The sequence below is a fragment of the Albirhodobacter sp. R86504 genome (assembly GCF_042466415.1).
In the GTDB taxonomy this organism is placed as follows: domain Bacteria; phylum Pseudomonadota; class Alphaproteobacteria; order Rhodobacterales; family Rhodobacteraceae; genus Albirhodobacter.
Genome location: NZ_JAXHCH010000002.1, coordinates 401,874 through 626,866, shown reverse-complemented (window position 1 = coordinate 626,866; position 224,993 = coordinate 401,874). Strand labels below are relative to the sequence as shown.

Here is a 224,993-nt window from a genome sequence, read left to right as displayed (position 1 = left end):
ATCGGTGGCCATTTTGAGAACGGCGAGCTGGGAAGGCCCCTCGCCTTCCTTTGTTTCCTTGCGGCCCCGCACGATCGCCACGCCGCCGACCGCTGCGATCAGCGTAGAAATAGCGCCGATCATAAGCCCGAATTGTTCAGCGAAGGTAGGATCAAGCTGCACGGCGAACCTCTAAAGCATGGACGCAATCCTTGACCGCGTAATAAATACAGATGATAGCGGCGCTACTCATCGCGCCGCCGTAGGTGAATGTCGCGGATGTAGGCCAATATTCAGCCATGAAGCCGACCGCTAAGGCAGCATAGCAGAGCGAATTCGCGGATAGCATGATCGCGCGCGCGAACGGCGTCCACCAGCGCCGCCCGTTTACATAGAGCGAGATCATGTGAGCCGTGCCTGTCAGAGAAAATATCGTCGCCCATTCTTCCTCCGTCAGCCATTGCAGCAGATCCGAATAGGCCGCCGTTGACATGCTCACCCACGGCAAAAACAGCCACAGCCCGAGGCCGAGCGTCACGCCCGCAAACCACCACTCCATCCGCCTGCGTTCAAAGGGTGTGTGCATTTATGGCTCCTTGCCGTTGGGGCGTTAGTAAACGATTGCGATCTGCCTCGGGTCACTGCCCGTAACCATATACATGCTGCCAGCGGGAAGGCCTGCCGCAATCGCCGCAGTGTTGTTCGCGTATGTTGCGAGGCTACCCGTAACCATCGGCGCATGGCTCGGGGAGAACGGCTTCACATCATCAACAAACACGGTCGGCAGAGTGATGTAGAAGTCAGCGGACGCGAAGAACTGGATACTTGTTACAGGAGACTGTGGAACTCGACCAGTTGCCACTACCTTAGTCCATTCTGTAGTGGCGATGTATGTGGTGTCATATAATGTGCCACTCGACAGTGCGAGGCGAGCGCGTAGTGGCCCCCCGTAATACCAAAAGCTAAAACCGGCCACTCGTCCGTACGCTGGAATAGATACAGGTAGCGCAGACACCATTCCGCGATCTGATCCTGTGCCGCTCACACCGTAGCCGTACCATCCGCTGTCACCGTCATATTCATCACGAAGAAGCTGCGGACGTGCCGCCAAGTCCGACATGGGATAACGAGTGATAATGCCACCATTAATCGAGGTCCAGCTACTCGCCACAAATGGCGCTTTGATTAGGTTGGGGTAGCGAACGCCAGACCTGTTGATGACTAAGTTATCCCGCTTTACAACCTGCCCGCCGCGATTGTTTAAGAACGGACCGACCGTGCCATCTGAATAGCTATAAACAAAAATATCGTTTCCAACGGCGGTGAAGTCGCTATCATTAGAGATCAAACCGCCATCCCACATGACCACCCTAATCAATGCTTGGGCAGAAGTAGAAGCTAAACAGTAAGGGGATCGGCGCAACGCAGATGTGTAAGAGAAGCCATTCTTGAACACAATGCGCCGCGTCAACGTACCAACACGCATTGCGTAACGCTGTTGGTCGTCGTAGGCCTTGATGGACGGGTGTAGGTTAGTGGCCCATCCAGAAGCAGGCGTGGCCCAATCGTGTATGATCGACCACGACATTTTGAAGCCAGCGACTTCCAACCCTTGTAGCGCACCACTATCAGTCTGACAAATGATCGCCTCCCCAATATACTCGAACTGCACATCTAAGTAGCCGCTCAGGGATACGTTGACCCCGGCGGGAAGTGTCGCGTCATTGACTTCGTAGAAGCCGTAAGCAGAAAACCCCATATGCGTAGCGATCATGCGGACCGCCACACCGCCGTAGTGGTTGGCGTGGAAGCCATGTCCATACATGTATCCAGCAAACAGACCGCTCACACTGCCACCGAGCGTGAAATAGTCCTCCGAGTTCTTCTTGCAGTAGATACCTGCCATCCAACCATTCCAATTCGAGTTGATTGAATAGATGTGGCCGTTTGTACTGTTATCCAGCCGCCCTGCTTTTACGCCCTTAGTGGAGCAGTTAGTGAATGTTGGTTGATTAGTTCCGATAATTTCAAAACCTACAGGACCAGCAGCAAATGCTGTATACGCTGGCAGGTTTGCAGGGTTCGGGCACCAAGTCTCCGCATCCTGCATCGTATAAGATTGATTGCCAAACGCAGACACCCCGTTCACCTGCCCCCCGCCATACATGCCGGCAGCAATCTGGATGACTGGTTTCAAATCTACCATTACTGTAGGGTTCATATAAATTCGAGTTCCGGGGTTTCCGCTATCGACGTATTGCGTCCCGCCCTCAATGCCGCGACAACGGGACACAATAGTATCAGTCGTCCAGTAGTCTTTTTGCACTAGAATAGCGCGCTGCTTGTTTACCTCACACCAGTCAAAATGAAGCTGCAACCCCGTGGTATCGTCTACATTCGTCGCGGTAAAGAAGGCTGCGTCTGGCACATCGTTCCCGACGACTTTGAGCAGAACCCCGCCAGCCGTAGCGTGGGTGTAACCAGTTGTCGCCGTTAGTCGGTCAAATGCAGCAGTTCCCGCGCTCACAACTTCGTATGAGTATTCGCCTTGGCGAACTGTAATCGTATCGCCTACGGAGACGACTACTTTACCCACACCTGCGGTGTAAGAGATTGTCGTATCTGCCAGAAGTTCGGCAAGCGTGTCACGTCCCACAAGCGGGAACGCCGAGGCTTGCGCAGCAGACAGCCCTGTTGCAAGTTTATCAAGCGCTGTCTGCGAAGCCGCCGCCGTCGCAACCGCGGCCGCCGCCAGCGCCGCTGCAAGCGCATCGATCTGCGTGCTTGGCGGGTAATCCGCCGCGCCGAGGATATCGCCGAGCTCATAGCTGCCCGCCACGGGCAAGGCGAACTGGCCGAGGTTCATAGTGATCGGGCGGCCCGATTGGTGGTCGGGGTAGATGTAGCTGGCGTTGATCAGCTGGCCGCGATCGCCGTCCGTGCAGGCGAGACTGATCGTGAAGTCGCCGTTTAAAACGTCGACGCCCTCTTGCCCGTGGACCACCAGCGCGCCGCCGGATTTGTCCCACGATCCGCGCGTGAAAATCAGCCGGCCATCCGCGAGGAGATCCCCGCGCCCGTCGTAGACTGGGCCGGTGACGGTTGCTTTTGTGACTGCCATGTCAGCTCCTTAAGACACGTTTGCGACGGCGCCGGCCGAGACGGCCGAGGCGCTTGAGAATTGGTCGATCGCGCGGGCGAAGACGTAGTAAGTGCCCGCCGATTTTGCGTAGGTCCGGTTGCCGGAAACGTTGGGCCCTGCCGCGATGGTATCGATCAGCGTGGCATCGTCCGGATCGGCGCTTGGCCCGATCAGGATCTGCAAGCCCGATGCATCGCGGCTCGGCGATTGATCGAAATGCACCGCGATCGATCCCGTGCCGCCGGTCGCGCTGAGCTCCGGTGTGACGAGGACGCTTTCCGGCGCGGTCGGGGTGATCTCTTGCTCCGCCGTCCAATCGGACGAGCCGTAATTGCCCTTTGTGCGGGCGCGCACCGTGTAGATGACGTTCAGGCTTGCCGGGCTGATGTAGCCTGTCCGTGCGCCGGTCGCGTCCGCCGCATCCGGCCCGATATCGTCGCCATCGTGCCACAGGAGGAGCAGCTGGGTCCCCTCAATCGGCCGCGTCTCATACTGCCATTCGACCGTCGCATTCGGATCGGCCGTCACATCCACCCGCACCCGCGGCGTGATCGTGTTACCGATGATCTCCGCCGCTGCCGTGCCCGAACTCAGGGCAAGCGCGCTTGGCGTTTGCAGCCGCGCGATGAACGGATCGAAGGTCGCGCCTTCAACGTCTTGCTCCTCGGTTGCCGCATCCCATGCGTAGATCTCGGGCGAGGTTTGGCGCAGCACGATCGGGCAGCGCATCGCGACCTGATCCGCGTTTGACGGGATCAGTGCGGGCGCGATCTCCTCCACCTCATAAACCCCGTTCCACCTCTTCAGCGTCGGCATGTTGAGCGTGCAGGTTGACCCCGCCAGCAGTTCAAACGCGGAGGGCGGCGCCACACCCGACACGGCGCGCTGCATCCGCGTCCGCATCACCGCGATCTTGGCAAGGCGCTGCGCCTGGCGATGATCAATCACAAACGCGGTCGAGAGCGATCCGCTGCGCGCGGCCCCGCCATCCTCCGCCTGCGCGCCGGCCAAAACATAAGCGGGCGATTCCGCCGTCTCATAGGCGCGATCGGGCGCGGTGTAAGTCGCCACCGCCTCCGTCAGCAGATCCTCCTTCGACGACAGCCGCTGCAATTCCAGACTGTCGCCAACGAACTCGTCCAGCGTCACGGCGGGCGGCACGTAAACCGCAGGGACAATCGCGCGCCGCCCGCCCACACGGATCAGCCGGGACGCGCCCGCCGCCAAAAGCGGGTCGAGCTGATCCTCGATCTCCGATCCGTCCGACCAGACAAGCACACCGTCGCATTGGAATTGCGGCGTCTGGCTTGCGTCCTTGTTGGTGATCAGCGTATCCGCCACATCGGCCGCGCGCGCGAAGCTCTCGAGATCGAGCTGCGAGGCGAGATAGGGCCGCACCGGATTGCGCATCATCGCATCGAGGACGGCAAGCGCCTGATTACGGCTATGCGTCGTGAGACCGGTGCGCGGGTCATAAAGCTGCGACCAGTTCCCCTCCAACACCACCTCGGGTGGCGTCGAGGGCCAGCGCTCATAGCGCGCGCTTCCCGATCCCGCGTCCAAGCGCATCCACAACACGGTCTTGCCCTGCCACGCATCCGTCGCCGCGAAATAGTCGCTCTCCGCCACGATCACATCGGGGCATGACGTCTGATCGCCCTTCCCTATCCAATAGGTCAGATGGTCCACGAACGGCTCATTCACCGCCTGCGCGCCCGCGCCCGCAAAATCATAGGGATCGCCGCTGGCCTCAACGGTGCGTTTGTCGAGCAGCAGCGTAAACGGCCCCTCACTCTCGCGCGAATTGAGGATCCAGACGCCGTAGAAAATATCCCCAACGACTTGGAACCCCGCAGGCGTTCCGGGCACCCAGCCCGCGCCGTAGGCAAAGCGGTAAGCGGGCAAGGCGGTTGGGCGCGACAGTTCTGTGAAGACCGCTTCCGTGTTGTAACCCGTGCGCGACAAGGCGGCCGAGGCGGCACTGAGCAGCAGCGATCCGGCGATGCTCACGAAGGTCGAGGAGACGCCGAACGCGGCCCCGATCGCCGCCGACCAGCCAACCCCCGATTGGATGAGCGCCCAAGCCGTGAACACGGGCGCGGCCGCCGCGCTAGTCGCAAAGCAGATCAGCGCCGTGGTTGTAAAAAGCAGTTTATGCAATGCGGTAATCCATCACTGAGGCCCGCAAAATCGCGAGGCCGTTTTGAGTTTTGCCAGCCCATCGATTGGGCCCGACACACAGCAGCAATGAGGGGCGATCCTTGTGCAGCGTCAGGCCGATGCCGCCGATCGCGGTGCCCTCAACGAGCCCTGCCCGTTCCAGCGTCTCGCGGATTGTTCCGGCAGGATCGCGGCCAAGGTTGCGATGCGCCTCGCGCGCCGTGCGATACCCGCGCCAATGCGCCATCGGATCAAGCCCGTGCAGCTCCGCAAACGCCCCGCAAGCCGCCGTGCAGCAATCCGCCACGCCCCACGCAAAGGGCCGCAACATCGCGCGCTCCGCCGCCGCCATCGCGGCGTCAGCGCTTATGATCTGCGCCATTACTGTTCAGGCCATTGCAGCGTCTGCGCCCGCGCCGTTGCGGCCAGTAACCGCAACCCTGCCGTGTCATTAGGGAAGCGGCGCGATTGATCCTCATGGCTGTGATAAAACGCCGCCATGTCGCGGTCTTTTGGCCCACCGCCGAGCGTGATCGAGAGCTGGTGCGACGTCTTTCTGAGCTGCAAGGAGGTCACGTCCACCGTCCCGAAATACAGGCTCACCGGATCGCCAATGAGTTCGGTTCCGTTGCGATCGGTCGCGCAAGCAAACAGGATCTCGCACTCGCGCCCTCGCGCGTTCTGATCCGCTTCCGCCTCCAATTCATCAATCTCACCGATGATCGACAACGTGGCCCCGTCCACCACCGCGCCGTAGCTCTCGGACGGCAGGGTGATCGATCCAAACGGCCCCACGGGCGTCCACGTCTCGCCCCCGTAGGTCAGCAACCCCGTCCCGCTATGCGCGCGGATCTCGCCCGTCGGCCAATCGAGCCGCACCATCAGCACAGGATGGAAATACCCCTCCAGCGCATCCAGCGTCGCCGCACCAATCTCGCGCGTCACCCCCATGGATTGATCTCCTCAAACCCGCCCTGAACCTCATCCGCGAACACCTCCGTCATCGCCCAGTCGTAGGACCATGCGCTTGAGACCGCCTGAGACGGGCTTGGGAAGCTATCGACTGCAAACACGCGGCTCTCTGCGCCCCCGATCGTGAGCGCGCCGCCTGCCCCGACATCACCCGCCACAAACACCGTTGCCGTGCGATCCTCCGCCCCGATCACTCGGTTCACCGCGCGGTAAACCACCCCGCCCACGGTGAACGGCTCGTCAGGCCGCAAGAGCTCATACCGCGGCGGGATACCCGTGAGGGTGAAAGATTGCAGATCGCCCGAGGCGACCGCCACAGCCAAAACCCCGCCGGGCAACCACCGTTGTTTGCGCGGCACCGCGTTAGACCACAGCGACAGCCGGATCAGATGAAGCCCCCCATCGAGCAAGCGCTCCAAAGCTTCCATATAGCCCGCCGCTGTTTTGCCATGGCTGTGCGAGTTCACGGACAGGGCCGCAACATAGCGCGCGCGGCCTCGCGACGACGCATACCGCCGCCCCGTGAGCAAGGATCGCTCCGACGATATCGGCGCGGAGATCCGCAAGCTGCGCTCACGCGGACAAACCGGAGGCCATTGGAAAACTTTCGTCATTTTGCCCTCGTGAACGTCTTGCTAGATTGCTGCAGCGCGAACCCGCTGCGCACCGCGCTCTTCGCTGCCGCCTGCGCTTCCCGCGAAGCAATTGAATTAACATAGGCCTGTAACTGTCCGTCATCGCTCACAGAAACGCCGACATCCACCGTGGTGTGCGTGCCGCCACCGCCCATCATTTGTCGCGTCTTCTCGGCCGGAATGACCTGCGATCCGCGAGGAAGGTTCACCAGCTCCGCGCCGCGCTCCCCGACCAGCGCGAGGCCACCAGGCGCGGAAGGTGTTCCGTTGGCGAACCCCAAAAGCTTGCCAATCCCGCTAATCACGCCGCTCCCACCCGAGGTGCCAGCGCTACCCGCCCAGAAGTTTTCAAATGCGCTTTCCGCGAGGAAGGTCGCGAAGCTTTGCAGCAAGTCAGCCAGCGCCTCTTTCACCGATTTGGTGCCCGTGACGATGCCAGAAAATGCGCCCTTCATCGCGTCCTTGGTCGCGCTCATTTTCTCCGACAGTTTTTCAACGGCCGAGGTCGTTTTCCCAACACCCTTCGCAGCCCCGCCACCAGACGCGTCGACGTCATCGAGCGCGGCATTGAGCGCATCAATCTCCGTGCTGGTCCCGCTCGCACTGTCTTGTGTGCCATTCATCGCGCTGCGCAGCGCCTCCATCGAGGCGAGCGGTGCAGTGACCGCGCCCCATGATTTTGAGAGACTATCCCCGAATTCCGCGACACCCGAAGCCAGCTCATCCGCGGTTGCCCGCGCCGCCGCAGCCCCCGTGCCACCGCCCTCAATGCCCATTGCGCCCATCATCGAGGCCCAACCCTCAAGCACCGATGCAAACGCGCCCGCGAACGAGGCTTTGATCTTGAGCGTGACGAGGTCGATCTCCTCGCCTAGAAGCGACGCCCCCATCTTGATCCGTTCCCAGACCTCGACCGCCACATCTTTCACAGCTGACATCGCTGTGCCAAAGCTGCCCGCGCCCTTTACGAGGCGCGTGAACTGATAGACGAGCTCGCCCGCCGCCACGATCAAAAGGCCGATCCCCGTGCGCATCAGCGCCACGCGCAAGGCCGCAAGCGCGCCGGTCAAACGGAAGGTTTGAACCACCGCGATCGCTACGCCCGCTACAAATTGCGCAGATAGCGCCGTAGCCGCCACAAGTGCATAGCTCGCCAAACGCCCCATCTGCTCGCCCAATACGCGGATCGTCTCGCGCACCGGCCCGCCTACAGCCATCACGGCCGCCAGCCCACGCGCCATCGCATCGAGCGCAGGCGCGAGTGCCACCGTGATCTGCGAGACCAGCCCATCCCCGATCAGGCCGAGCGCCGAGATCGCATCATTGGCCTGCTCGATCTTGTTCGCGTCAAGTTCGCTGATCGCGTAGCCAAGGCTGCTGATCTCGGTGGCCGCCTGCGAAATCGTCGCCGGATCAAGCCGCGTCATCAAGAGAGAGCCTTCCTCTCCGAACAACTGCCCCGCGATCGCGGCGCGTTGCGCGGCCGGAATAAACTCGTTGATCGCGCCGTTGATCGCCGCCACCCGCTGATCGAGCGGCAGCGCCATCAAATCTTGCGCGTTGAGGTGTATCTTCGCGAGCGCATCCGCCACCGGCCCCCCGCCCGATGCCGCTTGGCTCAAACGGCGTTGAAGGTCTTTTGCGGATTGCTCGACCGAGTCGAGGCTAACCCCCGCCAGCTCGCCCGCGCGCTCCATCACCTGCAATGAGGCGGAGGTGGTGCCAAGCGATTGCGCCATCTTCGCCTGCGCGTCGATATAGGCCATCTGGTTGCGAATAGCCGCGCCCGAGAACGCGACCCCGATCGCCGCCGCGACTGGCGCAATCAGCTTTTGCAGCGTGGACGAGAACGCGCTGGCCTCACCCTTTGCGGCATTCAACCCTTGCCGGAAGGCCGATCCATCAAGCCCAAGCGTGGCGCGCAGTGCTGCAACTGTCGACATGGTTCACCTTTTCGAATTGAGATAATCGGCCATCCGGATCACGCCGACCTGCGCCGAGGCCCGCGCGAGTTGCCCCGCGAGCGCTTCCACGGGCAACGGCTCGCGCGGGGCGGTTTGCTGAAGCTCTGCGATATACTGATCAAGGCCTTTGTGATTGACGTTCGCTCCGATCCAAGCGGCCTCGGCGATCATCGCCCGATCCCGCGCGGAGCGTTGCCGCGCGCCCTCGAGCTGCGCGAGGTAGAGCCGCGGCGTCAGGCGCCAGAACGCGGCAGGGTCAAACCCCGCCACGATATGGGCCGTCAGCGCCGCTTCAAAATCTAGCGACCCTGACTGGTCTTGCCCGCCCGTGTTTTCGTCCGGATCGCTTTGGGCTTTTTTCCGCCATCAGGAAACGCTGCCTCGAAAGCCTTGCCAAACGCCGCCCCTGCATCATCGAGATTTGCACCGATGATCTGACCGGCGGTTTTCAGATCGATCTCGGGATGGTGGGTTTGCAACATCGCCCAAAGGAGCGCCCGCATATCCGAGAACGTCCCCTTGCCCTGCTCGATCAGCATCATCCGCGCCTGCGCGCCCTCACCGATCTGCGCTTCAAACTCGCAAAGCGCGTTGAAATCGAGGACAAGCGTGAGCTGCTTGCCCTCAAAACTCAGATGCACTTCACCTTTCAACGGGCCCGCCATCAGTCAATCACCTCCGCCTTCACGCGGATTTTGGCCGTGGCCATCATCTTGCTTTTCGCGTTGATACCGGTCGGGCGGTAGCTTTTGACATAGGCCGCCCAAGTGCGCTCCGTTGCCCCCACTGCTTTGATCTCGAGCAAGAAATCCTCGCCAGAAACCATCAGCCCCGTCAGTAGTACATCCGTCGCGCTGCCGGGCGCATATTGAATTGCCAAATCCCAATCGACGGCCTTTTTCATGCCGTTGATACTCTCCTCGGTATCACCGGGGCTCTCCAGATGGGTCGTGTCGATATCGTCGGGCGTCTGATCGGGGAAGTCGAATTCCTCAACCCCCACCAGCTTTGTCCAGGTCGGGGTTTCGCCCACGCCAATGCGGACCGTTGAGCCATACCCACGGGTCACGCCGCTGCTTGCAGACATGTCACTCTCCTATGTTTTGAATGGTTTAGGCGTCAGTCGCCCGCGCCGTAATCCGGTTCCAAGGGCCAGCCCTCGATCCGGAACGTCATTTGCAACGTACCCACGCGCTGCGCGCCGGAACCGTCAATTGTCACCTCGGTATCGCTCAGGCTCGCCATCCGCTGCGGGTCAGCGAGCAAGGCTGTGAGCACGATCCGTTCCACCGCCTCACTGTCGAAATCGAGAACATCCTCGAGATCATCGCCGCCGAGGCGCTTGAGCACCACGATCAGCTGCGTGCTGCGCGTCGAGACATCCTGCGCATCGAGCACCTTGGTCTCGCGCGGCGTGGCAACGCCGAACACCGGCAACTCGGACGCGTCGATCGTTTGCGCCCAAGCCGATCGCTGATTGAAGGCGCTGAACTCTGCGCTCATCATCATCGCCACCCGCACCGTTTCGCGGAAGGTTGCGCGGTAATGCATTATGCAACCTCCTCGAGCTCGCAGATGATAAAGCGGTCATCTGCGGGCGAAACGCTCGGGCGTTGGTTGACGATCTCGTAGGTTTTCCCGTCACCAGGCTGGATCAGATCGCCCTTGGCAGGTGTGATCCCGAGGTCTTTCGGCACACGCCAGATCGGCAAGAGCATGAGCACATCATGCCCGTCCGGCCCCGATGACAGCGCATCCTCAAACCGGAACACCGATTGCACCACCCGCGCCGCACCGCCCGCAGGCTGGTAGCTGACCGGATCGCCAAACACATCGTTCAGCAATCCGGAGATGCCGCTAAACAGCTCGCGCATGTTACGCGGTGACCGCTTCCGGCGCGGACCCGTTCAGACGCACCGTGCCCGTCGCGGACGGATTGATCGCAACAGCAATTGCGGCACCGATGAACAGGTTCCCCGCCGTGCTCGCGGTCGTGGCAAGCCCCGTGGCCGGATCGGCATAGATCGCATCACCCTCATCCCACGCCTGCGCCGAGACCTTCGCAAGGTCGTAAACCCCCGTCAGCATCACCTCGACCGGATTGCCCGCCAGCGCGTCGTGCTGTGCCACACCGCACAAGACGCCCGCCACAACAAGCCCGCCCCCGAGCACATCAGCGCCCGCCGTCAGGGTGACGCAATCGCCCTTTTGAACAAAGTTTTTCATGTCATTTTCCCATGGTTGTGTTTGAAAGCGACGAAGGGCGCCCCGCGGCGCCCTTTCGTCAAAACTGTGATCGACCGGCTTATGCGCCGGCGTTTTTGTAGCCGCCGCGATGATCCACAGCACCCATCCCGAAATCATGCTCCAGCGTCATCGAGAAGCCTTGCGTCCCGAACGGTTCCTCTGTGCGCAGGCGCGGAGCCTCGGCCCCTTCCAAGAATCCATGCACGAAGCACGGATTGGCCGCGCTCAACAAATACCACGGATTGCCCGTGATCTCGCTGGTCACGACAGGCGTCAGCTTGCCCGAGAACGGGTTCACGTCCGAAGTGGCCGTCGGCGTGATCGAGGCGAGGAACATCTCGGCCTCGGTTTCCTTGTCGGGGCCGCACAGAAGGATGCTCGGCGCGTTGGACATGATTGTATTGCCATCGATCGATTTTTGCTTGCGCATCGCCGCGCGGCCTTTCGAGACGCTGGCTGTGTTGATCGCCGCAGCCGTCGTGGCAAGGTTGCCGTGATCGGCATGGAACAGCGTTTTTCCATCCGCCATTTGTGCAGACAAAGCATAGGCGTAGAACGTCTTTTCTTCAAAGAACGCAACGGTTTCGCCGTAGCTCGACAGCACCTCATCGATCGCACCGAGGTCATCATTGATGATCATCTGGCGGCTGATCGTCACGCCAACTGCGTAGGAGCTGATCAGCGCTTGTTCACCGCTTTCGCCGAAGGTGCCGAACTTGATTTCCCCCGTCTCGCTGATCGGTTTGAGCATCGGGAAATCACCGGCACGGACCAAAGGCATCGGGCGGAAATCGCGGAAGTTCTTCTTTTTCGAGATCGCGCGATAGGTCGGCACGGCGAGCGCGTAGCGGTCTTGGAGCTGCTTGTTCAACGCGTTCTGGAAGATTGCGGGGAAGTCGCTCGTCGCGTGGCTCGCCGCCATCATAACGTCGAGGCGCTGCCCCGAATTGCGGATTGGCCCGCGATGGCCGATGCACTGCGCCGCCATCTCAACGAGTGATAGATCCATAAACGGACGCGAGGCGGCATCCACCGCGCCCGCGCCGCTGATCTGCGCCACGATTGCCGCCGACATTGCCGTGCGGCGGGTGTCACGCTCATCGCGCAGGATCCGCGCGCGCGGCGCATGGTTGGTCATTTTCACTTTGGAACCCTTCCCGTTCAATTCCGCGACAGCCTCGCGGCAGGTCAAACCACGCGCGAGGAAATCCGCCGCGCGATCGCTGCTCAGGCCCTGACGCGCGCACATCCGCACGATGGCCAGCGCCTCCGCCGGGCTTGCGCCGTCCTCTTCCTTGTCCTCGCCCGCGTCATCGGTTTCCTCGGCGGTCACTTCGTCAGTCTCTTCCGCGACCTCATCGGTCTGGTCGTCTTGCGATGCCGTCACATCGTCTTCCTCGGCCAGCTCATCCGTGTCAGCCGCATCAGAGGCGGTGATCTTGGTCATGTTGGGTTTACCCATGGTGCGTTCCTTCTTTCCGTTGGGATTTGGGGCCCCCGCCATCATGGCGAAGACCGATGCGCGTGCGCGTGTTGCGCGCAGCTCGCCCGCCCGCGCCCGCAAATCCGCAGGCGCTTTGGCATAGAGCCGGTAGTCGAAGGCCGCAGGGGCCGTCTCATCGCCATCACCCTCGGCGATGGTCGCAAACCCTGCTTCAACGGCGCTCAAACCGTCGAAATAGGTTTCGGATTTCATGATTTCGCGCGCCTCATCGACGCTGATCGCGGCGCGCTTGGCATAGATGCCGGCATAGGCGTTCGCGATCACGCGCAGGCTATTGGCCGCTTGCAGGTGATCCTCTTCCGTGCCGCGCCCCTCAACATACCAGGTCGCCGGATCGTGGATCATCATCACCGCGCCCATCGACATGGTGATCGTGTCGCCCGCCATCGCAACCAAGCTGGCCGCAGAGGCCGCGATGCCTTCAACGATCACCGTCACCGGCCCATCGTATCCACGCAGCGCGGTGTAAATCGCTTGGCCCTCGGTCGCGATGCCGCCGCCGGAATTGAGGCGCACCGTCAGCGGGCCAGACAGCCCCGCAAGCTGATCGCGCACCTGTTTGGCGGTGAAATAGTCCTCATCCCAGAACGAGGACCCCACCGTGCCGTAAAGAAGCAGCTCAGTCATTTGTCTTGGTCTCCTTCAAATTGGTCTCAACCGACCGCCCGAGATCGGACCGCGGATCACTGTCAAAGATCAGGTCGAGCGTATTTGCATCCGCGCGATCCTGCGCGATCTCTTCCATGAGGCGTTCCGGATCGATGCCAAGCTGGCGCACCACTTGCTGGCGGGAGGCAAAGCCCGCGCGCACCGCCTCTTTCAACGCGGTAAACTCGCGCGCCGGATCAACGATCACGCGGCGCGGCGGCACCCAGCTGATCGACAAATCATCCCAGATGTCTTCCGGAATGCCCGCCGCCGCCATCTCCGCCGCATCCACCGCCGCCCATGCTTCAATGAAGCGTTTGCCGATCGGGTGCATGAGTTGCGGGATCAGCATCAGCCATTGCCAAACGCTGACATTGGCATCCATCTCGATCCGGCCCATCCGCGCCGAGCTGAAATTGACCTGCGCAAGATCGCCGCTGAGCGCCTCATAGCTCAGCCCCATCCCCGCCGCGACCGAGCGCAGCACCGACCGCGTGAATTCGTCGTATCCCTCAACGCCCGGAGGCGCTGCGAATTTGACATCCTCGCCATCGGTGAGGTCGTAAATCATCCCTGGCATGATCGTATCCGGTGCCGGACGCGCCTGCGCCGAGGCGTTGCCGCCATCGCCCAAAACGCGGAACGCCGCAAAGCAGGCCGCGATCTTTTGGCGCATCAGCTGCGCATCCTCGTGATCGTCGAGGTCTTGCAGCCGAAGCATCACCGGCGCGAACCAAGTCACACCGCGTTGCTGGCCCGGGCGATCGGTGCGGTAGATGTGCAAAACCTCTTCCGCCGGAACCCGCTCCGAAATCCCGCGCCGCGTGCCGGGCGACCAATCCCCGCCCGGATGCTCGGGGAACAGCCAATAGGCCACGCGGCGTTTCTCCGCGTCATACTCAATCCCCTCGCGGATCTCGGAACCATCCGGTGCGAAGGACAGCTTGGACGTGTCGAGGTAATCGGGCTCCAACACATCGAGCTCCAAGGGCAGTGAGCCGCGCGCATCCGAGCCGGGATAGAACCGCACGAGGCATTCGCCCGCATCCACGACCGTATTCATCACCAGCCGTTGCAGCCCGTAGAGATTATTGCGCTTTTGGCGGTCAATCTCGACCGTATCGAACAGCGACTCGATCCGCTCCAATCCGCGCGCTCGGATGCGCTTTTTCACATCATCGTTGAGCTTGCTGCCCCCCTTGATCTGGACCTTGGGCAAGATGCCATCGCCCACGACATTGCCCGCGATCACCGCCTGCGCCCGCGTGGCGAAGGGCGTGTTGCGCACCATGTCGCGCGAATAAGCCGCCATCAGCGCGCGTTTACGCCCTGCCGCATCGGCATCGCTGCGATCCGCGCGGATGCTGCTGGATCGCCGCCCGACCGTTGCCGCATCGTAATGCGCAACCACCGCCCGCGACCGCGCACGCCCCTCCGCCCACCGGGGCGCAACCGCCACGATAGCCCGCTCAAACATGTTCATTGGCTTAGCCCTTTCGGAAGGTCGGGTAACGCTGACCGCTCGGCACGGCAGGCGCGAAGCTCCGCTCCATCAGTGCCTTGATCCGCAGCATCTCATCGAGACTGCGGAACGAGACTTCCTCGCCGTTGCCCAGCTTCGCGCTGGTCACCCCCTTCGCGAGCATCCCGCAGAGGGTTTGGTATTGTTGTTGTGTGAATGAGCTCACAGCCACTTATCCCTCTTTTTGATCCAACCGCTGCCCGCAGGGGCGTTTGCGGCGGTGTGTTCGGACACGCGCGGCGTCACAGGTGCCGGTGCCAAACGCCCCGATAGTTCGGGCGCGGGTGCCGATTCTGGTTTAGGATCTGCAACGACCGCCACGGCCGCCGTGAACAGATCGCCCTGCGGCTCCTCCGCAGGCCCGCCGCGTTCAAGATCGAGCTGGTCCCACATCGCATCGCTCATATAGGTCCATTGCTTGAACCGCGCGCCCGCCTCGGCCATTAGCATCGTATCGAGCGCCTCATTGCGGCGACCGGCTTCCGAGACGACCCAGCGGCTGACCATCACGCCCGAGGTCGCGCGTTTCAAAATCCGCACCTCGGCGGTGACTTGGCGGTAATATTCATCCCCAAGCCCCGCCGCGAAGGCGCAAAACCCGCGCTCCGCCGGATCGTCTTTCTCGAGCCAAGTGTAGAAATCGGCCTTCAATTGGCTGACCCCGACGATGAAGCCCTGCTTGCGTTTGCGCCGCGCCATCCGGTCGCTGCGCTTGTCGAACTCCATTCGCTTCAACGGGGCCGCCATCGCGCTGGTCGCACCCTTGGTGACGATGACGCGGGTGTAGGGATGCTTGAGCGCCCAATCCCAAACGTCCTCGGTGTAAGCGCCACCATCGATCGCCAGCACATCAAGCGCGATCCGACGCCCTACTTCCGTCCGCCATGTCGATTTCAACACCTGATTGAGCGCGGAGCGCGCCTCATCGGTGCTGATGTGGTGCGGGATCACCTGATTATCGATCACCCAACGGCGGTAGTTGCGCCCGAATGCAACGATCTGGATCTCCGTGCGATCTCCCTGGCAATCGACGCCCGCCGCCAAGATCACGCCAGTGGCTGGCACGATCCCGCATTGCAGCGCCTTGCCGCTTTCCTCATCGGCATGTTCCACGCGGTCGCGCAGCTTTTCCCAATCAGGCCCCTTGCTCGCTTGCTCGTATGGGAGGCCCAACACATCGTTGAAAAACGTCTGCTCGGTCTGCGCGTCGACCTGTTCGGCAAATTTTTCCTCGGTCTCTGCCGTCATCGCGAGACCCGTCCATCCCATCACCTGCGCGTATTCCACCGCGATCGAGGCCCAATCACGTTGCGGAACATAAGCCCGCCACAGGTGAAAGCCCGGATGATCTCCGGTCGGGTTCACCGGGATCCAGACACCCTTCGCGACCATCGCCTCCTTATGGCTATGATCGATCACGCAGCCACAGGCCTCGCAGGTGAAATGCGCCGCCGCCAACCGTTCGGGATCAATGTTCTTGCGGAAGTTCTCCCAAGTCAGCGGCGCCATGTTGCCGCAATGCGGGCATGGCAGGTTGTAATATTCCTGCGTCGATCGTTTAAACGCCCGCGTGATCCGGCACGTCCCCACGATCTGCGGCGTCGAAATCCGCGCAATCTTGGCCTCGTCAAACCCGCTCGCACGGCTCACCGCCAGCTGCTCGGGATCGCCCTTGGGCGTCATCTCGAACTTCGAGACGTCATCCATCAACACCAGCCGTCGCGTCGTTCCTGCGAGATCATCCGGCGAACCGGCGCTCGCGACCTTCAACGTGCCATCACGGCGCACCGTTTCTTGGTTGTGCAGCGTATCGGTTTGCTCGCCGCGCCCATCCCCGAAGATCAACCGCAGGCTTGGCGCTTGCCGGCGCATCGGCATCCATTTCGCCCGCACCCATTCGGTGGCCGAGGACGATGTCGGGTGAACCACCAAACTATCGAGCGGCCCGTATTCATGCCACGCGCCCAAGGTCGGGTTCAAAACCGAAACCGTCTTGCCCCATTGCGCCGATCCGCGCAGCGTCACCTCACGGCTCGGATGTTCCGGCGAGAGCACCTCGTGGATCCGGCGCAAAAACGGAAAGCGCGCGATGTCGAACTTGCCCGCGAAGGGCGAACGCTCGTCAAACTCGATATTCTCCTCGCACCAGCGCGTGATATCGGGCGGCGGTGGCGGCAGCATTGCCTGTTCCATCCCCCGCAGGATTGCGGCCTCTGCCGATCCAATGAACCCCATCAGCGTTCCGCCTCTCGTTCAGCCTCCGTCAAAACGGTGCTTTGCGCATCGATCATCAACTCGTTCGCCCGCCGCGATCGATACTCGCGCCAGACCTGCATCAGGATCTGCCGCGTCTCGCGATAATCGACGCCCATCTTATCAGCGACAGACCGCGCCCCATCGCGCAGCACCGTCTCGAATTTGCCGATCTCTTGCGAGACGAGCCGCGCGGTCGCCTGCTCGACCTCAGCCGCGATCACCCAACGCCCCTCGTCGCGCTCATTGTCGCGCCGTTTGCGCCGGGCATCTTCTTCCGCACTTTGCGTCCGCGCCAGCTCGTAGCGATCCGGATCGGCGGGCGACAAAGCCCCGTCTCCGCGCGGCGCGGCCGCAACGGCTTTGGGCACAGGCCTTGGCGATGCCTTGGGCCCCGCATCATCAATCTCGCGCAGTGCTTTCTTCGTCGCCGCGCCATTCCCCATCATCTGCCCGCGATCGAGCCCGCCCTTGAGCGCCGCCGTCGCGCGATCGATATCGAACAGGCGCTGGCGTCCTTCGCCGGTGAAGCAACCCGACAAAACACCGGACGCGACATATTGAGAAATGCGCGCGCGGGAGACGCCTAAAGCATCTGCCAAACGTGCTGCATTTACTTGCACGTCGACCTCCCTTTCTCGCACGAACTATGTTAAGTCAGATAGTTAAGCGCTGTTGTTAAGGCTTTGCGTTAAGTTAAGCGGCACGGAACAGTCGGGGCGCGAATTACCCGTGACGCAAACCCGCTCGGGAAGGACCCGCGCTTACCTGCCCGCCTTCAGAGCCGCTTTCGCCAGCTCCTTTTCCAACGACGCTCGCAAATTAATTGGCAAGCGTTCCTCGAACACCTCGCCCGCACCGTCATAGAACCCAAGGCGCTTCTCATAGACCGGCGCGTGATCAACGAAGGCCAGCACGATATTGAGCGCGCCGTTCGTCTCGCGACGATACACGCCGGGCGTCAGCCCATGCTTGGGCACGAAGTAACTCGCGCGGTTCTTCTCACGTTTGCGCGAGGCATCCGTGGCATTGCTCCGCGTATCGCGCTGCGCACCCAACGCCGAGAGGACCTGGTTGCGCTCGCCCTTTGACCAGTTGCCAAACGCGTCCAACTTCGCCCCGTCCGCCGGGATCGCCGCGGCGAGAACGCCGGAATAGGCCAAGCGCGATGAGAGCAGACCTTCCAAACCCGTCTGGCCGCGAGACCCGCCCCGCTCTTGAACCTTGAGGAAGTGCCGAGGTCCAACCGAGTTACGTTCCTGCACGGCCGCCGTCATGTTTCGCGGATTGGCCTTCCAGACCATGAAAGCGTTCTTGGTAAACCGCGTCGGACGATCGAACACGACCTCCATCCGATCTTGCATATAGGTCAGCACATCCTTGGCGGTATCGTTCAACGCATTCGCCGCCGCCCATGGCATCCGCTTTTCGGAAACGCCCTCAAGCGCACGGTCAAACTGTGAACGGTTGATTTGCAAGTGAAACATTCCGCACCTCAAGCGCCGGATATGAAAAAGCCCGCAAGGTCTATCTGACCTGCGGGCGGAATTCGTCTGCTGGCAATCTGACAAGGGGGGCACTTTTTGTCAAATGGATTTTCGCGCCGCAAAGCTATGAACGGGCCGCGAGACGCGGACGTATCGCTGAAACTGAGCGTGGAATATCGCCGGCACAAAAAGCGTAAGTGCTGTTAGCACCGCCACAACTTCACGGATAAACCAAGGAGCAGCGTTTAAGCCTGTCGCCGCGAAGATCGCAAGAAGATAACAAAGCAGTACATGCCAAGCATAGACGGGCAGTGAGTGCTGTCCCAGAAGTACTAACGGTCTCCAGGTCAGGAGGGCGTTCAGCTTATGCGAAAGGCTACGCATCCACCGCGCACGAGCAGTAGGTGCCACAATCAAAATCCAAAGAGCGAGATAGAAATGCGCGGCAAAAACAGCAATGCGTAGCGGCGTCATACTTTGGCGATCAAAGAGGGAAAAAAGGAAGTTGTTTGTTTCAACTTCGAGGCCACCATACGCAACCAATCGAGGTAATGCGAAGAACACAATTGCGAGCAGAATACTAGCTAGTGCGAGGTTTCGACCAATCACGCCATGCATGAACCCCAATGATAGACGGTTCTGTGCCATCAAGAAGCCCCCCGCCAGACCGGCAAAATATAGCACTTGCCAACCCAGACGATTGAAATAGAGAGCAACGTAAGCACCTTGATCGACAAGTCCAGTTTGATCAAAGAATGCTCTTAAAGCTATTTCTGGTATGTTTGTTTGCCCTAGAGCCCAAGCCATCAACGAAACTGCCGCAACACGTGCCCATTGCCCACGATTCATCGCGACCAGCGCTGCGGGCGTGAACACCATAAAGATCAGATACATAGGAAGAATGTCTACGAAAACTGGGCCCGAGATAAGCGTGGCTCCCAGCAGGGCCGTCAACCAAGGCATGTCTCCCGCCTGTGCAGCGATGGCCGTAGGAACGTTTGGCAGGCAAGCTGAAATTACGATGACGGACGCAAGCAGGAACACTTGCCAGCGCCATAGCACGCCAATGCGCGATAGGAGCTTTCGGCGCACCACCCCTACCTCATCGTGCAAGAGCCGCCTGCCAAAAACCAAGCCAATTACAATGCCAGAAATAGTCACGAAACCTTGCGCGGAATCAACGAACCCGTTGCTGTGATGCGTGAGACGTCCAACGTGGCTCGGAATGAAGCTTGCCAAGTGGCCGAGCATCATACTCAGAAGAAAGAAACCTCGAGCCCCATCAATTTGATTTAGCCGCACAACCGCCACCTCTGAAATGCTATTTTATAAAAATGATCTTTGAATACCCGCAGGATGACCCGCCCAAAGTGGCAGAAACATGACGGGCCATAGGTTTAAGTGTGATTCAGGTACGTCCTAAGATCAGAAAAGATCGCGACTTCGAAAGTGAGAGCACCGTCGTCTAGTTCGAATAAAACATGACAGTGCCCTTATGGCGATTTTTTACGATGCCTGATCAACGCGCGAAATGACCCCCAAGGCATCATCCGACCCATTGCATCGCTCAGCACATGGGCGACGAACCCATAGCCCCGCAGCAACGATTCGATCTCAAGTAACATCAACACTTAAGTGGAACATCATCATCACCGCATGGTGGGTATGACAACGCCCGCAAGATAAGCTCTGACTTGCGGGCGGAATTCGTCTGCGGGGATGCAGAAAAGGTGCCTAGAATTCATCAAACAGGTTTTTGAATGGACTGAGCGACCTTTAGCAATTTTCGTTTCATCAAGCGCGCCACTAGTGAACCCATTGAAGCGTCAAACCCTTTACGAGGGACAGGTATAATTGAAGCCGTATAGCCTCTCCCCGCTCAATTCTTCACTTCGCATGTATGCAACTGTAACACGACCAAAATCGTCGTCGATCTGAATACTATCCCCAATTCTCATGTTCACGTCGCGGCTGAACTCTCCCGAAGGCGACGTTAGACCAACGTAAGGATTAGTTGTGTCTGGGTTACCCGAATTCGAAATCGCCACGGTATAGCGCTCGTCGCATATGGTAACACCATCGTTCATTCTAATCACGGCGTCTGCATTTGGTGACATCCCCGCGACAGAAATATCATGCGTTTTTTGTCTAGCAGCGACTAAGAATAAGTCACGGCGCATGCTCACAACTTCTGAGAGGTCAGGCTTAATTCCATTGATGCCTTCGAGCAGCTTCTCCATTTCGCCTTTAAGAAGGGCGGTATCCATCGTGTCGCCGGAATCAATCGCTTTGATCAAATCCGTAATCTCTTTGACACTTTTGTCGATACTTTCACTCTTTGCTAGCAGACTGTCGTTGAGGGCTTCGGCCTCACTTCTTAGTATGTCTGGCTTGTAAGCGTCATAGAACGACGACCCGACTTGCTCAATCAAAAACACAACCGCCGACATTACGCCGGCAATGAGAAGAGATAGGATTGGTGCTTTCTTTAAGCTGTTGGCCGCATCCTTTATGTGCTGAATGCGTTCTTTGACCCGCGACAAACGCTTGGTTTTTCTATGTTCTTTCTTCTCAATTGAGTTTGCTTCAATCATTTTATTATTCCTAATGTACCTGGTCTGCTTGACAAATGTATTCCGGCCACAAATCTCTTTTCTCAGTAGCTGAGATCACACACTAAAATCAATGGTTTCATGAACTTAGATCCAAAATTTTACATTAGCGCTTCATGAAAAGTTGTCATCGCCAAGGCGTCATCGGCGGCATCACGTCATTCAGCGTATACGCAACAAGCCCCGCCCCACGCAGCAAAGACGCGATTTCCAACAACGCGCCATACCACGCTAGATAGTCGCGCCGCTTCGCAGAGATATGCGCCGCCGAAGGCGAGTAGGTCACAGGACAGTATTTGACCTCGAACTTGACCTCTTTGCCACGCGAAACCTGTGTGATCGTTTCTGCCACGGCAGTCGCAGCATGATCGCCATACTGATTTTGCGTCCAACTGCGGGGGATACAACGGGGCCGCTCATCCTTGCACCAGTCGGGCACCTGCCCGCTGCGTGCTAGATCTGCGATGCGAAGCGCCATCGTCCAATCGCCGCTCCATTTCGCGATGCTCGCCACTACATTCGCGACGGTCTCGGCATCTTCATGGGCATGCGAGCGCCCGCCGCCGTCCACGCGGCACCCTAGTTTCGCCTGCTCGATGAGTCGCCACTCCATCCCCATTCCAACAGGTACCGGCGCCAGCTCATCGGGATGCGAAAGCTCAACATGCTCGACGCCAAACGCCCATTCCAAAAGATGCTGCACCGAGATCTCGCGCAGTCCGGCGCGACTATGCCGCGCGATCAGCGGCTTCACGCTACGCGCTTGTCCCGCAAAGCCGCCCTGCCCGTCAAATACCGTATGTTTCATGCCCAGCCCCATTTCCAATGTTGTGTCCGTCATGCAGACAGCGCAGCGATCTGTCGGCATTTCTCGATCATCGCCAAACGCCCTGCCCGCCAGCGCGCCTTGTCGATCGACAACTCATCGCCGCGTGACAAAGCGCGATCGAGATCCTCCAGCTGGCGCACAGCATCGCGCGCCCGGTCTTTGACTTGTGTCACCACGAATGATCCCGGCCAACGCCGCGCCTTGCGCACTTCGATCAGCAGCTCAGGGGCCCACCCACCCGCGAGCGCATCTTGCCCGAGCGCATTGGCAAACACGGCACGGATCAAGGGCGAGGCGTCATCCACAGGCGGCTGGATCTGGCCCGCCCACTCCAAGATGACATTCGCGATCGGGAGCCGGTCCCGATCCTTGCCGGCAGGCGCGGCCGCAACCTGCTCCTCCAACGCGGCCAAGCTCGTTTCGGTCATGTAGGCCAGACGCTCGCAAAGATCTTCAATGCTGGCGTCAAACTGCGCCTTGGTCAGGCTGCTTGGCTTTGCCAGACCGCGCCGCAACAACGGATCGATCAATACACGTCTCACACGCTTCTCGCCCTCGGCCTGCTCTGCACTGTCCATCGCCAAACCCCTTTCTTAATTCCCAAGCAAATCCGACTTATCCACAAGCACAGCCGCCGTTTCTGTTCCCGCTGCGCAAAGTTTTCTTTTTTATTCTTTTCTTTTCTTTCCTTTAGTGCAGAACAGTTCCAATCCGTGCGGAGTTGTTCCAACTTGTGTTTCCACGTTCCGGAACAGTTCCAATCTGTGTTTCCACAAGTTCGGAACAGTTCCGCACTAGTCTCTGCGCCGCCCTTCGCCGTACCAACCCGAATGGCTCGCATGCATCACCACAGCCTCATAGGACGCCGCCCGCCGCTGACCTGGGCGGTGCTCCAATAGCCACATATCCATGCGCTCAATCAGGCGCTGGTCTTGCAAGACACCGCGATCCAAACCCAGTTGGGCAAGCGCTTCGCGCAGACGCTTGATCCGTTGCGCGACGGCCTTCTCCGTATTTGCTGCCTCACGCGCCTCGCGCCGAGCCATCGCATCCTCCAACACCGAGACGACGATCGGATGCATCAGCCGCACTTCTGCGCCACAGATACAGGGCACCCATCCGCGCAACGGGCCATATTCCATCGACCGCAATTCCTTGAACCGTGCCGCATCGAACCGCAGCAACCGCGCGAGTTGCAGATCATCCGTGGGCAAGGTGCCGGTCGGGCATTGCACCTGCGCGATATCGAATAGAGCGCGCGCAAGCCCCTGCACCTCATAGGTCGCCATGAGATGCATCGTTGAATTCAGCCAGCGGCTGTGATGCCACGCGACGAAGAAATGCCCCTCTAGCCGAATATCGCCCAACGGGTATTCAGGGATATCATCGGTGGCGACCAAAGCCGCCGCACGTTGCACAAAACTCATGCTGCATCCCTCTCTTGTCGATCAATCGCGGCAAGGCGTTCCTTGCGCGCCTGCGCATCCCGCGCGGCGGTGAACTGCATCAGCGCTGCCACCAGACGTGCCCGCATCCGCTCACTATTCCGCTTGCGCATCCGGCAGATAAATTCGCGGCGCAGACCGAGATCACGGCATGCCGCCGCCTCGGATGGCCAGCTGTATCCGCCTGCGGAAAATGGCCGCGTGTTGTTCAGCCCGTATTGCACAGGCAAACCGAGGCGATCGATCCGGCCTTGGCAAATCGCGGCATAGATCGCCGATCGTCCAACGCCAAAGGCATCCGCCGCCGCTTGCGCATCCTTGAACACGCGGCCGCGCACGCTGACCTGCATCTCGCTCGGGCGCTTGCGCGTGCCGAGCGCGCCGGTCTTGCCCGCGCGCACAGCTTGCTCGATCCGACCCTCGCAAACCCCGTAAAACTTGGCCGCAGCGCGCAAGCTGGCGAAGGTCTTTCCGTTGATCTCAAAATCCTTGTAGCGCCGCTTTAGACCAACGGTCTCAAGCCGCCCTAGCCGCTTCGCCTTGATGATCGTGTCCCGCACGACGCCAAGCGCCGCCGCCGCATCAACCGCATTGGCGTAAGTGACGCCGCGAATGGTGATCATCTTTGAGGTCCCTTGTTTCGACATCAAACGTCCTCCGGCATGCCGCGCACGGCGTGATGATAGGCTGCGATCACATCGACCCCGTGCCGCGCCATGATCTCATCGACGAAACGCATCGTCGGAATGGTGAAATACTCGCCGCGGCGATGTGCCAAGCGGGTGATTGCCGCGGTTTCCTCGACGATCTCGCACGGCCAGCTCCGCGCCAGCGCCACGCCGCTACACGTCAAAACCCGCCGCGCGCCGTGGATGAACCCGTCGATCCGCTCAGAACTGACCATGGTAAAAACGTCGCTCATTCCGCTTCCTCCATCCGGTTTTGCAGCGTGACAATCGCCCGCTGCGCTACCAAAACCACATCCTGCATTTCCTTGACGGCCTGCGCATAATCCTGCCCGCGTGCGCTTTGCGATGCCGACAACAGCGCGGCCACGGCCTCGCCCGCCTCGCGGCAAATCTCGCCCGCATGCTCAACAATCGGAACCGCCCGCCCCGCATCATGCGCCGCCATCCGCTGCGCCAATGCGCGCGTTACAGGGAACCAGCCGAGCGCATCCTCGATCGCAATCACATCGACCAGCCGCCAATCCAAAGCGCCGGCCATCAGCTTGGAAATCGTGCCCTTAGCAACACCGCGCCCGAACCGCGCCGAGATCGTCTCCGCCGCCGCGTCATAGCAACCGATCCGCATCACCAGCGCCCGCATATGCAGGTGCATCGTGTCTAAAATGTTGCTCATAGAAGGCCCCTTGCGCAGGCTAGACGCATCGCGCTTTGCGCGTAAAGTGATCGGGGGATGGAGAACAGATTCCACCACCCCCCGCTGGATGAGAGCGTGACACCGCCCTCACCCCAGCAGTCACGCAACTGAAAGGCATAAACATGACTGCTATTCCGCACCCCCTCACAGGGGTTTTGATCAATGACATCACCGAGATCCGAACCCGAAAACTCACAGACGACGAACAACTCACCGCGCGACACCTGCTGAACAGCGGCATGTCCCGCCAGTTGGTTGCGGCAACGCTTGGCTGCCACCCGCTCGCGATCAACGTGGCCGACCTGCCCAAACCGGCCCGCAACCCGCAAATCAAAAACGGCCTGCGCACTGCAGATGCCCGCATTGACCCGCGCCAACTGACGCTCCTGGATGAAATCCTTGGCACCATTCAGAAGGGAACAAAGGACTAACCACCAATCGGCTCCCGTAATGGCCCCTATGCGCGGAAACCTTGTTTCCTCGCGGCACTGCGCCCGATCGCGCAGGGTGACGGAATCGTAACCTTGGACGGGGCAGCACGCATCTGAACCCGCCCGAGGGAGCCACTGCACATCGCGGGAGAAGCCAATGCACAGCGACATCGCCCGAGCGGCCAAATGGCCCACCACCGCTCGGGATAGGAATTCTACGGAGGCACTGGCCGAGGTGGACGCGCTGCGCACCGCCTTGCTTGCCATGCTGTCCGCCGCCCCCCGCGCCTTGCGGCTCATCGTCGCGCAGGATCTGGCCGAGGCCGAGGCCCGAGATCGCGAAACACCGCAACTGCGCGCCCGTGCAGATGCCGCTGGAGCGTTGCGCGAAGGGATCGAGGCGTTGCGATGATCGCTCATGGGCGCGGCCCTGCGCGATCACCGATAAAAAATGCCTCAAACTCGGTGGCCGCGCGCCCCTTCTCGCGGGCGTCCAAGTCACGCACCTGCCACGAGAGCAAATCGACACGCCGGATCAAGCGCTCCAGATCCGCAGCGAGATCATCATTCAACGCCCGCGTTGCCGCGATCTGGCGACGCAGAACATCAGCCTCTTGCGCGGTGCGCACGGCCACAGGCTTGCGCGTGAGGAAAGAGAGCAAGCGCATATTAGGAGGCCTCCTTAACTTCAACATCCGCGAGCCAATCGGATGCTTTGACCGCGCCGGCAGTGACACGCTCGATACTGATTGCCAAAACAAGGCTCGGCAGAGCACTTCCCGACATCAATTTGGAAATCGTCGGCTGAGATGCCTGCACCATGCGGGCAAAATCCGCCTGCCGGATATTTTCTGCCAAAAGATATGCTGCGAGTTTTGTCATGAGGCGATTCTATGCACCACATGAATATTCACGTCAAGAATATATATCCACAGAGCGATTTTGAGCTGCGCACAGGTTTATGGCACAATCAGCCCATGAACATTGCAAGCCTCAGACGCCAGCGTGGCTGGTCACAGATCGATCTTGCCGAGATCACCGGGCTATCTCAGCCGAAGATCTCACGCGCTGAAAACGGCGATGACAGCTCTACCATGGCTACATTCAAGGTTATCGCCGAAGCACTTGGTGCGGAACTACACGAGCTATTCATTGAGCCCCGCGCGGCTGCCGAGGAAGAGATCCTAAAGGCGTTTCGAGCCCTTCCTGAAGCACGTCAGAAAGGGTGGCTGGACATGGCTCACCTTGCTGCATCATCTCGTCACGAATAGCCTTAATGAACCAATTGAACTGATAATTGTTCAACGAAGACAGCACATTTACAAACTGAACTTCCATATACACCCCGCAGCAACGCAGCGGAACATTACGGCAACAAAAAAGATTTACGCAAGCCCTACATTTAATCAGGGCCGCACATCTTGCACACCGGCCCTCGAAAAGCTCCGTATAATTCGCGCCAAAAAGTCCTTCACGCGTTCCTGAAAGTTTATCCTTCGGGCCCTTGGACGCTTGGCCTATCCCCCAAGAGCACCCCGCGGCTTTCCCGCCAACAAGCTGGATGATGGCAGCCGAATTCCAAGCGTCCCGCATGAATATCTAGTGCCAGCGTCTCAAATTTTGGGCGGTAGCCTGCGTTCGATCAATTCATGACGTGCATATTATTCTTGACATGAATATTCACTACGCGCATAAAATCTCCCATCGGAGCGACATACGAGCCTCCGCCCAGTTCCCGAGTGCCGCGATACCTGCCCGCTCGGATACTGCCCCGATGGTGTCCAATCTTCCCGCCATCGGGGCTTTTTCAACGGAGGCCAAGATGCAATCAAACCAGCACCCGACGAATAACCTCTGCCAGATCATCGCCGCTCGCGCGCTGCGCGATGAGAACCTGCTCACCGCCCGCGCGATCATGTTGGCGCAGGAAGCAACTCCCGAGGAACTCGATGCTGCCTGCCAGATCCTCACGCGCCACGGCGACCACATCGATGTCGTCCGCGCTGAACTGATCCGCGCCCGCATCCGCCGCGACCTGCGCAAAGCGGTAGATCATCATGATCGCCAAGGCGGTGCCGCATGATCGGCGGCGCCTACACCCCCGCCGCGAGCGCGGCCATGAACCAAGCCGTCGGCGCAGCGATCCTTGCCCGCATCATGGTTGAGGTCCAAGCGCAGGCCGACCAAGGCCGCGTGAAATGACTGCCGCGCATATCCTGATCCGTCCCGCCGTTGAGGCGCTCAACAAGCGGCTGGCCGAGGCCCGCAAACATACGCCGGGCGGCAGGCTCACAAAGGACGAGCCGCGGGCGATTGTCGCGAATGAGGCCAAGGCCCGCGGCATGACGCCCGAGGATCTCCTTAAATGGGCAAGCACCCACACCGAATAGAGGCCGCATGGTGCAGCCTCGGGCGGCGGTGTTTTCAACGGGCCCGCCGCCCAAACAATCCCGCAGGAGGACCAATGCCAGACCCAACGCTGCACGGAAACGGTCACACCTGCCCAGCATGTGAGCTGCGGCGTGAAGCCGACCGGGCGCGCACCGTTTTCGGGTCTTCCGACACCCCGTGCAACCAATGCAACAGCATCGGCCGCATAGCCAAATCCGCCGCGCAGATCGTCTCGGAAGAGGTTGCATGGGCGCGAGAACACTACTGGGGCCAAAAACAATATGCCTGACCTTCCGGTGCGGGGCTGCAAGCGCGGCCCCCATCCCGAGTGCCAGGGCACAAGCCGAGCCGCGCGGATCGCAGCAAATTTCAACGTCACGAAAGAAAATAACGATGAGCAAAGACGAACAGGCCCTTGAGGCCGAAATCAAAGCAAAGGGCCTAACCGCCAAGCGCATCACGCCAGATAACTTGGACGCGGAGATCGTGGCGGAGGATTACCACGTGTTCCCAGGGTCATGCCTGACGATCTGCTGCCTGACGCTGAAAAACGGGTTCACGGTCACCGGAGAAAGCGCCTGCGCCAGCCCCGAGAACTTCAATGCCGAGATCGGTCAGAAGATCGCCCGCAGCAACGCCCGCGAGAAGCTCTGGCCGCTGCTCGGCTTTCGTCTGCGCGACCAGCTTACCGCCTGACCCTCTGGTGACCGCCCTCTCGCGGGGCGGCATCCCGAGTGCCAACCTCCGGAACCCACATGACCGACCCTCTCATCATCACCGGCCTTGCCATCATCGCGGGCCTTTTCATCGCCCTAATCATGATTGGATCTGACCAATGACTAAACTGAGCACCCTTGATGATCACCTGTTCGCCGCGCTCGATCGGCTTGCAGCGGGCGGTTTGTCTGGCGACGCCTTGACCGCCGAGGTTCAGCGCGCCGGCGCGATTGTGGACGTGGCCGATCAGCTGATCGCGAGCAACCGCACCAAGATCGAGGCGGCGAAGTTGTTCGCGGCTCATGGTCATCAGGTGCTGCCAATGCTGCCTCAGATCGGCGAGTCGAAACAATGAAGGGCCAGCGCATCACCTATTCCGATGAGGAGTTGGCGTGGATCAACGAACACGCGCAGGACATCCGCGCGGTGGCGCTCAACGCATTCATCGCCAAGTTTCAACGCCCGGACGTGTCGCTCCAAAACTTCAATGCGCTGTGCAAGCGCAATGGCTGGCTCACCGGCCGCACGGGGCGGTTTAGCAAAGGCAAGGAGGCGCACAACAAAGGGAAGCCAATGGCATGGCACCCCAACAGCGCAAAAACCCGTTTCAAAGCTGGATCGATACCCAAAAACCTCAGGCCGATGTGGTCAGAGCGGATCGGGAGAGACGGCTATATCGAGATGAAGGTGCCGCGCGAAAACCCGCACACGGGCCATCCGACCCGCTTCATGCTGAAGCATCGCTACGTTTGGGAGGAGGCCAACGGGCCTCTGCCCGAAGGGATGGTGCTCAAGTTCAAAGACGGGGTTCGCACGAACTGCACGCTTGAAAACATCATAGCGATCCCGCGCGGGGTGCTGCCGCGTCTCAATAGCCGGTTCGGACGCGACTACGATCGAGCCCCCGCCGAGCTTAAACCAACCATCATGGCGGTCGCCAAACTGGAACACGCCGCACGCGAAGCAAAAAGCAAAGGACAAGACCAATGACCGCCTGCCCGATCCGCGCACTGACCAAGAGCCATGACCTCCGCGCCATTGCCGCCCGCTGCGTCCGCGCCGAGGGAATGCTGCGAGCTGAGATCGACGCCCGTGAGGCGCTCGAGGTCGAGAACCGCGCGCTGCGCACCAAACTCGCCGCCGTGCTTGGCCCGAAGCGGGAGGTGGCCTGATGGCGAACTTCAACGATATGCGGCCCTGCGACCGCTGCGGACAGGTCCGCAACGTGGAAGCCATGGATCGCAAAAGCGGGCTTTGGCTCTGCGCACAGTGCGCGCGGGATCCAGCAGCCCTCGCCCGCATGATCGAAGATCACACGCCGCCCGAGCCTAAGCGTTGGCCGTCAGGCTGGTGGCTGCTGCCCGCGCTGTTTGTGAGCACAGCATTTTGGTGGTGGCTTTTCGGTCTGCTCGGGTGGCTGTGATGACGTTGAGCGAAGCGCGTAAATCCGACGAGCTCACGCTGTTGATGCTCCGGGCGCGGGCGAGCGGCAAAAGCGCCACCGACATTGGCCGGATCATCGGCAAGTCGTCGCAGTTCGTAAGCACCGCCACCGTCCGCGTGATGCGGGCAGACATGGCAGAGAGCGGCGAGACGCGCCGATCTGTGGCCCTCGGTTATTGGAAGGAAGCACGGGGATGACCAAGCACAGCCCTTACATCAGGCGCGGCGCGGATTTCGCGGTATCACTGCCGACACTGCCTTTCGCCATTGAAATGGAACGGCACTCGCCATCCTCGAAGCCTGCGAGAGTTGATGAGCAAAGCAAAAGCAATCCACCTGTTGCCGATTGGATCAAACTGCGCAACGAGGCAGTTGCGTGGATCTCCGCTCAGCCCACTTTGCCGAGCGTGGCGGACATTCGTCTTCACGTTAAATGCAGCGAGCGCAGAGCGTACAAATACCGCACGATCGTGAGAGAGGCCCGAAAATGAGCCAACAAAACCGTAGCAGCGCAGTGATGCAGCAACGCTCCGAGCCGCATGACAGCCTGGACGATTTCCCGACGCCGCCTTGGGCGACGCGGGCGCTGTGCGAATATCTCGAAAATCGGCACCTGGTTAACTCCGCAATGACGTGCCGCGAACCGGCGGCGAACCGCGGGCATATGGTCCGCCCTCTTACGGATTATTTCGGCGAGGTGATCGGGTCGGATATTCATGACTACGGCGCCGGTTTTCCCGTGGCGGATTATCTGTTCGGCCCCGACCCGATCGAGGTTGATTGGACGATCACCAACCCGCCCTTCCGCCTCGCACAGCAGTTTGTTGAGCGCGCGTTACGAACCAGCCGTTGCGGTGTGGCCGTGATTGTGCGCTCCGCGTTTTTGGAAGGCGTGGCGCGGCACCGCGATCTGTTCGCCCAGCACCCGCCCCGCCTGATCCTGCAATTCGCAGAGCGGGTCGTGATGCATAAAGGCAAGCTCTCCGAAAAAGGCAGCACCGCGACGGCCTATTGCTGGATCATCTGGCAACCGCAGCAGACCACGCCCACGCAATTTGATTGGATCGCGCCGTGCCGCAAGGCGCTGGAACGCGCAGGCGATTATGAGGAGATGACCGATGGCCAAGCATGAGCCCCTGTTTGCGGCAGAAAAGACAGCAGCCAGCCTGCTCGACATGCGCCCCCACGAGTTCCGAAGCCTCGTAAATGCCGGGGCCCTACCGCGTCCGATCAGGATTGGCGAGGTTGAGCGCTGGCGCGTGGACCAGCTCAAAGCAATCGCCACGGGCGAAGCTATGGATACCCAGATCACATGGTAAAGGAAGTTAACCTCCCATACCTCTCGAAGAAAACGCGCGGCGGGCGGGTTTATTGGTATTTTCGGCGCGGCGAGAAATACGCGCCGCTCCCTGGCACGCCTGACAGCCGAGAGTTCCAAGCCCGTTATTGGGAGATCCGATCTGGCACATTGCGACCCCAAATCAAGACCACGTTCGAGGCCTTGATCGTCAGCTATTATCGGTCGCCCGCCTTCACCTCGAAAGCAGACGGGACAAGGCGCGAATATCGACGGACGCTCGAGCTCATCCGCGAGAAAAACGGGGCCGCTGATTTCACCAAATTGCGCCGCCGCGACGTGATTGCAGCGCGCGATCGCTATGCAGAAACATGGCGAAAGGGAAATGCCATGGTCGAAATGCTCTCGATCCTATCGCGTCACGCAATTGATCTCGAATGGATCACCGCGAACCCTGCCCACGGCGTTGAGAAGCTGAAAGGCGGCGAATACCGGCCCTGGCCAGAGGACAAGCTGCGCGCTTTTGAAAATTACTGCCGGAACAATGGTTTGGAATGGGAGCTTACGGCGTTCATGCTGGCCACCCAGACCGGGCAAAGGATCGGGGACGTTTTGAAAATGGAATGGTCGCAATTTGATGGCAACTTCATTGAGGTCGAGCAAGAAAAGACTGGCGCCCGACTTTGGGTCGCCTGCCCGGTCGCGCTGATGGAATACTTGAAAAGTTTGCCTCGGTCGGGGCGCTTCATCATTGCCCAAAACTTGACGCGCGGTCTCTCGAAGCGCGCTTTGCAAAATCGTGTCCAAGCGGTGCGAGACGCGATCGATGCGCGGGCCTACGTGATCCACGGGTGGCGATATAACGCCGCCGTCGCCCTCGCCGATGCGGGTTGCAGTGATAGCGAGATCCAAGCTGTGACAGGACATAAGACGCTTGCGATGGTTCAAAAGTATCGCTCACAAGCCAACCAAAAGCAGCTCAGCGCAAAAGCGCAGGCGCGTCGAAACTGAGCCGTGATCTGGCGGAGCATTCTTAAGCCACGTTAGCACTTGCAGCTAAGCGCAAGTTGGGCGGGCAAGGTCCATTCGCCGCGCGACCAGCTAAGTTCTGGTATGCGGGGACGGTCAGACTAACCTCCCTCATCGCCGTCTGCGTTTAACTCATCCCGTGCATGGACCTCTAACGTATCAATGGCGAAGCTTTCCAGATCTTCAAAAAAATCGGAAGGTAACATATTAGCCCTGATGGCTCGGCAGAATGCAGCAGTAGACAAGAACACGGCGTAGTGCGCGGTCTGATAGTGGCGCTGAAGTCTTTCAAGCTGCCCTTCCGTAGATTCATTGAAAGCTTCCCATGCATAGTATGAGCCGTGAACGATTTCTGATCCAATGTCGTAGATCATGGCCTCCACCCCGGAGAACAGGATGCCTGCTGGCCCATCTTTGCCTGCAATAGCACTGATCATCTCGGCACGCGTTTCTGTAAAGCACGGCCTGATATTGCTTGAGCTGCCGAACAGTTTCATCGCTTCGATTACCTTGGGGTGATTTCGGTCAATTCGCTGTGTTCGGGAAACTTTCACCTGCACAGGTCCCAAGTCGGCATGCTGAGTCTGGCTTCGAAATGTCTTGTAAATTGAGTGCAGCATAGCTTTATCGGCGCGCGCTCCGCCGTCGATGGAGCAAAATGCTCCAACGAGTAGGGTTTCATAAACACCCCTAGATAGAAGCACAGCTTCTCTGACTTGCACGCTAAGTTTCTCAGTCAAAGACAATATTGACGATATTGAATTGATAGCGGAAAGAACATGCGATCCGACTACGCAATGCTGCTTCTTTCCTTCGTCGCAGGCGTGCTTATATCCATGCAAAGATATCAGAACGGATGCTCGGTTGAGCTTAAAAGCAAGTTCGTTGAGAGCAGCATGATCCCGTTGGTGATCTGAGTTTGTGAACGATTCAAAGCTAATTTTGTCAACCATCTGTGCCCAATCTGCATATTTTCCATTCAGAACACAATCCATAGGAAATATCCTAATGCGAAAGACATCGGGGTTGCCAGAGTTCATGCTCCTCATCTTGCTAAAGGAATGCATGAGCAAAGATCGCGCAAACAGCCGGCAGCATACATCGTGCTGGCAATCGCGCTGGACCAGATCGGATTTCGGCTAAGGGGGCGAACCTGCCGTTCGCCGCGTTCAGCACGAATGGTTGGTTAGGGCCGTTCTCGTTCAACCCTCCAATACTCGGTTACACCGAGCGGAGCGCATCCACCGCTGCGATAGACCGATGCCGGACGATGCACTATCGCTCATACCGGACCCCATTATTGGACTGACGCAATAAGAATCTCCGATCTCCCAGTCAAATGTGTTCGAATGGGCGATCTCACGCTCGAGAATGGCTCTGTGCTGCTGACGCTGAACGAATTCGCGGACCAGCCCGGCATCTGGATGCTGGTTGTCGATGGCCAGATTGCGCGCTTTACCGGCGCCGACACGCGCACCATGCATCAATCTGCGCTATGGTGGCAGCGATCGGGAAATAGCGACCGCCACAACCGTTTTTTCGATATGCTCCATCGCGCCTTGGATGCTGGACAAGCGGTAGACCTGTTTGGCTGCCAACCAGACAGGGGCAGTTATGCTGCAATGGCGCGGGATTGGAGAAAAAGGTTCGGCTTTGCCTGGGCGTGACGAGTGAACGAACCGACAGCTCATTGCGGACGCGTCGTGATGAGCGATCTTCTCGGCGTTCTGGCTTTCAATTTGTGAATCACTGTGCGGTCAAAGCCACAGGTCAGTCTGCGATCCACGCGAAAGAACATACCAAAAACAGACAGTGAAACTGGGAACATAACTGGGAACACATGTTCAGAGGGCGAACCAACGGCGAGATCGCATCTCTAAAAGCCGTTTGATTTCAAAGTGGTGCGGGTGAAGGGACTCGAACCCCCACGCCATAGGCGCCAGAACCTAAATCTGGTGCGTCTACCAATTCCGCCACACCCGCAACAGCCGCGCTTCTAGCAAGGTCATCCCGGTTGTGCGAGAGGTAAAATGATCAGGTTCGGGAAATTTATCGCGATGACGTGGAAAAATGCTCGCGCGCCGCGACGGGTTTCGTTAACCTTTTCGTTAATAAGAGCAGATTATAAAAAAATAAGGTGATCCCGATGGCGAAAACGTCCACGGGCCCGACTGACAGGCAAGACCTTCACGAGCCCACACTCGCGAGCATGCTCCTGCATGCAAGCCCCACGTTTTGCACCGATGCCGCGCCCATCAGCGCTGCGCCGTTGATGCCTGCAACTGTGGGAATCGCGCTTGGGGCGCATATTATGACGCTTGACGGCGAGATACCGGTCGAGTTCTTGGCGCAGGGCGACCGTGTGATCACGCGCTCCGGCGCGCGACTTTTGCGAAATCTTATCGCCACCGAATTGAGTGGCGAAATGATCTGCGTCCATCGAGGGGCGTTGGGGCATAACCGCCCCGAGCACGCATTGCTGCTGCTTCCCGCCAGCTTGGTTCACCTGCGAGACTGGCGCGCTCAAGCGTTCGCCAAGCAAGATCAAGCTCTGAGCCCTGCCGACCGCCTGACGGACGGCGAGTTTATCACCCGTGAGAGCGTCTCACATCAGCGCGTGTTCACCCTCGAATTTGACTGCGCGGAAATCATTTTCGCAAACGGCGTCGAGATTGGCTGCGATGCGGTGCAGCTGCGCGCTGATGATACGCGGGGCCGGTAAGGCATCACTCGCGGTCGGCGCGCTAGGGCGCCGCAAGCACGCCGCGTAAAACGGCAGGGATCTGATCGGGGAGATCCTCCGCGATCAAGCCAGGCCCGAAGCTCAACGCAGCCTCAACATGCAGCCACGCCCCAGCTGCCGCAGCGTCATGGGGCTCAAATCCGCGTGCCATCAAGCCGACAATCAGCCCCGCAAGCACATCGCCCGCCCCCGCCGTGGCGAGCCACGGCGCCGAGCGAGCGCCCGTCGCACTGTGCAACGACACCGCATCCCTGCGCGGCGAGGCAATCACCGTTTTTTGCCCCTTTAACAAAACCGTACATCCCGCACGAGATGCCGCGGCCTGCACGGCATCGCCGTGGACGCGGGCGATTTCACCATCGGCCTCGCCCTCACCGCTCGCACCATCAAGCTGCGCCGCGAGATCGGGAAACAGACGGCGAAACTCTCCGCGATGCGGGGTCAGGACGCAGCCCTCGTGCAACTGGCCGAACAAAAGCGTAGGATCGCCCTCAAAGGCCGACAGAGCATCCGCATCCAAAACCGTTGCACGCGGATTGAAAAGGGCCGCCGGCACCATTTCGCGCGCCCGCGCCAACCCTAGGCCCGGCCCCAGTAGAATTGCATTGAGGCGCTTGTCTTGCAGCATCCCGCGCAGCGAAAAACTATCGGGCAACACCCGCACCATCACACCCGTCAACTGCGCCGTATTCTCTGACAAGGCCGCCTGCGGACACAGCAAGCTGACGAGCCCCGCACCGATCCGCAACGCCGCCCGCGCGCCCAATCGCGCCGCGCCGCCCGCCCCCAATCCACCCGCCAACACCAGCGCATGGCCATGGTCGTATTTATGGGCTGACGCCTGCGACGCCCCCTTGTCGAGCCTTGCGCGCAACTCCGGCGTCATGGTCACCAAAGGCGGGGCGATCCAGTCTTCTGGTATCGACGCCAACGACCCTGCGCCGCTCAAAGCGTATCCATCGTCGCGAGACTCCATAAATCAAACCGCCTTCCATCTGACGCGCATCGCACCGCCGCCCTGCCCGCCTCAGCCCTTATTGAATAGCGCCCAGAGTCTACGAAGTCGTTAACATATTTACCCTACCCCGCCGCCCCCCCCGCCGCGTCGCACACGCTTCGCCAAGGAAACAGACGGGATGCTAAATCGTGCACATGCGAGCGCCCAATCCCTCAGCATAAGCGGTAAGTTTAACCGAGTTTCGCGACTCTAGTTTATAAATCGTCCAATTTATCGCCTTAACGCCTAAATATTAATCGACGACTACAATTTACCCCCGATGCGCCCCAGATCAGGCCGCTCCCCCGTTGAAGCGCGCGGGCGAAGATGGTCTGAACTATTCCGAACTGACAAACCGCGGGGGAGTCGCAGCCCATGAAAAAAATTGAAGCCATCATCAAGCCGTTCAAGCTCGACGAGGTCAAAGAAGCCCTGCAAGAGGCAGGCATTCAAGGGCTTTCGGTGATTGAGGTCAAAGGCTTCGGCCGCCAAAAGGGCCACACGGAGCTGTATCGCGGCGCCGAATATGTGGTTGATTTCCTGCCGAAAGTGAAAATCGAAATGGTGCTGCCCGACGATCTCGTCGACACCGCAATCGAGGCCATCACCTCGGCGGCGCGCACCGAAAAAATCGGCGATGGCAAAATCTTTGTATCGCCCGTCGAACAAGCGATCCGCATCCGCACCGGCGAAACCGGCGACGACGCGGTCTGATATCGCCTTGGGATCGGCACGCGCCGCACCAAGTCGGAACGAGATTGGATGCGGCCTGCCCGTTTCCAAAGAATATGCTCCAAGGAAAGGTTATTGACTATGAGCGCAGTTAAAGCAGCTCTCGAGCTGATCAAGAACGAAGAAGTCGAATATGTCGACGTTCGTTTCACCGACCCGAAAGGCAAGCTCCAGCACGTGACGCTGGTGGTTGATCTGATCGACGAAGATTGGTTCGAAGAAGGCTTCATGTTCGACGGCTCGTCGATCGCAGGTTGGAAATCGATCGATCAGTCCGATATGAAACTGATCCCTGATGCGACTTCGGTCTACATCGATCCGTTCTATGCCGAAAAAACGCTCTGCGTACATTGCGACGTGGTCGAGCCAGACACCAACGAAGCCTATGATCGTTGCCCGCGCCAGATCGCGAAAAAGGCAGAGGCTTACCTCAAAGCGTCCGGCATCGGTGATGCGGCCTACTTCGGCCCAGAGGCAGAATTCTTCCTCTTCGACGACGTGCGCTATTCGGTTTCGCCATCGAAAGTCTCGTACCAGATCGACGCGGCTGCCGCAGCTTGGAACACTGATTCCGAGTTCGAAATGGGCAACACCGCGCACCGCGCTGGTCACAAGGGCGGCTACTTCCCTGTGAACCCAATCGACGAAGCTCAAGACATTCGCGGCGAGATGCTCTCGACGATGAAGCGTATGGGCATCAAAGTTGACAAGCATCACCACGAAGTGGCGACCTGCCAACACGAGCTGGGCATGATCTTCGGCGGTCTCGTCGAGCAAGCCGACAACATCCAGAAGTACAAATACGTGATCCACAACGTGGCCCACGCCTACGGCAAAACCGTCACCTTCATGCCAAAGCCAATGGCAGGCGACAACGGTTCGGGCATGCATGTGAACATGTCGATCTGGAAAGACGGCAAGCCGTTGTTCGCAGGCGACAAATACGCTGACCTCAGCCAAGAAGCACTCTACTTCATCGGCGGGATCATCAAGCACGCGAAAGCTTTGAACGCGCTGACCAACCCGTCGACAAACTCCTACAAGCGTTTGATCCCGGGCTTCGAAGCGCCAGTTCTGTGCGCATATTCGGCACGCAACCGTTCGGGCGCTGTTCGTATTCCGTGGACGGAATCGCCGAAGGCAAAGCGCGTCGAAGCTCGTTTCCCAGATCCGGCAGCAAACCCTTATCTCGCATTCGCTGCGTTGATGATGGCTGGCCTCGACGGCATCAAAAACAAGATCGATCCAGGCCCGGCTTCCGACAAGGATCTCTACGATCTGCCGCCGGAAGAATTGGCAGCAATCCCAACAGTTTGCGGCTCGCTCCGCGAAGCTCTGGAATCGCTCACTGCGGATATGGACTTCCTGTTGGCTGGTGACGTGTTCACCAAAGGACAACTCGAAGCTTATATCGATCTGAAATGGCAGGAAGTGTATCGCTACGAGCACACCCCGCATCCGGTCGAATACGAGATGTACTACTCGGTCTAATCGAGCGGAACATACTGAGAGAGGGCGCCAGCAATGGCGCCCTTTTTCATATGCGGTGCAGATCTCGGGCGCGCACTTTCTGATCAGTGTCAGCGCGGCAAACGCTCCATCCGCTGCGCAAGCATATCGCGCGACGTCTGCTGCATGTGCTGCTTCACGGCCTCAAAATCACGCGGCTCGCGATTCTGGCTGATTTTGGATTTCGCGATGACGCGCGTCACCTCAATCTCAAACGCCACAATCGCGTCGAGCATCTGCCCTATGTAGTCGTCAGGTGCATCGGACATTTTCCACCGCGCCGCGCCGTTGACCCGCGCCTCATGGACCTTCGTGAGCTGCCCCACCACCGCCCGCTTACGGTGGGTGTCATGCTGAAACGAGATACGGCCATATAAATGCGCGACCTGATAGTTCCAGGTCGGCACGTGGCGGTGATGATCTTGTTTGGAAGGATAGAGATTGGGCGAGATGTAGCTCTCCTCGCCCTTAAAAATCACCATGACCTCGGCCTTTGGCGCAAGAAGCGCATGCAGGTCGTTCGCGCGGGCGATATGACCAATCAACGCACCTGACGGCGCGCGTAACATCGGAATGTGATTGGCACAAAGCCCCTGCTCGGTCTGCGCGACAAGACATCCGAGAGGATTTCTCTCCAGAAGGGTCGTAATCTCGGAGGGATCGATCTCGTTGAAATGTGTCGGCAAATACATCGTTCACTCCGCGGCTAAATAACGCCCCGCGCAGTCTTATCCGCGCGCGCCGCCCGCGCAAGGCCGCACGCACCACCCCCGATCACGGCCGCGTCGCGGTCGTCGTCATCTCGTAGTCTTTTCGCGGCCCCTTTACGCGCCACGTCGTCCGCCACGTCGGCCAGCCGGTAAAATCATAGCGCACACGGTAATCATCGGGGTCGCACCAATGCATCGCCTGCGGCGCCCCATCTGGGGCAAAGCTATGAAACGGGCGGCCATCACCGAAGGAGACGTGGATGCGCGCGCCGTCCTGCGCCCATAGATAGCGACGCTCCGCCTGCATAACCGGCCCCGCCCCGATACGCATCTCGCCGCGCTCCAACCATACGGCGCTCTCATTTTGCGACAGATGCAGCCTGCCCTCGCCCACAAACTGCGCAATTTGTCCCGTCAGATGATCCGCGATCTCGCAATTCAGACGCCACGCGCCCGCAAAATCATCCAAACTCAACCCCATCGCGCGCCCCGTCCTTGCCCCGCCAGCCTGCGCAGTCTAGAACCTGCCGCAACCACCCACAACCGAAAGGCCGCGCCGATGATCCCGCGTTATTCTCGCCCCGATATGGTCGCCATCTGGTCGCCCGAGACCAAGTTCAAGATCTGGTATGAAATCGAGGCCCATGCCTGCGATGCAATGGCCGATCTTGGCGTGATCCCGCGCGAGAATGCGGATGCCGTCTGGAAGGCCAAGGACGTCGAATTCGACGTCGCGCGGATCGACGAGATTGAGGCCGTCACCAAGCATGACGTGATCGCGTTCCTCACGCATCTGGCCGAGCATGTCGGATCGGAAGAAGCACGGTTCGTGCATCAGGGCATGACCTCGTCGGATGTTCTCGACACCTGCCTCAATGTTCAGCTGGTGCGCGCCTCCGACATCCTGATCAAGGATATGGAAGCCCTCCTCGCCGCCCTTAAAAAGCGCGCGCTGGAGCATAAAGACACCGTCCGCGTGGGCCGCTCGCACGGGATCCACGCCGAACCAACGACGATGGGCCTGACCTTCGCGCGGTTCTATGCCGAGATGGATCGTAACCTTGCGCGCCTCAAAGCGGTGCGCGAAGATATCGCCACGGGGGCGATTTCGGGCGCTGTCGGCACCTTTGCCAACATCGATCCGCGCGTGGAAGAGCATGTCTGCGCCAAGCTTGGCCTCACACCAGAGCCGATTTCGACCCAAGTCATCCCGCGCGACCGTCACGCCATGTTCTTTGCTGTACTCGGCGTGATTGCCTCCTCCATTGAGAACGTCGCGATCGAGATCCGCCACATGCAGCGCACCGAAGTGCTTGAGGGCGCGGAGTTCTTCTCGATGGGCCAGAAAGGCTCGTCCGCGATGCCCCATAAAAAGAACCCCGTTTTGACCGAGAACCTCACCGGCCTCGCGCGTCTCGTGCGTATGGCGGTGATTCCGGCGATGGAAAACGTGGCCCTTTGGCACGAGCGCGACATTTCGCATTCCTCGGTAGAGCGCGCCATTGGTCCAGATGCGACGATCACCCTCGATTTTGCGCTCAACCGGTTGACGGGCGTCATCGACAAAATGCTGATCTTCCCGCAGAACATGCTGGATAACATGAATAAATTCCCGGGTCTGGTGATGTCGCAGCGCGTTTTGCTGGCGCTCACGCAGGCCGGTGTTTCGCGCGAGGACGCCTATTCGATGGTCCAACGCAATGCGCTGAAAGTCTGGGAAGATCGCGTCGATTTCCGTGAACAATTGCTTGCGGATAAGGATGTGGTCGCGGCGCTCGGCGTTGACGGCGTGAACGCGAAATTCGATATGGACTACCACACCAAGCACGTTGATACGATTTTCAAACGCGTTTTCGGCGCCTGATCAACCAAGACCGGCCCATTGCGACAGATCCTCGCCCCGCCAGCCAAACGCTGCGCGGGGCGTTTTCATGGAAAGATCGACGACGCGTAACCGGTCCTTAACATCACGGTGCGAAAGTGAGGCAAGACGCCTGACCTGCGGGCCTTCGCCCCTCATCGTGAGTGACCACAATGAACGCCATCGCGCCCTTGCCCGATCTGGGCCAATCTTTCCCCGCGGCACCACGTGCCGGCAAACCGATCACCAACCGCCAGAAGGCGGCAATTGTGGTGCGCTTGCTGTCATCCGAGGGGCTGAAGCTTCCGCTCTCCGATCTTAGCGAGGATATGCAGACCTCCCTCACCTCGGAAATCGCGGAGATGCGCTTGATTGATCGCGCAACGATGGCGGAGGTGGTGCGCGAGTTCTGCGACCAGCTTGACGCGGTGGGGCTCGCGTTTCCGGGCGGGCTGGACGGTGCGCTAAAGCTGCTTGATGGCCAACTCTCCCCCTCCGCCGCCAATCGCCTGCGCCGAATGGCCTCGGGCAGTTCGCGTGCCGATCCTTGGGAGCGCCTCACCGGGCTGGGAACGGACGTTCTTGCCCCCGTTTTGGAAGAGGAAAGTACAGAAGTCGGGGCGGTTGTGCTCTCGAAGCTCTCCGTTTCAAAAGCGGCCGACCTGTTAAGCAAACTTCCCGGCGACAAAGCGCGCCGCATTGCCTACGCGGTATCGCAGACCGGCGCCGTCGCGCCCGAAACCGTGCACCGGATCGGGGTCGCTTTGGCAAGCCAGCTTGATAATCAACCGGCCCGCGCCTTCACCACCGGCCCTGTCGAGCGCGTCGGCGCGATTTTGAACTATTCCGCCGCCGCCACACGCGACTCTGTCTTGCAAGGGTTGGAAGAAGACGACGCGGATTTCGCCGAACAGGTCCGCAAGGCGATCTTCACCTTCGCCAATATCCCCAATCGGATTGACGCGCGCGACATCCCCAAAATCCTGCGCAATGTCGAACAACCAGTGCTCGTTGTCGCCTTGGCGGGCGCGACCGGCGCGCTGGCCCCCGCGGCAGAGTTTATCCTCGCCAATATGTCCCAACGCATGGCGGCCTCCCTCCGCGATGAGGGGGCGGCCTTGGGCAAGATCAAGGCCAAAGATGCGGAGGAAGCGATGGGCGCGGTGGTGTCTGCGATCCGTGAGATGGAATCTGCGGGCGAGATTTTCTTACTGGCCGATGCTGAGGATTGATGGAACGCCCCCTCACAGAGAAACCCGATACCGCTAACGCACAGTGTTACCGCAAACGGTTAGCGAAAACATGAGGTGTTGCCGCTAACACTTTGACCGCAAAGCTTTTCTAGAACCCTACCTCATGCTATCGCCCTTGTTCATAAGCCCGTCAGGGATCATGCGGCACGGCCCTGCCGCGAGTGAGGAGATCGATATGACCGTCACCGTTGGGATTAATGGATTTGGCCGTATCGGCCGTTGCACCTTAGCTCATATCGCTGAGGCTGCGCGCAACGATGTGCAGGTCGTCAAGATCAACGCAACCGGTCCGATCGCCACCAACGCGCATCTGCTCAAATATGACAGCGTCCACGGGCGCTTCGGTGGGCCAGTGACAGTCTCCGGCAATACGCTCGATCTGGGGCGTGGCCCGATTGACGTTATGTCGACGCGGAACTTCGACGAGCTGGATTGGGAAGGCTGCGATGTCGTGCTTGAATGCACCGGTGCCTATAATGACGGGCACAAAGCGGGTGTTCATCTCACGCGCGGCGCGAAGCGGGTGCTGATTTCGGCTCCCGCCACCAATGTCGCCAAAACGATCGTCTACGGCGTCAACCACCGCGATCTTCGCCCCGAGCATCATGTCGTCTCGAATGGCTCGTGCACAACCAACTGCTTGGCACCGCTCGCAAAGGTGCTCAACGATACGATCGGGATCGAGAGTGGCATCATGACGACGATCCATTCCTACACAGGCGACCAACCGACCCTCGATCGACGCCACTCCGATCTGTATCGCGCCCGTGCCGCGGCCATGGCGATGATCCCGACCTCGACAGGGGCGGCGAAAGCCTTGGGCGAAGTGCTGCCCGAACTCGCCGGAAAGCTGGACGGAACCGCGTTGCGCGTACCGACGCCGAACGTCTCGGCGGTGGATTTGACCTTTGTCGCGGGCAAGACCGTCACGGCCGCCGAAGTCAACGAGATCGTCCGCGAGGCCGCCGCGGGCTATATGGGCATGGTCATGTCTTACGATCCCGAGCCAAAAGTCTCTATCGACTTCAACCACACGCCCTATTCGTCTATCTTCGCCCCAGATCAGACAAAAGTCGTCGGCGGGCGCACGGTTCGTGTCCTTGCGTGGTATGACAATGAATGGGGATTCTCCTGCCGGATGGCCGATGTGGCCGGCGCGATGGGACGGCTCCTCCAGTAAGGAGCACTATGACAGACAAGATCGCGATTGGCCTTGCCGCTGTGATCATCGGATGTGTTGCGTTGGACGCCCTGATCAATGATTGGGGCGCAACTGCGTTCACGGCGAAGGAAATTCTTGGCCTTGTGCAATATATTGCGTTTTGGCGCTGAACGTCGCTGCGCGGTCTCTCGCGCATGTGCCCCCTACATCGTCACGCAATGCGCGGGATCATTTAACTTCCCACAGAATTTGATGTAAGTTGCCCCTCAAAGGCTCAGCTTTCAGTTGACCTTTTCGTAGCAATGCGCATGTTAGCGCAAACGCGAGGCCCCGCGTAAACACATCTTCAGTCTGAGGAGACGAACATGGCGATCAAGGTGGCAATCAACGGTTTCGGGCGGATCGGGCGCAATGTGTTGCGCGCAATCATCGAATCCGGTCGGACAGATATCGAAGTGGTCGCGATCAATGATCTCGGCCCCGTCGAAACCAATGCGCATCTGTTGCGCTTTGACTCGGTGCACGGGCGCTTCCCTGCCGAGGTGACCACAACCGAAACGACGATCGACGTGGGCCGCGGGCCAATTCAGGTCACCGCTTTGCGCAACCCTGCCGAATTGCCGTGGAAACATGTCGATATCGTGCTGGAATGCACAGGTATCTTCACCGACAAAGAGAAAGCCAAAATCCACCTCGAAAACGGCGCGAGCCGCGTTCTGGTGTCGGCGCCGTCGGCTGGCGCGGATAAGACCATCGTCTTCGGCGTCAACGACGATACGCTGACGGCGGAAGATCTGATCGTATCGAACGCATCGTGCACGACGAACTGCCTCTCGCCCGTCGCCGCAACACTTCATGCGTCGATCGGGATCGTCAAAGGGTTCATGACGACGATCCATTCCTACACCGGCGACCAGCCGACATTGGATACGATGCACAAGGATCTCTACCGTGGCCGTGCGGCGGCTTTGTCGATGATCCCGACATCGACCGGTGCGGCGAAAGCTGTTGGCTTGGTGCTCCCGGAACTGAAAGGCAAGCTGGACGGCGTTGCGATCCGCGTTCCCACGCCCAACGTTTCCGTGGTTGATCTCGTCTTTGAGGCCGCACGTGACACCACCGTTGAGGAAATCAACGATGCGATCCGCGCGGCGGCGAACGGTAAACTCAAAGGCATTTTGGGCTATACCGATGTGCCGAACGTGTCATCCGATTTCAATCACGATCCGCATTCCTCGATCTTCCACTGCGACCAAACGAAGGTCATGGAAGGCCGCATGGTCCGCATCCTTTCGTGGTATGACAATGAATGGGGCTTCTCGAACCGGATGGCCGACACGGCCGTTGCGATGGGCAAACTGCTTTAAGATCGGCGCACAAGCCATTGAAACAAAAAAGGGCGCTCATGTGAGCGCCCTTTTCGTATTCTCTCGCAGCAAGGTTCAATCCTTGCCGGCATATTTCGCGATCAATTTGGTGTTCACATCCTCAGTCACGAATTTCGAGACATCCCCGTCAAGCCGAGCGATCTCCTTCACCAGCTTTGAAGCAATCGCCTGCCGCCGCGCGTCCGCCATCATGAACACCGTCTCGATGCTCGCATCGAGCGCGCGATTCATCCCGACCATCTGGAACTCGTATTCGAAATCCGCCACGGCCCGCAGGCCGCGCACGATGACCGACGCCCCGACATCCCGCGCGCAATCGATCAAAAGATTTTCGAACGGGTGCACGATAATTTCGCCCCCCGCCCGCGCCGTGATCCGCGCACATTCGATTTTCACCATCTCGACGCGCTCCTCCAAAGAGAACAGCGGCGACTTATCGCGATTGATCGCAACCCCGATCACCAAGCGATCCACCAGCGCCATCGCGCGCTCAATGATATCGACATGGCCCAAGGTAATAGGGTCAAACGTGCCAGGATAAAGGCCAATGCGCATAGGGTCCTCCTCAACCGGCACAGGGATACTGCACGCAACAATATTGCGCTGTAAAAGGCAAGGGCCACGCTGCGTTTTACGAATTTTTAGCCGCGCGGGCTATGCGCGGCTAACCCCTTGGTTTGGATCAATTCCCCATAATCATCCCTGTCAGGGCGTCTTTCTCCATGGCGAGCTCTTTCAACCGTGCCTGAACGGCATCGCCAATCGAAATCAGCCCGATCATCTCTCCGTCCTCAATCACAGGCATGTGGCGGAAACGCCCCGTACTCATCTTGCCGAGCACCTCAAGCGCCGTGTCGCCGCGCGTACAGCTCACGAGCTTGCGCGTCATGATGTCGTCGACGGCATCGTTTAAGCTGGCAGGGCCACGCTTGCCCAATTCGCGCACGATATCGCGCTCGGACACGATACCCTCGGCATGTTTTCCATCTTTCGAGACAATCACCGCGCCAATTTTGCGCTCGGAGAGGAGCTGCGCAACCGCTGACACAAGCGTGCCCGGCACAACGGTAACGACACCGTCTTCGGATTTTTCTTTAAGAATATGTTGAACTTGCATTGCGTCCTCCCTGCAATTGTCTCCCTAGCGTCTCACCGAGGTTGACGTCCTGTCAAGATAGCTTTCACAAACATGCGCAGAACCGCACCGTGTTAACTATTTATTGCGCAGCGATGCCGCCCTCACTCGGCAAGCGCCTCCAATCGCGCCACCTCGCGTCGGATGCCCTGCCCCAATGCCTCCGCCAACCGCGCGAGCCGCGCCGATCGGCGGTCATCGTCGTGCCGGATCAGCCAGAATGCGCGCCGGAGTGAGATTTGATCCATCAAGATCCGTTTTACACCCGGCGTAAAGGCCAACGCAAAATCATGCACGATGCCCAATCCCGCGCCCGCGCGCAGCATCTGCATCTGAACCGCAACGGAATTGGACGTCAGCGCGGCATGATCCGCACCCGTCTCAGCGAGGTAATCCAATTCCTTGTCGAAAATCATATCGGGAATATACCCGACCATCTGATGCGATTTCAGATCCGCCTTCGAATGGATCGCAGGATGACACGCAAGATAATCACGGTGCGCGGCGAGATGGAGGTTATAGTCCGCAAGCTTTTGCACGGTCAGACGCCCTGCCGACGGGCGCGAGACCGCGATGGCCATATCCGCCTCGCGTTTGGACAGGTTAAACACCCGCGGCAGGGCCACGATCTGGATTTCTAGCCCCGGATGATCGGCAATGAGCCCCGCGCAGACCTGCGGCAAGATATAGTTGGCGCATCCGTCGGGCGCACCGATCCGCACTTGCCCCGTCAACGCCCCCGCATCCCCCGATAGCGCCTCAACCGCCCCCGCCATGGCCTGTTCGGCCTGCTCGGCATGGCTGACAAGACGCGCGCCCGCGTCCGATAGCGCATAGCCTTGGGGAGATTTCACGAACAGCTTGGCGCCCATTCGTTCTTCAAAGCGGGCAATTTTGCGCCCGACCGTGGCCGCATCGCATTTCAACACACGCCCAGCCCGCGACAGGCTTTCACTCCGCGCAACCGCGAGAAACACGCGCAGGTCATCCCAATCCGCCATCCGACTCTCCCTGCCACGGCTTTAGCTTTGCAATATTGCAAAACAAACTTTGCCAAACTTCCTCTTTTACACCCATTTCCGCAAGTCTAAGGTAATGCAAACGCATTCAATCGGGAGATGGCGATGAAAGAGATCGGTCACTGGATCAACGGCAAACACGTCGCAGGAACTTCCGGCAAATTTGCCGATGTTTATAACCCCGCAACCGGCGAGATCACCGCGAAAGTCGCGCTGGCCACACAGGCCGAACTCGATAGCGCCGTCGCAGATGCCGCCGCCGCGCAGATCGCATGGGGGGCAACCAACCCCCAGCGTCGCGCGCGCGTCATGATGAAATTCGTGGATCTGTTGAACCGCGATATGGACAAGCTCGCCGAGGCGCTCTCGCATGAGCACGGCAAAACCATTCCTGACGCAAAGGGGGATGTGCAGCGCGGGCTTGAGGTGATCGAATACTGCATCGGCGCCCCGCAAATGTTGAAAGGCGATTTCACCGACGCCGCAGGTCCGGGCATTGATATGTATTCAATGCGCCAACCTTTGGGCGTCGTGGCGGGGATCACCCCGTTCAACTTCCCCGCGATGATCCCGATGTGGAAAATGGGGCCCGCCCTGTCGTCGGGCAACGCCTTCATCCTCAAACCCTCCGAGCGTGATCCCTCGGTGCCCCTGATGTTGGCCGAGTTGATGCAAGAAGCGGGCCTGCCGGACGGCGTATTGCAAGTGATCAACGGCGACAAGCTTTCGGTGGATTCGATCCTCGACAACGAGACGATTCAAGCCGTCGGTTTTGTTGGCTCGACCCCCATCGCACAGTATATTTACGGGCGTGCGGCGGCCAACGGCAAGCGCGTGCAATGCTTCGGCGGCGCGAAAAACCACATGATCATCATGCCAGATGCCGATATGAACCTCGCGGCGGATGCGCTGATTGGCGCGGGCTACGGCGCGGCGGGCGAACGCTGCATGGCGATTTCGGTTGCGGTTCCGGTGGGCGAGGAAACAGCGGATCGTCTGATCGAGGCGCTCAAGCCACGGATCGATAAGCTGAAAGTCGGCCCGTACACCGCAGGCGACGATGTGGATTACGGTCCCGTTGTCACCGCCGCCGCGAAAGAGCGTATCCTTGGCTTGATCACATCGGGCGAGGAACAGGGCGCAACGTTGATTGCAGATGGGCGCGACTTCTCGCTGCAAGGCTATGAAGACGGTTTCTTCGTGGGCCCGACCTTATTCGACAACGTCACCAAAGAAATGGATATCTACACCCAAGAAATCTTTGGTCCCGTTCTATGCACCGTGCGCGCACAAAATTACGAGGAAGCGCTCGGCCTTGCGATGGATCATGAATACGGTAACGGCACGGCGATCTTCACCCGCGATGGCGACACCGCGCGCGATTTCGCCGCACGGATCAATATCGGTATGGTCGGCATCAACGTGCCAATCCCCGTTCCGCTGGCCTATCACACATTCGGCGGCTGGAAAAAATCGGGCTTTGGCGATTTGAACCAGCACGGCCCCGACGGTTTCCGTTTCTACACCCGCACCAAAACCGTCACGTCCCGTTGGCCATCGGGCATTAAAGAGGGCGCAAGCCTCAACTTCAAGCAGATGGATTGAGGCGGACGCCGCTGGAGCCCGCCTCCGGCGGCGGCACCCACCTGCCGCGATCGAAGTCTCGCGTCGCAAGTCAGAACGGAGCACAGATGACGACGGATGTTCTCACCCGAGTAGAAGGCCGTGCGGGCCGGATCACCCTGAACCGTCCCGCCGCGCTTAACGCGCTCAACCATGAGATGACGCTAGCGATCGACGCCGCGCTCACGGAGTGGCGTGACGATCCGCGCGTAGAGATCGTCGTGATAGAGGCCTCGGGCGAGCGTGCCTTTTGTGCAGGCGGTGATATCGCCGCGCTCTATCACGCGGGTCGTGCCGGCAATGCGGCGGCGTCTATCCGGTTTTGGGTGGACGAATACCGCATGAATGCAAAAATCGCCGAATTCCCCAAACCGGTCGTCGCTTTCATGCAAGGGTTTGTAATGGGCGGCGGTGTCGGGCTTGGCGGGCATGCGCGCCTGCGGATCGTGGGGGAGACGAGCCAGATTGCGATGCCAGAATGCGGCATAGGATTGATCCCTGATGTTGGCGGCACGCTGCTGCTTGCACGCGCCCCTGGCAAAACCGGTGCGTATCTGGGCGTTACCGGCGCGCGGATGACGGCGGGCGACGCAGTCCATGCGGGCTTTGCGGATGCGTTTTTGCCCGAGGCTGATTGGCCGCGCGTGAAAGCCGAAATGATCCGAACCGGCTGCGCTGATATTCCCGAGCAACCCGCCCCCCCAAGCGAACTTCGCGCCGCGCAGGCAGAGATAGACGCCTGTTTCCAAGGGGATATGCACGAGATCCAAAAGCGGGTGGCGCGATCGGATCATCCGATCCTTGTCGCCGCGGCCAAGGCCATCGCGCGCAATTCTCCCCTCTCGATGGTCGCCACGCTGCGGTTGATTGACATGACGCATGCGCAAAACACCATTCGCGGGGCGCTTGAAAACGAGCTGCGCTTCACCGCACGAGCGGTCGAGCAGAGCGATTTTCTGGAAGGCGTCCGCGCACAGATCATCGAGAAGGATCGCGCGCCGCGTTGGGGAACGACACTCACAGATCTTGACCCGAGGCTGGTCGATGCGCTTCTCGCCCCCCTCCCCGCAGAGCTGGCTATCCGCTTTTGAGAAGGATCTTTCAGGACATATCACAATGGGCGCAGCGCGCGACCCTGAGCGGCATCCCGCTGATCCTTCCCGCAAGTTGAAAATTCTGCCACGCAGGGGAACGGATTGCCTGCGCTAAAACGTTATATCCTGTGAGACGCCCCAAAGTCTGGGGCAAACAGGAGACAACACATGCCCAAGCTATCCCCAGTTCTACTCGCAATCGGTTTGGCGGCAGGTCTGACCACAATGACATCCGCCGGCGCCGCGCTTGCGGACGGCTGCCCTGCCGGTTTGGCGAAGAAAGATAACGGCTGCATGGCCCCCGGACAGGCCAAGAAAGCGGACGAGCGTCGGGACGATGATCGCAGGACGGAGGATCGCCGCGATGATCGCAAGGAAGACCGTAAGGACGATCGTCGCGAAGCGGATCAGCGTGACGGCGACCGGCGCTACCGCGTCGGAGAGCGCATTGAGCGTGATTATATCGTCGTCAAGGAGCCGCGCCGCTACGGGCTTGACCCTCGCTATACCTATTACCGTGTCGCGGATGACGTTTTCCGCGTGGATCGTGACACCCGCGAAGTGCTGAACTTCATCGGTGCCGCAAGCGCCTTGCTTCGTTAAGTCACATAGACAGCCCCGCCGGTAATTCATTCGGCGGGGCTGTCAGAAGAGATTACTCGGCGGCGGTCTTGATCTTCAGCATCGGCGCGAGATAGCGGCCTGTGTGGCTCTGCGCGACCTGTGCAACCGCCTCCGGCGTGCCGGTCGCGACGACCATCCCGCCGCCGTCCCCGCCCTCGGGCCCGATATCGATCAACCAATCCGCGGTTTTGATAACATCAAGGTTATGTTCGATAACGACAACTGTATTGCCCTGATCGACCAAGGAATGCAGAACTTCGAGCAGTTTTTTGACATCTTCAAAATGCAGACCGGTCGTCGGCTCGTCCAGGATATAAAGCGTGCGCCCCGTCGCGCGGCGCGCCAGCTCTTTGGAGAGCTTCACGCGCTGCGCCTCGCCGCCTGACAAGGTCGTCGCCTGTTGACCAACCTTGATATAACCAAGCCCGACCTCCATCAGCGCATCCATTTTATCGCGGATCGAAGGCACCGCCGCAAAGAACCCTTGCGCCTCCTCGACCGTCATATCCAACACATCCGCGATGCTCTTGCCTTTGAACTGAACCTCCAAAGTCTCGCGGTTATAGCGTTGCCCCTTGCAGGTCTCGCAGGTCACATAGACGTCAGGCAGGAAATGCATCTCAATCTTGATGACCCCGTCGCCTTGGCACGCCTCGCATCGCCCACCCTTTACGTTGAAGGAGAACCGCCCCGGCTTGTACCCGCGCGCTTTCGATTCCGGCAGGCCCGCGAACCAGTCGCGGATCGGTGTGAACGCACCGGTATAGGTCGCAGGGTTCGATCGCGGCGTCCGGCCGATGGCGCGTTGGTCAATGTCGATCACCTTGTCGAGATGCTCCAGCCCTTTCAGGCTCTCGCAAGGTGCGGGCGTCTGGCGGGCGCCGTTCAACCGCATGGACGCCGTCTTGAACAGTGTCTCGATGGTGAGTGTCGATTTACCGCCCCCCGAAACCCCCGTCACGCAGACGAATTGCCCCAGCGGGAAATCGACCGTAACATCCTTCAAGTTGTTACCAGAAGCCTTTGAAACTTTGACCTTCTTCCCGTTCCCCTTACGACGTTTCGTCGGCACCGCGATCTCGCGTTTGCCGCTGAGATACTGGCCGGTGAGCGAAGCAGGATCACGCGCGACTTCCGCTGGGGTGCCATGGCTGACAACCTGACCGCCATGCACGCCGGCGCCCGGGCCGATATCGAAAACATAATCCGCATGCCGGATAGCATCCTCGTCATGCTCAACGACAAGCACCGTATTGCCCGCATCGCGCAGGTTCTTCAACGTCGTCAAAAGCCGGTCGTTATCGCGTTGATGCAGGCCGATTGACGGTTCATCGAGCACATAAAGCACCCCCGTCAACCCGGACCCGATCTGCGACGCGAGCCGGATGCGCTGGCTTTCCCCGCCCGAAAGCGTGCCCGCCGCGCGCGACAACGTCAGGTAATTCAAGCCAACATTGTTGAGGAAGCCAAGCCGCTCGCGGATCTCTTTCAAGATCGCCCGCGCAATTTCTTCTTTCTGTTTCGAGAGCTTATCAGGGGCAGCCGCGATCCAGTCATAGGCTTCCTTGATCGACATCTCGACCACTTCGCCCACGTGCTTATCGCCGATTTTCACCGCCAAAGCCTCGGGCTTCAACCTGTAGCCCGCGCAAGCGCCGCAGGGGCGGTTGTTCTGGAACCGCTCGAAATCCTCGCGCACCCACGCGCTATCCGTCTCGCGGTAGCGGCGCTCCATATTGGGGATCACGCCCTCGAAGCTGCGCGTGACCTCATAGACGCGCCCCGCCTCGTCAAACCGGAACGGGATTTCAACGCCCTCGGACCCGTAAAGGAACAGGTTCTGAACCGTCTCAGGCAGATCCTTCCATTGGGATTTGGCATCAAACTGATAGTGTTTGGCAAGCGCGGCAATGGTCTGCGTGAAATACGGGCTTTTTGACTTCGCCCAAGGCGCAATTGCGCCCTGCTGCAACGTCAAGGATTGGTCTGGCACGACCAAACGCGCATCAAAGAACAGCTCAACCCCCAAACCGTCGCACACCGGACAGGCCCCGAATGGCGCATTGAACGAGAAGAGCCTCGGCTCGATCTCGGGGATCGTGAAGCCGGACACCGGACATGCGAATTTCTCGGAAAACATCAGGCGCTCTGGCTCAACGCCCGCCTCTACATCTTCCGCGCTCAATGCCTGCTCGTAATTGGCAATTCCGTCCGCGAGATCCAACGCCGTGCGGAAACTGTCGGCGAGCCGCGTCTCCAGCCCCTCGCGGACCACGATCCGGTCAACAACAACGTCAATATTGTGGCGGAACTTCTTGTCCAACACAGGCGGCTCGTCCAGCTCGTAAAACGCGCCATTGACCTTCACCCGTTGGAACCCCTGCTTGCGCAAGTCGATGAATTCTTTCTTATATTCGCCTTTCCGATCGCGGATGATCGGCGCGAGAAGATAGCCCCGTGATCCTTCCGGCAAGGCCATCACGCGGTCAACCATATCCTGAACTTGCTGCGCCTCGATCGGCTTGCCAGTTGCGGGAGAATACGGCGTGCCCGCACGCGCATAGAGCAGGCGCATATAGTCGTAAATTTCTGTCACCGTGCCCACCGTGGAGCGCGGATTCTTCGACGTCGTCTTTTGTTCGATGGAAATCGCGGGGCTCAAGCCCGAGATATGATCAACATCAGGCTTGCCCATTTGATCCAGAAACTGCCGCGCATAGGCTGAGAGACTTCTCAACATAGCGCCGCTGCCCCTCCGCGTAGATCGTATCAAACGCGAGCGACGATTTGCCCGAGCCTGACAGGCCCGTGATCACGACAAACTGGTCGCGTGGGATATCCACATCGACGTTCTTCAGATTGTGCTCACGCGCGCCGCGAACTTCGATGAACTTTTGCTCTGCCATGGGGCCCCCGACCTTCAACACTCCCTAGATAGGGTAGGATTGCAAACTCTCCAATGGAAATATGTGAACATTTCGCGAACGCATAGCGGATTGTCGCTAATCAAGGGGATGTGGGGCGCGAGCGCGACCTTGCGTGGAGGCTGCGCCTTTAAAGCTTGGCTGATTTTTGAGGCCTGAGATATGACTAAGCCCAGAACGTTTCACACGCTCCGGGCTTAGTCATATTCTTGAAGGGCTGGACTGGAGGAGATCGCCCCTCCGGTCGTGGCCGCGAAAGCCCCCCCCCCTTTGCGTATCACATATGCAAAGCGCGACCGTAGGCGTCGAGCACCAACTCGTGCATCATTTCCGACAACGTCGGGTGCGGGAAGACGGTGTTCATCAGATCTTCCTCGGTGGTCTCCAGCGTGCGGCCGATGACGTAGCCTTGGATCATCTCGGTCACTTCCGCGCCAACCATATGCGCGCCAAGAAGCTCGCCCGTTTTCGCGTCGAACACGGTTTTCACAAGGCCCTCGGCCTCGCCCAGCGCAATCGCCTTTCCGTTGCCGATGAACGGGAAACGACCGACCTTGATATCATGACCCGCTTCTTTTGCCTTCGCTTCGGTCATGCCGACCGATGCGATTTGCGGGTGACAATAGGTGCACCCTGCGATCGAGCCCGGCTTGATCGGGTGCGGATGCCCGCCCGCGATCAGTTCGGCCACCATCACGCCCTCATGCGATGCCTTGTGCGCCAGCCACGGTGCGCCCGCGATATCGCCAATCGCATAAAGCCCTTCGACGCCCGTGCGGCAGAACTCGTCGGTCACAACATGGGTGCGATCGATTTTGACGCCCAGCGCTTCCAGCCCGAGATTTTCGACGTTGCCGACGATCCCGACGGCGGAAATCACGGTGTCGAACTCTTGCGTCGTGGTGCCTTTTGCGTCCTCCAGATGCGCGACAACCTTCCCGCCGCCCTTGCCATCCGGCGAACGATCCAGCTTCTTAACGGTTGTTTTTTCGAGGATTTTCATCCCCTGCTTCACAAATTGCTTTTTCGCGAAGGCCGCAATCTCTGCATCTTCAACCGGCAGAACGCGGTCCATCACCTCAACCACGGTCGTATCGGCACCAAGCGTGTTGAAGAAGCTCGCGAATTCGATCCCGATGGCGCCCGACCCGATCACCAGCAGCTTTTTCGGCATCCGTTTCGCGACCAGCGCGTGTTTATACGCCCAGACCAGATCGCCATCCGCCTCGAGCCCCGGCAATTCGCGCGCGCGCGCCCCCGTGGCGAGGATGATGTGTTTCGATGTCAGCTCTTCAACGCCTTTCTCGGTTTTCACCGAGACCTTCCCTTTGGCAGGGATCGTTGCCGCGCCCATGAAAACGGTGACTTTGTTTTTCTTCATCAGATGGCCGATGCCGCCCGAAAGTTGCTTGGCCACCCCGCGCGAGCGTTGGACCACAGCATCCAGATCGAAGCCGATCTTCTCAGCCGAAAGCCCGAACTCTTTCGCGCGATGCATCAGGTGGAAAACTTCTGCCGACCGCAGCATCGCCTTCGTCGGGATACAGCCCCAGTTCAGACAGATACCGCCCAGATGTTCGCGCTCTACGATTGCGACTTTAAGGCCGAGTTGCGCGCCGCGGATGGCCGCAACATAGCCCCCCGGACCTGCGCCGATGACGATCATATCGAAGCTTGCAGCTGCCATCAGATTTTCCTCCGGATAAAACTAGTTTGCCATTAAACTATCTTTGCGACATTTTCAATGCCCGCCAGATCATAGCTGCTAGCAGTTTAGCGATTGTCGCGCGCAACGCAAAGCCGTTGTGCGCGACATATCAGATGGGGGCGGGCTGCGCTCAACTGATCCGGCGCAGCATCTCCGCGTAACCACCCGCGGCCAGTAAGGCCTCCTCCTCGCGTGTCGAGACCCGGCCCAATGCGGCGTTGCGCCAAGGGAAGCGTCCGAATTCCGCAATCGTGGCGGCATGTGCGCGGGCATGGGTCAGCCCCTCGCCGGGCAAGCGTTCGGTGAATAATTCGACCGCGCGGAGTTGATCTTCCATATCCTCGGAATGCTCGAATGGCAGATAGAAGAACTGGCGCGCATCGGGCGCAACCTCCAGATCAAAGCCCGACGCGATGGCCTCTCGGGCAAGCTCGCGGGCGCGCGGATCGGAGGCGAAAGCGATGGCTTGCCCGCGAAACATGTTGCGCGGGAACTGATCGCAAAGCAGCAAAAGCGCAAGCGCGCCTTCTGCGCTTGCCATCCAATTCCCGAATTTGCCTTGCCACGCACTGCGCCAGAGTGGCTGATACGTATCGCGAATACGCTGATCGAACGCGTCATCCACCTGATACCACCGAGACGGACCAGCCTCGATCATCCAGAACTCAACGATATCACGACACGTCTCGTCGACAGGTCCCGTCATCTTCCACTCCTCCCGAGTGTTGATCGGGGGCGATTTTACATGCCACCCCAAAGGCGGGCGTGATTACCCTGCCTTTGGTGGCTCGTCCCCTGATGCCTCTTGCGTCTCATTACCGGTGCTCGCGTCCGCAGCTGCCTCGGCGGCATTTTGGGCCTCCGCGTCCGCCGCCGCCTGAACCTCGGCCCGTACCCCAGCTTGAACCTCAGCCTGCGCTTCAGCCTCGGCTACGGCTGCCGCTTCTTCAGCTTGCACAGCTTCCTCTTGCGCCGCTTCCAAAACAACCTCCACCGCGATGGGCGATGCGGTTGGCGACAGGATCGCGAAGGCGCTGGTCTCGGACGAGACCATCGCCGGACGACGTGTCATCCGCCAACCTGCATAGCCAGCGATCAGCGCGTTGAGCACCGCGAGATACAGGAAGAAGCCCAAGGGCCCGATCATCTCCATCAACCAACCGGTCGTGAGAGGCCCGGTGATCGCGCCAACGCCGTTGATGAACAATAGCCCCGCCGAGGCAGAGGCCATATCGGAACTGTCGAGAAAATCGTTCGTATAAGCAACGAGCAGCGAATAAACAGGGTTCGCAATCCCGCCCGCCAGCGCGGCAAGGACCACAAGCACGCCGAAGGGCGGATTGATCAGCACCACCAGCAGCATCAGCACCGCGCCGATCGCCGCAAGGACGAGGATCAGCAAACGACGATCCATCCGATCCGACATCCAGCCGATCGGGTATTGGAACACCAACCCCCCAACGTAGATCGCCGCGACAAAAATGGAGATCTCGCTCACCGTGAGACCCTGCAAGCCCCCCCAAACAGAAGCCATCCCGAACAGGGCCGAGAACACGCCCCCCATCAAGAACATCCCCACACAGCCCAAAGGCGATGCCTCAAAAAGCTCTTTAAACGACATACGTTTCGTCGTGGCAAAGGAGGGGGCGGGCGATGCCGAGAGGAGAATTGGCGTAAAGGCGAGCGACACGAGAACCGACGGAATGACGAACAACAGATAACCGCCCGGGTCCCCCACGTTGAGCAAGATCTGCGCGGCGATGATCCCGACCATTTGCATGATCATATAGGCCGATAGCGTCTGGCCACGCGTTTCGTTGGTGGCGGAGGCGTTCAGCCAGCTTTCCGCCGTGATATAGACCCCCGAGAAACAGAAGCCGATCACAACGCGCATCACCGTCCACGCCACCCAATCGGGCGCCGCCGCATACAAGATCAGCACCGCCGAAATAAGCGACCCCAGCGCCGCAAAGACGCGAACATGCCCGACCTTTCGGATCATCTCCGGCGTCAAACGCGAGCCGAACAGGAAGCCCACGAAATAGGCCGACATAACGATCGACATCTGATACGTGCCGAACCCCTCGATCGTGCCCCTGATCCCCAGCAAGGTGCCCTGAATGCCGTTCCCGACCATCAAAAGCATAATGCCCAACAACAGCGGCCATGAGTGGCGAATTACAGCATACATCAAAGACCTCGGTTATCAGCGGTAAGAGGATCGACGGCATCGAACATGCCGCCGAGTCGGATCGTCAAAGGCGCCCGCGGCGCGATCACAGCGCGGCCTAAGCCGGGGCGAGGGACCTAACGCAAAGCACCCCCCCGCGCCCGTCTCATTTGCGACGCGTGACAGTCAAAAGCGACGCATCCCCATATGAGAAGAAACGATAGCCGTTTGCAACCGCATGTGCGTAAATCTGGCGAATACGATCCGCTCCCATCAGCGCAGATACCAGCATGAGCAGGGTCGATTTTGGCAAATGAAAATTCGTCATCAACCCATCCGTCACGCGGAACTGGTAACCGGGATAGATGAAGATATCGGTCGTGCCCGAAAACGGCGCGATCTCGCCCGAGGCGGCGGCGGATTCGATCAGACGAAGCGCCGTCGTACCGACGGGAATGATCCGCCCTCCCGCAGCCTTGGTCGCCGCGATCTCGGCCGCGGCCTGCGGCGTCACCTCGCCCCATTCCGCATGCATCTTATGGGTCGCGACATCGTCGACCTTCACCGGCAGGAACGTCCCAGCCCCCACGTGCAAGGTGACTTCCGTAAAAGTGACCCCCTTCGCGGCAAGCGCCTCCAGCATCGGCTTGGTGAAATGCAAACTGGCGGTGGGCGCGGCGACGGCGCCCGAGTGGCGGGCGAACACCGTTTGGTAATCCGTCTTGTCCGCCTCGTCAGGCGCCCGCAGCGCGGCGATATAGGGCGGCAGCGGCATCGCCCCCGCCGCGTTGAGCGCCGCGTCAAAATCATCCCCGGAGCAGTTAAACCGAAGGCTCAACTGCCCTTGGGAGATCGTCTCAACCCGCGCCGAGAGCGCATCAGAGAAGACGATCTCCTCGCCCTCTTTCAGCTTGCGCAACGGCTTTGCCAGCGCCAACCACGCGCCGTCCGCCGCAGGTTCCAGCAAGGTGATCTCGATCTTCGCAATCCCTGCCCCCACCGACGCATCCTCAGTCACCCGATGACGCATGCCCGTCAGGCGCGCCGGTATCACCTTGGTATTGTTCAAGATAAGCCGATCACCCGCGTCAAACTGATCGATCAAATCCGCGACATGCAGATCCTCGATCTCTCCGGCTTCCCCGCCATCGGGCACCGCGCCCCGTGCAACGAGTAATTTCGCGGATTCGCGTGGATTGGCCGGACGCACGGCGATCAGCCCCTCGGGCAAGTCGAAATCAAAATCACTCAGTTGCATAGCGCCCCCTTTTGGTCACCCCTGCCAAGTCTCGAAGTCATACGCAACCCGATTCCCCCGCCCCCGCTGCCGCCTCAATGCCCAAGTGTCAGGATGCGTCGATGGCCCATGGCCTCGCAGGGTCAGCCCGCCTCGCTCGGCGCTTGCGGGGCCTTCCCCCTGAACAACTCCCGCAGCATCCCCGGCGCGAGGATCGATAACGGGTTGACCCGTGTTTCGGGCGCGCTCGCAGGGCCCTTCACCGTGTAGTTAAAGCCGAACAGGCCCTCCCCGCGTTGGGTCAGCACCTGTCCAATTCCGTTGATCAGATAGAAAGGTGACACAACCCCCTGAAGATCAATGGTTTTTGACTTCGGCAGATAAAGCCCCGCAAGTGTAACGCCCAAAGATGCCCCTTCCGCCGACCCGTTGGAGATCGTGACCGCCTTATCGGAAATCCGGAAATCCGCAACAATGTCGGAGAAGGCCAGCCCCTCGCCGTTCAGCTGTTCCACCAGCCCCACACCCGAAATCGCAGAGAGCATGGACGCAAGCGCCGGCGCGCCCGTCACCCGCGCATCCCGAATTTCGACATGGCCTTGATACATCGCGCCGATCGGCTCCAAGATCAAATCCATCGCGCCGCCGCTCAATTTCGTGAAGATGCCCGCGGCCGCGATCACTGCGCCCGCATCCTGCGCGCCAATTCGCACCGCAGGTTTTGCCCCCCCCGCTCGCGCAGGCGCAAGCGTGCCCGTGACGCGCGATTGGCCGTTCACCCCCGACGTAAACGTGCCCGATAGCCCACCGCGCGTGGTCAGATCCGCCGCGACCCCCGTGAGGGTGAGGTCTTGCGCGACGGTCACGCGGTCGAGCTTGGCGATGATCCGGCTGCCCGAGGCGGCGGCGCCCGCGCTGCCCCCCGCGGCTCCGGAGGCGAAACTGTCGGGGAGATTGCGCAGATCAACACGCCCGTTATTGATACGAACCTCGCGACCCGCCAAGGCCACCGCACCGGAAAACCACCCGCCCAGTTTCACGGATGAAAAATTAGCGCTTTCAAGGCCTTTCGAGCCGATCTTCAACGCCCCCTGCGCCGCAAGACCACCCGCATCCAGCGCAATTGCCTCAACTGTCGGCACAGCGCCCAAGCGGCCCGATAGGGCCAGTTTTCCGGTCGTGTTACGCCCGAGTTGCCACCCAATTTGCGGCAAATTCAACCCGATCCCCGCCAAGGATGTGTCCACCGCATAGCGCGGGACCTCACCCGTTTTGAGATCAACACGGATGTCGGCCGGACCGGACCCCGTCATCAATCCCGCCGGCAAAGTCACCCCCAGTTTCGCGAGATTGGCGGTGCTGACCTCGACCTCGCCCTCCACGACAGAGCTTCCCTTCGCAGCGCGCGCAAGATTTTGCGCCCAACGCGCCTCAAATCCTACCCCGTTGAGCGCCCCTTTGCCCGCGATAGCGATGCCCGCATCATCCGCCGTCAGAACCAGATGATCGGACGTCAGCGCCTTGCCCTTCACGATTTTGTCGGACTGCACATCATAGAGGTCGGCACGGACACGGAACCTGACCTCCTCGCGCAAAACCTTTGGCTTCAAGACCAAGTCAAGATCGGTCACCGCCTCCGCCTGCCCCGACGCGAGATCTGTCCCCAGATTGGCCTTGGTCAAAATCCGGAACGGCTCCTCATCCAACAGCGCGAGAATGGCCGGAATTTCGCCCTTCGATCGCAGCCGAACCTCCGCCGGCGCGGGCTTGATCCGGATATCGGGCACGATCAGCGTCGATCCCGCCACATCCACGCGCCCGGCGCCGTTCGGGGCGGGAATATCCCCCGTCTCGACCATCAAGCGGTGCGAGTTATCCATAATCGTGGCGAATCCGCGGGTGTTTTCCGTCAACGGCAGGGTTTTGACCACCCGCGCCTTCGCATCCGAAAATTCGTACGATAACGCCAGTTTCGGATCCTGCTCGGGCGCGATACGCAGCGCCGCATAGGCGTTTTGCAAGCGCCCCTCCGCAATATTCTCGGTCACCCAGAGGCGGTCTTTCTCCTTGAAATTCTGCGGCCAGAAGGTCAGGAAATCTGCCTTATCAATCGCGCCAAGCTGTGTATCGAGCGCAACCTCCCACCCTTTCTCGCCCGCGACGGCCTTTCCCTTCATGTTGATCTGCTGGCTGTCGCCGGTCAGGGAAAGCTGCCCCAGTTCGACTTTGAAGGGCGAGAAACTTACGCGGAGATCGGCTGCGCCTTGGGTGAAACGCGCAGGTGTCTCGAACATCCCTTCCGGATCGAGCGCAAGGTCATTGATCGAGATCTGACTGACCGTCTCGCGCGGCAGACCGTTGACGATTGGCCCCAGATGGCTTGTCGCTTTCGCGGATAATCGTAGCGTCCGGCTATCAATAGAGAAGTCTTCAATATCAACCCGTTGCAACGCGGGATTATAGGCCAAACGTACCTTCCCGTTGTTGAACGGCAAGGGCTGAGCAATGCCTTCGGGCGTCAAGGCCCCCTCACCGATCTCCAAGGTGGCGCGCATCGGCCCCATCTTGCCCGTCTCATCCGTTTGCATGGCGATGGCGCCCGAAATCGGGGCGTCAAGCACTGACAAAAACGCCAACGCTGGCGATTGCAACGCCAGCTCACGCGCCGCAACCGCCCGCACCTGTGCGCCCAAACGGGCCTCAGGGCCATCCTTGCGCGTCGACATGCTCAGGCTCGCGGCGGCGGGCAATGCGTTTTGCGCACCGACATCGAAGCCCAAATCGACACTGATATCCCGCGCCGTTTGCGCCAAATTAAACCTGCCCTCGCGCACCCACCAAGTGCGTCCAAGGCGCGCATCATCCAAGCGGAGCTCCAGATCATTCGCCTCGATCCGTTCAAGCTGCGCAAGCGCGGGCGTCTCGAACACGGATTCGAACTGTTCCAGCGCCTCGCTCACGCTCGCCGGGCCAACGCCCGACATCGCCCAATCGCCACCAAACCCGACATCCAGCCGACCGTCTTCCAAACGGCGCATCGCGATCCGCGCGCCGCTGATCCGGAAAGAGCGCGGCTCGACCCGCCCTAACAGCAAAGGCGCGGCCCAGACCGTCATTCGCAATTCGGGGAAAGCGGCGATCGGCATGCCAGAAGGGCGCGTCAATTCAACTGCATGCAGGCGCAGGCGCGGCGTAATGCCTTCATCGACGAGCAAATCCGCGCCCCCAATGATGCGCACGCGCGCCAACCCCTCCATCGCGTTGTTAATCCGCGCCTCGGCGCGATCAATCACCCAATCGGGGGCCGACACCGGCAGATGCGTGATTGCCATCACCGCAAACGTTGCCGCAACCCCGAGTAGCGGCAGTGAAATCAAAAGCCAAACACCCATCAAGCCGCGCCGTTTCCGTTTCACACGCGTCACGGTGAAAAACGGATCCTTCTCAAGGAGCGCTTCTTGTAGATCGGCGCGCGCGGCCTCCTGCGCCGACCGGACCTTGCGCGAAAACAGGCCGCGGAGCCGAGCGCCAAGCGGATCACGCGCTAAAGCGTCGGCCTGAGGCAGGTCTGTCGCGGGCGTCTTGCGCATGTGTTCCGGCCTTTGCGGCACGTAAGTCTCCTTCGGGGCGCGGATCACCGCAGCGCAAGCAACCAAATCAGGCGATATTAAGCTTATGGTAACAGCTTTTTTCGCCCTCACCCTTTATCTCTCGCAACTTCGGCATAAAACGTAAACAAACAAGTTGTTGAAAGGATTTCCCCATGCTTTCCATCGGCGAAACCGCGCCCGAATTCAAACTCCCCGCGATTGCGGAGGATGGAACTGAAATCGAGATCAGCCTGTCGGAGCTGCGCGGCAAGGCCGTTATTCTCTATTTCTACCCCAAGGATGACACGCCCGGTTGCACCACCGAGGCCCTTGATTTTACGAGGCTCGCACCCGAGTTCGCCGCCGCTGGCGCGCAAGTGTTGGGCATCTCGAAGGATACGATCGCGAAACATGGGAAGTTCTGCGCCAAACATGCGCTCGGGATTGCGCTGCTGTCGGATGAGACGGGCGATACCTGTGAGCGCTACGGAGTTTGGACGGAAAAAAACATGTATGGCAAAACCTACATGGGGATCACCCGCGCGACATTCTTGATCGATGGTCAAGGTAAGATCGCGCAGATCTGGCCCAAGGTGAAGGTCGCAGGCCACGCCGAGGACGTTCTGACGCAGGCCAAAGCGCTCTTGGCACATTAACGCACAAACGCGGCGCGCGCCCCATGGCAAGCGCGCCGCCCTTTCGGCAAAGTCCCGCCGAAAATCCCCTGTCGCGCGGTCGCGCCTCCTGAAAATTCATAAAACCTGTTGCACGACCACCACAGGGGTTGTTAATTCGCCCCCGAACGAGGTGCTTTTCAGATCTGGAGAGCGCGCAAACGCCCGAAAGAACGCAGAATCTTCGCGTAAATCGGGGTAACACGGGACGAAACGTTGCCAAAACGGATCTATAACCGGCTAAACACGGCCCTCGAACGGTGGCTGCCTGAGCAGCGATTGTTCCTCAAATCCGACACCACGACGCGATTCTTGCGCCTTCGCCCTGTTCCGCAGGCAATGGCGCTGGCCTCGATGATGGCCCTGTTCGGATGGTCCGTCACCGCGACATCGATGCTGTTTATCGACGGGATCTCGTCCGGCTCTGCCGCAGATCAGGCGAGTTTGTCACGTACGGCCTTTGAGCGCCGCCTTGACCAACTCTCCGCCGAACGCGACAGCCGCGCCTCCGAGGCGATCAACGCACAAAACCGGTTCCAACTTGCGCTGAACGAAGTTTCGAGCATGCAATCCGCGCTGCTCGCCTCTGAAGAGCGCCGCCGCGAACTCGAAACCGGCATCGAAGTGATTCAGGCAACACTGCGTCGCACAATGGGCGAGCGCGACGAAGCCCGCGTCACCTTGGCCGAGGCGCAAGACAAGCTTGGCGGCAATGGCAAACCATCCACCGCCGCACGCGCCGCCGAGATGGGCACGACCGTCGAGATGCTGACCTCTGCCCTCAACGACACCGCAGGGCAGCGCGATACCGCAAACCGCGAGGCGCAAGACGCGCGCGCCTCCGCAGACCAAATTGCCGCAGAAAAACGGATGCTGGAAGCACGCAACGACGAGATCTTCTCAACTCTGGAAGGTGCCGTGAACGTCTCGATGACACCGCTCGACAAGATGTTCAAAGCGGCGGGCGTCAATCCGGATACCGTCCTCTCGACAGTGCGTCGCGGCTATTCAGGATCGGGCGGGCCCCTCATGCCCATCGCCTTCTCGACCTCCGGTGCGGCGGCATCAGCAGATGAAGAACGCGCAGGCAAGATCCTGAGCCAGCTCGACAAAATGAACCTCTACCGAATCGCGGTCGATCAATTGCCATTCGATACGCCGGTCAAAGCAGGTTTCCGCTTCACCTCGCCCTACGGCTATCGTTGGGGCCGGCTTCATGCGGGCGTCGACCTCGCAGGGCCCGTTGGCACTCCGATCTACGCCCCCGCCGACGGCACCGTAATCGTCGCAGAAGTCGAACGCGGCTACGGCAATGTGATCAAGATCCAACACGCCTTCGGGATCTCGACCGTCTACGGCCATCTGAACAAAATCCGCGTGAACAAAGGCCAAAAAGTCTCGCGCGGTGACCTGATCGGTGATATGGGCAACACTGGTCGGTCAACCGGTCCGCATCTTCACTACGAGATCCGCGTGTCCGGCAAGCCCACGAACCCCATGACATTCATCAAGGCGGCGAACGATGTTTTCTAAGAGCAAAATCAACGAACCCGGCCCGAAAGCCACTGGCGAAACCGATAAGCCCTACGCGGCTGACGCTCCTGCGACCTCCGCACGGACCGATTTCGTCTCGTCGGCTCCGCGCGCCAAGCCTTCGGCGTCTGTTCTGTCCTCCGACATTACGATCACCGGCAATATCCGCACCACGGGCGATATCGTCGTTGAAGGAACCATTGAAGGCGACATCCGTGCGCATCTTTTGACCGTGGGCGAAAACGCTACGATCAAAGGCGAAATCGTCGCGGACGATGTCGTGGTGCACGGCCATATCATGGGCCGCGTACGCGGCTTGAAAGTGCGCCTGACCTCCACAGCGCGGGTTGAGGGCGATATCGTCCACAAGACCATCGCGATTGAATCGGGAGCGCATTTCGAAGGCTCCGTCCAGCGTCAGGATGACCCTCTCGCGAATGGCCAAAGCCAGAAAAAGCTTGCACCACCGACCGCTGAATAAGCGCGGCGCATCGGTAGAGTTTCAAACGGGCGGTGGATGGTTCCACCGCCCGTCTCATATTTAAACCCCAGCTATCTAGCCCCGCAGTGTGTTCTCGTTCGTCAAAAAGCGGTACATATGCCAACTCGCATGGCCCAAAACCGGCAAGGCGATAAAAAGCCCGAGGAACATCGGCACCATCCCGATAAACAAACCCAGAGCAATGATCGCGCCCCAGCTCAACAGCGTTTTCGGATTGAGGCGAACCGCCGCCACCGATGTGATGATGGCGGTGATGAAATCAACCTCATATTCGAGCAGTAGCGGCAGCCCGACGACCGTAAAACTGAACAATGCCAAAGCAAAGCCGCCGCCGATCAACGTGCCGACGAGCAGCATCAGCGGCCCGTTGCCCTGCAAAATAACCTCTGGCGATGTGGTGATATTGGTCAGCGCCGACACCCCCATGAATAGGGCAAAGGTCGTGTGGGCGACGAAAACCCAGAACATGAACATCAACAAAATCACCATCGCCATTGATGGGATCTGGCGGTCCTTCTGGGCGAAGACAACGCCGAGCACCTCCCGCCAAATCAGCGGCTGTCCTGTCTCGATCCGGCGCGAGACCTCAAAAATGCCGATCGCGGCAAAAGGGGCAAGAAGCGGGAATCCCAAAATGAATGGCAAGAGCCACCATTCCTCACCCGCCGCGGCGAATACTTGATACAAAACAACCCCGCCCAAGACATAGACGAGCGAGAATGCAATCCCGAAGGCCGGTGCGCGCCGAAAGTCCCGCCACCCCGCCCCGAGCGCATCCCTGATAACGGATCCGTCGATATCGCGGAGCTCTGGCAAAATTGATGCCTCTTTAACTGGTTCACCCATACATCCTCCTCCCCGCGTGTCGCACCATCCTCTTGGCGCTATCCGCGGCGCATTCAGGCCCCTGCAAGCCGATCCCCCTCGCGCAGGGGTTACGCTCAGATTGCGCGCAGAGGCGCGACCGGACAAGCCCAAATGCCATATCAGGCGCCGGCAATTGTTCCCGGGTGGGCGACTAAGCCCGTAGATCCATTCGGCGCTGCCACCGAGATCGCAAAGACCGTGCCCAAAGACTGCGAGATGCGCAAAGCGCGCCCACTCATCCGAGGGGCGCGCTTTGAACGTCATGTTAATGATTGACCAAGCAGATCACTCTGCCTGTTAGGTTGCGGCGCTCAATCGCCCTGCGCATCGGCGCGCGATTTGCCGTCAACGCCCATCGCGAGTGTCGCCGCCATAAACCCGTCCAGATCACCATCAAGCACGCCGCCCGTATCGGAGGTTTCATGCCCCGTCCGCAGATCTTTGACCATCTGATAGGGCTGCAAAACGTACGACCGGATCTGGTTGCCCCACCCCGCATCCCCCTTGGCTTCGTGGGCCGCGTTGATCGACGCGTTCCGCTTGTCCAATTCCATCTGATAGAGGCGCGACTTCAAGGCCTTCATCGCGATATCGCGGTTTTGGTGCTGTGATTTCTCGGACGACGTTACCACGATACCGGTCGGCATGTGGGTAATCCGAACCGCCGAATCCGTCGTGTTGACGTGCTGTCCACCCGCGCCAGACGAGCGATAGGTATCGATGCGAATATCATTCGCCTGCACTTCAATCTCGATATTATCATCAACCACAGGGTAGACCCAAACCGAGCTAAACGACGTATGGCGCCGCGCGGCGGAATCGTAGGGGGAAATTCGCACCAGACGATGAACGCCCGATTCCGATTTCAACCAACCGTAGGCATTCGGGCCGGAAATCTTGTAAGCGGCGGATTTGATGCCCGCTTCTTCGCCCGCACTCTCGGATTGGAGCTCGACTTTATAGCCCTTCTTCTCGGCCCAACGCACATACATCCGCGCAAGGATGGACGCCCAGTCACAGCTCTCCGTGCCGCCAGCGCCCGCGTTGATTTCCAAGAAGGTATCGTTGCCGTCGGCCTCCCCGTCGAGAAGCGCCTCCAACTCTTTCTCGCGCGCGAACGCCTTCAGGCTCCGCATCGCCTTCTCGGCCTCCCCGACGATTTCGGGATCTTCCTCCATCTCACCCAACTCGATCAGCTCGACGTTATCCGTCAATTCGCGATCGATCCGGCGATAGGTTTCCAGTTGATCCATGAGCATCTGACGCTCGCGCATCAGCTTTTGCGCCCGCGCGGGGTCAGCCCACAGATCACCATCCTCAATCATCGCGTTGAATTCTTCCAACCGATGCGGCGCAGTCTCCAGATCCATCCGCTGGCCAAGCAGGTTCAGCGTTTTTTTCACCGCTTCCACAATATTCGTCATCTCAGCGCGCATGGTTGGACCTTCTCAATTCACCGCTTTCCCCGAGACAGGGAGAGGCAGTTCGATATACGAGCAACACCCACGCGCCGCAAGGGCGGGCTGCATCCAGAACGCAAAAGCGCGGCAGGTTCCCCCACCGCGCTTTGTTTTCGCCCCGCAGACGCGCGCTAGTAGAGCCCGCCCGAGGAGATTGTGCCGAAAGTGGCTTTCTTGGGAATGACTTTTTGCTCGCCCGTCGAAGTGGTGACGGCTTGACCGCCCTCATCATCCTCACCCGCCGCGAACAAGGGCAGGTTCGCCCCCATCTGGAAGCCGCCATCAACCAAAGCCGCCAGACCAAAGATCGCTTCCACGCCGTCGCGGAAATACTCCGAAATGACATTCGGGCCGGTCGCGTCATCCGCAAGCTTCTCGCCGGTGAAGCGGTCGATTTTCAAGAAATGCCCGCCCGGAGGGACGCGGAACTTACCGCCGCCATATTCCTTGACGGCTTCTTTCATGAACTCTTGGAACACCGGAACGCATAGCGTGCCGCCATAGGCCCCCGCCCCCAAGCTGCGTGGATTGTCGTAGCCCATGTAGCAACCCGCGACGATTTTCGACGAATACCCGATGAACCACACATCTTTCGCATCATTGGTTGTGCCGGTTTTTCCCGCGATCGGAACAGGCAAATTGACGCCTTTGCCCGATCCGCGCTGCACAACGCCCTCCATCATCGAGGTCAATTGATAGGCGGTGATCGCATCCATCACGCGCTCGCGGTTGGTGACGATCTGCGGCGCGGCGCCATTTGGCAAGGCACCGGTCGTGCATTCGACACAGCTGCGCTGGTCATGACGATACACCGTGCGCCCCCACCGATCCTGCACGCGGTCCACCAGCGTCGGCTCCACGCGCTCGCCGCCGTTCGCGAACATGGCATAGGCCGCAATCATCTGGAACATCGTGGTTTCTTGCGCGCCCAACGCATTCGCCAGATAAGGTCGCATCGGGTCATACACGCCGAAACGCTCTGCGTAGCCGGCAACCGTATCCATGCCGATCTCTTGCGCAATCCGGATCGTCATCAGGTTCCGTGATTGCTCGATCCCCGTGCGCAGCGGCGTCGGGCCGTAGAACTTGTTGGACGAGTTTTTCGGGCGCCACAGACCTTGCGGCGTATTCACCTCGATCGGCGCATCGACAACGATGGTCGCAGGTGTGAATCCCGAATCCAGCGCCGCTGCATAAACGAAGGGTTTGAACGACGAGCCAGGCTGGCGCTGCGCCTGCGTGGTGCGGTTGAACACCGACGCTTGATAGCTGAACCCGCCCTGCATCGCGATCACGCGACCGGTATCGACGTCCATCGCCATGAACGAGCCCTGCACTTGCGGCACCTGGCGCAGCGTCCAGCGAATGAAATCGCCCGACGCATCCTCGACCATCTCACGCACCAAGACGACATCACCGACCTCGAGAAGATCGCTCGCAACACGCGCTTTATTGCCAAGCTTTCCGTTCTCAAGACGTTTGCGCGCCCATTGAACATCCTTGGCCGTCAACGGCTCGCCCGCCCCCTCGACGCCCTCGATCCCCAACACGGCGTCATTCGCGCCAAGGCTCAAGACCACGGCAGGCATCCACCCCGGCACGTCGCGCGGTGCCTTAGAGGTCGGCACAGCCGCCAATGCCGCGCGCCACGTTGCCTCATCCGCGAGTTGATCTTCCTCGATCTTCACGCCGGTGCCGCGCCATACCCCTTGCGAGCGGTCGTAATTCTCCAACGCACGCTGCATCGCCGTCATCGCGACGGCTTGCATTTTCGGGTTTACCGTCGCGCGGATCGTGAGGCCACCGCCGAAGAATTCTTCCTCGCCAAAGCTGCGCGACAACTGGCGACGGATTTCGTCGGTGAAATAGTCGCGCGGTGGCAAGGCGTTACGGAACGGTTCATAATCGCCGTTTTGAACGGATTTCACCGGCAAAAGCCGCTCCGCTTGATACGCTTCTTGCGTGATATAGCCGTTCTCCGCCATCTCTTTCAGGACGTAATTGCGCCGCCCCTCCAGCCGTTCCATGTTGCGAACGGGGTGGAAATTCGACGGGCTCGCAGGCATCGCGGCCAATGTTGCGGCCTCATGCGGGGCGAGTTCGGAGAGCGTTTTATTGAAATAGGTCTGGGCTGCCGCCGCCACGCCGTAGGAGTTCTGGCCCAAGAAGATCTCGTTGAGATAGAGCTCCAAAATCCGGTCCTTCGACAAGGATTTTTCCAATCGCGACGCCAGGATAAGCTCTTTAACCTTCCGCTCCACTGACCGCGAGGAATCCAGAAGGAAGTTTTTCATAACCTGCTGCGTGATCGTCGACGCGCCGCGCAGCGTGCCGCCCGACAGCGCCGCCTGTCCGCCGGCTTTGATCATGCCGATCACGTCATAGCCTTTGTGATGATAGAAATTCTTATCCTCGGCCGACACAAACGCGTATTTGACCAAATCGGGGATTTCGGTAATCGGTTGGAACAGGCGGCGTTCCTCCGCGAATTCGTCGATCAGCTTCCCCTCGCCGGAATAGACGCGGCTGATGGTTTTGGGCGTATATTGGGCAAGCTGCTCATGGCTGGGCAGGTTGCGCGAATACATCCAGAAAATCGCACCAATAACCAAGGCGCCGAAGAACAACGCCGTGACGAGCCACGAAAAGATGCTTCCGAAAAAGGATAGAATAAAACGGCTCACGAGACCCCCGGTCGTAGTTCAAAGCAGTGGCAGGGCGCGCAAAGGCACCGCAAACTCCTTGGTTCGCGCTGCTATACCGCGCCTGTTCGCGTGGGTCAAAACAACTTGCGGTCATTTCCGCCCTATCCCGCCTCGCGCGGGGGCGAAGCGCGGGCTCTACCGTGCCTGATATGGCGGATTTCAGCCGAACCGGAGGGTTCGCGCGCGCAAAAAGCTACTGCCGCAGCAAATCCGCCTCAACCGCATCGCCCCGTGCCCAAGCTTCGACGCCCAAAGTGATTGCATCTGCCATGGTCCCGCGCCAATCGGCATCGATCAACCGTTCGCGGTCGCCTTCCGAGGATAAAAACCCAAGCTCGATCAACGCCGCAGGGAAATCAGGCGACTTGAGAACCGAAAACGCGCCCGTCTGCGCGGGGTGGCGGTGCATCTTGATATCCGCCGCCTGAATCGCCGCCACGAGCGACACAGACAAACGCGACGCCCGCGGCGCGGTTTCCGCCCGCGCAAGATCCATCAAAACGCCCGCAACCTCGTCGTCGTGATCGTGCAGATCGACCCCTGCGAGCAAATCCCCCCGATCATGACGTTGCGACAACAGCTCGGCCGCGTCATCGGCATCCTCGCTATCAAAGGTATAAACCGTTGCGCCCTGCGCATTCCCCTCGGCCAAGGCATCCGCATGCAGTGACAAAAAGAGATCCGCCCCAGCCGCGCGCGCCAAGGTGATCCGCGTCTCAAGCGGCACGAACACATCTTCCTCGCGAGTCATCAAGACCTTCATCCCCGCCCGCGTCATGCGATCCTTCAGCTCGCGCGCGAAGGTCATCATCAAGACAGACTCGCGTTGCCCCCCCGCCTCCGCGCCCGGATCAATACCGCCGTGGCCCGGATCAAGGACGACCATCAACGGGCCGTCTCCGCGTTGGCGCGGCGCGGAGGGCGCGACATTGGCTGGCTGCGGCAAATCCCACAGCGCGGATTGCGGTGCCCCCTCGCGCGCGTCGAACGCCGCCTGATCAACGGGTACAAGACGCAATTGCACCGCAGGGTCCCCCACCGTGCGCGCGCGCGCCGAGGTCACCGCCATCGGCCCCTCAAGCTCCGCCACCAATCGCGACCACCCTTCGCGGAACGGCCCCCAGCGCAGATCTTTCAATCCCGGCGCGCCCATCAAGGCCTTGGGGTCCATTGCGGAAAAATCAACTTCGCGGAAATCGACGATCAGCCGAGGCGGGTTATCGAGCAAAAAGCTGCGAAACGGGATCGGTTGCGTCAGGCCGATCTCAAAGCTGAGGGTCGAGCCGCGCGAAATGATCGACGAGCGTTCGGGAATGATCCGCGCCAAAGCCGATAGCTCTTTGCCCTGCGCCATCACGGGCGTCATGCCGCCCGCCGCCACTATCGCACCGATCAAAGCAGGCGCGATCACGCCGCGCATGACTTGCGCCCAACATACACCGAACATTCGCGCCCATTTCCAAATTTGAGACAGTCTCGACTTTGACCTAACTATACCCTGTGCGGCGGCGCCCGCAAAGCAATGCGACGCGGGTCAGATCGACGCGGCTAAACTTTGGGGTCATACTGCGCCATAAAGGCCGTCAGACGGCGCAAGCCCTCCTCTACATCGGCGGTGGATGCGGCGTATGAAAATCGCAAGGTGTGGCCGCCGCGGTGCGGATCAAAATCAAGGCCCGGTGTCACCGCGACCCCTGCCTCCTCCAAAATGCGCGACGCAAATCCTAACGAGTCCTCCGTCAGATCCGACACATCGGCGTAGACGTAGAACGCCCCGTCCGGCGGCGCGATCTTGGTGAAACCCGCACGCGGCAAACCCTCTAGCATCAATTCGCGGTTGCGGGCGTAAACAGCGCGGTTCGCCTCCATCTCGGGGATTGCCTCCAGCGCGGCAAGTGCGGCGATCTGGCTCGCATGCGGCGGGCAGATAAACATATTCTGCGCAAGCCGCTCCACAAGGCGCACGTGATCGGGCGGCACGATCATCCATCCGACCCGCCAGCCCGTCATCGCGAAATATTTGGAAAAGGAATTGATGACGTAAACATCATCGGAAATCTCCAACGCCGAGACGGCGCGCGCCTCGTAATGCAGTCCGTGGTAAATCTCGTCGGAGACGAAGGCGATCCCCTTCCTCTGCGCCGCCTCGATCAACGCCCGCATTTCCTGCGCCCCAAGCATCGTCCCCGATGGGTTCCCCGGAGAGGCGACGATCAGGCCCGCCACATCATCGGGGATTTGATCTGGCAAAGGCTGATACCGCGCAGTGACCGAGGACGGAATACCGACAGGTTCCAACGACAAGGCCTTCAGGATCTGCCGATACGAGGGATAGCCCGGCTCCCCGAGGGCGACTTTTTCGCCCGCGTCAAAAAGGGCAGAAAACGCGAGCAAGAATGCCCCCGATGAGCCAGATGTGACCACCACCCGCGCCGGATCCAGATCAACATCATACCAGCTTTTATAGAGGTTCGCGATGCCACGGCGTAATTCAGGCAGGCCAAGCGCGACGGTATAACCCATCGCGTCTTCACCCGCCTGCGATTGCCCCGCCTGCGCTGTGTCCGACATCTGTGCCCCCACAGACGGCGGCACCAGCCGCGCCGCGAGCGCTTGCCGCGCATGCGCCGGCGCCCCCGTCGCAGGCTGGCCGACCTCCATATGAATAATCGATCGCCCCTCCGCTTGCAGCGCGCGCGCACGCTCCATCACATCCATCACAATGAAGGCATCAACTTGACCGCGGCTTGAGGAACGCATGCAATTCTCCTTATGCTTGAACGGGATATTCCAGCGCAGCGCGATGAGGTCAAGCACCGCGCCGCGCTTGTCTTTGACACGATAGGATGATTTTGTGCCGCGTAAGCCAGAAAGCGCATAGCTCCGCGCGCGGATCACAGCTCTGGACGACGAAACCATGATCGGCCCGATCGAGCGCCGCACCCAAGATAAGGATCACTTGATGTCTTCTTTCACACCCGTTGCCCCGAAACGCCTTTTGACAAGCTTCATCGCGATCGCGGTCGTTGCTTTGGGGGCTGGCGCGTGGATCGGGTCGTCGTTTGACGCACCCGCCCCGTCGCAGGGCGTGGCGACAGATGGCACACCAAGCGGCAAAGTTGATCCCGTATTCGGCGAACAGGTCCGTGCCTACCTCATGGAAAACCCGCAAGTGCTCGTTGAGGCGATCAATGTTTTGGAGACGCGCCAGCAAGTCGCGGATGCACAAAACGGTCGCGTGTTGGTCGAGACCAATTCGGAAGCGATTTTCGATGATGGCGTCTCGTGGGTCGGTGGAAATCCCGAGGGCGACATCACTGTGGTCGAATTCCTCGATTATCGCTGCAGCTATTGCCGCAAAGCGATCGAGGAAGTCGATCAGTTGATTGCAAAGGACGGAAATATTCGCTTTGTGATCAAAGAATTCCCGATCCTCGGCCAAGATAGCGAACTCTCCGCCCGTTTCGCAATCGCGGTTCATCAGATTGCTGGCGATCAGGCCTATAAAGAGGTGCATGACGCGCTCATGAACTTGCGCGGAACAGTGACCTTGGAGTCGCTGAGCAAAATGAGCGACGCGGCGGGGGTTGATACCGATGCGGTGATCGCGCGGATGAACGAGGAGCAAGTGTCCAGCGTGCTGCGAAACAACCGGCAACTTGCCGAGCGGCTCCAGATTTCGGGGACGCCCGCCTTTGTGATCGGTGGCGATATGATCAAAGGCTATGTGCCGTTGGAGGCCTTGGAGGAGGTCGTGGCGGCAGAGCGTGGCTAACGCCAGAACGATATGATGACGTAAAAAGGCCCCGCAGTTCGCGGGGCCTTTTGGTCTGGAACGACAGATCGGGTCGCCTTAGCCCTCGAAGATGTAAACGATCTGACGGTTCTCGGGGGTCACAAGAACAGGCGTCTCGTTGAGGTAGATATAGGCGTATTCGCTTTGCGGAACCATCACCATCGGCGCCGCCTCCGGCAGCATTGCGCCCACAACGATTTCGCCCTCAACCATCACTGGCGGCAGCGGGTTATCGTTCACATAGGTGATGATCTCGGTGGTGGGCTCGGCCGCAGAGCCGACGATCGTGCTGCCGATGAGGGCACCGATCATGCCGCCCACAGGCCCACCAACAGCCGCCCCTGCCGCCGCGCCAGCACCCAGACCGCCGAGCGCCGCCGCACCTTGGGTTTCGTCATTCCCGTCTTGGTAAATCAGGGTTTGGACCTTCGGACCGACGCCGGAAATCTCAACTGCGGCGCCATCCTCCATCACCTTGAAAACATCCGTTTTTGCCCAGCCCGTGACGCCATTATGGCTGACTTTGCACCAATCCTGATCCGCAAGGCAGCCCTCAATCGTCATCTGCGCGTTGGCAGGCACATAGCCCAGCGTCGCAGAGTCCTTCATCGGCGCGGAGTAAACTGTGAATTCACCCGTCGTCGTCGTCTCGAACGCGGATGCTGCGCTCGCAAGACCAAAAGATGTCAGACCAAAAAGGGCGGTCGCGGTAAATGCGGTTTTACGGTTCAGTTTCATCTCTATCTCCTCTTGATCGTGTGTCGATCGAGTTATGAGGATATAACGTCCGCCAGTCGGAATGGTTCCCGATGGCAGGTGCAGGCGCCGCTGACACCGGCGCGGCGGCGCGGCGCGTATCGCCGCCTTGCCCTGTCTCGTCCGCAGCCAAGCGCCCGTTTGTTCCGCACGTGGCGTGCGCGCCCTACCGCGCGGGGTTAGGCGTGAGTGCTCGACGCCGCTAAAGCCGCCTCGGCGCGCTCGGCGGCCTCTTTTTCGGCCTCGATCTGCGCGGCGCGTGTCTCCACCTGCTCGACGATATGCTCGATCATCTGCTCGTTGGAGAGCTTGTGGCTTTGCTTGCCCGCAAGATACACCATCCCCGACCCTGCCCCACCGCCGGTGAACCCGACATCGGTCATCAGCGCCTCGCCCGGCCCGTTGACAACGCAACCAATGATCGACAACGAAATCGGCGTGCGAATATGCTCTAACCGCGTCTCGAGCGCCTCGACCGTTTTGATCACGTCAAACCCCTGACGCGCGCAAGACGGGCAAGAGATAATCTGCACGCCGCGCGTGCGCAGGCCCAGAGACTTCAAAATCTCATAGCCAACTTTAACCTCCTCCACCGGATCAGCGGAAAGCGACACACGGATCGTGTCCCCGATGCCGGCCCAGAGCAAACTGCCCAAACCGACGGCGGATTTGACGGTTCCGGTCATCAGCCCGCCCGCTTCGGTGATCCCGAGGTGAATCGGCGCGTCGGTTACCTCTCCCAGCGCTTGATAAGCAGCGGCGGCGAGGAAAACGTCGGACGCTTTCACCGAAATCTTGAACTCATGGAAATCATTGTCTTGCAGGATCTTGATATGATCCATCCCGCTTTCGACCATCGCATCGGGGCAAGGCTCCCCGTATTTCTCAAGCAGGTGGCGTTCCAGACTGCCCGCATTCACGCCAATCCGGATCGAACAGCCGTGATCTTTCGCGGCCTTGATAACCTCGCGCACGCGGCTCTCATCCCCGATGTTGCCAGGGTTGATCCGCAGGCAGGCCGCACCCGCCTCCGCCGCCTCGATCGCGCGTTTATAATGAAAGTGGATATCCGCAACGATTGGCACAGGGCTTTCGCGCACGATTTCGCGCAACGCTCGCGTGCTGCTCTCGTCTGGGGTCGAGATACGAACGATATCGGCGCCCACATCCGCCGCACGGATCACCTGATCAAGCGTTGCGCGCACGTCCGAGCTATCGGTGTTCGTCATCGTCTGCACCGAGATCGGCGCATCGCCCCCTACGGGAACATTCCCCACCATGATCTGACGCGATTTGCGCCGGTAGACGTTACGCCAAGGACGGATCGGATTGAGCGACATGAATGGTCTCCTTCGGGTCGGCCTAGATGTAGGCTAGCCGCGCGGCGCGCGCAACCATGGCCCCCTTCACATCTGTATCGTTCTCCACAAAGCAGGAGAAGGAGGAGACGGATCTTCAGCCTGTCAGGGGCATCAAATTTCACCTAGCCCTCAACGTAAAACGCGCCCCGAGATGGAGCGCGCCTTACGTATAACCTTTACCCTGCCCCTGCATAGCTGGGGCGGGATCACCTCATTCTGCCGGTTTTGCGATCACCTGCTCTGCGTTCGCAACGCTGAACATATTGGCCAGATCGTTATCCGCATCGATATCGGCTTGCGCGTAGCTCGTCGCCAAAGCTTCCGGCGAGAGCTGGATATTCTTGGTAACTGCGCCGCGCTCGCCCGCTGGCCCGAAAGCCTGCCCGTTGACCGCGAAATAGATCGCACCGGACTCGCCCGTCCGCAAAACTGGCGCGTCTTCAAGTTTCGGAAGGGCAAAACGCTCGCCCGCATCCATAACTTTTTCAAACAGCACTGTGCCATCGGCGGCCGATACCCGCACCCAAGACGGGCGTACGGCGAGGACTTCGACCTCTGCAACATCTTCCCCGAGCGTGCGCGCGACAGGCAAGTCAATTGCCTCGGCCTCTGCGGTTTGCACACCGCCATCGGTAAAGCTTGGCGCTTGCGCCAGAAGGCCGGCAACACGCGGATCAATCGCGGAGATCGGGCCGTCGCGTTCTTTCAGAACAGGGGCATCAAGCGCTTGAGGACGGAAAATCCGATCCGCGCTTTCTGACGCGCCCGGCGTCACAGGCAAAGCATCCGCAATTTCAATCTGCTCATTCGCCATCGGCTCAACGCCTTCGAGCGGATCGAGCTCCGCCACCACGCCCGGCGCTTGATCAACCGGCGCGAGCTGGACGCGCTGCACTTCTTGCAACACCGCATAACCGCCGTAGCCCAAACCACCCAGCAACAGCGCCAGCACCAACACTGACCCCAGCGCCCGCGGCTCGATGGTTTTCAACGGTGCGCGACCGCGCGGCACAAAGCTTGCGTTCGGGTTGGCGAGCGGATCAGCAAAGGATTTCGACGCTTTGGGCGTCTTCACCGCAGCTTGTTGTGACAAGCCGTGAACCGGCTTGTAGCCCGTCTCGATGCAAAAGCGTTCAAACGCCCAATCGGGCTCAATATCGAGATAGCGCGCATAGGAACGGACATATCCGGCGACAAACGACGGCGCCTCAAACGCCGTAAGATCCGCGTTCTCAATGCCTGCGATATAGCTCGCCTTGATCCGCAAATCCCGCTGCACATCGAGAAGGGATTTCGCCAAAGTCGCGCGTTCGCCGCGCATGACGTCACCCAAGCGCAGCTCGAACGTATCAAAGCCCTGCGCATCAGTCTCGACTTCCGCCGAAGGAGATTTCCCTCGCCCGATCATTCTTTGCCCGCCCCTCTCATGTCTCGATTCGGGTTTTGTTAACCCGACTTCTTACGCTTCAATTATCACAAGAGCGGGAGCCGTGCGACCCTGATTAGTCGTTAAGCCGATGCTTCGGCGCGATTCAGCGCACAACGCGACCACAGCGCGTCCATCGCTTTAACAAGGTGGTCGATCTCGCCGGAATCGTGCACGGGCGACGGCGTAAACCGCAGGCGTTCGGTGCCGCGCGGCACGGTGGGGAAGTTGATCGGCTGCGCGTAGACGCCGAATTCGTCGAGCAACATATCCGACAGAGCCTTGCAATGCACAGGATGCCCCACATGCACAGGCACGATATGGCTGCCGTAATCGATGATCGGCATCCCGAGGGATTTCAGGCGCATTTTAAGGATTTTCGCGTGCAGCTGCTGCGCGTCGCGAAGCTTCTGCCCCTCTGCAGTCTTCAGATACGCAATCGATGCCGCCGCACCCGCCGCAATCGCAGGCGGCAATGAGGTGGTGAAAATGAAGCCCGGTGCGTAAGAACGGATCGCATCGACCATACGCGCCGATGCCGCAATGTAGCCCCCGAAGACGCCGAATGCCTTACCGAGCGTGCCGTTGATGATATCGAGACGGTGCGAAAGATTGTCCCGCTCCGCGACACCGCCGCCGCGCGGGCCATACATGCCCACCGCATGCACCTCGTCGAGATAGGTCAGCGCGTTGAATTCATCCGCGAGATCGCACAGCTCTTTAATCGGGCCGAAGTCCCCATCCATGGAGTAAATCAACTCGAAGGCGATCAGCTTCGGCGCGGCCGGATCGGCAGCCTCAAGCAACTCGCGCAGATGCGCCAGATCGTTATGACGGAAGATGCGTTTCTCCCCGCCACCGCGCCGGATTCCCTCGATCATGGACGCATGGTTGAGCGAATCCGAGAAAATGATCAGCCCGGGGAACAGGGTTCTCAACGTGCTGAGCGTCGCGTCATTGGCGATATAGGCCGAGGAGAACACCAAAGCGGCCTCTTTCTGGTGCAAATCGGCAATCTCGACCTCAAGACGTTTATGATACGCCGTGGTTCCCGAGATATTGCGCGTGCCGCCCGAGCCCGCGCCGACCGCATCCAGCGCCTCATGCATCGCGTTCAGGACAACCGGATGTTGCCCCATGCCAAGATAATCATTCCCGCACCACACAAGGATATCGCGCTTCGATCCATCCGCCTTCGTCCAGACAGCCTTCGGGAAGGCGCCCTTCTCGCGTTCGATATCGATAAACGTGCGGTAGCGACCTTCTTCATGAAGGCGGCCAATCGCAGCATCAAGTGCAGTGTCGTAGTTCATCTTGAAGTCCCTTGCTCTGTTCGCTGGGGAGTCCCCTATGGGGGAAATTTGTCTCGCGCCTTGATAGAGGTCAAACGCGCGATTGTTGAGGGCCAAATCGTCGCATCCCGACAAAATATCAGTAATTTACGTGACGCTCGGGGGCTATATAGGGGGAAAATCGTAAGAAGGAAGCTCTGGCCCCTGTGATTTTGCCGCGTTAGCATAGCTTAAATTCACAGGAGTTTTTCATGACCGCCCCCCATTCCAGCCTCACCGCCGCCCTTCAGCAGGTCGACACCGATCTTGATGCGGCGCTGGACCGCCTTCTCGTACTTCTGGCGATTCCGTCGATTTCCACCGATCCCGCCTATCAGGCCGATTGCCGCAAAGCCGCCGATTGGCTCGTTGACGATCTGACCTCCCTCGGGTTCACCGCCAGCACCCGCGACACGCCAGGTCATCCGATGGTCGTCGCCCGCCATGATCCGCAAGACGGCGTGGAGCGCCCGCATATTCTTTTCTACGGGCATTATGATGTGCAGCCCGTCGACCCTCTGGCGCTTTGGACCAATGATCCGTTCGATCCAAAAATCGAGGAAACGCCCAAGGGCAAGGTCATCCGCGGGCGTGGCGCATCGGATGACAAGGGTCAGCTGATGACCTTCCTTGAGGCATGCCGCGCATGGAAAAAGGCGAATGGCGCTTTGCCGTTCAACCTCACGATCTTCTTGGAGGGTGAGGAGGAATCCGGATCCCCCTCCCTCATTCCCTTCATGCAAGAGAACGCCAAGGAGTTGACCGCCGATCTCGCGCTGATTTGCGATACCGGTCTTTACGGCGCCGACACCCCCGCCATCGTCACCATGCTGCGCGGCATGTATAAGACGGAAATCACCGTCACCGGCCCTGATAAAGACCTGCATTCGGGCATGTACGGCGGGCCGGCGATGAACCCGATCCGTGTGCTGACGAAAATTCTGGGCAGGCTGCATGATGACGAAGGCCGCGTTGCGATCCCGGGCTTCTACGACGATGTGAAGCCGATCCCGCAGGATATGCACGCGCAGTGGGAGGCGCTCGGGTTCGACGGCGAGGCGTTCTTGCGCGAGGTCGGACTTTCCGTGCCCGCAGGCGAAAAGGAACGCAGCGCGCTGGAACAGATCTGGTCGCGCCCGACCGCCGAAATCAACGGGATATGGGGCGGCTACACCGGCGCCGGTTTCAAGACCGTGCTGCCATCGAAAGCAGATGCAAAACTGTCGTTCCGCCTCGTGCCCGGGCAAGACCCTGCCAAAATCGGCGCGGCGTTCAACGCATGGTTCCGCGCGCAGATGCCGGCAGATTGCTCCGTCACCTTCGCGCGCGAAAACGGGTCCCCCGCGGGCGAAATGAATATCGCGCAGCCGGCGTTTGAGGCCGCCCGCGAAGCCTTAACGGATGAGTGGGGCACGCCCGCCGCCTTTGTCGGTTGCGGAGGGTCTATCCCGATTGCGGGGCATTTCGGCACAGTTCTCGGGATGGATGCGATGTTGATCGGCTTCGCGCGCGAGGACGACGCCATCCATTCGCCCAATGAGAAATATGACGTGGAATGCTTCCATAAGGGTGTACGGTCTTGGGTGCGAGTCCTCGACCGTATCGGCGGGTAGTGCAGTTCTGGCACGCTGGGGGTTTCACACCCCCAGACCCCCGTGGGATATTTCTAGCAACCGGAAGGGGGCGTGTGGGCGCATGCTGCCTCCGGTCAGCGTTGAGGGTCAGACCTCAGATCACCATATCATCGCGGTGAATCAGCGCCGCGCGCCCCGCATACCCCAATATGTCCTCGATCTCGCCGGATTTATGGCCCGCGATCTGGCGCGTTTCTTGCGATGTGTAGCGCACCAAGCCCTTGCCGAGCGCGTCACCCTGTGGCGACACGATCAACACGGGTTCGCCGCGCCCAAACTCGCCCGTGACATCGCGTATGCCCGCGGGCAAAAGCGACTTCCCCGCCTGCAACGCGAGAACCGCGCCCTCATCAAGCTGCAACGCGCCGCGCGGCTTCATCGCCGCGATCCAGCGTTTGCGCGCAGCTTGCGGATCAACATCCGCGAGGAACCACGAACACGCCGCACCCTCTTGCAGCGCGGTGAGCGGACGCAGCACGGAGCCCTCCATGATCGCCATGGCACAGCCGCCCGCGACAGCGGTTTTGGCCGCGAGAACCTTGGTTTTCATGCCCCCTTTCGAGAGACCTGAAACAGGATCCCCCGCCATGGCCTCAATCTCCGGCGTGATCTTGGCGATCACATCCAACCGCGTCGCGGTCGGATCCGATTTCGGATTGGCGGTATAAAGCCCGTCGACATCCGAGAGCAAAATGAGTTGATCCGCGCCCACCGTCACCGCGATTTGCGCGGCAAGGCGGTCGTTGTCGCCAAACCGGATCTCGTCCGTGGCAACGGTGTCGTTTTCATTCACGATCGGCACAACGCCCATCGCGAGCAGCGTCTCCAACGTCGCGCGCGAATTGAGGTAGCGCCGGCGGTTGTCGGTATCTTCCAAAGTTACAAGGACTTGCGCGGTTTTCACGTCGTGGGGCGCGAGAACCTCCTCATAAGCCCGCGCCAGCCGGATTTGGCCGACAGCGGCGGCCGCCTGAGATTGCTCAAGCGGCAAAGCCCCCAAAGGCAAGCCAAGCACGCGGCGGCCCAAGGCAATAGACCCCGATGAAACGAGGATCACATCCGCCCCCCGCAACCGCATCGCAGCCACGTCAAGCGCGAGCGCGCTCAGCCAATCCTGCCGGAGGCCTTCGGCGTCGACAAGCAAAGCAGAACCAATTTTAATAACAATTCTGGACGCTTGCGCGACATTCGGCGTTAGGGATGCCACGGGGCTTCCTCTTCGACGACCGTGCGATCCGCGTCGATCCCGTTCCAGATCAAGCGCAGCACATCCTGAACGCCCTCTTTCGAGACGCCCGACATCTTGAGGACCTTCTCCCCTACCGCTGCCTCCAAAGCCGCGTGGCGCTCGGCCAGTTCTTCAGGGTCGATCGCGTCGATTTTGTTCATCACCGTGATACGCGGCTTGGCAAAAAGCTTGTCGGAATAGGCTTCCAACTCGGTGACGATCGTCTGCCAATCCTCAACCGGCGTTTCGGAGGTGCCATCCACGAGATGCAAAAGCACCGAGCAGCGCTCCACATGGCCCAAGAACTGGTCGCCCAAGCCGCGCCCTTCGGATGCGCCCTCGATCAGACCGGGAATATCCGCCATCACGAATTCTTTGCCGTCAACGCCGACCACCCCGAGGTTTGGCACCAAGGTCGTGAAGGGATAATCCGCGATCTTGGGGCGCGCGTTGGACACGGCCGCCAGGAAAGTCGATTTGCCCGCATTCGGCAGGCCGACAAGCCCCGAATCCGCGATCAGTTTGAGGCGTAACCAGAGCGTCCGCTCGACACCGTCCTGCCCCGGATTGGCCTTGGACGGCGAGCGGTTCGTGGACGATTTAAAGCGCAGGTTGCCCCAACCGCCATTGCCGCCCTTCCCCAAGAGCACGCGCTGGCCGACGGTGGTCAGATCGGCGATGACGGTTTCTTCATCCTCGTCGATGATCTCCGTCCCGACAGGAACTTTCAAGATCATATCCTGACCGGTCTTGCCGGTGCATTGGCTCCCCATCCCATGCTGACCGTTTTGCGCAAAGAAGTGCTGCTGGTAGCGGAAATCGATCAATGTGTTCAGGCCGTCAACCGCTTCGGCATAAACCGAGCCGCCATTGCCGCCATCACCACCATCAGGACCGCCAAATTCGATGAATTTCTCGCGCCGGAACGACACGCAACCGCCGCCCCCGTGGCCGGAGCGGATGTAGACTTTTGCGAGATCGAGGAATTTCATGAGGCCGGTCCTTGGTTGCAAGCGCCGTGGATAAGGCGTGCGGGCGTTTTATTCAAGGGGGTTCGTCGGGCGCGCGGCAATCTGGGGCGCCGGATCGGCGTCGCGTGTCCGTTCGGTCTGCGCGTCGAACGCTGCTTTCGTCAAAACCATATCGACATGGGGCAATATTTTGCCGCGCGGACGACAAAACACCGCCCGCTCCCCGCCGAGCGCAACAAACCCCAATGAGGTGAGCACCTGACGGGATCGCATGTTGCCGACGAAATAGCCGCTGGACACGGGATCGGCACTGCCGCGTGCGAAATGCATGGATAATACGCCGAGCGCTGCCTCGCGCGCAAAGCCAAAGCCTTGGGCCTGCGGCGCAAGCCAATATCCCAAGTCAGGATCAAGCGCGATCACCCCAAGAAAAGGATCACCGACCGGACCGATAGGAGCGCCGGGCGCCAGTGTAATCGCCCAGACGCGGCCAGCCTTTGCCCGTGCCCGAAAATCGCGGAAATCTTGCGGATGATGCGGATGCGGCAAGCCGCTGAGCCATTGCGCAACGGCGGGGTCGCTCAGCGCGGCGCAGGCAGTAGGCTCATCGCGCGCGGCCAAAGGGCGCAGATGGAGCCGCGCCGTCAAAATCTCGGCGCGGCCGCCCATTCTCAGGCCATCTTCTTGAGATATGTCCACGTCGGGACACGGGTTTCACGCGCGACGGAATAGCTTTCGGCGTCGCCCAGATATTCAAAGCCCGAGTTGGTCAAAACCCGCGCCGAACCTGGGTTGTCTTGGAAAACCTCCGCGAACAAGGTGCGCGCCGAATGTGGATTGGCGGCAACCAGCGCTGCGACGGCTTCGGAGGCAAAGCCCGCATTCCAGAAGCCAGACCCAATCCAATACCCGAGCTCCGACTGGTTCTCTTCCATGCGGGTCAGCGAGACGACGCCCAATAGCTCGTCGAGCCCCTGCGCCGAACCGTCGATTGCCCAGACATCTTCGCTGCGCCCGTCGGCCATCGCACGGGCGATGAAGGCTTCGGTCGCGCCGGGCGGAAGGGGATGCGGGATCGCGCGCGTGCCCGCAGCCACGCGTTTGTCGCCCGTATAAAGCGCCATCAAACCCGCGTCGGATTTGCGCAGCGGGCGCAAAATAAAGCGCTCCGCCTCGATCACCGGCTGTGCCGTCATGACCTCTTGATACATGCTGGTCTCCTCCCGAGATGCATGGTGCTTGATACCGGACCAAGCGTTAGCGTTGAAATTGGGCAGGCGAATGACAAAATTCAATGCCGCCCCTAAAAACCATTAAAAAACGTGCCATTTCGGCGGGATACTTCCAAACCGATGCCCCCGATCCGCCGGAGATCCCCCCCTCGCCCGAGACATCATTCGGAACGAGAAAGGGGACCGGCTTGCGCCGATCCCCTCAAAGATCTTGTCGATCTCGGTCGGCTTATTCGGCCGCCTCCGCAACTGGGAGAACCGAAATGAACGTGCGGCCCTTGAGGCCTTTTTTGAAGGTTACGCGGCCTTCAGTCATCGCAAAGATCGTGTGATCACGGCCCATGCCGACGCCTTCACCCGGCCACCAAGTGGTGCCGCGCTGACGCACGATGATGTTGCCCGGGATAGCCGCTTGGCCACCAAACAGTTTCACGCCGAGGCGGCGACCAGCTGAGTCGCGGCCGTTACGGGATGAACCACCAGCTTTTTTGTGTGCCATGAGGGATTACTCCTTCGCTGCCGCTGCTTTTTTAGCAGCAGGTTTCTTTTTCGCCGGAGCATCAGCCTTAGCATCAGCTTTAGCGGCTTTTTTCGGCGCGGCTTCAGCAGCAACCGGCGCACCATGTGCAACGCGACGTGCGACTGCGGTGCCGATAGCTTCTTTAACGCCCGATGCGTCTGCGCCCGAGGCGAGAACTTCGGTCACGCGCAGAAGGGTGAGCTTCTGGCGGTGGCCACGGGTACGCTGCGACGAGTGCTTACGACGGCGCTTGTGGAAGGTGATGACTTTGTCCGCTTTGATGTTGTCGATAACATCAGCCTGAACAGCAGCACCCGCAACGAGCGGCGCGCCAACGGTGAGGGTTTCACCGCCGAGCATCAGAATTTCGTTGAACTGGACTTTATCGCCAGCTTCTGCGTCAAGCAGTTCCACGCGGAGCACATCGCCCGCTTGAACTTTATATTGCTTGCCGCCTGTCTTGAGGACCGCGAACATGGGTCTATCCTTCGTGTCAACCGCGCCCTATGGCCACCGCAAGCTTGCCCAGATCTGGATAAGCCCTTGATTGTTCGTGGGTTTCCCCGCCGTCGAGCTGCGCGTCCCTTCAGGGACGAGGTCAAAATTAAACCCGGCGGAAAGCTTAAGCCACCGCCGGATTGGGGGCTTATGAAAGAGGAAGGCCGCAGAGTCAAGCGGGAATACGGCCAAGGTGCGCGCGGAAGGCTTATAAAAAAGGGGTTTGCCCAGTCCTGCGTGATGACATCGCGCGTCGATCACGTCGCCGATTTATCGGATCGAGGGACGAAAGCCGATCCGCGTCATCAGGCCTTGCGACAATCTGATAACGTCCAGCGCGCCACCGAGCTGTGACGCGGTGGCCTGCATGATTTGCATCCCCAGCCCCATCGCCGCCGCATCCGATCGTGGCTCGCCATCCTCGGGAAGGCCAATGCCATTATCCTCCGCCGTGACGACGGCATGTCCCTCGTCATCCAGCACCAGACTGAGCGCGATCTTCCCTGCCCGCCCCTCGGGGAAAGCATGTTTGAGGGAATTTGCGACGAATTCATTGATGAATGTACCCACCGCGGCGGCCTGATCGGAGGGCACGGAGACTTTTTCCGCTTTACACTGCAGCGAGACATTCGTCGGCGCCTGCGCCCCAAGATAATTGGTGATATTCTCGATATACTTCCCAAGATCCACCATCGCGCCCGCATCGGTTTTATAGAGCTGCTCATGCAACATCGCGACCGTGTGGATCCGCTTTTGGATCTGGCCGAGAGCGTGACGCGCCTCCTCCGAACGTGCGACCCGTGCTTTGATCCCCGCCAAAGCAGAGAGGGATTGCAACGAATTCTTAACGCGGTGATCCACCTCATGGCGCAAGGTTTCTGCCGCGGCGAGCGCCCGCCGCATCTCCAACTGCGCCATGACTTGGCGCGAAAGCACTTGCAACGCCTCACGCTGCAAGTCCGTCAGCTTACGCGGCTTGGTATCCAATACGCACAGGGTCCCGAGCGGCAGGCCATCTGGGGTCAACAATGTCGAACCCGCGTAAAAGCGTGCGTTCTCGGGCCCTGTGACCAGCGGATTATCGGCCGTGCGCGGATCTTTTGTGGTGTCATTCACCTCGATATAGCCGTCAGACAGGATCGCATGGGCGCAGATCGCACGGTCCATCGTGGTTTCTGTCCATTCGACGCCGACCGTCGCCTTCATCCATTGCCGATCCTCGTCGACAAGGCTGATGAGCGACACAGGCGTCTCGCAAATCTTCGATGCAAGCGCGACAACGTCGTCGAAGTCCCGCTCGCGATCCGTGTCGAGAATACCGTAAGAACGAAGCGCCTCAACGCGGCGGCTATTCTCTGGATGGTTTTCAGCCTTCAATCCAGTGCTCCATTCTCACAATTCAACCACGCAACGCTCACAAGCTAGGGGCATGGCGACGATATCGCAACCCTAGAACCTGCTTATGGCCCCGGGGAGCGAAGGCGCACCTCGAAGATGCACCCTCTGATCCGCGTCGCCCGCGTTCGCATGCGCGCAAAAGGTCGCGCGAGCGCCCTATTGCGCGGCCCGCTCCTCAAGCTCCATCCATTCCGCCTCGGCCTTGGCCAAAGCTTCCTGCCGTTCGGCCATCGCCTCGGTGCCCCTTTTGAATTTGGCAGGCTCTTTGGTAAACAGATCAGGCGCAGAGAGGAAATCGGTCAGCTTGGCGATCTCCGCCTCTAGCTTCGCAATGACATCGGGCAGCGCCTTAAGACGGTGCTTTTCCGTGAAGGACAAAGCCTTGCCAGCGGGCTTGCTGGGCGCGTCGGATTTCTCCGATTTTCCGGCAGGTTTGGGCGCGCTTGACGCGGCTTGGGCGGCTTTCGCCTCCTGCGCTGCGATTTCGGCCAGAACCAGCCCGCGCTGGGTTTGATAATCGGTCCAGCCGCCGGCATAAACCGTAGCGCGACCATCCCCCTCCATCGCGATCGTTGTCGTCGCGACGCGGTCGATAAAATCGCGGTCGTGGCTGACGAGCAAAACGGTGCCGTCATATTCGCCCAAAATATCTTGCAGCAGATCAAGCGTCTCGACGTCGAGATCGTTGGTGGGTTCGTCGAGAATGAGGAGGTTCGACGGTTTGGCCATGATCCGGGCCAAAAGCAACCGCGCCCGCTCGCCCCCCGACAGCGACCCAATCGGCGCGCGGGCTTGCTGTTCGTCGAACAAGAAATCCTTGAGATACGCGACGACATGCTTGGGATTACCGCGCACCATCACCTGATCATTGCTGCCCGAAACCTTCATATCGGGATCGTTCACCATCCCGTCCCAAAGCGTCATCGAGAAATCGAGCGTCGCCCGTGCCTGATCGAACACCGCAACATCCAGATTTGTGCCCAGTTGAACCGTGCCCTCATCCGGCGCAAGTTCCCCTGTCAGCATTTTCAAAAGCGTCGTTTTGCCGACCCCGTTCGGGCCAACAAACGCCACGCGATCGCCGCGCAAGACGCGCAGATCGAAATTCCGTACGATCGACTTTTCGCCAAAGACCTTGGAAATCCCTTTGACCTCAACCACGCGCTTGCCCGAGGTCGACCCCGACTCAAGTTCCATCGCGGCGGTGCCTTGGCGGCGGATTTGCGACGAGCGCTCCGCCCGCAGATCGGCCAATGCACGAACGCGCCCTTGGTTGCGTTTGCGCCGCGCCGAGATCCCTTCAACCGCCCATTTCGCCTCATGCTTGATCTTGCGGTCCAGCTTGTGGCGCGCATCGTCCTCTTCGGCCCATACCGTTTCGCGCCATTCCTCGAAGCCTTCAAAGCCCTTTTCTTGGCGCCGCACCGAACCGCGGTCGATCCAAAGCGTCGCCTTGGTCAGAGCGCGCAAGAAAGCGCGGTCGTGCGAAATGATAACAAACGCGGTGCGCGTCGATTTCAACTCCGCTTCAAGCCAGGCAATCGCCTCGATGTCCAAATGGTTGGTCGGCTCGTCGAGCAACATCAATTCCGGTGCTTCGGCCAGAAGTTTCGCCAACGCCGCACGACGACGCTCGCCCCCTGAGGCCGATGCGACGCGCGTCTCGGGGTTGAATTTCAACCCTTCCGCCACCATCGCGACTTTGTATTCCTCGCCGATATCCAAACCAGACGCGGCAAAATCGCCCAAGGTCTCAAAAGCGGAAAGATCCGGCTCCTGCTCCATATAGCCCACTTGGATCCCCGGGGGGACAACGCAAGTGCCGCTGTCGGCCTCCACCAATCCGGCCATAACCTTCATGAGCGTGGACTTACCCGAGCCGTTGCGGCCCACCAAAGCGACACGGTCGCCTTGCTGAACGGACAAGCCGAGCTTATCAAAAACAGGATTTCCGCCATATGTGAGGGAAATATCGGAGAGCTGGAGGAGGGGTGCGCGTGCCATGACCGCGAGCTAAGCGGGCGCGGGCGTCCCGTCAAGGGGGTATGCGCATCATGGGCGAGGTTTGCGCATCGCAACCCGCGCAAGCGGCATGCCAAGCGGAAAACCGCCCCTAAACTTGCCAGCCACATCCGCAACGGCCTGCGCAAATAAAAAAGGCGGCGACCTCCCGGCCCCGCCCCAATCGTTTTTGCATGCGCCGTGATCTTACCAGCGCAGAACGACAGACCCCCAAGCCAATCCGCCGCCGATCGCTTCCGTCACCAGAAGGTCGCCCTCTTTGATCTGGCCGCGTGCTTTTCCAACCGAAAGCGCCAAGGGGATCGACGCCGCCGAGGTGTTTCCGTGATCTTGCACCGTCACGACGACCTTATCCATCGTGAGGCCCATTTTCTCGGCTGTGGCAGAGATGATCCGGAGATTCGCCTGATGCGGGACGATCCAATCGACATCATCCGCGCCCAAACCTGCCTTTTCCAAAGCGGTATGCGCCGTCTCCGCAAGCTTCGACACCGCGTGGCGGAAAACCGCATTGCCCTGCATCCGCAGCTTGCCGGTCTCGCCATTGGACGACACCCCACCATCGACGTACAGCAGATCCCGGTGACGTCCATCAGAATTCAAATCGGTCGAAAGAATACCGCGATCTGCGGATGTCCCCTCCCCCTCTTGCGCTTCCAAAATGAGCGCGCCCGCGCCGTCACCAAACAACACGCAAGTGCCGCGATCTTCCCAATCCATCAGCCGCGAGAAAGTCTCCGCGCCGATGACCATCACGCGCTTGGCCTGACCCGACAGGATCAATCCGTTCGCATTGGTCAGCGCATAGACGAAGCCCGCACAGACCGCCTGGATGTCATACGCAAACCCGTGATGCATCCCGAGACCGGCCTGCACCATCGTGCCCACGGAGGGGAAGGTTAAATCGGGCGTCGAGGTCGCAACCACGATCGTGTCCAGATCGTCCGCCGTCAAACCCGCGTCAACAAGTGCCGCTTTCGCAGCCTCAACCGCAAGCATGGACGTCGTCTGGCCTTCGGCGGCCACATGGCGCCGCTCAATGCCGGTGCGCGCCCGGATCCATTCGTCAGTTGTCTCTAGCGTCGCCTCGAATTCAGCATTCTCGACAACACGTTCAGGCAGGTAATGCCCGACACCACGGACAACGGCGCGAATGGTCATAATTGGCCCCCAGCCGCCTTAGGCGCGTCAATCGCGCCCTCAGCTGCATTTTGATCCTGATCCGCAGCCACATCGGCTACGTCTCCCTCGGCATCGCCGCCGCTACTGGCAACCCGCGCCGCGAGACGATCTTGGAACCCTGACCGCGCAAGGGCGGAGGCAAGGCCGATCGCCGCTGCAACGCCGGTTTCATCCGCGCCACCATGCGATTTCACCACCGTGCCGTTCAAGCCGAGGAACACGCCGCCATTCACGCGCCGTGGATCGATTCGAGCAGCCAGCTTCTTGAGCGCCCCGCGCGCCATCAGGGCGCCGATCTTGGAGATCAGCGAACTCATCAGGTTTTGCTTGAGCAACTCAAAGGCTAACTTGGCGGTGCCTTCGCCTGTTTTCAACGCGATATTGCCGGTAAAACCGTCAGTGACGATCACATCCACGCGTGCAGAGGGCAGATCGCCCCCCTCGACGTAGCCGACGTAATCGAAGTTCGCCTCGTCAGCCGCCGCCGCGATCAGATCATTGGCGATCTTAAGCTCGGCGCGACCCTTGTGTTCTTCGGTGCCGACATTGAGCAATCCCACGCGTGGACGCTCCAACCCCAGACCGTTGCGCGCGTAGGACATCCCCATGAGCGCGTATTGCAACAGATCACGCGGCTCGGCTTTGATATCCGCGCCCACATCGAGCATGACATTGAAGCCCTGCGGATTGTGCGACGGCCAGAGACACGCGATCGCAGGGCGGTTCACGCCCGGCAATTTCCGCAAGCGGATCATCGACACAGCCATCAAAGCGCCCGTGTTCCCGCAAGAAACGGCCACCGCCGCTTCCTTGCTGCGCACAGCTTCAATCGTCGACCACATCGACGTGCCCTTGCCCGTGCGCAGCACGGCCGAGGGCTTATCTTCCATCGTCACGACATCAGCGGCGTGACGCACTTCGCAAACGCCAGAAATCCCGCGCGCCTCGATGAGCGGCAGGATTTGGGCTTCGTCACCATGGACGATAAAGCGCAGAGCAGAGTCCCGTTCAGCAGAACGGGCAATGCCCGCCACAACCGCAGCGGGTCCCTGATCGCCACCCATGGCGTCGATCGATAAAACGATATCGCCCGCCAAGGGGGCCTGAGCCTGAAGAGCTTTTTCTTGCACAGACGGCATGGCGGGCGCGCGGGCTTACGCCGCGTCGTCGTCCAGATCGGTCTCGGCAGCTTTCGCTACCACTTCACGGTCATCGTAATGACCGCATGCGCCGCAGACGTGATGCGGGCGCTTGAGCTCGCCGCAGCTCGGGCATTCAGCCGGATTTGCTGCTACGAGGGAGTCGTGCGAACGACGCATATTACGGCGCGAGCGCGTTACTTTATTCTGTGGGACAGCCATGTCACAACCTCGGGTTCGGGGGCGCGTCTCGTGCCCTAAGTGGGGGGCGCGTTTGCCCTGATTTTCCTAGAGTTTTAACACTGGTGCCATTGGCAAACCGGGTGCAAACCCAATCTTCGATGAGGCCGGGAACATACTGTTATTTGCTGCGGGCGCAAGCCCTTTGTTGCAACGAATTTCAGTGCTCCGGCAAGAACCCTGAACGGTCAAACCGAACAGGATGTGAGGGGCGGGATAGCCCCCGCTTCCGTTAAAATCAACCCCTTGATTTTATTCCTTCTTCTCTTGCGCCTTCAAAAGGTCCGCAAGCCCCGCAAAAGGCTTGATAACTTCGTCATCAACGGGTGTTGCGCCGGCGGGCGCGGAGGAAACCTCGCCCAGCTCCGCGTCTTTCGCACGCGGGTAGAGAGGAATTGCCAGCTCAAGCGCTTCGAGCGCAACATGCCCAAGATCGATCGTCGAGCCCAAAGCCTCCAACGTGTCATCCGCGGGCATTTCTTCCTCATCACCGCTAGGCTCGGGCAAATCGGCGAGATAGCGGCGACGCACCTCCTCGCGGATCTCCGTTACCACCGGCTCCGCGGTAATCACGCAGGCTTGAACAACGCGCGCCGTCAGCTTTCCGGTCAGCTCCCAATCAGAGCGCCCCCGCGCCGAAACCTCGCCCTCGAAGTTCAGCATGCGCAGCTCCTCAACCCCCGCCCATGCGGCGATAGCGGCCCGAACCTGCTGATCCAACGACAGCTTAAACCTGTTTGGCTTGCGCGTAGCGAGTTCGGAGATGCGCTTGATCTCGGAATAGGGCGGCGGGAGATCGACAAAGTCAGTCATGGGTCAGTTCCTTTCGGCGCGCGCGCATCGCCCCCTGCCCGATCCCAAATTGGTCCGACAACAAGCAAAGATCGCACATCAAATACGGGGCGCAGGGCCCTTGTGGCTCCAGTAGGGGCGATTGCGACCTTGAGAGCCGCGCCCGTCTGTTGTAATCGGGATAAAAGGCTCGGGGGCGCAACACAAGTGCTCCGATCCATGAGCGCGTGACGAGAAGGGGCATCAGGTGGGAATTGGATCGCTTATGCGACGGATGGCGCTTGGCCTAGGTTTAACCGCCGTTTTATTTGCGGCTGGATGTAGCCCTGTCTACACAAACCACGGGTATGTGCCCGACGATACCGAGCTCGCCTCGATCGAAGTTGGCACCTCGACCCGCGACGATGTTGCGGCAACGATCGGTCGCCCGTCTTCGCAGGGCGTTCTGGAAGGGTCTGATTGGTATTTCGTGGGCTCGCGCTGGGTCCGCAACGGCATCCGTGCCCCGCAAGAGCTTGATCGCCAAGTCCTTGCAATCAGCTTCGATTCCGCAGACCGCGTTAGCAATATCGAACGCTTCGGCCTGCAAGATGGCGAAGTGATCGTGATCTCGCGCCGCGTCACGGACAGTGGCATCAAGGGCGTTAGCTTCATCAGCCAAGTGCTTGGCTCGCTGGGCCGTGTGACGACAAGCCAGTTCGAGTAACACAGACTTAACGTATCGCTCCGGCCCGAGAGGGTCAGACTTGAGAGGGAGGCTTTCGGGCCTCCCTTTTTCTGTATCTCCAGCCCGCTCCTCGCCGCATTTCCCCCTGCCCCACCCCCCGCGCATCCGCTATCGCACTCTTGTTCGCCGCGCCGTCATAAAGCAGACTTATCACCGTCGCGCCTGTGTCATACCCTAGCGTGAGAGTTGAGGGAGAGCCTTGCGCAGGGTGATTCTGCGCCATGAGCCAAGATTGAGCCCGTCGCGACGAAGGAGCCACTGATGGACCAAAGCCCGATCACCAACGCGACCAAATCGGCCGAGCCCGTCACGGTGCCGACCGCCCTTGCCCGCGGTCGCTATGTTGCACGCCTCGCCACCACGCCTGATGACATCGCCCGCGCGCAGCAGCTGCGCTGGCTGGCATTTGTCGGGAAACGTCAGACCACAGGCGATATTGGCGGGGTGGATGCCGACCAGTTTGACGACCTTTGCCGCCACATCCTCGTCGAGGATGCACAGAGCGGACAGCTGGTGTGTTGCTTTCGTGCGATGATCTTTGAAAGTGGCGCGGATATCGGCACCAGCTATTCCGCCCAGTTCTACGAACTCTCCAAACTGCGCGAATTTGACGGGCGAATGCTGGAGATGGGCCGCTTTTGCATCCACCCCGCTTGGCGCGATGCCGATATCTTGCGCGTGGCGTGGGGGGCGATGACGCGGATGGTCGATGAGGAGCGCATCGCGATGCTGTTTGGCTGCTCCTCCTTCACCGGCACCGATTGGGAAGGCTACCGTGATGCCCTAGCGATGCTTTCCGCGCGCCATATCGCGCCGCGCCGGTGGCTGCCCAAGATCAAGGCGCCCAAAGTTTTACGGTACGCTCGGATGCTCGCAGGCTACAGCCCTGACCGCAAAGCCGCCCAGCTCTCGATGCCACCGCTTTTGAAAACCTATCTTTTGATGGGGGGCTGGGTGTCGGATCATGCCGTGCTGGATCATGATCTCGACACGCTGCATGTCTTCACCGGCGTCGAGATCGGGGCGATCCCTGCGGGACGCGCGCGGGCTTTGCGGATGGTGGCCGGCTAAACTCTAACTTCGGCTTCCAAGCCATTGATATTGACTTGGAAGCCCGTTGCAGCCATCCTAAAGGGACACATTATCCTGGGGGATAGCATGAGTGATAAAACTTTGACGCGTATGGACCTTTCGGAAGCTGTTTTCCGTGAGGTTGGCCTGTCGCGTAACGAATCTGCACAGCTTGTTGAAAGCGTCTTGCAACATATGTCCGATGCGTTGGTCAAAGGCGAGACGGTCAAAATCTCGTCCTTCGGTACGTTCTCGGTGCGCGAGAAAGCCTCTCGCATGGGTCGCAATCCGAAAACCGGCGAAGAAGTGCCGATTTCGCCGCGCCGCGTCCTGTCGTTCCGGCCTTCCCATTTGATGAAAGAGCGCGTCGCCTCCGGCAACGCATAATCCTTATGACCAAATCTGCAGATGCCTTCCGCACCATCTCCGAGGTGGCGGACCTTCTCAACACGCCCGCGCATGTCTTGCGGTTTTGGGAGAGCCGTTTTCCTCAAGTCAAACCCGTGAAGCGCGCGGGCGGGCGGCGGTATTATCGCCCCTCCGACGTTGCTTTGCTGGGCGGAATCAAGGCCTTGCTGCATGATGACGGGCTGACCATCCGCGGCGTACAGAAGCTTCTCAAAGATCTGGGGCCGCGTCATGTGGCCGCAATGGCGGAAGACAGCGGACGGCGCGAAGCCTCTGAGGTCTTCGCGCAAGGGTCCACGGATATCGACACAGGCCTCGCAGTGCAGGACGTGCCCGACGATCTGGCGGAAGCGCAAGGCTGGGACGACTCGGCCTTGCCGCCCGCGCGCGTCCTGCCCTCGTCCACCTCGGCGCTCAACTCAGCTGACGCAAACTCGGATGATCAAACCGCAGGCCCCGCCGCGCAGATCACGCATGCACAGGTTGACGCAGGCGTTGATCGCGCGCCGGATGCGCCGTCAGATCACATGGCCACGGTGCAAACGATCCGCCCGGTCGTCCTGCCGCCCGAGACAGGCCCCGAAGTCGAGTCCTCCGATCAGCCCGCCCGCGACGGCTCTGTCTATGCCGATGCGCAGCCTGATGGAGACGAGGCGCCGATGATGGTGGACGCGCATGAGGATGTGCAGGAGGCGGAAGTCATCCGCTTCATGGCCCCGCCGACCCGCGAGCAAGCCAAAGAAATCGCTAAAGAAAACGCCCGCCGCGCGCAGTTGGATCTGTTCGGAGCGCCGATCATCCCCTCACAGACATCGGAGGATGCCGAGTTAGACGCCGATATGTCCTTCATCGACGATGAGGACGCCGCAGAGATCGTGCAAAGCCCCGAAGCTAGTCCCCAGATGCCGTCCGATGCGCCAATCATCGACGTGCGGGGGGATGAAGACGCCTTCCCCGAAGATCAGCCGGAGGATCAAACTCCGATCAGCGCATTGCCGCCGCAAACGCATCCCTCGGCCGAGGAGATTGTCGAGGCCACTGGCGATACAGAGCCGACCGAGATGGATGTGGCCGTCGCGGGGATCGATTCGGATGAGCGGCCCGCGCCCGACCAACGCGACCCCGTCCAACGTCGCCCAAACCCGCCCGCAATCGGCGTGTATTCGGCAGCGCTGCGCGCCTATCACGCGCATGTCATTGCCGGCGAGGAACAAGGCGCGCCTGCGCGCTTCAACGCGATGCTTCAACGTGCCATCGCGCTGCAACAAAAGCTGCAAGCGCGGCCGAGTGGCTTATCCTCAAACGAGTCCTGAAAGGGCGCTCAAACGCGCCCAACCGCCCCGCAAACACCCGCGCGATCCCCGCGCACGCCCCCGTTCAAAGCCTGCGAGCCACCGCAAATGACAAACCATTCAAAAGATGCGTTTTGCCGCTTGCACCTCGCCCCCGCTTGCAGCTATATCCCCCTCGTCGGGCCGTGGCGCAGCCTGGTTAGCGCGTCCGTCTGGGGGACGGAAGGTCGTGAGTTCGAATCTCGCCGGCCCGACCAACCGACAAACGCCCACCCTGTTATCAGGGTGGGCGTTGGCATTTATGGCGCAGCATCCCCGCATCGCTGCCCCCATTTTTCTGGAGCAGCCCCGCGATGACCCAAGGCGTCCTTCCTGATACCGAGATTTCCGATCTGCTGGACCGCGGCGCGATCCGTGTGGATCAACCGCTCATTGCGGGGCAAATCCAACCCGCGAGTCTCGATCTTCGCCTCGGCACTGTCGCCTACCGCGTGCGCGCGTCATTCCTCGCGGGGAAAAACAGACCCGTTGAGAGCCGTCTGGAAGAGTTCGAAATGCACCGGATGGACCTCACGAATGGGGCGGTGCTTGAGAAAGGCGCGGTGTATCTTGTGCCCTTGATGGAAAGCCTCGCGCTGCCCGACGGGATTACGGCCGTGGCGAATGCGAAAAGCTCGACCGGGCGGCTTGATCTTTTGACGCGTGTCATCACCGATGGCGGCACCGAGTTCGACCGGATCATCGATGGCTATCACGGCCCGCTTTACGCGGAGATCTGTCCGCGCAGCTTTTCGGTACTGGTCCGGCCCGGAATGCGCCTGAACCAGATCCGGTTCCGCTCGGGCCAAGCTGTGCTTGAAGATGGCGACTTGATGGCGCTGCATGACCGCGAGGCACTGGTCTCGGGCGAGGCTGTGATTGATCACGGGTTGGGTTTTTCTGTCGATCTTTTGCCTGACACGGGCGATCTGGTCGGGTACCGCGCCAAGCCGCATACGGGCGTGATCGACCTTGATCGGATCGGACACTACCCCGCGTCGGAATTCTGGGAAGAAATCCGAACCCGCGACGGGCGCATCATTCTCGATCCGGGTGCCTTTTATATCCTCGTCTCACGAGAAGCAGTCACCATTCCGCCTGATTACGCCGCGGAGATGGCGCCGTTTCTTGCCATGGTAGGTGAATTCCGCGTGCATTACGCCGGTTTCTTCGATCCGGGGTTCGGGCATGGGGCCGCCGGTGGCGTTGGATCGCGCGGGGTGTTGGAAGTCCGCTGCCACGAGGCCCCGTTCGTGCTGGAACACGGTCAGGTTGTCGGGCGACTGGTCTATGAGCGTATGGCGGCGCGCCCGCAGACCCTCTACGGCGCAGGAATCGCGTCGAATTATCAAGGGCAAGGCCTGAAACTCTCGAAGCACTTCAAGGTCGGCTAGCGCGAGGCCGCTTTGCATCCCGCAAGGAAGGCGGGGGCTCTGCCCCCCTGCTCGCGCATTCCCCCCGGGATATTTTTGGCAACCGGAAACGACCTGATCGGAACAACCTAGACGTTAGAACCGCCCCGCGACTCGCGCCGCTTTGCGCGCGCGTTTGGCGGCCTCTTTGGCGTCATTCGCAATTTTGGCCTCTTGCGCGGTCATCGGGCGGTCTTGGGCCGCGTCCGGCGTGTCGGCTCGGCGGTTGCGTTTGCTGACCGCGCTCATCCCTTTATTGACGCCGAAATTGATCATTTTACGCATCACGATATTGATAACCATGTTGCTAATGCGGTTCAAATTCATCTCATTCCTCCTCGAACATATCGGTTTGGCCTGTGTCTTCTAGCGCCTCATCTTCATTGCCAGGCATCGGGCGGCTATCAAGAAGCCCTGCCTGCCGCAACTCTTTCAACCCGGGGAGATCGCGCGCGCTCTCAAGGCCGAAGTGATCCAGGAAATGCGGCGTTACGATGAAGGTCGTGGGCCGACCCGGTGTCATGCGCCGGCGGCCGAAGCGAATCCACTCCATCTCCAGCAATTGATCAATCGTGCCGCGAGAGACGGCAACCCCCCGAATTTCCTCGATTTCTGCTCGCGTGACCGGTTGATGATAGGCGATAATCGCCAGTGTTTCGATCGCCGCGCGCGACAGCTTACGTTCTTCTTTCACTTCCTTATGCATCAAAAAACCGAGATCGGGCGCAGTGCGCATCGCCCATGCATCCCCGACCCGCACCAGATTGACGCCCCGTCCCTCATATCTTCGCTTGAGATAGGCAATCGCCTCGGCCGGGTCTGAACCATGCGGCATCCGTTCGGCGAGTTCCGTCAGCTTCACAGGCTCTGCGGAGGCAAACAGAATGGCCTCGACCATGCGCTCTTGCTCCGCGATAGGGGGCGCGTCGAACAGCGTTTTCTCACGCGGGCGCGCGGCGCGGTCGCTCACGTCTTTCGGGGTTTCGTCGGTGAGATCAGTCATCATTAGTCCTTAACGGCAGGTCTTGCAGCGGCGATCCGTAGGGGCTGTCGCGGCCGCCGGCGCGATGCCGGATCGAAATCGGCGCAAAGGTCTCGCGCTGGCGAATTTCGAGTTGGCCCTGTTTGACCAACTCCAATGACGCCGCAAAATTGGCCGCTGTTGCCGAGCGGCGACGCACCGGATCAGCCCCCCATCCATCGGGCAAGAAGCTCACCAGATCCGACCATTCGCCGATAAAACCCATCATATTGCGCAACCGCTCCAGAGCTTCCTCAAGCGTGAAAACATCTTTTCGGTCAAAGGCATATGGACGGAACTCGTCACGTGTACGAATCCGTGCATAGGCCTGCATGACATCGAGCAGTGAGGCGGCATAGGTCACTTTTTTGACCTTCTCGACCTCTTGGCCCTCGCCGCGCGCGAAGAAATCGCGGCCCAGCCGATCGCGCCCCATCAGGCGCGCCGCCGCATCGCGCATCGCTTGCAGCCGCTCGAGCTGGAACGCCAGATGCGCGGCCATATCTTCGGCGGAGACATCCTCGCCCGGCTCGGGCGGGAGCAGAAGGCGGGATTTGAGAAAGGCGAGCCATGCCGCCATCACCAGATAATCCGCCGCAAGTTCCAGCCGCAATTCTTTCGCACGTTCCACAAAGGCGAGATATTGTTCGGCCAGATTGAGCACCGAAATCCGGCGCAGATCGACCTTTTGCGTGCGAGACAACGTCAGAAGAAGGTCGAGCGGGCCTTCAAACCCGTCAACATCTACGATCAACGCTTCGGATTTCAGCCGATCCTCGACCGTCCCCGCCGTTTCAAAGAGGCTAACTTCAGCCATCCGACCCCTGCCCCAATACCGAACCAAGTTCGGCATCCAAGGCAACTATGTCAATGGGCGCGGGGGTTTTGCGCGCGCCCAAGGCCGCGAGCGCGCGCGTCAGAGCCGCACCAGACAAAGCGCCCGACGCCGCCACCGCCTCCTCCGCCTCGGCCATTTTGCCGTTGCAATGCAACACGATATCGCATCCCGCCGCGATAGCGGCCGCGGAGCGCTCAAAGATGCGACCTGACAGGGCCTGCATCGCGATATCATCCGTCATCAGCAGGCCCCCAAAGCCGATATCCTCACGGATCAGCTGGATCATCCGCGCGCTTTGCGTTGCGGGCGCGTCATCAAACGCGGTGAAACGAATATGCGCGGTCATTCCCATCGGCGCATCGCGCAAGGCGTGGAAAACCGCGAAATCGGTTTCGCGCAGATCTTGCGCCGTGGCTGTGACCGTAGGCAGATCATGGTGGCTATCGTTCACCGCGCGGCCATGCCCGGGCATATGCTTGACGATGGGCAGGACGCCCCCCGCAAGAAGGCCGTCCATCGTCGCACGCGCTTGGCTCACCACCTCCGCGACCGTCTCCCCCCAGCACCGGTTGCGCAAGAAAGGATGGGTCAGCGGGCCTGCGATATCGCAGGTGGGCGCGCAATTGGCATCCACGCCGCAGGAGCGAAGTTCTTGTGCCATAATCCGCGCCCGCAGATAAGCCGCCCGCGCCGGATCGGCCGCGCAGGCGCCTTGATCCAAAGGGGCCAGCCACTCCCGCCAATGTGGCGCACGCATCCGTTGCACACGCCCGCCCTCTTGATCAATCAGGATTGGAACATCGCCGCCCACACAGCCGCGCAGATCAGCGCAAAGCGCCGTAAGCTGTTGCGGCGTCTCGATATTACGCGCGAATAGGATAAACCCGTAGGGGTTCGCCGCGCGAAAGAAATCAGCCTCGACTTTGCTCAGGACAGGGCCTTCCAGCCCCAGAATAACCGCAGATTGTGCCGCCATCACCGCACCTGAGCGGGGATGCAGTTTGTGCGTTCTGCCACGAGCGCCGCGCAGAACCGGCGCGAGTCCGCCACATCGACGAAGCCCTCAACCCGCAAACGGTAGAACGTGCGCCCCCCCGATACGGCCTCTTGGATGACGCGCCGCTTGCCCGCCATCAACGCCCCGAACCGTTCCGTCACGCGCGCCCATTCTGCGCGGGCTTGATCGGCGCTGTCATGCGCGCCGATTTGCACAAGGCGCGTGCCCGAGGGCAAGTCTTCGGCTGCGATATCAATCGCTTCTGGTGTCTCGGGCGCAAAGGCTTCGGCCACGGCCGCCGCCGCCGCTTCGGCCTGCAGATCGCTCTGCGGGCGTGCGATCGGGCGCGGGGAGACTTTCAAGCCCGGTACCGAAGTTGGCAAAGTCGGTTGGATATCCGCGCTGGCCGTCTCGGCTGTGGTGTCGGGCGCATCGGCAGACGCGGCCAATTCGGGATCCTCAACATCAGGCGGGCTCAGGTCATCGCCCTCCGCCAGTTTCGGCACGACCTGCGTGAGAGCTGTGGGATCGAAACCGGAATCCGCATCTTTGGTGCCCAAATTGGCAACCGGAAGCGCCGCTTCAAACAAGCGTTCGGTTTCCTGCGGTGCGGCCTCAGTCTCGGCAGCCGCCGCGCGCAAAGGCAGGGGCTTTAGCGCGGACATCGGCGCGTCTTCTTCAAGCAATTCCATCGGGCGCGGCGCGAGCACGACGCGGTCTGGTCCCGGAGCGGCTGTGCCAATGGCGGCAATCGCGTTGACGGACAATCCAGTGTGGCGCGCCAACTCCCCCCCCGGATCAAGCGGCGCCTCGCGGGATGGTCCTTCGGGCGCGGCGATGACCAGAACACCCGCGATATCACGCTGAGCCAGTTGATACCCCCAAATGCCAAGACCAATCACCATCGCAACAGACCCAAGCGCCGCCGTGCGACGCATCATCCATCGCACGCCGCCTGCGGGCATATAGGCGCCGAGCGCCTCGCGGAAACTTTCAGGCTCTTGCGGCAGGCGTGACACCCGACGCGGCGCAACACGGCGCGGCTCCACAGCCTGCGCAGAGGGATCAGCGCCATGCGGGCCGCCCGCATCGCGCCCCAAACCGCGGGCCTGCGCAGAGTGCTGCGCGGCGCTTGCGGCGGCGAGAATGCGCGGATCATTGAAGCCCATGTCATACGGATTGTCGCCGTAGTTCGCGCCGAAGCTTGTACCGTAATCGGCACCGTATTCGTCAGCGCCGCCAAAACCGGCGGCGGACTCGTCTTGCGCCCTGCCCTGATACGCGTAGCCCGCCCAGTCATCATTCCCCGCCGGACTGTCGTGCAAGCCCAACGCCCCGTAGCCGCGCGCGTCCTCGGCTTGCATCGCAAGCAATTCCGCCTCACGGCGGGCTTGTTCCTGTGCCTGCTCGAAAGCGAGACGACGGGCGGCTTCAGCGGCGGCAATTTCCGCAGCGCGGGCCTCGGCGGCGCGCTGCAAATCGATGAAATGACGAACTGCCGGATTTTCATCCCGCACCGCTTCCATAAGCGATTGATGCACGGCGGGATGCTGGCTCGGCGCGTAATGCAGACGCCCCTCAGCGCCGCGGCGCGCGGCTTGTTGCGCGAAGCCATCGTGATCTTCGCCGTAAGCCTCCGGATGCCCACCGGCCACGCCCGTCGCAGATCTCGATCCGCCTACGGGCGGCCGAGCGCCAACATACCCCATATCAAACGCCCGCGACGGCGCCCCATGCTGCGCCTGCTCATCGGAACGAGGTTCAGCACCCTCAAAGGGGTGCTGCATCTCATCAAGTGAGCCGCCGCTTCGGCCTGCGCCGTTGCGGTAAAGAATATGGGCCATGCTCGCCTCTTGCCGGTTTTCCGGACGTTATTTGCCGATCGCTCGGCTGCCTGTCGTCGTACCGGCCAGAATGCTTCAGCGCATTTCTTCGGCCGGCTTCACGCCAAGAATAGCAAGGCCTGCGGAAATAACAACGGTTGCTGCACGTGCGAGGCCAATTTTCGCCTGCGAGACGGCGATATCATCTTGCAAGAAGCGTAGCGATACATCGTCGTTCCCGCGGTTCCACAACGAATGCAGATCCGATGCGATCTCATAGAGGAAGAACGCGATCCGGTGCGGCTCGTTCGCGCGCGCCGCAATTTCGACCAGACGCGGCCATTCCGCGATTTGCCGCGCCAGCTTGAGCTCGGCCTCGTGCTGATTGCCTTCCAGATTGGCAGCCATCAGCGCCGCATCCGAGACATCCACCCCTGCTTCTACCGCCTTGCGCAGAACAGAGCACACACGCGCATGCGCGTATTGAACGTAGAATACGGGGTTATCTTTCGACTGCTCCAAAACCTTGGCGAAATCAAAATCAAGCGGCGCGTCGTTCTTGCGGGTCAGCATGTGGAAGCGCGTCACGTCCGCGCCTGCCTGCTCCACCACATCGCGCAAGGTCACAAAGGTGCCCGCACGTTTGGACATCTTGAACGGCTCGCCATTTTTGAACAGCTTCACCAGCTGGATCAGTTTGACATCAAGCGGCACCCGCGCATTCGAGAGGGCCGAGACAGCCGCTTTCATACGCTTCACATAGCCCCCGTGATCGGCGCCGAACACGTCGATCAACTGATCAAAGCCCCGCTCGACCTTGTCGAAGTGATACGCGATATCGGGGGCAAAATAGGTCCATGCGCCGTCCGATTTTTGAACGGGACGATCCACATCATCACCAAATTGGGTCGAACGGAACAAAGTCTGCTCGCGCTCCTCCCAATCCTCGGGCAGCTTGCCTTTGGGGGCTTCCAACACGCCCTCATAAATCAGCCCCTGCGCCTTTAGCGTGGCGAGAGCGGCCTCGATTTTACCCGTGCCGTAAAGCGCTTTTTCAGACGAGAACACATCCATCACGACATTGAGCGAGGCGAGATCGGCGCGGATCATATCCATCATCGCCTCGGTCGCGAACAGGCGGATATCTTCGAGCCAAACCTCCTCCGGCTGACCCAGCAAACTATCGCCGTATTTCTCTTTCAGTGCCTCACCCACAGGGATCAGATAATCGCCCGGATACAGGCCCTCGCGCAGCTCGGGCTCTTGCCCCAATGCCTCGCGGTAGCGCTCAAACGCGGAGCGTGCCAGCACATCGACCTGCGCACCGCCGTCATTGATGTAATATTCGCGCGTCACGTCATAGCCTGCGAAATCAAGCAATGATGCGAGCGCATCCCCAAACACCGCGCCGCGCGTATGGCCGACATGCATCGGGCCGGTCGGGTTCGCGGAGACGAATTCGACGTTTACCTTGAGGCCCTTGCCCAAATCAGCACGCCCGAAGTCATCCCCCTGCGACAAGGCCGCGCGCGCCACATCCGCCCAGATTGTCGGCGCGAGACGCAAGTTCAAAAAGCCGGGGCCCGCGACTTCGGCGGAGGTGATGCGCGGATCGAGCGCCAGTTTTGCGGCAAGCGCATCGGCAATATCGCGTGGCTTGAGACCCGCAGGCTTTGCCAGCACCATCGCCGCATTCGTCGCCATGTCGCCATGCGACGGATCGCGCGGAGGCTCAACGGTGACATTGGAATGATCCAACCCAGCCGGCAGGACACCCTCTTGCGAGAGCGTTGTCAAAGCGGAGAGGGTGAGCGCGCGGATATCGGCAAACAGGTTCATAATCAGCCTTTCGTGTTGCCCTTCCAGTGCCAGAGCAGGCGCGCGGCGTCAAGAAGGGGCGGGTCTTTGGGCTGATTTGGCGCAGGGGTCGCGCGCGGGTCGCGGTGGTGGAAATGGTTGCGGCAACGGTCATGGCGGTGTGATGGGTCACAAGCGGCGTGACGGTAAGGGGGGCGCTGCCCCCGTCTGCTGCGCAGCCTCCCCCGGGATATTTGAGGCAACCGGATTGGGAGGCCGCGCGAGGCCGTTAGGTTGGGGGCCGTTAGGTTGGGCGGCGCCTTTGCGTTAGGGCAATGGCGCATCCGGCTTTGGCATGCCCTTTTCAGTTTCGGTTTGGGCCTCCTCGATCGTTGCGGGACCACCCTTCGCGGAGTCCGCCGAAGGGGGAGTCTCCGCAGTCTTCGATTTCGCGGCCTCGGCTTTCGCAGCGCCTGCTTTTGCCGCCTCCATCTTCATGGCTTGAGCCTTCGCGATCTCCTCGGCCTGCCCTTTGGGCAACAACGACAAGATGCGATCGCCCGGCGCCGCCTTCATCTCGTCGGCGGCCCGCACGACGCGCAGCGCGCCCGCCTGCGTGATGCGCATCAAGGGAACCGCGTCAGGCCGCGCGATTTTCCAAGCGGCGAGGTCGTAATCCTCCGTCAGTTTGCTAATACGCAACGTCCAGCCATCGATGATCATTTGGTCAAGGGCTTCAATCGTGCGCCCGCCCGCAAAGATCCGCCCGCCCAACTGCGCCGGAAGCGCGTGGCGCGGGCGATCCTCTTTCAAGCGCCCGACCTGCCACACAGCCTCGCGACCGATTTCCGGCGCGAGATCCGTTGCAACGAGTGTATTATAGGCGTCGTTATCCGTCGCCGCGAGCACTGTACCAAAGCTGATGCGCTCGATTTTATCCTCGGCCGCTTCCGACAAGATATCACCATACCATGTGGCGATGCCATTCGTTCGGGCACGGATGAGGTGCGCGTGGTTGGGGTCGGTGATCAGGGTCGCAACCTCTGCCTTGTCGAGCGCGGTTGCAAGCGCCGTGGTGAAGTGCGAGCCGCCAACGATGAGCAATCCCGGCGAACGCCCCGCCAGACCCAGCGCGCGCGCGACCGGCGCCAATGTGAAGCCGTGCAGCACAACCGTGCACAGCACCAGCACGAACGCGAGCGGCCCCAGCAGCGCACCATCCTCGATGCCAAGACCCACGAGCTGTTCACCAAAAAGACCCGCGACGGCGATCAAAACCACCCCGCGCGGGCCGGTAAACGCCACCAAGAGACGCTCATTGCGCGGCAAATTCGTACCGATCAACGAGACCAGAACCGTGATCGGCCGCGCGATCAAAACGACCCCGGCGACGAAGAACACCGCGCTCCAATCGAGATTGGCGATCTGGCCGAAATCCATAGAAGCGGCCATCAGAATGAACACGCCAGAAACCAACAGAATCGTCGCATGTTCCTTGAAACGGCGCAGCTCGGTCATCGAGGGCAAGTCCGCGTTCGCGATCACAACCCCCATCACCGTCACCGCCAGCAACCCGCTTTCATGCAGCAAACTGTCTGTCGCGGCGAAAACGCCCAGAATACTCACAAACAGCACCGGAACTTTCATATATTCCGGCACCGTCCCGCGGCGGAAAGCCCGAACGAGAAGCTCTGCGACCGCCCATCCCGCAAGCCCCGCGACCGAGATTCCCAAGATCAAGAGCCCTGCCGCCTCCGTCGCGGAGACGCCAGAGAGGCTGACCAGAACAACCTCATAGGCAAGCACCGCCGCCAAGGCGCCAATCGGGTCGTTCACAATCGCTTCCCATTGCAAGAGCTGCGCAGGGCGTTTGGCCAGTCGCGCAGACCGCAGCAAAGGCGCGATCACGGTCGGGCCCGTGACGATCAAGATCCCGCCGAAAACCGACGCCGCCGCCCAAGACAGGCCGGCCCCGTAGGCGAGCGTCAGCGTGGAGAGAAGCCAGCCAAGCGGCGCGCCAATCAGCACAAGTCGCATGACACCGCGCCGGGCATCGCCCAAACGATGCAGATCAAGGCTCATGCCGCCCTCAAAGAGAATGACCGCAACAGCAAGAGAAATCAGGGGCTTATAGATCGGGCCTAAATCACGGGAGGGATCGAAAATACCGGTAAAAGGACCAACAAGCAGCCCCGCCGCCAACATCAAAACAATCGCAGGCATCCGCAGACGCCACGCAAGCCATTGCGCGCCGACGCCCAAAGCGCCGACAAGCGCCATCGCGGCCATGGGCCCCATACCGCCTGCAATCTCCGCCGCTGAACTCATCTTAACTCCTACTCTTTGACCTCGCCCGCGTCTTTCCAACGCGTTGGCGTACAGACTTGTCCTTGTGTCGCGCCGCGCGAAAGCCTTCCGCTAAGGGAAGCGAAAGCCCGACGATGCAACCGCTTGCCCGCCTGTTTTACGGCACGCACCAGCGGCACATCGCGATGATCATCGCACGGATGCGCGCCCGCCCCCCAATTCGCGCCAGATTGACAGGATGCCGCCCAGGAGATCAAGGCCTTGCCACCCCAACGCCAAGTTCCACGCCCCGCATGCCCCCCCAACCGACCCGCAACCCAGCCTCGCGCGCAAAGCCCGCGCGCCCCAATTCGCGTCGCCCCCGCAAGAGCGCACAAAGATTGACCTTTGCGCGATTTTGCATTAGGGGAAAGGCAACCGCAAACCGGCGGTTTTGCCCGGGACGCCCGAAGCCTTGCGTCCCCTTCCATTTCGCGCAGTCCAACGATGGACCGTTTCGCGCAACCAAGGACGCATATGATCAAGTTTTCCGACCTAAACCTTAACCCGAAGGTTCTCTCCGCCATCGCGGAAGCGGGCTACGAAACCCCGACCCCTATCCAAGCCGGAGCGATCCCGCCCGCATTGGAAGGCAAAGATGTTCTCGGCATCGCGCAAACCGGCACCGGCAAGACGGCCTCGTTCACGCTGCCGATGATTACCCTGCTCGCGCGCGGTCGTGCCCGTGCTCGGATGCCGCGCTCGTTGGTGCTTTGCCCCACGCGCGAACTCGCCGCACAGGTCGCGGAGAATTTCGATATCTACGCCAAAAACACCAAACTGACGAAAGCTTTGCTGATCGGTGGCGTGTCCTTTGGCGAACAAGACAAGCTCATTGACCGCGGCGTAGACGTCTTGATCGCAACGCCAGGCCGTCTGCTCGATCATTTCGAACGCGGCAAGCTGTTGCTCACCGGTGTTCAGATCATGGTCGTCGACGAGGCTGACCGGATGCTCGATATGGGGTTCATCCCCGATATTGAGCGGATCTTCCAAATGACGCCGTTCACGCGCCAGACGCTGTTCTTCTCTGCGACGATGGCACCGGAGATCGAACGTATCACCAATACGTTCCTGCACGCGCCGGCCCGTATCGAAGTCGCCCGTCAGGCCACAACTTCGGAAAACATCACCCAAAAGTTGATCGAGCTGACCGCCTCGCGCCGCGACACTGCCGCAAAGCAAAAGCGGGATCTCTTGCGCAAGCTGATCGAGCAAGAAGGCGATACCTGCACCAATGCGATCATCTTCTGCAATCGCAAGATGGATGTCGATGTCGTTGCGAAATCGTTGAAAACGCACGGCTATGATGCAGCACCGATCCACGGCGACCTCGATCAAAGCCAGCGCACGCGCACTTTGGACGGCTTCCGTGAGGGAAGCCTGCGGTTTCTCGTTGCGTCCGATGTCGCGGCGCGCGGCCTTGACGTGCCGTCCGTGAGCCACGTGTTCAACTTCGACGTGCCAAGCCATGCGGAGGATTATGTCCACCGGATCGGCCGCACGGGGCGCGCTGGGCGTAAGGGTTTTGCCTTCACGCTGTCCACGCCTGCGGACGCGAAATATCTCGCGGCGATTGAGGAGCTCGTGAAGCAGCCAATCCCGCGCGGTGAGTTGCCAGAGGGCTTCTCGACGCTCGAGCGCCCTGCCCCCGCGCGCACGCCGCGCGACGATGCCGAAGAACGTCCAAAGGCCGGCGACCGCGGTGAAGGCCGTTCGCGCACGCGCGGCGGGCGTTCGCGCAATCGCCGCGATGAGAGCGAGGCTGTTGCCGCAACCGACGAGACCGCGGTGACCACCGCGCAAGACGCGGCGCCAGCGACCGAAACGACCACTACCGCCGAGGCGGCGGAGGCTGCGCCCAAGCGCGCACGTTCGCGCCGGTCACGCGGCGGACGGTCTTCTTCGGAGGCGAAAGCCGCCGAGGTCGCAGAGGTGAGCGCCGCCGCAACGCAAGAGGCACCCGCCGCAGAGCGCGAGACAAACGCGCGGGATACGCGTCGTGATCACGGGACCCGTGAGCACAACAACCGCGACGCTGGGCCCCGCGAGACTTCCAATCGGGAGACTAGCAATCGCGATACTGGCAATCGTGAGAGTGGCAATCGCGATAACAATCGCGGGCACCGCGACAACGGTCGCGCGGTTGTCGGGATGGGCGAGCATGTGCCTGACTTCATCCTGCGTCCCTTCGTGCCAAAATTCACGAAAGAAGACGAGACGTCCGGCAGCTAAGCGCCACGACCAATTAGATGCAAAGCGCCGCTCGCCCCAAAAGGGCGGGCGGCGTTCGTATATCGGTAAGCAGCACGAGCAAAATCTCGTTTCAGTACGCACCTGACGGATGCCCACAGCCTTGTGCCACCGGCGGTTTTCAGACGATCGCGCGCCACCACGCCACGCGGCGAGGCATGATGCCCCGCCCCCACCTGATGCGCCGAAGATAGCCAGACCAAACCCTGCGCCCATAAAACAAAAAGGGAGGCCGAAGCCCCCCTTTTCCGATTTCGTTTCGGCCTGTCGCCAGCGTGTTACTCTGCGGCCAGCCGCGAAATAATCACCGAGACTTCCGGCTTTTTGCCGATTTCTTCCATCGACAATTGACGCACGACGCGGCGCACGCCCTCCTCCAGCTTCGCATCATTCGCAACGAGCTTGGCCGGTGCGCGTTCCAAGAACTCCGCCAGCTCATCCTCGACCAACTCTGCCAAAGGCTTGCGCGAACGGCCCTTGACCGCGAGGCCGGACATATCGACCCAAGCATCGCCCAACGGGACATCCTCTTCATCGATGATGATCGAAACCACCACATGTCCGTTCAAGGCCATACGGATACGATCCCGCACCACCCCGTCGAGCGCCCCGATCAGGCAATTGCCATCAAGATAGGTGCGGCCGACTTCGATGTATTCGACGACTTTGGGACGGTCATGCGTGATATCGAGCATCGTGCCATTGGTCGCGACCTCGGATTGAATCCCCTTGCCCATCGCGATTTTCGCATGTTCACGCAGATGGCGATGCTCGCCGTGCATCGGGATCAGGATCTTCGGCTTGAGCAGGTCGTGCACCGCCTCCAAATCGGGGCGGTTCGCGTGGCCCGACACATGGTAAAGGCCGTTGCGATCATCAACCACATCCACGCCCATCTCGGAAAACGCGTTCATGATGCGGATCACGCCGCGCTCATTGCCCGGGATGGTCTTGGACGAGAACAAGAACGTATCGCCCTCTTTCATCTCAAGCCCGAGATACTTCCCGCGCGAGAGCTGAGCGGAGGCGGCGCGTCGCTCGCCTTGCGAACCTGTGACGATCAGCATCAAATTGCCGCGCGGTACGTTGACGGCCTCCTCGGCCGGTACCGTTCCCGGCATCCCCAAGAGAACGCCCGTTTCTTCGGCGACACTCACCATCTTCTTCATCGCGCGGCCAAGAAGGCAAACCGTCCGCCCCGCTGCTTTACCGGCCTCGGCAAGGGTTTTCAGGCGCGCCACGTTCGACGCAAAAGTCGTCGCGACGATCATGCCCTTTTGCTCGGCGATGAACTCTGTCAACGGCGCTTGCAAGGTCGCTTCCGAGCGTCCCGCCTGTGGCGAGAAGATGTTCGTGCTGTCACAGGCAAGCACCTTGATCCCATCGCCCTCATTGGCGATGTCATGCCACATTTGCGGATCGAAAGCCTCGCCCACGATCGGTGTGCCATCGAGTTTGAAGTCGCCCGAATGCACAATCCGGCCCGCAGGGGTGTCGATCACCATTGCAGAGCTTTCAGGGATAGAGTGCGAAATCGGCACGAACTGAACCTTGAAAGGCCCCGCCTCGATCGTCGTCGGACGCGGCTCGACGATGTTGATCGTCTCTGGCGGAATCCCAGCTTCTTCGAGCTTCAATTGCCCCAAGCGGCCCGTGAACTTGCGCGCGTAAACTGGCTTACGCAAGCGGGGCCACAAATGCGCCAAGGCACCGATGTGATCTTCATGCGCGTGGGTGATGAAAATCGCTTCGATCCGGTCGGCATTCGCCTCCAGCCAAGCGGTATCCGCCATGATCAGGTCAACGCCCGGCGCGCCATCCATATCAGGGAAGGTGACGCCCAGATCGATGACGATCAGACGCTCTTTCCCCTCGACGCCGTAGCCATAGACATAAGCGTTCATCCCGATCTCACCGGCACCGCCGAGAGGGAGGTAGATTAGTCTGTCTTTCATGCGCTCAAAAGCCCTTTGTTATAGTCGTTTATCAGCCGAAGGCCGTGTATCGTGAGATCGTAGTCAACGCTGTCAAACAGGTCGAACCCTTGATCGAATAGCTCTGCCAGCCCGCCCGTCGCGATCACCTTCATCGGTCTGTCGCGCTCCATCCGGATTTGCCGGACGATGCCTTCCACGAGGCCGATATAGCCCCAAAATACGCCTGATTGAATACAGGCAACGGTATTGGTCCCGATCGCTTTCTCGGGTTTCGTAACATCAACATGCGGCAATGCTGCTGCGGAAGCATGTAGCGCTTCGAGCGACAAATTCACCCCGGGGGAGATCACACCACCGATATACGCGCCATCGGGCGCCACCACATCGAAGGTCGTCGCCGTCCCGAAATCGACGATAATCAGATCGCCGCCGAACCGATCAAAGCCGGCGACTGTGTTGACGAGCCGGTCTGGTCCCACCGTCGTGCCAACGTCAACGCGCGGCCCGACCGGCAAAGCGCATTCCGGCTTGCCAACAACCAGCGGACGACAGTCGAAATACCGGTTGCACAAAACCCGAAGGTTGAACACGACGCGCGGCACCGTCGACGAGATGATCGCCTCGTTAATTGTCCCGTTGATCCCTTTAAGCGTCATCAGCCCCGAAAGCCACACGAAATACTCATCCGCCGTGCGGCGATGATCGGTGGCAATCCGCCACGTCGCGGTGAATTCATGGCCGTCCCAAACGGCGAAAACGGTATTTGTATTGCCGCAATCTATGCACAAAAGCATGGCCGCGCTCCTAAAAGTAAATATCGGCTGCGGCGATAGATTTCCGCCCGCCTGATGTCGCAAGGATCAGCGCGCCGCCATCGTCGATGGTATCAAACGTCCCCACCGTCTCCTCGGTTCCGGTGCGCGCAGTGATTTTTTGCCCCAACCGCGCCGCCCGCGCGAGCCATGCCGTGCGGATCGGGGCGAACCCGTAGGTTCGGAACTGGGCATCATATCGCGCGAACGCCGCGCCGAGGATTTGAAGAAACGCCTCTGCCGTGATCGAAATGCCGGTTTCGCCAACGATACTCACGGGCGTGACAGCCCTCGCTTCCACATCGCTCGGTGGTGGCGCGGCTATCAGGTTTACACCAATCCCGATGGAAACATGGCCATTGCCCGTGTTCTCGAGCAAAATCCCCGCGATTTTACCACCGTTCAGCAAAACATCATTGGGCCATTTGATCGACAGGCTGCCATTCGGGCCGATCACATCCGCCAACGCATCATATAGCGCGAGCGCCGTGACAAAGGAGTAAAGCGCCACCACGGCAGGATCATTTTTGAGCCCCCGCGCGGATGGGTTCATCACATAGGTCGCACAGAAATTACCCGTCGGGCTGCGCCATGCGCGCCCCCTACGACCGCGCGCGGCGGTTTGCTCGCGCGCTAAAATCCAAGCTGGCCCCGTGAGATGCGGGGCCAGTCTGGCAGCTTCCAACATTGTGCTGTCAACAGACCCGAGGATATGGCGTGCCACATCCTCAGGCCAGATCGGGGCATTATCCGACAAGTGCAACCGCCGCAGTCATCGCAGCATCACCGATGCCAAACAGCGAGACCACGCCAAGCAACATGAACAGCGCGGCGCCGATCAACATACCCCATTGCATCATCGGCATCTTGCCGTTGAGAGCCTCGCCCTCTTCGCCAAAATACATGTAGTAAACGATACGCAGGTAGTAATACGCGCCAATGGCCGAAGCGATCACGCCGAGCACCGCAACGAGCACGTAGCCCGATGCAACCGCCGCCGAGAACACCGCATATTTCGCAAGGAAGCCTGCAAACGGCGGAATACCCGCGAGAGAGAACATCAAAACGAGCAGTGCAAGACCCTTCACCGGTTCCCGCTTGGCGAACTGCCCCAAGCTGCGAATATCGGTGACCGGCGCGCCGTCACGCTCCATCGAGAGGATGAAGGCGAAGGTGCCGATGTTCATCACGACGTAAACCGCCATGTAGATCAACGTCGCTTGTGCGCCTTGCGCCGTGCCTGCCAAGAGACCAAGCATCGCAAAGCCCATATGGGCGATCGAGGAATAGGCCATCAGGCGCTTGATGTTGGTCTGGCCGATCGCCGCGATCGAGCCCACGAACATCGATGCCACGGCGAGGAAGGCGATAATTTGCCCCCACTGCGCGGTCACATCGCCAAACGCATCGAACATCACACGCGCAAGAAGGCCCATTGCCGCCATTTTTGGCGCCGTCGCGAAGAACGCGGTCACGGGAGTGGGCGAGCCCTCATAAACGTCCGGCGCCCACATGTGGAACGGAACCGCCGAGAGCTTGAACGCCATACCGGTGATCACGAACACAAGGCCAAACAGAACACCCATGGACAGATGGTCTGCATCAACCACGCTCATGATCCCCGCGAAGGACGTTGTGCCCGCGAAGCCATAGACGAGGGAAGCACCGTAGAGCAAAATCCCCGAGGACAGTGCGCCCAAGACGAAATATTTGAGGCCCGCTTCGGATGATTTCACGCTATCGCGGCGCAGGGCAGCAATAACGTAGAGCGCGAGGGACTGTAGTTCCAAGCCCATGTAAAGCGACATGAGATCGCCCGCCGACACCATCATCATCATACCAATGACGGAGAGCGCGACGAGGATCGGGTATTCGAACCGCATCAAGCCGCGGCGCGTCATGTAATCGGCGCTCATCGCGAGAACGGCGGCGGCGGAGACCAAGATCACCACCTTGCCGAAACGCGAGAACGCATCATCGACGAACAATCCGCCAAATGCGGTGCCCGCCGGATTTTGGTTAAACCCGATCATCAGGGCGAGGACGAGGAAGACCGTGCAGGTCGCCCAAAGGACCGGACGCGCAACCGCATCCTTGCCCGTGTAGACCGCCGCAAGCAACGCGCCGAGCGCGAAGACAGCGAGCAGGAACTCGGGCAATACGAGGGAGAAATCAGCTTGAGTCATCGTTTTCTCCAATCAATGCGCAGCGGTTTCGGCCACTGCTGCGCCGATAGGCGCGGCCGCAATGGCTTCGTTATAGTCAGTCACGATCTTGGCGACCGAAGGCCCGATGATATCCGTCACAAGGCGCGGATAGACGCCAAGCAGCAAGGTCATCACCACGAGCGGTGCAAAAATCCATTTCTCGCGCGAGGTCATATCGGTGATCGCCTTCAGGCTCTCTTTGATCAAATCCCCGAACACAACGCGGCGATAGAGCCACAGCGCATAGGCCGCCGACAAGATCACGCCGGTCGCCGCCACCAGTGCAACCCATGTGTTTGCCTGGAACGCGCCCATGATCGTGAGGAATTCCCCGACGAAGCCCGACGTGCCAGGAAGGCCGACGTTGGACATCGTAAAGAACAGGAACAACAGCGCGTAAACCGGCATCCGGTTCACGAGGCCGCCATAAGCATCAATCTCGCGGGTGTGCATACGGTCGTAGATTACGCCAACCGCAAGGAACAACGCCCCCGAGATGAAGCCGTGCGACAGCATCTGGAAGATCGCGCCATCGAGACCTTGCTGGTTCACCGCAAAGATCCCCATCGTCACATAGCCCATATGCGCCACCGACGAATAAGCAATCAGCTTTTTCATATCCGATTGCACGAGCGCGACGAGCGACGTGTAAACGATCGCAATTGCGGACATCCACAGGATAAAGTTGCCCATGACTTCCGCGCCAACAGGGAACATCGGGAGCGAGAACCGTAGGAAGCCGTAACCGCCCATTTTCAGCAAGATTGCCGCCAGAACAACCGACCCAGCAGTCGGTGCCTGAACGTGCGCATCAGGCAACCAAGTGTGGACAGGCCACATCGGCATTTTCACCGCGAAGGACGCGAAGAACGCGAGGAACAGCATCGTCTGCAAACCGCCGACGACGGAAATTCCCATGACGGTGAACGTATCCGATGCGAAGCGGACCTCGTTGATCAGCGTCGGAATATCCGTGGTGCCCGCAATCGCAAACATCGTCACCATCGCAACCAGCATCAGCAACGAGCCGAGCAAGGTGTAGAGGAAGAACTTGAATGATGCATAGATACGGTCTTTTCCGCCCCAGATCCCGATGATCAGGAACATCGGGATCAGGCCGGCCTCGAAGAAGATATAGAACAAGACCATGTCCAGCGCGACGAACACGCCGATCATCAACCCCTCAAGCACGAGGAAAGCGATCATGTATTCCTTAACGCGGGTGTTCACATCCCACGCCGAGGCAATCACCAGCGGCATGAGGAAGGTTGTGAGCATCACGAACAGGATCGAAATCCCATCCACGCCAAGCTTGTAATGCAGGCCGAGCATCCAGGTGTGATCTTCAACGAATTGGAAACCGGTGTTCGATTTGTCAAATCCGCCGAGAACGAAGAGCGACACGAGGAAGGTTGCGGTGGTCGCCGTCAATGCAAGCCATTTGGCGTTGCGATCAGCGGCCTCCCCCGCCCCGCGCTGGACAACTGCGAGGATCGCAGCCGCCACCAGCGGGATGAAGGTGATGATGGAGAGGAGGTTATCCATTAGTGCGTCCCTCCGGTCAAACCGACCCAGAACATAAGCGCCACGAGGCCAAGAACCATCGCGAAGGCGTAGTGGAAGAGGTAGCCGGATTGCAACCGGCCAGCGATACGGGTGAGCGCAGGGATGATCCCCATCGCGATCCCGTTGATGGAGGCATCGATCACGCCGCCATCGCCTTTTTTCCAAAGGAATTTACCAAGCCATTTGGCAGGGCGGATGAAGATCGCGTCATAGAGCTCGTCGAAGTACCATTTGTTCAGTAAGAACTGGTAGAGCGCGGGCTGGGTTGCTGCGAGGCGTCCCGGCAAGCTCGGGTTCTTGATGTAGAACATCCAAGCCGTGAACAGACCGATCAGCATCGCGATGAACGGCGAGAGTTTTACCCAAGCCGGCGCGTGGTGCGCGTCGTCCATCACAGTGTTGTCCGCTGCCATGTAGATCGCACCAAACTCACCCGTGCCATGGGCCGAAACGTCACCGTGCGCCGCGCCGTGGTCGTCGCCGTGATCTTGGGCTGTCGCAACTTCGGTCCCGGCCACCGCGGCATCCTGCGACACTGCGTCCGCCGCGTGATCCGCCGCCTCTCCATGCTCTGCCGCCACTTCATGATGCGGCATTGAGAAGAACTTCGTCACCTTATCATGATCACCGAAGAACACGCCGTATCCCAGCATCCCGGAGAAAATCGCGCCAAGCGCAAGAATTCCGAGCGGGATCGTCATCACGGCGGGGCTTTCATGGGCATGTTCATGCGCATGATGGTCGCCGCGCTCTTTGCCCCAGAATGTCATGAACATCAGGCGCCACGAGTAGAACGACGTGAACAGCGCGGCAATAACCAGCATCCAGAACGCATAACCACCCTGAGTGCCCGCATATGCGCTTTCGATAATCGCGTCTTTCGAGAAGAAGCCCGCGAAACCAACCATCGTGAAGGGAATACCGACACCGGTGATCGCAAGCGTCCCGATCAACATCGCATAGAAGGTCAGCGGGATTTTCTTACGCAGATTGCCGTAGTTGCGCATATCTTGCTCGTGGTGCATCGCGTGGATGACCGAGCCCGCCCCGAGGAACAGCATCGCTTTGAAGAAAGCGTGAGTCAGCAAGTGGAACATCGCGACCGGATAAACGCCGACACCCGCAGCGACGAACATATACCCAAGCTGCGAACAGGTCGAATAAGCAATAACGCGTTTGATATCGTTCTGGACCAAACCAACGGTCGCCGCGAAGAAGGCAGTCGTCGCACCGAGATAGACGATGAAGGTTTTGGTTTCAGGGGCGACTTCATATAGCGGCGACATGCGGCAGACGAGGAAGACGCCCGCGGTCACCATGGTCGCCGCGTGGATCAGTGCCGACACAGGTGTCGGGCCTTCCATCGCGTCCGGAAGCCACGTGTGCAAGATCAGCTGCGCCGATTTGCCCATGGCCCCGACGAACAGCAGGAAGGCGAGAAGGTTGGCCGCGTTCCACTCAGTCCACAAGAAGTGCATCTGAGTTTCCGCCAGCATCCCCGTTTGCGCGAAGATATCGTCGAGGTTGATCGAGCGTGTCAGATAGAACAGGCCCGCGATCCCGAGAATGAAGCCAAAATCGCCGACGCGGTTGACAACAAACGCCTTGATCGCCGCGGCATTCGCGGAAGGCTTCTTATAGTAGAAGCCGATCAGGAGGTAGGACGCAACGCCCACGCCTTCCCAGCCGAAGAACATCTGCAACAGGTTGTCCGCCGTCACGAGCATCAGCATCGCGAAGGTGAAGAACGACAGATAGGCGAAGAAGCGCGCCTTATAATGCTCATGATGCGACCAGTTTTCGTCGTGCGCCATGTAACCCCATGAATAAAGGTGCACGAGCGCGGAAACGGTCGTCACAACGATCAGCATGATCGTGGTCAAGCGGTCGAGGCGGATCGCCCATTGGGTATCCATCTCGCCCGAACGAACCCAATCAAGGATCGGGATTTGCTGCGAGACGCCATCATAGCCAAGGAACACCACCCATGAGAGCAGCGCCGCGAGGAACAGCAGGCCCGTGGTGACATACTGCGCGCCCTTTTCGCCGATGAACCGCCAACCAAAGCCGCCGATCAGCGCCCCCAATAGCGGCGCAAAGAGGATAATCTTTTCCATGAGCCGTTAGCCTTTCATCACGTTGACGTCTTCGACGGCAATCGTTCCACGGTTGCGGAAGAACACGACAAGGATCGCGAGACCAATCGCAGCCTCGGCAGCGGCGACGGTCAGCACGAAGAGCGTGAAAATCTGCCCCACGTAATCTTGGAGATAGGCCGAGAAGGCCACGAAATTGATATTCACCGCGAGCAACATCAATTCGATCGACATCAGGATGACGATGACGTTCTTGCGGTTCACGAAAATCCCGAAGATGCCCGTGACAAAAAGCGCAGCCGCCACGCCAAGGTAATGTTCAAGTCCGATCATTTGGTCCCTCCGGGGGTTTTCCCGTATTTCAAATCGCGCGAAATCATCAAAGGCCCTGCCCCGGTTTCACATCGACAAGTTTCATCTGGTCTTCGGGCCGACGATACATCTGGCTCAACACGTTCTGGCGCTTCACGTCCTTACGGTGGCGCAGCGTGAGCAAGATCGCCCCGATCATCGCGACCAGCAAAATCAGGCCGGACGCTTGGAAGAGGTAGAGATACTGGTCGTACACGAGCAAGCCGATTGCGGTGGTGTTATCGACACCCTCGATCACCGGCGCCACGCGCAGCGCCGCAGCGCCATCCGCCTGTGCCCAATTGCCGAACGCCATGCCCAGTTGCAACAGCATGACAACACCGATCGCAAGTCCAAGCGGCATCAACCGCGCCAGCTCGCCTTTCAGCTCAGCGAAATCGACATCAAGCATCATCACAACGAACAGGAACAGAACCGCGACCGCGCCCACATAAACGATGATCAACAGCATCGCGACAAATTCCGCGCCCAAAGTCACAAACAGACCCGAAGCCGCGAGGAACGTCAGGATCAGCCACAGAACCGAGTGTACGGGGTTTTTCGAGATCACGACCATGAAGCCCGCGACCACCGCCGTTACGGCGAAGAGGTAGAAGATAAATGCAGACACCATCATGTGTTCTCTCCCGGTGTTTCAGTGCCCGATTTGCTGGCCTTCGTCTCGTCGAAGATCGACTGGGCGATTTCCAGTGCACGGGTCATGGCGGGGACACCGCCAAACATGCTCATTTGAAAAATTGTCTCGGCAATCTCGGAAGGGGTCGCCCCCGCCTCAATCGCGTTGCGGATCGCAACCCGCAGTTGCGGCTCGCCCTGCGCGCCAACGGCGACCATCCCCGCCACCGTCACAAGAAAGCGCGTGCGCGCATCCAGACCGTCGCGGTTGAACGTCTTGCCGAAGAACATCTCCAGCATATCTTTGGGCATCGTAGGGAAGAGCTTATCAACGCCCGACGCATTGAAACTCTCCAATGCAGGCTGGAACGCGCGAGCCATTTCCTGACTCTGCGCGATCATCGCTGCGAAAAGTTTCGAATAGTCCTGGCTCATCGGTAAGGTGCATCCAATTCGAGGTTACGGGCGATTTCGGCTTCCCAACGGGCGCCGTTCGAGAGCAGGCGTTCTTTATCGTAGAACAGCTCCTCACGAGTCTCGGTCGAGAATTCAAAATTCGGGCCTTCGACGATCGCATCCACCGGGCAGGCTTCCTGACAGAAACCGCAATAGATGCATTTCGTCATGTCGATGTCATAGCGCGTGGTGCGGCGCGAGCCGTCTTCGCGAGGTTCGGCATCGATGGTGATCGCCTGCGCGGGGCAGATTGCCTCGCACAGTTTGCATGCGATGCAGCGCTCTTCGCCGTTGGGGTAACGACGCAAGGCATGCTCCCCGCGGAAGCGCGGCGACAAAGGCCCCTTCTCATGCGGATAGTTAATCGTGGCCTTCGGGCCGAAGAAGTATTTAACGCCGAGCCCAAACCCCTTGATGAAATCGAACATCAAGAAATATTTGGCCGCGCGGGTATAGTCGAGTGCCATGGATTATGCCCCCATTGCCCAGCGTGCCCAGAAGCCGCCGAACACTTCGAATTTTGCAAGGAACGAGATCAGAACAACCCAGCCGAGCGAAAGCGGCAGGAACACTTTCCAGCCAATCCGCATCAATTGGTCGTAGCGATACCGCGGGGTGATCGCCTTCACCATCGCGAACATCCAGAAGAAGAACGCCATTTTGAGAACCATCCAGAACACACCGTCCGGCAGGCCCGGGATTGGCGAGAGCCAGCCACCAAAGAACAACAAGGAAATGAGGGCGCACATCAAGAAGATCGCGATATACTCACCCGCCATGAACAGCAGGAACGGCGTGGACGAATACTCAACCTGATAGCCCGCAACGAGTTCGGATTCCGCCTCGGGAAGATCGAAGGGCGGGCGGTTGGTTTCTGCCAATGCCGAGATGAAGAACAGCACGACCATCGGCAAATGCGGCAGCCAGTACCAGTTCAGCAAACCAAAATCACCATCTTGCGCGCGGACGATATCGCCGAAGTTCATCGAGCCGGTTGAAATGATGATACCGACGATGATCAGGCCCAACGAGACCTCATAAGAAATCATCTGTGCTGCGGAGCGCAGCGAGCCGAGGAACGGATATTTGGAGTTCGACGCCCAGCCCCCCATGATCACGCCGTAAACCTCCAGCGAGGACACCGCGAAGACGAACAAGATCGCCACGTTGATATCCGACAGCACCCATCCGTCATTGAACGGGATAACGGCCCAAGCAAGGATCGCCAGCACCATCGACGTGACAGGCGCCAAGAAGAAGACGAATTTATCCGCACCCGCCGGAACAACAATCTCTTTGAGAACATATTTCAGCGCATCCGCAACCGATTGCAGGATGCCCCACGGGCCAACCACGTTCGGGCCGCGCCGCATTTGAACGGCTGCCCAGATTTTACGGTCCCCGTAAACCAAGAACAGGAGCGAAATCATCACGAAAGCAATGACGCCCAGACCCTGAATAAGGATCAGGAGGATCGCCCCCAGTGGTGTTGCAAAAAACTCTGCCATTTTTGTCCCTCAGACCGCCCTATCGTTTCAAACCGTGGGAATTCCCCGCTCCGCGCAATCGGCCACTGTCACTTCCGCGTCAATGGTCCGTAGTCCGCTCGGCAGTGCGGGCGAGATGGTGTAAACTGCATCTGCCCGCCAGACGCCACCGTTCAGTTCCGTGGTTGTGCGCACATGGCGCGCAAAACCGTATCCGCGGATCACCGCATATTGCGCTGCGGCGCAGGTGGAATATTCCACCGCTGCCGCTTCATCCGTTGCCGCCTCGCCCGAACCGGTCAGAGCAGCGTGAAAATTCACCAGATCGCCATCCAAAAGCCGCGTCTCGACGCCGCGATAAACTGGCCGTCCGGCGTCCGGCCCCGCCTGCGCGCATGCGGCAAGCCCGACGCACAAGGCGCCGGCCGTCGCATGAACAAAGAGCGGGGTCAAAGACATAGGTTACTCCGCCGCCAAAGGCGCAGCATCGCGCGATTTCGCCAAGGCCGAACATTCCGCCATCAAGGCCGACGCGCGCGCGATCGGATTGGTAAGATAGAAGTCTTTCACCGCAGTGCGGAACGTCGCTGCGCCCATATCGCGCGGAGCGACCGGCGTCCAACCATTGTCGGCAACCACATCGATCTGTGCGAGATGTGGCACCGCCGCCACCAAAGCCTGACGCAACACCGCCAAGCTATCCCACGGCAAAGTCGCACCCAATTCGGCCGACAAAGCGCGCAAAATCGCCCAGTTTTCCTTCGCCTCGCCCGGCGCAAAACCGGCGCGCATCGCAAGTTGCGGACGACCTTCCGTGTTCACGAACAGACCGTTTTCTTCGGTGTAGGCCGCCGCGGGCAAGATGATGTCGGCGCGATTTGCGCCGCGATCGCCGTGCGATCCTTGGTAGATCACAAACGGACCACCCTCGGACGCAGGTTGGATTTCAACCTCATCCGCGCCGAGATTGTAAATCACCTCAACCCCTTGCACAGCAGCCAGAAGCCCGCCCTCGGTCACGGCACCAATATCCATCGCGCCCACACGGCTGGCCGCCGTATGTAGGACAAGCATCTTGCCGCCCGATTTCTCGGCCAGTGCCATCGCATGTGCCAAGACTGCCTCGCCATCGGCCTCCGATAGCGCCGCTTGACCAACGATGATCATCGCACCCTCGCCCGCCGTGGCTTTCGCCAACGCCGCGCGGTCGGTTCCGAGATGCTCAACATCATACGTCAGATCGCACGCTTCCCCGATCAGTGACACTTTCGCGCCATTGATCCAAGCACGGCGCACGCGTGCATTGAGAACGGGCAACTCGTTGCGCAGGTTGGTGCCGATCAGAACAAATTCGGATGCGGTATCAATATCTTCGATCGTCGCATTGCCGACATAGGCCGACCGGTTCCCAATCGGCAGACGCGCGCCGTCGGTGCGGCATTCAACCGTGCCGCCGAGCCCTTCAACAAGGGTCTTGAGCGAGAAAGCAGCTTCCACAGGCGCGAGATCACCCACGAGCCCGAGAACCTTCTTACCCTTCATCGCCGCCGAAGCGGCAGCGAGTGCCTCGCCCCAACCGGCTTTGCGCAGCTTACCATTCTCGCGGATGTAAGGCGTGTCGAGACGCTGGCGGCGCAGACCGTCCCAGACGAAACGGGTCTTGTCGGAAATCCATTCCTCATTCACGCCGTCATGATTGCGCGGCAAAATGCGCATCACTTCGCGGCCCTTCACGTCGACGCGGATGTTCGATCCCAACGCGTCCATCACGTCGATGGTTTCGGTCTTGGTCAATTCCCAAGGGCGCGCAGTGAATGCGTAGGGTTTCGACGTCAGCGCCCCAACGGGGCAGAGATCGATGATATTGCCCTGCAAGTTGGAATTGAGCGTCTCATTCAGATAGCTGGTGATCTCGCTATCTTCGCCGCGCCCTGTCTGACCCATTTGCGTGATGCCCGCGACCTCAGAGGTAAAGCGGACGCAGCGTGTGCACGAAATGCAGCGCGTCATTGCGGTCGATACAAGCGGCCCGAGATCGAGATTTTCGGAGGCGCGCTTGGGCTCGCGATACCGCGAGAAGTCCACACCGTAAGCCATTGCTTGGTCTTGCAAATCGCACTCACCGCCCTGATCGCAAATTGGGCAATCGAGCGGGTGGTTGATCAACAAGAATTCCATCACGCCTTCGCGTGCTTTCTTCACCATCGGTGAGTTCGTCTTGATAACGCTCGGGGCGCCGTCCGGACCGGGGCGCAGATCCTTGACCTGCATCGCGCAAGACGCCGTTGGTTTGGGCGGGCCGCCTACGACTTCGACGAGGCACATGCGGCAGTTGCCCGCGATGGACAACCGCTCGTGATAGCAAAACCGCGGCACTTCGATGCCAGCCTGCTCGCACGCCTGAATCAGCGTGAGATTCGGATCTACTTCGACCTCATGGCCGTCGATGATGATGTTGCGCGTATTTGACATGTCTCGATCCGTCACTTCGCTCGGGCGCGGGGAGCCGCGCGTTGAATTTGGGTCAGGGTGCTCATGCGCAACCCTGCGGGAAGCGCCATGCGCCATCCCTGAAATTATCGCGGGTGGAGGAGTTCACCTGACCGCGGCAGAAATTATCCGCAACGCGGCGGGCCTCTAACCCTTCAGAATAATCAAAACCGCGACCCTCTCGCGTGACCACGACACCGCGGCCCTCGAAATCGACACCGTAGCCCTCAGCCACCGGATAGATCGTGTTCCCAGGGGAAAACCCGACACAGGCCGAAAGAGCCAGTGTCGCGAAACCGAGGGGAAGGATCGGGTTCATCATAGTCACTCCGCCGCCATCGCGCCCATTCGGCCCGACTTGCGCGCCTTGATCCGGTCCTCAATCTCCTCGCGGAAGTGACGAACGAGACCCTGGATCGGCCAAGCCGCCGCATCGCCAAGCGCGCAAATGGTGTGGCCTTCGACTTGTTTGGTCACGGACAGAAGCATATCGATCTCCTCGATCTCTGCCTCCCCGCGCACCAGACGATCCATCACGCGCATCATCCAGCCCGTGCCTTCACGGCAAGGGGTGCATTGGCCGCAGCTCTCGTGCTTGTAGAATTTCGAGAGACGCCAGATCGCCTTGATGACATCGGTGTTCTGATCCATCACGATCACCGCCGCCGTGCCAAGGCCGGAGCGTTGTTCGCGCAGCCAGTCGAAATCCATGATCGCGTCGTTGCACTGTTCTGCCGTCAGCATCGGAACCGACGAGCCGCCCGGAATAACCGCCTTCAGGTTGCCCCAACCGCCGCGCACACCGCCGCAGTGACGATCGAGCAGCTCACGCAGCGGGATCGACATGGCTTCCTCAACAACGCAAGGGTTGTTCACGTGGCCAGAGATGCCAAAAAGCTTGGTGCCCGCATTGTTCGGGCGGCCAAAGCCCGCAAACCAATCCGCCCCGCGCCGCAGGATCGTCGGCACAACGGCCAGCGATTCCACATTGTTCACCGTGGACGGGCAGCCATAAAGCCCCGAGCCCGCAGGGAACGGCGGCTTCATCCGCGGCATCCCCTTCTTGCCCTCAAGGCTCTCAATCAATGCGGTTTCTTCGCCGCAGATGTAGGCCCCTGCCCCGTGGTGCAGGTAAATATCGAAGTCATAGCCCGACCCGCAGGCGTTTTTACCGATCAAGCCAGCATCATAAGCCTCGTCGATCGCCGCCTGAAGCACTTCCTTCTCGCGGATATACTCACCCCGAATGTAGATATACGCGGCGACCGCGCCCATCGCGAAGCCCGCAATCAAGCAGCCCTCGACCAGCGTATGAGGATCATGACGCATGATCTCACGGTCTTTGCAGGTGCCCGGCTCGGATTCATCGGCGTTGACGACGAGATAGGACGGACGACCGTCCGATTCCTTGGGCATGAACGACCATTTCAGGCCGGTCGGGAAACCAGCACCGCCGCGCCCGCGCAGGCCCGAGGCCTTCACTTGCTCAACGATCCAGTCACGGCCGTTCTTGAGGATATTGGCCGTGCCGTCCCAATGGCCGCGCGCGCGGGCGCCAGCCAAGGAGCGGTCATGCATCCCGTAAAGGTTGGTAAAGATCCGATCTTGATCTTTCAGCATGTGAATTCCCTCAATTATCCCGGCCGTTAGGGGCCGAACCGGCATTACGCCGCCGTTTGCTTTGACGCGATATGCGCCATGTCACGACAAGCGCCCAAATGAACGCGGCTCCCGCCGCAAGATCGGCCAAGATCAAAAAGCGCTGTTCAAGCCCCAGCGCCGCGATCAAAGCCTGCGCCCCGACCCAAATCAAAGCCGCAGCCGCAAGAACGATGGCCACTTTGCGGCCCTCGGCTTGCAGTTTGCTCTGATCGGGTAGAGATGCCATTTTCACTCAATCACTCAGTAGTCATTCGTTTTTGCGCGTTCCAAGAAAACATCAATGCCCTCGGAAACGATCAGATTTGCTTGCGCCACCCATTTATCGCGGGTCGCGCGGCCTTTAAAGCGCGGAACATTGTTATCCGCGTAGGCGACCTCCGCAGGCCCCCAAGCGGCGATCTGGTCGTAATGGAAGATGCCCCATTCATTCAGGCGCTCCTCCAGTTTCGGGCCGATCCCCTCAATCAGCTTCAGATCATCGGCATTTCCGCGGCGCGGTGCCTTCAGACCTTTCGGCTTCACTGCCTCGTCGCCCTCATCAGACGCCGCAGCCGGAACCGCGGCAACCTCCGCCACAGGCGCCGTAACGGATGCGGGCGCCGTAACGGGTGCGGGCGTCGCGACTTCGGGCGATGCCGCGATAGGCGTCGAGGCCGCAACCGGTGTTGGCGCGACTTCGGGCTTTTCTGCCACGGCCACGCTTGCATTCATCGCAGCCGCCGGAGGTGAAACCGGCGCCGCCGCAGGAGCGACCCCGGCAGCGGCGCTTGCCGCGACCGGCATTACACCCTCAGCAGGCGCCGCTTCCACCGCCATAGCCAATTCACAAAACGCCCAGTTCAAGAACGCGCCGAACATACCGAAGGTTAGGAAGCCCAAAAAGATCGCTGCAAAAAAGCCGATATGGCTGACGATTAGCAACCAAGCCGCAACGACAACACCCGCCGCCGCGCCGATTTTCCAACACGTTTTCTTGCATTCGTTCAGTTCAGGCATTCCAAAACTCCTTACGCTACTGTTCCACTCACTTATTCGCCGTAAATCCCGTCTTTCTTAGCACGCGCGGAAAACTCCGTCTCCGCACCTGTCGCAAGCTCGCGCGCTTGATCAACCCACTCGTCGCGTGTCGCGCGACCTTTGAACCCTTCGAGGTTCTGATCGACCCACGCCAATTCATTCGCCTTCCATGCGGCGATTTGGTCGAAGTGATAGAAGCCGAGCGTGTTCAAAAGGTCTTCCAGCTTGGGGCCGACGCCTTTGATGAGCTTCAAATCATCCGCTTTGCCGTCACGTGCCGCGGCCAAGGTGGCGGGCTTGTCCGCGTCCGTCGCAACGACGTCCGCAGCGCCTGCGTCCACCGGATCAGCCTTGCTGACCGGCTTGGCTTTTGAGGTCGCTTGCGCCTCTTGAACGCTTACCCCAGTCGCATCGACAGGGGCGTTTTCGGAGGGTTTGGACGCAGCAGTCTCAACCGCAGGAGCGTCCGCAGGTGGAGCAGCCGAAGCGAACCCACCGAGCTTGGCAGTGTTCGGATTCATCGCGCCTTGCGCGGCGGCGTGATTAGCGCCCTGCGTCCAAGGGGTGCGGAAGGCGACTTCGGTGCCCTCAATCCGCTTGATCCCGTCTTGCAGATCCACCGAAAGCTGCGCTGTGCCGTTATATTGGGTATGCGGCGCGTCGACTTGCAACGAGGTCAGGCCCGATTTCGGCTCGGAGGAGAAGCGACCATTGCGCGGCCCCGGAACTGGCGTTTTGCCGGCGGTCAGCTCGTCGAGCAGATCAGCGAAGCTCTCGGTTGTGAGATCTTCGAAGTAATCTTTCCCAATCGCCGCCATCGGAGCGTTCGTGCACGCGCCCAAGCACTCAACCTCTTCCCACGATAGCTTGCCATCGGCGGAGATCTGGTGGGGCTGTGCTGCGATCTTTTCCTTGCAGACCTTCATCAGGTCTTCTGCGCCACAGATCATGCACGAGGTCGTGCCGCAAATCTGGATATGCGCAACCGCGCCAACCGGCGCAAGCTGGAACATGAAATAGAAGGTCGCGACTTCGAGCGCGCGGATGTAGGGCATGCCCAACAGATCCGCGACATGCTCGATGGCAGGGCGGCTCAGCCACCCTTCTTGCTCTTGCGCGCGGAACAGCAACGGAATGATCGCGGATTGCTGACGCCCCGCGGGATATTTTGTGATCTGGCCCTGCGCCCATTCATAGTTTGCAGGCGTGAAAGCGAAGCTTTCAGGTTGTTCGGAATGCAGACGGCGAAGCATTAGCGGTCAATCTCCCCAAACACGACGTCCATCGTGCCGATAATAGCGGCAACATCCGCAAGTTGGTGGCCTTTCGAGACCGCATCCATCGACTGCAAATGCAAATAGCCGGGGGCGCGGATCTTCGAACGGTAGGGCTTATTGGTGCCGTCCGAGACGAGGTAGACGCCGAATTCGCCCTTGGGCGCTTCCACGGCGGCATAGACTTCGCCTGCGGGCACTTTGAAGCCCTCTGTGTAAAGCTTGAAGTGATGGATGAGCGCTTCCATCGAGGTTTTCATCTCGCCACGCTTGGGCGGTGTGATCTTGCCACGTGCCAGAACGTCGCCGCCTTCAACGCGCAGCTTTGCGATCGCCTGACGGATGATCGATGTCGACTCGCGCATCTCTTGCATCCGGCAGAGGTAACGATCGTAGCAATCGCCATTCTTGCCGACAGGGATCTGGAAGTCGAACTCGTCATAGCACTCATAGGGCTGCGAGCGGCGCAAATCCCATGCGAGGCCCGAGCCACGCACCATGACGCCGGAATAGCCCCATTTGAGGATATCTTCCTCGGTGATGATGCAGATATCGGCGTTACGCTGCTTGAAAACACGGTTTTCCGTCAACAAGCCATCGATATCGTCGAGAACTTTCGGGAAATGGGCGGCCCATTCTTCCATATCGTCGAGCAACGCATCGGGCAGATCCTGATGCACACCGCCGGGACGGAAATACGCCGCGTGCAACCGCGCACCGCACGCCCGCTCGTAGAAGATCATCAGCTTTTCACGTTCTTCAAAGCCCCACAGCGGCGGGGTGAGCGCGCCCACGTCCATCGCCTGCGTGGTGACGTTCAAGAGGTGGTTCAACACGCGACCAATCTCGGAGAAAAGCACGCGGATCAGCTGACCGCGGCGCGGCACGATGGTGCCGGTGAGCTTTTCAATCGCCAGACACCAAGCATGCTCTTGGTTCATCGGCGCCACGTAATCGAGGCGGTCGAAATAAGGCAGGTTTTGCAGATAGGTGCGGCTTTCCATCAACTTCTCGGTGCCGCGGTGCAGCAGGCCGATATGCGGATCGGCGCGCTCGACGATTTCGCCGTCGAGTTCCAAAACCATGCGCAAAACGCCGTGGGCCGCGGGGTGTTGCGGCCCGAAGTTGATGTTGAAGTTACGGATCTTTTGCTCGCCCGTCAGAGCATCATCAAAGCTGCCGTCCATCTCAGACCTCTTTCCTTCAAAACGTCCGGCCAAGCCCGACGCGAAGACCAATTCTCAAGCCACTCACCCGCACCATCCAGCTTGGGTCGACCTTCAACCATATAGCCGCGAGCGGCCTGACTTTCCTGCGCCGCAGGATGCGGCAAAGGGGCCCAAACGGCCCCCGCCTTCAATCACACCTACTTCGCAGCAGGCTTCTCGTCGCCCGGAAGCACGTATTGCGCGCCTTCCCATGGCGAGAGGAAATCGAACTGACGGTAATCTTGCGTCAGCTTTACCGGCTCGTAGACGCAACGCTTGAGCACTTCGTCATAGCGCATCTCAACGTAACCAGTCGTCGGGAAATCCTTCCGCAGCGGATAGCCACGGAACCCGTAGTCGGTCAGAATACGGCGCAGATCCGGATGTCCGGTAAACAAGATCCCGAACATATCGAAGATCTCGCGTTCGAACCAATTCGCGGAGGGGTGCACATCAACGAGCGATGGCACCATCTCGTCTTCCCGCACCGCAGCTTTCACACGAATGCGCTGGTTGCGATACATCGAGAGGAACATCCAAACCATATCGAACCGCGCTGGCCGCTGTGGCCAATCGATCGCGGTGATGTCAACGACGGTCGAAAACTTGCAGCTCTCATCGTCGCGCAGGAATTCGATGAACTCGGGCGCGGAGCTGAGCGAAATCGTCACCGTCAATTCACCAAACGCGATATCGGTCGAAATCACATCCGACGGGCGCTTTGCTTCGATATGGGCGGCGAGATCTTGAAGGGCGTCAGTCATAATCACTCCTCAACGAACCAGCGTGCCGGTACGGCGGATTTTGCGTTGCAACTGCATGATGCCGTAAAGCAGCGCCTCGGCGCTCGGCGGGCAGCCCGGAACGTAGATATCGACAGGAACGATCCGGTCGCAGCCACGCACCACGGAATAGCTGTAATGGTAGTACCCACCGCCATTCGCGCAGGACCCCATCGAGATCACATAGCGCGGCTCTGGCATCTGGTCATAAACCTTACGCAGCGCAGGCGCCATCTTATTGGTCAACGTGCCTGCGACGATCATGAGATCAGACTGACGCGGGGACGCACGCGGCGCCGTCCCGAAACGTTCGAGATCATAGCGCGGCATCGAAGTATGCATCATCTCAACCGCGCAGCAGGCCAGACCGAAGGTCATCCAGTGCAGCGATCCGTTGCGCGCCCAGTTGATTACGTCCTCGGTCGAGGTCAGCAAGAAGCCCTTATCCTGCAATTCCGCATTCAGCGCCTGAGTCGCGACTTCGCGATCCGCGCCAGCGGTATTTCCCCCAGTCATCACGCCCATTCCAGCGCCCCTTTCTTCCATTCGTAGGCAAAGCCCACGGTCAATACGCCGAGGAAGACCATCATCGACCAGAACGCCACCATCGACAAACCACCGAAGGCCACTGCCCATGGGAACAGGAAGGCGACTTCGAGATCGAAGATGATGAACAAGATCGAGACGAGATAGAAGCGCACGTCGAATTTCATGCGCGCATCGTCAAAGGCGTTGAACCCGCATTCATAGGCCGAAAGCTTTTCCGGATCAGGGCTCCGGTGCGCAAGCACCAATGCCGCTACGATCAGGATCAGCGCGAGCGCTGTGGCCATGGCGAGAAAAATGAGGATGGGAAGGTATTCTTGCAGCAGCTGTTGCACTGTTGGCTCCCTCATGTCGCGGCAATTGCTCCGCGCGTGTTCCGGCTAGCCTCCGTTTAGACCTGTGCGCCTACGCGGTCAACCAAGCGTGAGCGGGATTCTCACCGTTTTCGAGAGAGATTGCAGGCAATTGCATATGAAAATCAGTCAAAGAGGGCGCTTCCGGCGCGGACAATTTGCCGCAAGTCCCTTAGTGGGCGGGCGCGGCAGGCGGCGCGGACACGGAAAGAGGCCACACTAAATCAACGGGCGGACGAGAAAAATTGGGCGTTCGGCAACAAGGCGCTCGTTTTTGGGCGCGGGCACGTTGACGCAAACGGCGCCGCGAATTGATGCCCGCGGATCGAACACTGCCGCGTTCACTTCGGTGGGGGTGCCTTCCGCCCAACGTTGGTTTGTTGCGAATTTGCCTATCGGCCTGAGAAATCGGCCCGCAACACCTCACCGCGCCCGCTTGGCGGTCGCGCAGGCGGGCCTCCACGCGGAGCGGTGATTCCCTCCTGCGCGGCAATAGTTGTTCGCTAAAGGCACGCTAAGGAGACGGGTCCTTCGCCCCCTTCCCCGCCGCATCAGGACCGGGGAGCCCGTGAGCGGCGGCGTCCGCCTCCCCATGCGCCCCTTCTGCGACGATCGAAAGGTAGTAATGTTGCAACGCCATCGCCACAAAGAACACGACGAGCAATGTGAGAGCGAAATCCAGAGCGCGGCGCAAAATTGCTTTTGGCCGCACCATCGGGATTGGCGCTTCCACCGGACCTAACACCTGCCCGCAAATTGCGCAGATCTCCGCATCTTCGGGCAATGCGGTCGAGCAATGCGGGCAAATCCGCCGTCGGTGTGTCTCACTTGACATTATTCGCTCCTCCTTGCGCGCTCGCATCGCCCCGTGACGCAGGTCCTCGCGTGATCCCGCGCCCTCGCCGCCCCCGATGTTAGGCCAAAAGCCGCGCCGCGAGTGCGGGCAAATCATCGTAGTGATCCAGCAACGCTTCCGGCTCGAGCCGCTCGATAGCGCGTCCCGACGGGCCAAACGTCACCAGAACACTTGCAACACCGCAGGCCCGTGCCGTTTCGCGGTCTGTCTTCGTGTCACCAATCAAAATCGAGCGCGCGACCGTGCCCCCGACCGCCTCAACCGCGGCGATATACGGCGCGGCGTCGGGTTTGCGGGTTGGTAAGGTATCCGCCCCGATGAGCGCACCGAAATGATGCCGTAGCCCCAAGCGCCCCGTGAGAGCCTGCGCCAGACCCTCCGGTTTATTGGTGCAAATCGACAGCGCATATCCGGCGGCTTTCAACGCTTCGAGCGCGGTAAAAACACCCGGATAAACCCTTGTAAACACGTCAATATTCTCGGCATAATGGCGCAACAATACGGCATAATCGGCCTCCACCAGCGCATCGAGATCAGGCGCCTCAATACGGCTGTAGCCCGCGCGCAACATCGCCCGCCCCCCGTGAAACGCAATCAGCGCATCTTGCTCGGCGTGCAAGATCGGCCCCAAGCCACGGTCGATAAAACACGCATTCGCCGCCGCAATCAGATCGGCGGATGTATCGGCCAGAGTGCCATCGAGATCGAAAACGACGGTCCGTAGCCCGCCCTCCAGTTCAGTCGTCATATGGTCCCTTTCGGCCCTGCGCTGTCACAACTGTTCACAAACCGTGAACGGCTTGCCCTTGCGGCCAAGCCCCCAATGGGTAAAACGCACGATAACAGAAGAAAAGGGCTCTCCCTATGGCTATTGCACTTGTTATACTCGCCGCGGGCAAAGGCACGCGTATGAATTCGGACCTGCCGAAGGTTTTGCATCGCCTCGGTGCGGCACCGCTTATCGCGCATGCGATGTCATCGGGACAGGGGCTGGAGCCCGAGGAAGTGATCATTGTCGCCGGCCACGGCGCGGATCAGGTGCGCGCCGCAGTGGGCAAGATCAATCCGGATGCGCGGGTTGTCTTGCAAGAGGAGCAACTTGGCACAGCACATGCCGTCTTGCAGGCCCTGCCCGAGCTCGAAGGGTTCGAGGGCCGCGTGATCGTGCTATACGGCGACACTCCCTTTATCCGTACGGAAACCTTGGAGAACATGATCGACTCGCCTGCGGATGTGGTTGTGCTCGGGTTCGAGGCCGCCGATCCGGGCCGTTACGGGCGTCTGGTTGCGCATGGAACGGCGCTGGAAAAGATCGTCGAGTTTAAAGATGCCACCGATGAGGAAGCGGAAATCACGCTTTGCAACTCCGGCGTGATCTGTGCCGAGGCGGCAACGCTGCGCGAACTCCTGCCGGTGATTGATAACGACAATGCCGCCGAGGAATTCTACCTCACGGATCTCGTCGAGATTGCGCGCGCCAATGGCATGGCGGCTGAGGTGGTAACCTGTCACGAGAGCGAGACGCTTGGCATCAATTCGCGCAAGGAATTGGCACAGGCGGAGGCTGCGTTCCAAGCGCGCATGCGCGCCGAGGCGATCGAGAATGGCGTCACCCTCACCGCGCCCGAGACCGTTTTCTTTGCGCTTGATACCTATTTGGGCGCAGATTGCGTTGTTGGGCCGAATGTTGTGTTCGGGCCGGCGGTCACGGTGGAAACCGGCGCGGAGATCATGGCGTTTTGCCATCTCGAGGGCTGTCATATCTCGCGCGGCGCCACGGTCGGGCCCTTTGCACGCCTGCGCCCGGGCGCGGAGTTGGCGGAGGATGTCCACGTGGGCAATTTCGTCGAAATCAAAAATGCGATCTTGGACGAGGGCGTCAAAGTCGGTCATCTGACCTATATTGGCGATGCGGATATCGGGGAGCACACGAATATCGGTGCGGGCACGATCACTTGCAACTATGATGGCGTCATGAAACACCGCACGACCATCGGGAAACGCGCCTTCATCGGATCGGATACGATGCTGGTGGCGCCGGTTTCGGTGGGCAACGATGCGATGACGGGCTCCGGTTCGGTGATCACGCAAGACGTGCCCGACGAGGCTTTGGCGCTGGGTCGGGCAAAACAGGTGGTCAAGCAAGGGTTGGCAACCAAACTTTTCGAGATGCTGCGTGCCCAGAAGGCCCGCAAGGCCAACTCCTGAGGGGATTGAAATATGTGCGGCATTATTGGCGTTTTGGGAAATAACGAAGTTGCGCCGCTTTTGGTCGAGAGCCTCAAGCGGCTGGAATATCGCGGATACGATTCCGCGGGGATCGCCACGGTCAACGGGTCGGCGGGCGGAAAGCTGGATCGTCGCCGCGCGGTCGGCAAGCTGGTGAACCTCTCGGATCGTCTGGTGCATGAGCCGCTCGCGGGCAAGTCGGGCATTGGCCATACCCGTTGGGCCACGCACGGCGCCGCGACGGAAGTCAACGCCCACCCCCATCGTTCCGGCCCTGTCGCTGTGGTGCATAACGGGATCATCGAGAATTTCCGCGAACTGCGCGAAGAATTGGCCGCCTCTGGGCTTTTGCCGGAATCCGCCACGGATACCGAGACGGTGGCGATGCTGACGCGCGTGCTTCTTGACAGCGGCCTGCCTCCGCGCGCGGCGGCGGCGGCGACCTTGCAACGCTTGGAGGGCGCATTCGCGCTTTTGTGGCTGTTTGAGGGCGAGGAAGATTTGATGATCGCTGCGCGCAAGGGCTCGCCCTTGGCCATCGGCCACGGCAATGGCGAGATGTTTGTCGGCTCGGATGCGATTGCGCTGGCGCCGATGACCAACCGCGTGACCTATCTTGAAGAAGGCGACTACGCTTTCGTCACCCGCGCGGGCGCCGAGATTTTCGATCTGGCGGGTCGCCGCGTAAACCGCGATGCCGCGCAAATCGACATCAGCACCGTGCAGGTCGAGAAGGCCGGCTATAAGCATTTCATGGCGAAGGAAGTGGCCGAACAGCCCGCCGTCTTGGGCGATGCGCTGCGCCACTATCTGGGCGAGTCTGGTCTCAACCTTCCCGCAGAGGTCGATTTTACAGGGCTTGACCGTCTGACCTTGGTGGCCTGCGGCACAGCCTATTACGCCTGCGCGGTCGCGAAATACTGGTTTGAGAGCCTCGCGGGCCTGCCCTGCGAGATAGATGTGGCGTCCGAATTCCGCTACCGTGAGCCGCCGATGCCCGCGAAATCATGGGCGATTTTCGTCAGCCAATCCGGCGAGACGGCAGATACGCTCGCCGCGCTGCGCTATTGTCAGGAGCGGGTTGAGAAAACCGTTGCGGTGGTCAATGTGCCAACCTCGTCGATGGCGCGCGAAGCCTCCCTCACCTTGCCAATTCTCGCGGGGATCGAGGTCGGCGTGGCCTCGACGAAGGCCTTCACCTGTCAGCTTCTCACCTTGGCGGTGATGGCGCTCAAGGCCGGTGTTGATCGCGGGCACCTCTCGGACGCGCAGTTGCAAGGCCATATTGCCACGCTGCGCTCCTTGCCGGGATTGATGAATGCCGGTCTCGCGACAGATGGCGTGATCGAAAAACTGGCCGAAAAACTGGCCGAGGCGCAAGATGTGTTGTTCTTGGGGCGCGGCCCCTTGTTCCCTATCGCGATGGAAGGGGCATTAAAGCTGAAAGAAATCAGCTACATCCACGCCGAAGGTTATGCATCGGGTGAACTCAAGCACGGGCCCATTGCCTTGATTGACCGCACCGTCCCCGTCATCGTCTTTGCGCCGCGTGACCGCTTGTTTGAAAAGACCGTCTCGAATATGCAAGAAGTCATGGCGCGGCACGGGCAGGTTTTGCTTGTCTCCGACGCGCAGGGCCTTGCAGAGGCGGGAGACGGCACTTGGGCGCAAATCCGAATGCCGGAAATCGCTGAGCCTTTCGCCCCTATTTTATACGCGCTTCCCGCGCAACTGATCGCCTACCACACCGCCGTTGCCAAAGGCACCGATGTGGACCAACCCCGCAACCTTGCAAAATCGGTAACCGTTGAATGACACGTCCCCCTAAAGCCCCGAAGCTTCCTCCGGAAGAAGAAGCCCGCCTCGCAGCCGAGGCCGAGGCCTTTGCGGCGTCGGAAGCAGATTACGAATTTTATGATGCGGATGCGGAAGCGTCCGATCCCTCCGCACTGGGCGCCCTGCCGACGGGTGCCGAGGCCATCGAGATGCTCGAAGCCTCAGCAGATCCTGAAAAGGCCGTTGAGGCGGCCGCCTATCACAAGGCAGAGCGCCGCTATCTGGGCGTTTCTGTGCCTCTGATCGACGATCTGGTTACGCTGTGGCGCGCGCAAGCGGGCGATGATGCCGCAGCGCGCGTGGCCTTGGCGCGCGATCTGTGGGCGTCGGATATCCATGAGGCCATGGTGGCTTCGGCCAAGCTCCTCACCCAAGCGCGCCTGCGCCCGGATGGCGAAGCATGGGATCTGATCGCGTCTTGGGTGCCGCTGTTTGATGCGTGGGCCATTGCCGATGCCGTCTGCAAGGCAGGCGACCGCCGCTTGGTCGCGGATCCGTCGCGCCTTGATGAGGTTGAGGCTTGGATTTACGATGAGAATATGTGGGCGCGCCGTGCGACCTTGGTCATGACCTTGCCATGGACCAAACAGCGCAACCCCTCCGAGGCGGACACCCAAATCCGTGAGCGCGTGATGAACTGGATGGTGATCCTTGCGGATGACCGGAGCTGGTTCATCCAAAAGGCAATCGCGACTTGGCTGCGCGAATTGTCGAAGCGCGATCCGGAGCGCGTTCAGCTTTGGCTCAACGAGCATGGCCGCTCCATCAAGAAATTCGCGCGGATCGAGGCGGGCAAGCTTTTGCCACAACCGCTTGAAGACGAGCTTGATGACGAGATGGACGGCACTGAGGATCAGGTGGAGGGCGATCAGATCGCGCCCACCCAAGACGCCAGCGACACGCCGAAAGGCTGATCAACAAAAAGCCCCGATCTTTTGATCGGGGCTTTTTTAAACCGTAGCGGCGACATGCGTCACGCGAGTCAAGATTTGTAGACGACGACCTCGGGCAAATCCGTCAACGAGACGCCCAAAAGACGCATCGCTGGCAAGGACAGCCTGCTGCCGCCTTCGTTGGCGGGAATGAGATCGACCTGCACAGATTTCCCCGTCGCCGGATGTTCAACGCGGCCCTTTGCGGGGGTCGAGACGAGCGAGGTTGAAATCCAGAACCCGGGATCGGTCGGATCGCCCAGTGAGGCCACGGTCGTGCCGAGCTTGCTTTCGCCGCCTGCGGGCTTGGCGGTGGCGGCTGCGCGCTGCTCTTGGGTGGTTGTGTCAAACGCATCCGGCGTCTGTGCGGCTGGTTTCGGGCGCGGCGCGACCGACGCCTGCGCGCTCACGGAGGCAGCATCCTGCATCTGCACAGAGCCGCTTTCCTTTGCGCCAAAGGGCATGTGCCCGCAAGCGGAGAGCGCCCCGACCATCACCGCCGAGATCAAAACTTTACGCATCCTCAACTCCTTCAAGCCATTGCCGTGCACCGCTAGCCTAACGCGCCCTGCCCCCGCCATCAACGCGGTTCCTCCCCCCGATGCGCGGGCTCTTGCCACTTGCGCCCCCGCGCCCTACCTTCCCCCAATGACCGTCGCACCCAAACATGCCCCCCTCATCGATCCTTTCGCCCGCGCGATCACCTACCTGCGCGTGTCGGTCACGGATCGTTGCGATTTCCGCTGCACGTATTGCATGTCCGAACATATGCAGTTCCTCCCCAAAAAGGATCTTTTGAGCCTTGAGGAGTTGGATAGGATGTGTTCGGCGTTCATCGGGTTGGGCGTTCAAAAGCTGCGGATCACCGGCGGCGAGCCACTGGTGCGGCGCGGGATCGACACGTTCTTTCGCGCGATGACGCGGCATCTCGACAGCGGTGCGCTCAAAGAATTAACCCTGACCACCAACGGCTCGCAACTTGCGCGGTTCGCGCCTGATCTCGCGGCCTTCGGGATGAAGCGGATTAATGTGTCGATGGATACGCTCAACCCCGAGAAATTTGCCGAGATCACCCGTTGGGGGCGCCTGCCGCAGGTGCTTGAAGGGATTAGAGCGGCAACCGCCGCCGGATTGAAGGTTAAAATCAATACCGTTGCCATCAAGGGGTTCAACGAGGACGAGCTGTTCGACTTGGTGAAATGGTGCGGCGACGAGGGGCACGACCTGACATTCATCGAGGTCATGCCGATGGGCGAGATGGATGAACAGGCCCGACTTGGCCAGTATTGGCCGCTTCAAGATCTGCGCGCGCGCCTGGCCGACCGCTTCACCCTGCAAGATCTCCCCGATAACACGGGCGGGCCGGCGCGCTACGTCCGGATCTCTCAAACGGGGCAACGGATCGGGTTCATCACCCCGCTGACGCATAATTTCTGTGAAAGCTGTAACCGCGTCCGCGTCACCTGCACCGGCGAGATTTACACCTGCCTTGGCCAGAACGATCGCGCGGATCTACGCGCCCCGCTGCGCGCCAGCGACGAGGACACAGCCCTTATCGAGGCCATCCGCGGCGCGATTGATCGCAAACCCAAGGGCCATGATTTTGATTATACGCGCGGCGTTGGCGGACAAGTTGCCCGCCACATGAGCCACACGGGAGGGTGAGCGCCCTCGCGGCCCAACCGGCCGCGGCCTCGCTCTTTAGAACAGCCCCGCCTCCCGCGCGATCAACGCCGCTTGCGTCCGGTTCGCAGCGCCCAATTTGCGGTAGAGCGTTTTCATATGCAGTTTCACCGTCGGCTCGCTGATATCGAGATCGCGCGCGATCTCTTTATTGGCCTTTCCTTCGGTCAACCCCTCCAACATCTGCAACTCCCGCGTCGAGAGAGTCTCGGCAAGCGGATGCACCGGCGTCGTATCGGGTGCCGTCATAAAATCGAGCGGGGCGTAAATCTCGCCCATCGCCATGAATTTCACGGCATTGACCATCGATTTTGCCGAAAGCGTCTTGGGCACGAAGCCGGCCGCCCCCAGTTCAAGCGCCTGTTCCACCACATCACGGGTGGCCTCCCCCGACAAAAGCGCGACGCGCTGGCCGCCGTTCAACGCCAAGGCGCGCTTGAGCCCGTCAAGCCCGTGCATGCCGGGCATATTCAAGTCGAGCAGGACAAGGTCGAATTTCGGCTGAGTGTCGATGGCGGCGCAGGCTTCTTCCAGATCCGCGGTGGTGACGGCCTCGATTCCCTCTTGGGCTTGCAAAAACATTGTTAATGTATCGCGCAAAAGTTCATGGTCATCAGCAATCAATACGCGCATCGCACTCTCCCTGTTCTTCCCCAATTGCTAGCTGGAACCGAGAGACGATGCACGTGAAAAGCTACATTTACCGCTCGGAATTCACGTTAATGGCACGAAACTGCTACGGTTCTCCACTTTCGCCCCTATGTCGACCGATACGCGCCGTTTATTCCCCCGACCGGACGCCGCAAGGGCTACGGCGATATTACCTACCCGTCAGGATAGAGGCGTCCTACCTCTGCCCGTTCGCGATTTTTACAAGGTTATGCGATACCTATCAGCACCTAGAGAAGGACGTCAGGTTAGTGTTTAGTAAATCGTTCCTATCTGTTTTGTGTGTTGCCAGTGTTGGCGTCGTTCTCTGGGTAGGCTTCCCCTCAGCATCTGCGGTCACCGCGCAAGAGCTTTCCGCGCCGGAAGGTCCCATTTTGCTGACCGTTACGGGGAATATCAAAAGCACCAATGCCGAGAACGCCGCTGTTTTTGACCTCGCCATGCTCGAAGCGCTGCCGATGGTCGAGTTCGAGACCACGACTGTCTGGACAGAAGGCACACACACATTCCAAGGCGTTGCCCTCAAAGACCTGATCGATATCCTTGGTGTTGAAGGCGAAACCCTCCATGCGACCGCCGTCAACGATTACGGCATCGATATCCCGGTCTCCGAGATCGAGAAGGGTGGCGCGACATTGGCCTACCGGATGGATGGCAAGACAATGTCTCTGCGTGATAAAGGTCCGCTTTGGATCGTCTATCCTTATGATTCAGAGCCGGCCTTCCGGTCCGAAGTCATCTATTCCCGCAGCATCTGGCAACTTGACCGGATCGACGCGCGAGACTGACAGTGCCGCGCGGCCGCCGATCTACCGTTTGCACGGTATGTGTCTGCGTGCCTGATCAAGCCGTTTTTGGGATGCTTTCACCGCTGATACCCCGCTCGTCGCCTCTTTCATCCCCATGCTGACGCGACGAAATCACGCGCTGAGACACAAAAGCCGAAGACCTTTATCTTCGTTTAAGCTCTTATCCGCTAACAACTTGCGAGTGATCTCATTAGGGTTTGGAGAGATCCAAATCGAAGGTTTCGCTGCGCCCGAAAGCAAGTCATAAAAGTGACGCGGATAGCAGCCAAGGAAGTTTAGATGCCGGCGCGATTGAAAAACACCTTGGGCATGAAGATCATTCTGTCCGCTCTTGTTGGCGTGATCGGTTTTATCGCGATTGCCGTCTTGGCCTATAACGTTGCGGGCCAGATGCGACAGCTCAATACCGCAAATACCGACAATGTTCAGTGGTCGCTGGCGCAGGCAGAGGTCGACTTTCTCGAATTCTCGGCCTTTGTCGCCCAAGCGCCCGATTTGATCGCCGCGTCGCCAGAGCTGCGCCCCGAGATTTTGGCGGAGGTCCGTCGCGGTTTCGACGTTTTCTATAGCCGCATCGACACGCTCGACAAGTCCACCGTCTACCGCCCCCTACGCGCCACGCGTGGGTTCAGTGCCGATCTCCTCACGATCCAAAACTTCCTCGAACGCAGCGTGACTGTCATCGATGCCAGCGATGACATCATGAACGTCGCCCTGCCCGACCTTGCGGCCAGTGCCGAAAAACTTCGTCCGAGCATTCGAAACCTGGCACACACCGGCCTGACATTCTTCGCGCAAGTGGCCGACGAGCGGCGCAATGCGATCTCCGTGACGCTCTTTCAGCTTGCGGCGGGCGTCGCGTTTCTGCTGATCACGATGTTCACCTTGGCAATTTACCTCGCGACGCTGAACCGCCAGAATATCCAGCGGCGCGCCGAGGTCATCGAGGCGAGCGAACGGATGAAAACGATCACTGACACGGCCTTGGACGCGGTGATCGTGAGCGACCGGATGGGGCAAATCCTGACGTTCAATGCCGCCGCCGAACAAATTTTTGGCTACACCGCAAAAGAGGCCATCGGTCAGGATCTTGGCGCTTTGCTCATTCCCGATCACCTACGTGCCGCCCACCGTGCGGGCATGGAACGGATGCGGCGCGGCGGCGCGCGGCAGATCGTCGGCAAAGGCCGCGTGAGACTCGAATCGATGCGCGCGAATGGCGAGCTGTTCCCGAGCGAATTTGCGATCCAGTCGGCAGAGACAGCCGATGGTGAGATTTTCATCGCATTTCTGCGCGACATTTCGGTGCGGGTGCGCGCAGAGGAAGAACTCGTCCATGCCCGTGACCGTGCCTTGGCGGGGGAGAAAGCAAAGACCGACTTCCTTGCGACCATGAGCCATGAGATCCGCACGCCGCTCAACGGCCTGATGGGCAGCTTGGCCTTGTTGGAGGATACGGACCTCACGCCACGTCAGGCTCGCTATATCAAGCACATGAATACCTCTGGCCGCCTGTTGCTACGCCATATTACGGATGTTCTGGACCTCACCAAATATGATGCGGGCAAGCTTCTGATCCGACCCGAGCCGATGGATATCGGGCTTTTAATCCAAGATATCGTAGATAATCAGGGCGGCATGGCGGCGACGAACCAGACGGTTCTGTCGTGGGGCTGGGTTGGCGAGCCAACACCGTGGATCAATGCCGATCACGATCGCATGCAGCATATCTTGATGAATATCGTCGGGAACGCAGTCAAATTCACCCGCGACGGCGCGGTGCGTGTCGAGGTGGGTGTAACACCTGCGGATGAGGCACAGCCTAATCCGATTCCGCAGATGTGGATTACCGTGACGGATACAGGGATCGGGATGGATGCGGATCTGCAATCACGCATCTTCGACGATTTCACCACCGGAAACAGCGCCTATGATCGCAGCGTTGGCGGAACCGGCCTTGGTCTTGGGATTGCGAAACGATTCATCATGGCCTTGGGTGGCACGGTGGACGTTGAAAGCAAGGTGGGAGAAGGCAGCCGCTTTACCCTGCGCTTTCCGATCGAGCCGGTGCCTGATCATGAAATCCCGCAAGCCGTTGCGCCGCGCGATTCCAGCATGGTCTTGCGCGAAGATCCATCACTGGCCAAAACTGAAGACGCGAATGACGATATTCGCGTGGTCCGCCAACAGCCACAGACCCCCGCAGGCCCGTCGCGTGACATACTTGTTGTCGAGGACAACAGTATCAACCGTGTTGTGGCGCGCGAGATGCTGCGCGCTTGCGGCCATACCGTGACCGAAGTCCACAACGGGCAAGAGGCTGTGGACATTACCCAGACGCGGCGGTTTGACCTTATTTTGATGGATATCTCGATGCCGGTGATGGACGGGCGTACCGCAACTCGCGCGATCCGCGCGAGCGCAGGGCTCAACGCGACGACGCCGATCATTGCGCTGACCGCGAATGCGATGGCGGAGGAGCGCAAAGCGTATCTTCAGGATGGGATGAACGACATCTTAACCAAGCCCCTGATGCGCGCTGGGCTGACGCAGGTGATCGACACCTTCGTAGTGCGTGAAGAGGCCGCGCCAGCCGCCGCGCCCGCAGATCAACCCGCAGCACCGAAGCGGCCCGACATCATCAACAGCACCCATATTGACGAGCTTCGCGATGTTCTGGGCGCAGAGATGCTCAAGTCCCTGCTCAATCGTCATTGTGCCGAGATCGAGACCGTCCTGACCCAGTTGCACGACGACGAGACGCTTGAAACGGAGGAAATCGCAGCCCGCGCGCACAAAATCGCGGGGAGTGCTGCGGCCCTCGGGGCGGTGAAGCTTCGTGCCGGGTTGATCGCAGTGGAACGCGCCGCCCGTGCGGATCAAGATAGCACAATGTTCGAAGCGATTGATGCGTTGCCCGGGATCTGGGAAGAAACCAAACCCGCACTCTTCGCAGAGGTCTGATCCGCCCGCCAAACCGGCCCAATCTCCGATTTTATCCGCCATCGCCGTAAAAACCTAACCTTTAGTATAGGTTTTATTAGCGATTGCGCCTTACAGCCTCCCAGCAGGGCAGCGGACAGAATCATCCTTAACGTCTACGCTTTAGGTCTTGAGAACAGGACTTTTAGACATGACGATCCCAGTTCGCCTTTCCAACGTGCCGCCCGGCACAGAGATCAACGCAGCGATGCGCGTGCGCCGGATGCCGCAAATAGCGCAGATCTGCGCGAATGTCGCTTGGGCTGTTTTACTGTTGATGATGGCGCGGCGGCTAGAGCTGTCGCAAATCGGGGTCGCATGTTTCGCCTTGGCCGCGGCCAATCTGATCAAAACGACCCTGCGCAAAGCGCTCAGCAGCAACGCCTCCACCTTCGCGATCCAGACATCCCCGGCCGACCAACTCGCGGGGATCTGCGCGCTCGCCACCCGCACGTGCCAAAGCTGGACGCAGGTGATCATCGCGCTGATCGCGGCGGTCAGCGTTGCGCTCTACTTCATCGGAGGAGAGCTTGCCGTTCTCGTAATCGGTGTGTTCCTCGCGGCGGAGGCTTTGCTCATCCCGACGATGCTGCTCCGCACGGCGCTGGCAATGCGCGCGCACAACGCCTCGCAAGCGACGACAATCTTGCGTTTGCAAACCGCTCTGACCCACCTCGTCGGGTTTGGCCTCTTGCTGGTCTGGCCCAGCCCCCTCGTTATTATTCTGCCGCGGCTTGTGATTGCGCCGATTGCCCTACTCGCACTTGCAAAGATCAGCGAGCCGCTTGAGGACGCGCAAGAGGCCGACACGACCACCGCGAGCCCTCGGCCACCGCTTGAGGTCGCTGCGAGCATCACCGCCGAGCTTCTGATCGGCTTGCGCCTTCATGCCGATAAATTCATCGTGGCCGCGATACTGGGTCTGGAGGCGCTTGGCTTGTATTTCATCGCCCTGAATGCCGGGCTCGCGATTTCGCGCGTGGTCAGCTATACCGTGATTACATTGCTCGGGCCTGCCGCGGGCGCGCCCAAGACGACATCGTTGCTGGAAACGGGCGAGCCCGTCACCCAAGCTGTTCCGCTTGGCCCCTCCCCCCTCTCCGCGTTCTCCGTATCGTCCGTCTCGGCACGCACCCAAGCAAGTCAACGTGCGCTGCGTGGGCGGATTTCGGCGAGTTTGCTCATCAACCTGCCTGTCACGACGATCGTCGCGGCCGTGCTGCACGTGTCCTTGCCCGCCCTGCTTGATGCGCGGTTCTCATCGATATTCGGGATTGCTGTTTTGCTCAGCTTCCTCACCGTTCCAAATGATATTTGGACCGCTTGCGACCGTTGGATGCGCCGGAATGGTCAGGCGCAGCATGCGCTTTGGCTCAATCTCATTGTCACCTTCGGGCTCTTGCTCACGGTCGTCTTCCTTGCCCCCTTCGGCATTGTCGCCTTAGGCTACGGCTATGCATTGATCGCAGCGATGCTAATGATTGGTGCAACCTTGTCGGCCGTGCTCGGCAACCTCGACACCTCCGGCCGTTGACCTTCCCCCGGGAAGGTCGGCGCGTTCGCCGCTGCACCTGCTCGTAGGGCCAGCAAAAGCGACCCGCTGCATCACGGCACAAAAATGAACGATGTCAGGAAGATGGTGCCCCCACACGGACTCGAACCGCGGACCTACTGATTACAAATCAGTTGCTCTACCAGCTGAGCTATAGGGGCATTGAGGGTGAGATAACGCCGGATTGCGGCAGTGGCAAGAGGGCGAAAGCACTGATTTGCAGAAATTTGTGTTTTTATGTTCAACGCGTTTTGATCTGGCGATGCGCGCCGCCATTCGGGGGCTGCCGCGTTAAAGCTGGCTGCCCTTTGCGCCCAAATTGGTCTTGGCCAAAAGCCCCACCGCCGCAAGCCCCACCAGCATCACCAAAAGCGCCGCGGGAGAGGCATCGCCTAGGTTTTCCAAGCTTGCCTTCTCATGTACGCGGGTGGCCAAGGTCTCGTAGTTGAACGGACGCAAGAGCATGGTTGCGGGCAATTCCTTCACACTATCAACAAACACGAGCAAAAGCGCGGAGCCAATCGAGCCGCGCATGAGGCGCAGATACACAGAGGTAAGCGCCCCGCCAGCGGTCCGCCCCAAAGACCGTGCCGCCATGGGCAAGGATGGCGGCACACGCCCGAAGGCCGCATCAACAGCGCCCTGCGCAATCGCGAAGAACCGCACCAGATAGGCCAAAACAATCGCCGTGGCCGAGCCCGTCAGCACCAGCCCCGGGTCCGTGCCGGTAATCGCGAGCCATTGATCCGCGCCCCAATGATCCAACGCTGCGAGGGGAATCAAGATGCCGACCGCCAAGACCGCGCCTGGCGCCGCATAGCCGATTGTCGTGATCGGCAAGAGCAGGCGCGGCAAGCGCCGCCCTGTCAGCCGCACCCCATAAACCATGAACAGCGCAAGACACACCGTGATCACTGACGCAAGCCCCGCAACCGTCATCGTATTGCTGAGCGCGCGGATCAACCCCTTGCCAAACCACGCATCCGGATTGGCCAGCGCATGCCCGGCCATCACGGCCACAGGCAAAATGAACCCGATCACGAATGGCACGGCGCACAGGGCCGTCATCGCCCACGCGCCCGCCCCTTTTGCATGAAGCTTCACAATCGGGCGGCTGTGCCGTGCGGATTGATAAAACCGTTGGTTCTTACGGCCAAATTTTTCGACCGCGAGCAGCCCCATCACAACCGCGAGGATGAGCAAAGCGATCTGCGCCGCCCCGCCGGCGTTGCCCGCCTCAAGCCATGTCGTGAAAATACCTGTCGTCAGGGTTTGCACGCCGAAATAATCAACGACGCCGAAATCCGCGACGGTTTCCATCATTGCGATGGCAGCCCCCGCGACAATCGCCGGACGCGCGAGCGGCAGTCCGACCCGCCAAAATAGCCCCCAAGGCCCCGCGCCCAGCGCCCGCGCCACCTCGTAACTCCCGCCCGACTGCTCACGAAACGCCGCGCGCGCGAGGAGATAGGCGTAAGGATACAGCGAGGCCGCAAGGACGATGATCGCCGCCCCGCGCGAGCGAACCTGCGGGAACCAGTAATCGCGCGCGCTGCCCCAGCCGAATGTTTCTCGCAAGGCGATCTGCAACGGGCCGGAATAATCCAGAAAATCAACCAGAGCATAGGCGCCGACATAGGCGGGAATTGCGAGCGGCAGAAGCAAAAGCCATTCCAGCGCCCGCGACCCCGGGAAGCGATACATCGAAATGAGCCACGCAGCCCCGCCCCCCACCGCCGCCGAGAGCGCGCCAACGCCAAGCGCCAACACGGCAGTATTGGACAGGTAACGCGGCAATGTCGTGGATATGAGATGGGGCCAGATATTCTCCGTCGGGTTCAGCGCAATCCAGATCACCGACACAATCGGCGCGAGGATAAGCACCGCGATCACCGCCGCCCCGAGAGACCACACACCGCCCCCTGCCGCGCCCTTCGTGTGGCGCGCCAATGCTGCGCGCTTCACACGGTGCAGCACGGCTTTGATATCGCGCTGCTCGGTTGCGGTCATAGGGAGAGATTGAGGCTTTTTCTCGGTCATAAACCCGCCCTACAGGAAAGCCGTTTGCCTGTCCATAAATCCCCCGTTACTCTGGGCGGAACAAGAAGCATAAAGGGTTCAGGCATGCAGGTCGTTTTCCACATGGGCGCGCATTCCTCCGATGAGGATCGCCTCATTAAATGCCTAAAACGCAACACCGAGGCGCTTGAACAGGTCGGCACGATCGTGCCTTGGCCGGGGCGATACCGGATGGTGCTGCGTGATTCCCTGATGGCCCTGCGCGGACGTGCCGCAGACGCGGAATACCAAGAAGCCATCCTCGATTCGATTACAGACGAGGATACGTTTAACCGGATCGTGTTCTCGCATGACTTTTTCATGTGCATCCCCCAGCGCGTTGTGACGTCGGACGGCCTCTACGCGATGGTGCCTGCCAAGTTGACGCCTCTCGCCAATATCCTTGCGGATGCCGAGGTGGAATTCCACATGGCAATGGTCAACCCCGCCACACTGATCCCCGCGCTGATTGCGCGGATTAAGGACGCTACCTATGATAGCGTGATGCAGGGGATCGATCCGCGCGCGCTGCGGTGGGCGCCGATGGTGCGCAAAATGGCGGAAGCCGCGCAGGGAAAGCGGCTTGTCGTCTGGTGCAACGAGGATACGCCCCTGATCTGGCCGGAGCTTTTACGCTCGCTCAGCGGCATCGGGCAGGATGTCGAGTTGGACGGCGATTTCGCGATCCTCGGCGCGATTATGGCCCCCGAGGGGTTAGAGCGCCTGCGCGCCTATCTCACCTCGCATCCGCCCCAGACCATTGCCCAGCGGCGCAAAATCGTCACAGCGTTTCTCGACAAATTCGCGATCGAGGACAGGCTTGAGGTCGAGGTGCCCCTGCCCGGATGGACCTCGGAGCTGATCGAGGAAATCACCCAGATTTACGAGGCCGACACCGCCGAAATTGCGCAGATCGATGGCGTTGAATTCATCGCGCCATGAGCGCCCACCGCATATGAAAAGGTCCGGCGTTTCCACCGGACCTTTTCAATAACATGGCAAAAAAGCGTTAAACCATCCCGAGAGCGTTTTTATAAAGCTCCAAGATCGCTTCTTCTTCAGCGAGATCGTCCTTGTCGCGCTTGCGCAAAGCAATCAACGTTTTGATGACTTTCGTATCATAGCCGCGCGCCTTCGCTTCGGACATGATCTCTTTTTGTTGCTCAGCAATGTCTTTCTTCTCCGCCTCAAGATGCTCGAATTGCTCGATAAACTGGCGCAGCTCGTCAGCGGTCACATTATAGGCGTCGGACATATCTTCCTCACGGGTGAATTGAATTGCCCTTCCCTACAAGCTCACAGCCCCCGCATCAAGGGCGCGGGTGGTCTAGGCCGCTTGCACTGGGCAGAGGTTTCACGCTATCGCCTGCCTGCAGTTTGGAGAAGGGAACGGACTATGGATATTCTGATCTGGATTGGCGCGGTTATCTCCGTCATCGGCGTCATCGGCATTGCGGCTTGTGTGATGATCGTTTTGCGCGCCAAACGCGCGGGCTTGGACGAGACCGCTTTCAAGGCCCGCATGCAGCGCGCCGTCGCCGTGAACATTGGCGCTTTGATGATCTCGATGCTCGGATTGATGATGGTTGTCGTCGGCATCGTTCTGGGCTGACACTCAGGCTGATCTTTGAGGCGCGGACGACTACAGGCATCCGGCCTGCGCCTATCCCCCGCACGCGGACCCATTCAGATCACTGAATTTCCGCCCGTTTTTGATGAGCACATCCCAAAGCGGGTCGGGCGCACGCGCGCCCTCTCCCGTTAGCGCGCGCAGCTGGTTGCGCATGGTCAAGAGCCCGATCGCATCCGCCATATGCATCGGCCCCCCCATATCCGCCCGCATCCCACAGTCCAGCGCCATGATCAGATCAACGTCACTCGGGCGGTTCACCGCGCCAATACGAAGCATCAAGACCGCCTCATCCGCCAATTCGGCCACCACGCGGGCGATAATCTGACCATCGGTCAATCGCAGCGCGGGCCGTTGCTCGCGCAGCAGGTCCAGCGCCTCGCCAACCCCCGGCGCGAGACGGGTCGACGCTCCCGCCTGCGCGGGCCGTGTCATCGCATCGGTTGACGCATTGGGCGCCCGATCAGGCGTCTGCGGCGCGTAAAACGCCCCGGACCATTCGCGGATCAGAATTCCCTCAGTCCGGCCTGCCGCCCTGAAGAGCGCCCGCCGCGCCGCGGGGCCGGCCTTATCCAGCCGGCGAAACGGACCATCCCCGAAACCGGCTTTCCGCAGAACGGTATCGATGCGCGCAATATCCGCCCCCGCAATCGCCAACCTCTCGCCCGCAAGGATATAGGCGGCCTGCAGGCGTTGCGCGATCGTCCCCCCGCCCATATGCGGCGCGGCGACATACACCGGAGTAAAACGCGCGGCGCGCAGGGCGCTGATCGCGACCGGATCAATCGCCGTGATCTCGACGATATGCGCACCAAGGCGCAGCCCCTGCCAGCCTTGGGCGAGCCTTCCATCCTCCGTCTCGCGCGGCTGGGTGTTTTCGCCCCCCAGCAGAACGAACCGCGGCGTGTCTCCGCCCACCCGCGCAAGGCGGGACAAGCATTTGTCCCCCGCCGCGCCCTTCGGTGGCTCGGCGCTCACGATCCAATCCGCGCCCGCCAGATCAACCTCGCGCACCACCGGCGTAATGCGCGACCACGCCGCCTCTCCTTCTTGCTCCGTCACTGACTTGCGCGACACCTCCTGCGCCTGCGCCCGCGCAACAACGGACAAAAGATCCTCCAAATCCGTTTGCGATCCCGCCCCGAGGCGGATCGATGCCCCGCCCAAGGCCAAGCGCCACGCCAAGCGCCCTAACGACGTCAACCGCCGCTCGGCGCCGATCCCGCTGCCCTCCGCGCCCTCACCGCGATCATCGCCTCCCGTTGCGATATCGACATCCGCAGGCAGCCAAAGACCAACGTCGATAACGGGCGCGGCGCCCCTCTCAACATCGCGTGATCCTGTATTATCGGGGGGCGATGCGGCCCCATCTGGCGCACCCGAGTTTGACGCACCCAAGTCTGGCGCACACGAGTTTGGCGCACCCAGTTCAGACGCACTCCGTCGAGCGCGGGCCTGATAGCGCAGAGCGCGGGCACTTGGCGTCTCGATTAAATCCTCAAAGGCGACCGCTTCAAACTCCATCGATCCGCGCTCGGGAAGCAGCAAGGCGGCCTCAACAACATCGACGATCCGGTGCGCGACGCGAGGGTCAATCGCCGCACCGCCACCAGTGCCGATCGTCGCACGCGCCTCCTCCAGCGCCGCAAGATATGTGATCCGGTCCGACAGCGCTCGCGTCGGCTCAGCGCGCAATGGGCGACCTCTCAGCGCAGCCCGCAAGCCCGCAGCATCATCACCGTCAATCCGCTCGACTTCCTCAATAAGCCCAAGCGCGAGGCCGTCGCGCGCGCCGATTGGCCGCGTGCCAAGCGCATAGGCGAGCGCGGGACCGGCGCCTGATCGACGGGCCAATAACGTCAACCCACCGCCCGCAGGTAGGGAGTTCAGGGAGGTCTCCAAGCAGTGAAACCGTGTCGACGGATCTGCAATACGCCAGCTCGCTGCCTGCGCGAGCGCAAAACTGCCGCCGATGATTTCCCCCGCCAAAAGCGCCACGACAGGTTTTTGCGCGCCCCTTATGCGATGCGCCAAGTCAGATAGCTGCGGCGCGGCGTGATGCGGTATGAAATCTCCCGCAGGGTCGGGCGACGCATTTGGCCAGCCAGCGATCCCCCCGCGCAAGACGACTAACGTGATCGTGTCATCCGCAAAAACAGTGTTAAGCGCCCGCGAGAGCTCAGCGCGCATCACCGGCGACCATCCGCACCCGTCGCTCTTTTCGGTACAGGTCAAAACCGCGAGTTCGCCGGACTTCACTACATCGATTTGTCGTGACATCGCGCATCTTTCTCTACCGCTCCCCGATATCCTAACGGGTCAAGATCAGGAGGCAATGCGTTTTCAGCGCGACGAAGCCACCTGCCGATGCAGCATAGCCTTGCGAAGGCGCGGGGACTTGAGGCGGGGCTTTTTTTGGGCGGCCACGGGGCGCGCACAAACACCTACATCCCCCCCGCTTCCAAGATAGGCAAATCTCCCAGCGGCGGAAGCTCCCCGATATCCGCGAGACTTCCTTGAAGCGGAAGATCACCCATCGCAGGCAGATCCGGCAAACTCGCAAGCGGCGGCAGATCGGAACCATTCATGGTCGGCGTCCCAAACCCACCCGCGGGAAGCCCGCCAAAACTTGGCATTGCATTTGCGGACGGGGCCGGCGCCCCGCGCGCGCCGGTGGATGTGGCGGGATGGCGCGCCTCAAAGGCTTGCTGTGCCATTTGCGGCGCATCGCCATCGGTCTCGTCCCGACACTGCACCCGCACCGCGCGCATCCCGTTCGCCTGCCCCAAACGTGCAGATGTCACGAGGCGCCGCCCGATCGCCTCAATCTGAAGGGTCTCCAAAGCGTGATAGGGGATGGTGAGCTCACTCCCAATTTTGAGTTGCATCGCTTGGTGTAAAGGCATTGTGACACGGTGCAACACGGCCTCAAGATCGACGCGCGCGCCCATGACAGTGGACGTGAGCGCGGTCTCCCAACTCTCTTGCGCGGCGTCTCCCCCCGCCGCGGCCTCACTCTCCCCAGCGCGCGCGACAGCCGGCGCCTCGCCCGCCCTAATCGGCGCATGGCCCCGCCCTTGCGCGGGAAGCGCGATCAAAAGCCCCCCCTCGCGCACATTGCCAACGCCCATCTGCAGGGTCACTTTCAAGATGCGGAAACTCACATCCTCCAACAAAAGCCCCAAGGGCCGCGGATCGTCAAGAAACGACGCATATCGAAATCCGCCCCCCCACGTGATGGCGGGCAAGGCCTCGATTTGGGCTTCAAACGCCTGCATCAGCTGATCCAGAAAATCTGCGGCCATCGCCGCATCGATCTTGGTCGGTTTGCGCGGCGGCGGTGCGGTGGGCGCGATCCGGCCCGTTGTCTGCATCTCGATCAGGGCCGAAAGGGTCGCGGGGGGCACCGCGATCAGGCCGAGCGACTCGGACGGCCCCTCCATCACCGCTAAAAGCGAGAGCGGTTCGAGCAGTTCGGGCAGCTCGGCCGTGCTCATCCGCGTCTCGGAAATCTCCGCGATATGCAACGGCATCTCAAACTGTTCTTGCGCGGTTTTGGTCAAGGCAACGGTCAGTCCGCGCTCGGCCGTCATCGCCTTCGCATCCTCAATCGGACGGCCTTTTCCGGCTTTGCGCTGCAAGATAGATCGCGGTTTTGCCTCAGTCATCGGTGGTCCCCGTTCTCCTTATACGTCGCATGCCGCCCGCAACGCGCAACGCCGATCCATCGCAGCATCCGTTGCGCACGATCTTTGGTCGCAGCTTAAGGTTTACAATTCATTGACACCGATGATTATTTTGCACGCCGCGAGAGGCGCATCGCGCGCCTGTGACATCGCGCGGGCGATTCAAACGGACCGCGGCAAGGGAGGTTGCGATCGCATCTCACCCTGCCTGCCGAAGCCCCCGTTTTTGAGGGAATTCCACGCGAAATGCCGCTCCGCCTTGCCCCGGAAGATAGTCAATCGTACCGCCCAAGTTCACCATAATCTCGCGGCAGATTGCCAAGCCCAACCCCGCGCCGCCAGCACGGCTCAAATCCGTAAGACGCGCGAATTTTTCGAAAATAATCGCCTGCGACGCCTTCGGAATGCCCGATCCGTTGTCAATAAAATCGATCCGAACCCGATCCCCCCGATGCCGCACGTCGATGCGCAAGACCCCGCGCTCAGCATCGCAATATTTGCGCGCGTTCGAGATCAGATTGATGAACACCTGCACCAACCGATCGGTATCGGTGAAGACGGGCAGGTGCTCGGCGGGGAAGTTTCGCTCCAACCTCAAATCCCGTTCGGGGCGCGTATTGGAGGCCGATTGCACCGCACGATTCAGCAAATCATGCAGGTTCGCAACACCGATGGATAGCTGTGCCGACCGGTTTTCCAACACCGACAAATCCAGAAGATCGTCCAGCAAACGTGTCAGACGGCGGGCCTCCTCATGGATAATCTCGGCATATTGCGCGCGCATCGCATCATCGAGGTCCGGCTCCATCAGGATTTCGGAAAACGCGCGGATCGAGGTCATGGGCGTACGCAGCTCGTGGCTGATCTGGCCCAAGAACCCGTCTTTTTGAACGGAAAGCGCCGTGAGTTTCTCATTCGCCTCCGACAAGGCGCGGGCGGTGCGGGCGAGCTCCTCGGATTTCGCCTCGAGCTGCGCGGAATATTCCTTAATTTCTGCGGCTTCGCCCGCGACAGCGATCAAATCTTGCACCGACACAGACGCCTCGCCTGTGAATTGGGTGATCATCGCATGGGCCGTCGCAGCGCCAACCGACCCGGCCAAATGGCGCTCCAGCCGCGCGAGGAATTCCGGCGTAGTTTCAGGCAGGTAGCCCGCCTTGCCCTGACCTGCGGCTTGGGCTTGGAAGAACCGTTGCGCCTCATCAGGGCCAAGGATGCGCTGCGCCATCGACAAAAGGTCCTCCGCCGCGACCAACGATCGCCGCCACGACCCCGCCCCTTCGGACCGATCAAATACGTTTACGAAAGCCACCCCTTGCAGGCGCTCCATTGGATCGGGGAAGGACACGAGCGAGAAGACCAGAAAGGCGGTTGTGTTGAGCATCAAAGACCAAAAGAGCGTGGCCAGAAGCGGATCAAGGGCATGCACGCCGAACAACGCATGCGGGCGCAGCCAATCAATTCCAAAAGGACCATGCAGCAAAAACGCGGGAGAAAAGACGCCGCTTTCCCCGAAGGACGGCAGGAACAAGCAGTAGAGCCAGATCGAGAAGCCCGCCAACAACCCCGCCAGCGCGCCGACATGTGTCGCACCGCGCCAATAGATCCCGCCAATCATCGCCGGCAAAACCTGCGCCGCACCGACAAAGGCAATCAACCCGATCGCGGCGAGCGCCTCCGATCCGCCCGAGAGCCGGAAATAGAAATATCCCAACGCGAGCACTGCCGCGATGGAAATCCGCCGTGACATCAACACCAATCCGCGCACGTCACCCGCCAGCGCCCCCGAGCCGCCAGCCTGCCCAAGGCGCGGCGTGTCGAGGAGTTCTGCGCTCACACTTGACCCCGCGACCCGATCGGCTGTGACGCTCTCACTTTTGGCGCGCTGCGCCTTCCGCGCCGCTCTGCCTGCCTTGCTCCACCGACTGGCGGCATGGCGGCGATTCACGCTTAACCAAAGAGGCGTCACGATGTGGTTGGACACCATCGTTGCCAGCGCAATAGACGCCACGATGACCATCGAGGTGGCCGAAGAAAACCCCCCTAAAAACGCCAGCAGCGCAAGCCCGCCCTGCCCCTCGCGCAGCGGCAACGTTAGCACGAAAAGGTCAGGGTTCGCCCCCGCAGGCATCACCTCCAACCCGACAACCGCAATCGGCACGACAAACAGCGACATCGCCATCAAATAGAGCGGAAACGCCCAGCTTGCCGTCGCCAGATGGCGCTCATCCACATTCTCGACAACAAGAACCTGAAACATCCTCGGCAAAGTGAGCACCGCCGCCGCCGACACGAAAATCAGCCCGCCCCAACGCCCCGGGTTGAGTGGCCATTCGGCAATGTCGGACGCCGAAATGCGATCCAACACATCCCCGACCCCGTCCGCCATCCCCCAGACGACGAACGCCCCCACCGCCAAAAGCGCAACGACCTTCATCACAGCTTCCAACGCGATGGCCATAACCACACCGTGGTGACGCTCATTCGCATCAAGGTTTCGCGTGCCAAAAAGGATCGTGAAAAGCGCCAGCCCGCCCGCTAACCATACCGCAATCGCGCCTTGATCGGGCAAGGCGCGCCCCATCGGCATCTCGGCGGCAAAAACACCGAATGAGAGCGTAACCGATTGCAATTGAAGGGCGATGTAGGGTGTCGAGGCAGCAACCGCCATCAAGGTTACGACCACGCCCAGCAGGTTTGATTTGCCATAGCGCGACGAAATCAAATCCGCGATGGACGTCACCCGCTGCGCGCGGCCGATCCGCACCAGCTTGCGCAACCCCCACCACCAGCCCACGAAAACCAGCGTAGGCCCGAGGTAGATCGTGACAAACTCCAACCCCGATCGCGCCGCATAGCCAACCGCGCCGTAAAACGTCCATGCGGTGCAATAGATCGACAGGCTGAGGGTGTAGACCATCGGCGTGCCGAGCCATCCCAGCTGCCCGCCGCGCGCGCGCCGTTCGGCAAAGAAGGCCACGCCAAACAAAAGCATGACGTAGACCAAACACACCGCGACGAGGATATTGAACGGCATGTTAGCGCGGCTCACTCTCAAAACGTGGCGCAGGAGTGGGAGGCGCCGCCAGCGGCATCATCGGCCCTTGCGAGGCGGCCTTCGCACCGCCCCCGTTTTCGCTGGCATCGCCCGCGTGAGGCGGGTGATCGTCCTCATCCTCGCTTCGCATCGCGGCGAGCAACCCGTTTGACAGCAAATACGCCGCGACGATCAGCAACATCCAAATCGCAAAGAGATAGACCGTGCCCCACGCCGTGTCCGGCTCGGGCGTAGACGCAGGGTGCCACAGCGCAGGCAAGAGGAATAAAACGCCCGCCGCAAAAGGCATTAAACGGGCCGCATCCATCATCCGGCGACGGCGGTAAGCTCTGCGAGCCAAGAACAGAGGCGGGCGTTGCTGGGGCATCAATGCGTCTCGCTGCGCCGCAAGACGGCGTCGCTCATCGCCGATGCCTCGGGCGCCGCCGTACCAGCCAGCGCACCCGCCCCCTCTCGCGCCATCTCCTGAATGCAACGCTTGAGGTCACTATTGGCAAAGGGTTTCGCCAGAAAGCGTGTCGCACCGGCGCGTGTCGCGGCCTCACGGTCGCGCTCCTGTCCGCGCGCGGTCAGCATCAAAACCGGAACCCCACTCATGGCCGGATCCGCTCGCATCTCGGCGAGGATTTCAAGCCCTGACCGCCCCGGCAACATCAGATCCAGTATGACAATATCGGGCAAGACGGCACGAATACGCGCCACCGCGTCCGCCCCCTCGGCATGCAGCGTCACGCGCCATCCGTCCCGCGACAGGATAAACCGGATCGCCTCAGCGATATTGGGCTCATCCTCGATTAAAAGCACATGGCGCGCGGCCAGATGCGAAAGCTCTACTCCCTCGGTCATGCTGCCTCCTCTCCCCCGTTACAGGTATCGCGCCCACTGCCGCGCCTGTCAAACTTTCACGCAAGATTGAACGGGAAAACCTGCACCCCGCATCGGCGTGAAGGTCAGCGCGGCTGAACGATCGACGGTTCGCGCCGCGCCGGGCATTGCAACCGCGGGCAGACCCGACACGAGCTCCCCACATCAAAAATCGTGCCCGTCTGCGGGGGGCTTCCCTCGGGTTCGGGGACGATAAGCATAACCGCATGCCGCAAGGCGGGCCCCTCGAACCTTGACGGCTGGCAGATCTCACCGATGGAATAGGTCGTGAAGCGCTGGACGATGCGACCCGCCATATCAACCCTCCGACGCAGAGGCTCTTGCGGGCGGGCGAGCGCCTCATAGAGTGGCCAGAGCGGACAGGCCGCGCCAAACCGCGGCAGGGCAAACCCCGCAACTGGCTTGCGAAACGTCAACGTGCCTGACGCATCGCAAGTCACCAGCCCCAGCATCGGATCGATCGCCGCCATGCGCCGCAGAACGAGGCCGAGATCAATCCCGAGCTGGTGCGCGATTTGCAGCGGATCGACGGGCGCGCCGCCCTCGCTCACATCCGCAATCGCGGCTTGCAGCCGATCTTTGGGCAAAGCGCGCGCCTGTGCGGTGGCCGCGCGAAGATATGATTGCGCGAGGTCGCGCGCGGCATCCGTGGCCAAGTCCGGCACCTGCCCTGCCACGCCGAGATCCGGGGCCGGGTGCGCCAACCGAGCGCCCGGATCGGCGTTCATCGCCACATTCCCCGCGCCAATGGGGGCGACGCTCTCTCCCGACGCCTCAACCTCGGGCAGCAGGTAGCGGCGCGCCGCGAGCCAAGCTTCGACCTCCTCTTGCGGCGAGGAAATCCCCGTTTCGGCCTCGTCCAGCGTGTCGAGATAGCCCACCAAAGACTCCGCCGTGCGCGAAATCCTCAAGGATTCCTCCGAAATGGTGCGCATGAAACGCGCCCTCCATTCAGGTTCGATATCCTCGGTTTCCTCCAGAATTGCGGCGGTTGATCGCAAGCTCGTGACCGACGAGAGAACCTCGTGCAGCGTATCGGCGAGATATGGATCGTGCGCCATGCGCTCCGACAACCCCTCAAGCGAGCGCTCCAATGCCGAGACACGCGCGTGTCGCGCCGCCAAAAGCCCCGCCCATCCCGGATAGCGGCCCACGAATTCCTCGATCCGGTCCAACTCGGGCGGATCGGACACGGGCGGCTCATGACCAGGGGTGGCAACCGCCGCCGCTTCGCGCAGATCATCAAACACCGCGCCCGCAGCTCCGGCGGCCAAAGCTTGCGTTTCAAGACCCAACGCCTCCGCGAGCGCCTCCAAGACCGCTTCGCTAACACGGCGCCGGTTATGTTCGATCAGATTGAGATAGGCGGGAGAAATCCCCGCCATTTTCGCGAGATCGGCCTGCTTGATCTTGCGGGCGGTTCGGCGCTCGCGAATGCGCGTCCCTGTCAATGCGGCCCGTGCCATGGGGTATCCCTTCGCTGGCGCGGGGGCGGATTTACTGACAAGCCCCCGCAATCACAGCCAGTTTACGAGATCGGACAGGTTTGGCCAAGACTTTACAAAAGGTTCTGAGCAAGGCCGATGTTCGGCGCGCCTATTCCATCGAACGCAGGCGCGCGCCCTGCGCAAGGCTACGCTCGCCGCAGCGCTGCAAAGCCAGATGCAGATGCGCCTGTTCATTCACGCCCCGCGCAGAGCTATCCGCGACCAGACGCGCGCGCCCCTGCGCCAAAGCGGCGGCGAGATCGGCCGGAGGGGCTGCACCTTGCGCGGGGGGCGTATCTCCTCCGTCAGGCGCTCCACCGCGCAGAGCACGCGCCTGCCAATAACTGGTCTGCTCGCGCAGATACCACTCAAGCTTGACGGCCCCGACCCCATGCGTGATTTCGCCCACGCGCTGTGCGACCGCAAGACAATAGGCCGCCTCAAGCAGGGGGCTCGGCGTGTCGTAAATATAGCGCCGCGTCGGCTGCGGGGGGCCGCTCAGCGCGGCATAAACGATCAACGCAACCGCGAGCCCCCCCGCGATCACGGCGCTATGGCGCCCCAAACCGCCGTTCGCTTCAATCTGCGGCCGCGTGCTGCGGGACGCGCGCGCCCCTGCCCGTTGCGTGCCGCCCGCGGCACCGCGACTAGCCTGTGTCATCTCTCGCCCCTTCCCGCCACCCCGGCGGTTCGTCGCAACGAAGTCAGACTTGACCTCGCGGGTGGTCCCCACCACTTCACTCAGGTCTAGGCGCAAAGCCTTTACAAACACCTTCACAAATCAAATGCGCGCCCCTCGGAGCGCGCATTCTCGTTAAAACTCTCGGATGATTTTCAGAGGTCTCTCACCAACCGCCTTATTCAAGCGCGGCGTCGGAAATCTCGTGCGTCCATGCGCCCTCAGGCTTGGCCGAAATCACCGGATCAGACCCGCCTGCCATCAAAATGGCGACGGTGCGATCGAAATCAGCCTCATCCAACGCGCCGTTCGAGCCTGCCGTCAGCTTGGCAATCTCGCCCATCATCCGCTTTTGATGCGACTCGGTCTGTGCGCCGGTCTCATCGTTGTCCAACACGATCATCGCCGCCTCATCAGGGTTTTCTTCCGCGTATTTCCACCCTTTCATGGAGGCGCGCACGAATTTCACCATTTTCGCCTTGAAGGCCTCGTCCTTGAGGTTTTCCTCGAGAACGTAGAGGCCATCTTCCAGCGTCGCGACCCCCTGATCCTCGTATTTGAACGTTACCAGATCATCTTCCGCGACCCCGGCATCCAACACCTGACCGTATTCGTTATAGGTCATCGTCGAGATGCACGCCGCCTGCTTTTGCAACAGGGGATCAACGTTGAACCCTTGTTTGAGAACGGTGACATCCGTGCCATCGGTTTTCAGGCCGAGGGTGCTCATCCAGCTCAGGAACGGATACTCATTCCCGCCGAACCAAACGCCCAACGTTTTGCCCTTGAAATCCTCTGGCGAGGAAATTCCGCTTTCTTTCAAGCAGGTCAGCATCATGCCGGAGGCTTTAAAGGGCTGCGCGATATTCACGATTGGCAAGCCCTTTTCACGCGCAGCCAAGGCGGAGGGGAGCCAGTCGACCATCACATCCGCGCCGCCGCCCGCCATCACCTGTGGCGGCGCGATATCAGGGCCGCCCGCGAGGATCGTGACGTCCAGATCCTCTTCATCGTAGAAGCCTTTTTCTTCAGCGACGTAGTAGCCCGCGAATTGGGCCTGCGTGACCCATTTGAGTTGGAGTGTCACTTCTTCCGCCGAAGCGGCGCCAATGAAGCCGCCTCCGAAAAGTGCCGCCATCGCTGTCGCTGTCATAAACCGTTTCATTCATCAGTCTCCCATGTTGCCCGCCACATGTTCCTGCGGTCGGATTGAAAACTCTGCGCGGCGCGTTACCGCCGACGCTGCGACGGGTGCCAGAAAGTCACCCCCCGCTCGATCATCGAAACCAGCCCGTAGAAGGCCGATCCCGCCAAAGCCGCGACGACGATCTCCGCCCAGACCAGCGGCAGATCAAGCTGCCCCACCGCCGTCGAGATGCGGAACCCCATGCCCCGCGTCGGTGAGCCGAAGAACTCGGCCACGATCGCGCCAATCAGCGCCAAAGTCGTGGCCAGTTTCAGCCCGTTAAACAAAAACGGCATCGCCGCCGGCAGGCGCAGTTTGACCAAAGCTTGCACGTAGCTGGCGTGATAGGTCGCCATCAAATCGCGCGAGAGATGATCCGTCGCCTTAAGCCCCGCCACCATGTTTACCAGCACGGGGAAGAACACCATCACCACAACAACGGCGGCTTTCGAGTGCCAGTCAAACCCGAACCACATCACAAGGATCGGTGCGATCCCGACGATGGGGAGGGCTGCTACAAAATTGCCCACCGGCAGCAGGCCTGCCTGTAAAAAAGGCGACCGGTCGATCAAAATTGCCGTCAAGATCGCCGCGCCGCAGCCGATGAGATAGCCCGACAGCGCGCCTTTCAGGATGGTCTGCACGAAATCCGTCCACAAGATCGGCAAGGCTTCAACAAATCGCGCGCCAATCATACTGGGTGCGGGCAAGATCACGGGCGAAACCTCGAGCCCGCGCACCAGCCCTTCCCACAGGATCAACAAGGTGATGCCAAACAGCGCCGGCACAAAGCTGCGCACCCAAGCCCGCCCGCCATAATCGCGCGCAAGCCAATGGTTGAAGCCCCATGCCGCAAACCAGAACAATACCGCGCCCAGCGCGAGGAGACCGCCGCTCATTGTGCCATCCCCATCCGTTTGAGAACCCTTGTCTCGACCCGCCCGACAATCATCACCAGCACAGCCGCAAGCGCCGCCGCCGTGAAGAGGGCCGACCAGATCTGCACCGTCTGCCCGTAATAGCTGCCCGACAAGAGCCGCGCGCCCAATCCCGCGGTTGCACCAGCGGGAAGCTCCGCCACGATCGTGCCCACCAACGAGGCCGCGACGCCAACTTTCAAAGAGGCGAACAGATAGGGCATCGACGAGGGAAGGCGCAGCTTCCAAAAGCCCTGCGATGCATTGGCGTGATAGGTCTTCAACAGATCAAGCTGCCCGTTATCGGGCGCACGCAGCCCTTTTACCATGCCCACAAGCACGGGGAAGAACGAGAGATAGGCCGCGATAATCGCTTTTGGCAGCAAGCCTTTGATCCCCATTGATGCAAGGACCACGATGACCATCGGCGCAATCGCGAGGATCGGAATTGTTTGCGACGCAATCGCCCATGGCATGATCGAGAGATCCATCGCCCGCGAATTGACGATCCCAACCGCCAGAAAAATTCCCGCCGCCGTGCCAATCGCAAAGCCCAAAAGCGTAGCCGAAAGCGTGACCCATCCGTGATAGACCAAGGATCGCTTAGAGGTCACCTTCTGGCCCGCAAACCCCTCCCACAGCCCGACTGCGACCTGATGCGGCGCCGGCAAAACGGGGCGATCTTGCACCATAGTTTGGGCGACGATATGCGAAAACGTGACTTCCTCCCCCGCCCGCGCGGCCTGATCTTTCACCCATTTTGCATTCAGCCCGACAGCCGCCACATACCAAATGACAATAATCGCTGCGAGCACGGTGACCACCGCTATTGCTTGTTTCATAGCGCGCCCCCCGCCCGCTGTTCGACTTCCAACCGCGTGTCATTCATCATAGGCATGCCCCGCACGAAGCCCCTCGCGCACACGGTGTGCAATCGCGAGGAATTCGGGCGTTTCCCGAATATCCAACGGACGCTCACGCGGTAGGGTGCTCTCGATCACATCTGTGATCCGGCCTGGACGCGGCGACATCACCACGATCTTGGTGCTCAGATACACCGCCTCAGGGATCGAATGGGTCACAAAGCCAATCGTCTTATTGGTCGCCGCCCAAAGCCGCAAAAGCTCCTCGTTGAGGTGGTCACGCACGATCTCGTCGAGCGCGCCAAACGGCTCATCCATCAACAGGATCTCCGCGTCGAACGACAAGGCGCGGGCGATGGAGGCACGCTGCTGCATCCCGCCCGAAAGCTGCCACGGGAACTTCTTGGCAAAGCCCGACAGCTCGACAAGCTCGAGAACCCGCGCGACGCGCTTGTCCTGTTCGTCCTTGGGCATTCCCATGATCTCGAGAGGGAGTTTGATATTCCCCGCAATCGTGCGCCAAGGATAAAGCCCCGCCTGCTGGAACACATAGCCGTAGGACCGCGCTTTGCGAGCCTCCTCAGGGCTAATCCCGCGCACCGTCAATGAGCCGCCCGTGGGCGTCTCCAGCGCGGCGATGCACCGCAAGAACGTTGTTTTGCCACATCCCGAAGGCCCGATGAACGAAACAAACTCGCCCTTTTTAATATCCAGATCGACGCCCTTGAGCGCATGTACCGGCCCGTCATTGGTCTGGAACGTCAGATCCAGACCCTTCGCTTGAATAATTGCCATCAAAATGTCCCCATCAAACGCCGGTGACTGGAATGCCAGCTCGTTCAACGGGTTGCGGGTTGGACAGCGCCTTCCACGTCGACAGCGCACGCCCGACCGGCGCCCCTGCTGCGCGAGGGACGAATGCGCCGTGGCCCTCGACCGTCTCGATAATCCCTTCCCGCACCGCGACCTGCCCGCGTGTGAGGGTATAGCGCGGCAGGCCGGTGACCTCTTTGCCCTCAAAGACGTTGTAATCAATCGCGGATTGCTGGGTGCTGGCCTTGATCGTTTTTGATGCTTGCGGATCCCACACGACCAAATCCGCATCCGATCCCACGAGCACCGCGCCTTTTTGCGGATACATATTCATAATCTTCGCGATATTGGTCGAGGTCACCGCGACAAACTCGTTCATCGTGATGCGGCCCGTGTTCACGCCGTAGCTCCACAGCATCGGCATCCGGTCTTCCAACCCGCCTGTTCCATTCGGGATCTTGGTGAAATCCCCAACCCCGTATCGTTTCTGGTCGGTGGTAAACGCACAGTGATCCGTAGCCACGCAAGACAATGTGCCCGACGCGAGCCCCGCCCAGAGGCTATCTTGATGCGCTTTGTTGCGGAACGGCGGGCTCATCACGCGGCGCGCCGCATGATCCCAATCGGCGTTGAAATACTCGGATTCGTCCAACGTCAAATGCTGGATCAACGGCTCGCCCCAAACGCGTTTTCCCGCCTGTTTTGCGCGGCGGATCGCCTCGTGGCTCTCCTCGCAGGATGTGTGCACAACATAGAGCGGCACCCCCGCCATATCGGCAATCATGATCGCGCGGTTGGTCGCCTCGCCTTCCACCTGCGAGGGCCGCGAATAGGCGTGGGCCTCGGGGCCGGTATTGCCCTCGCGCAGCAATTTCGCCGACATCTCCGCAACCAGATCGCCGTTTTCGGCATGAACCATCGGCACAGCGCCCAGATCGGCACAGCGCGAGAAGGACGCGAACAGCTCGTCATCATTCACCATCAACGCGCCCTTATAGGCCATGAAGTGCTTGAACGAATTGATGCCGCGATCGACGACTTGCGCCATCTCGTCAAACACCTGCTCGCCCCACCACGTCACCGCCATGTGGAACGAATAATCGCAATTCGCGCGGGTCGATTTATTGTCCCACATTTTCAGCGCATCCATCAGCCCTTGGCCGGGGCTGGGCAGCGCGAAATCGATGACCATCGTCGTGCCGCCGGCCAGTGCCGCGCGGGTGCCGGATTCGAAATCATCGGCCGAATAGGTGCCCATGAACGGCATTTCCAAATGTGTATGCGGATCGATCCCGCCGGGCATGATGTAACACCCCGTCGCATCCAGCGTCTTGTTCCCCACAAGGCCCTGACCGATCGCGGCGATTTTGCCGTCTTCGATCAGCACATCCGCCTTATAGGTGAGATCGGCGGTCACGATCGTTCCGTTCTTGATGACGGTGCTCATTCTTCTTCTCCCTCCGCTGGCAGCAGGAAAATCTCCCACGGCTGGCTAATATCCTCGCGACTGGCCCATTCGCCGGCCTTCAACTGAAGCCCCGCTTTATGCGCCTTGAGTGCCGCGCCATCGCATGCGGCGCACAGGCCGATAAAATCATCCTCGTCATGTTCTTCCGCATCACAAGCGAATTCCCAAAACCCGTCGTGATGCCGGATGATCTGCGCGATCAACGCGCCATCACGGGCGCAATGGCTGCAAATACAGCCAACAAAATCATGGGTATGCGCGCTCATTCCACGACCTGCGCAGTCTCGAGCACAGCATGGAACAAAACATCCGTGCCCGCAGCCGCCCAATCGGGGCTGATCTCCTCGGCCTCGTTATGGCTCAAGCCCCCGACGCAAGGGCACATAACCATCGTCGTGGGCGCAACCTTCGCCGCCCAGCACGCATCGTGCCCCGCCCCGGAAACCAGATCGCGGTATTTGTAACCAAGCTTCTGCGCCGCCCCCCGCACCGCGGTGACCAACTCGGGCGTGAAGGTGACGGGATCGAAATGCCCCACCGGCTCAATCGTGCATCCCACACCAAGTTCGGCGCAAATTTCGGCCCCGCGCGCCTCGATTTGGCTGCGCATCTTGGTCAGTTTCTCCAGATCAGGGGAGCGGATATCAACCGTGAACACCACCTTGCCGGGCAAGACATTGCGCGAGTTGGGCGAAAATTGCATCTGCCCGACGCCGCCGACGGCATCTGGTTGCGCATCCATCGCCACCTCTTGCACCATCTCCAAAATCCGTGCCATCGCGAGACCTGCATTGGTGCGCATCTTCATCGGAGTGGAGCCGGTATGCGCCTCCTTCCCCGTCAGCGTAAATTCCAGCCACCAGAGGCCTTGGCAATGCGTCACCACCCCGATGTCGCATTCCTCCGCCTCCAGAATTGGCCCTTGCTCGATATGCAATTCGTAATAGGCATGCATCTTGCGCGCGCCGACCTTCTCGGTGCCCCTCCATCCGATACGGGCAAGCTCGTCGCCAAAGCTCTTGCCTTCCATATCCTTGCGCGCATAGGCGTAATCAAGGCTCAGCTCACCGGCGAAGACGCCCGATGCAAGCATGGCAGGCGCAAATCGCGCCCCCTCCTCATTCGTCCAGTTGGTGATGACGACGGGATGCTTCGTCTTGATCCCCAGATCATTCATCCGGCGCGCCACCTCCAAGCCCGCCAAGACACCAAGTACCCCATCATACTTGCCGCCCGTGGGCTGTGTATCGAGGTGGCTCCCCACATAAACCGGCAGCGCATCGGGGTCCTCACCCGCGCGCGTCATGAACATATTGCCGACCTCATCAACGCCCATCGACAAACCCGCCGCCTCGCACCATGACTGGAACAACGCACGGCCCTGCGCATCCTCGTCAGTCAAGGTCTGACGATTATTGCCCCCCGCGATCCCCGGCCCGATCTGGGCCATCGCCATCAAACTGTCCCACAGACGTGCGGAATCGATGCGAGTGTTATCCCCGAGGGTCAATGCGCCGGATCTTGATGGGCCGGTTGTCATAGGAGCGTCCTTCATTTTCTGACTAATTGGTCAAGAACAGGAGGCATGTGCCAAGCCCTTCAATCAACCAAAATTTGGGCATCTGCCTTTGAAAGCTTCATTTTACGCTAAAACCTGTCGGGAATTCCGGCTTTGCGCGTAAATATTGTGCGACAAGAGAGTGGGCACCAAGCTTGATTGCACAGAAGCACGGCTTGCCCTAAGGAAAAGTTGCAACTGGCCAATGGTCATCCTTTCATAGACTGCCCGAACAGCCGGATAAAGAACCCCCTCATGCCCGACTCTCTGCCCGATCAGCCCCGCAAAGCGACCCGCAAATCGCCAGCCCCCAAGCGCAGCAAAATCCAGCAGCGCAACCGCAGCGCAATTCTTGACGCCGCGCTGGAAGTCTTCTCCGCGCAGGGATTTCGGGGCGCAACGCTTGATCAGATCGCCGAGGGCGCGGGTCTCTCGAAACCGAACTTGCTGTATTATTTCCCCTCGAAGGAGGCGATCCATACCGAACTGCTGAGCGGTCTGATGGATATCTGGCTTGATCCGCTGCGCGAGATGGACCCGCAAGGCGATCCCTATGCCGAGATCATGACTTACGTTCGCCGCAAGCTTGATATGAGCCGCGAGATGCCGCGCGAGAGCCGCCTGTTTGCGAACGAAATCTTGCAAGGCGCACCGCGCATGATGGACGGGCTAGATGCGACGCTCAAACCGCTTGTCGATGAGAAGGCGCGCGTTATCGCGGATTGGATGTCGGCGGGCAAACTGAAGGAAAGCGATCCGCACCATTTGCTATTCTCGATCTGGGCGATGACCCAGCATTACGCGGATTTCGATGTTCAAGTGCGCGCCGTTCTGGGCCCTGAGCATGATCCGTTTCAAGAGGCGGAGAATTTCATCGAGACTTTCTACGCCCGAATGCTGCGCCCTTGAGGCACTTTCGTTAAACACACACTAACACAAACGCCGCCCCTTTCGGAGCGGCGCCAGTTCAATATTCCGGTTGCTCTAAATATCCCCGCCGGAGGCATCCGCCGTCCGTTCGGGGCGCGAACGAGGCATCAGCTTCCCGGATTGTTGGGATGCGTCGTCCAATTCGCATAGGCGCCGACCGGCTCGCCCTTGCGCGGATCAATCTCGCCCAACGCCATTTCTTCCATCGAGATGCAATCGACCGGGCAGACATTGACGCACAGGTTGCACGCGACGCATTCCTCATCCTTGACGGTGAACACGCGGTCCGCACTCATATCAATCGCCTGATGCGACGTGTCCTCACACGCGGCATAGCAACGCCCGCATTTGATGCAATCATCTTGGTTGATCACAGCCTTTGTCGTGTAGTTGAGGTTCAGATACTGCCAATCGGTTACATTGGGCACCGCACGGCCAACGAGCTCTTGTGTGGATGTGAAGCCTTTTTGATCCATGTAATCGGACAGGCCCGAGATCATTTCCTCAACCACTTTAAACCCGTAGGTCATCGCGGCGGTACAAACCTGGACATTGCCCGCGCCAAGCGCCATGAACTCGGCCGCATCGCGCCACGTGGTGACGCCACCGATACCGGAGATCGGCAGGCCGCGCGTGTTTTGCGAGCGCGCGATCTCAGCCACCATGTTGAGCGCAATCGGCTTCACCGCCGGACCGCAATAGCCGCCATGCGTCCCCTTGCCGTCGATCGTCGGCTCGGGCGCAAACAAATCAAGATCCACCGAGGTGATCGAATTGATCGTATTGATCAACGACACCGCATCCGCCCCGCCGCGTTTGGCCGCCTCGGCAGGGGCACGAATATCCGTGATGTTGGGCGTGAGTTTAACGATACAGGGCATGCGCGAGTGTTGTTTGACCCAACGCGTGACCATTTCGATATATTCCGGCACCTGCCCTACGGCGGCCCCCATGCCGCGCTCGGCCATCCCATGCGGACAGCCGAAGTTCAGCTCGACCCCGTCCGCGTCGGTTTCCTCAACGCGTTTGAGGATCGCCTTCCAGCTTTCTTCCTCGCAAGGCACCATCAGCGACACGATCATCGCCCGATCCGGGTAATCGCGCTTGACCGATTTAATCTCCTGAAGGTTGACCTCCAACGGGCGATCCGTGATCAGTTCGAGGTTATTCAAGCCAAGCAGGCGACGGTCCGCGCCAAAGATCGCGCCGTAGCGCGGGCCGGATACGTTGACCACGGGCGGGCCTTCCGAACCCAATGTCTTCCACACAACACCGCCCCAGCCCGCCTCGAACGCGCGGCGGACGTTGACTTCCTTGTCGGTCGGTGGCGCGGAGGCGAGCCAGAACGGATTTGGGGATTTGATCCCGATAAAATTCGAACGCAGGTCAGCCATGACTTAGCCCCCCATCAAAGTGTTGTGAATGTCATCTGCGGCGTCGCGGCCCTCGGCAACAGCGGTCACGGTGAGATCGTCGCCCCCCGCCGCACAATCGCCGCCCGCCCAAACACCGGCACGGTTCGTGCGCCCCGCGCCAGAAATAGCAATCTTGCGCCCGTTGAGCGTGATCCCGTCAGGCGCAATCAGCGTCTGCCCGATGGCGGTAAAGCACTGATCCGCCTTCAAGGTGAAGGTCTCGCCCGCCACATCGGTGCGCGAGAATTCCACCGCGTGCAAAGCCCCGTTGCCCTTCAGCGCTTTAGGCGTTGCATGGGTAATAATCCGCACACCATTCGCCAGCGCGTGCTCCTGCTCGACATGGCTCGCCGGCATATCCTCGCGGCCACGGCGGTAAACGATTGTTGATGTCTCCGCGCCGAGCAACTTGGCCTGCACAGCCGCATCGACCGCCGTCATCCCGCCGCCAATCACCACGACCTTGCGGCCAATCGGGAACATCGCGAGATCGGCCTGCCGCAGCGCCTCGATAAACTCGGTTGCGGGCGTCGCAAACTCTGCCCCCTCTAAGGAGAGGGCGTTGACGCCGCCCAAGCCGAGCCCGAGGAAGACCGCGTCATGCGCGTCCTCCAGGTCCGCAAGCGTGCCCGAGGCGCCCAGCGTCCACCCCGATTGCACCGTGATGCCGCCAATCGTCAGCAACCAATCGACCTCTTTTTGCGCGAAATCATCCGGCGCTTTATAGGCCGCGATGCCATATTCATTCAGCCCGCCCGATTTGGGGCGCGCATCAAACAGCGTCACATCATGGCCCTTCATCGCCAAGCGATGGGCACAAGATAGGCCCGCGGGCCCCGCCCCCACGACCGCGACCGTCTTACCGGTTGGCGTGGCGCGGGTGAAGGGTTGGGGTTTATCCATCATCCGGTCGGTCGCATAGCGTTGCAGCGCCCCGATCTCGACGGGCTTGCCCTCGGACATCTCGCGCACGCAAGCTCCCTCGCACAGGTTCTCCGTCGGACAAACCCGCGCGCACATCCCGCCAAGGATGTTTTGCGACAAGATCGTCTTGGCCGCGGCCTCGGGAGTGCCCGTGGCGATTTGACGGATGAAGAGCGGGACATCAATCGACGTCGGACAGGCGGTCATGCAAGGCGCATCATGACAGAAGTAGCACCGATCCGAGGCGACAAGCGCCTCGTGATCCGACAGGCATGGCGCGATATCGGAAAAATTCTCCGCAATCTCCTGCGCGGATAACCGCGACGGGACGATTCCGCCCGTCAACGGGGTATTGGAGGCCAATTGATCTGGCATCTGGCTGGGTCTCCCTGGCTGATTTATATTTTTGTTGGGATCAGCGTTGCACCGCCTGAAATTTTATCAAGTGGTAAAATTTTGAAAGCGGCAAAAAATAACGCGGCGACGCGAAATGCGCGGCAAAAAGCGGGTGGATGCCTAAAAAGCAGGCGGATCGTGACAAAGCGCGCGCGCATGCCGTCGTTGCCATGCGCTCTTACGAGGCGCTTCGCGCCGCTCATCGCGGCCAATGAATGCAATAATATCAGCACTGTATACAGTAATGTCCCTAAAACTCGCGGCTTTCCTCTCAAGCCCGCTTGCCGTATAAAGCGCCCCACAAATGAGACGCGCCCGATGTCACCACAGCTGGGTAAGCGATAGGATCCTTGAGGACGGCATGACCAAACATTCCCATGAAAACGACGTGGCCTTCATTCAGGCGCTGGCCGAACTTCTGAATAAAAACGAACTGACCGAGATCTCGGTGGTGCGTGAATACGGCGAAGACGACAGCCTTGAAGTGCGGGTCGCAAAGCAATCGACCGTGGTGCAAGCCGCCCCCGTCGCCGCGGCACCCGCCGCAGTCGCCGCCCCGGTGGCAGGCGCACCTGTCGCGGTCGTCTCTGACGATCCCTCCAACCTTCCGGGCGCCGTGCCCTCACCGATGGTCGGCACCGCATATCTTGCGGCCGAGCCGGGCGCGACACCGTTCGCAACCGTTGGCGCACAGGTCAAAGAAGGCCAGACCGTCTTGATCATCGAGGCGATGAAAACCATGAACCACATCCCCGCGCCGAAATCGGGCACGGTGAAGCGGATCCTCGTTGAGGATGGCACGCCTGTCGAATTCGGCACGCCCTTGATGATCATCGAGTGAGGCGCGCATGTTTAAAAAGATCCTGATCGCCAATCGCGGCGAGATCGCTTTGCGCGTCATTCGCGCCTGCCGCGAGATGGGGATCGCCTCTGTGGCGGTTCACTCCACGGCGGATTCCGATGCGATGCACGTGCGCATGGCCGACGAATCGGTCTGCATCGGGCCGAACGCGTCGGCGGAGAGCTATCTGTCGATCCAACGCATTATCGCCGCCTGCGAGATCACGGGCGCGGAGGCTGTGCACCCGGGCTACGGCTTCTTGTCGGAGAATGCCGCCTTCAGCCAGACTTTGGCCGATCACGATATCGCTTTCATCGGCCCCACAGCCGAGACGATCCGGATTATGGGCGACAAGATCACCGCGAAAGACACGATGAAGGCCCTTGGCGTGCCATGCGTGCCCGGATCGGATGGCGGCGTGCCGGACTATGAGACGGCCAAAAAGGTTGCCCAAGAGATCGGCTATCCGATTATCATCAAAGCAACCGCTGGCGGCGGTGGGCGTGGTATGAAGGTCGCGACATCGGACGAGGATCTCGAAGTGGCGTTCCGCACGGCGCGCTCGGAAGGCAAATCGAACTTCGGCAATGACGAAGTCTACATCGAGAAATACCTCCAGCGCCCGCGCCACATCGAAATTCAGGTGTTTGGCGACGGCAAAGGCCGCGCGGTGCATTTGGGCGAGCGCGATTGCTCATTGCAGCGCCGCCACCAGAAAGTGTTCGAGGAAGCGCCCGGCCCTTGCATCACGCAAGAAGAGCGTGACCGGATCGGCAAGACATGCGCCGACGCCGTGGCCGCGATCAACTATATCGGGGCGGGCACAATCGAATTCCTCTATGAGGATGGCGAATTCTTCTTCATCGAGATGAACACCCGCCTACAGGTTGAGCATCCGGTGACGGAAGCGATCTACGGCGTCGATCTTGTGCGCGAACAGATCCGCGTTGCAGCCGGCGAGGAGATGGAATTCCGTCAGGAAGACCTGAAGATCAACGGTGCGGCGATTGAAGTGCGGATCAATGCGGAGCGTCTGCCGAACTTCGCGCCCTGCCCCGGTAAAATCACGCAATATCATGCGCCTGGCGGTTTGGGTGTACGGATGGATAGCGCGCTTTATGACGGGTATTCGATCCCGCCTTATTACGACAGCTTGATCGGCAAGCTCATTGTCCACGGGCGCAACCGGCCTGAGGCGCTCGCGCGGCTGAAGCGTGCGCTGGGCGAATTGATCGTGGACGGTGTGGATACCACTGTGCCGCTGTTCGATCAGCTGCTGAACGATCCGGACGTGCAATCGGGGGATTACTCGATCCACTGGTTGGAAAAATGGTTGAAAAAGACCTACGGCTGATCAAACCCAACCGAAATTTGGAACCGCGCGGAGCAATTCGCGCGGTTTTGCTATGCGGCGGGGGCGTGGTTTAACGATCATCTTCTGGTGCGCCGCCTCCCCCGCAGAACAGAGCAACGCGGGACGAATTGCACCCGTCGGCGCTTTGCGGCATGGTCACGGCAAATCCAAGCGTGAGGCACCACCTTGCCCCCAACCCAAAGCACATCGGATCACAACCCGCCGGAAATCACGCCACAGCTCTTGCTGTCAGGCTATGCGCAAGGCGTCTTTCCCATGGCGGAATCGCGTGACGACACCGAGCTGCATTGGTTTGAGCCGCGGCTGCGCGGGGTCATTCCGCTCAGAGGTCTGCATCTGTCGTCCTCGCTGCGCAAGGCGATCCGCCGCAATGATTATACTGTGCGGATCAACGGCAATTTTAGCGCCTGCGTGCAGGCCTGCGCTGCGCGCGACGAGACTTGGATCAACGCGGGTCTCGATACACTCTACAACGCCTTGCACATGGCTGGCTTTGCGCATTCGGTGGAAGTTTGGCGCAAGGAGGGCGCATCCGCCGAGCCAAGGATGGTGGGCGGTTTGTTCGGTGTCACTTTGGGCGGCGCGTTTTTTGGCGAGAGCATGTTTTCGACCGCCCGCAACACTTCGAAAATCGCCCTCGCCTATCTGATCCACCGCCTGAACGCGGCCGGTTTCAGCCTTTGCGACACGCAGTTTCTGACGCCGCATCTGGCGAGCCTTGGCGGCGTGGAGATCCCGCGCGGCGCTTACCGCGCGCAACTGGCTGTCGCGATCAAACGCAACGCCGCCTTCACCGCCCCCCTCACCCCGACGCCCGATGCATTGATCCTTGATCTGACGCGTTGGGCCACCGAGCCCGCGCAGCCATAAGAAAAGCCGCGCGGCATCCCTGCGGCGCGGCTCATATTCGGGACGAAGTTTACCCCGTCAGGGCGTATCGCAGCGCACAACCCAGACATCGTAGCGGTGATGATCCAAAGCCGACAGCGCCGGACTATCCGCAATCATCCACCCGTCAAACAGGCGAAGCCGCTGCACGTCGTCTTGGATTGTTAGGCTGGCATAGGCGTTGGAGGTGGGATCTTCCGACGGATAGCGGCAATCGTGCAAACTGATCGTGAGCTGTTTGAACGCAACTGTCTCGCCGCGTTTCAGATCAATATCATACGCCACGCCCGAAATTTTATCGAGCGCCCGCAGATGCGCGCCGTTCGCGCTCACTGCTGCGGCAAAACCCCCTGTGGCAAAACCGACAACCAAAGGCAGAACAAGGCCGAGCGTCCCGATCCGCATCACTGCGCCGCGCTATCGGTCTCGGACGATCCGCCGCCATCGACGAATTTCATCATCATCGAAATCACAGACACCGATCCTTGTGTGTCCTCAATCTCGTCGCCCGCCGCGTAGTTTTCCAGCGAGCCACCCGGTTGCAATTCGATGAAATTCCCGCCCAACAAGCCCTCGGATGACACCAAAGCAGCGCTGTCGGCAGGCAAGACCACACCTTCACGCACCGAGATCGTAGCATCCGCGAAATAGGTTTGCGGGTTGAGGCCAAGCGATGTCACCGTGCCGACTTTAACGCCCGCCAAGCGGACATCCGTACCAACGGTGACGCCCTCGACGGAACGGAACGAGGCTTTCAGCTCATAGCTGCCGCCCGATCCTGCGCCGCGCCCTTGCATCGACCAGCCCAAGAAGCCGACCGCAATCGCAAGAACCAAGGCACCGGTCAGGATTTCTGCACGATTTTCGCTCATTCCGGCTTCCACGCATCATAGTCGCTGCGCGCGACAGGGGTTGCGCGGTTCAAAGACCCCGCAGGCACGTAAGCGGCGGCGGTGCCGGTCAGGTTTTCCTGATGCGGCTGTTCCCATGCCTTGTGCACCAGCGGCTTTGCGACGGGCGTCTCATTCCAAGTGCGATGCAACCAGCCATGCCAATCCGGCGCAATCCGCGACGCTTCTGCCTCACCGTTGTAGATCACCCAGCGGCGCTTATCGTCGCGCGTGTGGTAATAGACGTTTCCTTGATCGTCTTCACCGACCTTGATGCCTTTACGCGCGGTCCAAAACTGGGTTGCGAGCGTCTGGCCGTTCCACCATGTCACGAGGCGAAGCAGGGATTTCATCGTCTATCCTTCCGCAGGGGCGTTTGCCCCCTTATAGCGTTTGGCTCTGCAAGGTCTAGGGGGACGTTGCCGCGCAATAGTTCAAATTGCGGTGGGCGCAGAGGTTTTTCTCGTCCCCGAGACCCCGCCTGATCCGGCGACGTGCCCTTCGCCGCAAACGCAGTTTGCGCAAGAAGCATTTTGACACGCCCCGCCATTGCTGCGTAAGCCTGAGGCGCGCAATGCCGCCCGATACCGCCCGACCGGAGCCTTTCATGCCCCTGCCTCTTGCCACTCCCGCGCCGAACCACCCCATGAGCCGCGAGGCCGCCTTTCGGTGGCACATAAAGTCGCAGGTCCATATCGGCGCACAGAAGGTGGATCTCGCATCTTCGCCCGTCGCGGCGTCAGGCGACCCCGGCCGGACAGTGGCGCAAACACTCCGCGCGCTGCATGCCGGTCTGCAGGACACCGCCCAAATCAGGGTATCCCCGCAGGGGGTGGAGTGTTTTCCCGCCCCCGCGCCCACCTTGCACTGCATGACCAGCGGATCGAGCGGCGCGGCAAAAACCATCCGCCGTAGCCACGCCTCATGGATCGCGAGCTTTAACATCAACCGAGAGATTTTCGTCCTCACCCCGACCGATCGCTACGCCGTTCTTGGCAGGCTGGAGAATTCCCTCGGCCTTTACGCCTTGTTGGAAGCCCTTCATATCGGCGCAGATGTCCATCTGCTTGCCGATCATCGCCCCGCCCGACAGATGCGGATAATCTCGGAGGCGGGCGTGACCCTCATTTACGCGACACCGACACAGCTTAGACTGTTGCTTCGTGCCGAGGCGCCACCGCCGCGAGGGGTGCGGCATATCCTGTGTGGCGGAGGGGTTCTGGATGAGCCACTGCGCGCGGAAATCCATCGCGCCCTCCCCGATGCGCAGCTTCATGAATTCTACGGCGCCTCCGAGACAAGCTTCATCACACTGTCGCGCCCGCAAACGCCTCGCGGGTCAGTCGGCCGCGCCTACGGGGCTGTGGACATAAAGATCGACGCCGTGGAGGGCGAGACCGGCGAGATTTGGGTGAAAAGCCCCTATCTGTTTGAGGGCTACGCCTCTGGGGAGAGCCCGCTGACGCGCTGGCGTGACGGGTATTTGAGTGTCGGAGAAATGGGTTGGCGCGATCCACAGGGCAATCTGTATCTGTCAGGGCGGAAAAATCGGATGGTCCTGATCGCAGATCAAAATGTCTTTCCCGAAGACATCGAGCGGTTCTTCCTTGCCCTCCCGCATATCACCCATTGCGCGGTCCTTCCCGTGTCAGATGGCCTGCGGGGGTCCCACCTGGTCGCCGTCGTCGACGGCGCGCCAGACCCCGCCTTGGCGGATGCATGGTTGGCCCAAGCGCGGGTGGCGTTCGGGCCCCTGATCGCGCCCAAACGCCTTATCGCCCTGCCGGATTTCCCCTGCCTTGGCGCCGGCAAGCCTGATCTCGTCCGCCTCGCGCAGATCGTCGCGCAAGAGACCCCTGCTTCAGTCTCGCGCGAGTGCCAACCGTGAGAGAGGTTCGCATCATCGCCGCCAAGCGCAGCGCAATCGTGCCACGTCACGGCGCGTTCGATGGGTTAGAGGCGCATGAAATCGCGGCGCCGGTGATCCGTGATCTGATCGCGCAAGGTCGGGCCACAGGCGGGGCCCATATTGACGCGGCTGAGATCGACGAGCTGATCCTGAGCAACGCACTCGGCGCGGGCGGAAACCCGGCGCGCGTCGCGGCGCTCGCGGCGGGCTTGCCCGAGCGGATCGCCGGGCTGACCCTTGATCGCCAATGTGCGGGCGGGCTCGACGCGATCCGGCTCGGGGCTGCGCTGATCGCGTCGAATATGGCGCAGGTGGTGATCGCGGGCGGCGCGGAAAGCTATTCGCGACGCCCGAACCGCGCGCGCCGCACTGACATGCCCGATGGGCGCACAAGCTATCAGCCCTATGAGCGCCCCCCTTTCGCCCCTTGGCCCCACGCCGACCCAGAGATGCATCACGCCGCGCAAACTCTTGCGCATGACATCTCGAAACACGATCAGGACGATTGGGCGATCGCCAGCCACGCAAAGGCACGCGCGGCGGCGGAGCTCATGCGCGCAGAAATAACGCCGATAAACGGCCTCGCGCATGATCCTTTCGCACGCGCGCTGACCCCGCGCATCGCCCTACGCGCACCGCTTTTGTGCCCCGAATTCGGACCATCCGCCTCCGTCAGCGCGGCCAATACCGCCGTTGCCGCAGACGGGGCGGCGTTTGTGTTGATGGTCGCAGGCACACATCCCGCCGCGCGCGAAGGCGTCACCTATCTCGGCGGGGCGACACTGGGCGGCGACCCCGGCATGCCCGGCCTTACGCCGATCGCCGCCATCAACGCGACACTCGCCGCCTCCGGTTTGCGCGCGATGGATCTGGACGTGGCCGAAATTATGGAAGCCTACGCGGTTCAGGCCATTGCTTGCGTGCGCGGTGCGGGACTTGACCCGTTGATCACAAATCTGGGCGGAGGAGCTTTGGCACGCGGCCACCCTATTGGGGCCTCTGGTGCGATCAATGCTGTGCGGTTGTTTTCGGCGTTACACCACCGACCGCGCGCAACAGGCGTCGCAGCGATCGCGGCGGCGGGCGGCATCGGCACCGCGATCTTGTTGGGCCGCTAGCCTTCAAACCCTTTAAAACTGGCGAAATCGGCCAAGGTGTCGCGCTCCGTTCGGACTGTGTTCACCGCAGAGTTCGGATCGGGCCGTCCTAACGCCAGCCCGCAAACCACCATCTCGCCCGCGCACAAAGCGAGGTGCTCCGCGATCAAATCACCGTAATTTGCCAAGGCCCCAATCCCACAGGTGCCATAGCCCAGATCGTCGGCCGCCAGTTGCAACGCCATCAACGACATGCCCAAATCCATAAAACAGCCATGCCCCATGTCGCGCGCAATCGTGACGATAATGCCCACTGGCGCATCGAAAAATGCGTAATTGCGATCGAACTGCGCACGCCGGCCGGCCAGATCGCGCTTCGACACGCCCAGTGCGTCGTAAAGCGCGAACCCCGCCGCCCGTTGCTTTGCCTTCAACGCGGGCGACATCGGTTGCGGAAAGTAACTATACTCACTGACCTGCGCGCGCTCCTCCGCGCTCGCCGCGATCAGTCGCCGCGACAGATCCCGCAGCGGGGCACCCGCGAGCACATGAAACTTTCCCGGTTGCAAGTTTGCACCGCTTGGCGCGCGGCGTGCGGCGATCAGGATCCGTGCCACATCCGATTGCGGCACGGCATCAGGCAGATATCCGCGTGTGGAGCGGCGCTGCTGCAACCGCTCCTCCACCAAAGATGTTTGCACGGGGGCCAAACGCCGACGCCCTTACCCGCGCGAGAGCACGCTGGCAGGACGCGCTTTATACAGCGCAGCCGTAATCGCGCCCGCAACAGCCGCCTTCAACAGATCGCCCGGAATGAAGGCCGCGCCCAGCATGGTCGCTTCCCAGATCGTTTTCTCCAGCATGATCGACATGCCGATCACACCCAGAACCGTCACGACCGCCGCCCCGGCACAGGCCGCAATGAAGGCGACCACGCCGAGAGACCCCCCGCGCCACGTTTCAACCACGAGGCCCGACACATATGCCGAAATCGGCCAGGCAATCAGATATCCGATCGAAGGCGATGCAAAGACACCCAAACCGCCACGCCCGCCCGACAAAAGCGGCAAACCGATCGCAACCAGCGTCAAGAACAACAGCACGGCCAACGCGCCACGCTTCGCGCCCAGCACCGTACCGCAGAGCATGATCCCAAGATTTTGAGCCGTGATCGGCACGCCGAACGACAAATCGAGCTTCGGAATCAGACCGAAAGCCGCGATAAGCGCCGCGAACAGCGCGACGAGGGAAAGATTACGTTCCAAAAGGAAGCCCCTTTAATTGTTAAGTCAGTTACAGGTTAACATGGCTGCGCCGGCCTGTGGCGAACGCTCTCCTCCACGCTTGTCGTCTATACCCCGCCGCGCGCCCGAAGCGCCTCCGCGACATATTCGGCGTCATCTATGGCCAGAATCACCATAGGCATCAAGATCCTCGGCGAAGGACGTCGCGGCGATCGCGCCCGCCAAGCCGACACCAGTTGCGCCCCCTTCATCGCCAGAACCGGCGTGAACCGGATCACCAGCGCGATTGAAATCTCCACTGCACGGGTCGAAAGACCCAGCCGCCGCAAGGGTGTTAGGGCCCAAGTCACAACCGCGACCAGATCGGTTAACCGTGTTGTCATCGTGACCAGTGTCGCAAGGCCAACCGCCGTCATCAGGCGCAACACAATGACCGCCCCCGCCGCCCATGTCCCCGCCAGCCCGTGCCAGACGAAAATAATGACGACAAACATCGTGAGCACCCGAAGCCCGCGCAGCCCCGCCATGAAGAACACGCGCCCCGGAATGGCGAATAAGATCATGCAAAGCGCGAGGCTAACCGCATGGCCGATCACGCTTTGCATCGCGAACAAACCCATTGTCGCCACGCACAGAGCCGCCAATTTTACGCCCGCAGGCCAGCGATGCGCCCGTGTTTCAATCGGGGAGGTCAGCGAGATCATCGGTCTCTCCTATCGCCACCATCGCCCCAGTGAACTCCTCAAGAACAGGGATCGCCGCGCCGTCGCGGCAGATCCGGCCGCCCTCAACCCAAAGCACCCGATCATACCCATCAAGCGCCGCCGGATCGTGGGTGATATGAATCACCTGCGCTTCAATCTCCGCGAGATAGCGCGACAGCCGCATTTTAAGCGGAATATCCAAGCCCGAAAACGGCTCATCAAGAATAATCACTGATGGCTTCATCGCCAGAATCGACATCAAACACACGAGTTGCTTTTGACCTTGCGAGAGTCGGTGAATGCCCGTTTTTTGCCACGCGCTGCGATCAAACCGCGCTAAGATCGCGTCAACGGTCTGTGCAACCTCCGCCTTGCTCTGCCCAAGCTGCGTGAGGCCAAAGGCGATTTCTTCTTCGACCGTCGGGAAGATAATTTGATGATCGGGGTTCTGAAACAAAATCCCAACCGACGTCAAAGCCGCCTTCCGGTCCGATGCCATATTCGCGCCACCGATATATACGCCACCCGACGTCGGAGCGATAAGCCCTGCAATCACACGCGCAAGGGTCGTTTTGCCAGACCCGTTTCGCCCGACAATGCCAACGCGACGCTCATCCGCGTCAAACGCGATGTTCGTGAGAATAGGCTTGCCGTCAATCGTGAGGCTCACATCCTTAACGCGCAGTTGCGGTATCATCTGATCGTCTTCGTCCTCAGGTTAGTTCGTGATTGGTGTCCCGTTTGTCGCCAGCCCGCAATCGATGCACCCCAACGCGATCACAAATGACGCAGGCTACAAAGCGCCAGCCGTGGTTGCACGGTTAAGCCATGGTGCGCAATCTCGCAAACTGAAATGGCCATCGCCTCGCCCCACTGCTTCGACTGCGCATAAAAAAGGCGGGCCAAACGACCCGCCTTTTAAAAACGTCTTGGACGCGATCAACCCGCCGTTTTCGGCTCTTTTTTCGCATCCGCATGGATCAACAAAGGCTTCGCTCCCGATGCCTTATCGACCGCCTCGTCGTTCACAACAACCTCCTCGACCAACTCAAGCCCTGGAAGTTCGAACATCGTATCGAGCAAGATGTCTTCCATGATCGACCGAAGGCCACGTGCGCCGGTTTTGCGCGCGATCGCCCGCTTCGCAATCGCCGTGAGCGCGTCTTCGGTAAAGGTCAACTTGACCCCCTCAATATCAAAGAGACGCTGATACTGCTTCACGAGCGCGTTCTTGGGCCCTGTCAAGATGGTGACAAGGGCGTCCTCGTCCAGATCCGTCAACGTCGCGAGGACTGGCAAACGGCCGACGAACTCGGGGATGAGGCCGAACTTCAACAGATCTTCCGGCTCCAGTTCCATGAACAATTCACCCACGCCGCGCGCATCAGGGTCTTTGACCTCTGCGCCAAAGCCCATGGCCGACCCTTTACCACGCTGCGCGATGATCCGGTCGAGACCGGCAAACGCGCCGCCGCAGATAAAGAGAATGTTCGTGGTATCCACTTGCAGGAATTCCTGCTGCGGATGCTTGCGACCACCTTGCGGAGGAACGCTCGCCACGGTGCCTTCCATGATCTTCAAGAGCGCCTGCTGCACGCCCTCGCCCGACACATCGCGGGTGATCGATGGGTTGTCCGATTTGCGCGTAATCTTATCAACTTCGTCGATATAGACGATGCCACGCTGCGCGCGTTCAACGTTATATTCGGAGGCCTGCAACAGTTTCAGGATGATGTTCTCGACATCCTCCCCCACGTAGCCCGCCTCGGTCAGCGTCGTCGCATCGGCCATCGTGAACGGAACATCCAAGATCCGCGCCAGCGTTTGCGCCAATAGCGTCTTGCCGCAACCCGTCGGGCCGATCAGCAAGATGTTGGATTTCGCCAATTCGATATCTGTTTTTGTGCCGTGATTCAGGCGCTTGTAGTGGTTATGCACCGCCACGGAGAGCACGCGCTTGGCATGTTCCTGACCGATGACATAATCATCCAGAACCTTGCAAATATCGCGCGGTGTCGGCACGCCGTCGGTGGATTTCAGCCCCGAGGATTTGGTCTCTTCGCGGATAATATCCATGCACAGCTCAACGCATTCATCACAGATGAATACGGTTGGCCCCGCGATGAGCTTGCGCACCTCGTGCTGACTCTTGCCGCAGAACGAGCAGTAAAGTGTGTTCTTGCTGTCCGAGCCGGAATTGTTCGCCATCGGTATCCTCTGCACTGCCCGACTTCGCCGAGCCCTAATAAATGCTGTCGTCGGGGTGAGCCTAGGCCAGCCCTTCCGTCACCACAATGTCAAAAATGCCCCGAGACCGTCCGCCGTTGCGGCGCATGTGACCTCGGGGCATCCCGATTACGTTCCCGGATTACTTGGCTCCGGGCTCTGCCGCCGCACGATTCTCAAGGATCTCATCGATGAGGCCCCAGTCTTTCGCCTGTTCGGCAGACATGAAGTTATCGCGCTCCAACGCTGCTTCCACCGTCTCGTAGTCATTGCCGGTGTGCTTGACGTAGATTTCGTTCAGACGGCGCTTGAGCTTTTGGGTCTCTTGCGCGTGGATCATGATATCCGTCGCCTGACCTTGGTAACCGCCCGAGGGCTGGTGAACCATGACGCGGGAATTTGGCAGCGAGAACCGCATGCCCTTCTCGCCCGCCTGCAACAGCAACGACCCCATCGAAGCCGCCTGCCCGATCACCAGTGTCGAGACTTTAGGCTTGATATATTGCATCGTGTCATAAATCGACAGGCCCGACGTCACAACACCGCCCGGCGAGTTGATATACATTGCGATCTCTTTCGACGGGTTCTCCGCCTCCAAGAACAGCAATTGCGCACAGATCAGCGTCGACATCCCGTCATGCACAGGGCCCGACAGGAAGATGATGCGCTCTTTGAGCAAGCGCGAGTAGATATCATAGGCACGTTCGCCACGGCTCGTCTGTTCGACGACCATCGGCACGAGCGTGTTCATATATGTCTCAAACGGATCTTTCATCGGCACTGCCCTCTCTTGGTCTTGCCACTCTTAGCCTCGGAGTCTTACCCGAGTTTTATTATCGCGCCCCCCCTACTGCAAGGGCACCCAAGAGAAGAACGTAACCGGAATTTATTTGAGCGCAATTAATTCGCGGTCACGATCTCTCAAGGTGTTGGCGCGGGGCGTCGGGCAAGGACGGCATTCGCCCCGCCGCAATCACGGTGCAGTCGCCCCCCTTTGCCTGACTGCGCGCGAATCAACTACCGACTCCGCATTGCCTAAAAAGCAGGCATTGTGCCCGCAGCCGTTCCCTCCCCCGCCGCACGAGCATATTTTGCCTGACGCGCCAACCACCCCGCCCCCGCCTCAGATCGCCCATGCGACGGCGCGCGTTTGCCATTCCCACGCGGGCGCCGTTAAAGCCGCTTGGCGAGGGCGCCCATAAATTCCCTTGCGTTTGCGCGGCTCCCCGCTGCGCGTTTGCCCGCAACACCCCCTTGCGTCCGCGCCGCATTCACGATCACATCACCCAAAAAAGGAAGGTTCCCATGTCACGTTACCCCCGCGATTTGCGCGGATACGGCGCAACCCCGCCCGATCCGCAATGGCCCAACGGCGCGCGCGTCGCGATTTCGCTGGTGTTGAATTTCGAGGAGGGCGGCGAGAATTGCATCTTGCACGGCGACGCGGCCTCCGAAGCCTTCTTGTCCGATATCGCGGGCGCCGCCCCCTGGCAGGGCAAACGTCATTGGAACATGGAATCGATCTACGATTACGGCGCCCGCGCGGGCTTTTGGCGTCTCCACCGCCTCTTTACCGGGCTTGATTTGCCGGTCACGATTTACGGTGTCGCGACCGCTCTCGCCCGCGCGCCCGAGCATGTACACGCGATGAAAGAGGCGGGATGGGAAATCGCCTCACATGGCCTCAAATGGGTTGAGCATCGCGACATGCCAGAGGCCGAGGAACGCGCCCAAATTGCGGAGGCCGTGCGCCTACACACGGAGGTCGTGGGAACGCGGCCGACGGGTTGGTATACGGGTCGCTGCTCCGAAAATACCGTTCGCCTCACCGCCGAAGAAGGCGGTTTTGATTGGATAGCAGATAGTTACGATGACGATCTTCCCTACTGGATTGAGGCAGGGGAGCGCGATCAGCTGGTCATCCCCTACACGCTAGAGGCCAATGACATGCGCTTTGCGACCGCGCCTGGCTACATTGAGGGCGAGCAATTCTTCACCTATCTCAAAGACACATTCGACACGCTTTACGCCGAGGGCGTTGAGGGCGCGCCGAAGATGTTTTCCGTCGGCCTGCACTGCCGGTTGATCGGGCGCGCAGGAAAAATCGCGGGCCTGAAGCGGTTCCTGACCTACGCGCGCCAACATGAGGGGGTTTGGTTCGCCACGCGCTCGCAAATCGCCGCGCATTGGGCCAAAACTCATCCTGCGAAACGGTTCGAACGCCCGAGCCGCCTCAGCCGCGACGCGTTCGTTGCACGCTTCGGCGCGATCTTTGAACACTCCGCCTGGATTGCTGAACGCGCCTATGATCTTGAACTGGGCCCCGCGCATGACAGCGCCATCGGCTTGCATAACGCGTTGGCGCGTATGTTCCGCAGCGCCTCCCCGTCCGAGCGCCTCGGCGTTCTCACCGCGCATCCCGATCTCGCGGGAAAACTTGCGGCCGCAAAACGCCTGACGGCAGAGAGCACGCACGAACAAGCCTCCGCTGGGCTCGATGCGCTCACGGATGCCGAGCGCGAGCGGTTCACCACGTTGAACACCGCCTATACCAAACGTTTCGGGCACCCCTTCATCATTGCCGTGCGCGACCACGACAAAGCAGGCATCTTGCGCGCGTTTGAGCACCGCCTCAACAACACCAAAGAGGCCGAATTCGATGCAGCCTGCCGGCAGGTGGAGCGTATCGCCCTTTTGCGACTGAAAGACATTCTCCCATGACCGATCGTTATTTCGCCCCGCAAGGCGGCCTGCCCCCGCAAACCGCGCTTCATACGGGCCGCGCCACCTTTAACGAGAGCTACGCGCTGATCCCGAAGGGGTGCTTTTCCGATATCGTGACCTCGCTATTGCCGCATTGGCACGCCACGAAAGCATGGATCATCGCCCGCCCGATGAGCGGCTTTTCCGAGACTTTTTCGCAATATGTTATGGAGGTCGCTGCGGGCGGCGGCTCGAAAACCCCCGACCTTGACCCCCATGCGCAAAGCGTTCTTTTCGTGACCCAAGGCGCGCTCCACCTCACGATTGACGGCAAGCCCCATGATCTGGTGTCGGGGGGATACGCCTACATCCCCGCCGGAACCGATTGGACCGTCGCGACATCACAAACCGCCACAGAGCCCGCGCGGTTCCACTGGATTCGCAAGCGGTATGTCAAAGTCGAAGGCATTGCGACGCCAGAGGCCTTCGTGACATCCGATCAGGACATCGCGCCCACCGCGATGCCCGACACCGAAGGCCGCTGGGCCACGACGCGCTTTGTCGACCCCCAAGACATGCGCCACGACATGCACGTGAATATCGTCACCTTCCAGCCCGGCGGTTTGATCCCGTTCGAGGAAACCCATGTCATGGAACACGGGCTTTATGTCTTGGAGGGGAAGGCCGTCTACCGCCTCAACCGCGATTGGGTCGAGGTGGAGGCCGGTGATTTCATGTGGCTGCGAGCCTATTGCCCGCAGGCGTGTTACGCGGGCGGGGCCCAACCGTTCCGCTATCTGCTCTATAAGGACGTCAACCGTCATGCGGACCTCGGCGGCGTCTTGCGCTAATGGCATCCCTCACCCGCGCCCTTTGAATGACAGGTGTCCCATGACCGACGAGTTGATCCTTGAGCCCCTCACGGCGAGCGCTTTCGCCCCTTACGGCGATGTGCTCGACGCCAGCGGCGAGCCTGACAAACTCATCAACGCCGGTTTTTGCGCACGCTTCCATAACCGCGCGCGGGTGGAATTTATCGACGGCGCGGCGGGCATCTCGATCTTTGAGGCGCAATGCCGCGCCCTGCCCTATGCTTTGACCTTACTCGAACGCCACCCTGAGGGCAGTCAGGCGTTCATCCCGATGTCACAAGACCCTTTCGCGGTCATCGTGGCGCAGGATGATCACGGCAAACCAGCGCATCCGCGCGCCTTCATCACCGCGCCAGGTCAGGGGGTGAACTACTTGCGGGGCGTGTGGCACGGGGTGCTGCTGCCGCTGTCGGGCACTGGACTGTTCGCCGTGGTGGACCGTATCGGCGATGGCGCCAATCTGGAGGAATACATCCTGCCCGCGCCGCTCATGGTGCGTGCGCCGTGACGCGACTGCCCCAAGTGAGGCCACTGCCCTAAAGCCGCGCCCTGATCAGTGATCGGACGGGTCTTTGCGCGGAGCTACATCTGCGCAATGAACTCCGGCGCGAAACTGTCTTGCAAATAGGCATATTGCGCGGCGTAGCGCTTTTGCAAAATCGCCTTGACCTCATCGGGCACCGGCAAGCCTTGCCCGCCGTGGACACGGTCGCTCGCGCGCGGATAAATCGCGGGCGGCAGGCCAAGGAAGGTTTCAACCTTGCGTAGGAACCCGTCAGGATCGGTCGCGATTTGCTTGAAAGGCATGAACAAGAGCTGGTCTTCTTTATAAACTCCCTGCCAGCGCGGGATGTAGGTTTTGTAATCGCCGCGATTATCAATCTCGGGGCGCTCAATCTCGGCAATCCAGTCGTCGATCGTCTTTGGCACGGTATTGCGCCGCCCGACCCCCATGCGGATCTGCGACACCGCGCGGCTCACGGGATCGCGCAAGATATAAATGATCTTGGCCTTGCCCAGCATCCGCTTGAAATGCTCAACCCCCTCGGGCGAAATGCACGAGTATTCCGGTGTCACATCCAACGCGAGCTTATCCTCGCCCGCGCGCTCCCAGATGCGGCCATACCAGCGCCGTGTGAACATATCGTCCCGCGTGAGCGAGCAGAGATAATCGAGATAATCCATCGAAAGATTGGATTCGTTCTCGACGTGATACCGAACGGCCGATTTGATTGACCGCATGATATGCCCGCGCGACCAGCGGTGACTATCCTCGCCGTAAATATGATCGAAGAAGTGCATTTCCTTGAAGGGCGGGACCCATACATCGGGACGCGCGCCAAAAACCGAATGAAACCAAGTCGTTCCTGCTTTTTGTGCGCCGATGCACAAAATATCCGGTTTCCGCATTCCATACCCCAAACGCATATCCAACACTCTATTTGATGAGTGATAACGGGGTTTTAAGCGCCGATCAACAAAGCGCTTGCCGCCTGCTCCTGATTGACGCCTCCCCCCAAACGCGGCACACCGTGCCGTGAGGACAATCAGACCTCCCACATCAGAGCCAACGGGGGCGTCATGCCGCGGATCACAATCTTGATGGCGAGCTTCAACGGCGCGGCGCATCTGCCCGCGCAACTCGCCTCAATCGCCGCGCAAACGCATGACGACTGGCGATTGATCGTCTCTGATGATGGATCAACCGACAGCACCCTCGCCCTGATTGATGCCTTCGCGGCGCGCTATCGTGCGGGGCAGGTCCTGCGGCGCGCGGGGCCACAGCGCGGCGCAGTCGCAAATTTCCTCACGCTGGTCACCGACCCTGAAATCACGACCCTGACGCAGGGCGATATGCTGGCATTTTGCGATCAAGACGATATCTGGCACCCCGAAAAACTCGCCGCCGCCATCACCTATTTGGCCGCAGCGCCTGCGGGCAGGCCCGCCCTCTATGGGTGCCGCGTCAACATCATCGCGCAGGACGGCACATTTCTGCGCGAAGGGCCGACACGCCCGCGCGGGGCGAGCCTCCAAAACGCATTGGTGCAAAATATCATCGGCGGGCACGGTGCGGTGATGAACGCGCAAGGCGCAGCATTGCTGCGCGCCAACACGACGCCCCCCTTTGCCGCGTATCATGACTGGTGGCTCTATTTGCTGTTCACGGCAGCGGGCGCGGAGATCTACCTCGATCCGACACCGCGCCTCGATTACCGCCAGCACGGGGCGAATGTTCTGGGCACCAACCACGACCTGCGCGCCAAACTCAGGCGCCTGCGCTGGCTGGGCTCGCGCGATATTACGCGCTGGATAGATGAAAACATGATCGCATTGGACGCCGCACGGCCCGCTCTCACACAAGAGGCCGTCGCGGTAATCGAGCAGTTTAAATCACTACGTGGATTGAAAGGCGTCGCGGCCGTACGCGCCCTGCGATCACTCAAGCTGCACCGTCAAAGCGCGGTGCAAAGCCTTGCCCTGTATTGGGGGGCGTGGCGCGGCCAGTTATAAAACCGCCCGCCATAAAGTTTGCCACGTTTTACAGGCGCGCCAGATACGCGCCGTAATCGTTTTTCTTGTAGCGCTTCGCAAGCTCTTGCACCTCGTCGCGGGTAATCCAACCTTGCTCGAAGGCGATTTCCTCGGGACAGCCCGTTTGAAGGCCTTGGCGCTTTTCCATCGTGCGGACGAAGTTACCGGCATCCAGCAACGATCCGTGCGTACCGGTATCAAGCCACGCATATCCGCGCCCCATCCGCTCGACCGACAAAAGCCCGTCGTTGAGATACATCTCCAAAAGCGAGGTGATCTCCAACTCGCCACGCGGCGACGGCGCGACACGTGCAGCGCGCTCGGGGGCCGATCCGTCGAGGAAGTAAAGGCCGGTGACCGCGTAATTCGACGGCGGCACTTCCGGCTTTTCGATGATCGAGCGCGCGCGCCCTTCGCTATCGAAATCAACCACGCCGTAGCGTTCAGGGTCGGCAACACGATAGCCAAAGACCGTCCCGCCTTCCGGCTTGGCATCGGCATTCGCCAGCAAATCCGTCAGGCGGTGCCCGAAGAAAATGTTATCGCCCAACACCATCGCAGAGGGCGCGCCCGCAAGGAAATCCTTGGCCAGAAGATAGGCCTGCGCCAACCCGTCAGGGCTTTCTTGGATGATCCATGTAAAGCTCACCCCCCATTGCGAGCCATCGCCCAACAAGCGTTGGAACTGGCTCTGATCTTCGGGCGTGGTGATGATCGCGATCTCGCGGATCCCCGAGAGCATCAGCACCGAAATCGGATAGTAGATCATGGGCTTGTCATAGATCGGCAAGAGCTGTTTCGAGATGCCCATCGTGATCGGATAGAGACGCGTGCCCGAGCCGCCTGCCAGAATAATTCCTTTGCGCTGCATCACTTCACTCCCAATTCGATCAATACATTTGCAAGATCCGCGCGCCAATCAGGGCGCTGAACGCCGAAGTCAGCGGCCAGATCGTCGCAGTCCATCCGCGAATTCGCGGGGCGTTTTGCAGGCGTCGGATAGGCCGATGTCGGAATATCCGTTACCGCGACCGTGCGATTTGTCTGCGCGAAAATCTCGCGCGCGAATTCGGCCCATGACACATCCGGCGCGCCAGAGAAATGATACACGCCACGGGTGCTGCCTCCCGCTTGCAGGTCTTGCGCGATTTTCAAGCAGGCCGCCGCGATGGACGCCGCCGATGTCGGCCCGCCGATCTGATCGCCCACGACGGTCAAGGTGTCGCGCGTCTCCGACAGGCGCAGCATGGTTTTCACGAAATTTCCGCCATGCGCGGAGAACACCCAAGACGTGCGCAAGATCGCCGCATGCGCTCCGGATGCGAGGATCGCCTCCTCGCCCGCCCGTTTCGTCGCGCCGTAAACGCCAAGCGGGCCGGTCGCATCGTCGGGCTTGAACGGCGCGGTGCCGGACCCGTCAAAGACGTAATCGGTCGAGATATGAACGAAAGGAATGCCAAGCGCGGCACACGCCTTCGCCATCGCCGCCGGCGCATCACCGTTGACGACTTGCGCTGTGTGCGCATCGGTCTCGGCCTTATCGACGGCTGTGTAGGCGGCGGCGTTAATGACCATTGCGGGCTTTCGCGCCGTGATCTGCGCGGCACAAGCGGCAGGATCGGTTAGATCCGCCAAATCACGCCCCAAGAACTGCGCCTCCATGCCCGCGCAGGCCCGCGCGAGCTCTTGCGCAACTTGCCCCGTTTTCCCGAAAATCAGGATCATTGCTTATCCCTTCGTGCCAAGTCGCGTGCCAACGCCCGCGCGCTCCAGCAAAGGCTTCCACCATGTTTCGTTATCGAGATACCATTGCACCGTTTTGGCAAGCCCCTCCTCGACCGTCACCGAGGGACGCCAGCCGAGCTCTGTGCGGATGCGTGTCGGATCAATCGCGTAGCGCGCATCATGGCCCGGACGGTCTGTGACAAATGTGATTTGCTCGGCATATGGCTTTGCGGCGGGGCGTTTCTCATCCAAAATCGCACAAAGCGTCTGAACGAGCTCTAGATTGGTGCGCTCGTTCTCGCCACCAATATTGTAGCTGCGCCCGATCTCCCCTTTGAGAACAACCGTCAACAACGCGTCGGCGTGATCTTCAACATAAAGCCAGTCGCGGATATTGTCGCCCTTGCCATAAATCGGCAACGGCTTGCCCGCCAATGCGTTCAGGATCACAACCGGAATAAGCTTTTCGGGGAAATGATAGGGGCCGTAGTTGTTCGAGCAATTGGTCAACACAACCGGCAGGCCGTAGGTTTCATGCCACGCGCGCACCAGATGATCCGATGCCGCTTTCGACGACGAATAGGGCGAACGCGGATCATAGGGCGTGTCCTCTGTGAACATCACAGCAGGATCATTGGGCAACGAGCCAAACACCTCGTCCGTCGAGATGTGATGGAAGCGGAAGCCCTCGGGCTTGCCTTGCGCGACCCAATAGGCGCGCGCGGCCTCCAACATGTTGAACGTGCCGTTGATATTCGTCTCGATAAAATCCGCAGGCCCGTCGATCGAGCGGTCGACGTGGCTTTCCGCCGCCAGATGCATCACCGCATCGGGCTTGTGCTGCGCGAAGATACGATCCAACGCGGCGCGATCGCGAATATCGGCATGTTCGAACGCATAATCAGGCGACTGCGCCGCCTCAGCCACGTTTTCGAGGCAGGCAGCGTAGGTCAACGCATCAAGGTTCACCACTGCATGGCCGTCGCGGATTGCTTGACGCACCACCGCGGAGCCGATGAAACCCGCCCCGCCAGTAATCAGAAGTTTCATACCTTAGCCCTTGAAAGTAAACGGCGACTTGAAATCGCTAAATGGTTGCGCGATCGCATCCTTGTTGGAGAGCGCCGGTTCACCCGGATAGCCCCACTCAATCCCGCAGCTATCCCACCGCACCGCGCCATCGCATTCGGGCGCGTAATGATCGGTGCATTTGTAGATGATTTCCGTATCAGGTTCGCGCGTGACGAACCCGTGCAAGAACCCTGCCGGAATCCAGAGCTGCTTGGCGTTCTCGAAGGTCAATTCTGCGCCAAACCACTGACCATAGGTGGGCGACCCCACCCGCGCATCCACCGCGACATCAAACAACGCCCCGCGCCCGCAGCGCACCAGCTTGCCTTGGGCATGCGGAGGCGATTGGAAGTGAAGCCCGCGAATGGTCCCAACCTCGCGCGACATCGAATGGTTGTCTTGCACGAACTCTGGCAAGGTCACGCCTGCTTCCGCCAGCGCGCGTTTATTCCAGCTTTCGGAGAAAAACCCGCGATCATCGCCTAACCGACGCGGCGTGATCAGCAACACATCTTGGAGCGGTGTTTTTTCAATTTCCATGGCTTCAGGCCTATTTTGTTTCCCTGCCTGCTTAACCAGCCCGCCATATTTTGTCCAGCCACGCGCCAGAGCGCGCCCGTGGTCTACGGCGGACTGCTGCGCATCATCGGGCGGCCTAACGGCCCAGAACGCGCGCGAGTGTGGTATAGACGATTGCGCCATCCCAACAAACCGACGCGCGCGATTGATAGATCAAATCGAGCTTCGCTTTCATCGGGATACATCGGTTGCAATAAGCATCATCGGTTTGCTCTGCGGTCTCGCAGGCGCTCAAGATCCGCTCCTCATGGCGATGGTAGAGCAAAGACGCCAACCCCGTCACACCCGGCGGCGAGCGCAGGACCTTTGCGTAGAGATCGGGGAACCGCTCAACATATTCCCGCAACGGCGGGCGCGGACCCACAAAGCTCATATCGCCTCGTAAGATATTCCAAAGCTGCGGCAGCTCATCAAACCGCATCCTCCGCATGATCCGCCCCGCAGGCGTGATCCGCGCGGCCTTATCGCCCCCAGACACGCCGCTATCCCCCGCCACGACCTGCATCGTGCGGAATTTCCAAAGCGTGAAAGGCTCGTCGATACCGCGCATCCGCTCCGCCGGATAGAACAAGGGCCGTCCCTGCGTGACCAGCAAGACCCCGATCACAAGGATCATAACCAAGACCAAAGGCAGGCCAAAAATCGCGATTAATACGAGGTCGAACACCCGCTTTTGCCACCGCATATCAGATCTCCTCTTGCGCGCGACCATCTGCGCGCATCTGCGCCACCAGATCGTGTGCACATGCCGGTTGCGCAGGCACAAGCCCCAAAGCAACGCAAAGCGTACAGTCCAACTCGACGCAGGCAATCGCATTGCTGCCCGCCGCGCGCCGCGCAAAGCCAATCCCTGCGGCGTCGAGCAAATCATCCATCGCCACCGGGCCTTGTCGGCACAGGTTGAGCACAGGCGGCACAGACGCGAGTTGCACCAGCCGCGCAATCGCGCCCGCAAAGCACTTCGGCCCGATATAACTGCGTCGGGGGCCGTGACCATCCGCAAAGACATCCAGCGTGACAGGCCCCCCCGATGCCGCGCCGCCCAAAAGCGCATCCGCCCCCGCGACATTGCCGATCCTCAGAATACAAAGCTCGACCTGCGGCGCATGCGCGTCCCGCCATGCCTGCGCCTCATACTCCATCCGCGCTTTCGCATGACCGTAGGGAGCCATCGGCGCAAGTGGCGCGCTCTCTGCCATCGGCCCCGATTGCGCGCCGTAAACCGCCGCCGAGGAGCACAAGACGACACGCCGCGCGCCCAATGTGCGGGCGATTTTTAAAGTGGCGATCGCCAGATCGGTATTCACGGCCAACGCCGCCGCATCCGCGCCAATCACCCCCGCAAAGCATATGACCGTGCCAATCTTGCGGGCCCCATCCTCGACCGCAACACGAAGCACGCCCGCCGTGGCCTGCGGATCATCTGCAACCGCGAGCGGGTCAAAGAGGACCGCCTCCGGCATGGCGGCATCTGGCGCGCGCCGTTGCCAGATGAAGTTTTCGGCCATCGGTGACGGCGTGCGATCATCTGCGCGCACCCCGCGATACACCATCCCCGCCAGCCGCGATGACCCCCCTAAAACGAGGCAAAGATCCGCCGCCGATTGGGCGTCAACGCCAAACTGTGTCTTGTGCCCCAAGTCGTTTCTCAGCATACCCGTAGTCATAACCCGTTGGTGACTCGCGGTTCCTAACCGCACGGCTCCTGCCAGAGCCCTAACAAAACCGACGGGAAGACGAAACGGGGGATATTGAATGACGCGCGTTGTTTTGCGTCTGGCCACATCTGTAGCCATGAGCCTATCGCTTGCCGCTTGCGCCTTGCCGCGCGGCGCTGCGCTGCAATCGGAAGTCCTTGCAAAATCTTCAGTGACATCGCCGGAACTCGCAACCTACCCTGTCTCGCGTGACTTCCTTCCGAGGATCGCGAACTGGCCCATGACGGGTGGAACGCTGGAAGATCATTGGCTTAAAGCCTCGGGCGGGGCCTCCGGCCAGATTATCGCCCCCGGCGATAAGGTTGATCTCGTGATCTGGGAAAGCAGCGATAACGGCCTTCTTGCGGGGCCTGGTCAACGGGTGACGCCGCTTGCGAACTCGGTTGTTTCGCCAAAAGGCACGTTGTTCGTCCCCTATCTCGGCGCGATCAAGGTCTCAGGCCTCTCGCCCGAGGCCGCGCGGGAAGCGATCCAATCCAAGCTGGAGCCATTGATCTCCTCGCCGCAGGTTCAGGTGAACGTCTCGCCCGGTCGCCAGAATTCGGTCGATCTTGTCGGCGGCGTCTCGGCGCCCGGGAATTTCCCGATGGAAGACAGGTCTCTCACCGTGCTGGGATTGATCTCCATGGCGGGTGGTGTGCAAGGCAGCGTAACGAACCCGCAACTGCGCCTGCATCGTGGCGGTTCGGTGTATCGCACATCGATGCAACGGCTCATCGATAACCCCTCCTTGGATACGACGCTGCGCCCGGGCGACAAGCTGATCGTGGAAAAGGATGCCCGTCAATTCATCGCGTTGGGCGCGACCGGCACACAGACCCTCATACCGTTCCCCAAAGAGAGTGTCTCCGCGCTTGAGGCTGTCTCGCTTGCGGGGGGGCTGACGTCCTCGCGCGCCGATCCGGGCGGTGTACTTGTCTTGCGTGAATACGCGGCCAATCAGGTTGTCACGGGCGACGGCGCGGGCAATATCGGGCCTGGCCATCAACGCGTCGTCTTTACAATCGATCTGACAACGGCGGACGGGCTGTTTTCAGCGGGCAAATTCGCGATCAACCCACAAGACGTTGTTCTGGCAACCGAAAGCCCTGTCAACGATGCGCGTTCGATCCTGTCTCTCTTGGGATTGTCGATCGGTATCTCGAACCAGATCGAATAAGATCAGGCCTCACACCGGTCGCCTCGGCGCTCACCTTTCTCGAACAGATGTAAAGCGGCTCGCAGGTGCGAGCCGCTTTGTTTTTTAAGAGGACGGTGCCTCGCGGTCCCAAATCGCCGTGATCTTGCGATTACCCCACGCCAGCGCCGTCAACGCGAGACCAAGCCCGACGAACGAAACGACCCGCGTCAGGCCCGAGAGCCCCGACATATCCAGCAAGAACACCTTCGCAATCGTCAAAGCGACCCCCAGCATTGCAAGCTTGCGCAGCAAGATCGAGCGCCGCCAAACCGCGACGCCCAAAACACCAAGCGATGCGGCAAAGAGCGCAACCGTGTAAGTGTAGAGTTCACCATCGCCGACCGGCGCAACATGCAACGCAGGGCCGCGCCACAATCGGCGGATCTCCAACCACCCCCAGAGCATAACAAGTGCCACGCAAGCGCCCATCAACCCGCGCTCAATCCCGCGTGCCAATCGGCCATCGCGCCCCGCATAAAGCACCCTCGACGTTGCCCCCAGAACCAACGCAAGCGGAAGAAGCGCAAGCGCGAGACTATCAAACAGCGGCGGCCCCAACACCCAATCGCCGCCGAAAAAGCCTGACGGCTCCAGCAAGAACACCACCATCGCCACCATGAAGAGCGCCGAAACCGCCGCGGTCAGGCCCGAGACCCCTGCGAAAATCAACCGCAAAACCCGTGTTTTCCCCGTGGTCTGCCGCGCGCGATACAGATGTGATGCGGTTGAAAGGGCCCAGATCGCCGCGATCAGCCCAAAGCCCCAATGGCTCGCAAGCTCGTCAGACAGCAGCCGCGCAAGACCAATCATCACCCCGACAGCCGCCGTCGTGATCAGCGCTGATTCCGCAGTCGCGCGCATCAAGGGCCACTTGGCTCCGAGCGTATCCCGCCCCTGCCGATCCCGCCCCTGCCGATCTGGGCTTTGCACCATGACAACGATCGCGCCAAACGCCAAAACCGGCGCGATATATGTGAGCGCAGCGTCCAATGCGCTGGCCTCTGCAATCGCCCAAATCACGCCCGGGTCAATCAACAACCGGTACCCGATCAACGCGGCCCCAAGCTGGAACACCCATGCCACTGGCGCCATCGGCAGCCGCGCATAAAGCACCACCGCCGCAACGACCAACACACAAATCGCCAGCGTCAAAGCCGCCTGCGTGAGAAGGGTGAAGAGCGCGAGCGTTATCAGCGTCGCCGCCGACGCCGCAAAATACCCCGCCCCCATCGCATCGGGTCGCGCGGCCAGAGCCCCCGCATCGCGCGGATGCGCCCGCAAGCTACGCTCGCACATCGCGACCATCATACCGGCGCCCAAAAGAACAATGACCGCCCAAGGGAAGCCCCAAAACGCGGTCGGCGGCGGCGTCTCGGCACCTGCATAGATCGGGATGAAGCGATCCGACCACAGAAAAGCAAGCACGAGCAACGCGGCGGGCAAAACCAGCGCGGCCTCAAAGGCGAACAAGCGAACGTGCATCACGCCGCCGCTGCGCGCCTCCGCCCCAACTTGGCTCTCGACGTGGTTAGCGACGTGGCTCGCAACGCGCCCCTCCGCGCGCCGCATCCGCCAAAACGCGATCGCTGACAACAGCGCCCCCAGCACCGATAGCGCGACGACCATCTCGCCTATCGCCACACCCGTCGCGGCGCCCAAATCCAGATGACCCTGCAACGGGATCAGCGCCAGCGCGGATAAAAAGCCGACCACTGGCGGAACCGCGAGATCCATCAGGGCCCGCGCTGTCGCGAGCCAAAGCCCCGCGAACGCGGCCAGCACGACAAGCATCCCAAGACCGAGCCACATCTGCGCGGTTGTCGGGGCCTGCACGGCCAAGACCGCCCCCGCAAGGCTCGCAAGCGCCATGCCTGCCCCTGCAATGCGGGTCGGGAAATAGGCAGTGCCATGCCGCAAGGCTTGTTCGCACAGGCTGACCCCATGCGGTGCCGGTCGCAAACTGCGCATCGGGATCGTCGCCGCCCCAATCGCAACCGCCAGCGCGGCAAAGGCCAGACCCTGCGGATGGGGCGCTGCGTACCAGATTATCGCGATTGCAAGGCTCGGCGCGCCGATCCCGAGGGCCGAGATCCAAGCCCGCCGCTTGAAACTATCCACGCTCAACGCCGAGAGCGCGATGAGTGCAAAATAGGGGTAAAGCGGGCCCACGCGCGTGCTATCGCCACCGAGGAGGAATGGCGCAATGGAGGCGCCAATGATCCCGATCCCCGAGAGAGCCGCGCCGTATAGGAGCCCCATCACCAATCCCGCGCAGGAAATAAGTGCCAAACCCGCCAAGGCCGTCATCGGGCCAATCAACCCGTATAGGGCGTGCGCCGACAAAATGCCGATGAAGGCGATGACCAGCCCCGCCCCCGAAAGCGTTGAAGGCAGGCCCGCCGTCGTTGCTTGCGGGACACGTTTTGTATCCCGCGCATCGCGACCCTCGCTTGCCCCCTCGTCGCGCGCGTCGTCGCCCCCTTCGTCACCGTGACGCCGCCGTAGCGCCTCGCCCCCCGCAACCAAGGCCGCCCCCAGTGCCAAAGTCGCCAAGACGCGTAACTTCGGAGACAAAAGCCCGTTCTCGATGCCGTATTGCACCATAAACAGGCCGCCGAGCATCAAAGACACTGCCGCAATCGCAAGCGTTCAATTTTGCGCCAACCAAGCGGTGAGCGAGCGCAGCATCGCAGGGTTAAACACAAAGGCCACACCCGCGCGCGGCGATTCCGGCGCGGCGTGAACCGGCGGCGCGAGTGGCTCAACACTCGCCGCCTCAGTAGCGGGCGTCTCAACGCTGGGCGGCTCGCCCAACGGCGGCGCAACTGAAGAGAGATCTTCCGCAGACCGCTCGCGTGTCGACGGGGCATCCGCAGGCATCGCGGGAAGGACAGCCGCCTCGGGAGGCTGATCCGGCCCTGTCGCGCGGGCGGCGACTTCCGTCTGAATAAGTGCCAATTTGAGCTGCGCCTCAAGCGCGTCTACGCGGGCGCTCAAGCGTCGGAATTTACGCGAGATGAAGAAGGCGCCGATGAGCCCACAAAGCAAAAAAACTTCAGGATTATAAAAGAGATAGGGAAACATAGATCACCTGCGCAAGAAATAGCGCGCAGACTAGGCCAAACACTTGCGCGGACGCAACCGCTCTTAGCAAACCCGTGGGCGCGTTATGCCTTGGCTTTATGCGTCAGTTGCCAAATCGCGTTGCTGCGCGCGACAAGCCCGTTCTCGCACAAAACAACATTTGTCGCTTGAAGCTGCGAAAGTTCATGCGCGCGCACGCGGTCTACGCCGAACCCGCGCAACAACGCCGCAACGGTGCCGCGATAATCGGGTTTCTCCCCGCTCAGGCTCCGCAGCAGGCTCGAACTTACCGTTGACGCCAAGAGATCAAATGCAATCGGCATCGACACATCACAAAAATCGCCCGTCTCAATGCCCGCGTTCAGATGCTCGGGTAGCAACTGATAAATTGCATTGCCCCGCGCCAAACCAATGCCCCCGAGAGAATAGACGAAATGCCCGACCAGCGGATAGGCCGTCGCTGTCTGGATGTAGCAAAAAATCCCGAGCGCCAACCGCATATCCGGGCGCGGATATTGCCGCACATGCCCCTCGACCGCATAGAGGATTTCATTGCTCAATTCGTCTTGTGCGGCGAGCATGAGATCAGGCACGGCGGAGAAATGATTGTAGAATGTTCCGCGCGAAACCCCCGCCTGCGCGACGATGTCGTCGATGACCGTATTCGGCATCCCCTTCGACGCAACAACCAGAACCGCAGATTCGATCAATCGAGAGCGCATCTTCTCGCGGCGCTTCACGGCGACAGCGGGTCGATGATCGACGCTCATAGATGATCTCCTCTCAGCGATAGCGATGCGGGACGATCAGTGCGGATGCAAGAGTCGCCCCATGTGTTACGAAGGCCTTCAGATGCAATATTTCGCATACAACCTCGACACGAAAAAGGGACGATCCGGCCAAAAATAGATTTTCAAAATGTATTTTGCAAAATCCGTTGCCATAAGGACGCAAAAACATGCCGCAGCGATGATAATCCCGCCCGATCAGACGGGTTCTACGATCTGAAACCGCGATTGGCGCCCCCTTTCAGGAAGAAAAACCGGCCCCGCATGACGCTGCAGGGCCGGTTTAAGGTCGCGGAGACGGCAAGCGACGCGCTGATTAGGCGTTTGGCGCTTTTGTCTCGTCAGACGGGCTGAGGCGGAACACGGCGCAGTAAAGCGCCGGCGCGAACAGCAGTGTGATCAAAGTGCCCGCGATAATGCCCCCCATCATCGCATAGGCCATTGGGCCCCAAAACACCTGCCGCGCGATCGGGATCAGGGCGAGGCTCGCCGCCGCCGCCGTGAGCAAGATCGGGCGGGCGCGACTGTCAGAGGCCTCGAAAACTGCCGCCCAGCGCGTTGCGCCGCGTGCCACCAGCGCCTCAATCTCAGCAACCAGAATGATCGCGTTGCGGATCAAGATCCCCAACAACGCCAAGACGCCCAGAATTGCGACAAACCCCAATGGCGCACCTGCCGGCAAGAGCGCCGCGACAACCCCGATCAACCCGAGAGGCGCCACGGCAAGCACGATAAACATCAACCGGAAGCTCTGCATCTGCACCATAACGATTGTCAGCAAAATCAGTAGCATAACAGGCACAACCGCAAGGATCGGCGCTTGGCTTTCACCGCTCGACTCCGCAACGCCACCGACCTCGATCCGGTAGCCTGCCGGAAGATCGGCCCGCGCCGCGTCAATCACGCTCGCAAGATCGGCCACGATGGTCGCAGGCTGGTCATCGCTGATGACTGCCGCCTTCAATGTGATGGTCGGCACACGGTTGCGCTGACGGATGACGGGCGCTTCCAAATCCCATTCCAGACGCGCGAAGGAGCTTAGCGGGATCGGGATATTGGCGACATTCGTCAGCTGCAACGTTTCAAGGGCAGTGACGGAGGCCCGGTCCTGCTCATCGCCGCGCGCGATCACATTCACCAGCGTGTCGCCGTCGCGCATCTGCGTCACGGTCGAACCATCATAGAGCGAGTAGAGCGCCTGTGAGACATCCGTCTGCGTCAACCCCATTTGGCGCAGACGCTCCTGATCCAGAACGACCCGCACCACGCGCGCAGGCTCGGCACTGTCGACCGTGATCGAGGCAAGACGTGTATCTTCCGACAAACGCGCCGCAAGATCGCGCGACACATCCCGCAACACAGCTTGATCGGGGCCGGAGATCCGGTATTGCACCGGCTTGCCCACCGGCGGCCCGAGTTCCAGATATTTCGCGTAGATCTCATGGCCCGAAACTTCATTGGCATGGGCGTCAATCGCCGCCCGCAACGCATCGCGCGCCTCGAGATCCTTCGTCATAACCACGATCTGCCCGATGTAGGATGCAGGCGTCAGCATATCGAGTGTCAGGACAAAGCGCGGCGCAGTCCGGCCCACGTAAGTTGTCCAATAGAGCGCCTCATCCCGCGTGGCGAGCCAGCTATCCATTTCCGCCAGCGCAAGATCTGTCGCGCCGAAGCTGGACGTCTGGCGCGTCGTGATATCGATCAGGATTTCGGGACGGTCCGACGTCGGGAAGAACTGTTGTTCGACAAAACGCATCCCGAACAAAGAGACCCCGAAGACGATCAGCGTCACCGCAATCGTCAACCATTTGAACCGCATCGAACGGCGCAAGATAGCGTGAAAACCGCGCCGTAAACGGCCGATTTTCTGCGTATGGTGCGCCATTTTTGCTGGTAGGAACGTGGCCCCCAATAACGGCGCGAACAACACCGCCACAACCCAAGACAACAGCAGCGAAATCGCGATGACGTAAAAGAGCGAGATTGTATATTCACCCGCTTGCGAGCTGTTCAATCCGATGGGAATAAACCCCGCAACCGTCACGAGCGTCCCCGTCAGCATCGGGAATGCAATCGACGTCCACGCATAAGAGGCCGCTTTGGTCCGGCTCTCGCCAAGCTCCATGCGTGAAATCATGGTTTCGATCGCGATCATCGCGTCATCCACCAAAAGTCCCAAAGCGATGATCAACGCCCCAAGCGAAATTCGCTGCAGCGTCACACCGATCAGTTCGAGGATGACGAATGTCATCGCCAGAACCAACGGAATCGTCATCGTCACGACAAGTCCTGCCCGCAAGCCCAGCGAGATAAAGCTGACCGCCAACACGATCAACACCGCCTCAACCAACGCTTTCAAGAAATGCCCGACAGAGTCCTCGACAACATGCGGTTGATCCGACACGAGATGCACCGTCACGCCCAGCGGCAATTCGCCTTGAACCTGCGCCATGACCTCCGTCAGACCCTCGCCGAACTCGAGGATATTGCCGCCCGCCTTCATCCCGACCGCCAGCCCGATGGCCGGCTCCCCGCGGTAGCGCATCAACGCAGAGGGCGGGTCGGCATAGCCATCCGTCACCGATGCAACATCCGCTAGGGTAAAAAAGGTCTCGCCCACACGCAGCGGCGCCGCAGCAAGGTCGGCGGCGGAGCCGAATTGCCCCGTCATCCGCACCGCGATTTGTTCATTGCCGGGGCGCACAATACCAGACGGCACGATGGCGTTTTGTGCGGCCAGCGTCTGCATCACGACCGATTGGCTCAACCCAAGGCTTGCAAGCCTGCGCGCGGAAAATTCCAGATGCACGACGGGATCTTGCGTACCGATGAGTTCGACCTTGCCAATATCAGGCAGCGCAAGGATCTTGGAGCGTACCTGCTCAACATGATCTTTCATCTCGCGCGGGCTGAAACCATCCCCCGTGAAGGCGTAGATATTGCCGTAAACATCCCCGAAGTTGTCATTGAAGGAGAAACCGGCAAATTCATCGGGGAAATCGGGGGTGATATCGGCCATCATATTGCGGACGGTTTGCCACGTCTCGGTGACCTCGCGCGCCCGTGTCTGGTCCGTCAACTCGACATAAACGACCGCGCTGCCTGGATAGCTTTCAGAGCGGGTCATCTTGAGATTTGGTAGCTCTTGTAGCTTTTTCTCAATGCGGTCAGTGACTTGCGTAACAGTTTGCTCCGCCGTGGCTCCGGGCAGAGCCGCGCTAATCACCATAACCTTGATGGTGAAGGAAGGGTCTTCCTCGCGCCCCATCGATGTATAGCTGAACGCCCCTGCCACCAGGGACACGAGAATCATATACCAAACCAGCGAGCGATGCTTGAGCGCCCAGTCCGAAAGATTGAACCCACGCATCATTCTACCCTCGCGCCCAATGCCATGCCCGCCCGCACGGAATGAACCCCGCGCGTTAGAATTTCATCGCCTTCCATCAAACCGTCATACACGATCACGCGGTCGTCCATCCCGTTTTGCCGCGATGCCCCTTGCGCGCCGGTCACAGCCGCAGGATCAAGCACCGTCAACGGCATATCAAACGTATCGCCAAGATCCACCGCGACCGCTTCCGCCTCGCGTTTGTCCTTGCGCACACGCCAAACCATCGGCCCCGCAACGCCCTCGACCTCGACGCGCCCCTCCAAGATCGCGCTGCGCGGAACGGTGAGGCCCGCAAACGCCGCGCTATCGACCTGCGCCATAACAAGGCTGCCCAGCCTCATCCCATCCGCAACCTCATCGAGCGACACACGAATTCTGCGCGTCCGCGTTCCCGCGTCGGCAAGAGGCTCAATCAGCCGCAGATGGCCAGAGACCGCCTCGGGGGACGGATTATGCGTCTCCGCGCGGCGTTGCAGGGTAAATTCGGTGCCCGCTGACAAGAGCGGCAGCATTTCGCTCGGCAGATCGATGACCGCTTCGCGGCCTGCTTCCGCGGCGAGCGTCATCACGGTGCTGCCCGCAGAGATCATCACCCCCGGCTCAACCGGCGTCGCGGTAACGATGCCCGCGATGGGCGCGCGCAATACGGCGAATTTGGCGGCATCACGTGCCTTAACAAGGTCCGCCTGCGCCGCGAGAACTTGTGCGGCGCTGGACTCGTTTTGCGCCTGCGCGGCCTCGAGCTGGTTGGCGGCCGCAACCCCGCGCTCTGACAAGGCCTGCACACGCGCCAGACTTTGCTCTGCGAGCTCCGCCGTCGCTTGCGCGGCGCGCACAGCCGCCTCGGCAGCGGCAACATCTTGCGTTAAGGTGACTTGATCAAGCGTGGCCAGTGTCGCCCCGCGCGACACGCGGTCGCCCACGGACACAGGGCGCGACGCAAGCCGTCCCGCCGTTTGAAACGCCAAGGATGTCTCGGTCTGCGCAGCGATCAAGCCCGGGAAAGCGCGGATATCACGCGTCGCTTCCCGCACGAATTCGGTCACCACCGGACGCGGCGCCTCTGTGCCTTCGCTCGCGATCTGCGGGGCCTCCCCCGCATCGCCCGCCGCGACTGCGCCGCCGGCCCCCGCGAACAGGGCCATCAACAGCCCCCCCGCCAGAGCCAAAAACGGGTGCGCGCCGGCATCTGCCCTTTGAGGGGCAAGATCACGCGCTCCGAACTGGGAAGGATATGTCATTCCTCGGCCTCCAAAATTCGTACCAGCCGATCGGGATAGAGCAATTGCGATCCGTTCGTCACGATGAGTTCGCCTATCTCAACCCCGGACGCGATTGCGATCGTGTCCGCCTCGTGGCGCGCTAAAACGACGGGCACCATATGCACCCGCGATGTTTGCGGGTCCAAGACCCAGACGGCTGGCCCCTCCGCGCTCGATGCGATGGCATTTGCGGGCAACGAAATCACAGGCGCACTCTCCCATCGCACCTGCCCTGCGACGGCGGTGCCAAGCGGCGGCACACGCTCGTTCTCGGACAGACGCGCCTTTACGCGCACCGTCCCCGTCTGCGCATCGGCCAGCGGTGCAATTTCCGAAATCTCTGCGCGTAACCGGATATCGGTGCCATCCAGCATCCGCAGCGATACGGATCGCGCGGCAATCTCCTCCAGATCGGATGTGTCGGGCGCGTAAAACACGGCCTCGCGCAATCCGTCACGGGCGAGTTCGACCACCGGCTGCGCCGCGCCAACGATCTGTCCTGCCTCAATGAAACGCTCCGTGACGATCCCCATCGTATCCGCACGGATCACTGTGTCGGCCTGCGCTTGGCGCGCTTTCTCCAACTGCGTCTCCGCCTGATCCCGGGCCGAGCGCGCCGCAAACAAAGACTGGCGAGCCGCATCCAAGCCCGCTTGCGTCCCCGCCCCCGATTTCGCCAAACCCTCCGCACGGTCAAACGTCAGTTGCGCCTGCCGCAGCGAAGCCTCCGCCGCGACCAGACCTGCCGATGCCGCGCGCGCGCTGGCGTCGGCTTGCACGCTATCCACCTTCGCGATGAGTTCGCCTGCCTCGACATGATCGCCCGCTTCGACTTCCAGCGCGATCACCTTGCCACCGTCGCGAAACCCGACCGTATAGGTTTCCGCCGCCGCAATCGTGCCGCTGATCTCGTGCAGATGGATCACCGGCGCGCGTTCAGCCGTCACGACACCCACTGGCAGAGCCTGCGGTGCGTCTTGCGCAAGGACCGAACCCGGCCAACCGAAGGCGATTGCGGCGGATAGCGAGACACATAGCGCCACCGTTGAAGGGCCGCGACCGTCTGATCCGGTCTTACCCATTGAGAGTGATGCGTTCATCGCCTTTGCCCTCCGTATCGCGCGTTCAAAAGCCCTGTGCCACCTGACGCGGGCAGAATTAAGGCGCGCGTTCGTTCAGCCCTCGCATTCATCACAAGGCCCCGCATTTAAATCAAGACGCTTTAGAAACTATGCCGCGCGCAACGCCGCGTCATATCCCCGCGCCCTAATATGAGGCGGGGCCAATCTTCCGCAGGTTGTATGCCGAGCAGACCGGCATCCGTCAACTGGCGGCCGCAGACAGGCCTTGGTCACCTCGCGCCCACCAACCGCCCCGCAAACACCTGCGCCGCTTTGGTCGAGTTGGTTGGCTTGGCCGGCAAAAGCAGCTATTGCGCGGCTAGATATCCTGCCTGCCCTCCCCAGGGCGCGCCCTCATGCCGCGATGGAAGCCCCCTTATGACAACGCCCTCCCCTACGTATCTCGTCACCCATAACGGCGGATTTCACGCCGATGAATTGATGTCATCGGTGATCCTCACCCGCCTGTTCCCGCAGGCCGAAATCAAACGCTCGCGTGCGCCGGACTGGATCACCCCTGCCGAGGACCGTATCATCTACGACGTCGGCGGCATCTATGACGAACAGGCACAGATTTTCGATCACCACCAGCGCGGCGCCCCCCTGCGCGAGGACGGCCAGCCCTATAGCTCCTTCGGCCTGATCTGGAAGCATTACGGCCACGCCTATCTTGCCGCTTTCGGTGTACCGCCAGAGCATATCGAGACCGTCTGGGCGAATTTCGACAAAGGCTTCGTCCTGCCGATCGATCTGGTGGACAATGGTGCGCTCAGCCCCTCCTCCGCCGGACAGCTCTCGGGGATGACACTGCCGGGCCTTCTCGAGACACTTAAGCCCGTTTTCGACGAAACTGATCCGCAAGCCGAGACGCAGGCCTTCGAGCTGGCGCTGACCATCGCGCGCGCGTTTGTTGAGGCACGCATCGCGCGGTCCGCGGCGAAACTGCGCGCGGAAGTCATGGTGCAAGACGCGATCACGGCCGCGGGCGACGGCCATATTTTGGAACTGCCCATGGGGATGCCATTCCGCCCTGCGGTGATTAAAGCGGGGGCGGATCATCTGCTGTTCGTTATCAATCCGCGCGGCAAGGATTGGGCCCTTGGGGGCATTCGCAAAGAGGACGAGGGCTTTGCACTGCGCGCCGATCTTCCGGCAAGCTGGGCGGGTCTGACCGGGGCCGATCTCGAAGCGGCGAGCGGCGTTCAGGGCGCAAGCTTCTGTCACAACGGCCGCTTTATCGCCGCCGCGACCAGCCGCGAGGCGGCGCTCGCGATGGCGCAGATCGCGGTGCGCGAGGCTTTGGCGCAAGAAACACCTGCTCAAAGCTGAGCGCCCGGAGCGAACACAGCCAAGACCCAGATTATAATCGAGTCGCGCCCCCACCTGTGGCGCGACTCGCATCCGGCGCATAGCAACGCGTTTTACCCTCCGCCTCGAGATGACACTTCCGTGACGCAAACGCGGGCAACAAGCGCTTTGCGCGTGCAGAAACCGCGCAGACGCAACCGATATTTCATATATTTATCAAATGCATATAGCGAGCCTAAGTCTCGCCAAGCGTTCTGCACTGCGGCATGACTGATAGCGCTAGCCATGCGGCATCCGCATGGCGGCACTACCGGCTCAGCATTGGAGTTTTCAAACTGCTCACTATATAAGCTTCACAAGCAACGACATGACCGCGCAAGAAGCGCAATTAAAACGAAAGAGCCCTCCCATGGCAATGATGACCCAATCGATCGCACTCGAACATGTTTCCATCGCTGCGCGTATCGCTGCGGTGTTTTCCAAGGCTAACGACGCATGGCAGCAGCGCCGCACGATCGCGCTTCTGGAAAGCCTCAGCGACCACGAGCTGAATGATATCGGCCTGTCGCGCGGCAACATCGCGCAAGCTGTTCGCGGCGATCTCTAAGATCCGCGCGGGCCGCCCTCTCGGGCAGCTCGACACAAGATAGCGCAGACCTCCCCTCTGCGTATGAAGATCAAAGGAGCCTCGCGGCTCCTTTTTTATTGCGCTGCGCACATAGCTCCGCCAGATGCCCGTCAAGCTTGAGGCGGAAAAATCACCACATCGGCCTCCGGCTCCCACGGCGCGTATTTTTGCATGATCCGCTCAAACGCCGGCGCCGCGCAAAACCGCGCCAGCCAAGCCTGCAACGATGGCCAAGGCTGCGCTGCGAACCACGCGGCATCAATCGCGGCGAATTGTCGGACAAAGGGCGCGATCGCGAGGTCCGTCAGGCTTTGGCGATCAAAGATCCACTCCCCCGCGCCGATCTGACGATCAAGGTCGGTCAAAAACGTGGCCGCAAGCGCGCGCTGCGCATCCGCGTCACACTCGGGATAGCGCGATTCATATTTCGTGCGGTCCAGCGCGGATTTGAACGGCCCGTCGCACCGCGTGATCCAGTCCGCCGATGTCGCGCCCTGCGCGCCGATCATCCCTTGCGGATCGCGACGCGCCAGCGCCCAGCGCATGATATCGAGGCTCTCATCAATGACCCCTTGATCTGTCACCAGACACGGAACCGTACCACTGGGAGACGCCGCAAGAAAAGCCGCCGGTTTCGCGCGCAAAACGACCTCACGCAGGGCAACCTTCTCGCCCGCGCTCAAAAGAGCCAACCGTGCCCGCATCGCATACGGGCAACGCCGGAAGGAATAGAGAACAGGCAGCGTATGGGGCATCGGATCGGAGGCAAGCAAAGTGGAAATCCTCGAAGTTTGGTCTGGTCCTTCGCTTCATCGCACAAATCACGCACCGACCCAACTGCCGCCTCTCGCCACCGCAGACGACCTGCGCTAGAACGTCTGCATGTCACATATTGAATTGCTTTTCGCCACCCGCCTCTATCGCGCCGATCTTTCCGAACATGGGAAGGCCGTCGATACGGATGAACTCGCCGCCTCTTGCTACGCCATCGCGGAAGATGACGAAGCGGGTCAGGAATGGTGCGAGAAAAACGCCTATCCGGGCTATACAAGCTATGCATCGCTGGGCGATTTGCCATGGCGGTTCCCGATTTTCAAAGATCTCGTCACACTGCTCGACAAACACGTCGCAGCCTTCGCACAAGATTTGCAATTCGATCTTGGCGAGAAATCCCTCAAGCTCGACAGCCTATGGATCAACATCCTGCCCGAAGGCGGAAGCCACGGCTCGCATATCCATCCCCATAGCGTGATTTCAGGCACGACCTATGTCGCGATGCCCGAAGGCACGAGCGCGCTGAAGCTCGAAGATCCTCGGCTCGCGATGATGATGGCGGCCCCAACCCGCACCCAAGATGCCCGCCGCGAATTGCGTAGCCATATCCCGATCGCGCCCAAAGTGGGCGAAGTCTTGCTCTGGGAAAGCTGGTTGCGCCACGAAGTGCCGCTCAACATGGCCGAAGATGATCGCATCAGCGTCAGCTTCAATTACAGCTGGGAGTAACCTCACAGCGTCTCTTTTTGCTTGAGGCCGGTGCGGCGACGCGCCGGCCTTTTTCATTGAGCATTAGAGACCCGCTTCCTACCCGATCTGCGTGACCGTCACCGTTTGGCGCAGCATTTGCGCATGGGATTCCGTTTCCATGAACGCCACTTCACAGGCATCGCGCCCGACTGCAATCAACGCAAGATTACTGGCGCGGCACATCCCGGTCGCATCAACGAAATGCCACGCACCTTCAAGCCAAACCTGTGCGACCGCGTGGAAATCCGGCGGGGTGACTTCGCTGCCGTAGACGGCCGCGTAACGCGCCGGGATGAAGGCCGCCCGCGACAGCGCGCAGACCAGATGCGCATAATCGCGGCAGACCCCTTCGCGGCTGTCGAATGTATCGAGCGCCGTCGTTGCCGAGTTGGAGGCCCCGCGCCGATAGGTCAGCGCCGCCCGCACCCAATCACGGATGGCAGCAATTTTTGCGCCGCCCTCATAGCCTCCGAATTCGCGCGCCACGAACCCCTCCAGCATATCCGACTGACAATACCGCGACGGCCGCATGTAGGTGAGCGCGCCAAACGGCAAATCTTCCGGCGCATCCGCTCGCAACCCTTCAAGCGCCGGCTCGGATCGCGATATCTCGACCTGCGCGCGGTAGCGAAGCGTCATATCCCCCGCAGGCAGATGCGCCCAAACCCATGTCGCGATCCCATCCTCGGCCTTGAGGCGCGTGATCTCCGCGCCGTCAATCTCGAGGGAGGAGTGCAAAACAGTCTGCACTGCCGTCTGTGCGGCCTCAACCGCTAACAGAACCTTCGTATCAATGATCCGGTAGGCAAGGGAAACATCAATATCAAAGCGCATCAGGGGTCCGATCTGCTCGCAAGCATAAGTCTGTGGGGGGAGTTTGAGGCCACGTCCGATTTGGATCGCTTGCCGTTTTCCGTTCCCCGTTGATACCCCAGTTCGCGGCCCCTCGAAAGGGGGGAGACCCGCCCAACAACGGGTTCCCCTACGGCGGGCGCTTGTGTCAAACCAGCCTGCATGATTGGGTGGCACAACCTTTCAAAACGGATGAGCCACAGATGAACGAACCTCACCCGACGTCCCAAGACGGCGCTCAGCCGGACGCGACGTCGACGACCTTGCAATTGATGCGTGTGGTGCCATTGGCAGACACGATGGAAACCAGTCGCCCCGACGCGAGCAAACTCGTATCGGGGGATCCCGTGCACCGCACATGGAACCTCACCGAGGATCGCGGCCTGTATTGCGGGATCTGGGAATCGACCCCCGGCGCATGGCGAATCAAATATGACGAATGGGAGTATTGCCGTATCTTGTCGGGCACCTCACGCATCACCGATAATTCGGGACATACGTGGGAGGTCACGGCCGGCGACAGCTTCACCTTGCCCGCAGGGTTCGAAGGGGTCTGGGAAGTGATCGAGACCACCCGCAAGGATTACGTCATTCTGCTACGCGATTGATCTAAATGCGAGACGCCGCCGAACTGCGTGGTTCGGCGGCGTCTATTCAAGCCCTTTCGCGGGCCTATCTTCGCCGAGACAATCCGTACAACGTCAGAGTTTTGGCGCGATTTTGTCTTGCGTCCGCAGATCGAAATCGCTCGCATCGTGCCGCTCGTGAAGCTGCTCGCTAAGCGGCCCGTTCATCCGGTTGACCATCCGGCCCCGCTCCACCGCAGGACGCGCGCGGATTTCGTTCGCCCAACGCAGCACGTTTTTATACTCCTGCACTTGCAAGAATTCGCCCGCGTTATACGCCTCGCCGCGCACAAGATTGCCATACCATGGCCATGTCGCCATATCGGCAATCGAATAGGTGTCGCCGCCCAAATACCGTGTCTCGCCCAGACGCGTGTCGAGCAGGTGCAACTGACGCTTTACCTCCATCGCAAACCGGTTGATCGGATATTCGAACTTCTCGGGCGCATAGGCATAGAAATGCCCGAACCCGCCGCCCAGATAAGGCGCCGAACCTTGCAGCCAGAACAACCAGTTGAGAACCTCCGTCCGCTCGGGGCCGGACGCAGGCAAGAACTGGCCAAATTTCTCGGCCAGATAGAGCAAAATCGCGCCAGATTCGAACACGCGGCTTCCGGTATCGGTATCAAACAGCGCCGGAATTTTCGAATTCGGGTTCACCTCGACGAAGCCGCTCGTGAATTGATCGCCCTCGCCAATCCGGATCAGATGCGCGTCATATTCCGCCTCCGAAATTCCCAACGCGAGGAGTTCCTCGAGCATGATCGTGACCTTTTGGCCGTTGGGCGTCGCCAGCGAATAAAGCTGGAGCGGATGCTTCCCGCGCGGCAATTCCTCTTGGCGCGTCGCCCCCGAGATCGGGCGGTTCACCGACGCCCAAGCGCCACCGTTTTCCGCATCCCATACCCACACCGCTGGCGGCACATAGTTCTGACTATCGCTCATCGTATATCCTTTTCTCGAATGAGATTATTTTGAAAACCGAACCGGCCTAACCCATGTTACGCTTGCGGCTGTTCGGCCCGTAGCTGCGCTAGCTGCGACAGGATTTGCGTGTAGTTTTCGACACCTTGCGCGCCGGTGACCAAATGCTTGCGATCAAAGATCATTGCGGGAACGCCATTGATCCCCTGCGATTGCCAGAATCCTTCCTCCTCGCGAACCGCATTCGCAAACCGCTGGTCATCCAACACGGCAAGCGCCTCAGCGCGGTCCAGCCCGACCGAGGCCGCGATATCGGCAAGCGTCTCGCGATCGGCGATCTGTGCATGGCGGGTGAAATGGGCTGAGAACAGCGCCTCTTTCAAGGCAAGCTGCTTGGCCGCGCCATCGTCCATCGTGCTCGCCCAAGTCAAAAGCTGGTGCAGATCAAAGGTGTTGTGCATCCGGATCGCATCATCAAAGGCGAATTCGAACCCAACCTGCGCACCTGCCGCCTTGATCCGCGCACGGTTCTCGCGCGATTGCTCGATCGTCGTGCCGTATTTGCGGGCGATATGCTCGACCATATTCTCGCCCTCAGGCGGCATGTTCGGGTTCAACTCGAAAGGATGCCAATGGATTTCGTGCTCCTGCCCTGATGCCTCCAACGCTGCGGCAAGCTGGCGGTAGCCCACCACGCACCACGGGCAGGCAACATCGGAGACAATATCGATACGAAGCGGGGACGTCGTCGTCTCAGTGGAATTGGTCATCTGGTATCCTGATTTTAGAGGTCGCACCAAAGGCCGATCCGTCAACTCATGCGAAAGATCGCCCAAAACGGCGCATCGTTGAGGCAAATATGGGGGCAGGTTGTCGCGGCTTCAAGAAAAGATGCCGCTCGCTCGGGTGAGGCAGCGCACATGCGCTGTGCAGCCCTGCCCCCGCCCCTTTGCAATACCGGCATGGTTACGGCGCCAGTCGGGCCGCTTTTTCCACGCCAATCTCCCGCACACGCTCCGCGATCCGCCCAAATTCTGCCGCGAGCGGGTTACTCTTGCGCCAGACCATCCCAATCTTGCGCGTCGGTCGGGGCGCCGCGAGCCGCGCAATCGAGACCTCTGCGTTGCGCGTCTCCAAACCCAGCGCCATCTCGGGCACCAATGTCACGCCGATCCCCGCGCCAACCATCTGCACCAAGGTTGCAAGCGAGCTGCCCTCCATCAGATCGCGCGGCGCGGCGGAAGACATTTTACAAAACGCCAGCGCCTGATCGCGGAAGCAATGCCCTTCCTCCAGCAACAATAACCGCATCTCGCGCAGGCTTTTGGCATCGGGCACCGGCGCGCCCGCCTCGGATTGGGGCCGCACGAGAACGAACTCCTCCTCGAACAAAACCACTTCCTCCAAGCTCGCCTCCGATACCGGCAACGCCACGATGGCCGCATCGAGACGAGACTCGGAGATATCGGCAATCAGCTTTTGGGTCACAGCCTCGCGCGGACGCAGATCAAGCTGCGGATAGCGTTTGGTCAAATCCGCAACAATCGCGGGCAACAGATAGGGGGCGACGGTCGGAATGACCCCGATGCGCAACCGCCCGAGCAGCGGGCTTTGCGATGCACGGGCCAGATCTTCTAACTCGTTCACCTGTCGTAAAATCTCAATAATTCGCGTGGCAAAATCCTCGCCAAGGGCGGTCAACCGGATCTGGCGGGTCCCGCGCTCCACGAGGGGGGCGCCGATAAGTGCCTCCATCTCCTTGATCTGCATCGACAATGCAGGTTGCGAAATGGCGCTATCCTCCGCCGCCCGGCCAAAATGGCGCAGCCGTGCGAGGGACTCAAAGTAGCGAAGATGTTTCATGGACAATGCTAACATCAGATAAACTTATCAACTACGTAAGATAATGCAATTTATTATTATCAAAAAACCCTGCTAAGGTTACGAGGAATCATAGATGACTGAGGAGATCCCAATGGACGGAAACGACATCAAGCCGACAGGCAAATGCCCTGTTATGCACGGCGGCAATACGCTTGCAGTCGCATCGAACGCGACATGGTGGCCAAATGCGCTGAACCTCGACATCTTGCACCAGCACGATACAAAATCGAACCCGACAGGCGCAGACTTCTCCTATCGGGATGCGGTCAAGACGATCGACGTCGAGGCGCTGAAAGCTGATTTGCGCGCGCTGATGAATGACAGCCAGTCGTGGTGGCCGGCAGATTGGGGCCATTACGGTGGTCTGATGATCCGGATGGCGTGGCACTCGGCGGGCACATACCGTCTGGCCGATGGTCGCGGTGGCGGCGGGTCGGGCACGCAGCGCTTTGCGCCGCTCAACTCGTGGCCGGATAACGCCAGCCTTGATAAGGCGCGTCGCCTGCTCTGGCCGATCAAGAAGAAATACGGCAACAAGCTGAGCTGGGCGGATCTCATGATCCTCGCAGGCAACATTGCCTACGAAACCATGGGGTTGGAAACCTTCGGCTTCGCATTTGGCCGCGAAGATCTTTGGCACCCAGAGCAAGACATCTACTGGGGCGCCGAAAAAGAATGGCTCGCGCCATCCGATGAACGCTACGCCGATGTGGGCAAGCCAGACACCATGCAAAACCCGCTCGCGGCGGTGCAGATGGGTCTGATTTACGTCAACCCTGAAGGCGTCAACGGCCAGCCTGACCCGCTCAAGACAGCGCTTCACATGCGTGAGACCTTCGCACGGATGGCGATGAACGACGAGGAAACCGTCGCGCTGACCGCAGGCGGTCACACCGTTGGGAAAACGCACGGGAATGGCGATGCGGGCGCGTTGCAGGTTGATCCGGAATCCGGCGATGTCGAGGCGCAAGGCTTTGGCTGGGGCAATGACAAAATGGGCGGCAAGGCCTCCAATGCTGTCACCTCGGGGCTTGAAGGTGCGTGGACGACCCATCCGACCCAGTTCGACATGGGCTTCTTCGAGATGCTGTTCGGACATGAGTGGGAATTGCGCAAGTCGCCCGCAGGCGCTTGGCAGTGGGAACCGATCGACATCAAGGAAGAAGACAAACCGGTCGACGCAAGCGATCCGTCGGTCCGTCACAACCCGATGATGACAGACGCCGATATGGCTCTCAAAATGGATCCCGCCTACCGCGCGATCAGCGAGAAGTTCATGGCGGACCCTGCCTATTTCAAAGACACATTCGCCCGCGCTTGGTTCAAGCTGACCCACCGCGACATGGGGCCGAAGGTGCGTTACATCGGGCCAGACGTTCCGGCGGAAGATCTCATCTGGCAAGATCCTATCCCGGTTGGCAAATCGGATTACGATGTGGCGGCGGTCAAGGCGGCGATTGCGGCCTCCGGCCTGTCGAACACCGATATGATCAACACCGCTTGGGATAGTGCGCGCACGTATCGCGGCTCTGATATGCGCGGCGGCGCGAATGGTGCCCGCATCCGTCTGGCTCCGCAAAAGGATTGGGAAGGCAACGAGCCTGCCCGTCTGGCGCGCGTGCTGGATGTGTTGGAACCGATCGCAGCGCAGTTCGGCGTATCGGTCGCGGATGTGATCGTGCTCGCGGGGAACTACGGCGTCGAACAGGCGGCGAAAGCGGCGGGCGTCTCGTTGGAGCTTCCCTTCGCACCGGGTCGCGGCGATGCAACGGCGGAGCAAACCGATGCGGCCTCGTTCGACGTGCTGGAGCCACTGCATGACGGTTATCGCAACTGGTTCAAGGGCAGCTACACGCCCAGCGCGGAAGAGCTCATGCTCGATCGCACACAGCTCATGGGCCTGACCGCACCGCAAATGGTTGTTCTGACGGGCGGGATGCGCGCCATGGCGACCAACTACGGCGGCACGGCGCACGGTGTCTTCACCGACCGCGCAGGCGCGTTGACCAATGATTTCTTCGTCAATCTGACCGATATGGCGAACTCATGGGTTCCGGTGGGCAATGGTCTCTACGAGATCCGCGATCGCCAGACGCAGGCCGTTAAATGGACCGCAACGCGGATTGATCTGGTGTTCGGATCGAACTCGATCCTGCGCTCGTACGCGGAATACTATGCGCAAGACGATGCGATGCCATATTTCATCCGCGATTTCGCGGCCGCATGGACCAAGGTTATGAATGCAGATCGCTTTGATCTGACGGCGTAACACACATCGGGCGAGGAAACCCGCCCGTTCAAAAGACCCAATGCGCCCCTGTCACACAGGGGCGCATTTTGCGTCCGGCCCGCCCGATCAATACATCGCGAGATACCGAATGATAATCGGCGTGAGAATGATCAAGAACAGCGCCGGCAGCATCAGCATCGCCATCACACCAGACATCTGCACCGGCAGCTTATTCGCCTTTTCTTGCGCGTTCAGCTCACGGTTCACGCGCATCTCCGCCGCGTAATTGCGCAGAGCACTCGTCAGGCTTGTGCCAAACTGGAGCGATTGCGCCACGACCAGCGCGAAGGATTTCGCCTCATCCACCCCCATCCGGTCCGCCATCGCGAACATGGATTTCTCGCGGTCAGCACCGGCTTGCACCTCTTGCTTCAACAGATGGAACTCATAGGCAATCTCGGGCGAGACACGGCCAATCTCAGCGCCAACTTTCGCCAAAGCCGCATCAAACCCGAGGCCGGATTCAACCGCGATTTGCAGCAAGTCCAACGCATTGGGAAAGCCGTTCCTGATCCGCAACTGGCGCTCCGTGATCCGGTTTTTGAGCCAGTAGGCGGGACCATAAAACCCGATCGCCCCCCCCACGGCCGCAATCTGCAAAAGCCGTAGCTGCGTCGTGCCGAGGACGCGCGCCGCCAGCCCTTCCGGCAATAGCGCCGCATGCGCGAGCACGACCAGAACACTCACCGTCATAGGCACGAAAAGCGCCAGAACAAGCCGCAGCACAAAGAACATCTCAACGGCGCGATCATGCGTGATCCCGACACTGGAGAGTTGAAACTGGACCTGCGCACGTTCGGAAGGATCGTCGGGAATTAACGCCTTCATCCACCCTTGCGGGACGTAATCGCGCGCGCGCATCAACGAAGGTTGGTTCGCCTGTCCCGCCCCGTTTTGCAAAGCCGCTTGCTCGGCGAAGGCCGCCGCCTCCATCGCCGTCTCCTGCGCGGTGGAGGAGAGCGCGCGCATCCGCACAACCGCCCTGTCGCGCGTCACATAAAGGCCAACCCCACCGAACAAGATCAAGAGCCCCGCAAAGGCTGCCAGATAAACCATGAGTAAGCCGGGGCTATTCAAGCCGATCGGCAAGCCACCGGCAGACACCTGCGCCAAGAAAGTCTTCATCGCACCCTCACATCCGGAAATTCGTTAATTTGTAGAGCGCCAGAGCATTGGACACGACAAGCGCGACGATCGTCCCCGCGATCGGCATGAAATACGGGCTATCCATCACATCGCCGTAATAGGTGGGCGCGCTCAATGTCGTCGCGACATAGATCAACACAGGCAGGCAAGACAAAAGCATCGCGGAGATCCGACCTTCTGCCGAAATGGCCTTCACACGGCGGCGCATCATGATCCGGTCCCGGATCACTTTGGACAATGTGCCGAGCATTTCGGCCAGATTGCCGCCGGTGCCGTGCTGAATGCTCAGGCTGACTGAAAGGTAATCCATATCCTCCTGCCCCATCCGGTCGGCCAGATCGCGGAAAGCTTCGGTCAGATAGTCGCCGTGGTTGATCTGATCGGCCAGTTTCCGGAACTCTGCGCCGATCGGATCGGGCATCGTGCGGGCCACATTGCGGATTGTGACGCTCACCGGATGCCCGACCCGCAGGCCCCGCATCATCAATTCCAACGCATCGGGTAGCTGGGCGGTAAAGGCCGCAACACGCGCGGCATGTTTGCGGCGCAGATAGGTAATCGGCCCGAAAATCCCCGCGAGGATTCCGACGACACCCGCAAGTGCTGGCGGAAGGATGAGCATGAAACAAGCCGCCAGCGCTAAACCCGTAACACCGCATCCCAGCAAAAATTGGCATTGCGAGACGCGGACCTCGGCGCGGATCAAGACTTGGCCCAGATCCCCGATGAACGGCACTGTTCGACCGCGCTGAGCGCTGCGAACAGGGCGCAAGAGGCTCTCGGTCGGCGCCTCCTGCGCGCCCGAAATCGCCCGCATCCGGCGCAGGGCCCGCGCACCGCGCGCCCGCTCGCCCCCCCACAAAACCCAAGCAATCGCCCCCATCAAGCAAAGCCACCCCAACGCAAGCAGCACAACGATCATCGCCGTGACGGACCCCAACGCGCTCATCGAACATTCTCCTGCGCGAGGGCGGCGCGGCCTACGACACGTTGGCGGGAAGGCGTTGCCACGGCTTCCGACGGTGCGAAAATCGACGGATCCATCGAAATCCCCGATGCGACCAACCCATCAAGACAGCGCGGCCGGATACCGGTGGCCAACATCCTGCCCACCACATTGCCCTGCGCATCCAGACCCATTTTCCTGAACACAAAGATATCTTGCATCATGATGATATCGCCTTCGAGCCCGACAACTTCGGAGATGCTCATCACGCGCCTGCGGCCATCTGACAGGCGGTTAAGCTGCACGACCAGATGCAATCCCGCCGCGATCTGCGCGCGCACAGCCGCCATCGGAAAGTCCCCGCCGACCATCGAGACCATCTGCTCCAACCGGCTCACCGCATCGCGTGCGGTGTTCGCGTGGATCGTCGTCATCGATCCGTCATGGCCGGTGTTCATCGCTTGCAGCATATCGAAAGCCTCCGCGCCGCGCACTTCGCCAATCATAATCCGGTCGGGCCGCATGCGCAGCGCGTTGATGATCAAATCGCGCTGGGTGATGCGGCCATGCCCTTCGGCATTCGCAGGCCGCGTTTCCAACCGCACGACGTGATCTTGTTGCAACTGCAATTCTGCCGCATCTTCGATCGTCACCATCCGGTGGCGTGGATCGATGAAAGCCGACATCGCGTTGAGCATCGTCGTCTTCCCTGACCCCGTCCCCCCCGAGATCAGCGCATTGAGCCGCCCCTTGACCGCCGCATGCAAAAACTGCGCCGCGGGGGCCGACAGCGCGCCCGCCTCCAGCAGACGATCCATACTGAGCGGCGTCTTCGAGAATTTGCGGATCGACAGGCTCGGCCCGTCGATCGCGCAAGGCCGGATAATCGCGTTCACGCGGCTGCCATCTTCCAGCCGTGCGTCAACCCAAGGTTGGCTCTCGTCAATCCGACGCCCAACGGATGAGACGATTTTGTCAATGATCCGCAGCAGATGCCGCTCGTCACGAAACCGCGTTGCGGAGCGTTCCAAAAGCCCGTTGCGCTCCACATACACGTTGTCGACGCCGTTGATCAAAATGTCGGAGATTGTCGCATCGGCCAGCAAAGGCTCCAACGGACCAAGCCCGAGGACCTCGTTGAGCAGTTCTTCGATCAAGGCTTGGAACTCGGGGGCGCTCATCTGGATCTCGGAGTCTTGCAGGTGACGCGCGGCCAGACCGCCAATCTCACGCTTGAGATCCTGACGGCTGGCCTTATCGAGCACGGCGAGGTTCAGCTCCTCCAGAAGCTTTTCGTGCAGCACGGATTTGAGTTGCAAATGGGGATCAACCGTCGCGGTGGTTTGCAGCTTCGCGAACGGAGACGGGGTGACTGGCGGTGCGGAGGGCGGGGTGACAGTCGGGGCGGATGTCAACATCGACGTTGGCGGCAAGGACGCGGGCTGCGCCTCTGGCACCGCCGCTTTGAAACCGGCCGCAGCTGACGCTTTCTCGGCATCGCGCGCTATGTTCTGGCGCACCCTTTGCACCGCGTTGAGCGGCAATGGCGCAAGTCGCGTCGAAGGCGCCGATTGCGGATCAGCGACAAGCACAGGGTCCGGCGCTTGCGCGAGGCGCGGGGGCACTGCCTCTCCGGCTGGGCGCGGCGTTGGCGCGGCCCCTTGATGAAAGGATTTAAACATTACGCCGCCGCCTTTGTGTGCCGCTTGCTGCGGATCGCATCACTGAGCGCGAAAAACGCGCGGCTCAAACCGCTGCGTTTTGCCCCGACAATCACCGGCACCCCCATATCCCGCGCGCGGCGCATCGCAACCGCATCGAGAGGAATCCAATGCGTCAGCGCGCGGTCCAGCACGCGTGCCGCCTCTTTTATCGCCGCGCTTTGCACAAACGGCCGCTTCTCGGCATTGACCACGACGGTCACCGGCAAGGTCATATGATCTTCCGTCAAGACCTCAATCAAACGCTTCGTCCGTTTGATCGAGGGGACAGATGTATCGGTCACGATAATCGCACGCGCAGCACTTTCCAAAAGTGGGGCGAACCAATCCATCACGGCCTGCGGCAGATCCACGATCACGTGGTCATAGCGCGCGCGCAGCGCCTCGAACAAATCGGCGATCAAATCGGGCGTCAGTGACGTCATCGGCGCAAAGACATCAGGGGCCGCGAGAACGTCGATGCCGCTGGAGTGCTGTTGCATCGCACGCGCGCAAAACGCGGCATCCGCGCGGTCTTGCGATTGGATAACCCGTGTGAAAGCGGCGCTATCGGGCAGATCAAGCAGCGTACCTATGCTGCCGTTTTGAATATCGAGATCGACCAGCGCCACCGTACCAAAACGCGCCTGCGCAATCGCCAGATTGGTGGCCACAGTCGAGGCCCCGGCCCCACCGCGCGCGCGCAAGATCAGGGTGACGGCACCCAAACCCGTATCCATCTGCCGTGGCTGAGCCATGTGGGGCGACGCGGTAACGGCGGGTTCGGCAAGACTGCCATCCGCGGAGGACAGGGTTTCCGGCGCGGCGGGTGTGGGGGGCACGGTGATCGGCGCGGTGATCGGCGTGACGTCCGCCGCGGGAGCAACACCCTGCGTCTCGGGCGCACCCTCGTCCGGCGTTGCATGGGTATCCGCCACAACATCGCGCGCGCCGGCCTCAAGATATGTCGCGCGCAGATGCGGCGTTATCTCCCCCGCGACCATCGCAATAACCTGCAAATGATCCGCCCGCCCCATCAACGCCGCGATCACCGCGCAATCATACGCTGCCGCCTCGGCGCGCGCCTCGAACACGACGAAATCCCATGCCGACCAATCGATTGCCTGTGGGCCGCGATGCGCCACGATTTGGGCAAATGTGCCACGGCACACCACCCCGTTGACCGCGTCATCTTGGGCCATCTGCGCGCTGATCCGCGCCCCGAACGCCCGCGTCCGCGCGCAAATCAACAGCCGCACCGGACGGCTTCCCAAGGGCGCTTGCGGCAACGTTTCGCGAGCGGATGCCACCTGCGCATATTCGCGTTCAATGGCCGCCAGTTGGGTTTCGAGATCGGCATAGGCAATCGTCATCAGAGGTCTCCTTAGCGTAGATCTTCGGCGGGCAACGAGGCGCTCATCGAAGAAAAGGTGAAGTTCGTGCCCAATGTCCCCGCATCCGAGGCCCCCGCGAGCACCGCCAACCGCCCCAAGGGCGAAATGAATTCAAAGGTCAAATCATCAATCTCGACCGTGACAACCGGCGCATAAGGCGCGCCGACGCGGTTGAGGTTTTCGTCGTAGCTATAGCTAAAGCGCAGGTTCGAGATCTGCGCGTTCGCCGGCATCAAGGGCGCGACACGTACCCAGATCCGCGCCGCATCCGCCTGCGACGCAGCGCCCAGACAGCTGACCGTCTCGGCGGCATCGCACAGGCCGTTGCGGGCGGAGCATCTCGTGCCATTTGGCAAATCGACCCAAAGCGTTCCCGTAATCAAACTGCGCGAGACCACCGTCTCGACACCGTCACACATCGCGGGCGAGACAACCGCCATGCGCACCGCCATCTCTGTTGCTTTTTGGGCTAGGACGCTCGTGAACCCGAGACGGGCGAAATCGATAATTCCGAAGAACAAGAACAGGAAGATCCCGATCACAAGGGCGAATTCGACAAGCGTCGCCCCCTCCTCATTGCGCGCGAATTGGCCCAGGCGCGCGCTCATGCTCCGATGATCCGCGTTTGGTCGCTAACGGAGGTCGAGGCGCTATCAAGCGTGAGGCCGACAAGCGCGAAGAAACCGCCGAAAGGATAATCGATGCGGAGCTGGGCGGTTACGGTGGCCACCGCAGTTGTTCCGCCCTGATAGCCGCTAGCGCACGATAGATCCGCCGAGACGGCCGTGACCTCAACGCCCGCAGGGAAGACCGTGCCGCCGTCGCGCGCCTGCGCTATGATCGCGCTCAGCTCGGCCTCCCATTGCGAGAGCGAGCCGCCCTGCGTACAAATATCCGTATCAACCGCGCGCGAGATGTAGCGCGCCGCATCGCGAACCCCCGACACCGTTGCCTGATACGCCCAAAACAGGCGCGCGCCCTCAATGGAGAGCCCGATGAACAAAAGCATCATCGGCAAGACCAACGCAAATTCGACAAGCGCCGCGCCGCTGTCCTCGCGCGCAAAGCGCCGCGAAATCTGGACAAGCCGGGAGATCGGCGAAGGAAGGGCACGGATCATTCGACGAGCCTCACGATTTCGTTGACTTCAGTGCCCAGATTTCCTTCGCCGCACTCCCCCCCCAAACACGCCGTGACCTCGACGCTGAGCAGGCCGTTTTCAGAGGGGCCCAGCGCAAACACTTCGAGATAGGCTTGCACCGGCGGGGTGACATTTGTGCCGTTGATCCCGCCGCCCGAGCAATCGATCCCTGCGACGACCATCAAGCGGCGGTCGGTCTCGGCCTGTGTTGCGGGCGCGCACAGCTTGGGGATGAAACTCGTCACCCCGCCAACAACGCCCCCGACCACGCCGCCCACAAGGCCGCCCAAAGCGCCGCCGACGGTCGATCCGACCGTGCCAACCGTGCCCGTGACCGCTCCGACGACATTTCCAACCAGCCCGCCCGATTGTGCGGAGGCCGCAACTTCCGCCTGGTAAAAATCAAACCGTGTGGTCGCGGAAACGGCCGGGTCGGTGCCGTTGTAATGCGCCTCGATATAGGCCGCGCGGCCCGCGCTCCAATCGCCGTCGCCCTGAAGGCTGCACGATCCCGCGCTCAAACAATCATCCGTGGGCAAACCTAAATCGGCCTGCCCCGAGGCGGCAACATTGGGGATACAAAGGCCAGCCGATGTTGTCAGCCCCGCCAGAACATTTGGCGCGCCCGCAAAATTGCTATCGCCCGAGAGGCTCGCGGCGAGTCCGTCAAAGATGCCAAGCCGCGTATCAATCGCCTCAAGCAGGCCCGACGCATCAACATCCGCTGAAATCGTCAGCCCCCCCTGCCCGATGCAGGCCGTCTCGGGCGCGCGCGCCGCAACAAGGCACGCGTCGAGCGCCCCCCCCAACAGCCCTGCGCAAACCGATAATCCATCCAGCGTCGAGGCGAGCGTATCGGTGAGCGTGTCGACAACGGCGATGTTGCCCGGGACCAATGCGCCGATATTGACGGAGGCTTCAAGCTCCAGCGTGGTGCCGATGGCGGCTGCCGCATCGAAGTCGACGCTTGGCAAGCACACTGCCACCGGCGCGACATTGCACGCCTCAAAGGAGAGCCCCGCAACCGAGCTGGCCGCGACCTGCGAATTCGCAGATTGCTCGCCCGTCGCGGACGTGAAGATCGCCCCGAAACCGGCCGTCACCTCATGGTCATGAACCACCGCCTCGACATAGCGCGCGCGGTAAGGACTATCGGTTTCAAAATCTGCCGCCCGCGTGAAAGCGCCGGCGTCATCGGGGCGATAAAACGTCAGAGTTATGTCTTGCGCGTCCAGCTCGGCGTTACCCGCGGCATAGGATTGCGTATCGGCAATCAACTCGGCCGCAGCGGCGCGCGCACGCGTCAAGGCATCGGCGCCGCCGTTCAGCTCGGCCGCCGCAGCAAGGCTTACGCTGTCGGAAAAGGATTGTAATTCCGCCTGTGTGGTCGCCATGCGACCGGTATCAAAAATCAACGCCATCAAACCGAAAAACACCACGAGCGCCATCGCGAAGAAGACGAGAATTCCGCCATCTTCAGCGCGCAAGAAGCTGTGTGTTTGGGGGGCGCGTTGCATGAAAATATCCGTAAAATAAGGGCCCCGACCGGAACGGCTGCTCCGGTCGGGGCAGTGAGCGTGGCGCCTTAGCTGCCTGAAGTCGACGTGAAGATCGCGTTTGCTTCTTCGACTTCGCCCTTCACATTGCCCGCCAATGTCGAGAGCGCTGTCGCCCCAACGATGACGGCAAGGCCCAAAGCAACGCCGTATTCGACGAGGGTCGCGCCCTCCTCATCACGGCGAAAACGAGCGACGAAAGCGGTGAGTGTGTTGGTCATAGAGGTGTTCCTTATAGAGGGCGCGGACGGGCCGCAGGTGGGTCGATATTTGGTTTGCGAGATGCTCAGCGCCTCTCGGATAAGATGAAGTTACCCTATCCGTTCGTATAAGGTCGTCGTTCATATGGATGAGGCGACGCGGCCATTTCAGGGCATTTTCGATCGCTTGTGTCACGATGCAGGCAGAGGCCGCGAAACTCGCCCCAAACCTGCCACCAAATACACCTCACGCGTGTGATCGCGGGGTGTCGTAACGGCAGCCTATTGATCGGCCTGAGGGCTTTGCCCTTTGAGTTGAATTGCGGTAAATTCGCATGACGTTTACGGAAGCCGAGTGTTCAATATGATGCCAGTTTTAAGCCAGTTCGGCCCGCATGACAGATCTCAGATCGCATCCTTCAGTCAGTCGAATGACTTTGCCGCCCGATTGACGAGCGCCTTCGCACTGGTGACGGATTGGTCCGCCGCCATGGCGGGAAACATCCGCTTTGAAAATGTCGTCACGACCCTCGCGCATCAAGTCGGTGCGGCCCGATGCGGGGTGTACCGGTTTTCGCGTCTGGACGGGAAGATCCAGCCAATTGTGACTGTCGCGCGGGAAATCCCCGAAGCCTCAGAGAAGACCGTGCCTGATGGTCTCTCCGTTTTAACAGGCAGCATGTTGCGTTTCATGCTGGGGTTTGATGCCGCGCAGATTGCCGCGGGCGGGATTTTGCGCCTCACCAACCTGCGCGAGGAGCCTGCATTCAACGATAGCGAGATAGCGCGACTATGGGATGCGGCCCCAGACATCGCCCAAGCCAGCGTTTTGATTATGGATGTGACGGAAAAGAAGATTGATATGGTCGAAATCCTCTACACCGCGCCGCCCGATTATAGCGTCGACCTGCCCGCGCCGATCTTGGCAGGGGCGCTTGCCGAGGCATGGGCTTTGCGCACGCCGGGAGTGATCCTCGGGCTCATCGGGAAATACGGTGTGAAAAAACGCCTCGCGCCCGATAGCTTCGAAAGCCATATTCTCAGCCCGAATAACCCATTCGCGCTCAGCCGCAGTCAGCAAAAAGTCTGTCAGTTGCTGGCTGCGGGACAAAAGGCGAATGACATCGCAACCCTGTTAGGCGTGTCGATCACCACCGTGCGCAGCCACCTCAGCCAGATCTACGCGAAGACTGGCACAAGCGGTCAAATCGAAATACTTGCGCTGATCAACGCGGGGGCAAGGGTGACTGCCCCATAGGCCGCGTCGCCTGCAATGGGAAAAGGGCGACCCGTTGGCCGCCCTTGTTCAGCTATCGTGCCCTGCGAGACTTACGCGGCGATATGGATAACCCGCTTGCCGAAGGCTTCTCCGCGCAACAGGCCGATGAAAGCCTCCGGCGCGGCGTCCAGACCGTCGATCATTTCCTCCCGGTATTTGATCGCGCCCGACTTGACCCATGCGCCCATCTGCTCGGCAAACTCGCCGTAATGCTGGCCGAAGTCGTCAAAGACGATGAAGCCGCGCATCGTGATCCGTTTGCGCAAAATCTGGCCCATCAAATAACCCATCCGGTCAGGGCCGTCCGGAAGCGATGTCGCGTTATAGCCAGAGATCAGGCCACAGACGGGAACGCGTGACGCGGGATTTAACAGTGGCAGGACCGCGTCGAACACTTTGCCGCCGACGTTTTCAAAGTAGATATCGATGCCCTGCGGGACGGCTTTCGCCAATGTCTGCGCGAAGCCCTCGGCTTTATAATCGATGCAGTCGTCAAACCCCAGCACCTCGACCACGTGACGGCATTTCTCCGCCCCGCCCGCGATGCCCACAACCCGTAGGCCGAGTTGTTTGCCGACCTGCCCGACCGTCGCGCCGACAGGGCCGCTAGCGCCCGCCACAACCAGCGTCTCGCCTGCTTTAGGTTGGCCGATCTGTGTGAGCCCTGCCCATGCCGTCAGGCCTGGCATGCCCAAAACGCCCAACGCCCAAGACGGCTTGTCGGGCGATTTGCCCATATTGATCACGCCCGCGCCATTCGAAATCGCGTAATCCTGCCAGCCGCCAAACGCGACAACCCAATCGCCCGTCTCAAATCCCTCGATATGCGATGTCACAACCTGAGCGACCGTACCGCCGACCATGACGCCGCCAATCTCGACGGGCGCGGCATAGGACGGCGCATCCGACATCCGGCCCCGCATATAGGGATCGAGCGAAAGATATTCGTTACGCAACAGCATCTCGCCCGCCTTCGGCTCAGGGATATCGACTGTCTCAAGGCGCAAGGTGTTCGATGTGGGCTCGCCGTTCGGGCGCTCGTTCAAGACGAAACGGCGGTTGTGCGTGGTGGATTGTGTCATTTGAAATTCCTTCATTGGACAATCGCGGCGGGGCCGTGATTGAGAGAGGTGAATTAGACCGATTGACTAGTAAGCGGAACGAGAGGGCGTCTTTACCCGACACGGATGCCGGAGATAGAGGCAGTTAAAGGGACGTGACGACGGCAGCTTCGAAGCCGTCAGAGGGCTCAGTGGTTGGCGGGTCAAGCGTTGGGGGCTTGAGCGTTGCGACAGGCAAAAGCGCGCGTGTCTGGCGCAGAGCGCCCGCAAGCGGCGCAGCGTCTTGCGACAGATGCGCCATCAAACTCGCGCCGAGCCAGATTTGGTAGAGCGTGACCGCGAGCGCATCTGGCTCGCTGACCCCCGCCACCGATCCATCAGCTTGCGCCTTACGCAAAGCGCCACCCAACCGCGCAACGATCCTCTCGACTCCGCCTTGCAGCACCGCGCGCATCGCGGGCGAGAGATCAGAAATTTCCGCCGCGAGCTTGACGATCAGGCATTTACGATCGGCAGGCCCGTCCCCTTGGCGCAGATGCCATGCTTCGAAATAGCGCAAGATCTGATCGCGTCCGGTGAGCGTATCATTGCCAAGGCTGGTGCCGATCTCCGCGCTATATCCGTTGACGTAATGCTCCAACAGAGCCACCCCGTAATCCTCTTTCGAGGAAAAGTAGTGATAGAATGACCCTTTGGGAACTTCGGCGGCGGTCAACAGTTCCGTCAGACCCACCGCAGTGAATCCGCGCTGGGCGGTGAGACGGCGACCGGTGTCGAGGATATGAAGACGTGTGTTGCTCATAGGCTCGATATAGGGTCGCTAGACCGATTGTCTAGTGGCGGCGGGCGAAGTTTTCTACCGAAGCGCGCGTGGCCTTCACACGACACAGAAAGCACGCGCGGATGCCCCCGCGCGTGCTGATGTTTGCTTCATAAAAAGGCGGAATTTGCCAGCCGGTCGCAACGCAGAGACAAATTCGCGTCAGGCATCCACCTTGAACATCGCGTCGAACTCTTGACGCAGAAGGTTCTTTTGCACCTTGCCCATCGTGTTGCGCGGCAATTCGGCAACCTCGACAAGGGTCTTGGGCTGTTTAAACTTCGCGAGGCTCTCGCCCATTGCCGCCTTGATCGCGTCGAGATCAGGTTTCGCCCCCGCGCGCGGCACCAAGACGCCCACGACAGCCTCCCCGAAATCAGGATGTGGCACGCCGATGACCGCACTTTCCAACACGCCCTCTTGCTCATCGAGGATCAACTCGATCTCCTTGGGATAGACATTATAGCCGCCCGTGATGATCAAATCCTTCTGTCGGCCAACGATACTGATATAGCCATCCGCATCGATCTGCCCGATGTCGCCCGTTATGAAGAAGCCGTTTTCACGCAGCTCCTCACGGGTTTTCTCCGGCATTTCCCAATAGCCTTTAAACACATTCGGTCCCCGCACCTCGATCATGCCCGCGGTTCCACGCGGCACTTCCTCGCCTGTGTTCGGATCGGTGATTTTCACCTCGACACCTTGCAACGGGAAGCCAACCGTCCCCGCGCGGCGCTCGCCGTCATAGGGGTTGGAGGTGTTCATATTTGTCTCGGTCATCCCGTAGCGCTCCAGAATCCGGTGCCCTGTGCGCCCCTCAAATTCCTCATGCGTTTCAGCCAGCAGCGGCGCCGAGCCGGAGGTGAACAGACGCATATGGGCCACCAGATCGCGCGTGAACTCGGGCGAATCCAAAAGCCGTGTGTAGAATGTCGGCACACCCATCATCGTGGTCGCCTGCGGTAGGAACTTCAGCGCCTGATCCACCTTGAACCCAGCAAGGAAGATCATGCGCCCGCCCGCCCGCAGGACGACATTTGTTGCGACAAACAGACCGTGCGTGTGGAAAATCGGCAGCATATGCAAAAGCACATCTTGATCCGTGAAGCGCCATTCCGCCATCAGCACATCGCAGTTGGACAACAAGTTCGCCTGCGTCAGCATCGCCCCCTTTGATCGCCCCGTCGTGCCAGAGGTGTAGAGGATCGCCGCGAGATCATCCGCCGCGCGCGCAACCGGTGTGAAGCTTGGGCCGATGAGCCGCGCAATATCGGTCAGGCTGCCCTCCCCCAATGCGTCGAGCGTTTCAAACCGCGCACCGTTGCGCGCCGCGACCTGCGCGAGCTCGTCTTGCTTGTCAGGCGCGCCCACCAGCAACGCCGCGCCGGAATTTGCGACGAAATACTCCACCTCCGCCGCCGTATAGGCCGTATTGAGCGGCAAAAACACAATCCCCGCCGCAAGCGCCCCGCAATAGAGCGCCAGCGCTTGCGCGGATTTGTCGATCTGGACCGCGAGGCGATCCCCCGGTTTAAGCCCCAAACTGCAGAGCGCCGCCGCGTAGGAAAGCGCTTTGGCATGCAGCTTTGCACCGGTCATCTCGGCGCCCGTGCTATCCGTCAAAACGGGTGTCGTGCGATTGGCGAGCGGGGCGATGAGCGCATCGTAAAGCGGGTTGGTCATGAGGATTTTCCTGTCATTTCGCTCTGCTCGACCAGAGCCTTCACCTGTTTCGAGAGTGTCACTTTGTTTTGGGTGACGAAGCTCTCGTTGTTCTGTTCGACCTTTGCGAGATCGTAGTAATAGTTCACCATCGCCGTGCAGGATTTGCGCAATCCATTGGGCGAGGTGTCGGCCAGTGCGTGCACATCATGCAGCGATGCGCCGTTGCTCAAATGGAACCGCGCGACGGGGTCGGCGGGCAATCCTTTGCGCCCCTTCACCTCCGCGAGGTAGTAGGCGCAAAGGCGCTTGAGGCTCGCGGTGAGAGGTTTTATCTGCGCCGCGTCACCCGTTTGCGCGGCACGCAGCAACTCGCCCGCCTCGGCATTGTCAGGCGCAATCTCCGCCAGCCACCCCGCAAAGCCCGGAACTGGCGAGAGGGTCACAAACCGCTTCACCTGCGGCAGGTCGCGCTTGAGCTCCTCGACAACCTGTTTGATCAGCGAATTGCCGAAGGAAATGCCCGCAAGCCCCGCCTGACAGTTGGAGATCGAGTAGAAGACGGCCGTATCCAGATCCGCCTCGTCCAAAGCGGCACGTTCTTCGGCCAAGAGGTCCTGCACCGAACCGGCAATGCCCTTGGTCAGCGCGACCTCGACGAAAATAAGCGGCTCCTCCGCCATCGCCGGATGGAAGAACGCGAAACAGCGGCGATCCACGGGGCGAAGGCGGCGTTGAAGATCATCCCAATCATCGATCGCATGAACCGCCTCATATTCGATGATCTTCTCAAGGATGTTCGCAGGGGTCCGCCAGTCAATCGGGCGCAACACGAGGAAGCCCCGATTGAACCAGCTTGCGAATAGGTGCCGGAAATCAGGATCAATCACGGCCAAATCGGGCTCGTCCTTGATCATGCCAAGCAAATCCAGCCGCATCCGCACAAGGTCTTGCGTGGCACCTGTCGCCTGATTGAGGCGGCGCAGCAACTCCTGTCGGCGCGGCTCCGCCTCGCGGCACAGCTTCGCGAGATTGGCCGCATCGCGCGTCTCGCCGTAGGCTTTGGCCGCCTGCGCGACCGCCTCCGTATCCAAATCAAGATCGGTGGCGAGATAGCGGAAGAAATCGCGCCGCCCGTCGTGATCCAATGAGCGATATTTGCCCAGCACCTCGCGCGCCAGCCGCGTCCCCGACACCTCCCCTTGCGGCGATAAAAGTGCGGTGCACAGATCGATCATCGGGACGCGGCTGGCATTGGACGGCTTGCCCATGCCACGCTCAAACAAGGTCGACATTATGTCGGAAAAGAAGGTGATATGGCTCACGTTTAGGTCTCCTTACATTGGCCCCATCACTGCGTCAGGCAGCCAAGTCGCCAGTTCCGGCACGAAGCACAGGATCAAGATCGCCAAGAACATGCAGCCAACATAGGGCAACGAGCCCAACAGGATGGTTTTGAGGGGGATTTTCGGCGCAATCGAATTGATCACGAACAGGTTGAGGCCAACAGGCGGCGTGATGAGGCCGATTTCCATGTTGATCGTCAGGATGACTGCGAACCAGTATGGGTCGAATTGCGCGGCCTCCAAGATCGGCATCAAGATCGGCGCGGTCATCAAGATCACAGCCACAGGCGGCAAGAAGAAACCCGCAACAAGCAAGAAAAGGTTGATAATCCCCATCAGCACCCAACGGTTTACCGCCAGATCCGCGATCCATTGCGCCACCGATTGCGTGATGAACAATGACGACATCATGTAGGAGAACACCCCCGCGGCCGCCATGATGAACAAGATCATCACCGATTCCCGCGTGCTGTCGCGCAGCACCGCCCAGATCGAGCGCGGATTCCACATCCGGTAGATTACAATCGCCATCCCGAGGCACAAGATCGCCCCAACCGCCGCCGTCTCCGACGTCGTCGCGATCCCGCCATACATCGCGTAGAGAACTCCGATGATGACGATCACGAAAGGCACGACCCGCGGCAAAATTTCGAGCTTTTCTTTGAGCGAATAGCTGCGCGGCGACAGCACGGCCGCATTCCCAGAGCGCCAAGTCGCATAGATCGACCACGCCATGAACAGCACCGTCAGCAGCACCCCCGGCAAAATACCCGACAAGAACAAACGGCCGATAGAGGTCTCCGTCGCGATCCCGTAGACGATCATCGTGACCGAAGGCGGGATCAAGATCCCCAATGTGCCGCCCGCCGCAATCGAACCTGCGGCCACGCCGTCAGGATACCCCCGTTTTTGCATCTCGGGGATGCCCATTTTTCCGATTGCCGCACAGGTCGCCGGGCTAGATCCCGACATTGCGGCGAACAAGGCGCACGCGCCGAGATTGGAGACCACGAGCCCACCGGGCACGCGGGTCAACCATCGCTCCAGCGCCTCAAACAAATCCGCGCCCGCCCGCGTAGACGCGACCGCCGCGCCCATGATGATGAACATCGGGATTGAGAGGATGGTGAAGCTGTTGAGATCGGCGAAGAAAATCTCCGGCATCATTTCAAGCGAGCGCGAGCCGTCGAAGATGAGCAGGAACAACGCAGACACAATCAGCAAGCCAACCGCAACCGAAACGCCAGAGAATAGAATAAAGATCGTCGAGACAGCGACGAGAAGACCAAGAGCCAGCGGATCCATATCAGCTTTCCCCCATGCCAAATGCGGTGTCTTCGCCAATGACCAGCGCCACCAGATCCGCAATCAACTGCAACAAGAACAGGCCAAATCCGATTGGTAGCGTGAGATAGGGAATCCACAGCGGCGGGCCCCAGACTGTCGGTGATTTCCAGCCGCGCTCGAACGCTTGATGCCAGACATCGAAACTATACCAAGCCACCAATGCGATCACCGCAATCGACGCGATCATCACGACATAGGCGAGGTGGATACGGATATGCGGCGGCAACATCATCGGAATGAGATCAACATTCACATGCCCGCGCAGCGTTTGCACATAAGGCAAACCAATCGTCGCTGCGCCGATCATCAGATAGATCACCGCCTCGGTTTGCCAGATTGTTGAATTGCCCATGACCGCACGATCAAAGATCATATGGCAGGTCACAAAAAGCGCGATGACCGTGAACGCAGCCGCGATCCATCCGCAGACGGTCGACACAGCACGCACGCCCCGCACGAAGCCGTTGCATGTCGGCGGCGCGACCGGTTGGGTTATGTGAGACATCGGCCCCTCCCTGAAAAAAACGCCCGCGCCGCGAGATTACGGCACGGGCTTGTGTCTCACTCTACCGAAAGTGCCAGATCGAGAAGCTCTTTGCCGCGGCCCTCAAACGAGGTGTAGGAGCTGGTCTCGGCCACGGCGCGCCATGCGTCAAAATCGTCTTGCGTCATCTTCGCAATCTCAACTCCGGCTGCCGCGAAGATCTCCTCGGATTCGAGATCCTCCTTGGCCGCCTCCTCAAGATAATACGCCTCAGCCTTTGCCGATGCGGCCATCAAGGCCTCTTGCTGCTCGGGCGTGAGGTCGTCGAAGGTCGTTTTGTTGATCATCATCGGCTGGTACATGAACCAAAGCGCGACATCGCCCGCAGGGGTGTAGCATTTCGCAAGCTCTTGCAGGCGGAATGA

The 224,993-nt window shown here is 60.4% G+C and carries 221 protein-coding genes, 3 tRNA genes and 3 pseudogenes (2 of these 227 cut by a window edge); 66 read left to right on the top strand and 161 right to left on the bottom strand.

Annotated features, from left to right (window positions below):
• The 28 genes from SJY32_RS05130 to SJY32_RS04995 form a co-directional block, all read right to left on the bottom strand.
• Nucleotides 1-162, bottom strand: partial view of a hypothetical protein gene (locus SJY32_RS05130; protein WP_376872411.1) — the 5' end (the start) only. The gene continues 171 nt to the left of window position 1, outside the view; the window shows 162 of its 333 coding nt (coding positions 1-162); the start codon lies at nt 160-162; its stop codon lies beyond the left edge, outside the window.
• A complete protein-coding gene (locus SJY32_RS05125) occupies nt 152-565 on the bottom strand; it encodes a hypothetical protein (protein WP_376872408.1) in 414 nt (137 codons plus the stop codon). The genes SJY32_RS05130 and SJY32_RS05125 overlap by 11 nt, the downstream gene beginning before the upstream one ends.
• Before the next feature lie 24 nt (nt 566-589).
• Nucleotides 590-3,100, bottom strand: coding sequence for a hypothetical protein (locus SJY32_RS05120; RefSeq protein WP_376872405.1), 2,511 nt, complete (start codon nt 3,098-3,100; stop codon nt 590-592).
• Between the two features lie 9 nt (nt 3,101-3,109).
• Entirely contained in the window at nt 3,110-5,281 is a 2,172-nt protein-coding gene (locus tag SJY32_RS05115; RefSeq protein ID WP_376872402.1) for a phage tail protein, read from the bottom strand.
• Nucleotides 5,274-5,663 (bottom strand): DUF6950 family protein, encoded by a 390-nt coding sequence (locus SJY32_RS05110; protein ID WP_376872399.1) that lies wholly within the window; start codon nt 5,661-5,663, stop codon nt 5,274-5,276. Before SJY32_RS05110 ends, SJY32_RS05115 begins: the two co-directional genes overlap by 8 nt.
• Nucleotides 5,663-6,232: a hypothetical protein gene (locus tag SJY32_RS05105; RefSeq protein ID WP_376872396.1), complete on the bottom strand. Its 570-nt coding sequence runs from the start codon at nt 6,230-6,232 to the stop codon at nt 5,663-5,665. The genes SJY32_RS05110 and SJY32_RS05105 overlap by 1 nt, the downstream gene beginning before the upstream one ends.
• Complete coding sequence (locus SJY32_RS05100) at nt 6,223-6,867, bottom strand: hypothetical protein (RefSeq protein WP_376872393.1); 645 nt, start codon at nt 6,865-6,867, stop codon at nt 6,223-6,225. The genes SJY32_RS05105 and SJY32_RS05100 overlap by 10 nt, the downstream gene beginning before the upstream one ends.
• Nucleotides 6,864-8,831, bottom strand: coding sequence for a hypothetical protein (locus tag SJY32_RS05095; RefSeq protein WP_376872390.1), 1,968 nt, complete (start codon nt 8,829-8,831; stop codon nt 6,864-6,866). The genes SJY32_RS05100 and SJY32_RS05095 overlap by 4 nt, the downstream gene beginning before the upstream one ends.
• A 3-nt stretch (nt 8,832-8,834) precedes the next feature.
• Nucleotides 8,835-9,122, bottom strand: a complete 288-nt coding sequence (locus SJY32_RS05090; protein ID WP_376872387.1) for a hypothetical protein — start codon at nt 9,120-9,122, stop codon at nt 8,835-8,837.
• 29 nt (nt 9,123-9,151) lie between these two features.
• On the bottom strand, nt 9,152-9,517 hold the full coding sequence (locus SJY32_RS05085) for a GTA-gp10 family protein (RefSeq protein WP_376872384.1): 366 nt from the start codon (nt 9,515-9,517) through the stop codon (nt 9,152-9,154).
• Entirely contained in the window at nt 9,517-9,939 is a 423-nt protein-coding gene (locus tag SJY32_RS05080) for a phage tail tube protein (RefSeq protein ID WP_376872381.1), read from the bottom strand. The genes SJY32_RS05085 and SJY32_RS05080 overlap by 1 nt, the downstream gene beginning before the upstream one ends.
• 32 nt (nt 9,940-9,971) lie before the next feature.
• Nucleotides 9,972-10,403: a hypothetical protein gene (locus SJY32_RS05075; RefSeq protein ID WP_376872378.1), complete on the bottom strand. Its 432-nt coding sequence runs from the start codon at nt 10,401-10,403 to the stop codon at nt 9,972-9,974.
• Complete coding sequence (locus tag SJY32_RS05070; RefSeq protein ID WP_376872375.1) at nt 10,403-10,726, bottom strand: hypothetical protein; 324 nt, start codon at nt 10,724-10,726, stop codon at nt 10,403-10,405. Before SJY32_RS05070 ends, SJY32_RS05075 begins: the two co-directional genes overlap by 1 nt.
• Nucleotide 10,727: 1 nt before the next feature.
• A complete protein-coding gene (locus tag SJY32_RS05065) occupies nt 10,728-11,078 on the bottom strand; it encodes a DUF2190 family protein (protein WP_376872372.1) in 351 nt (116 codons plus the stop codon).
• Between the two features lie 79 nt (nt 11,079-11,157).
• Nucleotides 11,158-13,230: a head maturation protease, ClpP-related gene (locus SJY32_RS05060; RefSeq protein ID WP_376872369.1), complete on the bottom strand. Its 2,073-nt coding sequence runs from the start codon at nt 13,228-13,230 to the stop codon at nt 11,158-11,160.
• Nucleotides 13,223-14,734, bottom strand: coding sequence for a phage portal protein (locus SJY32_RS05055; RefSeq protein WP_376872366.1), 1,512 nt, complete (start codon nt 14,732-14,734; stop codon nt 13,223-13,225). Before SJY32_RS05055 ends, SJY32_RS05060 begins: the two co-directional genes overlap by 8 nt.
• 4 nt (nt 14,735-14,738) lie before the next feature.
• Nucleotides 14,739-14,945: a phage head-tail joining protein gene (locus SJY32_RS05050; RefSeq protein ID WP_376872363.1), complete on the bottom strand. Its 207-nt coding sequence runs from the start codon at nt 14,943-14,945 to the stop codon at nt 14,739-14,741.
• A complete protein-coding gene (locus SJY32_RS05045; protein ID WP_376872360.1) occupies nt 14,936-17,008 on the bottom strand; it encodes a phage terminase large subunit family protein in 2,073 nt (690 codons plus the stop codon). Before SJY32_RS05045 ends, SJY32_RS05050 begins: the two co-directional genes overlap by 10 nt.
• Nucleotides 17,008-17,649, bottom strand: a complete 642-nt coding sequence (locus tag SJY32_RS05040; protein WP_376872357.1) for a hypothetical protein — start codon at nt 17,647-17,649, stop codon at nt 17,008-17,010. Before SJY32_RS05040 ends, SJY32_RS05045 begins: the two co-directional genes overlap by 1 nt.
• 141 nt (nt 17,650-17,790) lie before the next feature.
• Entirely contained in the window at nt 17,791-18,513 is a 723-nt protein-coding gene (locus tag SJY32_RS05035) for a hypothetical protein (RefSeq protein ID WP_376872354.1), read from the bottom strand.
• Between the two features lie 99 nt (nt 18,514-18,612).
• Nucleotides 18,613-19,815, bottom strand: coding sequence for an OpgC domain-containing protein (opgC, locus tag SJY32_RS05030; RefSeq protein ID WP_376872351.1), 1,203 nt, complete (start codon nt 19,813-19,815; stop codon nt 18,613-18,615).
• A 533-nt stretch (nt 19,816-20,348) separates the two neighbouring features.
• Entirely contained in the window at nt 20,349-21,107 is a 759-nt protein-coding gene (locus tag SJY32_RS05025; RefSeq protein WP_376872348.1) for a hypothetical protein, read from the bottom strand.
• Nucleotides 21,108-21,252: 145 nt separating this feature from the next.
• Nucleotides 21,253-21,933 (bottom strand): hypothetical protein, encoded by a 681-nt coding sequence (locus tag SJY32_RS05020; protein ID WP_376872346.1) that lies wholly within the window; start codon nt 21,931-21,933, stop codon nt 21,253-21,255.
• Nucleotides 21,934-21,962: 29 nt separating this feature from the next.
• Nucleotides 21,963-22,532, bottom strand: coding sequence for a hypothetical protein (locus SJY32_RS05015; protein WP_376872344.1), 570 nt, complete (start codon nt 22,530-22,532; stop codon nt 21,963-21,965).
• 216 nt (nt 22,533-22,748) lie between these two features.
• Nucleotides 22,749-23,381 (bottom strand): hypothetical protein, encoded by a 633-nt coding sequence (locus tag SJY32_RS05010; RefSeq protein ID WP_376872341.1) that lies wholly within the window; start codon nt 23,379-23,381, stop codon nt 22,749-22,751.
• The gene (locus SJY32_RS05005) at nt 23,378-24,046 is read right to left on the bottom strand and encodes a hypothetical protein (protein WP_376872339.1); all 669 of its coding nucleotides are present in this window, start codon (nt 24,044-24,046) and stop codon (nt 23,378-23,380) included. The genes SJY32_RS05010 and SJY32_RS05005 overlap by 4 nt, the downstream gene beginning before the upstream one ends.
• A complete protein-coding gene (locus SJY32_RS05000) occupies nt 24,046-24,321 on the bottom strand; it encodes a hypothetical protein (protein WP_376872337.1) in 276 nt (91 codons plus the stop codon). The genes SJY32_RS05005 and SJY32_RS05000 overlap by 1 nt, the downstream gene beginning before the upstream one ends.
• Nucleotides 24,318-24,761, bottom strand: coding sequence for a hypothetical protein (locus SJY32_RS04995; RefSeq protein ID WP_376872335.1), 444 nt, complete (start codon nt 24,759-24,761; stop codon nt 24,318-24,320). Before SJY32_RS04995 ends, SJY32_RS05000 begins: the two co-directional genes overlap by 4 nt.
• Nucleotides 24,762-24,904: 143 nt before the next feature.
• On the opposite strand from SJY32_RS04995, the gene SJY32_RS04990 reads away from it, so the two are divergent.
• The gene (locus SJY32_RS04990) at nt 24,905-25,213 is read left to right on the top strand and encodes a hypothetical protein (RefSeq protein ID WP_376872333.1); all 309 of its coding nucleotides are present in this window, start codon (nt 24,905-24,907) and stop codon (nt 25,211-25,213) included.
• Nucleotides 25,214-25,370: 157 nt separating this feature from the next.
• Complete coding sequence (locus SJY32_RS04985) at nt 25,371-25,625, top strand: hypothetical protein (RefSeq protein WP_376872330.1); 255 nt, start codon at nt 25,371-25,373, stop codon at nt 25,623-25,625.
• A 4-nt stretch (nt 25,626-25,629) separates the two neighbouring features.
• On the opposite strand, the gene SJY32_RS04980 is transcribed toward SJY32_RS04985, so the two are convergent.
• Complete coding sequence (locus SJY32_RS04980) at nt 25,630-25,881, bottom strand: hypothetical protein (RefSeq protein ID WP_376872328.1); 252 nt, start codon at nt 25,879-25,881, stop codon at nt 25,630-25,632.
• A 1-nt stretch (nt 25,882) separates the two neighbouring features.
• Nucleotides 25,883-26,095 (bottom strand): helix-turn-helix domain-containing protein, encoded by a 213-nt coding sequence (locus SJY32_RS04975; protein WP_376872324.1) that lies wholly within the window; start codon nt 26,093-26,095, stop codon nt 25,883-25,885.
• A gap of 11 nt (nt 26,096-26,106) precedes the next feature.
• Here SJY32_RS04975 and SJY32_RS04970 point away from each other — a divergent pair, with 11 nt between their 5' ends.
• Nucleotides 26,107-26,484, top strand: coding sequence for a helix-turn-helix domain-containing protein (locus tag SJY32_RS04970; protein WP_376872321.1), 378 nt, complete (start codon nt 26,107-26,109; stop codon nt 26,482-26,484).
• A 557-nt stretch (nt 26,485-27,041) separates the two neighbouring features.
• On the opposite strand, the gene SJY32_RS04965 is transcribed toward SJY32_RS04970, so the two are convergent.
• Complete coding sequence (locus SJY32_RS04965) at nt 27,042-27,269, bottom strand: hypothetical protein (RefSeq protein WP_376872319.1); 228 nt, start codon at nt 27,267-27,269, stop codon at nt 27,042-27,044.
• Between the two features lie 23 nt (nt 27,270-27,292).
• On the opposite strand from SJY32_RS04965, the gene SJY32_RS04960 reads away from it, so the two are divergent.
• From SJY32_RS04960 to xerC, 13 genes are all read left to right on the top strand, one after another.
• Complete coding sequence (locus SJY32_RS04960; protein WP_376872317.1) at nt 27,293-27,415, top strand: hypothetical protein; 123 nt, start codon at nt 27,293-27,295, stop codon at nt 27,413-27,415.
• The gene (locus tag SJY32_RS04955) at nt 27,412-27,603 is read left to right on the top strand and encodes a hypothetical protein (protein WP_376872315.1); all 192 of its coding nucleotides are present in this window, start codon (nt 27,412-27,414) and stop codon (nt 27,601-27,603) included. Before SJY32_RS04960 ends, SJY32_RS04955 begins: the two co-directional genes overlap by 4 nt.
• Before the next feature lie 74 nt (nt 27,604-27,677).
• Nucleotides 27,678-27,893, top strand: coding sequence for a hypothetical protein (locus tag SJY32_RS04950; RefSeq protein ID WP_376872313.1), 216 nt, complete (start codon nt 27,678-27,680; stop codon nt 27,891-27,893).
• A gap of 104 nt (nt 27,894-27,997) precedes the next feature.
• The gene (locus SJY32_RS04945) at nt 27,998-28,300 is read left to right on the top strand and encodes a Gp49 family protein (RefSeq protein WP_376872311.1); all 303 of its coding nucleotides are present in this window, start codon (nt 27,998-28,000) and stop codon (nt 28,298-28,300) included.
• Between the two features lie 139 nt (nt 28,301-28,439).
• A complete protein-coding gene (locus tag SJY32_RS04940) occupies nt 28,440-28,676 on the top strand; it encodes a hypothetical protein (RefSeq protein ID WP_376872309.1) in 237 nt (78 codons plus the stop codon).
• Nucleotides 28,673-29,311, top strand: a complete 639-nt coding sequence (locus SJY32_RS04935; RefSeq protein ID WP_376872306.1) for an HNH endonuclease signature motif containing protein — start codon at nt 28,673-28,675, stop codon at nt 29,309-29,311. Before SJY32_RS04940 ends, SJY32_RS04935 begins: the two co-directional genes overlap by 4 nt.
• Nucleotides 29,308-29,493: a hypothetical protein gene (locus tag SJY32_RS04930; RefSeq protein WP_376872304.1), complete on the top strand. Its 186-nt coding sequence runs from the start codon at nt 29,308-29,310 to the stop codon at nt 29,491-29,493. The genes SJY32_RS04935 and SJY32_RS04930 overlap by 4 nt, the downstream gene beginning before the upstream one ends.
• Nucleotides 29,493-29,744 carry a hypothetical protein gene (locus SJY32_RS04925; protein ID WP_376872302.1) on the top strand — a complete coding sequence of 84 codons (252 nt, stop codon included), beginning with the start codon at nt 29,493-29,495 and terminating at the stop codon, nt 29,742-29,744. Before SJY32_RS04930 ends, SJY32_RS04925 begins: the two co-directional genes overlap by 1 nt.
• Complete coding sequence (locus SJY32_RS04920) at nt 29,744-29,962, top strand: hypothetical protein (RefSeq protein ID WP_376872299.1); 219 nt, start codon at nt 29,744-29,746, stop codon at nt 29,960-29,962. Before SJY32_RS04925 ends, SJY32_RS04920 begins: the two co-directional genes overlap by 1 nt.
• Nucleotides 29,959-30,255, top strand: coding sequence for a hypothetical protein (locus SJY32_RS04915; protein ID WP_376872297.1), 297 nt, complete (start codon nt 29,959-29,961; stop codon nt 30,253-30,255). The genes SJY32_RS04920 and SJY32_RS04915 overlap by 4 nt, the downstream gene beginning before the upstream one ends.
• Nucleotides 30,252-30,896 carry a hypothetical protein gene (locus SJY32_RS04910; RefSeq protein WP_376872295.1) on the top strand — a complete coding sequence of 215 codons (645 nt, stop codon included), beginning with the start codon at nt 30,252-30,254 and terminating at the stop codon, nt 30,894-30,896. Before SJY32_RS04915 ends, SJY32_RS04910 begins: the two co-directional genes overlap by 4 nt.
• Nucleotides 30,883-31,083 carry a hypothetical protein gene (locus tag SJY32_RS04905; RefSeq protein WP_376872293.1) on the top strand — a complete coding sequence of 67 codons (201 nt, stop codon included), beginning with the start codon at nt 30,883-30,885 and terminating at the stop codon, nt 31,081-31,083. The genes SJY32_RS04910 and SJY32_RS04905 overlap by 14 nt, the downstream gene beginning before the upstream one ends.
• Nucleotides 31,077-32,072 carry a tyrosine recombinase XerC gene (xerC, locus tag SJY32_RS04900; RefSeq protein ID WP_376872291.1) on the top strand — a complete coding sequence of 332 codons (996 nt, stop codon included), beginning with the start codon at nt 31,077-31,079 and terminating at the stop codon, nt 32,070-32,072. The genes SJY32_RS04905 and xerC overlap by 7 nt, the downstream gene beginning before the upstream one ends.
• Before the next feature lie 119 nt (nt 32,073-32,191).
• On the opposite strand, the gene SJY32_RS04895 is transcribed toward xerC, so the two are convergent.
• A complete protein-coding gene (locus SJY32_RS04895) occupies nt 32,192-33,085 on the bottom strand; it encodes a hypothetical protein (protein WP_376872289.1) in 894 nt (297 codons plus the stop codon).
• Nucleotides 33,086-33,439: 354 nt separating this feature from the next.
• Here SJY32_RS04895 and SJY32_RS04890 point away from each other — a divergent pair, with 354 nt between their 5' ends.
• The gene (locus SJY32_RS04890) at nt 33,440-33,757 is read left to right on the top strand and encodes a hypothetical protein (RefSeq protein ID WP_376872287.1); all 318 of its coding nucleotides are present in this window, start codon (nt 33,440-33,442) and stop codon (nt 33,755-33,757) included.
• 232 nt (nt 33,758-33,989) lie between these two features.
• On the opposite strand, the gene SJY32_RS04885 is transcribed toward SJY32_RS04890, so the two are convergent.
• Nucleotides 33,990-34,073 (bottom strand) — tRNA-Leu (locus SJY32_RS04885).
• 163 nt (nt 34,074-34,236) lie between these two features.
• Between SJY32_RS04885 and SJY32_RS04880 the strand changes: the two genes are divergently transcribed.
• Nucleotides 34,237-34,812 (top strand): Hint domain-containing protein, encoded by a 576-nt coding sequence (locus SJY32_RS04880; protein ID WP_376872285.1) that lies wholly within the window; start codon nt 34,237-34,239, stop codon nt 34,810-34,812.
• Nucleotides 34,813-34,834: 22 nt separating this feature from the next.
• Here SJY32_RS04880 and SJY32_RS04875 read toward each other — a convergent pair whose 3' ends face one another.
• The gene (locus SJY32_RS04875) at nt 34,835-35,809 is read right to left on the bottom strand and encodes an NAD(P)H-hydrate dehydratase (protein ID WP_376872282.1); all 975 of its coding nucleotides are present in this window, start codon (nt 35,807-35,809) and stop codon (nt 34,835-34,837) included.
• 396 nt (nt 35,810-36,205) lie between these two features.
• Between SJY32_RS04875 and SJY32_RS04870 the strand changes: the two genes are divergently transcribed.
• Complete coding sequence (locus SJY32_RS04870; RefSeq protein ID WP_376872280.1) at nt 36,206-36,544, top strand: P-II family nitrogen regulator; 339 nt, start codon at nt 36,206-36,208, stop codon at nt 36,542-36,544.
• Between the two features lie 99 nt (nt 36,545-36,643).
• Nucleotides 36,644-38,053, top strand: coding sequence for a type I glutamate--ammonia ligase (gene glnA / locus SJY32_RS04865; RefSeq protein WP_376872278.1), 1,410 nt, complete (start codon nt 36,644-36,646; stop codon nt 38,051-38,053).
• Nucleotides 38,054-38,142: 89 nt separating this feature from the next.
• Here glnA and SJY32_RS04860 read toward each other — a convergent pair whose 3' ends face one another.
• Together SJY32_RS04860 and SJY32_RS04855 are read right to left on the bottom strand one after the other, a co-directional pair.
• On the bottom strand, nt 38,143-38,763 hold the full coding sequence (locus tag SJY32_RS04860) for an FMN-binding negative transcriptional regulator (protein WP_376872275.1): 621 nt from the start codon (nt 38,761-38,763) through the stop codon (nt 38,143-38,145).
• Nucleotides 38,764-38,845: 82 nt separating this feature from the next.
• Nucleotides 38,846-39,262, bottom strand: a complete 417-nt coding sequence (locus SJY32_RS04855; protein WP_376872273.1) for a DUF6314 family protein — start codon at nt 39,260-39,262, stop codon at nt 38,846-38,848.
• A 78-nt stretch (nt 39,263-39,340) separates the two neighbouring features.
• On the opposite strand from SJY32_RS04855, the gene purB reads away from it, so the two are divergent.
• From purB to gap (SJY32_RS04830), 5 genes are all read left to right on the top strand, one after another.
• A complete protein-coding gene (gene purB, locus SJY32_RS04850; RefSeq protein ID WP_376872271.1) occupies nt 39,341-40,645 on the top strand; it encodes an adenylosuccinate lyase in 1,305 nt (434 codons plus the stop codon).
• A 170-nt stretch (nt 40,646-40,815) separates the two neighbouring features.
• Nucleotides 40,816-41,874 (top strand): flagellar motor switch protein FliG, encoded by a 1,059-nt coding sequence (locus SJY32_RS04845; RefSeq protein WP_376872269.1) that lies wholly within the window; start codon nt 40,816-40,818, stop codon nt 41,872-41,874.
• Between the two features lie 196 nt (nt 41,875-42,070).
• Nucleotides 42,071-43,075 (top strand): type I glyceraldehyde-3-phosphate dehydrogenase, encoded by a 1,005-nt coding sequence (gene gap / locus SJY32_RS04840; RefSeq protein ID WP_376872267.1) that lies wholly within the window; start codon nt 42,071-42,073, stop codon nt 43,073-43,075.
• An 8-nt stretch (nt 43,076-43,083) separates the two neighbouring features.
• On the top strand, nt 43,084-43,227 hold the full coding sequence (locus SJY32_RS04835) for a hypothetical protein (protein ID WP_376872264.1): 144 nt from the start codon (nt 43,084-43,086) through the stop codon (nt 43,225-43,227).
• 195 nt (nt 43,228-43,422) lie between these two features.
• The gene (gene gap / locus SJY32_RS04830; protein WP_376872262.1) at nt 43,423-44,424 is read left to right on the top strand and encodes a type I glyceraldehyde-3-phosphate dehydrogenase; all 1,002 of its coding nucleotides are present in this window, start codon (nt 43,423-43,425) and stop codon (nt 44,422-44,424) included.
• A gap of 75 nt (nt 44,425-44,499) precedes the next feature.
• Here the strand turns inward: gap (SJY32_RS04830) and coaD are convergent, their stop codons facing one another.
• From coaD to SJY32_RS04815, 3 genes are all read right to left on the bottom strand, one after another.
• Nucleotides 44,500-45,000 carry a pantetheine-phosphate adenylyltransferase gene (gene coaD / locus SJY32_RS04825; protein WP_376872259.1) on the bottom strand — a complete coding sequence of 167 codons (501 nt, stop codon included), beginning with the start codon at nt 44,998-45,000 and terminating at the stop codon, nt 44,500-44,502.
• 127 nt (nt 45,001-45,127) lie between these two features.
• Nucleotides 45,128-45,562, bottom strand: coding sequence for a CBS domain-containing protein (locus SJY32_RS04820; RefSeq protein WP_376872256.1), 435 nt, complete (start codon nt 45,560-45,562; stop codon nt 45,128-45,130).
• 122 nt (nt 45,563-45,684) lie between these two features.
• Nucleotides 45,685-46,581, bottom strand: coding sequence for a LysR family transcriptional regulator (locus SJY32_RS04815; RefSeq protein ID WP_376872253.1), 897 nt, complete (start codon nt 46,579-46,581; stop codon nt 45,685-45,687).
• A gap of 123 nt (nt 46,582-46,704) precedes the next feature.
• Here SJY32_RS04815 and SJY32_RS04810 point away from each other — a divergent pair, with 123 nt between their 5' ends.
• The 3 genes from SJY32_RS04810 to SJY32_RS04800 all read left to right on the top strand — a co-directional run bounded on the left by SJY32_RS04810 (nt 46,705) and on the right by SJY32_RS04800 (nt 49,919).
• The gene (locus tag SJY32_RS04810) at nt 46,705-48,204 is read left to right on the top strand and encodes a CoA-acylating methylmalonate-semialdehyde dehydrogenase (protein WP_376872250.1); all 1,500 of its coding nucleotides are present in this window, start codon (nt 46,705-46,707) and stop codon (nt 48,202-48,204) included.
• Between the two features lie 86 nt (nt 48,205-48,290).
• Nucleotides 48,291-49,313: a 3-hydroxyisobutyryl-CoA hydrolase gene (locus SJY32_RS04805; RefSeq protein ID WP_376872248.1), complete on the top strand. Its 1,023-nt coding sequence runs from the start codon at nt 48,291-48,293 to the stop codon at nt 49,311-49,313.
• A 171-nt stretch (nt 49,314-49,484) separates the two neighbouring features.
• Nucleotides 49,485-49,919, top strand: a complete 435-nt coding sequence (locus SJY32_RS04800) for an excinuclease ABC subunit A (RefSeq protein ID WP_376872246.1) — start codon at nt 49,485-49,487, stop codon at nt 49,917-49,919.
• A 52-nt stretch (nt 49,920-49,971) separates the two neighbouring features.
• Here SJY32_RS04800 and uvrA read toward each other — a convergent pair.
• The 6 genes and pseudogenes from uvrA to SJY32_RS04770 all read right to left on the bottom strand — a co-directional run bounded on the left by uvrA (nt 49,972) and on the right by SJY32_RS04770 (nt 61,569).
• Nucleotides 49,972-52,846: pseudogene (uvrA, locus tag SJY32_RS04795) on the bottom strand (excinuclease ABC subunit UvrA).
• A 295-nt stretch (nt 52,847-53,141) separates the two neighbouring features.
• Nucleotides 53,142-54,551: a dihydrolipoyl dehydrogenase gene (lpdA, locus tag SJY32_RS04790; protein WP_376872244.1), complete on the bottom strand. Its 1,410-nt coding sequence runs from the start codon at nt 54,549-54,551 to the stop codon at nt 53,142-53,144.
• 151 nt (nt 54,552-54,702) lie between these two features.
• Nucleotides 54,703-55,278: a DUF924 family protein gene (locus SJY32_RS04785; RefSeq protein ID WP_376872242.1), complete on the bottom strand. Its 576-nt coding sequence runs from the start codon at nt 55,276-55,278 to the stop codon at nt 54,703-54,705.
• A gap of 63 nt (nt 55,279-55,341) precedes the next feature.
• Nucleotides 55,342-56,763: an MFS transporter gene (locus SJY32_RS04780; RefSeq protein ID WP_376872241.1), complete on the bottom strand. Its 1,422-nt coding sequence runs from the start codon at nt 56,761-56,763 to the stop codon at nt 55,342-55,344.
• 145 nt (nt 56,764-56,908) lie between these two features.
• On the bottom strand, nt 56,909-58,000 hold the full coding sequence (gene queA / locus SJY32_RS04775; RefSeq protein ID WP_376872239.1) for a tRNA preQ1(34) S-adenosylmethionine ribosyltransferase-isomerase QueA: 1,092 nt from the start codon (nt 57,998-58,000) through the stop codon (nt 56,909-56,911).
• Between the two features lie 122 nt (nt 58,001-58,122).
• The gene (locus tag SJY32_RS04770) at nt 58,123-61,569 is read right to left on the bottom strand and encodes an AsmA-like C-terminal region-containing protein (protein ID WP_376872236.1); all 3,447 of its coding nucleotides are present in this window, start codon (nt 61,567-61,569) and stop codon (nt 58,123-58,125) included.
• 173 nt (nt 61,570-61,742) lie between these two features.
• Here SJY32_RS04770 and bcp point away from each other — a divergent pair, with 173 nt between their 5' ends.
• The 3 genes from bcp (at nt 61,743) to SJY32_RS04755 (ending at nt 64,257) form a co-directional block, all read left to right on the top strand.
• The gene (bcp, locus tag SJY32_RS04765; RefSeq protein ID WP_376872233.1) at nt 61,743-62,225 is read left to right on the top strand and encodes a thioredoxin-dependent thiol peroxidase; all 483 of its coding nucleotides are present in this window, start codon (nt 61,743-61,745) and stop codon (nt 62,223-62,225) included.
• A 234-nt stretch (nt 62,226-62,459) separates the two neighbouring features.
• Nucleotides 62,460-63,776: a DUF5930 domain-containing protein gene (locus SJY32_RS04760; RefSeq protein ID WP_376872230.1), complete on the top strand. Its 1,317-nt coding sequence runs from the start codon at nt 62,460-62,462 to the stop codon at nt 63,774-63,776.
• Nucleotides 63,766-64,257, top strand: a complete 492-nt coding sequence (locus SJY32_RS04755; protein WP_376872228.1) for a polymer-forming cytoskeletal protein — start codon at nt 63,766-63,768, stop codon at nt 64,255-64,257. Before SJY32_RS04760 ends, SJY32_RS04755 begins: the two co-directional genes overlap by 11 nt.
• A gap of 75 nt (nt 64,258-64,332) precedes the next feature.
• Here the strand turns inward: SJY32_RS04755 and SJY32_RS04750 are convergent, their stop codons facing one another.
• The 5 genes from SJY32_RS04750 to SJY32_RS04730 form a co-directional block, all read right to left on the bottom strand.
• Nucleotides 64,333-65,124, bottom strand: a complete 792-nt coding sequence (locus SJY32_RS04750) for a DUF2189 domain-containing protein (protein WP_376872226.1) — start codon at nt 65,122-65,124, stop codon at nt 64,333-64,335.
• A 332-nt stretch (nt 65,125-65,456) separates the two neighbouring features.
• Nucleotides 65,457-66,581 carry a peptide chain release factor 2 gene (gene prfB, locus SJY32_RS04745; RefSeq protein WP_376872223.1) on the bottom strand — a complete coding sequence of 375 codons (1,125 nt, stop codon included), beginning with the start codon at nt 66,579-66,581 and terminating at the stop codon, nt 65,457-65,459.
• A gap of 155 nt (nt 66,582-66,736) precedes the next feature.
• Nucleotides 66,737-69,289 carry a penicillin-binding protein 1A gene (locus SJY32_RS04740; protein WP_376872221.1) on the bottom strand — a complete coding sequence of 851 codons (2,553 nt, stop codon included), beginning with the start codon at nt 69,287-69,289 and terminating at the stop codon, nt 66,737-66,739.
• Nucleotides 69,290-69,503: 214 nt separating this feature from the next.
• Nucleotides 69,504-70,757 (bottom strand): N-acetylmuramoyl-L-alanine amidase, encoded by a 1,254-nt coding sequence (locus SJY32_RS04735; protein ID WP_376872218.1) that lies wholly within the window; start codon nt 70,755-70,757, stop codon nt 69,504-69,506.
• A 101-nt stretch (nt 70,758-70,858) separates the two neighbouring features.
• Nucleotides 70,859-72,070 carry a pyridoxal phosphate-dependent aminotransferase gene (locus SJY32_RS04730; RefSeq protein WP_376872215.1) on the bottom strand — a complete coding sequence of 404 codons (1,212 nt, stop codon included), beginning with the start codon at nt 72,068-72,070 and terminating at the stop codon, nt 70,859-70,861.
• Between the two features lie 202 nt (nt 72,071-72,272).
• Here SJY32_RS04730 and SJY32_RS04725 point away from each other — a divergent pair, with 202 nt between their 5' ends.
• A complete protein-coding gene (locus SJY32_RS04725; protein WP_376872213.1) occupies nt 72,273-73,085 on the top strand; it encodes a DsbA family protein in 813 nt (270 codons plus the stop codon).
• A 78-nt stretch (nt 73,086-73,163) separates the two neighbouring features.
• Here the strand turns inward: SJY32_RS04725 and SJY32_RS04720 are convergent, their stop codons facing one another.
• The 4 genes from SJY32_RS04720 to hemA all read right to left on the bottom strand — a co-directional run bounded on the left by SJY32_RS04720 (nt 73,164) and on the right by hemA (nt 77,962).
• Nucleotides 73,164-73,844 carry a DUF1236 domain-containing protein gene (locus SJY32_RS04720; RefSeq protein WP_376872210.1) on the bottom strand — a complete coding sequence of 227 codons (681 nt, stop codon included), beginning with the start codon at nt 73,842-73,844 and terminating at the stop codon, nt 73,164-73,166.
• Nucleotides 73,845-74,041: 197 nt separating this feature from the next.
• On the bottom strand, nt 74,042-75,202 hold the full coding sequence (gene ispG, locus SJY32_RS04715; RefSeq protein WP_376872208.1) for a flavodoxin-dependent (E)-4-hydroxy-3-methylbut-2-enyl-diphosphate synthase: 1,161 nt from the start codon (nt 75,200-75,202) through the stop codon (nt 74,042-74,044).
• 232 nt (nt 75,203-75,434) lie between these two features.
• A complete protein-coding gene (locus tag SJY32_RS04710) occupies nt 75,435-76,631 on the bottom strand; it encodes a helix-turn-helix domain-containing protein (RefSeq protein WP_376872205.1) in 1,197 nt (398 codons plus the stop codon).
• Between the two features lie 101 nt (nt 76,632-76,732).
• Complete coding sequence (gene hemA / locus SJY32_RS04705) at nt 76,733-77,962, bottom strand: 5-aminolevulinate synthase (RefSeq protein ID WP_376872201.1); 1,230 nt, start codon at nt 77,960-77,962, stop codon at nt 76,733-76,735.
• Between the two features lie 230 nt (nt 77,963-78,192).
• Here hemA and SJY32_RS04700 point away from each other — a divergent pair, with 230 nt between their 5' ends.
• Nucleotides 78,193-79,593, top strand: a complete 1,401-nt coding sequence (locus tag SJY32_RS04700; protein WP_376872199.1) for a M20/M25/M40 family metallo-hydrolase — start codon at nt 78,193-78,195, stop codon at nt 79,591-79,593.
• A gap of 115 nt (nt 79,594-79,708) precedes the next feature.
• Here SJY32_RS04700 and proB read toward each other — a convergent pair whose 3' ends face one another.
• The 12 genes and pseudogenes from proB to SJY32_RS04640 all read right to left on the bottom strand — a co-directional run bounded on the left by proB (nt 79,709) and on the right by SJY32_RS04640 (nt 90,857).
• On the bottom strand, nt 79,709-80,821 hold the full coding sequence (gene proB / locus SJY32_RS04695; RefSeq protein WP_376872197.1) for a glutamate 5-kinase: 1,113 nt from the start codon (nt 80,819-80,821) through the stop codon (nt 79,709-79,711).
• Entirely contained in the window at nt 80,809-81,834 is a 1,026-nt protein-coding gene (obgE, locus tag SJY32_RS04690; RefSeq protein WP_376872195.1) for a GTPase ObgE, read from the bottom strand. The genes proB and obgE overlap by 13 nt, the downstream gene beginning before the upstream one ends.
• 48 nt (nt 81,835-81,882) lie before the next feature.
• Nucleotides 81,883-82,482 (bottom strand): GNAT family N-acetyltransferase, encoded by a 600-nt coding sequence (locus SJY32_RS04685; RefSeq protein WP_376872192.1) that lies wholly within the window; start codon nt 82,480-82,482, stop codon nt 81,883-81,885.
• A 2-nt stretch (nt 82,483-82,484) separates the two neighbouring features.
• Nucleotides 82,485-83,024, bottom strand: coding sequence for a GNAT family N-acetyltransferase (locus SJY32_RS04680; protein ID WP_376872189.1), 540 nt, complete (start codon nt 83,022-83,024; stop codon nt 82,485-82,487).
• 250 nt (nt 83,025-83,274) lie between these two features.
• Nucleotides 83,275-83,544 carry a 50S ribosomal protein L27 gene (rpmA, locus tag SJY32_RS04675; protein ID WP_376872187.1) on the bottom strand — a complete coding sequence of 90 codons (270 nt, stop codon included), beginning with the start codon at nt 83,542-83,544 and terminating at the stop codon, nt 83,275-83,277.
• Nucleotides 83,545-83,661: 117 nt separating this feature from the next.
• Nucleotides 83,662-84,042, bottom strand: a pseudogene (gene rplU, locus SJY32_RS04670) (50S ribosomal protein L21); the annotation flags it as partial.
• A gap of 291 nt (nt 84,043-84,333) precedes the next feature.
• Nucleotides 84,334-85,440: a histidine kinase dimerization/phosphoacceptor domain -containing protein gene (locus tag SJY32_RS04665; protein WP_376872184.1), complete on the bottom strand. Its 1,107-nt coding sequence runs from the start codon at nt 85,438-85,440 to the stop codon at nt 84,334-84,336.
• Nucleotides 85,441-85,617: 177 nt separating this feature from the next.
• A complete protein-coding gene (locus tag SJY32_RS04660) occupies nt 85,618-87,465 on the bottom strand; it encodes an ABC-F family ATP-binding cassette domain-containing protein (protein ID WP_376872181.1) in 1,848 nt (615 codons plus the stop codon).
• Between the two features lie 204 nt (nt 87,466-87,669).
• On the bottom strand, nt 87,670-88,644 hold the full coding sequence (locus SJY32_RS04655; RefSeq protein WP_376872178.1) for a beta-ketoacyl-ACP synthase III: 975 nt from the start codon (nt 88,642-88,644) through the stop codon (nt 87,670-87,672).
• The gene (gene plsX / locus SJY32_RS04650; protein WP_376872175.1) at nt 88,641-89,804 is read right to left on the bottom strand and encodes a phosphate acyltransferase PlsX; all 1,164 of its coding nucleotides are present in this window, start codon (nt 89,802-89,804) and stop codon (nt 88,641-88,643) included. Before plsX ends, SJY32_RS04655 begins: the two co-directional genes overlap by 4 nt.
• 15 nt (nt 89,805-89,819) lie before the next feature.
• On the bottom strand, nt 89,820-90,026 hold the full coding sequence (gene rpmF, locus SJY32_RS04645) for a 50S ribosomal protein L32 (protein WP_376872172.1): 207 nt from the start codon (nt 90,024-90,026) through the stop codon (nt 89,820-89,822).
• 270 nt (nt 90,027-90,296) lie between these two features.
• Nucleotides 90,297-90,857: a YceD family protein gene (locus SJY32_RS04640; RefSeq protein ID WP_376872169.1), complete on the bottom strand. Its 561-nt coding sequence runs from the start codon at nt 90,855-90,857 to the stop codon at nt 90,297-90,299.
• A 226-nt stretch (nt 90,858-91,083) separates the two neighbouring features.
• On the opposite strand from SJY32_RS04640, the gene SJY32_RS04635 reads away from it, so the two are divergent.
• The 6 genes and pseudogenes from SJY32_RS04635 (at nt 91,084) to SJY32_RS04610 (ending at nt 95,767) form a co-directional block, all read left to right on the top strand.
• Nucleotides 91,084-91,542, top strand: coding sequence for an outer membrane protein assembly factor BamE (locus SJY32_RS04635; protein ID WP_376872166.1), 459 nt, complete (start codon nt 91,084-91,086; stop codon nt 91,540-91,542).
• A 282-nt stretch (nt 91,543-91,824) separates the two neighbouring features.
• Complete coding sequence (locus SJY32_RS04630; protein ID WP_376872163.1) at nt 91,825-92,634, top strand: GNAT family N-acetyltransferase; 810 nt, start codon at nt 91,825-91,827, stop codon at nt 92,632-92,634.
• Nucleotides 92,635-92,721: 87 nt separating this feature from the next.
• Entirely contained in the window at nt 92,722-93,021 is a 300-nt protein-coding gene (gene ihfA, locus SJY32_RS04625) for an integration host factor subunit alpha (RefSeq protein WP_376872161.1), read from the top strand.
• Nucleotides 93,021-93,302 (top strand): annotated as a pseudogene (locus tag SJY32_RS04620) (MerR family transcriptional regulator); the annotation flags it as partial. The gene ihfA and the pseudogene SJY32_RS04620, both read left to right, overlap by 1 nt.
• Before the next feature lie 1,211 nt (nt 93,303-94,513).
• Nucleotides 94,514-94,591 (top strand) — tRNA-Pro (locus tag SJY32_RS04615).
• 96 nt (nt 94,592-94,687) lie between these two features.
• Nucleotides 94,688-95,767: a 2'-deoxycytidine 5'-triphosphate deaminase gene (locus tag SJY32_RS04610; RefSeq protein WP_376872158.1), complete on the top strand. Its 1,080-nt coding sequence runs from the start codon at nt 94,688-94,690 to the stop codon at nt 95,765-95,767.
• A gap of 114 nt (nt 95,768-95,881) precedes the next feature.
• On the opposite strand, the gene SJY32_RS04605 is transcribed toward SJY32_RS04610, so the two are convergent.
• From SJY32_RS04605 to SJY32_RS04575, 7 genes are all read right to left on the bottom strand, one after another.
• Nucleotides 95,882-96,112: a hypothetical protein gene (locus SJY32_RS04605; RefSeq protein WP_376872156.1), complete on the bottom strand. Its 231-nt coding sequence runs from the start codon at nt 96,110-96,112 to the stop codon at nt 95,882-95,884.
• Between the two features lies 1 nt (nt 96,113).
• Entirely contained in the window at nt 96,114-96,788 is a 675-nt protein-coding gene (gene scpB, locus SJY32_RS04600; protein WP_376872154.1) for an SMC-Scp complex subunit ScpB, read from the bottom strand.
• Complete coding sequence (locus SJY32_RS04595; protein ID WP_376872152.1) at nt 96,781-97,623, bottom strand: segregation and condensation protein A; 843 nt, start codon at nt 97,621-97,623, stop codon at nt 96,781-96,783. The genes scpB and SJY32_RS04595 overlap by 8 nt, the downstream gene beginning before the upstream one ends.
• Nucleotides 97,616-98,620, bottom strand: a complete 1,005-nt coding sequence (locus SJY32_RS04590; protein WP_376872150.1) for a glycoside hydrolase family 3 N-terminal domain-containing protein — start codon at nt 98,618-98,620, stop codon at nt 97,616-97,618. The genes SJY32_RS04595 and SJY32_RS04590 overlap by 8 nt, the downstream gene beginning before the upstream one ends.
• Nucleotides 98,620-100,485, bottom strand: coding sequence for an SPOR domain-containing protein (locus SJY32_RS04585; protein ID WP_376872147.1), 1,866 nt, complete (start codon nt 100,483-100,485; stop codon nt 98,620-98,622). Before SJY32_RS04585 ends, SJY32_RS04590 begins: the two co-directional genes overlap by 1 nt.
• Nucleotides 100,486-100,560: 75 nt before the next feature.
• The gene (gene argS, locus SJY32_RS04580) at nt 100,561-102,303 is read right to left on the bottom strand and encodes an arginine--tRNA ligase (protein WP_376872144.1); all 1,743 of its coding nucleotides are present in this window, start codon (nt 102,301-102,303) and stop codon (nt 100,561-100,563) included.
• Between the two features lie 285 nt (nt 102,304-102,588).
• Nucleotides 102,589-104,589, bottom strand: a complete 2,001-nt coding sequence (locus SJY32_RS04575) for a cation:proton antiporter (RefSeq protein WP_376872141.1) — start codon at nt 104,587-104,589, stop codon at nt 102,589-102,591.
• Between the two features lie 495 nt (nt 104,590-105,084).
• Between SJY32_RS04575 and SJY32_RS04570 the strand changes: the two genes are divergently transcribed.
• Nucleotides 105,085-106,842, top strand: a complete 1,758-nt coding sequence (locus SJY32_RS04570) for a DEAD/DEAH box helicase (protein ID WP_376872139.1) — start codon at nt 105,085-105,087, stop codon at nt 106,840-106,842.
• 296 nt (nt 106,843-107,138) lie between these two features.
• Here SJY32_RS04570 and SJY32_RS04565 read toward each other — a convergent pair whose 3' ends face one another.
• From SJY32_RS04565 to SJY32_RS04450, 24 genes are all read right to left on the bottom strand, one after another.
• Complete coding sequence (locus tag SJY32_RS04565) at nt 107,139-108,815, bottom strand: ribonuclease J (RefSeq protein WP_376872137.1); 1,677 nt, start codon at nt 108,813-108,815, stop codon at nt 107,139-107,141.
• A complete protein-coding gene (locus tag SJY32_RS04560) occupies nt 108,812-109,591 on the bottom strand; it encodes a type III pantothenate kinase (protein WP_376872135.1) in 780 nt (259 codons plus the stop codon). Before SJY32_RS04560 ends, SJY32_RS04565 begins: the two co-directional genes overlap by 4 nt.
• A gap of 10 nt (nt 109,592-109,601) precedes the next feature.
• On the bottom strand, nt 109,602-110,366 hold the full coding sequence (locus SJY32_RS04555; RefSeq protein ID WP_376872132.1) for a biotin--[acetyl-CoA-carboxylase] ligase: 765 nt from the start codon (nt 110,364-110,366) through the stop codon (nt 109,602-109,604).
• Entirely contained in the window at nt 110,356-111,795 is a 1,440-nt protein-coding gene (gene nuoN, locus SJY32_RS04550) for an NADH-quinone oxidoreductase subunit NuoN (protein WP_376872130.1), read from the bottom strand. Before nuoN ends, SJY32_RS04555 begins: the two co-directional genes overlap by 11 nt.
• Nucleotides 111,796-111,807: 12 nt before the next feature.
• On the bottom strand, nt 111,808-113,361 hold the full coding sequence (locus tag SJY32_RS04545) for an NADH-quinone oxidoreductase subunit M (protein ID WP_376872128.1): 1,554 nt from the start codon (nt 113,359-113,361) through the stop codon (nt 111,808-111,810).
• Entirely contained in the window at nt 113,361-115,499 is a 2,139-nt protein-coding gene (gene nuoL, locus SJY32_RS04540) for an NADH-quinone oxidoreductase subunit L (RefSeq protein ID WP_376872126.1), read from the bottom strand. The genes SJY32_RS04545 and nuoL overlap by 1 nt, the downstream gene beginning before the upstream one ends.
• Before the next feature lie 6 nt (nt 115,500-115,505).
• Nucleotides 115,506-115,811: an NADH-quinone oxidoreductase subunit NuoK gene (gene nuoK / locus SJY32_RS04535; protein WP_376872123.1), complete on the bottom strand. Its 306-nt coding sequence runs from the start codon at nt 115,809-115,811 to the stop codon at nt 115,506-115,508.
• A gap of 46 nt (nt 115,812-115,857) precedes the next feature.
• On the bottom strand, nt 115,858-116,466 hold the full coding sequence (locus tag SJY32_RS04530) for an NADH-quinone oxidoreductase subunit J (RefSeq protein WP_376872121.1): 609 nt from the start codon (nt 116,464-116,466) through the stop codon (nt 115,858-115,860).
• Nucleotides 116,463-116,900, bottom strand: coding sequence for a carboxymuconolactone decarboxylase family protein (locus tag SJY32_RS04525; RefSeq protein WP_376872119.1), 438 nt, complete (start codon nt 116,898-116,900; stop codon nt 116,463-116,465). Before SJY32_RS04525 ends, SJY32_RS04530 begins: the two co-directional genes overlap by 4 nt.
• A complete protein-coding gene (gene nuoI, locus SJY32_RS04520) occupies nt 116,897-117,388 on the bottom strand; it encodes an NADH-quinone oxidoreductase subunit NuoI (RefSeq protein WP_376872116.1) in 492 nt (163 codons plus the stop codon). Before nuoI ends, SJY32_RS04525 begins: the two co-directional genes overlap by 4 nt.
• 3 nt (nt 117,389-117,391) lie before the next feature.
• Nucleotides 117,392-118,429: an NADH-quinone oxidoreductase subunit NuoH gene (gene nuoH / locus SJY32_RS04515; protein WP_376872113.1), complete on the bottom strand. Its 1,038-nt coding sequence runs from the start codon at nt 118,427-118,429 to the stop codon at nt 117,392-117,394.
• Between the two features lie 27 nt (nt 118,430-118,456).
• A complete protein-coding gene (locus SJY32_RS04510) occupies nt 118,457-118,867 on the bottom strand; it encodes a hypothetical protein (RefSeq protein WP_376872110.1) in 411 nt (136 codons plus the stop codon).
• Nucleotides 118,868-118,870: 3 nt separating this feature from the next.
• The gene (nuoG, locus tag SJY32_RS04505) at nt 118,871-120,880 is read right to left on the bottom strand and encodes an NADH-quinone oxidoreductase subunit NuoG (RefSeq protein ID WP_376872107.1); all 2,010 of its coding nucleotides are present in this window, start codon (nt 120,878-120,880) and stop codon (nt 118,871-118,873) included.
• A 61-nt stretch (nt 120,881-120,941) separates the two neighbouring features.
• Nucleotides 120,942-121,220, bottom strand: a complete 279-nt coding sequence (locus tag SJY32_RS04500) for a hypothetical protein (RefSeq protein WP_376872105.1) — start codon at nt 121,218-121,220, stop codon at nt 120,942-120,944.
• Nucleotides 121,221-121,222: 2 nt separating this feature from the next.
• Nucleotides 121,223-122,518 carry an NADH-quinone oxidoreductase subunit NuoF gene (gene nuoF / locus SJY32_RS04495; RefSeq protein WP_376872103.1) on the bottom strand — a complete coding sequence of 432 codons (1,296 nt, stop codon included), beginning with the start codon at nt 122,516-122,518 and terminating at the stop codon, nt 121,223-121,225.
• A 10-nt stretch (nt 122,519-122,528) separates the two neighbouring features.
• Nucleotides 122,529-122,786, bottom strand: coding sequence for a DUF5337 family protein (locus SJY32_RS04490; protein WP_376872100.1), 258 nt, complete (start codon nt 122,784-122,786; stop codon nt 122,529-122,531).
• Nucleotides 122,787-122,800: 14 nt separating this feature from the next.
• Nucleotides 122,801-123,556 (bottom strand): hypothetical protein, encoded by a 756-nt coding sequence (locus SJY32_RS04485; RefSeq protein ID WP_376872097.1) that lies wholly within the window; start codon nt 123,554-123,556, stop codon nt 122,801-122,803.
• Nucleotides 123,557-123,588: 32 nt separating this feature from the next.
• Nucleotides 123,589-124,830: an NADH-quinone oxidoreductase subunit E gene (locus SJY32_RS04480; protein WP_376872094.1), complete on the bottom strand. Its 1,242-nt coding sequence runs from the start codon at nt 124,828-124,830 to the stop codon at nt 123,589-123,591.
• The gene (locus tag SJY32_RS04475; RefSeq protein WP_376872091.1) at nt 124,830-126,038 is read right to left on the bottom strand and encodes an NADH-quinone oxidoreductase subunit D; all 1,209 of its coding nucleotides are present in this window, start codon (nt 126,036-126,038) and stop codon (nt 124,830-124,832) included. The genes SJY32_RS04480 and SJY32_RS04475 overlap by 1 nt, the downstream gene beginning before the upstream one ends.
• 179 nt (nt 126,039-126,217) lie before the next feature.
• Entirely contained in the window at nt 126,218-126,823 is a 606-nt protein-coding gene (locus tag SJY32_RS04470) for an NADH-quinone oxidoreductase subunit C (RefSeq protein WP_376872088.1), read from the bottom strand.
• Between the two features lie 9 nt (nt 126,824-126,832).
• Nucleotides 126,833-127,357, bottom strand: a complete 525-nt coding sequence (locus SJY32_RS04465; RefSeq protein ID WP_376877576.1) for a NuoB/complex I 20 kDa subunit family protein — start codon at nt 127,355-127,357, stop codon at nt 126,833-126,835.
• The gene (locus SJY32_RS04460; protein ID WP_376872085.1) at nt 127,357-127,722 is read right to left on the bottom strand and encodes an NADH-quinone oxidoreductase subunit A; all 366 of its coding nucleotides are present in this window, start codon (nt 127,720-127,722) and stop codon (nt 127,357-127,359) included. The genes SJY32_RS04465 and SJY32_RS04460 overlap by 1 nt, the downstream gene beginning before the upstream one ends.
• 532 nt (nt 127,723-128,254) lie before the next feature.
• Entirely contained in the window at nt 128,255-128,575 is a 321-nt protein-coding gene (locus SJY32_RS04455; protein ID WP_376872082.1) for a hypothetical protein, read from the bottom strand.
• Nucleotides 128,576-128,654: 79 nt separating this feature from the next.
• Nucleotides 128,655-129,344 carry an HAD-IA family hydrolase gene (locus SJY32_RS04450; protein ID WP_376872079.1) on the bottom strand — a complete coding sequence of 230 codons (690 nt, stop codon included), beginning with the start codon at nt 129,342-129,344 and terminating at the stop codon, nt 128,655-128,657.
• Between the two features lie 116 nt (nt 129,345-129,460).
• On the opposite strand from SJY32_RS04450, the gene glmU reads away from it, so the two are divergent.
• From glmU to SJY32_RS04435, 3 genes are read left to right on the top strand one after another with little or no spacing between them, the layout of a single operon-like run.
• Nucleotides 129,461-130,804 (top strand): bifunctional UDP-N-acetylglucosamine diphosphorylase/glucosamine-1-phosphate N-acetyltransferase GlmU, encoded by a 1,344-nt coding sequence (glmU, locus tag SJY32_RS04445; protein ID WP_376872076.1) that lies wholly within the window; start codon nt 129,461-129,463, stop codon nt 130,802-130,804.
• A 12-nt stretch (nt 130,805-130,816) separates the two neighbouring features.
• A complete protein-coding gene (gene glmS, locus SJY32_RS04440) occupies nt 130,817-132,640 on the top strand; it encodes a glutamine--fructose-6-phosphate transaminase (isomerizing) (RefSeq protein ID WP_376872074.1) in 1,824 nt (607 codons plus the stop codon).
• A complete protein-coding gene (locus tag SJY32_RS04435) occupies nt 132,637-133,575 on the top strand; it encodes a DNA alkylation repair protein (protein ID WP_376872071.1) in 939 nt (312 codons plus the stop codon). The genes glmS and SJY32_RS04435 overlap by 4 nt, the downstream gene beginning before the upstream one ends.
• Before the next feature lie 68 nt (nt 133,576-133,643).
• Here the strand turns inward: SJY32_RS04435 and SJY32_RS04430 are convergent, their stop codons facing one another.
• The gene (locus tag SJY32_RS04430; RefSeq protein WP_376872068.1) at nt 133,644-134,114 is read right to left on the bottom strand and encodes a hypothetical protein; all 471 of its coding nucleotides are present in this window, start codon (nt 134,112-134,114) and stop codon (nt 133,644-133,646) included.
• Nucleotides 134,115-134,241: 127 nt separating this feature from the next.
• Between SJY32_RS04430 and moaA the strand changes: the two genes are divergently transcribed.
• Nucleotides 134,242-135,258: a GTP 3',8-cyclase MoaA gene (gene moaA, locus SJY32_RS04425; RefSeq protein WP_376872065.1), complete on the top strand. Its 1,017-nt coding sequence runs from the start codon at nt 134,242-134,244 to the stop codon at nt 135,256-135,258.
• 36 nt (nt 135,259-135,294) lie between these two features.
• On the opposite strand, the gene SJY32_RS04420 is transcribed toward moaA, so the two are convergent.
• On the bottom strand, nt 135,295-135,909 hold the full coding sequence (locus tag SJY32_RS04420) for a response regulator transcription factor (RefSeq protein WP_376872062.1): 615 nt from the start codon (nt 135,907-135,909) through the stop codon (nt 135,295-135,297).
• A gap of 287 nt (nt 135,910-136,196) precedes the next feature.
• Here SJY32_RS04420 and SJY32_RS04415 point away from each other — a divergent pair, with 287 nt between their 5' ends.
• The 3 genes from SJY32_RS04415 (at nt 136,197) to SJY32_RS04405 (ending at nt 141,270) form a co-directional block, all read left to right on the top strand.
• Nucleotides 136,197-136,733, top strand: coding sequence for a molybdopterin-dependent oxidoreductase (locus SJY32_RS04415; protein ID WP_376872059.1), 537 nt, complete (start codon nt 136,197-136,199; stop codon nt 136,731-136,733).
• Nucleotides 136,734-137,033: 300 nt separating this feature from the next.
• Nucleotides 137,034-139,718 carry an ATP-binding protein gene (locus tag SJY32_RS04410; protein WP_376872056.1) on the top strand — a complete coding sequence of 895 codons (2,685 nt, stop codon included), beginning with the start codon at nt 137,034-137,036 and terminating at the stop codon, nt 139,716-139,718.
• Nucleotides 139,719-139,887: 169 nt separating this feature from the next.
• Nucleotides 139,888-141,270 (top strand): hypothetical protein, encoded by a 1,383-nt coding sequence (locus SJY32_RS04405; protein WP_376872053.1) that lies wholly within the window; start codon nt 139,888-139,890, stop codon nt 141,268-141,270.
• Between the two features lie 103 nt (nt 141,271-141,373).
• On the opposite strand, the gene SJY32_RS04400 is transcribed toward SJY32_RS04405, so the two are convergent.
• Both SJY32_RS04400 and SJY32_RS04395 read right to left on the bottom strand, forming a co-directional pair.
• Nucleotides 141,374-141,449, bottom strand: a tRNA-Thr gene (locus tag SJY32_RS04400).
• Between the two features lie 130 nt (nt 141,450-141,579).
• A complete protein-coding gene (locus SJY32_RS04395; RefSeq protein ID WP_376872050.1) occupies nt 141,580-143,328 on the bottom strand; it encodes an ABC transporter permease in 1,749 nt (582 codons plus the stop codon).
• Between the two features lie 84 nt (nt 143,329-143,412).
• Between SJY32_RS04395 and SJY32_RS04390 the strand changes: the two genes are divergently transcribed.
• Entirely contained in the window at nt 143,413-144,288 is an 876-nt protein-coding gene (locus SJY32_RS04390) for a hypothetical protein (RefSeq protein WP_376872047.1), read from the top strand.
• A gap of 67 nt (nt 144,289-144,355) precedes the next feature.
• Here SJY32_RS04390 and SJY32_RS04385 read toward each other — a convergent pair whose 3' ends face one another.
• Nucleotides 144,356-144,601, bottom strand: coding sequence for a DUF2312 domain-containing protein (locus tag SJY32_RS04385; RefSeq protein WP_376872044.1), 246 nt, complete (start codon nt 144,599-144,601; stop codon nt 144,356-144,358).
• Between the two features lie 141 nt (nt 144,602-144,742).
• Here SJY32_RS04385 and SJY32_RS04380 point away from each other — a divergent pair, with 141 nt between their 5' ends.
• Nucleotides 144,743-144,958, top strand: a complete 216-nt coding sequence (locus tag SJY32_RS04380; RefSeq protein ID WP_376872041.1) for a hypothetical protein — start codon at nt 144,743-144,745, stop codon at nt 144,956-144,958.
• A gap of 51 nt (nt 144,959-145,009) precedes the next feature.
• Here the strand turns inward: SJY32_RS04380 and SJY32_RS04375 are convergent, their stop codons facing one another.
• The 14 genes from SJY32_RS04375 to SJY32_RS04310 form a co-directional block, all read right to left on the bottom strand.
• Nucleotides 145,010-147,256: a 3-hydroxyacyl-CoA dehydrogenase family protein gene (locus tag SJY32_RS04375; protein WP_376872038.1), complete on the bottom strand. Its 2,247-nt coding sequence runs from the start codon at nt 147,254-147,256 to the stop codon at nt 145,010-145,012.
• 164 nt (nt 147,257-147,420) lie between these two features.
• Nucleotides 147,421-148,644 carry a FliM/FliN family flagellar motor switch protein gene (locus SJY32_RS04370; protein ID WP_376872035.1) on the bottom strand — a complete coding sequence of 408 codons (1,224 nt, stop codon included), beginning with the start codon at nt 148,642-148,644 and terminating at the stop codon, nt 147,421-147,423.
• Between the two features lie 217 nt (nt 148,645-148,861).
• On the bottom strand, nt 148,862-151,699 hold the full coding sequence (locus tag SJY32_RS04365; protein WP_376872032.1) for an ATP-binding protein: 2,838 nt from the start codon (nt 151,697-151,699) through the stop codon (nt 148,862-148,864).
• 1 nt (nt 151,700) lies between these two features.
• Nucleotides 151,701-152,087 (bottom strand): hypothetical protein, encoded by a 387-nt coding sequence (locus SJY32_RS04360; RefSeq protein ID WP_376872030.1) that lies wholly within the window; start codon nt 152,085-152,087, stop codon nt 151,701-151,703.
• Nucleotides 152,087-152,566: a response regulator transcription factor gene (locus SJY32_RS04355; protein WP_376872027.1), complete on the bottom strand. Its 480-nt coding sequence runs from the start codon at nt 152,564-152,566 to the stop codon at nt 152,087-152,089. The genes SJY32_RS04360 and SJY32_RS04355 overlap by 1 nt, the downstream gene beginning before the upstream one ends.
• Nucleotides 152,567-152,670: 104 nt before the next feature.
• Nucleotides 152,671-154,071, bottom strand: coding sequence for a helix-turn-helix domain-containing protein (locus tag SJY32_RS04350; protein ID WP_376872025.1), 1,401 nt, complete (start codon nt 154,069-154,071; stop codon nt 152,671-152,673).
• A gap of 130 nt (nt 154,072-154,201) precedes the next feature.
• Nucleotides 154,202-154,753 carry a hypothetical protein gene (locus SJY32_RS04345; protein ID WP_376872022.1) on the bottom strand — a complete coding sequence of 184 codons (552 nt, stop codon included), beginning with the start codon at nt 154,751-154,753 and terminating at the stop codon, nt 154,202-154,204.
• Between the two features lie 196 nt (nt 154,754-154,949).
• Nucleotides 154,950-155,936, bottom strand: a complete 987-nt coding sequence (locus SJY32_RS04340) for an ABC transporter substrate-binding protein (protein ID WP_376872019.1) — start codon at nt 155,934-155,936, stop codon at nt 154,950-154,952.
• A 65-nt stretch (nt 155,937-156,001) separates the two neighbouring features.
• The gene (locus SJY32_RS04335; protein WP_376872017.1) at nt 156,002-156,856 is read right to left on the bottom strand and encodes an ABC transporter permease; all 855 of its coding nucleotides are present in this window, start codon (nt 156,854-156,856) and stop codon (nt 156,002-156,004) included.
• On the bottom strand, nt 156,853-157,716 hold the full coding sequence (locus SJY32_RS04330; RefSeq protein WP_376872015.1) for an ABC transporter permease: 864 nt from the start codon (nt 157,714-157,716) through the stop codon (nt 156,853-156,855). Before SJY32_RS04330 ends, SJY32_RS04335 begins: the two co-directional genes overlap by 4 nt.
• A 39-nt stretch (nt 157,717-157,755) precedes the next feature.
• On the bottom strand, nt 157,756-158,532 hold the full coding sequence (locus tag SJY32_RS04325; RefSeq protein WP_376872013.1) for an ABC transporter ATP-binding protein: 777 nt from the start codon (nt 158,530-158,532) through the stop codon (nt 157,756-157,758).
• A 13-nt stretch (nt 158,533-158,545) separates the two neighbouring features.
• Nucleotides 158,546-159,997: a dihydropyrimidinase gene (gene hydA / locus SJY32_RS04320; RefSeq protein ID WP_376872011.1), complete on the bottom strand. Its 1,452-nt coding sequence runs from the start codon at nt 159,995-159,997 to the stop codon at nt 158,546-158,548.
• Nucleotides 159,994-160,284, bottom strand: a complete 291-nt coding sequence (locus SJY32_RS04315; RefSeq protein ID WP_376872008.1) for a hypothetical protein — start codon at nt 160,282-160,284, stop codon at nt 159,994-159,996. The genes hydA and SJY32_RS04315 overlap by 4 nt, the downstream gene beginning before the upstream one ends.
• On the bottom strand, nt 160,281-161,558 hold the full coding sequence (locus tag SJY32_RS04310; RefSeq protein WP_376872005.1) for a Zn-dependent hydrolase: 1,278 nt from the start codon (nt 161,556-161,558) through the stop codon (nt 160,281-160,283). The genes SJY32_RS04315 and SJY32_RS04310 overlap by 4 nt, the downstream gene beginning before the upstream one ends.
• A gap of 273 nt (nt 161,559-161,831) precedes the next feature.
• Between SJY32_RS04310 and SJY32_RS04305 the strand changes: the two genes are divergently transcribed.
• A complete protein-coding gene (locus tag SJY32_RS04305; RefSeq protein WP_376872003.1) occupies nt 161,832-162,485 on the top strand; it encodes a TetR family transcriptional regulator C-terminal domain-containing protein in 654 nt (217 codons plus the stop codon).
• A gap of 128 nt (nt 162,486-162,613) precedes the next feature.
• Here the strand turns inward: SJY32_RS04305 and preA are convergent, their stop codons facing one another.
• The 3 genes from preA to SJY32_RS04290 are packed head-to-tail and all read right to left on the bottom strand — an operon-like array spanning nt 162,614 to nt 165,444.
• Nucleotides 162,614-163,900 carry an NAD-dependent dihydropyrimidine dehydrogenase subunit PreA gene (gene preA, locus SJY32_RS04300; RefSeq protein ID WP_376872001.1) on the bottom strand — a complete coding sequence of 429 codons (1,287 nt, stop codon included), beginning with the start codon at nt 163,898-163,900 and terminating at the stop codon, nt 162,614-162,616.
• A 3-nt stretch (nt 163,901-163,903) separates the two neighbouring features.
• Complete coding sequence (locus SJY32_RS04295; protein ID WP_376871998.1) at nt 163,904-165,220, bottom strand: NAD(P)-dependent oxidoreductase; 1,317 nt, start codon at nt 165,218-165,220, stop codon at nt 163,904-163,906.
• Between the two features lie 23 nt (nt 165,221-165,243).
• Complete coding sequence (locus SJY32_RS04290; RefSeq protein WP_376871996.1) at nt 165,244-165,444, bottom strand: hypothetical protein; 201 nt, start codon at nt 165,442-165,444, stop codon at nt 165,244-165,246.
• 158 nt (nt 165,445-165,602) lie between these two features.
• On the opposite strand from SJY32_RS04290, the gene accB reads away from it, so the two are divergent.
• The 3 genes from accB (at nt 165,603) to aat (ending at nt 168,327) form a co-directional block, all read left to right on the top strand.
• Nucleotides 165,603-166,082 (top strand): acetyl-CoA carboxylase biotin carboxyl carrier protein, encoded by a 480-nt coding sequence (accB, locus tag SJY32_RS04285; RefSeq protein ID WP_376871993.1) that lies wholly within the window; start codon nt 165,603-165,605, stop codon nt 166,080-166,082.
• Between the two features lie 7 nt (nt 166,083-166,089).
• Nucleotides 166,090-167,436 carry an acetyl-CoA carboxylase biotin carboxylase subunit gene (gene accC / locus SJY32_RS04280; protein WP_376871991.1) on the top strand — a complete coding sequence of 449 codons (1,347 nt, stop codon included), beginning with the start codon at nt 166,090-166,092 and terminating at the stop codon, nt 167,434-167,436.
• 186 nt (nt 167,437-167,622) lie between these two features.
• Nucleotides 167,623-168,327 carry a leucyl/phenylalanyl-tRNA--protein transferase gene (gene aat, locus SJY32_RS04275; protein WP_376871989.1) on the top strand — a complete coding sequence of 235 codons (705 nt, stop codon included), beginning with the start codon at nt 167,623-167,625 and terminating at the stop codon, nt 168,325-168,327.
• Nucleotides 168,328-168,384: 57 nt separating this feature from the next.
• Here the strand turns inward: aat and SJY32_RS04270 are convergent, their stop codons facing one another.
• The 3 genes from SJY32_RS04270 to SJY32_RS04260 are packed head-to-tail and all read right to left on the bottom strand — an operon-like array spanning nt 168,385 to nt 169,588.
• A complete protein-coding gene (locus tag SJY32_RS04270) occupies nt 168,385-168,750 on the bottom strand; it encodes a DUF2155 domain-containing protein (RefSeq protein ID WP_376871986.1) in 366 nt (121 codons plus the stop codon).
• On the bottom strand, nt 168,750-169,217 hold the full coding sequence (locus tag SJY32_RS04265) for an outer membrane lipid asymmetry maintenance protein MlaD (protein WP_376871984.1): 468 nt from the start codon (nt 169,215-169,217) through the stop codon (nt 168,750-168,752). Before SJY32_RS04265 ends, SJY32_RS04270 begins: the two co-directional genes overlap by 1 nt.
• Nucleotides 169,214-169,588 carry an NADH:ubiquinone oxidoreductase subunit NDUFA12 gene (locus SJY32_RS04260; RefSeq protein WP_376871982.1) on the bottom strand — a complete coding sequence of 125 codons (375 nt, stop codon included), beginning with the start codon at nt 169,586-169,588 and terminating at the stop codon, nt 169,214-169,216. The genes SJY32_RS04265 and SJY32_RS04260 overlap by 4 nt, the downstream gene beginning before the upstream one ends.
• A 254-nt stretch (nt 169,589-169,842) precedes the next feature.
• Here SJY32_RS04260 and SJY32_RS04255 point away from each other — a divergent pair, with 254 nt between their 5' ends.
• Together SJY32_RS04255 and SJY32_RS04250 are read left to right on the top strand one after the other, a co-directional pair.
• On the top strand, nt 169,843-171,123 hold the full coding sequence (locus tag SJY32_RS04255; protein ID WP_376871980.1) for an AMP-binding protein: 1,281 nt from the start codon (nt 169,843-169,845) through the stop codon (nt 171,121-171,123).
• The gene (locus SJY32_RS04250; protein ID WP_376871978.1) at nt 171,120-172,262 is read left to right on the top strand and encodes a thiolase family protein; all 1,143 of its coding nucleotides are present in this window, start codon (nt 171,120-171,122) and stop codon (nt 172,260-172,262) included. The genes SJY32_RS04255 and SJY32_RS04250 overlap by 4 nt, the downstream gene beginning before the upstream one ends.
• Here the strand turns inward: SJY32_RS04250 and SJY32_RS04245 are convergent.
• From SJY32_RS04245 to SJY32_RS04220, 6 genes are all read right to left on the bottom strand, one after another.
• A complete protein-coding gene (locus SJY32_RS04245; protein WP_376877573.1) occupies nt 172,259-172,942 on the bottom strand; it encodes a nitroreductase in 684 nt (227 codons plus the stop codon). The two genes, SJY32_RS04250 and SJY32_RS04245, sit on opposite strands and share 4 nt — an antisense overlap.
• Before the next feature lie 21 nt (nt 172,943-172,963).
• Entirely contained in the window at nt 172,964-173,506 is a 543-nt protein-coding gene (locus SJY32_RS04240; protein ID WP_376871976.1) for a biotin transporter BioY, read from the bottom strand.
• Nucleotides 173,507-173,592: 86 nt separating this feature from the next.
• On the bottom strand, nt 173,593-174,189 hold the full coding sequence (locus tag SJY32_RS04235; protein WP_376871973.1) for an energy-coupling factor transporter transmembrane component T family protein: 597 nt from the start codon (nt 174,187-174,189) through the stop codon (nt 173,593-173,595).
• Nucleotides 174,164-174,886 carry an energy-coupling factor ABC transporter ATP-binding protein gene (locus tag SJY32_RS04230; RefSeq protein WP_376871971.1) on the bottom strand — a complete coding sequence of 241 codons (723 nt, stop codon included), beginning with the start codon at nt 174,884-174,886 and terminating at the stop codon, nt 174,164-174,166. The genes SJY32_RS04235 and SJY32_RS04230 overlap by 26 nt, the downstream gene beginning before the upstream one ends.
• Nucleotides 174,887-175,128: 242 nt before the next feature.
• The gene (clpX, locus tag SJY32_RS04225; RefSeq protein WP_376871968.1) at nt 175,129-176,397 is read right to left on the bottom strand and encodes an ATP-dependent Clp protease ATP-binding subunit ClpX; all 1,269 of its coding nucleotides are present in this window, start codon (nt 176,395-176,397) and stop codon (nt 175,129-175,131) included.
• Nucleotides 176,398-176,557: 160 nt separating this feature from the next.
• Nucleotides 176,558-177,190: an ATP-dependent Clp protease proteolytic subunit gene (locus tag SJY32_RS04220; protein WP_376871965.1), complete on the bottom strand. Its 633-nt coding sequence runs from the start codon at nt 177,188-177,190 to the stop codon at nt 176,558-176,560.
• Nucleotides 177,191-177,720: 530 nt separating this feature from the next.
• Here SJY32_RS04220 and puuE point away from each other — a divergent pair.
• From puuE to SJY32_RS04205, 3 genes are read left to right on the top strand one after another with little or no spacing between them, the layout of a single operon-like run.
• Nucleotides 177,721-179,136, top strand: coding sequence for an allantoinase PuuE (puuE, locus tag SJY32_RS04215; RefSeq protein ID WP_376871963.1), 1,416 nt, complete (start codon nt 177,721-177,723; stop codon nt 179,134-179,136).
• The gene (locus tag SJY32_RS04210) at nt 179,133-179,969 is read left to right on the top strand and encodes a bifunctional allantoicase/(S)-ureidoglycine aminohydrolase (protein WP_376871961.1); all 837 of its coding nucleotides are present in this window, start codon (nt 179,133-179,135) and stop codon (nt 179,967-179,969) included. The genes puuE and SJY32_RS04210 overlap by 4 nt, the downstream gene beginning before the upstream one ends.
• Nucleotides 179,970-180,009: 40 nt before the next feature.
• Entirely contained in the window at nt 180,010-180,498 is a 489-nt protein-coding gene (locus SJY32_RS04205; protein WP_376871958.1) for an ureidoglycolate lyase, read from the top strand.
• A 74-nt stretch (nt 180,499-180,572) separates the two neighbouring features.
• Here SJY32_RS04205 and SJY32_RS04200 read toward each other — a convergent pair whose 3' ends face one another.
• Complete coding sequence (locus SJY32_RS04200) at nt 180,573-181,400, bottom strand: sulfotransferase family protein (RefSeq protein ID WP_376871955.1); 828 nt, start codon at nt 181,398-181,400, stop codon at nt 180,573-180,575.
• Between the two features lie 171 nt (nt 181,401-181,571).
• Here SJY32_RS04200 and SJY32_RS04195 point away from each other — a divergent pair, with 171 nt between their 5' ends.
• The gene (locus tag SJY32_RS04195) at nt 181,572-182,504 is read left to right on the top strand and encodes a glycosyltransferase (protein ID WP_376871952.1); all 933 of its coding nucleotides are present in this window, start codon (nt 181,572-181,574) and stop codon (nt 182,502-182,504) included.
• A gap of 28 nt (nt 182,505-182,532) precedes the next feature.
• On the opposite strand, the gene rfbA is transcribed toward SJY32_RS04195, so the two are convergent.
• The 6 genes from rfbA to SJY32_RS04165 form a co-directional block, all read right to left on the bottom strand.
• Entirely contained in the window at nt 182,533-183,396 is an 864-nt protein-coding gene (gene rfbA, locus SJY32_RS04190) for a glucose-1-phosphate thymidylyltransferase RfbA (RefSeq protein ID WP_376871949.1), read from the bottom strand.
• Nucleotides 183,396-184,250: a dTDP-4-dehydrorhamnose reductase gene (rfbD, locus tag SJY32_RS04185; protein ID WP_376871946.1), complete on the bottom strand. Its 855-nt coding sequence runs from the start codon at nt 184,248-184,250 to the stop codon at nt 183,396-183,398. Before rfbD ends, rfbA begins: the two co-directional genes overlap by 1 nt.
• Nucleotides 184,251-184,253: 3 nt before the next feature.
• Nucleotides 184,254-185,300, bottom strand: coding sequence for a dTDP-glucose 4,6-dehydratase (gene rfbB, locus SJY32_RS04180; protein ID WP_376871943.1), 1,047 nt, complete (start codon nt 185,298-185,300; stop codon nt 184,254-184,256).
• Nucleotides 185,301-185,303: 3 nt separating this feature from the next.
• Nucleotides 185,304-185,861: a dTDP-4-dehydrorhamnose 3,5-epimerase gene (rfbC, locus tag SJY32_RS04175; RefSeq protein ID WP_376871940.1), complete on the bottom strand. Its 558-nt coding sequence runs from the start codon at nt 185,859-185,861 to the stop codon at nt 185,304-185,306.
• A gap of 115 nt (nt 185,862-185,976) precedes the next feature.
• The gene (locus SJY32_RS04170) at nt 185,977-186,585 is read right to left on the bottom strand and encodes a sugar transferase (protein WP_376871937.1); all 609 of its coding nucleotides are present in this window, start codon (nt 186,583-186,585) and stop codon (nt 185,977-185,979) included.
• A gap of 1 nt (nt 186,586) precedes the next feature.
• On the bottom strand, nt 186,587-187,555 hold the full coding sequence (locus SJY32_RS04165; RefSeq protein WP_376871934.1) for an NAD-dependent epimerase/dehydratase family protein: 969 nt from the start codon (nt 187,553-187,555) through the stop codon (nt 186,587-186,589).
• A 100-nt stretch (nt 187,556-187,655) separates the two neighbouring features.
• On the opposite strand from SJY32_RS04165, the gene SJY32_RS04160 reads away from it, so the two are divergent.
• Nucleotides 187,656-188,777 carry a polysaccharide biosynthesis/export family protein gene (locus SJY32_RS04160; RefSeq protein WP_376871932.1) on the top strand — a complete coding sequence of 374 codons (1,122 nt, stop codon included), beginning with the start codon at nt 187,656-187,658 and terminating at the stop codon, nt 188,775-188,777.
• An 84-nt stretch (nt 188,778-188,861) separates the two neighbouring features.
• On the opposite strand, the gene SJY32_RS04155 is transcribed toward SJY32_RS04160, so the two are convergent.
• From SJY32_RS04155 to SJY32_RS04130, 6 genes are all read right to left on the bottom strand, one after another.
• Entirely contained in the window at nt 188,862-191,429 is a 2,568-nt protein-coding gene (locus SJY32_RS04155; RefSeq protein ID WP_376871930.1) for a DUF2339 domain-containing protein, read from the bottom strand.
• Nucleotides 191,430-191,447: 18 nt separating this feature from the next.
• Entirely contained in the window at nt 191,448-191,882 is a 435-nt protein-coding gene (locus SJY32_RS04150; protein WP_376871928.1) for a hypothetical protein, read from the bottom strand.
• An 83-nt stretch (nt 191,883-191,965) separates the two neighbouring features.
• On the bottom strand, nt 191,966-192,652 hold the full coding sequence (locus SJY32_RS04145; RefSeq protein ID WP_376871926.1) for a TetR/AcrR family transcriptional regulator: 687 nt from the start codon (nt 192,650-192,652) through the stop codon (nt 191,966-191,968).
• 334 nt (nt 192,653-192,986) lie between these two features.
• On the bottom strand, nt 192,987-196,043 hold the full coding sequence (locus SJY32_RS04140; protein ID WP_376871923.1) for an efflux RND transporter permease subunit: 3,057 nt from the start codon (nt 196,041-196,043) through the stop codon (nt 192,987-192,989).
• On the bottom strand, nt 196,043-197,308 hold the full coding sequence (locus tag SJY32_RS04135; RefSeq protein WP_376871921.1) for an efflux RND transporter periplasmic adaptor subunit: 1,266 nt from the start codon (nt 197,306-197,308) through the stop codon (nt 196,043-196,045). The genes SJY32_RS04140 and SJY32_RS04135 overlap by 1 nt, the downstream gene beginning before the upstream one ends.
• Nucleotides 197,305-198,429: an efflux RND transporter periplasmic adaptor subunit gene (locus SJY32_RS04130; protein WP_376871919.1), complete on the bottom strand. Its 1,125-nt coding sequence runs from the start codon at nt 198,427-198,429 to the stop codon at nt 197,305-197,307. The genes SJY32_RS04135 and SJY32_RS04130 overlap by 4 nt, the downstream gene beginning before the upstream one ends.
• Nucleotides 198,430-198,828: 399 nt before the next feature.
• Between SJY32_RS04130 and SJY32_RS04125 the strand changes: the two genes are divergently transcribed.
• Together SJY32_RS04125 and SJY32_RS04120 are read left to right on the top strand one after the other, a co-directional pair.
• Nucleotides 198,829-199,779, top strand: a complete 951-nt coding sequence (locus SJY32_RS04125) for an MYG1 family protein (RefSeq protein WP_376871916.1) — start codon at nt 198,829-198,831, stop codon at nt 199,777-199,779.
• A gap of 346 nt (nt 199,780-200,125) precedes the next feature.
• Nucleotides 200,126-200,365, top strand: a complete 240-nt coding sequence (locus SJY32_RS04120; protein ID WP_376871914.1) for a DUF1127 domain-containing protein — start codon at nt 200,126-200,128, stop codon at nt 200,363-200,365.
• Between the two features lie 131 nt (nt 200,366-200,496).
• Here SJY32_RS04120 and SJY32_RS04115 read toward each other — a convergent pair whose 3' ends face one another.
• Nucleotides 200,497-201,141: a glutathione S-transferase N-terminal domain-containing protein gene (locus tag SJY32_RS04115; RefSeq protein WP_376877570.1), complete on the bottom strand. Its 645-nt coding sequence runs from the start codon at nt 201,139-201,141 to the stop codon at nt 200,497-200,499.
• Nucleotides 201,142-201,268: 127 nt separating this feature from the next.
• Between SJY32_RS04115 and SJY32_RS04110 the strand changes: the two genes are divergently transcribed.
• The gene (locus SJY32_RS04110; RefSeq protein WP_376871911.1) at nt 201,269-201,889 is read left to right on the top strand and encodes a TIGR02466 family protein; all 621 of its coding nucleotides are present in this window, start codon (nt 201,269-201,271) and stop codon (nt 201,887-201,889) included.
• A gap of 78 nt (nt 201,890-201,967) precedes the next feature.
• On the opposite strand, the gene SJY32_RS04105 is transcribed toward SJY32_RS04110, so the two are convergent.
• Nucleotides 201,968-202,744: a transglutaminase family protein gene (locus SJY32_RS04105; RefSeq protein WP_376871908.1), complete on the bottom strand. Its 777-nt coding sequence runs from the start codon at nt 202,742-202,744 to the stop codon at nt 201,968-201,970.
• Nucleotides 202,745-203,034: 290 nt separating this feature from the next.
• On the opposite strand from SJY32_RS04105, the gene SJY32_RS04100 reads away from it, so the two are divergent.
• Nucleotides 203,035-203,370: a cupin domain-containing protein gene (locus tag SJY32_RS04100; RefSeq protein WP_376877568.1), complete on the top strand. Its 336-nt coding sequence runs from the start codon at nt 203,035-203,037 to the stop codon at nt 203,368-203,370.
• Nucleotides 203,371-203,463: 93 nt separating this feature from the next.
• On the opposite strand, the gene yghU is transcribed toward SJY32_RS04100, so the two are convergent.
• The 3 genes from yghU to SJY32_RS04085 form a co-directional block, all read right to left on the bottom strand.
• The gene (gene yghU, locus SJY32_RS04095) at nt 203,464-204,333 is read right to left on the bottom strand and encodes a glutathione-dependent disulfide-bond oxidoreductase (RefSeq protein WP_376871906.1); all 870 of its coding nucleotides are present in this window, start codon (nt 204,331-204,333) and stop codon (nt 203,464-203,466) included.
• A 56-nt stretch (nt 204,334-204,389) separates the two neighbouring features.
• Nucleotides 204,390-205,082 carry a DsbA family oxidoreductase gene (locus SJY32_RS04090; protein WP_376871903.1) on the bottom strand — a complete coding sequence of 231 codons (693 nt, stop codon included), beginning with the start codon at nt 205,080-205,082 and terminating at the stop codon, nt 204,390-204,392.
• 196 nt (nt 205,083-205,278) lie between these two features.
• Nucleotides 205,279-206,190 (bottom strand): LysR substrate-binding domain-containing protein, encoded by a 912-nt coding sequence (locus SJY32_RS04085; RefSeq protein WP_376871900.1) that lies wholly within the window; start codon nt 206,188-206,190, stop codon nt 205,279-205,281.
• A gap of 97 nt (nt 206,191-206,287) precedes the next feature.
• On the opposite strand from SJY32_RS04085, the gene katG reads away from it, so the two are divergent.
• Entirely contained in the window at nt 206,288-208,465 is a 2,178-nt protein-coding gene (gene katG / locus SJY32_RS04080) for a catalase/peroxidase HPI (protein ID WP_376877565.1), read from the top strand.
• 87 nt (nt 208,466-208,552) lie between these two features.
• Here katG and SJY32_RS04075 read toward each other — a convergent pair whose 3' ends face one another.
• From SJY32_RS04075 to SJY32_RS04040, 8 genes are all read right to left on the bottom strand, one after another.
• On the bottom strand, nt 208,553-209,611 hold the full coding sequence (locus SJY32_RS04075) for a type II secretion system F family protein (RefSeq protein WP_376871898.1): 1,059 nt from the start codon (nt 209,609-209,611) through the stop codon (nt 208,553-208,555).
• Between the two features lie 7 nt (nt 209,612-209,618).
• Complete coding sequence (locus SJY32_RS04070; RefSeq protein WP_376871895.1) at nt 209,619-210,581, bottom strand: type II secretion system F family protein; 963 nt, start codon at nt 210,579-210,581, stop codon at nt 209,619-209,621.
• Nucleotides 210,578-212,260 carry an ATPase, T2SS/T4P/T4SS family gene (locus SJY32_RS04065; RefSeq protein WP_376871893.1) on the bottom strand — a complete coding sequence of 561 codons (1,683 nt, stop codon included), beginning with the start codon at nt 212,258-212,260 and terminating at the stop codon, nt 210,578-210,580. Before SJY32_RS04065 ends, SJY32_RS04070 begins: the two co-directional genes overlap by 4 nt.
• Nucleotides 212,260-213,651, bottom strand: a complete 1,392-nt coding sequence (locus SJY32_RS04060) for a CpaE family protein (protein ID WP_376871890.1) — start codon at nt 213,649-213,651, stop codon at nt 212,260-212,262. Before SJY32_RS04060 ends, SJY32_RS04065 begins: the two co-directional genes overlap by 1 nt.
• An 11-nt stretch (nt 213,652-213,662) precedes the next feature.
• Nucleotides 213,663-214,280: a TadE/TadG family type IV pilus assembly protein gene (locus tag SJY32_RS04055; protein WP_376871888.1), complete on the bottom strand. Its 618-nt coding sequence runs from the start codon at nt 214,278-214,280 to the stop codon at nt 213,663-213,665.
• Nucleotides 214,277-214,792 (bottom strand): TadE/TadG family type IV pilus assembly protein, encoded by a 516-nt coding sequence (locus SJY32_RS04050; protein ID WP_376871886.1) that lies wholly within the window; start codon nt 214,790-214,792, stop codon nt 214,277-214,279. Before SJY32_RS04050 ends, SJY32_RS04055 begins: the two co-directional genes overlap by 4 nt.
• Nucleotides 214,789-216,330, bottom strand: coding sequence for a TadE/TadG family type IV pilus assembly protein (locus SJY32_RS04045; protein WP_376871884.1), 1,542 nt, complete (start codon nt 216,328-216,330; stop codon nt 214,789-214,791). The genes SJY32_RS04050 and SJY32_RS04045 overlap by 4 nt, the downstream gene beginning before the upstream one ends.
• Nucleotides 216,331-216,398: 68 nt before the next feature.
• The gene (locus tag SJY32_RS04040) at nt 216,399-216,590 is read right to left on the bottom strand and encodes a Flp family type IVb pilin (RefSeq protein ID WP_376871881.1); all 192 of its coding nucleotides are present in this window, start codon (nt 216,588-216,590) and stop codon (nt 216,399-216,401) included.
• 343 nt (nt 216,591-216,933) lie between these two features.
• Between SJY32_RS04040 and SJY32_RS04035 the strand changes: the two genes are divergently transcribed.
• Nucleotides 216,934-217,827: a helix-turn-helix transcriptional regulator gene (locus SJY32_RS04035; protein WP_376877562.1), complete on the top strand. Its 894-nt coding sequence runs from the start codon at nt 216,934-216,936 to the stop codon at nt 217,825-217,827.
• Nucleotides 217,828-217,898: 71 nt separating this feature from the next.
• Here SJY32_RS04035 and SJY32_RS04030 read toward each other — a convergent pair whose 3' ends face one another.
• The 7 genes from SJY32_RS04030 to dctP form a co-directional block, all read right to left on the bottom strand.
• Nucleotides 217,899-218,930: an NADP-dependent oxidoreductase gene (locus SJY32_RS04030; RefSeq protein ID WP_376871879.1), complete on the bottom strand. Its 1,032-nt coding sequence runs from the start codon at nt 218,928-218,930 to the stop codon at nt 217,899-217,901.
• A 124-nt stretch (nt 218,931-219,054) separates the two neighbouring features.
• Complete coding sequence (locus SJY32_RS04025) at nt 219,055-219,711, bottom strand: TetR/AcrR family transcriptional regulator (RefSeq protein ID WP_376871876.1); 657 nt, start codon at nt 219,709-219,711, stop codon at nt 219,055-219,057.
• A gap of 180 nt (nt 219,712-219,891) precedes the next feature.
• Nucleotides 219,892-221,412: a malonyl-CoA synthase gene (locus SJY32_RS04020; RefSeq protein WP_376871873.1), complete on the bottom strand. Its 1,521-nt coding sequence runs from the start codon at nt 221,410-221,412 to the stop codon at nt 219,892-219,894.
• Complete coding sequence (locus SJY32_RS04015) at nt 221,409-222,716, bottom strand: malonyl-CoA decarboxylase (RefSeq protein ID WP_376871871.1); 1,308 nt, start codon at nt 222,714-222,716, stop codon at nt 221,409-221,411. The genes SJY32_RS04020 and SJY32_RS04015 overlap by 4 nt, the downstream gene beginning before the upstream one ends.
• A gap of 12 nt (nt 222,717-222,728) precedes the next feature.
• The gene (locus tag SJY32_RS04010) at nt 222,729-224,042 is read right to left on the bottom strand and encodes a TRAP transporter large permease (RefSeq protein WP_376871868.1); all 1,314 of its coding nucleotides are present in this window, start codon (nt 224,040-224,042) and stop codon (nt 222,729-222,731) included.
• Between the two features lies 1 nt (nt 224,043).
• Nucleotides 224,044-224,589: a TRAP transporter small permease subunit gene (locus SJY32_RS04005; protein ID WP_376871866.1), complete on the bottom strand. Its 546-nt coding sequence runs from the start codon at nt 224,587-224,589 to the stop codon at nt 224,044-224,046.
• A gap of 56 nt (nt 224,590-224,645) precedes the next feature.
• Nucleotides 224,646-224,993: the end of a TRAP transporter substrate-binding protein DctP gene (gene dctP / locus SJY32_RS04000; RefSeq protein ID WP_376871864.1), read on the bottom strand. It continues 660 nt past the right edge of the window; the window shows 348 of its 1,008 coding nt (coding positions 661-1,008); its start codon lies beyond the right edge, outside the window; its stop codon occupies nt 224,646-224,648.

Excerpts from the sequence above, each read along its gene's own strand:
- SJY32_RS05125 (WP_376872408.1), bottom strand. The coding sequence starts at position 565 with ATGCACACACCCTTTGAACGCAGGCGGATGGAGTGGTGGTTTGCGGGC.
- SJY32_RS05120 (WP_376872405.1), bottom strand. The coding sequence starts at position 3,100 with ATGGCAGTCACAAAAGCAACCGTCACCGGCCCAGTCTACGACGGGCGC.
- SJY32_RS05110 (WP_376872399.1), bottom strand. The coding sequence starts at position 5,663 with ATGGCGCAGATCATAAGCGCTGACGCCGCGATGGCGGCGGCGGAGCGC.
- SJY32_RS05105 (WP_376872396.1), bottom strand. The coding sequence starts at position 6,232 with ATGGGGGTGACGCGCGAGATTGGTGCGGCGACGCTGGATGCGCTGGAG.
- SJY32_RS05100 (WP_376872393.1), bottom strand. The coding sequence starts at position 6,867 with ATGACGAAAGTTTTCCAATGGCCTCCGGTTTGTCCGCGTGAGCGCAGC.
- SJY32_RS05095 (WP_376872390.1), bottom strand. The coding sequence starts at position 8,831 with ATGTCGACAGTTGCAGCACTGCGCGCCACGCTTGGGCTTGATGGATCG.
- SJY32_RS05085 (WP_376872384.1), bottom strand. The coding sequence starts at position 9,517 with ATGGCGGGCCCGTTGAAAGGTGAAGTGCATCTGAGTTTTGAGGGCAAG.
- SJY32_RS05080 (WP_376872381.1), bottom strand. The coding sequence starts at position 9,939 with ATGTCTGCAAGCAGCGGCGTGACCCGTGGGTATGGCTCAACGGTCCGC.
- SJY32_RS05075 (WP_376872378.1), bottom strand. The coding sequence starts at position 10,403 with ATGCATTACCGCGCAACCTTCCGCGAAACGGTGCGGGTGGCGATGATG.
- SJY32_RS05070 (WP_376872375.1), bottom strand. The coding sequence starts at position 10,726 with ATGCGCGAGCTGTTTAGCGGCATCTCCGGATTGCTGAACGATGTGTTT.
- SJY32_RS05065 (WP_376872372.1), bottom strand. The coding sequence starts at position 11,078 with ATGAAAAACTTTGTTCAAAAGGGCGATTGCGTCACCCTGACGGCGGGC.
- SJY32_RS05060 (WP_376872369.1), bottom strand. The coding sequence starts at position 13,230 with ATGACTGAGCTGCTTCTTTACGGCACGGTGGGGTCCTCGTTCTGGGAT.
- SJY32_RS05055 (WP_376872366.1), bottom strand. The coding sequence starts at position 14,734 with ATGAACATGTTTGAGCGGGCTATCGTGGCGGTTGCGCCCCGGTGGGCG.
- SJY32_RS05045 (WP_376872360.1), bottom strand. The coding sequence starts at position 17,008 with ATGGGGTTCATTGGATCGGCAGAGGCCGCAATCCTGCGGGGGATGGAA.
- SJY32_RS05035 (WP_376872354.1), bottom strand. The coding sequence starts at position 18,513 with ATGTTTCACTTGCAAATCAACCGTTCACAGTTTGACCGTGCGCTTGAG.
- SJY32_RS05025 (WP_376872348.1), bottom strand. The coding sequence starts at position 21,107 with ATGATTGAAGCAAACTCAATTGAGAAGAAAGAACATAGAAAAACCAAG.
- SJY32_RS05020 (WP_376872346.1), bottom strand. The coding sequence starts at position 21,933 with ATGAAACATACGGTATTTGACGGGCAGGGCGGCTTTGCGGGACAAGCG.
- SJY32_RS05015 (WP_376872344.1), bottom strand. The coding sequence starts at position 22,532 with ATGGACAGTGCAGAGCAGGCCGAGGGCGAGAAGCGTGTGAGACGTGTA.
- SJY32_RS05010 (WP_376872341.1), bottom strand. The coding sequence starts at position 23,381 with ATGAGTTTTGTGCAACGTGCGGCGGCTTTGGTCGCCACCGATGATATC.
- SJY32_RS05005 (WP_376872339.1), bottom strand. The coding sequence starts at position 24,046 with ATGTCGAAACAAGGGACCTCAAAGATGATCACCATTCGCGGCGTCACT.
- SJY32_RS05000 (WP_376872337.1), bottom strand. The coding sequence starts at position 24,321 with ATGAGCGACGTTTTTACCATGGTCAGTTCTGAGCGGATCGACGGGTTC.
- SJY32_RS04995 (WP_376872335.1), bottom strand. The coding sequence starts at position 24,761 with ATGAGCAACATTTTAGACACGATGCACCTGCATATGCGGGCGCTGGTG.
- SJY32_RS04990 (WP_376872333.1), top strand. The coding sequence starts at position 24,905 with ATGACTGCTATTCCGCACCCCCTCACAGGGGTTTTGATCAATGACATC.
- SJY32_RS04985 (WP_376872330.1), top strand. The coding sequence starts at position 25,371 with ATGCACAGCGACATCGCCCGAGCGGCCAAATGGCCCACCACCGCTCGG.
- SJY32_RS04980 (WP_376872328.1), bottom strand. The coding sequence starts at position 25,881 with ATGCGCTTGCTCTCTTTCCTCACGCGCAAGCCTGTGGCCGTGCGCACC.
- SJY32_RS04975 (WP_376872324.1), bottom strand. The coding sequence starts at position 26,095 with ATGACAAAACTCGCAGCATATCTTTTGGCAGAAAATATCCGGCAGGCG.
- SJY32_RS04970 (WP_376872321.1), top strand. The coding sequence starts at position 26,107 with ATGCACCACATGAATATTCACGTCAAGAATATATATCCACAGAGCGAT.
- SJY32_RS04965 (WP_376872319.1), bottom strand. The coding sequence starts at position 27,269 with ATGATCTACCGCTTTGCGCAGGTCGCGGCGGATGCGGGCGCGGATCAG.
- SJY32_RS04960 (WP_376872317.1), top strand. The coding sequence starts at position 27,293 with ATGATCGGCGGCGCCTACACCCCCGCCGCGAGCGCGGCCATGAACCAA.
- SJY32_RS04955 (WP_376872315.1), top strand. The coding sequence starts at position 27,412 with ATGACTGCCGCGCATATCCTGATCCGTCCCGCCGTTGAGGCGCTCAAC.
- SJY32_RS04950 (WP_376872313.1), top strand. The coding sequence starts at position 27,678 with ATGCCAGACCCAACGCTGCACGGAAACGGTCACACCTGCCCAGCATGT.
- SJY32_RS04945 (WP_376872311.1), top strand. The coding sequence starts at position 27,998 with ATGAGCAAAGACGAACAGGCCCTTGAGGCCGAAATCAAAGCAAAGGGC.
- SJY32_RS04940 (WP_376872309.1), top strand. The coding sequence starts at position 28,440 with ATGACTAAACTGAGCACCCTTGATGATCACCTGTTCGCCGCGCTCGAT.
- SJY32_RS04935 (WP_376872306.1), top strand. The coding sequence starts at position 28,673 with ATGAAGGGCCAGCGCATCACCTATTCCGATGAGGAGTTGGCGTGGATC.
- SJY32_RS04930 (WP_376872304.1), top strand. The coding sequence starts at position 29,308 with ATGACCGCCTGCCCGATCCGCGCACTGACCAAGAGCCATGACCTCCGC.
- SJY32_RS04925 (WP_376872302.1), top strand. The coding sequence starts at position 29,493 with ATGGCGAACTTCAACGATATGCGGCCCTGCGACCGCTGCGGACAGGTC.
- SJY32_RS04920 (WP_376872299.1), top strand. The coding sequence starts at position 29,744 with ATGACGTTGAGCGAAGCGCGTAAATCCGACGAGCTCACGCTGTTGATG.
- SJY32_RS04915 (WP_376872297.1), top strand. The coding sequence starts at position 29,959 with ATGACCAAGCACAGCCCTTACATCAGGCGCGGCGCGGATTTCGCGGTA.
- SJY32_RS04910 (WP_376872295.1), top strand. The coding sequence starts at position 30,252 with ATGAGCCAACAAAACCGTAGCAGCGCAGTGATGCAGCAACGCTCCGAG.
- SJY32_RS04905 (WP_376872293.1), top strand. The coding sequence starts at position 30,883 with ATGGCCAAGCATGAGCCCCTGTTTGCGGCAGAAAAGACAGCAGCCAGC.
- xerC (WP_376872291.1), top strand. The coding sequence starts at position 31,077 with ATGGTAAAGGAAGTTAACCTCCCATACCTCTCGAAGAAAACGCGCGGC.
- SJY32_RS04895 (WP_376872289.1), bottom strand. The coding sequence starts at position 33,085 with ATGGATTGTGTTCTGAATGGAAAATATGCAGATTGGGCACAGATGGTT.
- SJY32_RS04890 (WP_376872287.1), top strand. The coding sequence starts at position 33,440 with ATGGGCGATCTCACGCTCGAGAATGGCTCTGTGCTGCTGACGCTGAAC.
- SJY32_RS04880 (WP_376872285.1), top strand. The coding sequence starts at position 34,237 with ATGGCGAAAACGTCCACGGGCCCGACTGACAGGCAAGACCTTCACGAG.
- SJY32_RS04875 (WP_376872282.1), bottom strand. The coding sequence starts at position 35,809 with ATGGAGTCTCGCGACGATGGATACGCTTTGAGCGGCGCAGGGTCGTTG.
- SJY32_RS04870 (WP_376872280.1), top strand. The coding sequence starts at position 36,206 with ATGAAAAAAATTGAAGCCATCATCAAGCCGTTCAAGCTCGACGAGGTC.
- glnA (WP_376872278.1), top strand. The coding sequence starts at position 36,644 with ATGAGCGCAGTTAAAGCAGCTCTCGAGCTGATCAAGAACGAAGAAGTC.
- SJY32_RS04860 (WP_376872275.1), bottom strand. The coding sequence starts at position 38,763 with ATGTATTTGCCGACACATTTCAACGAGATCGATCCCTCCGAGATTACG.
- SJY32_RS04855 (WP_376872273.1), bottom strand. The coding sequence starts at position 39,262 with ATGGGGTTGAGTTTGGATGATTTTGCGGGCGCGTGGCGTCTGAATTGC.
- purB (WP_376872271.1), top strand. The coding sequence starts at position 39,341 with ATGATCCCGCGTTATTCTCGCCCCGATATGGTCGCCATCTGGTCGCCC.
- SJY32_RS04845 (WP_376872269.1), top strand. The coding sequence starts at position 40,816 with ATGAACGCCATCGCGCCCTTGCCCGATCTGGGCCAATCTTTCCCCGCG.
- gap (WP_376872267.1), top strand. The coding sequence starts at position 42,071 with ATGACCGTCACCGTTGGGATTAATGGATTTGGCCGTATCGGCCGTTGC.
- SJY32_RS04835 (WP_376872264.1), top strand. The coding sequence starts at position 43,084 with ATGACAGACAAGATCGCGATTGGCCTTGCCGCTGTGATCATCGGATGT.
- gap (WP_376872262.1), top strand. The coding sequence starts at position 43,423 with ATGGCGATCAAGGTGGCAATCAACGGTTTCGGGCGGATCGGGCGCAAT.
- coaD (WP_376872259.1), bottom strand. The coding sequence starts at position 45,000 with ATGCGCATTGGCCTTTATCCTGGCACGTTTGACCCTATTACCTTGGGC.
- SJY32_RS04820 (WP_376872256.1), bottom strand. The coding sequence starts at position 45,562 with ATGCAAGTTCAACATATTCTTAAAGAAAAATCCGAAGACGGTGTCGTT.
- SJY32_RS04815 (WP_376872253.1), bottom strand. The coding sequence starts at position 46,581 with ATGGCGGATTGGGATGACCTGCGCGTGTTTCTCGCGGTTGCGCGGAGT.
- SJY32_RS04810 (WP_376872250.1), top strand. The coding sequence starts at position 46,705 with ATGAAAGAGATCGGTCACTGGATCAACGGCAAACACGTCGCAGGAACT.
- SJY32_RS04805 (WP_376872248.1), top strand. The coding sequence starts at position 48,291 with ATGACGACGGATGTTCTCACCCGAGTAGAAGGCCGTGCGGGCCGGATC.
- SJY32_RS04800 (WP_376872246.1), top strand. The coding sequence starts at position 49,485 with ATGCCCAAGCTATCCCCAGTTCTACTCGCAATCGGTTTGGCGGCAGGT.
- lpdA (WP_376872244.1), bottom strand. The coding sequence starts at position 54,551 with ATGGCAGCTGCAAGCTTCGATATGATCGTCATCGGCGCAGGTCCGGGG.
- SJY32_RS04785 (WP_376872242.1), bottom strand. The coding sequence starts at position 55,278 with ATGACGGGACCTGTCGACGAGACGTGTCGTGATATCGTTGAGTTCTGG.
- SJY32_RS04780 (WP_376872241.1), bottom strand. The coding sequence starts at position 56,763 with ATGTATGCTGTAATTCGCCACTCATGGCCGCTGTTGTTGGGCATTATG.
- queA (WP_376872239.1), bottom strand. The coding sequence starts at position 58,000 with ATGCAACTGAGTGATTTTGATTTCGACTTGCCCGAGGGGCTGATCGCC.
- SJY32_RS04770 (WP_376872236.1), bottom strand. The coding sequence starts at position 61,569 with ATGCGCAAGACGCCCGCGACAGACCTGCCTCAGGCCGACGCTTTAGCG.
- bcp (WP_376872233.1), top strand. The coding sequence starts at position 61,743 with ATGCTTTCCATCGGCGAAACCGCGCCCGAATTCAAACTCCCCGCGATT.
- SJY32_RS04755 (WP_376872228.1), top strand. The coding sequence starts at position 63,766 with ATGTTTTCTAAGAGCAAAATCAACGAACCCGGCCCGAAAGCCACTGGC.
- SJY32_RS04750 (WP_376872226.1), bottom strand. The coding sequence starts at position 65,124 with ATGGGTGAACCAGTTAAAGAGGCATCAATTTTGCCAGAGCTCCGCGAT.
- prfB (WP_376872223.1), bottom strand. The coding sequence starts at position 66,581 with ATGCGCGCTGAGATGACGAATATTGTGGAAGCGGTGAAAAAAACGCTG.
- SJY32_RS04735 (WP_376872218.1), bottom strand. The coding sequence starts at position 70,757 with ATGTTCGGTGTATGTTGGGCGCAAGTCATGCGCGGCGTGATCGCGCCT.
- SJY32_RS04730 (WP_376872215.1), bottom strand. The coding sequence starts at position 72,070 with ATGCGTTCCTCAAGCCGCGGTCAAGTTGATGCCTTCATTGTGATGGAT.
- SJY32_RS04725 (WP_376872213.1), top strand. The coding sequence starts at position 72,273 with ATGTCTTCTTTCACACCCGTTGCCCCGAAACGCCTTTTGACAAGCTTC.
- SJY32_RS04720 (WP_376872210.1), bottom strand. The coding sequence starts at position 73,844 with ATGAAACTGAACCGTAAAACCGCATTTACCGCGACCGCCCTTTTTGGT.
- ispG (WP_376872208.1), bottom strand. The coding sequence starts at position 75,202 with ATGTCGCTCAATCCGATCCGTCCTTGGCGTAACGTCTACCGGCGCAAA.
- SJY32_RS04710 (WP_376872205.1), bottom strand. The coding sequence starts at position 76,631 with ATGATCGGGCGAGGGAAATCTCCTTCGGCGGAAGTCGAGACTGATGCG.
- hemA (WP_376872201.1), bottom strand. The coding sequence starts at position 77,962 with ATGAACTACGACACTGCACTTGATGCTGCGATTGGCCGCCTTCATGAA.
- SJY32_RS04700 (WP_376872199.1), top strand. The coding sequence starts at position 78,193 with ATGACCGCCCCCCATTCCAGCCTCACCGCCGCCCTTCAGCAGGTCGAC.
- obgE (WP_376872195.1), bottom strand. The coding sequence starts at position 81,834 with ATGAAATTCCTCGATCTCGCAAAAGTCTACATCCGCTCCGGCCACGGG.
- SJY32_RS04685 (WP_376872192.1), bottom strand. The coding sequence starts at position 82,482 with ATGGGCGGCCGCGCCGAGATTTTGACGGCGCGGCTCCATCTGCGCCCT.
- SJY32_RS04680 (WP_376872189.1), bottom strand. The coding sequence starts at position 83,024 with ATGTATCAAGAGGTCATGACGGCACAGCCGGTGATCGAGGCGGAGCGC.
- rpmA (WP_376872187.1), bottom strand. The coding sequence starts at position 83,544 with ATGGCACACAAAAAAGCTGGTGGTTCATCCCGTAACGGCCGCGACTCA.
- SJY32_RS04660 (WP_376872181.1), bottom strand. The coding sequence starts at position 87,465 with ATGGCACGCGCACCCCTCCTCCAGCTCTCCGATATTTCCCTCACATAT.
- SJY32_RS04655 (WP_376872178.1), bottom strand. The coding sequence starts at position 88,644 with ATGACCATTCGCGCCGTTGTCCGTGGTGTCGGGCATTACCTGCCTGAA.
- plsX (WP_376872175.1), bottom strand. The coding sequence starts at position 89,804 with ATGCCGTCTGTGCAAGAAAAAGCTCTTCAGGCTCAGGCCCCCTTGGCG.
- rpmF (WP_376872172.1), bottom strand. The coding sequence starts at position 90,026 with ATGGCTGTCCCACAGAATAAAGTAACGCGCTCGCGCCGTAATATGCGT.
- SJY32_RS04640 (WP_376872169.1), bottom strand. The coding sequence starts at position 90,857 with ATGACTGACTTTGTCGATCTCCCGCCGCCCTATTCCGAGATCAAGCGC.
- SJY32_RS04630 (WP_376872163.1), top strand. The coding sequence starts at position 91,825 with ATGGACCAAAGCCCGATCACCAACGCGACCAAATCGGCCGAGCCCGTC.
- ihfA (WP_376872161.1), top strand. The coding sequence starts at position 92,722 with ATGAGTGATAAAACTTTGACGCGTATGGACCTTTCGGAAGCTGTTTTC.
- SJY32_RS04610 (WP_376872158.1), top strand. The coding sequence starts at position 94,688 with ATGACCCAAGGCGTCCTTCCTGATACCGAGATTTCCGATCTGCTGGAC.
- SJY32_RS04605 (WP_376872156.1), bottom strand. The coding sequence starts at position 96,112 with ATGAATTTGAACCGCATTAGCAACATGGTTATCAATATCGTGATGCGT.
- scpB (WP_376872154.1), bottom strand. The coding sequence starts at position 96,788 with ATGACTGATCTCACCGACGAAACCCCGAAAGACGTGAGCGACCGCGCC.
- SJY32_RS04595 (WP_376872152.1), bottom strand. The coding sequence starts at position 97,623 with ATGGCTGAAGTTAGCCTCTTTGAAACGGCGGGGACGGTCGAGGATCGG.
- SJY32_RS04590 (WP_376872150.1), bottom strand. The coding sequence starts at position 98,620 with ATGGCGGCACAATCTGCGGTTATTCTGGGGCTGGAAGGCCCTGTCCTG.
- SJY32_RS04585 (WP_376872147.1), bottom strand. The coding sequence starts at position 100,485 with ATGGCCCATATTCTTTACCGCAACGGCGCAGGCCGAAGCGGCGGCTCA.
- argS (WP_376872144.1), bottom strand. The coding sequence starts at position 102,303 with ATGAACCTGTTTGCCGATATCCGCGCGCTCACCCTCTCCGCTTTGACA.
- SJY32_RS04575 (WP_376872141.1), bottom strand. The coding sequence starts at position 104,589 with ATGAGTTCAGCGGCGGAGATTGCAGGCGGTATGGGGCCCATGGCCGCG.
- SJY32_RS04570 (WP_376872139.1), top strand. The coding sequence starts at position 105,085 with ATGATCAAGTTTTCCGACCTAAACCTTAACCCGAAGGTTCTCTCCGCC.
- SJY32_RS04565 (WP_376872137.1), bottom strand. The coding sequence starts at position 108,815 with ATGAAAGACAGACTAATCTACCTCCCTCTCGGCGGTGCCGGTGAGATC.
- SJY32_RS04560 (WP_376872135.1), bottom strand. The coding sequence starts at position 109,591 with ATGCTTTTGTGCATAGATTGCGGCAATACAAATACCGTTTTCGCCGTT.
- nuoN (WP_376872130.1), bottom strand. The coding sequence starts at position 111,795 with ATGACTCAAGCTGATTTCTCCCTCGTATTGCCCGAGTTCCTGCTCGCT.
- SJY32_RS04545 (WP_376872128.1), bottom strand. The coding sequence starts at position 113,361 with ATGGATAACCTCCTCTCCATCATCACCTTCATCCCGCTGGTGGCGGCT.
- nuoL (WP_376872126.1), bottom strand. The coding sequence starts at position 115,499 with ATGGAAAAGATTATCCTCTTTGCGCCGCTATTGGGGGCGCTGATCGGC.
- nuoK (WP_376872123.1), bottom strand. The coding sequence starts at position 115,811 with ATGATCGGACTTGAACATTACCTTGGCGTGGCGGCTGCGCTTTTTGTC.
- SJY32_RS04530 (WP_376872121.1), bottom strand. The coding sequence starts at position 116,466 with ATGATGGTGTCTGCATTTATCTTCTACCTCTTCGCCGTAACGGCGGTG.
- SJY32_RS04525 (WP_376872119.1), bottom strand. The coding sequence starts at position 116,900 with ATGAGCCAGGACTATTCGAAACTTTTCGCAGCGATGATCGCGCAGAGT.
- nuoI (WP_376872116.1), bottom strand. The coding sequence starts at position 117,388 with ATGGCACTCGACTATACCCGCGCGGCCAAATATTTCTTGATGTTCGAT.
- nuoH (WP_376872113.1), bottom strand. The coding sequence starts at position 118,429 with ATGGCAGAGTTTTTTGCAACACCACTGGGGGCGATCCTCCTGATCCTT.
- SJY32_RS04510 (WP_376872110.1), bottom strand. The coding sequence starts at position 118,867 with ATGTCTTTGACCCCGCTCTTTGTTCATGCGACGGCCGGCGCCTTGTGC.
- nuoG (WP_376872107.1), bottom strand. The coding sequence starts at position 120,880 with ATGTCAAATACGCGCAACATCATCATCGACGGCCATGAGGTCGAAGTA.
- SJY32_RS04500 (WP_376872105.1), bottom strand. The coding sequence starts at position 121,220 with ATGATGAACCCGATCCTTCCCCTCGGTTTCGCGACACTGGCTCTTTCG.
- nuoF (WP_376872103.1), bottom strand. The coding sequence starts at position 122,518 with ATGCTGAAAGATCAAGATCGGATCTTTACCAACCTTTACGGGATGCAT.
- SJY32_RS04490 (WP_376872100.1), bottom strand. The coding sequence starts at position 122,786 with ATGGCATCTCTACCCGATCAGAGCAAACTGCAAGCCGAGGGCCGCAAA.
- SJY32_RS04485 (WP_376872097.1), bottom strand. The coding sequence starts at position 123,556 with ATGCCTGAACTGAACGAATGCAAGAAAACGTGTTGGAAAATCGGCGCG.
- SJY32_RS04480 (WP_376872094.1), bottom strand. The coding sequence starts at position 124,830 with ATGCTTCGCCGTCTGCATTCCGAACAACCTGAAAGCTTCGCTTTCACG.
- SJY32_RS04475 (WP_376872091.1), bottom strand. The coding sequence starts at position 126,038 with ATGGACGGCAGCTTTGATGATGCTCTGACGGGCGAGCAAAAGATCCGT.
- SJY32_RS04470 (WP_376872088.1), bottom strand. The coding sequence starts at position 126,823 with ATGACTGACGCCCTTCAAGATCTCGCCGCCCATATCGAAGCAAAGCGC.
- SJY32_RS04465 (WP_376877576.1), bottom strand. The coding sequence starts at position 127,357 with ATGACTGGGGGAAATACCGCTGGCGCGGATCGCGAAGTCGCGACTCAG.
- SJY32_RS04455 (WP_376872082.1), bottom strand. The coding sequence starts at position 128,575 with ATGTCAAGTGAGACACACCGACGGCGGATTTGCCCGCATTGCTCGACC.
- SJY32_RS04450 (WP_376872079.1), bottom strand. The coding sequence starts at position 129,344 with ATGACGACTGAACTGGAGGGCGGGCTACGGACCGTCGTTTTCGATCTC.
- glmU (WP_376872076.1), top strand. The coding sequence starts at position 129,461 with ATGGCTATTGCACTTGTTATACTCGCCGCGGGCAAAGGCACGCGTATG.
- glmS (WP_376872074.1), top strand. The coding sequence starts at position 130,817 with ATGTGCGGCATTATTGGCGTTTTGGGAAATAACGAAGTTGCGCCGCTT.
- SJY32_RS04435 (WP_376872071.1), top strand. The coding sequence starts at position 132,637 with ATGACACGTCCCCCTAAAGCCCCGAAGCTTCCTCCGGAAGAAGAAGCC.
- SJY32_RS04430 (WP_376872068.1), bottom strand. The coding sequence starts at position 134,114 with ATGCGTAAAGTTTTGATCTCGGCGGTGATGGTCGGGGCGCTCTCCGCT.
- moaA (WP_376872065.1), top strand. The coding sequence starts at position 134,242 with ATGACCGTCGCACCCAAACATGCCCCCCTCATCGATCCTTTCGCCCGC.
- SJY32_RS04420 (WP_376872062.1), bottom strand. The coding sequence starts at position 135,909 with ATGCGCGTATTGATTGCTGATGACCATGAACTTTTGCGCGATACATTA.
- SJY32_RS04410 (WP_376872056.1), top strand. The coding sequence starts at position 137,034 with ATGCCGGCGCGATTGAAAAACACCTTGGGCATGAAGATCATTCTGTCC.
- SJY32_RS04405 (WP_376872053.1), top strand. The coding sequence starts at position 139,888 with ATGACGATCCCAGTTCGCCTTTCCAACGTGCCGCCCGGCACAGAGATC.
- SJY32_RS04395 (WP_376872050.1), bottom strand. The coding sequence starts at position 143,328 with ATGACCGAGAAAAAGCCTCAATCTCTCCCTATGACCGCAACCGAGCAG.
- SJY32_RS04390 (WP_376872047.1), top strand. The coding sequence starts at position 143,413 with ATGCAGGTCGTTTTCCACATGGGCGCGCATTCCTCCGATGAGGATCGC.
- SJY32_RS04385 (WP_376872044.1), bottom strand. The coding sequence starts at position 144,601 with ATGTCCGACGCCTATAATGTGACCGCTGACGAGCTGCGCCAGTTTATC.
- SJY32_RS04380 (WP_376872041.1), top strand. The coding sequence starts at position 144,743 with ATGGATATTCTGATCTGGATTGGCGCGGTTATCTCCGTCATCGGCGTC.
- SJY32_RS04375 (WP_376872038.1), bottom strand. The coding sequence starts at position 147,256 with ATGTCACGACAAATCGATGTAGTGAAGTCCGGCGAACTCGCGGTTTTG.
- SJY32_RS04370 (WP_376872035.1), bottom strand. The coding sequence starts at position 148,644 with ATGACTGAGGCAAAACCGCGATCTATCTTGCAGCGCAAAGCCGGAAAA.
- SJY32_RS04365 (WP_376872032.1), bottom strand. The coding sequence starts at position 151,699 with ATGCCGTTCAATATCCTCGTCGCGGTGTGTTTGGTCTACGTCATGCTT.
- SJY32_RS04360 (WP_376872030.1), bottom strand. The coding sequence starts at position 152,087 with ATGCCCCAGCAACGCCCGCCTCTGTTCTTGGCTCGCAGAGCTTACCGC.
- SJY32_RS04355 (WP_376872027.1), bottom strand. The coding sequence starts at position 152,566 with ATGACCGAGGGAGTAGAGCTTTCGCATCTGGCCGCGCGCCATGTGCTT.
- SJY32_RS04350 (WP_376872025.1), bottom strand. The coding sequence starts at position 154,071 with ATGGCACGGGCCGCATTGACAGGGACGCGCATTCGCGAGCGCCGAACC.
- SJY32_RS04345 (WP_376872022.1), bottom strand. The coding sequence starts at position 154,753 with ATGACACAGGCTAGTCGCGGTGCCGCGGGCGGCACGCAACGGGCAGGG.
- SJY32_RS04340 (WP_376872019.1), bottom strand. The coding sequence starts at position 155,936 with ATGAAACGGTTTATGACAGCGACAGCGATGGCGGCACTTTTCGGAGGC.
- SJY32_RS04335 (WP_376872017.1), bottom strand. The coding sequence starts at position 156,856 with ATGAGCGGCGGTCTCCTCGCGCTGGGCGCGGTATTGTTCTGGTTTGCG.
- SJY32_RS04330 (WP_376872015.1), bottom strand. The coding sequence starts at position 157,716 with ATGAAACAAGCAATAGCGGTGGTCACCGTGCTCGCAGCGATTATTGTC.
- SJY32_RS04325 (WP_376872013.1), bottom strand. The coding sequence starts at position 158,532 with ATGGCAATTATTCAAGCGAAGGGTCTGGATCTGACGTTCCAGACCAAT.
- hydA (WP_376872011.1), bottom strand. The coding sequence starts at position 159,997 with ATGAGCACCGTCATCAAGAACGGAACGATCGTGACCGCCGATCTCACC.
- SJY32_RS04315 (WP_376872008.1), bottom strand. The coding sequence starts at position 160,284 with ATGAGCGCGCATACCCATGATTTTGTTGGCTGTATTTGCAGCCATTGC.
- SJY32_RS04310 (WP_376872005.1), bottom strand. The coding sequence starts at position 161,558 with ATGACAACCGGCCCATCAAGATCCGGCGCATTGACCCTCGGGGATAAC.
- SJY32_RS04305 (WP_376872003.1), top strand. The coding sequence starts at position 161,832 with ATGCCCGACTCTCTGCCCGATCAGCCCCGCAAAGCGACCCGCAAATCG.
- preA (WP_376872001.1), bottom strand. The coding sequence starts at position 163,900 with ATGGCTGACCTGCGTTCGAATTTTATCGGGATCAAATCCCCAAATCCG.
- SJY32_RS04295 (WP_376871998.1), bottom strand. The coding sequence starts at position 165,220 with ATGCCAGATCAATTGGCCTCCAATACCCCGTTGACGGGCGGAATCGTC.
- SJY32_RS04290 (WP_376871996.1), bottom strand. The coding sequence starts at position 165,444 with ATGAGCGGCGCGAAGCGCCTCGTAAGAGCGCATGGCAACGACGGCATG.
- accB (WP_376871993.1), top strand. The coding sequence starts at position 165,603 with ATGACCAAACATTCCCATGAAAACGACGTGGCCTTCATTCAGGCGCTG.
- accC (WP_376871991.1), top strand. The coding sequence starts at position 166,090 with ATGTTTAAAAAGATCCTGATCGCCAATCGCGGCGAGATCGCTTTGCGC.
- SJY32_RS04270 (WP_376871986.1), bottom strand. The coding sequence starts at position 168,750 with ATGCGGATCGGGACGCTCGGCCTTGTTCTGCCTTTGGTTGTCGGTTTT.
- SJY32_RS04265 (WP_376871984.1), bottom strand. The coding sequence starts at position 169,217 with ATGAGCGAAAATCGTGCAGAAATCCTGACCGGTGCCTTGGTTCTTGCG.
- SJY32_RS04260 (WP_376871982.1), bottom strand. The coding sequence starts at position 169,588 with ATGAAATCCCTGCTTCGCCTCGTGACATGGTGGAACGGCCAGACGCTC.
- SJY32_RS04255 (WP_376871980.1), top strand. The coding sequence starts at position 169,843 with ATGCCCCTGCCTCTTGCCACTCCCGCGCCGAACCACCCCATGAGCCGC.
- SJY32_RS04235 (WP_376871973.1), bottom strand. The coding sequence starts at position 174,189 with ATGATCTCGCTGACCTCCCCGATTGAAACACGGGCGCATCGCTGGCCT.
- SJY32_RS04230 (WP_376871971.1), bottom strand. The coding sequence starts at position 174,886 with ATGATACCGCAACTGCGCGTTAAGGATGTGAGCCTCACGATTGACGGC.
- clpX (WP_376871968.1), bottom strand. The coding sequence starts at position 176,397 with ATGGCGAACAATTCCGGCTCGGACAGCAAGAACACACTTTACTGCTCG.
- SJY32_RS04220 (WP_376871965.1), bottom strand. The coding sequence starts at position 177,190 with ATGAAAGATCCGTTTGAGACATATATGAACACGCTCGTGCCGATGGTC.
- puuE (WP_376871963.1), top strand. The coding sequence starts at position 177,721 with ATGTCACGTTACCCCCGCGATTTGCGCGGATACGGCGCAACCCCGCCC.
- SJY32_RS04210 (WP_376871961.1), top strand. The coding sequence starts at position 179,133 with ATGACCGATCGTTATTTCGCCCCGCAAGGCGGCCTGCCCCCGCAAACC.
- SJY32_RS04205 (WP_376871958.1), top strand. The coding sequence starts at position 180,010 with ATGACCGACGAGTTGATCCTTGAGCCCCTCACGGCGAGCGCTTTCGCC.
- SJY32_RS04200 (WP_376871955.1), bottom strand. The coding sequence starts at position 181,400 with ATGCGGAAACCGGATATTTTGTGCATCGGCGCACAAAAAGCAGGAACG.
- SJY32_RS04195 (WP_376871952.1), top strand. The coding sequence starts at position 181,572 with ATGCCGCGGATCACAATCTTGATGGCGAGCTTCAACGGCGCGGCGCAT.
- rfbA (WP_376871949.1), bottom strand. The coding sequence starts at position 183,396 with ATGCAGCGCAAAGGAATTATTCTGGCAGGCGGCTCGGGCACGCGTCTC.
- rfbD (WP_376871946.1), bottom strand. The coding sequence starts at position 184,250 with ATGATCCTGATTTTCGGGAAAACGGGGCAAGTTGCGCAAGAGCTCGCG.
- rfbB (WP_376871943.1), bottom strand. The coding sequence starts at position 185,300 with ATGAAACTTCTGATTACTGGCGGGGCGGGTTTCATCGGCTCCGCGGTG.
- rfbC (WP_376871940.1), bottom strand. The coding sequence starts at position 185,861 with ATGGAAATTGAAAAAACACCGCTCCAAGATGTGTTGCTGATCACGCCG.
- SJY32_RS04170 (WP_376871937.1), bottom strand. The coding sequence starts at position 186,585 with ATGCGGTGGCAAAAGCGGGTGTTCGACCTCGTATTAATCGCGATTTTT.
- SJY32_RS04165 (WP_376871934.1), bottom strand. The coding sequence starts at position 187,555 with ATGCTGAGAAACGACTTGGGGCACAAGACACAGTTTGGCGTTGACGCC.
- SJY32_RS04160 (WP_376871932.1), top strand. The coding sequence starts at position 187,656 with ATGACGCGCGTTGTTTTGCGTCTGGCCACATCTGTAGCCATGAGCCTA.
- SJY32_RS04150 (WP_376871928.1), bottom strand. The coding sequence starts at position 191,882 with ATGTTTCCCTATCTCTTTTATAATCCTGAAGTTTTTTTGCTTTGTGGG.
- SJY32_RS04145 (WP_376871926.1), bottom strand. The coding sequence starts at position 192,652 with ATGAGCGTCGATCATCGACCCGCTGTCGCCGTGAAGCGCCGCGAGAAG.
- SJY32_RS04140 (WP_376871923.1), bottom strand. The coding sequence starts at position 196,043 with ATGCGTGGGTTCAATCTTTCGGACTGGGCGCTCAAGCATCGCTCGCTG.
- SJY32_RS04135 (WP_376871921.1), bottom strand. The coding sequence starts at position 197,308 with ATGACATATCCTTCCCAGTTCGGAGCGCGTGATCTTGCCCCTCAAAGG.
- SJY32_RS04130 (WP_376871919.1), bottom strand. The coding sequence starts at position 198,429 with ATGAACGCATCACTCTCAATGGGTAAGACCGGATCAGACGGTCGCGGC.
- SJY32_RS04125 (WP_376871916.1), top strand. The coding sequence starts at position 198,829 with ATGACAACGCCCTCCCCTACGTATCTCGTCACCCATAACGGCGGATTT.
- SJY32_RS04120 (WP_376871914.1), top strand. The coding sequence starts at position 200,126 with ATGACCGCGCAAGAAGCGCAATTAAAACGAAAGAGCCCTCCCATGGCA.
- SJY32_RS04115 (WP_376877570.1), bottom strand. The coding sequence starts at position 201,141 with ATGCCCCATACGCTGCCTGTTCTCTATTCCTTCCGGCGTTGCCCGTAT.
- SJY32_RS04110 (WP_376871911.1), top strand. The coding sequence starts at position 201,269 with ATGTCACATATTGAATTGCTTTTCGCCACCCGCCTCTATCGCGCCGAT.
- SJY32_RS04105 (WP_376871908.1), bottom strand. The coding sequence starts at position 202,744 with ATGCGCTTTGATATTGATGTTTCCCTTGCCTACCGGATCATTGATACG.
- SJY32_RS04100 (WP_376877568.1), top strand. The coding sequence starts at position 203,035 with ATGCGTGTGGTGCCATTGGCAGACACGATGGAAACCAGTCGCCCCGAC.
- yghU (WP_376871906.1), bottom strand. The coding sequence starts at position 204,333 with ATGAGCGATAGTCAGAACTATGTGCCGCCAGCGGTGTGGGTATGGGAT.
- SJY32_RS04090 (WP_376871903.1), bottom strand. The coding sequence starts at position 205,082 with ATGACCAATTCCACTGAGACGACGACGTCCCCGCTTCGTATCGATATT.
- SJY32_RS04085 (WP_376871900.1), bottom strand. The coding sequence starts at position 206,190 with ATGTTAGCATTGTCCATGAAACATCTTCGCTACTTTGAGTCCCTCGCA.
- katG (WP_376877565.1), top strand. The coding sequence starts at position 206,288 with ATGGACGGAAACGACATCAAGCCGACAGGCAAATGCCCTGTTATGCAC.
- SJY32_RS04075 (WP_376871898.1), bottom strand. The coding sequence starts at position 209,611 with ATGAAGACTTTCTTGGCGCAGGTGTCTGCCGGTGGCTTGCCGATCGGC.
- SJY32_RS04070 (WP_376871895.1), bottom strand. The coding sequence starts at position 210,581 with ATGAGCGCGTTGGGGTCCGTCACGGCGATGATCGTTGTGCTGCTTGCG.
- SJY32_RS04065 (WP_376871893.1), bottom strand. The coding sequence starts at position 212,260 with ATGTTTAAATCCTTTCATCAAGGGGCCGCGCCAACGCCGCGCCCAGCC.
- SJY32_RS04060 (WP_376871890.1), bottom strand. The coding sequence starts at position 213,651 with ATGACGATTGCCTATGCCGATCTCGAAACCCAACTGGCGGCCATTGAA.
- SJY32_RS04055 (WP_376871888.1), bottom strand. The coding sequence starts at position 214,280 with ATGAGCGCGCGCCTGGGCCAATTCGCGCGCAATGAGGAGGGGGCGACG.
- SJY32_RS04050 (WP_376871886.1), bottom strand. The coding sequence starts at position 214,792 with ATGATCCGTGCCCTTCCTTCGCCGATCTCCCGGCTTGTCCAGATTTCG.
- SJY32_RS04045 (WP_376871884.1), bottom strand. The coding sequence starts at position 216,330 with ATGCAACGCGCCCCCCAAACACACAGCTTCTTGCGCGCTGAAGATGGC.
- SJY32_RS04040 (WP_376871881.1), bottom strand. The coding sequence starts at position 216,590 with ATGACCAACACACTCACCGCTTTCGTCGCTCGTTTTCGCCGTGATGAG.
- SJY32_RS04035 (WP_376877562.1), top strand. The coding sequence starts at position 216,934 with ATGATGCCAGTTTTAAGCCAGTTCGGCCCGCATGACAGATCTCAGATC.
- SJY32_RS04030 (WP_376871879.1), bottom strand. The coding sequence starts at position 218,930 with ATGACACAATCCACCACGCACAACCGCCGTTTCGTCTTGAACGAGCGC.
- SJY32_RS04025 (WP_376871876.1), bottom strand. The coding sequence starts at position 219,711 with ATGAGCAACACACGTCTTCATATCCTCGACACCGGTCGCCGTCTCACC.
- SJY32_RS04020 (WP_376871873.1), bottom strand. The coding sequence starts at position 221,412 with ATGACCAACCCGCTTTACGATGCGCTCATCGCCCCGCTCGCCAATCGC.
- SJY32_RS04010 (WP_376871868.1), bottom strand. The coding sequence starts at position 224,042 with ATGGATCCGCTGGCTCTTGGTCTTCTCGTCGCTGTCTCGACGATCTTT.
- SJY32_RS04005 (WP_376871866.1), bottom strand. The coding sequence starts at position 224,589 with ATGTCTCACATAACCCAACCGGTCGCGCCGCCGACATGCAACGGCTTC.